This window comes from Candidatus Latescibacter sp. IFSED24 (assembly GCF_058273205.1).
This window is the reverse complement of sequence record NZ_CM177850.1, coordinates 3,568,302-3,798,987: the sequence shown is the minus strand read 5'-3', so window position 1 is coordinate 3,798,987 and position 230,686 is coordinate 3,568,302. Positions and strand designations below refer to the sequence as shown.

At 67.7% G+C, this 230,686-nt stretch carries 178 protein-coding genes and 2 pseudogenes (2 of these 180 only partly in view); 90 read left to right on the top strand and 90 right to left on the bottom strand.

The window, feature by feature from the left end; genetic code table 11:
* From IFSED24_RS15360 to IFSED24_RS15330, 7 genes are all read right to left on the bottom strand, one after another.
* Nucleotides 1–876, bottom strand: the 5' portion of a protein-coding gene (locus IFSED24_RS15360) for a MotA/TolQ/ExbB proton channel family protein (RefSeq protein WP_491332356.1). The gene continues 531 nt to the left of window position 1, outside the view; only the first 876 of its 1,407 coding nucleotides appear in the window; the start codon lies at nt 874–876; its stop codon lies off the left edge, out of view.
* Complete coding sequence (locus tag IFSED24_RS15355; protein ID WP_491332355.1) at nt 873–1,628, bottom strand: DUF3450 domain-containing protein; 756 nt, start codon at nt 1,626–1,628, stop codon at nt 873–875. The genes IFSED24_RS15360 and IFSED24_RS15355 overlap by 4 nt, the downstream gene beginning before the upstream one ends.
* An 88-nt stretch (nt 1,629–1,716) precedes the next feature.
* Nucleotides 1,717–3,168 carry an ArnT family glycosyltransferase gene (locus IFSED24_RS15350; protein WP_491332354.1) on the bottom strand — a complete coding sequence of 484 codons (1,452 nt, stop codon included), beginning with the start codon at nt 3,166–3,168 and terminating at the stop codon, nt 1,717–1,719.
* 116 nt (nt 3,169–3,284) lie between these two features.
* The gene (locus IFSED24_RS15345; protein ID WP_491332353.1) at nt 3,285–3,887 is read right to left on the bottom strand and encodes a hypothetical protein; all 603 of its coding nucleotides are present in this window, start codon (nt 3,885–3,887) and stop codon (nt 3,285–3,287) included.
* The gene (pepF, locus tag IFSED24_RS15340; RefSeq protein ID WP_491332352.1) at nt 3,884–5,740 is read right to left on the bottom strand and encodes an oligoendopeptidase F; all 1,857 of its coding nucleotides are present in this window, start codon (nt 5,738–5,740) and stop codon (nt 3,884–3,886) included. Before pepF ends, IFSED24_RS15345 begins: the two co-directional genes overlap by 4 nt.
* Nucleotides 5,741–5,837: 97 nt before the next feature.
* On the bottom strand, nt 5,838–6,692 hold the full coding sequence (locus IFSED24_RS15335; RefSeq protein WP_491332351.1) for a CheR family methyltransferase: 855 nt from the start codon (nt 6,690–6,692) through the stop codon (nt 5,838–5,840).
* Between the two features lie 22 nt (nt 6,693–6,714).
* Entirely contained in the window at nt 6,715–7,116 is a 402-nt protein-coding gene (locus IFSED24_RS15330) for a response regulator (RefSeq protein WP_491332350.1), read from the bottom strand.
* A gap of 158 nt (nt 7,117–7,274) precedes the next feature.
* Here IFSED24_RS15330 and mutM point away from each other — a divergent pair, with 158 nt between their 5' ends.
* Complete coding sequence (gene mutM / locus IFSED24_RS15325; protein ID WP_491332349.1) at nt 7,275–8,093, top strand: bifunctional DNA-formamidopyrimidine glycosylase/DNA-(apurinic or apyrimidinic site) lyase; 819 nt, start codon at nt 7,275–7,277, stop codon at nt 8,091–8,093.
* Here the strand turns inward: mutM and IFSED24_RS15320 are convergent, their stop codons facing one another.
* Complete coding sequence (locus tag IFSED24_RS15320; protein ID WP_491332348.1) at nt 8,094–9,824, bottom strand: DUF885 domain-containing protein; 1,731 nt, start codon at nt 9,822–9,824, stop codon at nt 8,094–8,096.
* 567 nt (nt 9,825–10,391) lie between these two features.
* On the opposite strand from IFSED24_RS15320, the gene IFSED24_RS15315 reads away from it, so the two are divergent.
* From IFSED24_RS15315 to IFSED24_RS15305, 3 genes are all read left to right on the top strand, one after another.
* Nucleotides 10,392–13,751, top strand: a complete 3,360-nt coding sequence (locus IFSED24_RS15315) for a FlgD immunoglobulin-like domain containing protein (protein ID WP_491332347.1) — start codon at nt 10,392–10,394, stop codon at nt 13,749–13,751.
* A gap of 100 nt (nt 13,752–13,851) precedes the next feature.
* Complete coding sequence (locus IFSED24_RS15310; RefSeq protein ID WP_491332346.1) at nt 13,852–17,223, top strand: hypothetical protein; 3,372 nt, start codon at nt 13,852–13,854, stop codon at nt 17,221–17,223.
* Between the two features lie 38 nt (nt 17,224–17,261).
* Nucleotides 17,262–18,041 carry a hypothetical protein gene (locus IFSED24_RS15305; RefSeq protein WP_491332345.1) on the top strand — a complete coding sequence of 260 codons (780 nt, stop codon included), beginning with the start codon at nt 17,262–17,264 and terminating at the stop codon, nt 18,039–18,041.
* Nucleotides 18,042–18,089: 48 nt separating this feature from the next.
* On the opposite strand, the gene IFSED24_RS15300 is transcribed toward IFSED24_RS15305, so the two are convergent.
* From IFSED24_RS15300 to IFSED24_RS15285, 4 genes are all read right to left on the bottom strand, one after another.
* Complete coding sequence (locus IFSED24_RS15300) at nt 18,090–18,473, bottom strand: hypothetical protein (protein ID WP_491332344.1); 384 nt, start codon at nt 18,471–18,473, stop codon at nt 18,090–18,092.
* A 277-nt stretch (nt 18,474–18,750) separates the two neighbouring features.
* The gene (locus IFSED24_RS15295) at nt 18,751–20,436 is read right to left on the bottom strand and encodes an FAD-dependent oxidoreductase (RefSeq protein ID WP_491332343.1); all 1,686 of its coding nucleotides are present in this window, start codon (nt 20,434–20,436) and stop codon (nt 18,751–18,753) included.
* A 132-nt stretch (nt 20,437–20,568) separates the two neighbouring features.
* Nucleotides 20,569–20,886, bottom strand: a complete 318-nt coding sequence (locus tag IFSED24_RS15290; RefSeq protein WP_491332342.1) for a TusE/DsrC/DsvC family sulfur relay protein — start codon at nt 20,884–20,886, stop codon at nt 20,569–20,571.
* 113 nt (nt 20,887–20,999) lie between these two features.
* Nucleotides 21,000–21,710 carry a Crp/Fnr family transcriptional regulator gene (locus IFSED24_RS15285; RefSeq protein WP_491332341.1) on the bottom strand — a complete coding sequence of 237 codons (711 nt, stop codon included), beginning with the start codon at nt 21,708–21,710 and terminating at the stop codon, nt 21,000–21,002.
* Between the two features lie 107 nt (nt 21,711–21,817).
* On the opposite strand from IFSED24_RS15285, the gene IFSED24_RS15280 reads away from it, so the two are divergent.
* Nucleotides 21,818–22,708, top strand: coding sequence for an ATP-binding protein (locus tag IFSED24_RS15280; protein ID WP_491332340.1), 891 nt, complete (start codon nt 21,818–21,820; stop codon nt 22,706–22,708).
* On the opposite strand, the gene IFSED24_RS15275 is transcribed toward IFSED24_RS15280, so the two are convergent.
* Nucleotides 22,705–23,886, bottom strand: a complete 1,182-nt coding sequence (locus tag IFSED24_RS15275; protein ID WP_491332339.1) for a two-component system sensor histidine kinase NtrB — start codon at nt 23,884–23,886, stop codon at nt 22,705–22,707. The genes IFSED24_RS15280 and IFSED24_RS15275 overlap by 4 nt on opposite strands.
* 291 nt (nt 23,887–24,177) lie before the next feature.
* Between IFSED24_RS15275 and IFSED24_RS15270 the strand changes: the two genes are divergently transcribed.
* The 3 genes from IFSED24_RS15270 to IFSED24_RS15260 all read left to right on the top strand — a co-directional run bounded on the left by IFSED24_RS15270 (nt 24,178) and on the right by IFSED24_RS15260 (nt 27,484).
* A complete protein-coding gene (locus IFSED24_RS15270) occupies nt 24,178–24,552 on the top strand; it encodes a hypothetical protein (protein ID WP_491332338.1) in 375 nt (124 codons plus the stop codon).
* A 115-nt stretch (nt 24,553–24,667) separates the two neighbouring features.
* Nucleotides 24,668–26,920, top strand: a complete 2,253-nt coding sequence (locus tag IFSED24_RS15265) for an NADP-dependent malic enzyme (RefSeq protein WP_491332337.1) — start codon at nt 24,668–24,670, stop codon at nt 26,918–26,920.
* Nucleotides 26,921–27,049: 129 nt separating this feature from the next.
* Nucleotides 27,050–27,484 carry a hypothetical protein gene (locus IFSED24_RS15260; RefSeq protein ID WP_491332336.1) on the top strand — a complete coding sequence of 145 codons (435 nt, stop codon included), beginning with the start codon at nt 27,050–27,052 and terminating at the stop codon, nt 27,482–27,484.
* On the opposite strand, the gene IFSED24_RS15255 is transcribed toward IFSED24_RS15260, so the two are convergent.
* Nucleotides 27,481–28,827, bottom strand: a complete 1,347-nt coding sequence (locus IFSED24_RS15255; protein ID WP_491332335.1) for a dihydroorotase — start codon at nt 28,825–28,827, stop codon at nt 27,481–27,483. The two genes, IFSED24_RS15260 and IFSED24_RS15255, sit on opposite strands and share 4 nt — an antisense overlap.
* Nucleotides 28,828–28,881: 54 nt before the next feature.
* Entirely contained in the window at nt 28,882–30,075 is a 1,194-nt protein-coding gene (locus IFSED24_RS15250) for a hypothetical protein (RefSeq protein ID WP_491332334.1), read from the bottom strand.
* A 119-nt stretch (nt 30,076–30,194) separates the two neighbouring features.
* Between IFSED24_RS15250 and IFSED24_RS15245 the strand changes: the two genes are divergently transcribed.
* Nucleotides 30,195–32,402 carry a FlgD immunoglobulin-like domain containing protein gene (locus IFSED24_RS15245; protein ID WP_491332333.1) on the top strand — a complete coding sequence of 736 codons (2,208 nt, stop codon included), beginning with the start codon at nt 30,195–30,197 and terminating at the stop codon, nt 32,400–32,402.
* A gap of 106 nt (nt 32,403–32,508) precedes the next feature.
* On the opposite strand, the gene IFSED24_RS15240 is transcribed toward IFSED24_RS15245, so the two are convergent.
* Nucleotides 32,509–33,801 carry an MFS transporter gene (locus IFSED24_RS15240; protein WP_491332332.1) on the bottom strand — a complete coding sequence of 431 codons (1,293 nt, stop codon included), beginning with the start codon at nt 33,799–33,801 and terminating at the stop codon, nt 32,509–32,511.
* 152 nt (nt 33,802–33,953) lie between these two features.
* Here IFSED24_RS15240 and IFSED24_RS15235 point away from each other — a divergent pair, with 152 nt between their 5' ends.
* The 10 genes from IFSED24_RS15235 to IFSED24_RS15190 all read left to right on the top strand — a co-directional run bounded on the left by IFSED24_RS15235 (nt 33,954) and on the right by IFSED24_RS15190 (nt 56,446).
* Nucleotides 33,954–34,586 carry a murein L,D-transpeptidase catalytic domain family protein gene (locus tag IFSED24_RS15235; RefSeq protein WP_491332331.1) on the top strand — a complete coding sequence of 211 codons (633 nt, stop codon included), beginning with the start codon at nt 33,954–33,956 and terminating at the stop codon, nt 34,584–34,586.
* A 39-nt stretch (nt 34,587–34,625) separates the two neighbouring features.
* Nucleotides 34,626–36,299, top strand: coding sequence for a L,D-transpeptidase family protein (locus IFSED24_RS15230; RefSeq protein ID WP_491332330.1), 1,674 nt, complete (start codon nt 34,626–34,628; stop codon nt 36,297–36,299).
* Nucleotides 36,300–36,393: 94 nt separating this feature from the next.
* A complete protein-coding gene (locus tag IFSED24_RS15225) occupies nt 36,394–37,506 on the top strand; it encodes a hypothetical protein (protein ID WP_491332329.1) in 1,113 nt (370 codons plus the stop codon).
* A 91-nt stretch (nt 37,507–37,597) separates the two neighbouring features.
* Nucleotides 37,598–38,602, top strand: a complete 1,005-nt coding sequence (locus IFSED24_RS15220) for a methyltransferase (protein ID WP_491332328.1) — start codon at nt 37,598–37,600, stop codon at nt 38,600–38,602.
* A 112-nt stretch (nt 38,603–38,714) separates the two neighbouring features.
* Nucleotides 38,715–39,314, top strand: coding sequence for a YfiR family protein (locus IFSED24_RS15215; RefSeq protein ID WP_491332327.1), 600 nt, complete (start codon nt 38,715–38,717; stop codon nt 39,312–39,314).
* 1 nt (nt 39,315) lies between these two features.
* A complete protein-coding gene (locus IFSED24_RS15210; RefSeq protein ID WP_491332326.1) occupies nt 39,316–41,571 on the top strand; it encodes an ATP-binding protein in 2,256 nt (751 codons plus the stop codon).
* A gap of 26 nt (nt 41,572–41,597) precedes the next feature.
* A complete protein-coding gene (locus IFSED24_RS15205; protein WP_491332325.1) occupies nt 41,598–43,742 on the top strand; it encodes a TonB-dependent receptor plug domain-containing protein in 2,145 nt (714 codons plus the stop codon).
* A gap of 114 nt (nt 43,743–43,856) precedes the next feature.
* Nucleotides 43,857–48,977, top strand: coding sequence for a C25 family cysteine peptidase (locus tag IFSED24_RS15200; protein ID WP_491332324.1), 5,121 nt, complete (start codon nt 43,857–43,859; stop codon nt 48,975–48,977).
* A gap of 241 nt (nt 48,978–49,218) precedes the next feature.
* The gene (locus tag IFSED24_RS15195; RefSeq protein WP_491332323.1) at nt 49,219–54,327 is read left to right on the top strand and encodes a C25 family cysteine peptidase; all 5,109 of its coding nucleotides are present in this window, start codon (nt 49,219–49,221) and stop codon (nt 54,325–54,327) included.
* A 148-nt stretch (nt 54,328–54,475) separates the two neighbouring features.
* Nucleotides 54,476–56,446, top strand: a complete 1,971-nt coding sequence (locus tag IFSED24_RS15190; RefSeq protein ID WP_491332322.1) for a monovalent cation:proton antiporter family protein — start codon at nt 54,476–54,478, stop codon at nt 56,444–56,446.
* 6 nt (nt 56,447–56,452) lie between these two features.
* On the opposite strand, the gene IFSED24_RS15185 is transcribed toward IFSED24_RS15190, so the two are convergent.
* From IFSED24_RS15185 to rpmH, 32 genes are all read right to left on the bottom strand, one after another.
* Nucleotides 56,453–57,574 (bottom strand): metal ABC transporter permease, encoded by a 1,122-nt coding sequence (locus IFSED24_RS15185; RefSeq protein WP_491332321.1) that lies wholly within the window; start codon nt 57,572–57,574, stop codon nt 56,453–56,455.
* The gene (locus IFSED24_RS15180; RefSeq protein ID WP_491332320.1) at nt 57,571–58,701 is read right to left on the bottom strand and encodes an iron chelate uptake ABC transporter family permease subunit; all 1,131 of its coding nucleotides are present in this window, start codon (nt 58,699–58,701) and stop codon (nt 57,571–57,573) included. The genes IFSED24_RS15185 and IFSED24_RS15180 overlap by 4 nt, the downstream gene beginning before the upstream one ends.
* Nucleotides 58,698–59,516: a metal ABC transporter ATP-binding protein gene (locus IFSED24_RS15175; protein WP_491332319.1), complete on the bottom strand. Its 819-nt coding sequence runs from the start codon at nt 59,514–59,516 to the stop codon at nt 58,698–58,700. The genes IFSED24_RS15180 and IFSED24_RS15175 overlap by 4 nt, the downstream gene beginning before the upstream one ends.
* The gene (locus IFSED24_RS15170) at nt 59,506–60,453 is read right to left on the bottom strand and encodes a metal ABC transporter solute-binding protein, Zn/Mn family (protein ID WP_491332318.1); all 948 of its coding nucleotides are present in this window, start codon (nt 60,451–60,453) and stop codon (nt 59,506–59,508) included. Before IFSED24_RS15170 ends, IFSED24_RS15175 begins: the two co-directional genes overlap by 11 nt.
* Nucleotides 60,450–61,094, bottom strand: coding sequence for a metal-dependent transcriptional regulator (locus IFSED24_RS15165; protein WP_491332317.1), 645 nt, complete (start codon nt 61,092–61,094; stop codon nt 60,450–60,452). The genes IFSED24_RS15170 and IFSED24_RS15165 overlap by 4 nt, the downstream gene beginning before the upstream one ends.
* Before the next feature lies 1 nt (nt 61,095).
* Nucleotides 61,096–61,857 carry a transporter gene (locus IFSED24_RS15160; RefSeq protein ID WP_491332316.1) on the bottom strand — a complete coding sequence of 254 codons (762 nt, stop codon included), beginning with the start codon at nt 61,855–61,857 and terminating at the stop codon, nt 61,096–61,098.
* An 89-nt stretch (nt 61,858–61,946) separates the two neighbouring features.
* Entirely contained in the window at nt 61,947–62,315 is a 369-nt protein-coding gene (locus IFSED24_RS15155; protein ID WP_491332315.1) for an EamA family transporter, read from the bottom strand.
* Nucleotides 62,316–62,510: 195 nt separating this feature from the next.
* Nucleotides 62,511–63,416, bottom strand: a complete 906-nt coding sequence (locus tag IFSED24_RS15150; RefSeq protein ID WP_491332314.1) for an endonuclease/exonuclease/phosphatase family protein — start codon at nt 63,414–63,416, stop codon at nt 62,511–62,513.
* 48 nt (nt 63,417–63,464) lie between these two features.
* Nucleotides 63,465–64,373 (bottom strand): CIA30 family protein, encoded by a 909-nt coding sequence (locus tag IFSED24_RS15145; protein ID WP_491332313.1) that lies wholly within the window; start codon nt 64,371–64,373, stop codon nt 63,465–63,467.
* A 405-nt stretch (nt 64,374–64,778) separates the two neighbouring features.
* Nucleotides 64,779–65,189, bottom strand: a complete 411-nt coding sequence (gene atpC, locus IFSED24_RS15140; protein ID WP_491332312.1) for an ATP synthase F1 subunit epsilon — start codon at nt 65,187–65,189, stop codon at nt 64,779–64,781.
* Nucleotides 65,190–65,212: 23 nt separating this feature from the next.
* Entirely contained in the window at nt 65,213–66,625 is a 1,413-nt protein-coding gene (atpD, locus tag IFSED24_RS15135; RefSeq protein ID WP_491332311.1) for a F0F1 ATP synthase subunit beta, read from the bottom strand.
* 17 nt (nt 66,626–66,642) lie between these two features.
* Entirely contained in the window at nt 66,643–67,527 is an 885-nt protein-coding gene (gene atpG, locus IFSED24_RS15130) for an ATP synthase F1 subunit gamma (protein WP_491332310.1), read from the bottom strand.
* An 18-nt stretch (nt 67,528–67,545) separates the two neighbouring features.
* The gene (gene atpA, locus IFSED24_RS15125) at nt 67,546–69,048 is read right to left on the bottom strand and encodes a F0F1 ATP synthase subunit alpha (RefSeq protein ID WP_491332309.1); all 1,503 of its coding nucleotides are present in this window, start codon (nt 69,046–69,048) and stop codon (nt 67,546–67,548) included.
* Between the two features lie 16 nt (nt 69,049–69,064).
* Entirely contained in the window at nt 69,065–69,613 is a 549-nt protein-coding gene (gene atpH / locus IFSED24_RS15120) for an ATP synthase F1 subunit delta (protein WP_491332308.1), read from the bottom strand.
* Entirely contained in the window at nt 69,606–70,103 is a 498-nt protein-coding gene (gene atpF, locus IFSED24_RS15115; protein WP_491332307.1) for a F0F1 ATP synthase subunit B, read from the bottom strand. Before atpF ends, atpH begins: the two co-directional genes overlap by 8 nt.
* Before the next feature lie 108 nt (nt 70,104–70,211).
* Complete coding sequence (locus tag IFSED24_RS15110) at nt 70,212–70,424, bottom strand: ATP synthase F0 subunit C (protein ID WP_491332306.1); 213 nt, start codon at nt 70,422–70,424, stop codon at nt 70,212–70,214.
* Nucleotides 70,425–70,494: 70 nt separating this feature from the next.
* Entirely contained in the window at nt 70,495–71,490 is a 996-nt protein-coding gene (gene atpB, locus IFSED24_RS15105; protein ID WP_491332305.1) for a F0F1 ATP synthase subunit A, read from the bottom strand.
* Nucleotides 71,477–71,881 (bottom strand): hypothetical protein, encoded by a 405-nt coding sequence (locus IFSED24_RS15100; RefSeq protein ID WP_491332304.1) that lies wholly within the window; start codon nt 71,879–71,881, stop codon nt 71,477–71,479. The genes atpB and IFSED24_RS15100 overlap by 14 nt, the downstream gene beginning before the upstream one ends.
* Nucleotides 71,878–72,114, bottom strand: a complete 237-nt coding sequence (locus IFSED24_RS15095; protein ID WP_491332303.1) for an AtpZ/AtpI family protein — start codon at nt 72,112–72,114, stop codon at nt 71,878–71,880. Before IFSED24_RS15095 ends, IFSED24_RS15100 begins: the two co-directional genes overlap by 4 nt.
* Before the next feature lie 123 nt (nt 72,115–72,237).
* Nucleotides 72,238–72,672, bottom strand: coding sequence for a bactofilin family protein (locus IFSED24_RS15090; RefSeq protein ID WP_491332302.1), 435 nt, complete (start codon nt 72,670–72,672; stop codon nt 72,238–72,240).
* Nucleotides 72,673–72,773: 101 nt separating this feature from the next.
* Nucleotides 72,774–73,544, bottom strand: a complete 771-nt coding sequence (locus IFSED24_RS15085) for a M23 family metallopeptidase (protein ID WP_491332301.1) — start codon at nt 73,542–73,544, stop codon at nt 72,774–72,776.
* Entirely contained in the window at nt 73,541–74,875 is a 1,335-nt protein-coding gene (locus tag IFSED24_RS15080) for a two-component system sensor histidine kinase NtrB (RefSeq protein ID WP_491332300.1), read from the bottom strand. The genes IFSED24_RS15085 and IFSED24_RS15080 overlap by 4 nt, the downstream gene beginning before the upstream one ends.
* A gap of 83 nt (nt 74,876–74,958) precedes the next feature.
* Entirely contained in the window at nt 74,959–75,897 is a 939-nt protein-coding gene (locus IFSED24_RS15075) for a ParB/RepB/Spo0J family partition protein (protein ID WP_491332299.1), read from the bottom strand.
* Nucleotides 75,898–75,901: 4 nt separating this feature from the next.
* The gene (locus IFSED24_RS15070; RefSeq protein WP_491332298.1) at nt 75,902–76,687 is read right to left on the bottom strand and encodes a ParA family protein; all 786 of its coding nucleotides are present in this window, start codon (nt 76,685–76,687) and stop codon (nt 75,902–75,904) included.
* Between the two features lie 272 nt (nt 76,688–76,959).
* The gene (locus tag IFSED24_RS15065) at nt 76,960–77,640 is read right to left on the bottom strand and encodes an RsmG family class I SAM-dependent methyltransferase (RefSeq protein WP_491332297.1); all 681 of its coding nucleotides are present in this window, start codon (nt 77,638–77,640) and stop codon (nt 76,960–76,962) included.
* The gene (gene mnmG, locus IFSED24_RS15060; protein WP_491332296.1) at nt 77,637–79,568 is read right to left on the bottom strand and encodes a tRNA uridine-5-carboxymethylaminomethyl(34) synthesis enzyme MnmG; all 1,932 of its coding nucleotides are present in this window, start codon (nt 79,566–79,568) and stop codon (nt 77,637–77,639) included. Before mnmG ends, IFSED24_RS15065 begins: the two co-directional genes overlap by 4 nt.
* A gap of 19 nt (nt 79,569–79,587) precedes the next feature.
* Entirely contained in the window at nt 79,588–80,937 is a 1,350-nt protein-coding gene (gene mnmE / locus IFSED24_RS15055) for a tRNA uridine-5-carboxymethylaminomethyl(34) synthesis GTPase MnmE (RefSeq protein ID WP_491332295.1), read from the bottom strand.
* Nucleotides 80,938–81,036: 99 nt separating this feature from the next.
* Entirely contained in the window at nt 81,037–82,494 is a 1,458-nt protein-coding gene (locus tag IFSED24_RS15050; RefSeq protein ID WP_491332294.1) for a Jag family protein, read from the bottom strand.
* Entirely contained in the window at nt 82,491–84,290 is a 1,800-nt protein-coding gene (yidC, locus tag IFSED24_RS15045) for a membrane protein insertase YidC (RefSeq protein ID WP_491332293.1), read from the bottom strand. The genes IFSED24_RS15050 and yidC overlap by 4 nt, the downstream gene beginning before the upstream one ends.
* A 5-nt stretch (nt 84,291–84,295) precedes the next feature.
* A complete protein-coding gene (gene yidD, locus IFSED24_RS15040; RefSeq protein WP_491332292.1) occupies nt 84,296–84,520 on the bottom strand; it encodes a membrane protein insertion efficiency factor YidD in 225 nt (74 codons plus the stop codon).
* Between the two features lie 101 nt (nt 84,521–84,621).
* Nucleotides 84,622–85,056 carry a ribonuclease P protein component gene (locus IFSED24_RS15035; protein WP_491332291.1) on the bottom strand — a complete coding sequence of 145 codons (435 nt, stop codon included), beginning with the start codon at nt 85,054–85,056 and terminating at the stop codon, nt 84,622–84,624.
* Nucleotides 85,053–85,187: a 50S ribosomal protein L34 gene (gene rpmH, locus IFSED24_RS15030; RefSeq protein WP_491332290.1), complete on the bottom strand. Its 135-nt coding sequence runs from the start codon at nt 85,185–85,187 to the stop codon at nt 85,053–85,055. Before rpmH ends, IFSED24_RS15035 begins: the two co-directional genes overlap by 4 nt.
* Nucleotides 85,188–85,645: 458 nt before the next feature.
* Between rpmH and dnaA the strand changes: the two genes are divergently transcribed.
* The 6 genes from dnaA to gyrA all read left to right on the top strand — a co-directional run bounded on the left by dnaA (nt 85,646) and on the right by gyrA (nt 94,668).
* Nucleotides 85,646–87,034, top strand: coding sequence for a chromosomal replication initiator protein DnaA (dnaA, locus tag IFSED24_RS15025; protein WP_491332289.1), 1,389 nt, complete (start codon nt 85,646–85,648; stop codon nt 87,032–87,034).
* Between the two features lie 422 nt (nt 87,035–87,456).
* The gene (gene dnaN, locus IFSED24_RS15020; protein WP_491332288.1) at nt 87,457–88,587 is read left to right on the top strand and encodes a DNA polymerase III subunit beta; all 1,131 of its coding nucleotides are present in this window, start codon (nt 87,457–87,459) and stop codon (nt 88,585–88,587) included.
* Between the two features lie 6 nt (nt 88,588–88,593).
* Complete coding sequence (gene recF, locus IFSED24_RS15015; protein WP_491332287.1) at nt 88,594–89,742, top strand: DNA replication/repair protein RecF; 1,149 nt, start codon at nt 88,594–88,596, stop codon at nt 89,740–89,742.
* Nucleotides 89,739–90,080, top strand: coding sequence for a DciA family protein (locus tag IFSED24_RS15010; protein WP_491332286.1), 342 nt, complete (start codon nt 89,739–89,741; stop codon nt 90,078–90,080). Before recF ends, IFSED24_RS15010 begins: the two co-directional genes overlap by 4 nt.
* 16 nt (nt 90,081–90,096) lie before the next feature.
* Nucleotides 90,097–92,031, top strand: a complete 1,935-nt coding sequence (gene gyrB, locus IFSED24_RS15005) for a DNA topoisomerase (ATP-hydrolyzing) subunit B (protein ID WP_491332285.1) — start codon at nt 90,097–90,099, stop codon at nt 92,029–92,031.
* A 72-nt stretch (nt 92,032–92,103) separates the two neighbouring features.
* Entirely contained in the window at nt 92,104–94,668 is a 2,565-nt protein-coding gene (gene gyrA, locus IFSED24_RS15000) for a DNA gyrase subunit A (RefSeq protein ID WP_491335067.1), read from the top strand.
* A 6-nt stretch (nt 94,669–94,674) separates the two neighbouring features.
* Here the strand turns inward: gyrA and IFSED24_RS14995 are convergent, their stop codons facing one another.
* A complete protein-coding gene (locus IFSED24_RS14995) occupies nt 94,675–95,760 on the bottom strand; it encodes a carboxypeptidase-like regulatory domain-containing protein (protein ID WP_491332284.1) in 1,086 nt (361 codons plus the stop codon).
* Between the two features lie 171 nt (nt 95,761–95,931).
* Between IFSED24_RS14995 and IFSED24_RS14990 the strand changes: the two genes are divergently transcribed.
* The 11 genes from IFSED24_RS14990 to IFSED24_RS14940 all read left to right on the top strand — a co-directional run bounded on the left by IFSED24_RS14990 (nt 95,932) and on the right by IFSED24_RS14940 (nt 108,530).
* On the top strand, nt 95,932–97,599 hold the full coding sequence (locus IFSED24_RS14990) for a FlgD immunoglobulin-like domain containing protein (RefSeq protein ID WP_491332283.1): 1,668 nt from the start codon (nt 95,932–95,934) through the stop codon (nt 97,597–97,599).
* Nucleotides 97,600–97,993: 394 nt separating this feature from the next.
* The gene (locus IFSED24_RS14985; RefSeq protein ID WP_491332282.1) at nt 97,994–98,644 is read left to right on the top strand and encodes a helix-turn-helix domain-containing protein; all 651 of its coding nucleotides are present in this window, start codon (nt 97,994–97,996) and stop codon (nt 98,642–98,644) included.
* A 70-nt stretch (nt 98,645–98,714) separates the two neighbouring features.
* Entirely contained in the window at nt 98,715–100,658 is a 1,944-nt protein-coding gene (locus IFSED24_RS14980) for an ABC-F family ATP-binding cassette domain-containing protein (RefSeq protein ID WP_491332281.1), read from the top strand.
* Nucleotides 100,658–101,971, top strand: a complete 1,314-nt coding sequence (hflX, locus tag IFSED24_RS14975; protein WP_491332280.1) for a GTPase HflX — start codon at nt 100,658–100,660, stop codon at nt 101,969–101,971. Before IFSED24_RS14980 ends, hflX begins: the two co-directional genes overlap by 1 nt.
* Nucleotides 101,968–103,275, top strand: a complete 1,308-nt coding sequence (locus IFSED24_RS14970; protein ID WP_491332279.1) for an MFS transporter — start codon at nt 101,968–101,970, stop codon at nt 103,273–103,275. Before hflX ends, IFSED24_RS14970 begins: the two co-directional genes overlap by 4 nt.
* 152 nt (nt 103,276–103,427) lie before the next feature.
* Nucleotides 103,428–103,853 carry a GspH/FimT family pseudopilin gene (locus IFSED24_RS14965; RefSeq protein ID WP_491332278.1) on the top strand — a complete coding sequence of 142 codons (426 nt, stop codon included), beginning with the start codon at nt 103,428–103,430 and terminating at the stop codon, nt 103,851–103,853.
* On the top strand, nt 103,850–104,227 hold the full coding sequence (locus tag IFSED24_RS14960; RefSeq protein WP_491332277.1) for a type IV pilus modification PilV family protein: 378 nt from the start codon (nt 103,850–103,852) through the stop codon (nt 104,225–104,227). Before IFSED24_RS14965 ends, IFSED24_RS14960 begins: the two co-directional genes overlap by 4 nt.
* A gap of 11 nt (nt 104,228–104,238) precedes the next feature.
* Nucleotides 104,239–104,835 carry a PilW family protein gene (locus IFSED24_RS14955; RefSeq protein ID WP_491332276.1) on the top strand — a complete coding sequence of 199 codons (597 nt, stop codon included), beginning with the start codon at nt 104,239–104,241 and terminating at the stop codon, nt 104,833–104,835.
* A 30-nt stretch (nt 104,836–104,865) separates the two neighbouring features.
* Nucleotides 104,866–105,321, top strand: a complete 456-nt coding sequence (locus tag IFSED24_RS14950) for a PilX N-terminal domain-containing pilus assembly protein (protein WP_491332275.1) — start codon at nt 104,866–104,868, stop codon at nt 105,319–105,321.
* Nucleotides 105,321–108,056, top strand: coding sequence for a pilus assembly protein (locus IFSED24_RS14945; protein ID WP_491332274.1), 2,736 nt, complete (start codon nt 105,321–105,323; stop codon nt 108,054–108,056). The genes IFSED24_RS14950 and IFSED24_RS14945 overlap by 1 nt, the downstream gene beginning before the upstream one ends.
* Before the next feature lie 33 nt (nt 108,057–108,089).
* Complete coding sequence (locus IFSED24_RS14940; protein WP_491332273.1) at nt 108,090–108,530, top strand: hypothetical protein; 441 nt, start codon at nt 108,090–108,092, stop codon at nt 108,528–108,530.
* A gap of 3 nt (nt 108,531–108,533) precedes the next feature.
* Here IFSED24_RS14940 and IFSED24_RS14935 read toward each other — a convergent pair whose 3' ends face one another.
* Nucleotides 108,534–110,561: a tetratricopeptide repeat protein gene (locus IFSED24_RS14935; protein WP_491332272.1), complete on the bottom strand. Its 2,028-nt coding sequence runs from the start codon at nt 110,559–110,561 to the stop codon at nt 108,534–108,536.
* 116 nt (nt 110,562–110,677) lie between these two features.
* Between IFSED24_RS14935 and IFSED24_RS14930 the strand changes: the two genes are divergently transcribed.
* The 10 genes from IFSED24_RS14930 to IFSED24_RS14885 all read left to right on the top strand — a co-directional run bounded on the left by IFSED24_RS14930 (nt 110,678) and on the right by IFSED24_RS14885 (nt 121,314).
* Nucleotides 110,678–111,748, top strand: coding sequence for a branched-chain amino acid aminotransferase (locus IFSED24_RS14930; RefSeq protein WP_491332271.1), 1,071 nt, complete (start codon nt 110,678–110,680; stop codon nt 111,746–111,748).
* 134 nt (nt 111,749–111,882) lie between these two features.
* Nucleotides 111,883–112,671: an exonuclease domain-containing protein gene (locus IFSED24_RS14925; RefSeq protein WP_491332270.1), complete on the top strand. Its 789-nt coding sequence runs from the start codon at nt 111,883–111,885 to the stop codon at nt 112,669–112,671.
* A 20-nt stretch (nt 112,672–112,691) separates the two neighbouring features.
* The gene (locus tag IFSED24_RS14920; protein ID WP_491332269.1) at nt 112,692–113,405 is read left to right on the top strand and encodes a DUF2270 domain-containing protein; all 714 of its coding nucleotides are present in this window, start codon (nt 112,692–112,694) and stop codon (nt 113,403–113,405) included.
* Nucleotides 113,406–113,560: 155 nt separating this feature from the next.
* Complete coding sequence (locus IFSED24_RS14915; RefSeq protein ID WP_491332268.1) at nt 113,561–114,439, top strand: HDOD domain-containing protein; 879 nt, start codon at nt 113,561–113,563, stop codon at nt 114,437–114,439.
* Between the two features lie 169 nt (nt 114,440–114,608).
* A complete protein-coding gene (locus tag IFSED24_RS14910) occupies nt 114,609–115,058 on the top strand; it encodes a metal-dependent transcriptional regulator (RefSeq protein WP_491332267.1) in 450 nt (149 codons plus the stop codon).
* Between the two features lies 1 nt (nt 115,059).
* Nucleotides 115,060–115,275 carry a FeoA family protein gene (locus tag IFSED24_RS14905; protein WP_491332266.1) on the top strand — a complete coding sequence of 72 codons (216 nt, stop codon included), beginning with the start codon at nt 115,060–115,062 and terminating at the stop codon, nt 115,273–115,275.
* 42 nt (nt 115,276–115,317) lie between these two features.
* Complete coding sequence (gene feoB, locus IFSED24_RS14900; protein ID WP_491332265.1) at nt 115,318–117,411, top strand: ferrous iron transport protein B; 2,094 nt, start codon at nt 115,318–115,320, stop codon at nt 117,409–117,411.
* Complete coding sequence (locus IFSED24_RS14895; RefSeq protein WP_491332264.1) at nt 117,408–117,632, top strand: hypothetical protein; 225 nt, start codon at nt 117,408–117,410, stop codon at nt 117,630–117,632. The genes feoB and IFSED24_RS14895 overlap by 4 nt, the downstream gene beginning before the upstream one ends.
* A 309-nt stretch (nt 117,633–117,941) precedes the next feature.
* Complete coding sequence (locus tag IFSED24_RS14890; protein ID WP_491332263.1) at nt 117,942–120,575, top strand: ATP-dependent Clp protease ATP-binding subunit; 2,634 nt, start codon at nt 117,942–117,944, stop codon at nt 120,573–120,575.
* Between the two features lie 319 nt (nt 120,576–120,894).
* Nucleotides 120,895–121,314, top strand: coding sequence for a DUF3788 family protein (locus IFSED24_RS14885; RefSeq protein ID WP_491332262.1), 420 nt, complete (start codon nt 120,895–120,897; stop codon nt 121,312–121,314).
* 248 nt (nt 121,315–121,562) lie between these two features.
* Here IFSED24_RS14885 and IFSED24_RS14880 read toward each other — a convergent pair whose 3' ends face one another.
* Nucleotides 121,563–122,744: a right-handed parallel beta-helix repeat-containing protein gene (locus IFSED24_RS14880; protein WP_491332261.1), complete on the bottom strand. Its 1,182-nt coding sequence runs from the start codon at nt 122,742–122,744 to the stop codon at nt 121,563–121,565.
* 781 nt (nt 122,745–123,525) lie between these two features.
* Here IFSED24_RS14880 and IFSED24_RS14875 point away from each other — a divergent pair.
* Nucleotides 123,526–124,173, top strand: coding sequence for a hypothetical protein (locus IFSED24_RS14875; protein ID WP_491332260.1), 648 nt, complete (start codon nt 123,526–123,528; stop codon nt 124,171–124,173).
* Nucleotides 124,174–124,471: 298 nt separating this feature from the next.
* Here IFSED24_RS14875 and IFSED24_RS14870 read toward each other — a convergent pair whose 3' ends face one another.
* The 3 genes from IFSED24_RS14870 to IFSED24_RS14860 all read right to left on the bottom strand — a co-directional run bounded on the left by IFSED24_RS14870 (nt 124,472) and on the right by IFSED24_RS14860 (nt 126,323).
* Nucleotides 124,472–125,236 carry a hypothetical protein gene (locus IFSED24_RS14870; RefSeq protein ID WP_491332259.1) on the bottom strand — a complete coding sequence of 255 codons (765 nt, stop codon included), beginning with the start codon at nt 125,234–125,236 and terminating at the stop codon, nt 124,472–124,474.
* 83 nt (nt 125,237–125,319) lie between these two features.
* Complete coding sequence (locus tag IFSED24_RS14865) at nt 125,320–125,727, bottom strand: hypothetical protein (protein ID WP_491332258.1); 408 nt, start codon at nt 125,725–125,727, stop codon at nt 125,320–125,322.
* 35 nt (nt 125,728–125,762) lie between these two features.
* A complete protein-coding gene (locus IFSED24_RS14860) occupies nt 125,763–126,323 on the bottom strand; it encodes a YMGG-like glycine zipper-containing protein (RefSeq protein WP_491332257.1) in 561 nt (186 codons plus the stop codon).
* 190 nt (nt 126,324–126,513) lie between these two features.
* On the opposite strand from IFSED24_RS14860, the gene IFSED24_RS14855 reads away from it, so the two are divergent.
* The 4 genes from IFSED24_RS14855 to IFSED24_RS14840 are packed head-to-tail and all read left to right on the top strand — an operon-like array spanning nt 126,514 to nt 129,733.
* Nucleotides 126,514–126,747, top strand: coding sequence for a CorA family divalent cation transporter (locus IFSED24_RS14855; protein ID WP_491332256.1), 234 nt, complete (start codon nt 126,514–126,516; stop codon nt 126,745–126,747).
* A gap of 6 nt (nt 126,748–126,753) precedes the next feature.
* Nucleotides 126,754–128,886 (top strand): PAS domain-containing protein, encoded by a 2,133-nt coding sequence (locus tag IFSED24_RS14850; RefSeq protein ID WP_491332255.1) that lies wholly within the window; start codon nt 126,754–126,756, stop codon nt 128,884–128,886.
* Nucleotides 128,883–129,533: a response regulator gene (locus IFSED24_RS14845; protein ID WP_491332254.1), complete on the top strand. Its 651-nt coding sequence runs from the start codon at nt 128,883–128,885 to the stop codon at nt 129,531–129,533. The genes IFSED24_RS14850 and IFSED24_RS14845 overlap by 4 nt, the downstream gene beginning before the upstream one ends.
* Complete coding sequence (locus IFSED24_RS14840) at nt 129,530–129,733, top strand: DUF308 domain-containing protein (RefSeq protein ID WP_491335066.1); 204 nt, start codon at nt 129,530–129,532, stop codon at nt 129,731–129,733. Before IFSED24_RS14845 ends, IFSED24_RS14840 begins: the two co-directional genes overlap by 4 nt.
* A 5-nt stretch (nt 129,734–129,738) precedes the next feature.
* Here IFSED24_RS14840 and IFSED24_RS14835 read toward each other — a convergent pair whose 3' ends face one another.
* Nucleotides 129,739–130,644, bottom strand: a complete 906-nt coding sequence (locus IFSED24_RS14835) for a hypothetical protein (protein WP_491332253.1) — start codon at nt 130,642–130,644, stop codon at nt 129,739–129,741.
* A gap of 313 nt (nt 130,645–130,957) precedes the next feature.
* Here IFSED24_RS14835 and IFSED24_RS14830 point away from each other — a divergent pair, with 313 nt between their 5' ends.
* The 10 genes from IFSED24_RS14830 (at nt 130,958) to IFSED24_RS14785 (ending at nt 143,971) form a co-directional block, all read left to right on the top strand.
* The gene (locus tag IFSED24_RS14830; protein WP_491332252.1) at nt 130,958–131,518 is read left to right on the top strand and encodes a hypothetical protein; all 561 of its coding nucleotides are present in this window, start codon (nt 130,958–130,960) and stop codon (nt 131,516–131,518) included.
* A 70-nt stretch (nt 131,519–131,588) separates the two neighbouring features.
* Complete coding sequence (locus tag IFSED24_RS14825; protein WP_491332251.1) at nt 131,589–131,963, top strand: response regulator; 375 nt, start codon at nt 131,589–131,591, stop codon at nt 131,961–131,963.
* Nucleotides 131,964–132,001: 38 nt separating this feature from the next.
* Nucleotides 132,002–133,342, top strand: coding sequence for a hypothetical protein (locus IFSED24_RS14820; protein WP_491332250.1), 1,341 nt, complete (start codon nt 132,002–132,004; stop codon nt 133,340–133,342).
* A 60-nt stretch (nt 133,343–133,402) separates the two neighbouring features.
* Nucleotides 133,403–134,620, top strand: a complete 1,218-nt coding sequence (locus IFSED24_RS14815; protein ID WP_491332249.1) for a DcaP family trimeric outer membrane transporter — start codon at nt 133,403–133,405, stop codon at nt 134,618–134,620.
* Nucleotides 134,621–134,622: 2 nt separating this feature from the next.
* Nucleotides 134,623–135,657 (top strand): glutaminase A, encoded by a 1,035-nt coding sequence (glsA, locus tag IFSED24_RS14810; RefSeq protein WP_491332248.1) that lies wholly within the window; start codon nt 134,623–134,625, stop codon nt 135,655–135,657.
* Nucleotides 135,658–135,741: 84 nt separating this feature from the next.
* On the top strand, nt 135,742–136,896 hold the full coding sequence (locus IFSED24_RS14805) for an amidohydrolase family protein (RefSeq protein ID WP_491332247.1): 1,155 nt from the start codon (nt 135,742–135,744) through the stop codon (nt 136,894–136,896).
* 42 nt (nt 136,897–136,938) lie between these two features.
* On the top strand, nt 136,939–137,982 hold the full coding sequence (locus IFSED24_RS14800; protein WP_491332246.1) for a DUF481 domain-containing protein: 1,044 nt from the start codon (nt 136,939–136,941) through the stop codon (nt 137,980–137,982).
* A 37-nt stretch (nt 137,983–138,019) separates the two neighbouring features.
* Nucleotides 138,020–139,243 carry a sodium/glutamate symporter gene (gene gltS, locus IFSED24_RS14795; protein WP_491332245.1) on the top strand — a complete coding sequence of 408 codons (1,224 nt, stop codon included), beginning with the start codon at nt 138,020–138,022 and terminating at the stop codon, nt 139,241–139,243.
* Between the two features lie 108 nt (nt 139,244–139,351).
* Nucleotides 139,352–140,674: a hypothetical protein gene (locus IFSED24_RS14790; protein WP_491332244.1), complete on the top strand. Its 1,323-nt coding sequence runs from the start codon at nt 139,352–139,354 to the stop codon at nt 140,672–140,674.
* Between the two features lie 471 nt (nt 140,675–141,145).
* Nucleotides 141,146–143,971 (top strand): serine/threonine-protein kinase, encoded by a 2,826-nt coding sequence (locus IFSED24_RS14785; protein ID WP_491335065.1) that lies wholly within the window; start codon nt 141,146–141,148, stop codon nt 143,969–143,971.
* A gap of 163 nt (nt 143,972–144,134) precedes the next feature.
* On the opposite strand, the gene IFSED24_RS14780 is transcribed toward IFSED24_RS14785, so the two are convergent.
* The 7 genes from IFSED24_RS14780 to IFSED24_RS14750 form a co-directional block, all read right to left on the bottom strand.
* Nucleotides 144,135–144,908, bottom strand: coding sequence for a hypothetical protein (locus tag IFSED24_RS14780; protein WP_491332243.1), 774 nt, complete (start codon nt 144,906–144,908; stop codon nt 144,135–144,137).
* Between the two features lie 111 nt (nt 144,909–145,019).
* Nucleotides 145,020–146,648 carry a glucoamylase family protein gene (locus IFSED24_RS14775; protein WP_491332242.1) on the bottom strand — a complete coding sequence of 543 codons (1,629 nt, stop codon included), beginning with the start codon at nt 146,646–146,648 and terminating at the stop codon, nt 145,020–145,022.
* Between the two features lie 35 nt (nt 146,649–146,683).
* On the bottom strand, nt 146,684–147,700 hold the full coding sequence (locus IFSED24_RS14770) for a PorV/PorQ family protein (protein WP_491332241.1): 1,017 nt from the start codon (nt 147,698–147,700) through the stop codon (nt 146,684–146,686).
* A gap of 20 nt (nt 147,701–147,720) precedes the next feature.
* Nucleotides 147,721–150,984 carry a hypothetical protein gene (locus tag IFSED24_RS14765; protein ID WP_491332240.1) on the bottom strand — a complete coding sequence of 1,088 codons (3,264 nt, stop codon included), beginning with the start codon at nt 150,982–150,984 and terminating at the stop codon, nt 147,721–147,723.
* A 9-nt stretch (nt 150,985–150,993) separates the two neighbouring features.
* A complete protein-coding gene (locus IFSED24_RS14760) occupies nt 150,994–153,654 on the bottom strand; it encodes a TonB-dependent receptor (RefSeq protein WP_491332239.1) in 2,661 nt (886 codons plus the stop codon).
* A 16-nt stretch (nt 153,655–153,670) separates the two neighbouring features.
* Nucleotides 153,671–155,542, bottom strand: coding sequence for a DOMON domain-containing protein (locus tag IFSED24_RS14755; protein WP_491332238.1), 1,872 nt, complete (start codon nt 155,540–155,542; stop codon nt 153,671–153,673).
* A gap of 13 nt (nt 155,543–155,555) precedes the next feature.
* Nucleotides 155,556–156,581 (bottom strand): LacI family DNA-binding transcriptional regulator, encoded by a 1,026-nt coding sequence (locus IFSED24_RS14750; protein ID WP_491332237.1) that lies wholly within the window; start codon nt 156,579–156,581, stop codon nt 155,556–155,558.
* 161 nt (nt 156,582–156,742) lie between these two features.
* Here IFSED24_RS14750 and IFSED24_RS14745 point away from each other — a divergent pair, with 161 nt between their 5' ends.
* Genes IFSED24_RS14745 through IFSED24_RS14735 form a run of 3 tightly spaced genes read left to right on the top strand, consistent with a single transcriptional unit; the run spans nt 156,743 to nt 162,061 of the window.
* A complete protein-coding gene (locus IFSED24_RS14745) occupies nt 156,743–160,021 on the top strand; it encodes a GH36-type glycosyl hydrolase domain-containing protein (RefSeq protein WP_491332236.1) in 3,279 nt (1,092 codons plus the stop codon).
* On the top strand, nt 160,018–161,382 hold the full coding sequence (locus IFSED24_RS14740) for a GH1 family beta-glucosidase (RefSeq protein WP_491332235.1): 1,365 nt from the start codon (nt 160,018–160,020) through the stop codon (nt 161,380–161,382). The genes IFSED24_RS14745 and IFSED24_RS14740 overlap by 4 nt, the downstream gene beginning before the upstream one ends.
* A complete protein-coding gene (locus IFSED24_RS14735) occupies nt 161,369–162,061 on the top strand; it encodes a GDSL-type esterase/lipase family protein (RefSeq protein WP_491332234.1) in 693 nt (230 codons plus the stop codon). Before IFSED24_RS14740 ends, IFSED24_RS14735 begins: the two co-directional genes overlap by 14 nt.
* Nucleotides 162,062–162,144: 83 nt before the next feature.
* Here IFSED24_RS14735 and IFSED24_RS14730 read toward each other — a convergent pair whose 3' ends face one another.
* From IFSED24_RS14730 to IFSED24_RS14710, 5 genes are read right to left on the bottom strand one after another with little or no spacing between them, the layout of a single operon-like run.
* A complete protein-coding gene (locus IFSED24_RS14730; RefSeq protein ID WP_491332233.1) occupies nt 162,145–165,249 on the bottom strand; it encodes a discoidin domain-containing protein in 3,105 nt (1,034 codons plus the stop codon).
* Nucleotides 165,246–166,070 (bottom strand): carbohydrate ABC transporter permease, encoded by an 825-nt coding sequence (locus tag IFSED24_RS14725; protein WP_491332232.1) that lies wholly within the window; start codon nt 166,068–166,070, stop codon nt 165,246–165,248. The genes IFSED24_RS14730 and IFSED24_RS14725 overlap by 4 nt, the downstream gene beginning before the upstream one ends.
* A complete protein-coding gene (locus IFSED24_RS14720) occupies nt 166,067–166,957 on the bottom strand; it encodes a carbohydrate ABC transporter permease (RefSeq protein ID WP_491332231.1) in 891 nt (296 codons plus the stop codon). Before IFSED24_RS14720 ends, IFSED24_RS14725 begins: the two co-directional genes overlap by 4 nt.
* Entirely contained in the window at nt 166,954–168,237 is a 1,284-nt protein-coding gene (locus IFSED24_RS14715) for a sugar ABC transporter substrate-binding protein (RefSeq protein ID WP_491332230.1), read from the bottom strand. The genes IFSED24_RS14720 and IFSED24_RS14715 overlap by 4 nt, the downstream gene beginning before the upstream one ends.
* Nucleotides 168,234–169,541: a glucoamylase family protein gene (locus IFSED24_RS14710; RefSeq protein ID WP_491332229.1), complete on the bottom strand. Its 1,308-nt coding sequence runs from the start codon at nt 169,539–169,541 to the stop codon at nt 168,234–168,236. Before IFSED24_RS14710 ends, IFSED24_RS14715 begins: the two co-directional genes overlap by 4 nt.
* A 254-nt stretch (nt 169,542–169,795) precedes the next feature.
* Between IFSED24_RS14710 and IFSED24_RS14705 the strand changes: the two genes are divergently transcribed.
* Genes IFSED24_RS14705 through IFSED24_RS14680 form a run of 6 tightly spaced genes read left to right on the top strand, consistent with a single transcriptional unit; the run spans nt 169,796 to nt 175,058 of the window.
* Nucleotides 169,796–170,731: a substrate-binding domain-containing protein gene (locus IFSED24_RS14705; protein ID WP_491332228.1), complete on the top strand. Its 936-nt coding sequence runs from the start codon at nt 169,796–169,798 to the stop codon at nt 170,729–170,731.
* 23 nt (nt 170,732–170,754) lie between these two features.
* Nucleotides 170,755–172,602 (top strand): tetratricopeptide repeat protein, encoded by a 1,848-nt coding sequence (locus IFSED24_RS14700; protein WP_491332227.1) that lies wholly within the window; start codon nt 170,755–170,757, stop codon nt 172,600–172,602.
* On the top strand, nt 172,599–173,312 hold the full coding sequence (locus IFSED24_RS14695) for a MotA/TolQ/ExbB proton channel family protein (protein ID WP_491332226.1): 714 nt from the start codon (nt 172,599–172,601) through the stop codon (nt 173,310–173,312). Before IFSED24_RS14700 ends, IFSED24_RS14695 begins: the two co-directional genes overlap by 4 nt.
* A 3-nt stretch (nt 173,313–173,315) precedes the next feature.
* On the top strand, nt 173,316–173,783 hold the full coding sequence (locus tag IFSED24_RS14690; protein ID WP_491332225.1) for an ExbD/TolR family protein: 468 nt from the start codon (nt 173,316–173,318) through the stop codon (nt 173,781–173,783).
* Nucleotides 173,776–174,279: an ExbD/TolR family protein gene (locus tag IFSED24_RS14685; RefSeq protein ID WP_491332224.1), complete on the top strand. Its 504-nt coding sequence runs from the start codon at nt 173,776–173,778 to the stop codon at nt 174,277–174,279. Before IFSED24_RS14690 ends, IFSED24_RS14685 begins: the two co-directional genes overlap by 8 nt.
* Nucleotides 174,276–175,058 (top strand): energy transducer TonB, encoded by a 783-nt coding sequence (locus IFSED24_RS14680; protein WP_491332223.1) that lies wholly within the window; start codon nt 174,276–174,278, stop codon nt 175,056–175,058. The genes IFSED24_RS14685 and IFSED24_RS14680 overlap by 4 nt, the downstream gene beginning before the upstream one ends.
* Before the next feature lie 490 nt (nt 175,059–175,548).
* On the opposite strand, the gene IFSED24_RS14675 is transcribed toward IFSED24_RS14680, so the two are convergent.
* The 9 genes and pseudogenes from IFSED24_RS14675 to IFSED24_RS14635 all read right to left on the bottom strand — a co-directional run bounded on the left by IFSED24_RS14675 (nt 175,549) and on the right by IFSED24_RS14635 (nt 185,019).
* Nucleotides 175,549–177,231, bottom strand: a complete 1,683-nt coding sequence (locus IFSED24_RS14675) for a hypothetical protein (RefSeq protein ID WP_491332222.1) — start codon at nt 177,229–177,231, stop codon at nt 175,549–175,551.
* A 115-nt stretch (nt 177,232–177,346) separates the two neighbouring features.
* Nucleotides 177,347–177,580, bottom strand: a pseudogene (locus tag IFSED24_RS14670) (hypothetical protein); the annotation flags it as partial.
* A complete protein-coding gene (locus IFSED24_RS14665; RefSeq protein ID WP_491332221.1) occupies nt 177,565–177,906 on the bottom strand; it encodes a transposase in 342 nt (113 codons plus the stop codon). The gene IFSED24_RS14665 and the pseudogene IFSED24_RS14670, both read right to left, overlap by 16 nt.
* A 38-nt stretch (nt 177,907–177,944) precedes the next feature.
* Nucleotides 177,945–178,649 (bottom strand): DUF1003 domain-containing protein, encoded by a 705-nt coding sequence (locus IFSED24_RS14660; RefSeq protein ID WP_491332220.1) that lies wholly within the window; start codon nt 178,647–178,649, stop codon nt 177,945–177,947.
* Nucleotides 178,650–178,686: 37 nt separating this feature from the next.
* Nucleotides 178,687–179,379, bottom strand: a complete 693-nt coding sequence (locus tag IFSED24_RS14655; RefSeq protein ID WP_491332219.1) for a VIT1/CCC1 transporter family protein — start codon at nt 179,377–179,379, stop codon at nt 178,687–178,689.
* 82 nt (nt 179,380–179,461) lie between these two features.
* The gene (locus tag IFSED24_RS14650; RefSeq protein WP_491332218.1) at nt 179,462–180,532 is read right to left on the bottom strand and encodes a mandelate racemase/muconate lactonizing enzyme family protein; all 1,071 of its coding nucleotides are present in this window, start codon (nt 180,530–180,532) and stop codon (nt 179,462–179,464) included.
* A gap of 1 nt (nt 180,533) precedes the next feature.
* Complete coding sequence (locus tag IFSED24_RS14645; RefSeq protein WP_491332217.1) at nt 180,534–182,846, bottom strand: creatininase family protein; 2,313 nt, start codon at nt 182,844–182,846, stop codon at nt 180,534–180,536.
* Nucleotides 182,843–183,919 (bottom strand): N-acetyltransferase DgcN family protein, encoded by a 1,077-nt coding sequence (locus IFSED24_RS14640; protein ID WP_491332216.1) that lies wholly within the window; start codon nt 183,917–183,919, stop codon nt 182,843–182,845. The genes IFSED24_RS14645 and IFSED24_RS14640 overlap by 4 nt, the downstream gene beginning before the upstream one ends.
* A gap of 2 nt (nt 183,920–183,921) precedes the next feature.
* Complete coding sequence (locus tag IFSED24_RS14635; protein WP_491332215.1) at nt 183,922–185,019, bottom strand: pyridoxal-phosphate dependent enzyme; 1,098 nt, start codon at nt 185,017–185,019, stop codon at nt 183,922–183,924.
* 267 nt (nt 185,020–185,286) lie between these two features.
* Here IFSED24_RS14635 and IFSED24_RS14630 point away from each other — a divergent pair, with 267 nt between their 5' ends.
* Nucleotides 185,287–185,478 carry a hypothetical protein gene (locus IFSED24_RS14630; protein WP_491332214.1) on the top strand — a complete coding sequence of 64 codons (192 nt, stop codon included), beginning with the start codon at nt 185,287–185,289 and terminating at the stop codon, nt 185,476–185,478.
* 472 nt (nt 185,479–185,950) lie between these two features.
* On the opposite strand, the pseudogene IFSED24_RS14625 reads toward IFSED24_RS14630, so the two are convergent.
* From IFSED24_RS14625 to IFSED24_RS14610, 4 genes and pseudogenes are all read right to left on the bottom strand, one after another.
* Nucleotides 185,951–186,196, bottom strand: a pseudogene (locus IFSED24_RS14625) (transposase); the annotation flags it as partial.
* Nucleotides 186,197–186,643: 447 nt separating this feature from the next.
* Nucleotides 186,644–187,606 (bottom strand): proline iminopeptidase-family hydrolase, encoded by a 963-nt coding sequence (locus IFSED24_RS14620; RefSeq protein ID WP_491332213.1) that lies wholly within the window; start codon nt 187,604–187,606, stop codon nt 186,644–186,646.
* Nucleotides 187,607–187,644: 38 nt separating this feature from the next.
* Nucleotides 187,645–189,495 carry a serine hydrolase domain-containing protein gene (locus IFSED24_RS14615; RefSeq protein ID WP_491332212.1) on the bottom strand — a complete coding sequence of 617 codons (1,851 nt, stop codon included), beginning with the start codon at nt 189,493–189,495 and terminating at the stop codon, nt 187,645–187,647.
* 455 nt (nt 189,496–189,950) lie between these two features.
* Nucleotides 189,951–190,487, bottom strand: a complete 537-nt coding sequence (locus IFSED24_RS14610; RefSeq protein WP_491332211.1) for a transposase — start codon at nt 190,485–190,487, stop codon at nt 189,951–189,953.
* Nucleotides 190,488–190,670: 183 nt separating this feature from the next.
* Here IFSED24_RS14610 and IFSED24_RS14605 point away from each other — a divergent pair, with 183 nt between their 5' ends.
* Together IFSED24_RS14605 and IFSED24_RS14600 are read left to right on the top strand one after the other, a co-directional pair.
* Nucleotides 190,671–191,132, top strand: a complete 462-nt coding sequence (locus IFSED24_RS14605; protein ID WP_491332210.1) for a YccF domain-containing protein — start codon at nt 190,671–190,673, stop codon at nt 191,130–191,132.
* A 378-nt stretch (nt 191,133–191,510) separates the two neighbouring features.
* The gene (locus IFSED24_RS14600; RefSeq protein WP_491332209.1) at nt 191,511–193,535 is read left to right on the top strand and encodes a hypothetical protein; all 2,025 of its coding nucleotides are present in this window, start codon (nt 191,511–191,513) and stop codon (nt 193,533–193,535) included.
* Nucleotides 193,536–194,363: 828 nt separating this feature from the next.
* Here IFSED24_RS14600 and IFSED24_RS14595 read toward each other — a convergent pair.
* Nucleotides 194,364–194,966: a helix-turn-helix domain-containing protein gene (locus IFSED24_RS14595; RefSeq protein ID WP_491332208.1), complete on the bottom strand. Its 603-nt coding sequence runs from the start codon at nt 194,964–194,966 to the stop codon at nt 194,364–194,366.
* A gap of 272 nt (nt 194,967–195,238) precedes the next feature.
* Between IFSED24_RS14595 and IFSED24_RS14590 the strand changes: the two genes are divergently transcribed.
* The 8 genes from IFSED24_RS14590 (at nt 195,239) to IFSED24_RS14555 (ending at nt 205,151) form a co-directional block, all read left to right on the top strand.
* Nucleotides 195,239–196,774 (top strand): ArnT family glycosyltransferase, encoded by a 1,536-nt coding sequence (locus tag IFSED24_RS14590; protein WP_491332207.1) that lies wholly within the window; start codon nt 195,239–195,241, stop codon nt 196,772–196,774.
* A gap of 827 nt (nt 196,775–197,601) precedes the next feature.
* Nucleotides 197,602–198,102, top strand: coding sequence for a hypothetical protein (locus IFSED24_RS14585; RefSeq protein ID WP_491332206.1), 501 nt, complete (start codon nt 197,602–197,604; stop codon nt 198,100–198,102).
* A 295-nt stretch (nt 198,103–198,397) separates the two neighbouring features.
* Complete coding sequence (locus IFSED24_RS14580; protein ID WP_491332205.1) at nt 198,398–200,755, top strand: protein kinase domain-containing protein; 2,358 nt, start codon at nt 198,398–198,400, stop codon at nt 200,753–200,755.
* Nucleotides 200,756–200,777: 22 nt separating this feature from the next.
* Nucleotides 200,778–201,458 carry an ATP-binding protein gene (locus tag IFSED24_RS14575; RefSeq protein ID WP_491332204.1) on the top strand — a complete coding sequence of 227 codons (681 nt, stop codon included), beginning with the start codon at nt 200,778–200,780 and terminating at the stop codon, nt 201,456–201,458.
* Nucleotides 201,367–202,053, top strand: coding sequence for an RNA polymerase sigma factor (locus tag IFSED24_RS14570; protein ID WP_491332203.1), 687 nt, complete (start codon nt 201,367–201,369; stop codon nt 202,051–202,053). Before IFSED24_RS14575 ends, IFSED24_RS14570 begins: the two co-directional genes overlap by 92 nt.
* Nucleotides 202,050–202,820 carry an anti-sigma factor gene (locus IFSED24_RS14565; protein ID WP_491332202.1) on the top strand — a complete coding sequence of 257 codons (771 nt, stop codon included), beginning with the start codon at nt 202,050–202,052 and terminating at the stop codon, nt 202,818–202,820. The genes IFSED24_RS14570 and IFSED24_RS14565 overlap by 4 nt, the downstream gene beginning before the upstream one ends.
* Before the next feature lie 6 nt (nt 202,821–202,826).
* Nucleotides 202,827–203,831, top strand: coding sequence for a PrsW family glutamic-type intramembrane protease (locus IFSED24_RS14560; RefSeq protein WP_491335064.1), 1,005 nt, complete (start codon nt 202,827–202,829; stop codon nt 203,829–203,831).
* A 24-nt stretch (nt 203,832–203,855) separates the two neighbouring features.
* Nucleotides 203,856–205,151: a PP2C family protein-serine/threonine phosphatase gene (locus IFSED24_RS14555; protein WP_491332201.1), complete on the top strand. Its 1,296-nt coding sequence runs from the start codon at nt 203,856–203,858 to the stop codon at nt 205,149–205,151.
* A gap of 57 nt (nt 205,152–205,208) precedes the next feature.
* Here IFSED24_RS14555 and IFSED24_RS14550 read toward each other — a convergent pair whose 3' ends face one another.
* From IFSED24_RS14550 to IFSED24_RS14535, 4 genes are read right to left on the bottom strand one after another with little or no spacing between them, the layout of a single operon-like run.
* Nucleotides 205,209–206,717 (bottom strand): C10 family peptidase, encoded by a 1,509-nt coding sequence (locus tag IFSED24_RS14550; protein ID WP_491332200.1) that lies wholly within the window; start codon nt 206,715–206,717, stop codon nt 205,209–205,211.
* A gap of 14 nt (nt 206,718–206,731) precedes the next feature.
* On the bottom strand, nt 206,732–208,780 hold the full coding sequence (locus IFSED24_RS14545; RefSeq protein ID WP_491332199.1) for a DUF8740 domain-containing protein: 2,049 nt from the start codon (nt 208,778–208,780) through the stop codon (nt 206,732–206,734).
* Between the two features lie 12 nt (nt 208,781–208,792).
* Complete coding sequence (locus tag IFSED24_RS14540; RefSeq protein ID WP_491332198.1) at nt 208,793–209,368, bottom strand: T9SS type A sorting domain-containing protein; 576 nt, start codon at nt 209,366–209,368, stop codon at nt 208,793–208,795.
* Between the two features lie 3 nt (nt 209,369–209,371).
* Complete coding sequence (locus tag IFSED24_RS14535; protein ID WP_491332197.1) at nt 209,372–209,542, bottom strand: hypothetical protein; 171 nt, start codon at nt 209,540–209,542, stop codon at nt 209,372–209,374.
* A gap of 220 nt (nt 209,543–209,762) precedes the next feature.
* Here IFSED24_RS14535 and IFSED24_RS14530 point away from each other — a divergent pair, with 220 nt between their 5' ends.
* Nucleotides 209,763–212,423, top strand: a complete 2,661-nt coding sequence (locus IFSED24_RS14530) for a TonB-dependent receptor (protein WP_491332196.1) — start codon at nt 209,763–209,765, stop codon at nt 212,421–212,423.
* A 59-nt stretch (nt 212,424–212,482) separates the two neighbouring features.
* The gene (locus IFSED24_RS14525; RefSeq protein ID WP_491332195.1) at nt 212,483–212,725 is read left to right on the top strand and encodes a hypothetical protein; all 243 of its coding nucleotides are present in this window, start codon (nt 212,483–212,485) and stop codon (nt 212,723–212,725) included.
* 147 nt (nt 212,726–212,872) lie between these two features.
* On the opposite strand, the gene IFSED24_RS14520 is transcribed toward IFSED24_RS14525, so the two are convergent.
* Nucleotides 212,873–214,378 carry a T9SS type A sorting domain-containing protein gene (locus IFSED24_RS14520; RefSeq protein ID WP_491332194.1) on the bottom strand — a complete coding sequence of 502 codons (1,506 nt, stop codon included), beginning with the start codon at nt 214,376–214,378 and terminating at the stop codon, nt 212,873–212,875.
* Nucleotides 214,379–214,849: 471 nt separating this feature from the next.
* On the opposite strand from IFSED24_RS14520, the gene IFSED24_RS14515 reads away from it, so the two are divergent.
* The 5 genes from IFSED24_RS14515 to IFSED24_RS14495 all read left to right on the top strand — a co-directional run bounded on the left by IFSED24_RS14515 (nt 214,850) and on the right by IFSED24_RS14495 (nt 225,673).
* Nucleotides 214,850–215,155, top strand: a complete 306-nt coding sequence (locus IFSED24_RS14515) for a hypothetical protein (protein ID WP_491332193.1) — start codon at nt 214,850–214,852, stop codon at nt 215,153–215,155.
* Between the two features lie 543 nt (nt 215,156–215,698).
* A complete protein-coding gene (locus IFSED24_RS14510) occupies nt 215,699–216,196 on the top strand; it encodes a hypothetical protein (protein ID WP_491332192.1) in 498 nt (165 codons plus the stop codon).
* Between the two features lie 170 nt (nt 216,197–216,366).
* A complete protein-coding gene (locus tag IFSED24_RS14505) occupies nt 216,367–216,951 on the top strand; it encodes a hypothetical protein (protein ID WP_491332191.1) in 585 nt (194 codons plus the stop codon).
* A gap of 223 nt (nt 216,952–217,174) precedes the next feature.
* On the top strand, nt 217,175–222,136 hold the full coding sequence (locus tag IFSED24_RS14500; RefSeq protein ID WP_491332190.1) for a right-handed parallel beta-helix repeat-containing protein: 4,962 nt from the start codon (nt 217,175–217,177) through the stop codon (nt 222,134–222,136).
* A 159-nt stretch (nt 222,137–222,295) separates the two neighbouring features.
* On the top strand, nt 222,296–225,673 hold the full coding sequence (locus tag IFSED24_RS14495) for a CHAT domain-containing protein (RefSeq protein ID WP_491332189.1): 3,378 nt from the start codon (nt 222,296–222,298) through the stop codon (nt 225,671–225,673).
* An 18-nt stretch (nt 225,674–225,691) separates the two neighbouring features.
* Here IFSED24_RS14495 and IFSED24_RS14490 read toward each other — a convergent pair whose 3' ends face one another.
* From IFSED24_RS14490 to IFSED24_RS14475, 4 genes are all read right to left on the bottom strand, one after another.
* Nucleotides 225,692–226,510, bottom strand: a complete 819-nt coding sequence (locus IFSED24_RS14490; RefSeq protein ID WP_491332188.1) for a hypothetical protein — start codon at nt 226,508–226,510, stop codon at nt 225,692–225,694.
* Nucleotides 226,503–227,126 (bottom strand): RNA polymerase sigma factor, encoded by a 624-nt coding sequence (locus tag IFSED24_RS14485; protein ID WP_491332187.1) that lies wholly within the window; start codon nt 227,124–227,126, stop codon nt 226,503–226,505. Before IFSED24_RS14485 ends, IFSED24_RS14490 begins: the two co-directional genes overlap by 8 nt.
* Before the next feature lie 151 nt (nt 227,127–227,277).
* Nucleotides 227,278–228,093: a 1-acyl-sn-glycerol-3-phosphate acyltransferase gene (locus IFSED24_RS14480; protein WP_491332186.1), complete on the bottom strand. Its 816-nt coding sequence runs from the start codon at nt 228,091–228,093 to the stop codon at nt 227,278–227,280.
* A gap of 12 nt (nt 228,094–228,105) precedes the next feature.
* Nucleotides 228,106–229,398 (bottom strand): hypothetical protein, encoded by a 1,293-nt coding sequence (locus tag IFSED24_RS14475; RefSeq protein ID WP_491332185.1) that lies wholly within the window; start codon nt 229,396–229,398, stop codon nt 228,106–228,108.
* Between the two features lie 339 nt (nt 229,399–229,737).
* Between IFSED24_RS14475 and IFSED24_RS14470 the strand changes: the two genes are divergently transcribed.
* On the top strand, nt 229,738–230,175 hold the full coding sequence (locus tag IFSED24_RS14470) for a hypothetical protein (protein WP_491332184.1): 438 nt from the start codon (nt 229,738–229,740) through the stop codon (nt 230,173–230,175).
* 144 nt (nt 230,176–230,319) lie between these two features.
* Nucleotides 230,320–230,686, top strand: partial view of a hypothetical protein gene (locus IFSED24_RS14465; protein WP_491332183.1) — the start only. The gene runs 890 nt beyond the window's last position; the window shows 367 of its 1,257 coding nt (coding positions 1–367); the start codon lies at nt 230,320–230,322; its stop codon lies beyond the right edge, outside the window.

Here is a 230,686-nt window from a genome sequence, read left to right as displayed (position 1 = left end):
CTGCAGGTGCTGGGCCTTCCAGAGCGCGGTGACCAGCGCGAAGACCGCGATCAGCAGGATCGGCCAGACGATGGGGCCGCCCTGCCGCAGCTGCTCCATCAGCGAAGGCTTGCGTGCGAGCTGGCGCAGCGCGGGCCCGCCGCTGAGATCCACCGGGACCAGGCCGGATTCGCCGGCGAGGTAGCGCTGGAGCTGCCGACCGATCCGGCGCTCGGGCGGATCGGCCAGCGCGGTCAGGCGCTGGCTGTCGGGGTTCCAGAGCAGGAAGCCGATCTCCTGGTCGGTGCGGTAGACCGTGGTGAAGCGGCCCAGGTGCAGGATCTCCCCCGCGGTATCGCGGCCGTCGCGCCCGCCGAAGGTTCCCTGGCGCAGCGCCACCTCGCCGGTGCGGGCCAGCTCGTCGAGGGCGGCGTCGGCCAGGCCGCTGATGTCGTCGAGGTCGGGGAAATAGCCCTCGCGCAGGAGCGCCGACACCGCGTCGAGGCGGCCGGGAGCCGTGGCGGTGAGCGGCGAACTGCGTAGCAGCGATTCGAGGTCGCGGGCGGCCACGCGCACGTTGCCGCTCAGCTCGCGGAACTCCAGTTCCTCGCGCGACCACTCCTCCTGCAGGCGGTCTCGCCGCGCGGTGGCGGCGGCCTGCCGGCGGGAGAGGTCGGCCAGCTCGGTCTCCAGGGCGCGCTGGCGCGCCTCGAGCGAATCCACCACGGCGGTGAGGCGGCCGCGGTCGGCGAGGATGCGCTCCTCGATGGCGGCGGCCTCGCGGCGGGCGGCCTCGCGGTCGGCCTCGGCCTGGCGACGGGCTTCGCGGATGTCCTGGGCGCCGGATATCGAGACCAGCGCCAGCAGGACGACCAGGATCAGATGGAGCGTCCTCATGGCGCGACCCTCCCCAGCGGCAGCGCCAGCACCCCGGCGGGCCGGCGACGCGTGGCCATCTCGGCGGCGCGGCGCACGGCCGCCAGGTCGCCGCCGTCGAGCTCGACGAAGGCCGCCGCCGCCGGATCCCAGACCCCGCCGCGCGCCAGGTCGGGTGTCAGCCAGAAGAGCCCGAGGCGCCCCACCTGGAGCATGTCGCAGGTGAGCTCCTCGCCAGCCACCGCGACGCGGTCCTGATAGACCTCCAGGGCTCCACCGTAACGAGCCTCGATGAGCACGGCCTCGAGCACGCGGCGCAGCTTGTCGGCGCTGTCGGCCGCGGGATCGCCGAGCTCCCCGCGCACCGAGGCCAGCCGTCGCGTGCGTTCGACCGGCAGGAAGGGCAGGTCGACCGCCACCGCGTCCTCGAGCCGGCGCAGGATCACCAGGAGCGTGTCCTCGAGGCTGGCCTCCAGCCGTTGCGACTCCGCGAGCCGGCGCGCCTGCTCGTCGCCCGCCGCCTCGAGCGCGGCCAGACGTTGCCGCTCGAGCGTGGCGCGTTCCTCGAGGTAGGCGACCTGCGCCCCGGCAGCCTGCCAGCGCGCCTGCAGGTCGGTGCGCTCGGCCGCCCACTGGTCCAGCTGCTCCTGGCTGGCCTGACGGGTGTCCAGCGCCTCACCCGCCACGGCGGTCACCTCGTCCGCAGCCTCCTGGGCCAGGACCAGCCGGCTGGTTCCGATCAGGAGCAACAGCACGATCCTCGCGGTCGTCATCATCCGCATCCTCGCTTTCGCGTGCTCATCGGCCTGGATATCCGTCAAGAACACGGCCGGATTCTCGCTTGCAGATCGCTGGTCCAGTCTATTGGCGATATGCCTCGTCGAACCTGAGGACGAGGTAATCTCCATCCGCCGACCAGGCGGCTCGGCCCATCGTCAGGACGCTGTCGGGCACCGCGTCCACCGGCGCCGCCACGAATGCGGCCCCCTCCCCCGCGCGCGCGGCCAGCCAGGTGGTCGTCAGATCCCCGCGCCCGGCCGACCAACCCTTGCGGTGCGCCAGGTACATCACCGTCGGATTGCGGTCGTTGAGGAACACGCCTCGTTCCGCCACCTCGGTATGCGCGGCGATGTGCCGGGCGAGCGCCCAGTCGGACGACCGCAACGGATCCTCGCGGCCCATATAGTCCACCCACCGCAAACCGCCGAGCACGACGATCGCCGCGAGGAAGAGGCCGGCGGCCGCCCTCGCAGCCGCACGGAAGCGGGTGGTCCCGTGCAGCAGCCAGTCGACGCCGCGGGCCATGGCGAACGCGACCGGCAGGATCACCGGCAACTGGTAGTACTCGTGGGCGAGGTTGCCGCCCTGGACGACGAGCAGATACACGAGGACCGCCACCAGCCAGGCGTCGAAGAGATGCAGCCGCGGTTCGCGGCGCGGCAGGAACAGTCCGATCAAGAGCAGCGGCAGGCCGCCCCAGGCCAGGTGGCGCTCGGCGATCGAGCGGAACAGGACGCTGTTCCAGTAGTGCCAGGTGGTCAGCAGGTGCCACTTGCCCCACTTGTCCGAGCCGTAGGCGAACACGCCGAACGAGATGCCGCTATCCTGGCCGAGCCGATGGGAATGGCCGTACCAGGCGCCGACCACGGCGAACAACAGGATGGCGTAAGCCCAGATCGCCGGCCGCCGCAGAAAACCCCAGCCGTGCTTCCGCCATGCCAGCCAGACCAGCGGCAGGCCGATGTACAGGCAGGGGATCTTGAGCAGGCAGGCCACGGCGATGCAGGCCCAGGAGGCCAGCAGTGTCCCTGGCTTGCCCGAATCGAGCGCACGTCGGAAGAGGGTCAAACCACCGGCCATCCCCGCCAGGAGCATGGGTTCCGGCATGAAGACCCGGCCGTAGAACAGGTTGAGCGGCAGGAAGGCGATGAAGATGGCGGTCCATCTCGCGATGCGCCTGCCGGCGGCCCACTTCGCCAGGTCGTACATGGCGGCGACCAGCGCGGTCCAGAACAGGGCCGACAGCAGCCTCCCCCACCATTCCTGGACGCCGGTGATCTCGTAGGCCGCGGCGACGATGTACGAGTAGAGCGGGAACTCCATGTCCACGTATCCGGGTCCGGCGCCGCCGAAATCGATCTGCGGCCTGAGGAGATCGTATCCGTTCTCGTGGAAGTTGCGCGCCACCGCGGCCGTGTCGGCTTGACGCCAGGAGTGCATGCCGATGATGGGGGCATCCAGCTGCACCAGACGGAAGGCGAAAGACAAGAGGAGGATCCAGAACAGCGGGGCGCGGAGGACTGGTATGTTCATGGCGGGCGACACATCCTGCGGTTCGGGTACCGGTGACCAACGCAGCGGCGCGAGCCGGCGGTTGTCAAACGCCATGGTGCGGTGCCGGCGCCGCGGCCCGGACCCGGTGGCGTTCGCTAGGGACCGTCGATCCCGAACGAGGCGAAGAAGTCGCGCGCCTCGCCGTCCGCGAAGAGTCCGCCCTCGTCGTTCACCGCCAGCAGCGTGTACACGTCGTGCCCCACCAGCAGCCCCCGCAGCCAGACCTCCCGCGCCCCATCGGCGGCGCTGGCCTGCACCTCCACGCCCTGGATGGCGCCCGCCTCCAGCGGCCGCTGGCGCTCGGCGCGCACGTCCAGATGCTGCAGCATGGCCTCGATCTGCGTCACCACGAACCGCGGGGTTGGCGCCGACCCGTCCTTCTCGTGCGCCTCGCGCATGACGCGGATGCTGTAGGCGAGCCCGCCGCCGCCCCCGGGCCGGCAGGTGTAGATCCACTCCTTGGCGGCGAACCGCGTGGGGCCCTCGTTCACCTCTTCCCGGATCCCCTTGCAGCCGTCGGGCCAGTAGACGTGGAAGCCGGCCTCCTCGTAGGCCCTCACGAAACCGCCCTCCACCAGGTCGGGCACCTGGGTGAAGGTCGAGCTCGTATCGCCCCGCGCCTCGGCCTGCGGTGTCGACTTCTCGCCGCCGCACGCCGCCACCATGATCAGCAGCATCAGGACCAGCCAGCGCATCATCGTCCCCTCGCCGCGAGCAGCCGCTCGATCTCGTCCAGGCGCTCGCCATAGAGACGGAAGATATCGCGGAACGGCTCCCGCGTCATCATGTCGACCCCGCCGCGCGCCAGGTTCTCCACCGGGTAGAGGCTGCAGCCCGAGCGCAGGATGTCGAGGTAGCGCTCTCGCTCGGACTCGCCGCCGGCCAGCACCGCGCGGCTCAGCGCCACCGCCGCCGAGTAGGCCGTGGCGTACTGGTAGACGTAGAAGTTGTAGTAGAAGTGCGGGATCCGCGACCAGGTGAGGCGGCTGCGTTCGGGGTCGAGCTGCGCCTGCGGTCCCCAGTAATCGCCGAGGATCCCGTGGTAGAGGTCGCCCATGGCGTCGGCGGTGAGGGTCTCGCGCTGTTCGGCGAGCTCGTGGACCTTCAGCTCGAATTCGGCGAACATGGTCTGCCGCACCACCGTGCCGGTCATCTGGGCGAGGTGGTGGTCCAGGAGGTAGAGCCGCCGGTCCGGGTCGGTGGTGGTCTCCAGGAGGTGGTCCAAGAGGAGCAGCTCGTTGAACGTGCTCGCCACCTCGGCGGTGAAGATGGGGTAGTCGCCGTAGACGTAGGGCTGGTGGCGCGCCGCCAGATAGGAATGCAGGCTGTGGCCCAGCTCGTGGGCGAGGGTGAAGGTGTCCGAGAGCTGGCCCGACCAGTTCAGCAGGATGTACGGCTGGGTGTCGTAGACCCCGCTGGAGTAGGCGCCGCTGCGCTTGCCCTGGTTCTCGTGGACGTCGATCCAGCCCTCGCGGTAGCCCTGGCGCACGGCATCCTGGTACGCCGTCCCCAGCGGAGCGAAGGCCTCCAGAAGCAGGTCGCACGCCTCGGCGTACTCGAACTTGATCTCGGCCTCGCCGAAGAGCGGAACGTAGAGGTCGTGCTCGCGGAGCGGGTCCACGCCGAGCACGCGCTGCTTCAGCGCGGTGTAGCGGTGGACGGTGGCGAGGTTGGCGCGCACCTCGGCCAGCAGGTTGTGGAAGACCTCCACGGGCACCGCGTCGGGGTGGAGCGCGGCGTGGAGGCAGCCGTCGTAGCGGCGGCTCTCGGCGCTGAAGACGTGGTTCTTGACGTTGGCGTCCATGGTGGCGGCCAGCGTGTTGGCCACCGCGCCGTAGGTGTCGAGATAGCCCTCGAAGGCCTGGCGCCGCACCTCGCGGTCGCGCGAGCGCAGATAGCGCGAGAACCGCGCGTGCGACAGCGCGACCTCGTCGCCTTGTTCGTCCCGGATCACCGGGAAACGCATGTCGGCGTCGGTGAGCGCGGAGAAGATGCGGCCGGGGCCGCGGGTCACGTTGCTCGCGGCCGCGAGGAGCGCCTCGCGGTCGGGATCGAGGGTGTGCTTCCGCAGGCGGCGGACGTCGTCGAGGTAGTGGGCGTAGAGCCGGAGGCCCTCGTCCTGCTCGAGGTAGCCCGCGATCACCGCGTCGTCGAGGGCCAGCAGCTCGGGCTCGAACCAGCTCACGGCCTCGGCGAAACGGGTGGCCAGGCTGCCGGCGCGTCCGCGGCGCGCGGTGTTCTCGGAGATGCGCGTGTCCTCGTCGCTGCGCATGGACGCGTAGACCGACACCACCTCGAGTTGCCGCTGCACCGCATGGATCGCCCCGATGGTCTCGAGCAGCGCGCCCGGGCCGGCGGCCGGCGAACCGCGCCGCTGCGCCAGCCCGGGCAACGCCGCCTCCACCGCGGCGAACGCCTGCTCCCAGGCTGCCCAGTCGGCGAAGACACGATCGACACGCCACTTGAAGCGTTCGTCGATCTCGTGGCGTTCGGGAGCGCTGTGGCCGCCGCCCTGGGCGATCTCCTCGTCGAACCGGGGCCGATGGCGCATGAGACGGACCTCTCCTGGTCTGCGGGACGGTGAAACTGATCTGGCAGAATGTAAGCCACGGCCGCAGCGGCTGCCAACGGCCGGTTTTACAGGTAGGTCACTTGCGGCGATAGGCAGCGGGCAGCACGTACTCGTAGAGCGCCCCGTCGCGGCCCAGGGTCTCCGAATGGCCGATGAAGAGGTAGCCGCCGGAGACCGTGTGCCGGTGGAAGCGCTGGACCAGCGCGTCGCGGGTGGGACGGTCGAAGTAGATCATCACGTTGCGGCAGAACACCGCGTCGAAGGCCTTCTTGAACGGGAAGGTGGTGTTCATGAGGTTGTGCCGGCGGTAGACCACCTCGCTGCGGATCTCGTCGACCACCTGCCAGGTCCCGGCCTGCGGGCCCTTACGGAAGTACTTGCGGCGCAGCTCGGCCGGCATCTGCTGCAGCCGTTCCTCGCTGTAGATCCCGGTCATGGCGGTGCTGAGCGCGGTGGCCGAGATGTCGGTGGCCAGGAGCAGCGGCTTGAGCGCGGCGTAGTCGGCGCCGTAGGTCTCCTTCATGAGCATGACCAGTGTGTAGGGCTCCTCGCCGCTGGAGCAGCCGGCGCACCAGAACCGCACGTTGCCTCCCTGCTGGCGGTGCCGCGCGGCGGCCTCGGGCAGCACGGTCTGGGCGAAGTGGTTGAAGTGGCTGTTCTCGCGCCAGAAGAAGGTGTGGTTGGTGGAAATGCGGTTGGCCAGCTCCTCGAGGCCCTCGCCGGTCTGGTCGTCGTGCAGCCACTGGAGGTAGCTCGCGAAGTCGGGCAGCCGGCGCTGGCGCAGCACCTTCTGCAGCCGGCCCACCACCAGCGACCGCTTCTGCTCGGTGAGGTTGATGCCGAAGTTGTCGTAGACCAGCTGGCGGACGGTCTGGAATTCCTGCTCGGTGATCCGGAGCGATTCCTGCGGCGGCGCGACTTTCAGACCCATGTCGACCTCGTTGGGTAGGCAGCTAGACGCTCACGGGCAGGCCGATCTCCTGCAGCGTGGACAGGAACTTCTTCTTCTCGATGGGCTTGACCACGTAGCCGTCGCAATCGTTGCTGAAGGCGGCCATGACGTTGTCGTGGTCCTCGAGGGCGGTGGTCATGATGACCCGGGCACGCTCCCGGACGTCGACCGCGTGCTCGCGTTCCAGCGCGCGCAGGCGCTTGAGCGTCTCCTGGCCGTCCATCCCCGGCATCATGATGTCGAGGCAGACCAGGTCGTAGCGCTCGTTGGCCAGCAGGACCTGCTTGAAGGCCCCCACGGCCTCGTTTCCGTTGACGGCCACGTCGCACTCGCCGTGGGCCTCCAGATAGCGGCAGAGCAGACGCCTGCTGATGAAATCGTCCTCGACTACCAGAACTCGCATGTTGTTTCCTCGGGTCCGCGGTCGGGTCACGGGTCCTCGGCACGGGGCATGATAGACCCCGCCGCCTGGTCGGAACTCTGCTACCTTATCGGCCGGGGTCGCCGGGGCTTTATCCCGGAATAACCCCTTGTGGCCATGGCCATTGACAGGAGGTCGGCGTGCCCGAATTGCCAGAGGTCGAGAGCGTGGCCCGAGCGCTGCGCGAGAACCTGCAGGATCGTCGCTGCACCGGCCTGAAAGTGCATTTCGGCGGCGTGCTCGAACCCTCGGCCGCCGCGGTGCGGCGCGCCATGGTGGGGCGCGTGCTCCGACAGGTCCAGCGCCACGGCAAGTACCTGGTCCTCGACTTCGACGGCCCCAGCCACGTCATGCTCCACCTGCGTATGACCGGCCAGGTCTTCGTCCTCGAGGGCTACCGGCCCGACCAGCACGTCCACCTCACCCTGGACTTCGCCGGCAAGACCGTGCACTACCGGGACATCCGCAAGTTCGGCCGCTGGCGGGTGGTGGGCGACGGCTGGCGCACCGAGGAACTCGCCCACGTGGGCCCCGACATGCTCGCGGTGCGCTTCGCCGAGTGGCACGAACGCGTGCACCGGCGGCGGGCGCCGTTGAAGGCCGTCCTGCTCGACCAGGGCGTGGCGGCGGGTCTGGGGAACATCTACGTCGACGAGGCGCTCTTCCGCGCCGGCGTGCATCCGCTGGCGCAGCCGGCGGAACTGGACCGGCCGACGCTGCAGCGCGTGCTCCGCGAGGCCAAGGGCGTGCTCCGGCTGGCCATCCGCCACGGCGGCACCACCTTCCTCAACTTCACCGACTTCCACGGCAAACCCGGGAATTTCCGGCGGAAGCTGAGGGTGTACGGACGCCGCGGCGAGGCCTGTGGTCGCTGCGGCGCCGTCATCCAGCGGCTCGTCATCGCGGGACGGTCGTCGTGCTTCTGCCCCGCTTGCCAGGCGGCGGGCCAGCCCCGCTGATCAGAGCTCCAGCAGCTGGCGGACGTACCGGGGCGCCGGCGATCCGAATGACAGCAGCCGGTCGTGGAATTCCCGGTGCGTGTACGCGGCGCCACGCCGCGCCTGCCAGTCGCGCCGCAGCGCATTGAGCTCGAGGTTGCCCACGTAGTAGGTCGACAGCTGGGTCGAGGTCAGGCAAGCGCGGACCCACTTGCCGGCGGCCTCGCCCTCCTCCTGGAAACCCTGCTCCATCATCAGCGCCATGGCCTCGGTCTCGGTCATGCCGGCGGTGTGGATCTTCTGGTCGATGATGGCGTTGATGATCAGCCGCAGCCGCATCTTGAGCTGCTGCATCTCCAGCTCGGGGCCGCCGTGGCCAGCCTCCACCATGAGCTGCTCGGCGTAGGTGGCCCAGCCTTCCACGAAGGTGCCGCTGGTGAAGACCGCGCGCACCGGGGTCGAGCCCCGGTAGCGGTTGGCGTGGTTGATCTGCAGGTAGTGGCCGGGCATGGCCTCGTGGATGGTCAGATTCTGCAGCATGTAATCGTTGTACTCGCGGTAGAACGACCGGGTGCGCTCGGATGGCCAGTCGGCGGGCGTGGGCGCGATGGCGTAGAAGCAGGGCAGCTCGGGCTCGAGCGGTCCCGGCGAGTCGCAGTAGGCGATGGCGATGCCGCGCTGGTGCTCGGGCATGACGATGATCTGCACCGGCTCCTCGGGCACGGCGACCAGGTCGTGCTCGCGGACGAAGGCGGTGATGCGGGCGAGGTCGCTGCGGGCCTGGTCGACAATGGTCTCGTCGCCGGGGTGGTCGTCGGCGAGGTCGTCGAGGACCGCGGCGACGACCGCGCGCGCGGACAGCGACGCCGGCGGCGGCGCCTCCGGACCCAGGCGCTCGGCGTAGAGCGACAGCGCCAGCTCGTGCAGCCGCGCGGTGGTGGCGGCCAGATCGCGCTCGGCGCTGGCCAGGATCTCCTCGGGAGCAAGGTCGCTGGAGAGGGTGAAGCGCAGCTTCCGCCGCCAGCGCTCGTCGCCCAGCCGGAAATCCCCCGTGGACCGGGGCAAGAGATCCTGCTCGAGCCACTGGCCGTAGAGCGAGAGCGCGGCGATGGCCTCGGCGCGCGGTCCGGCGAGCTGGGCCCGCAGCTCGGGCGCCTCGTCGAGGTAGGTATCCAGGCCGTCCATGACCAGGTTGGTGGTGCCCTGGATCTGGGTGATGGCGGTGCGTGTGGCCACCGCCGGCGGGTCCTGCAGGTTGACGCGGGCCGTCTCCAGGAACGCGGGGATCTGCTCGAGACGGCGCTGTAACTGGTGCAGCCGGTGGGGCAGCGGGGCGAAATCGCGGGCGAGCAGCGCATAGAGCGCATCCCCGGGGTTGTAGAGGAGCGGGTCTGTGCGGTGCTCCTGCAACTCCTCGTGGCGGAAGATGGCCTCCTTCACCCGCTCGAGGAGGATCTCGCGGTCGATGCGGTCGGCGGCGTCGAGCGCGGCGGGGTCGATGGCCCGCAGGCTGTCGCGGTAGGCGCGGTTGAGGTCGGCCCAGGCGTCGAGGCTGCCCAGCGAGAGGTCGGGCAGCGCGTCGTCGTGGTCGTGGTTGCCGAGCTGGGTGGCCCAGACCGGGTCGTGGGCGTAGAGCGCCTGGAGGTAGCGGCCGGCCAGGCCGGTGAACTCGGCCTCGGCGGAGGGACCGCGGTCGCAGGCGGTCAAGAGCACGATGGGCATCAGGACGGCGAGGGCAGCGAGGCGGCGCATGGCGGACCTTCCGTGGGGAGGAAACGAGGATGGGCGGGAACCTAGCATGAGGTCGCGGCTGCGGCAACCTGGGGTCGGATCAGGGGGCGCGTGGCGACCCGCTTCAAGATATCTTCAAATTTCTCCAACTTGTTGATTATAAAGGCAGGGAAGAGTATGATCCGGCCATATTTCAGAGGATCTTCTTCGATTGCTACGGCACCATTGACCAACGGCCCCATTTCGAACAAGGACGTCCAGGGGGGTCTTGTATCAGGGGGAACAGAAGGGCGTTCGACGGACGCGTATCTGCCCGTTTTGATCTGCCATCATTCATCCCAGACACACTTGATTCGCACCCCTCGGTCTACTGCTCCAGGATGACAGCTCTGGTATCGGGATGTTGGATCTCAGCCCATCGAAAGGATCACGACGATGCCTCATGCAAACAGGACAACCTCCGGCTTGATCGAAGGTGGCCCCGAGAGCGTGGTCGGATCGCTGAGACTGCACGATAGGAACTCGCCCCGGGGGCCCCATTCACCACATCGCCCCCACAGCTTTCATTCCGACCGAGGGAGCCAAGCCATGAAAGCGACGCCTGTCCGGATGATCATCGTCCTGCTGATGCTGCTGGGATTGCTGGGCCAGGCCCTGGGCGACGAGCTCTACGTCGGCCCCGGCGAGACCTACGCCACCATCCAGGACGCCGTGGACGCCGCCGTGAGCGGCGACACCATCCACGTGGCCGCCGGGACCTACGTCGAACAGGTGTTCATCGACGGTAAGGACCTCGCGGTGATCGGCGCCGGACAGGGCCTGACCACCGTCGAAGCCCCGGCGTCGCTGGCCGTGGCCTATACCACCGGATCGGGCGACCACCATCCCGTGATCTGGGCCCAGGCCGCGGAGGTCCAGCTCTCCGCGCTGACCGTCGACGGCGCCGGCATGGGCAACGACCACGATCAATTCATGGGTGTGGACTACCACAACGCGGGCGGCTCGGTGAGCGACGTGGAGATCGTCCGCGTCCGCAACACTCCTTTCAGCGGCGCCCAGCACGGCGTGGCGCTCTACCTCTACAACGAAGACGCCACCGCCCGCACCTTCACCGTGCAGGACTGCCTGATCCACGACTACCAGAAGAACGCCATGGCTCTGTTCGCCACCGCGGGCACGGCGCTCGACCTGACCATCGACGGCAACGAGACCGTGGGCCAGGGCCCCACCGACATCACCGCTCAGAACGGCCTCCAGATCGAGGGCCCCGACATCACCGCCACCGTCACCGGCAACCTGGTGCGCGACGTGGCCTGGGACGGCTCCACCTGGACCGCCACCGGTCTCATCCTCTACGACTGCACGGGCAGCCTCACCGGCAACACGCTCCGCGGCTGCCAGACCGGCATCTGGCTCACCCTCGCGCCCATGACCATCACCGACAACGAGCTCACGGTGCCGCGGGTGGCCGAGTTCGGCATCGGCCTGATCGCCGACAACTACGTGGGCGGCTTCAAGCTGAACCGCCGCACCAAGCGCTCGCCGCAGCCGCTGCAGGAGAAGCCTCGCCAGCCGCGCGCGGCCAAGGCCACCATCGCCTACGCCATCACCGGCAACACCTTCGCCCTCGACCCGGCCGTGGCCGACAACCTCGACTGCGTCGGGCTCTGGCTGCTCAACGAGCAGGGTCTGGACGACCTGGAGTTCGCCGCCACCGGCAATACCTTCGCCGGCTTCGACCTGGCGGCCTACGTCAACGAGGCGACGCCCACCGACGGCACCATCCTCGCCGCGGACCTGGACCAGAGCTCCTTCGCCGCCTGCACCGCCGGCGTCCTCAACGACGCCCCGCTGGTGGTCGACGCCGAGGACTCGTGGTGGGGCGATGCGGCCGGACCCGGCGGCGAGGGCCCCGGCCAGGGCGCCACGGTCTCCGTGAACGTCGACTACGACCCCTGGATCGCCGACCTCACGAACCTGCTCTGCGTGCCCGACCCCCTGGTCCTCGACGCGGTCACCCCCGCCGGCACCGTGGTCTTCGACTACACCGGCGGCGCCAGCGGCCGCATCTACGGCTACAGCATCGACGTGGTGTGGGATCCCGAGGTGGCCACCGCGGTGGCCGCCGACTTCGGTCTGCCGGCCAGCGGCGATTTCGCCGCCGCCACGCTCTTCGCGGCCCAGGACATCGACACCGGCCACGTCCGCGTGGACGCCGCGCTGGGCGGCGAGGTGCCCGGCACCTTCGCCGCCTCGCTCTTCCAGGCGCTCTTCGCCGCGGCCACCGGCGCTACCGGCGGCGCCGAGACGCCGCTCACGATCACGGTCAACGAGATCCGCGACGTGGACAACGCCATGCTCACCGGCCTGCTCCCCGACCCCGGCCTGGTCGTGGTCGACCTCGACGCGCCCGCGATCCTCGAAGTCCTGGTCACCGACACCACGCTGCCTTCGGTGGACTGGACCCGCGACGGCCATGACATCCAGGTCGACGCCACCGTGGTCGAGGACGACATCGCCACCCTGACCTGCGACCTCACCGCGTTCGGCGGCCCGGTGCTCGGCCTCGGCGACGCCACCGTCGACGGCAATGTCTACACCTGGACCTTCGGACCGCTCGCCGACACGGGCGACGGGGCGGTGGCCGCCGTGATCACCTGCTTCGACGGCCTCGGCCAGTCGGCCACCCTGAGCGACGAGATCACCGCCGACAACACGCCGCCGCTGCCGCTCGTGGGCCTGCAGGTGCTGCCCGGCCACGAGCAGATCCACCTGGCCTGGACCGAGCCCGCGGCCGACGGCGGTTCGCCCCTCGCGGGCGTGGCCTTCCGCTACGCGGCGTGGGGCGGCTACCCCCACTATACCGGTGCTGTGCCCGACGCCCCGGCCGACATCACCCAGGGCGAACCCGTCGGCGACCCCGTGTCCGGCGCGCTCTGGGACTGGGCGATCGCGCCGCGCGACGTCTACGTACTCGCGGGCTTCGTGGTCGACCTGGTGGGCAATGCCGGCCCGCTGGGCGAGACCGGCGCCGCCACCAACTACTGGCTCGGCGACACCGACGGCGACGGGTATCTGACCGTCGACCCCGACGTCAACGCGCTGGGCGAGAGCTACGGCAAGACCTTCGGCCAGGAGGGCTACGACGGCGACTGCGACGTCGGTCCCACCTTCGATTACAGCCAGCGCGGCATTCCCGATCCCCAGAGCGACGGTTTCCAGGTGCAGTTCGAGGACCTGATGGTCTTCGCGCTGAACTACGGCGAGGTCGATCCCGCGCGGAAGTTCGACGGTGGCGAGGTGCCCACCTTGCGCTGGGAACGCCTGGACGAGATCACCTGGGTGCTCGCCCTGCTCGAGGACTGCACCAACCTCAAGGGCGTCCAGGTGACCGCCGAGCTGCCCGCGGGCGTGAGCTGCCAGATCGCCGGCGGCGCGCTGCTCGGCCAGCAGGATGCCCCCGTCTTCCTGCGCAACATCGCGGCCAACGGCCTGGACGCAGGCCTGGCGACCATCGGCTTCGGCGAGGCCATCACGGGCCACGGTGAGTTGCTACGGGTGACCACGAGCGCCCCCGTGGCCGACCTCGCGGCCAAGGTGGCCGCGCGCGATCTCGGCAACCAGGAGCTGCTGGTGGAGCTGCCGCAGACGACCGGCGCCCCCGTGCCCCAGGCGCACGCGCTGGCGCAGAACTACCCCAACCCGTTCAACCCGGCCACCACCATCGTCTTCGCGCTGCCGCACGACGAGCGGGCCCGGCTGGCGATCTACACGGTGGAAGGCCGCCTGGTGCGCACGCTGCTCGACGAGGAGCTCGCCGCCGGCCGGCACGAGGTCGTGTGGCAGGGTCGCGACGACGCCGGCCGCCAGGTGGCGACCGGGACCTATTTCTACGCGCTGCGTGCGGGCGACTTCCGCCAGGTCCGCAAGATGATCCTGGTCAAGTAGACCTCCGATGAGCGGGGCGCCGGATGAACCGGAGCCCCGCACTGGACGCGCCGCCCCGGACGCACCCAGGACGATCACGGCGACGAAGGGAAGCCTTGCCATGACCAGATCTGGACCCGCCCTCGTGGCGCTCCTGCTGTTGACGGCCTCCGCGACCGCCGCCTTGCTCGAGGTGCCCACCGCCTATCCGACGATCCAGGCGGCCATCGATGCCGCCGCGCCCGGAGACACCGTGGCCATCGCGCCGGGAACCTACGAGGAACAGGTCGTGGTCACCCTGGACCTGATGATCATGGGTGCGGGGTCGGACCAGACCACCATCCAATCTCCCGTGGACCTGCCGCATTCCGTCGGCACCAACCAGTGGGTCCCCATCGTCAGCTGCGAGATCCCGGCCGAACGCGTGAATATCCAGGGCCTGACCATCGACGGGCTCGGCAGAGCCCCCGAGACCGGGCGCCTCGTCGGCATCCTCCACTGGCGCACCGGCGGCGTGGTCGAGGATGTCCACCTGGTCAACCTGCACCGCACCCCGGTGGACGGACTGACCAGCGGCATCGGCATCTTCGCCACCACGGGCGCCGACCCCTACACGCGCCTGCTGACCGTGCGCGACGTGGTGATCGAGCGCTTCCAGAAGGCCGGCGTGGTGGCCAGCGGCTTCGACCTCTCGGTGGACCTCCAGGACCTGGTCATCGACCCCATGGACATCTACTCCGACGCGGTCCAGAACGGCATCGAGTTGAGCGTGCTCAGCGACGCCCTCCTGCGCAACTGCACCGTCCGCAACGTCTGGTACGACGGAGACCCCTACCCCACCATCACCGCCAGCGGCCTGGTGTCCCTGAACTGCCTGCACCTGCGCATCTTCGATTGCCGCCTGCTCAACAACCAGACCGGCGGCTACTTCGTCCGCAACGACACCGAGATCGAGAACTGCGAGGTGGTCAGCCGCGACGACGAGGGGACCTACGCCTACGGGATGCTGAGCGTCGGCACCCTGGGCATCGTGGAGAAGGGCCCGCGCGAGCTCCACTTCCCCGACCCCCTGCCCACCGTCGACCTCGTACCGCCTCCCACGCGCCCCTGGCCGAGCTGGCCGGTGCGCCTGCGCCAGTGCACGTTCACGGGCATGGGAGTGCCCGCATCCCGCGGCCTGGCCGTGCGCTCGGTGGTGGGCATCCAGGACCTGGAGATCACCGGCTGCGAGTTCGTGGACTGGAACACGGGAGTGATCTCGCTCGAGTACTCGCCGGGCGAGGTCCAGGCCCGGTTGAGCGGGAGCGTGGTCCAGAGCAACAACAGCTTCGGCGCCTTCGCCAACACCCTCGCTCCGCTGGACGCCCGCGGCTGCTGGTGGGGACACCCCACCGGTCCCTTCCATCCCTCGCTCAACCCCATCGGACTCGGCAACACGGTCAGCGACAACGTGCGGTTCGACCCCTGGCTCGAGGGCAACCTGGCGCCGGTGCCGCTGCCCCAGGTGATCTCGCTGGCCGACCAGGACGGCGCCGATTACAGCGACGTGGTGACGGTCGAGTACCTGGGCGGCGCCGACGGCGCGCTCTACGGCTTCTCGCTGGACCTGAGCTGGGATCCCGCGGTGATCGAGGCGGTGTCCGTGACCCGTCCGTCGTACGGGTCGTTCGCCGACGCCACCTTCTTCCAGAGCGTTCCCACCGAGGGCGGCGTGCGCGTCGATGCCGCACTGGGCGGCGAACAATCCGGCTGCGACAACGGCCCGCTCCTGGAGGTGGTGTTCCGCGCCATCGGCACACCGGACTGGACGCCGAGCCCGCTGAACATCTCGCTCCTGCACATGCGCAACAACCAGAACCAGCCCATCGGCGGCTTCACCCTGGACCAGGGTCAGGTGGTGGTGGACCTGCAGGCGCCGGTCATCGCCGACGTCAAGCTGACCAACGAGACCCTGCCCCACACCGACGAGTTCGCCAAGAACGGTGACATGCTCTCGGTGTCCAGCGACATCACCGACGGGGATCCCTCGTTCGGCGTGGCCGGGATCCGCCTGATCGCCGCGGTGCTCTGGGGCAACGAGGTGATCTACCAGGCCCCCGATTATTTCATCGGCAACAACGCGTCCTGGGCGGCCCGGCCGGCGATCCTCCCTCCCGACGGCCCCCAGTCCGCCGTGGTCGAGGCCTGGGATCCCGCGGGCAACTTGGCGCCCCAGGCCTTCGACCCATTCGTGGTGGACAACACGCCCCCCACCACGATCAGCGGCCTGACCGCCACCCCGGGACACAACACCATCGACCTCGCCTGGAACGACGCCACCGGGAGCGACCTCCACTACCGGCAGACCGTGGTGCGCGCGGCCCGCTGGGGCGACTATCCGTTCTACGACGCCACCGAACCCGACTACCCCACCGACCCCGACGCCGGCGAGGCGGTCTTCACCGGGGAGGGCACCGTCCACCAGCAGACCTTCCCCGCCGACGGCAGCGAGCGCGACATCGTCTACTTCGGCGCCTTCGCCGAGGACCAGGCCGGCAACTTGGGCCCGCCCGACAGCGGCGCCCAGGCCCGCGCCACCAACTACCGCCTCGGCGACGTGCGCAGCCAGCCCCCCGGATCGCCCGGCGACGGCCTGGTCGACCTCTACGACATGACCCGCCTGGGCGACACCTACGACCTCGTGCGCACCGACCCGGGCTTCGACGGCGACTGCGACGTGGCCCCCGCCGACGGCGGCGCCACGGGCATTCCGCTGCCCGACGAATCCGTCGACCTCGAGGACCTGCTGGTCTTCGCCGACCAGTTCGACCTCGATCAGGACCCGCCACCCGGCCCCTTGCCGAGCGCACCGCCCCGGCTGGCCTGGCGCCAGGTCGGACCCGCGACCTGGGCACTGGTGCTCGAGGCGCCGTGTCCCCGGCTGAAGGCGCTGCACCTGGCCGGCGACGCCCAGGGTCAGCCGCTCCGCCTGGAGGCCGGCGAACTGCTGCGCAGCCAGCCCTATCCGTGGTTCCTGGTGCCTGGCCGCGATGCAGCCAGCGCCGGGCTCGCCATGCTCGGCCATGGCGTTGGGATCGTCGGCACCGGCGAACTCCTGCGCCTGGTGGCCGCCGGACCGATGACCCTGCCACCACCCGTTCTCGAGCTGCGCGACATCGACGGCGCGGTCCTCGAGAGCGGCTGGCCCACGGCCGTCCCGGACCAGGACCTGCCCACGGTGTTCCGCGCCGGTCTGCCCACGCCCAACCCCTTCAACCCCACCTGCGAGATCGCCTTCGATCTGCCAGCCGCCCAGCGCGTGCGGCTGGTGGTATACAGCCTCGACGGTCGCCGCGTGGCCGAGCTGATGAACGAGGACCTCGGCGCCGGCCGCCATGCCGCCCGCTGGCAGGGTCGGGATCAGGCCGGCCGGGCCGTGGCCGCCGGCACCTATCTCTACCGCCTGGACGCGGGCCCCTGGTCCGCCACGGGCAAGCTGGAACTGGTGAAGTGACGGCGACCACGGTCGCCTCGCGTGAAACGGAGCCTGACATGTTCCACCGCATCATGGTCCTCGCCCTGGTCAGCCTCTCGATTCTGGCTCTGGCGGCTGACGCCGAGCCCTTCCTGCACTGGTCGCCCAGCGACACCCTGGTCACCCTGGGCGATCAGGCCACGCTGTCGATCGTCCTCGACGAGGCGCTCGATGTGCGCACGGTCGAGATCTACATCGAGTTCGACCCGGCGGTAGTCGCCACCGTCGAAGGCGGCCCGGGCGCGCTCTTCGACGGCTACAACCTCTTCGCGGGATTCGAGGAAGACGCGCCCAACGTCTGGCACGGCTACTGCGTCATCCTGGGCGCCAGCGAGTGGGCCACCGGCCCGGGCGAGATCTGGCGCTGGACCGTGGAGGGCACGGCCACCGGCATCTCGCCCATCACCACCGTGGAGTTCACGCTGCTGCCGCCGGGCGGCGGCGACTATCCCGACGCGGAGCTGCTCGACGACCAGGTCCGCGTCGACGACACCTCGGGCGTGGCGCCGCAGCTGCCCGCAGCGCTGGAGCTGTCGCTCTACCCCAATCCCTTCAATCCACGCACGCAGCTCGAGCTGAGCCTCCCCGCGGGCAGCGCGGGGCGTCTCCAGGTCCTCGACCTGCGCGGGCGCCTCCTGGCCACTCCCTGGTCCGGCGTCGCGGGCGCGACGTCCGTGATCGTGCCCTGGGACGGGCGCGATGCGGCGGGCCTGGCCCTGCCCAGCGGGGTCTACACGTTCCGGCTGATCGGTTCGCGAGGCCAGGCGACCTGTTCGCGCGGAGTGCTGATCCGTTGATCGACCGAGGGCGCCGCCGTGCAGCGAGCGGCGCCACCGTGCCGTCGGCTAACCCGCGGCCGCCTCGGCCGCGGTACGAGGCAGCTTCCCCTGCGGCGGCCGTTGCACGACCCATTCGTCCCCGCCCTCCCGGTGATCCAGTCTGCGAACGAGGAAGAGGTGCAGCTGCTTGCTGGGCAGCCAGAGGCCGAGCTGGTCCTCCCGCACCACCGTCTCCTCCATCACCTCGAGCAGGAGACCCGGCAGCTGCGGGTCGCAATCCACGGCCCGGGCGGTGAAGGCGTTGTCGTTGCGCAGCGTCAGACTCAGCACGGTCCCGACCTCGTCGCGCTGCAGTTCGACACGGAAGCGCGGTTCCACGTGGCTGTACTCGCAGACGCACCGGATGCCGAGCTGGCTACAGCAATTCTTGAGGGAGTTGTCCTGATCCATCGTCGACTCTCCTGCTCCCAATCCGGCCGGTCAGCCGCGGCCCGGAGCTGATGATACGATTCCCCGGACGGCCCCGATCCCGGGGGCCGCTGGTTCTGGAAGCCGGCACGATGGCGGCTCCACGCGATGAAGAGTTGGTAAGCGGGATGTGGATAGAGACGGATATACCGCTACGAATACGGGAAACCACATACAGAAGCACATCGACACTGGTGTCGCCTTTCCGCCCCCCAATAAGCGGTCTAGCGGTCTGAACTTAGCATGGTCGGCGACGATGTCAATCGCCCGGGCCGGTCATCCGCCCCGCCCGGCGCATCTCGGCGCCGCCGGCGAGATAGACGATATCGCCGAAGCCACGGTCCTGCAGGATGCGGGCGGCCTCGAAGCTGCGCGGGCCCTTGGCGCAGAAGATCAACAGCGGCTGGCCGGCCGGCAGTTCGTCCGCCCGCTGCCGCAACTCCTCCAGCGGGATGTTCACGGCGCCGGGCGGCGGCGGCGGGTCGCTGGCAGCGGACTCGGCCACGGTGCGCACGTCGAGGACGAACCGTCCGCCGGTCTCGGCATGAGGCGGCAGCTGTCCCAGCCCGGTTTCGCGGGCGTTGAGCGCCGCGGCGGCCAGGCCCTGCAGGGGATCCAGGGGAGCGTTGTAGGGCGGCGAGTAGCACACCTCCACGTCGAGCAGATCGACCAGGTCGGCATCCTGGCGCAACAACGCCGCGAACACGTCCACGCGCTTGACCGCATCGCCGCGGCCCACTGCTTGCAGACCCAGGAGGCGGTCGCCGTCCGGCTCGTAGACGAGCTTGAGATAGAGGCGCTCGTGCTCGGGAAAGAAGTGGGTCCGATCGCCGAACGCGCCCCAGGCCACGGCGGGCTCGTAGCCGGCGCGGCGGGCGGCGGTCTCGCTGAGGCCCGTGGCCGCTACGTTGGTCTCGAGCACCTTCACCGCGGCGCTGCCGGTGACCGCGGGGAACTCGGTGTCGCGGCCCGCGAGCACGTCGCCCACCACGCGACCCTGACGGCTGGCGAGCGAACCCAGCGGCACCAGGCAGAGCTCGCCCGAGACATGGTTCATCAGCTCGATGCAGTCGCCGGCGGCGAGGATGTCGGGATCGCTGGTGCGCAGGTTGGCATCCACCACCAGGCCGCCCCGCTCGCCCACCGCCAGGCCCGCGGCCCGCGCCAGATCGGTGCGCGGGTTCACGCCGGCGGCCACCACCACGTGGTCGACACGCAGGGGTCCGCTCGCCAGCTCGATCACGGCGCCCTCACCCTCGCTGCGCGCACTCCGGACCTGGCTCCCGCAATGCACGGCCACCCCGGCCTGTCCGAGCGCGTTGCTGACCAGCCGCGCCATATCCAGGTCGAGCATGGTGGGCAGGAGGCGATCCTCGATCTCGAGCAGGGCGACCTCGGCGCCCCACATGTCCACCAGCGCCACCGCCGTCTCCACGCCCACGAACCCGCCGCCGATCACCGCCACCTTCTCCACGCGGCCGGTCCGCAGCCCCTCGCGCAGGCCGAGCACGTCCTCGGGCGTGGTCACCGGCGTCACCCGCGAACCCATCTCCACGCCGACCGGCACCCGTAGCGCCGCGCCCAGGGCGTAGACCAGCTTGTCGTACATGATCATGGTGCGCGCGCCGTCGCCAACCGCCTCCACGGTCACGGCCTTGGCGTCGCGATCGATGGCCACCACGCGCTGCCCGGTCTGCACGTCGATATCCTTCACCGAGTGGAAGAACGCCGCGTCGCGCACGGCGCCATAGCCGGTCTCCCGCAGCGCGTCCAGACGCTCGATCTCGCCGCTGAGCACGTAGGGCAGGCCGCAGGTGCCGTAGCTGATGAACTCGCGCTGGTCGACCACGGTGATGCGGGCCCGCGGCATGAGGCGACGCGCGCGGGCGGCGGCCTTCAGACCGGCGGCATTGGCGCCGAGCACGAGGATACGGGGGTCGGGCACGGGAGGCCTCCGAGCGAGGGGGATGGGTGATGCGGTAAGAAGTTAAGGGGGCGGCCGGGGGATCGCCAAGTCCACGCAAGAGGGCGGCCAACAGGCCGCCCTCGATTCCCCCAATGCGGCTCTACACGGCGCTCACACGCAACCTGTCGGCTTCTCCAGCCCCGCCACCTTGCACGCGCCCTTGGCGGGCCCGCTGGGGAACAAGGTGTACATCTCCTTCAGCTTGAAGCCGGTCTCCTTGCAGAGCTTGCGGACCATGGGCGCCACGCCGAACTCGGCGTAGTACTCGCGGATGTAGTTCATGATCTTCCAGTGGTCCTCGGACAGCTCGTCCAGGCCCTCGGTGCTGGCCAGGGCCAGGGCAGCCTGCGCGTCCCACTGCTCGGGATTGATCATGAAACCGTCGTCGTCGACCTCGATGGTGACCGCGCCATGGGTGAGGCTGGGCATACCTGGATCCTCCAAATGGTCGGGAAGGTAGCGTTCGTAGTGTCCCGAAGACAGCTGGCGATGTTGTTCAATTTTAATCATTGCTCGCGGCCGGGTACAGGAGGAAAAATCCGCTATTCCTCTGTGACTTCCTGCAAGGTCTCCGGGCGCAGCAGTTCGACCTCGCGCCGATCGACGCGGATCAGGCCATCCTCGCGCCAGCGGCGCAGCAGACGGCTGAAGGTCTCGGGGGTCATGCCCAGGGTGCGGGCCATGTCGGCCTTGCTCGAGGGCAGCACGACGACCTCGCTGGACTGCCCCGGATCGCCCTGCTCCCAGGCCAGTTCGAGCAGGCGCGCGGCCAGCCGCGCGGGAGCCGGACGCGAGGCCAGCGACTCGATCCGGCCCACGAACTGGCGCAGGCGCACGCTCAGGGTGGCCAGCATGCGCAGCAGGATCTCGGGGCGCTCGCGACCCAGGGTGAGGAACTGGTCGCGCGGCAGGAAGAGCGCCTCGGCCACGGGAGCCGCCGCCGCCGCGGTGGCCGGGAAGGGCCCCCCTTCGAACACGGGCACCTCGCCGACCACCTCGCCCGGGCCGAAGAGATGGAGCAGGCGGCGCGCACCCTCGGCTCCGGCCCGGTAGATCTCCACGCGTCCGCGGGTGATCACGTGCAAACCCTGCGCGGGGGTGTCCTGCTGGAAGAGGATCTCGCCGCGATCGTATCGCCGGAGCGAGGCCAGGCCGCCCAGGGTGAGCAGCTGTTCGGGATCCAGGCCCGAGAAGAGCGGGCAGCGGACCAGGAGATCGGCCTTGAGGCGGGGTGTGCGGCGGAGTTTTTCCATGGGGCGTAAGATGATGCGAGACCTTGACCTTGGTCAAGGTCGATTCCGCAACCAGGATATATCTTATCCTTGAATTGCGGCCGCGGAACCAACGCAGGAGAATCAAGATGGCGAAGCGCCAGATTATCCAGATAAATGAAGAATTGTGCGACGGTTGTGGCGAATGCGTGATCGGATGCGCCGAAGGAGCCTTGCAAATCATCGACGGAAAGGCCAGAATTGTCCGGGACGACTATTGCGATGGCTTCGGCGACTGTGTCGGCACCTGTCATGCCGGCGCCATCACCATCGAGGAGCGCGAGGTCGCCGACTACGACCCCGCCGCTGCTCGAGATCACGTGGCGAAGATCCGCGGCCAGCAAGGAATCGCAGAGTTCGATCGGGCGGCGGCCCGACACGGCCAGGCGCACGGCCAGCCCACGAGCGGCGGCTGTCCTGGTTCGCAGATGCGGGTGTTTCCAAGGGCAGACGGCGGTGTCTCCCCCTCCTCCCCCAACCCGTCGTTTGTCGATGGGGCACCCGCACCCTTTCCAGGGGCCACCGGTTCGACCACCGGTGGCCCTGCTGCATCCAGCGGCCAGGACCCCGGCACCGTCATCCCACCCAGCCTCGGCCAGTGGCCCATCCAGCTGCATCTGGTCCGCCCCGGCGCACCGTTCTTCAAGAATCGTGAACTCAGTATTCTGAGTACATGCTCACCAGTGGCCATGCCGGACGCCCAATGGCGGTTCGTGCGCAACCGCGGAGTGGTCATGGCCTGCCCCAAGCTCGACCGCACCGAGGGATACGTCGAGAAGCTGGCCGGCATCATGGCCGAGCCCTCGATCCCGCGGGCGCTGGTGGTGCGCATGGAGGTGCCGTGTTGCGGCGGTCTCTCACAGATGGCCGTGCGGGCAGCCGAGCAATGCGGTCGCGAGAACCTGTCGGTGGTGGAGGTCACCGTGGCCACCGACGGCCGCCTGGTGGGCGAGCGGGTGCTGTACGGTCCGGGCCTCTAGCCCGCGCGCAATCCGGGTCGCGACGCAGCGGATGTCGCCAGCGCCGGCAGCAGGATGGTGACGATCGTGCCGCGGTCCGGCGCGCTCTCCACCTCGATGTGACCGCTGTGCGCCTTCACGCTGCCGTAGACCCTGGTCAGGCCGAGACCGGTCCCGTTGTCGCCGCGCGTGGTGAAGAACGGCTCGAAGATGTGGCGCCGCGTCTCCTCGTCCATGCCCACGCCGGTGTCGCGGACCTGGATCTCCACGTATCGTCCCGAACGACCGCCTGTGGTCTCGCCCGCGGCGGGGAAACGACGGTCGCGCACCGCGAAGGTGAGCCGACCGCCGTCGGGCATGGCGTGACCGGCGTTGATCCCCAGGTTGAGCAGGGCCGACTCCAGGCATGAACTGTCGCCGAGGATCGGCCCGACCTGTCCGTAGGATTCCTGTTCCAGCTCGATGTTGGCCGGCAGGGTGCGTTCGAGCAACGCCATGGTCTCGGCCACCAGATCACCGACGTGCAGGACGTCGCGGCGACCGGGGCGATGGCGCGAGAAGTCCAGCAACCGCGTGACCAGGTCGCTGGCGCGCTCGCTGGCGGCGAGGATGCGCACCGCCGGTTCGCCCGGATCCACGGGTTCGGGAATCTGATCGGCCAGCACTTCGGCGTAGCCCTGGATGGCGCAGAGAAGGTTGCCGAAATCGTGGGCGATGCCCCCGGCGAGACGGCCCACGGCCTCGAGTCCCGCGCTCAGGCGGAGATGCTCCTCGAGGCTGTCGCGCTCGCGCTCGGCGCGCTCCTTGGCGGCGATGATGCGCCGCAGCTCGGCATTGGCCACGGCCTGACGCGAGATGGTGTCGGCCATGAGGTCGAGGAAACAGCAGACCTGATCGAAACGGTCGGAGGACATGATCCGGGCCGCCGCCGCGCCACGAGCGTGTCCGTTGGCGCCCGGGCCCACGAGCCAGCGGGCCAGGTGACGCTCCCCCACCCTGATGCTCGCGCCGCGATCCCAGAACTCGTCCAGGCCGTGGGGGATGTTGCTGGGGCGGGTGATGGGCTCGCCGTCGGGGTCGATGATCACGCTGGCGACGCGGTGTGTGCGGGCGAAGGAATCCTGGAGGCTCTGGATCTCCGCGATGTCGAAGAGCTCGGTGAAGTGCCAGTCGGTTGAGCCGGAGGGGTGTTTGCTCATGGAAAGGACACCTCGCGATCCACGCATGACGTGGCGACGCCGGCTGTCCTGACCAGGTCGAGACATGCCGGCACACGAATGTCGTCTCCCGCGGATTCATGATTCACCGATGAATCCAGCCCCCCCGGACCCGGCCGGATCTCGGATCCGGCCACGCCATTGATCATACCACATCACGAGCGGCATGTCCCGCTTGAACGTCACTTGTAAATCTGCCAATCTACATGCAGCGGGCCACCGGACCTGGCCAGGCCTACCGGCGGCCACTTGGCCGGAGCCCGCCGAGGCGAGATGCTCGACCTTTCCAGCTTCGCCGAACCGCTCAACCACGCCGACCCCCGTCTGCGTCCGCAACCCGGTATGCCACCGCCACCGTTGACAGCGACCCGCCGGGGCGTGCGCTGGTGGCTGGTCCACGAGGATGTGGAGCCCGAAGACGTGCTGGCCCGGGTGGTGGCGACCTATCAGCAAAACGGCTGGCGGCGCCTGGCGCAGGAGAAGCTGAATTTCCTGCTGGGCAACGAGCGCGGCAAGCTCATGGTCCATATCGACGACGCCCCGCACCGCGTGGTGATCCGGCGCACCGTGGGCGGCGAGGAACGCCGGGCACCGCTCTGGCCCGAGGAATTCGCCGGGCGGGTGATCGTGCGCGTCGAGGTCATCTGAGCGACCGCTCCGGCCTTTCCGATATCGCCTGTTCAGTCCTGGACAACACCTCTGGATTGGTCGACACTCCCACCGAAAAGTCCCAGCCTCTCATCGCCATGAAAAGGACAACACCATGGCTATCCGCGACCAGGATGCCCTCGACTATCACGCCAAGGATCGTCCCGGCAAGATCGAGGTCGTTCCCACCAAACCGTGCCTCACCCAGCGGCACCTCTCGCTGGCTTACACCCCGGGCGTGGCCGTGCCTTGCAAGGCCATCGCACAGAACCCGGCGCTGGCCTACCGCTACACGAACCGCGGCAACCTGGTGGCCGTGGTGAGCAACGGCACCGCGGTGCTCGGGCTGGGCAACATCGGGCCGCTGGCCGGCAAGCCGGTGATGGAGGGCAAGGGCGTGCTCTTCAAGCGGTTCGGCCACATCGACGTGTTCGACATCGAGCTGGACAGCGAAGATCCCGAGGAGATCATCCGCGCCTGCGAACTGCTCGAGCCCACCGTCGGCGGCATCAACCTCGAGGACATCAAGGCTCCCGAGTGCTTCGTCATCGAGAAGCGGCTCAAGGAGTCCATGAACATCCCGGTCTTTCACGACGATCAGCACGGCACGGCGATCATCGCGGCGGCCGCGCTGATCAACGCGACGAAGCTGCAGAAGAAGACCATCGAATCGCTGAAGCTGGTGGTGTCGGGAGCCGGCGCGGCGGCGATCGCGTGCGCCAACCTCATGATCTCGCTGGGCATTCCCCGCGAGCAGGTCACGCTGTGCGACAGCAAGGGCGTGGTCTACCGGGGACGCACCGAGGGCATGAACGAGTACAAGGAAGCCTTCGCCGTGGACACCGAGAAGCGGACGCTGGCCGAGGCCATGACCGGCGCCGATGTGTTCCTCGGCTGCTCGGTGGCGGGTCTGGTGACGCGCGAGATGGTGCAGTCCATGGCGCCGCGGCCCATCGTGTTCGCGCTGGCCAACCCCGACCCCGAGATCACCTACGACGAGGCCACGGCCGCCCGCGACGACGCCATCGTCGCCACCGGCCGCAGCGACTTCCCCAACCAGGTGAACAACGTCCTGGGCTTCCCCTTCATCTTCCGCGGCGCCCTGGACGTGCGCGCCACGGGCATCAACGAGGAGATGAAGCTCGCCGCGGCGAACGCGCTGGCCGAACTGGCGCGCCGGCCGGTGACCGAGGAGGTGGCGGCGGCCTACGGCGGCCGGTATTTCGAGTTCGGCCCCGACTACATCATCCCCAAGCCCTTCGATCCGCGGGTGCTCTCGGTGGAGGCGGTGGCGGTGGCCAGGGCCGCCTGCGAGACCGGCGTCGCCAGGGAGCCGATCTTCGACTGGGACGAGTACCGCACTCGCCTCGAGGGCATGACCAACCGCAGCTGGATGGTCATGACCCAGATCCGCAACAAGGCGCGCGCCCGCCCGCGCCGCATCGTCTTCGCCGAGGGCGAGAACGATCGCGTGCTCGAGGCCTGCCGCATCGTGGTGGACGAGGGCTTCTGCATGCCGGTGCTGCTGGGCGACCCCGTGGTGATCGCCGAGCGCGCCGAGCCCATCGGCCTGGACCTGGACCGCGTGGCCATCAAGAACCCGAACAAGTGTCCCAACCTGCACCAGATGGCGCGGCTCCTGCACCACGAGCGCGCGCGCAAGGGCTACGACTACTACACCGCCCGTCGCCTGGTGCGACGTCCCATCCACCATGGTGTGATGATGCTGCGCACCGGCGAGGCCGAGGGCATGGTCTGCGGCGCCGAGCGCAGCTACGTCGAGGTGATCCGCCGCGTGCTGCCGCTGGCCGAGCTGAAGGAGGGCGCCCGTCGCGTGGTCGGCATGCACGTGGTGCTGGTGGATCAGCGGGTGTTCATCTTCGCCGACACCACCATCAACATCTCTCCCTCGCCCGACGAGCTGGCCGAGATCGCCATGATCGCGGCCCAGCTCGCGCGGCACTTCGGGCTGGAGCCGGTGGTGGCGCTCCTGTCGTACTCCAACTACGGCGACAACGACACGGCCGACTCGCGGAAGGTGCGCGAGGCGGTGCGGATCCTCAACCGCGAACACCCCGAGCTGCGTGCCGACGGCGAGATGCATGCCGACGTGGCCGTGCTCGGCGACATGTGCGAGAAGGCGGTGCCCGATTGCCGGGTCCGGGGCGAGGCCAACGTGCTGGTGTTCCCCGACCTGCAGAGCGCCAACATCGCCTACAAGCTGGTGGCGCACCTCGGCGAGCGCGAGGTGATCGGTCCGCTGCTCTACGGGCTGAAGCAGCCCATCAACATCGTGAGCATGCGGTCCTCGGTGAGCGAGATCGTGAACATGGCGGTGATGTCGGCCTACGAGGTGGGGAGGGCCTAGGAGTACGCCGCCACGCTGCCGGGAATGTTCGATTGATCAACTAGGGCATCCGGCGTTATGCTGCCTGCGGCAACCGCAGCAACGCCGCTCTCTCGAGCCTCGTGTCATCGACCTTGAGAAAGGATCGCCATGAAATTTCTGCGCCCGTTCATCCTCACGATCATCATGCTCGCACTGGCCGGCACCGCCTCTGCCGGAACCCGTGGTTGGGGGCTCGGCGCCGGCGTGCTCGACGGCGACTTCGGCATCCAGGCCAGGAAGGATTTCTGGCTGGGCGGCGACATCTCCCAGATCACCGGCCAGGGCTCGGTCTATTTCCACGGCAAGACCACGTTCCGCCTCGACGCCGACTACCACTTCATCATCAATCCTGGCCAGTCCAGTCGTTTCTATCCGCTGGCGGGCCTGTCGTTCGCCTTCAACTCGGACAGCGCCAAGTTCGGCTTCAACGTCGGCGGCGGTTTCAACTTCATGTTCACCGAGAAAACGGCGGCCTTCGCCGAGCTGAAGTACATCATCTCGGACTGGGACGGGTTGGCGGTGACGGCGGGCATCTACTTCTAGTCGGCCTCGAACTCCAACCGACGACCCCGGCAGGATTCCTCGACACGACCATCGCGCCAGGCCACGCGGCCCGACACGATGGTCGTGTCCACGTTGCCGGGGAAGGTGGTCCCCGCGAAGGGCGTCCAGCCGCACTTCGACAGCACCTGGTCGTGCGTCACCGCGCAGGGCCGCTCGGGATCGAGCAGCACCAGGTCCGCCCAGTAGCCCTCGCGCACGAAGCCGCGTTCCCGCACGCCGAACACCAGGGCGGGATTGTGGCAGGCCTTCTCCACCAGTTCGGGCATGGTCAACACGCCCTGGACGTGCAGGGCGTACAGCGCGGGCAGCAGGAACTGCACGAGCGGCAGGCCGCTGGGCGCGCGAAGGTAGGGCTGCTGCTTCTCGGCGAGGGTGTGGGGAGCGTGGTCGGTGGCGATGACGTCGAGGCGGCCGTCGCGCAGGGCCTGACGCAGCGCGTCGCGATCGGCGGCGGTCTTCACCGCCGGGTTGCACTTCAGGAGCGGGCCGAGAGTCTCGTGATCGGCATCGCTGAACCACAGGTGGTGGGCGCAGACCTCCGCGGTGATGCGCTTGTCCCGCACGGGGCCGGCGGCGAACAACGCGAGCTCGCGGGCCGTGGTCAGGTGCAGGACGTGCAGGCGGGTGCCGTGCTGCTTCGCCAGTTCGACCGCGAGCGACGACGAGCGGTAGCAGGCCTCGGCGCTGCGGATGGCCGGGTGCTCGGTGAAGGGGATGTCCTCGCCGAACCGCCCGGTCCACGCCAGTTCGTTGGCGCGGATCAGCGGGTCGTCCTCGCAATGCACGGCCACCAGCCCCGGAGCGTCGCGGAAGATCGCGGCCAGCGCGTCGGGGTCGTCCACCAGCATGTTGCCGGTACTGCTGCCCATGAACACCTTCACCCCGCAGGTGCGGCCGGGCGGGAGGTTGCGGATCTGGTCGAGGTTGTCGTTGCTGGCGCCGAGGTAGAAGGCGTAGTTCGCCACCGAGGCGTGCTCGGCCAGGCGTTCGCGATGGGCCAGCGCCGCGAGCGTCAGGGTGGGGGGCTGCACGTTGGGCATGTCCATGAAGCTCGTGACCCCGCCGGCCACCGCGGCCCGCGACTCGCTGGCCAGGTCGGCCTTGTGGGTGAGGCCCGGCTCGCGGAAGTGGACCTGGTCGTCGATGAGGCCGGGCAGGAGGTACTTGCCGGCGGCCTCGATGACGAGGTCGGCGGGATGTGAGGCGAGGTCCGGGGCGATGGCGGCGATGAGGCCGTCGCGGACCAGGACGTCGGTGGTCACGACGGTTCCCTCGTTGACCAGGCGGGCGTCGGTGATGAGGATGCTGGCAGCGTCGGTCACGGGTCAGGCAGCTTTCCTTGGCGATGGTGGGGCCATGCACGGGCTCCCGGTGCCTCAGTCGCACCCCACCTCGTGCGCCCCGTAGCCGGGACAGGGCGTGGCCGGCCGGAGCCGGTAGTCTGCACCCGATGCGTCGCAGAACAGCGGATCGACCATCAGGTTGCCCGTCCCGTCGACCCAGTCGTCCAGGCCGGCCCAGGCGTCTCCGTCGGGATCCCAGCAATCGACGTGCTCCAGGGTCAGCTCCCACGGCTCCTCGCTGCCCGGAATGCGCACCGCCGGTGTCTGCGCCCCCACCGCGATGCTCCAGGTGAGACGGACATCGGCATAATAGCCGAAAGCCAGCACGGCGCACGGGGAATCGGCCACGGTGACCTGGGACAGGTCCGCAGCGCTCCAGCTGCCCACCTGGAAGAGCGCTGCATCGGCAGCCGACGCCACGGCGGCCGTCACCGTGACCCGGCGTACCGCCACCATCTCCTCGGTGTTGATCGTCAAGAGCGGCGAGGTGCAATCGTGGAAGTCGACCGTGTCCAGGCTCAGCGCGCCAACCCCTGCGGTGCGCACCACGCCGGCCGCACCGGCGGCGCAATCCATGAACCGGGTTCCGGCCAGCGTGGCCGTGGCCCCTCGCTGGAGTTCCATCACGGCCTGCTCGGTCCCCGTGCAGTCCCGGAACATGCAGTCGATGATCTCCACCTCCAGCTCGTCACCCAGGGTCAGGGCTCCGCCGGTGACCAGACCCCGCCCGAGGTCCGCGAAGGTGGTGCCCATGATCCTCAGCTTGCAAGGCTGCTCGCCATTGTCGCCGCTGCCGCGCAGTCCGAGCTGTGCATCGCGCACCAGGCAGCGATCCACGGCCAGACATCCCGCCAGCGTTGCCAGCAATGCGGTCTGGCCACCGCTGACGGTGAGATCGGCCAGGAGGACCGAGTCGGCCGTGGCCATCACGGTCACCGGACCGGCCCCGGTGTCGAGGATCACCTCGGCGCCGCCGGCACGGCCGAGGATAGCCACCGAACGCTCGATGGTCACCGCGCCGGCGTGGACACCGGGAGCCAGGCTGATGGTGTCGCCGGGATCGGCCATGACCAGCGCCTCGGCCAGGGTGGCCGCGTCCTCGGGAACGCCGATGCCTGGGATCACGGGGGGCGGCTGCGCGGGATCGTCCTCGTCTGAGCAGCCGAGGATGAGGACGAGGGGGAGGACCAGGCCAGCCAGGGCGAGGAGGGCGTGGCGCGGAAGCATGGGCGAGACTTCCTTGAACGATGTCGGAACCGGGCGACAAGCGCCCTGATGAATGATAAGATTTTATCACTCCTGGATGTTCAGGTCCAGTCCCATGCGCCCCGAAAGCAGGATCGCTCATGACCAGATCCGCGCTTGCCGCCCTCTTCCTGCCGTTGCTGATCGGCTCCGCCTCCGGCGACGAAGGCGTGGATTACCGCGACTACATCCACTGGCTCGACATCGTCGAAACGGGCGGCGCCACCCGCGATGTGGTGGCCATGGGCAGCCTGGCCTATCTCGCCGACGGACCGTCGGGCCTGGTGATCCTCGACGTGAGCGATCCTCACGACGTGCGGCCGGTGGGCCAGAACAGCGCGGTCGGTGAAGCACGGCGGCTGCTGATGGACGGCCCGCTGATCCACGTCACCAGCACCGACGGCCGGCTGAGCATCGTCGACCACGGCGACCCCGCCGATCCCCGGATCCTCGGCCAGCTCCAGCTCCCCGACACCGGCCTCGGCCTCGGCCTCGCCCGACACGGTCACCACCTGCTGGTGGCCGCCGGAGCGGCCGGCCTGCTGGTCATCGACCTCGCCGACCCCGCCGAACCGAACCTCGCGGCCACTCTCGCCCTGCCGGGCCTGGCCCGCGGCGTGGCCGTGGCCGGCTCACTGGCCTGCGTGGCCGCCGACGGCGCGGGCCTGCAGGTCGTCGACCTCGGCCAGCCCACCGCGCCAGTCGTGATCGGCCACCTGGCCACCGCCGGCCCGACCCACGACGTCGCCATGGCCGGCCCCCTCGCCCACGTGGCGGTCTACCTGGCTGGCCTGCAGGTCGTCGACCTCACCGACCCAGCCGACCCCACCCCGCTCGCCCACCTCCCCCTGCCCGACCGCGCGTTCCGGGTCACCGTCGACGGGCCGCTCACCTACCTCGCCTGCGGCGGCCTCTGCGTGGTCGACACCGCCGACCCCACCGATCCCCACCTCCTCGGCCGCCCCAGCACCCTGGGCGATGCCCGCGCCCTCGCGGTGGCCGGCGACCGCGCGCTGGTGGCCACCGGCTCGCGCGGACTGGAGATCCTCGACATCGGCAACCCCGCCGCGCCCCCGCGCCTCAGCATCACGGCGCTCGGGAACCTGGCCGGCGGCGTGGTCGCGGCCGGCACCCTGGCTTACGTCGCCGCCGGCGACCTGCACATCCTCGACATCGCCGACCCCGCCGCCCCGCTCCCCCTGGGCGTCGCCTCGCTCCCGGATCTCGCCTCGCGCGTGGCGCTGGCCGGCAGCCACGCCTGGGTCGTCACGGCCAACGGACCCACCAGCGTTCTTTTCGGCCTCGACGTCGCCGATCCCGCCGATCCGCTGCTGGTCGCCGAGCTCGCCCTGCCGGGCTACGCCGGCGATCTCGTCGCCCACGGCCCGGCGCTCTACCTGGCCGACTTCTTCCTCGGCGGCGTCCATGTCGTCGACATCACCGACCCCACCGACCCGCGGCTCCGGCCCACGGTCGCCACGCCCCCGTACGCGCTGGCCGTGGCCGTGTCCGCCGACCGCCTTTACGTCACCACCGGCGCCTTCGGCGGCGCCGCGCTCCAGGTCTTCGACCTCGCCAACCCGATGGCTCCCCAGCTCCTGGCCGGGATCCCCCTCGATGCCGATGCCGCTTACGGCCTGGCCGCGAGCGGCGACCTGGTCTACCTCGCCCTGGGCCTCTCCCAGGCCAACGACCCCACCGGCCTCTTCACCATCCTCGACCTCACCGACCTCGCCGCCCCTCGCCAGCGCGGCTCCGTCGAACTCCACCGCTTCCTCCGCCATCTCCAGGTGATCGGGCCCACCGCCTACGTGTCCGGCCTGCCAGGCCTCCTGCACGTGGTGGACGTCCGCGACCCCGACCGCCCCGTCCGCGTGGGCGAGACCTTCCTGCCCGACAACGCCTTCCACACGGCGGCCGGCGGCGGGATCGTCCTGGCCGCGGCGCAGAGCCAGGGCCTGGTCATCGTCCCGCAGCACCACGATGGCGGCGTGTCGGTGGAGCGTCCCGGCGGCGATGTTGCGGACACGGCCGCGGCGACCTTGCTGGCCGCCGCGCCGAACCCGTTCAATCCGCAGGTCACGGTGTCGTTCTGGCTGCCGCGCGCCATGGCCGCCACGCTCTCGGTCCACGACCTCGCGGGACGGCGGGTGGCCCGGCTGGCGAGCGGGGTCCTCGCCGCCGGAGAGCATCACCGGGTCTGGGACGGCCGGGACGGGGCGGGAAGAGTCCTGCCGTCCGGCCTGTACCTGGCGCGGCTCGAGGGCGCGGAGATCGTGCGGACGGTCAAGCTGGCCCTTGTCCGTTGACTTCTATTCTTGCGCCTCGATGCGGACAATCCGCGGATGTCCGCAGGATCGTGATACTTTCCCGCGTGGCCGCACGGAACCGATCCTCGCGGCGCACGACTCCGCCCTAATCCGCCGACCGCCAGATCCGGTCGTACACCAGCATGCCCAGGTAGCCCACCAGCAGCATGCCGCCCAGCACCAGCCAGATCAGCTGCGGGTGTCCGCCGGCGATGAACCTGCCGTAGAGCGGGTTGATGGTCACGCCGCTGAGCCCGGCCCCGATGGCCACGGGGATGCGCAGGAGCCCGCCGCCGAGCCCGGTCTTCTCGGGCGGCAGCATGCCGATGAGGTACTGCTCCATGCGCGGCATGCACGCCATCTCGCCCACGGCGAAGAGGATGGTGCCCGCGAACATGAACCAGGGCACCTCGCCGGTGGCGGCCCAGAGCCCCAGGCAGCCCAGCAGCATCACCGCGATGCCCAGCGACACCACGGGGATCGAGCGCATCTTCTCGGTCAGACGCGTGACCAGCAGCTGGAACATGATCACGTAGAGCGCGGTGTGGGCCAGGGTCTCGCCGGCGATGTGCTTGTCCTCGGTGGCGAACAGCCCCACGAAGCCCTCGCCGAAGACCGAGGCGAACGCCGTGTAGAGCTTGTCGGTGGCCACGAAGCGGTCGACGTACATGGGGCAGAGGTTGAAGAACGCCCAGAACGGCACCTCGATGAGCAGCCCGAACATGAGGATGAACGCCAGCAGCTTCCCCTGCTTGAGGAACGGCACGATCTCGGCCAGGTGCTGGCCCAGCGGAGGGCGCTTGGCCGGGTCGCGCTCGGGCTCCATGGGGTTCTGGTAGAACAGCGCGGTCACGATCATCATGCCGACCACCGCGATGGCCGACGCCAGGAACGCGTAGTTCCAGCTGTGCGTGCGCAGCGCCCCGGCGGTCATGGGACCGAAGAAGGCGCCCACGTTCACCATGAGGTAGAAGATGCCGAAACCCAGGGTGCGGTTGGTGCCGTCGGTGGTCAGCCGGACCGTGCCGGCGATGAGCGGCTTGAAGATGCCGGCGGCCACGGCGATCAGCGCCATCACCGCGAGCACCGCGGCGAACTGGCGCGTCAGCACCAGCAGCACGAAGCCCGGCAGGTAGAGCACGTACGACCAGAGGAGCATGCGCTTGAAGCCGTAGCGGTCGGCCAGCACCCCCGAGACCAGCGGCACGCTGTAGCTGAGGAACAGGAAGATGCTCTGGACCACGCCGAGGCGGCTCTCGCTCCAGCCGAGGCCGCCCTCGAGCACGGTCTTGGTGGCGAAGATCTGGAAGCCCATGTAGAGGCCGTAGTAGGCGAAACGCTCGAGGATCTCGATGACGTTGCCCACCCAGAAGACGCGGGGGAAGGGAGAACGGGGCATGTGGCGGTCACCTCCACTGGGGTTGAGGCGCGAACGTTACCCGGGAATGCGGCCGCGGGCAACGGTTTCACCGCGGGAATTCCGGAACCAGGCCATCAGCCCTCTTGTTTCAGGATACTCGATCATGCCATATTTCCCGCCGGAAGGATCGGATGACCAACGCTGCTCCCATCACCCTGGCCCTGCTCCTGGCCGCCGGCCAGCACGGCGCCACGGCAGAGGAGGCCCTCGAGCAGGGCGTCCTCCAGGTCGCGCTGTCCGGTTACGAAAAGGCCGTGGCCGCCGGCGAGGTCGAGCCCGGCGCGGTGCTGACCATCATCGACTACAGCCGCCCGAGCACCGCGCAGCGGCTCTACGTCTATGATCCCACGCGGGAGGAGATCCTGCGCGCAAGCCTGGTGGCGCACGGCAAGAACAGCGGCGAGAACCTGGCCACCCGCTTCGGCAACGAGCCGGGATCCCTGCGCAGCAGCCCCGGTTTCTTCGTCACCGGCGGCACCTACCAGGGACGGCACGGCTACTCGCTGCGCCTGCGCGGACTCGAGCCCGGGATCAACGACAACGCCGCCCGCCGCCACATCGTGATCCACGGCGCCGACTACGTCTCCCACGACTTCGCCCGGCGGCACGGTCGCCTGGGCCGGAGCTGGGGCTGCCCCGCCTTGCCGCGCGAAAGCGCCCGCGACATCATCGACATGATCAAGGACGGGACCTGCCTCTTCATCTATTGCGACGACCCCGGCTACCTCCACGAATCCAGCTATATTGACCCTGCGGTTCCTTGATCCAGCGTCTCTTCTCGACCGGAATCCGGAGGACCATCCTTGCGCCCGAAGCTCGCCCTGCTCGCGCCCTTGCTCCTGCTCGTCTCCCTGCCGGCCCTGGCTGACGACACCATCGCCGCCGCCACCGTGATCATCGAAGCGCAGCTGGGCGCCATGGCGCGCGAGGACTCGCTGGTGATCGCGGACGACCAGGTGCTGACCCGCCGGTCGCTCCAGCAGGTCTACGCCGCCAACGGCCACGTCCCCCTCTGGACCGAACCGGCCACGGTGGCCAGGATGCTCGAGGCCATGGTGGACATCGCCAACGACGGCCTCGATCCCGCGGATTACCATTTCGCGGCGCTCAACCGCCTCGGCTCGGCCACCCCCGAGGAGCCGCTCCTGCTGGCCCAGCGGGACATCCTGCTCACCGACGCCCTGCAGCTGATGGCCTACCACCTCGCCTTCGGCAAGACCGATCCCGCGCGGCTCGACGAGCACTGGAACCTGTACGATCTCTACGAGAATCCCGACCTCCTCTCCGCGCGGGGCCGGGAGAGGATCACCGCCGACCTGCTCTCATCCCTCGCCGATGGCGCTCCGGAACGCCTGCTGAGCCAGGCCCGGCCGCAGCTGCCCTTCTACCGGCGCATGCGCGAGGCCCACGCCCGCTACCGCGCCCTGGTGGACGCCGGCGGCTGGCCCGCGGTCGCCGAGGGTCCCACGCTGCGCGAGGGCGCCACCGACGAGCGGATCTCCTGGCTGCGCCGCCGCCTCACCCTGACCGGCGACCTCGCCGCCGACGCGCTCAACGGCAAGGATTTCGACGCGGTGGTCGCCGCCGCGGTCACCCGCTTCCAGGCCCGCCACGGCCTGGAGGCCGACGGCGTGGTGGGCCGCCAGACCCTGGCCGCCCTCAACGTCCCCGCCGAGGCCCGGGCCCGGCAACTTCGCATCAACCTCGAGCGCGACCGCTGGGTCATGCGCTTCGAGACCTCCGACATGGTCCTGGTCAACATCGCCGCCTTCGAGACCTGGCTCGTGCGCGACCACGCGGTGGTCTGGCGGTCGCGGGTGCAGGTGGGCCGTCCCTTCACCCAGACCCCGGTCTTCTCCGCCAGCATGACCTACCTCGAGTTCAATCCCACCTGGACCGTGCCTTCCTCCATCGCCGACCGCAGCATCCTGCCCCAGGTCCAGCGCGACCCCTCCTATCTGGCGCAGCAGAACATGAAGCTGCTCGACCGGCAGGGACGCGAGGTCGCGGCCGCCTCGGTGGACTGGAACTCGGTGGACACCATGCCGTATACCGTGCGTCAGGATCCCGGGCCCAACAACGCCCTGGGTCGCGTGAAGTTCATGTTCCCCAACGAGCACGCGGTCTACCTGCATGACACGCCCAGCCGCCAGCATTTCTCACGCTCGGCCCGCGCCTTCAGTTCGGGCTGCATCCGCGTGGAGAATCCGCTGGAGCTGGCCGCCCTGCTCCTGGCCGACCAGCCCGGATGGTCGGCCGAGCGGATCGAGCAGGTGGTGGCCGGCGGCAAGCGCACCACGGTCCGGCTCAGCGAGCCGCTACCGGTCTTCCTGCTCTACTGGACTGCCTACGTCGACGCCGACGGATCGGTCCAGTTCCGCGACGACCTCTACGACCGCGACACCGCGGTGCTGGCCGCCCTTTCGGCACCACCGCTGCTGCATCGGCGGCACGGCGCCCATTCCGCGATCGACTGAGTTCCCCTGATAGCCAGAATTCAAGCATGACCCCGAGGCTGCCGATCCTGAACCCGATCCCGGTTCGACCGACCCCTGATCTGGAGAACGCTCCGTGCACCTGCTCCGCCTCCGCACCGACACCCCCGAGCGCCTCCGCTTTGGCTGGCATCACCGGCTCGGCGCCCTCTGCGGACGCGTGGATCTGGATCTCGACCTCCTGGACGGGACCTACGTCCTGCGGCGCGGCGCCGGGATCCGGACCCATCGGCGCGAAGGGGTCCTGCGCGACGACCTCCGTAAGGTCACGCTGAACAAGGAACGCGTGCCCGGATCCTCGTCGCGAGCGGCCCGCCAGCGTCAGCATCGCTGGACCGTGGCCGTGACCCTCGCCGACGAGGCCCGACCGCTCGTGGTCTTCGCCTCCCCTGCCGAGGACCCTGCCCGGCAACGTTGGGAAGACCTCGCCCGACGCCTGCACCTCGAGGCAGTGGACACCAGCGGCAAGACCGTCAAACGCCTGGCGCCGCAGGAGTTCACCGTGACGCCCGCCCTGGACCAGGGACCGAGCTACGGTCGCAGCGAGGACCATCTCGCTCACCCCTCCGGCCTCGGGGTCCAGAGCACCGACACGCAATTCGTGGTGGACCTGCCACCCGCGGGCCTGGCCCGCACAGGCGCCATCCGGCTGCTCCTCGGCCTGGTGGCGGTCCTGGCGGGCGGACTCGTCCTGCTGGTGGTCCTGGGTCGCCAGCCCGGACTGCTGCCGGCCGGCAACGCCCTGATCGCGGCCCCGATCTCCAGCCTGGCCATGGCCATGGCGCTGGTGGTGCTGGGCGCGCTCCTGGCGGCCATCGGCGTGGTGGTCGGTCGGGGACACGAGCGCCTGACGTGCACGGGCGACGAGATCCGCGTGAGCTTCCGCTGGGGCGGACGGCAGTTCGGCGAGCAGATCCTGCCCCGCCGGGGTCTCACCGACATCGCGGTCCAACCCCGGACGGGCCGGGGCCGGGCCGAGGTCGTCAGCGTCGAGGTCGGTGGCCTCGGCGTGCTCGACAGCGGTCGTCCCGTCTTCACCGACCAGCGCGAGCTCGTGCTGCACGGTGAAGGCCAGTCGCTGGTCTGCGGTCGCGGTCAACGCGATCGCCACCTCGAGTGGATCGCCGCGGCGCTGCGGCGACGCCTGGCAGGGGCCGCGCCCGCTCCCCGGCAAACGGTATCGCTCTGAACGAGGACCAGGGGTTGACGCCTTCCGCTTCTGCGTCGAGCATGACAGGACCATCTGGCGCGCCGACAGCACGTTCGCAGGAGCCGAAGCCATGGATGATCCCCGCCGCTTCCTCGACAGCATGTCCGCCGGTTACCAGGATGCGATCATCCTCCTGACCGCCAACCACCTCGGCATTCCGGCCGCCCTGGTCGACGGCCCACGCTCCGCCGCCGATCTCGCCACCGCCCTGGACTGCGACGAGCGCGCCCTCGACGTCCTGCTCTGCGCCCTGACCGCCGCGGGCATCCTCCAGCACGCCGGCGCCACGCGTTTCCAGCTGGCCGAGGCGTTCACCCCGTACCTCGACCCCGACAGCGATCGCTCGCTCCACAGCATCCTCGACCATCACTACCACCTGCTGGCGCGCTGGGTCCAGCTGGCCGAGGTCGTCCGTAGCGGCCAGCCCGCTCCGGCCAGCGCCGGCGGCCGCGATGACCGCTCGCTGCGCGCATTCATCTGCGGCATGAAGGACATCTCGCGACAGTCGAGCCTGGAGGTCGCCGACGCCATCGGCGAGCTGGGCGACTGCCGGCGTCTTTTGGACCTGGGCGGCGGGCCCGGCACCAGCGCCATCACCTTCTGCCGCCGTTGGCCAGCGCTCCAGGCGGTGGTCTTCGATCTTGCCGAGGTGGTGCCCATCGCCGCCGAGGAGATCGCCGCCGCGGGCATGGTCGGCCGCATCACCACCCGCGCGGGCGACTATCACACCGACAGCCTCTTGGTCGGCGACGAGCCCCTCTTCGACGCGGTCTACGTCTCCAACATCATCCACTCGCTCTCGCCGCAGGAGACCACCCTGCTGTTGACCAAGTCCGCCGGCGCCCTCGCTCCCGGCGGCCTCCTCATCGTCAAGGATTTCTTCCTCGCCGACAGCCGCACCGAACCCGCCTTCGGTGCGCGCTTCGCGGTGAACATGCTGGTGGGTACCGCCGGCGGGAAGAGCTACACCTGGCGCGAGACCGAGGAAATGCTGGCCGACATCGGATTGCAGAACCTGCGCCGGTTCCAGGTGGCGGCCAACAGCGGCGTGGTGACGGCCAGGAAGCCGGGCTGAACACGTCTTTCCTGTATATCAGTACAAAGATCTCTTGTATGATCACCTCCGCTGACGAAGCCATCCGGGAGCCGGTCGTCGGCTCCTCGTTCCGGCCCCTCGAGGACGGTGCATGAAGACCCGTGCCATCACGTGGCTCTTGTTCGCCTTCATCCTGACCCTGCTGTATCCCACTGGAGGGCGGTCCGAAGTACCCATCGACCGGGACAAGGCCGCCCGGGTGAAGGCCGCCTACCTCTACCACCTGGCTCGCCTGACCACCTGGCCCGCAGGCACCTTCGCCGCCGACGATGATTCGTTGCGGATCTGCATCGTGGGCGAAGACCCCCAGGACCTGGTCGGCCTCTTCCGCCGCTCGGGGCAGGACCTGCGCGCCGGTCGGTATCCCCTGAGCATCGAACGCCTCGATCCCGATCAGCTCCTGGCCGACCGGACGGACGACCTCACCCGCTACCAGGTGATCTTCTTCACCGAATCGGCGCGCGACCAGGCCCACGGGCTGCTGGCCAGCGGCGCACCGCCAGGCGTGCTGCTCGCCAGCGAAATCGACGGTTTCTGTGAGCGCGGCGGCATGGTGGGCTTCGCCATCGCCGGCGGCCGGGTGCGGATCGACGTCAACCGGAAGGCGCTGCACGGCAGTTCGCTGCGGCTGAGCGCCGAGTTCATGCAGCATGCGACCCTGGTCGAACCGGCGCCGCGGGAGGTCGATTGACATGCGGTGGTCGTTCTGGAACAACCTGCCCTTCCGCTTCAAGCTCGTGATCTACGGGGGCCTGGTCACCGCGGTGGCCCTGCTGGTCACCGGCATCGCCCTGGTCCGGATGGAGGCGACCTCGTTCCGCAAGCACTTCCTGCAGACCATGACCACGGTGGCCGACGTCACCAGCCAGACCTGCGCCTCCAGCCTGATCTTCGACGACATCGCGTTCGCCGAGCAAGTGCTGGAGGGCCTGGACGTCGAGCGCAGCATCGACCGCGCCTGCATCTTCACCCTCGACGGCGAACTCTTCGCCTCGTTCGAGCGGCCCGGCCAGTCGACCACGTACCCCGACCCCGCGACGCTGATGCCGCACCGCTTCACCGCCGAGATGCTGGAGCTCGTGCGGCCGGTCACCTACGGCGGCGTCCCCATCGGCAACATCTACGTGCAGGCGCGCCTCGACGAACTGGGCGAGCGGATGCAGATCTTCGGCGTCGCCATGGTGATCCTGCTGGCGGTGGCCCTGGCGCTGAGCCTGGCGCTGGCGGGCGTGCTGCAGCGCGGATTGCGGCGCCCCATCATCGAGCTGCAGGCGACCGCGGACCGCATCATGCGCGAACGCGACTATTCGGCCCGCGCCCGTCAGTTCGGGCGCGACGAGCTGGGCCAGCTCACCGAGCGCTTCAACGAGATGCTCGTCCGCATCCAGCGTCGAGAACAGGCGCTGCACGAGAGCGAGGCCCGGTACGCCCACCTGCTCGGCCGCATCGACGAGGTGGTCTTCCGGCTGACCATTCCCGAGGGCCGTCTCGAATTCTGCAGTCCCGGCGCCCTCTCGCTCTTCGGCCACGAGGCCGAGAAGCTCACCACCGACCCCTACCTGCTCCGCTCGCTAGTCCATCCCGAGGACCGCCAACGCTTCGAGCAGATGCTCGACGAGGCCGCCGCGGGCCAGATCGTTCCCATCCTCGAGTACCGGATCATCGACGGGCAGGGCCGCGAGCGCACCATCGCCCAGTCCAATTATCCCGTGACCGACAGCCAGGGCCGCCTCACCTCGCTGGAGGGGCTGTTCATCGACGCCACCGATCGCGTGCAGGCCGACCGCGAGCGCGAGCAGCTCCGCTCCGAGCTGGCCCAGGCCCACAAGCTCGAGGCGCTGGGCACGCTGACCGGCGGCATCGCCCACGACTTCAACAACATCCTGGGCGCCATCATGGGCAACGCCAGCCTCGCCCTCGAGGACCTGCCCGAGAACCATCCGATCCAGGAGTCGCTGCGCACCATCCTGCAGGCCAGCCAGCGCGCCGCCAAGCTCACCCGCCAGATCCTGGCCTTCTCGCGGCAGAACCGTCAGGAACAGACGCCCGTCGATCTGGCGGTCATCCTCGACGAGGCGCTCACCCTGCTGCGCGCCTCGCTGCCGGCCACCATCAGCATCAAGACCCGCATCCCCGACAGCGTGCCCCCGGTGCTGGCCGACCCCACCCAGCTGCACCAGGTGGTCATGAACCTCTGCACCAACGCCCACCACGCCATGCGCGAACACGGCGGCCTGCTCGAGCTCGAGCTCTGCCCCCGCGACCTCGCGAGCAGCGATGTTCAGCGCTATCCCGAACTGCGGCCGGGCCCCTACCTCGAGCTGATCATCTCGGACACCGGCGAGGGCATACCCGACGAGCTGATCGAACGCATCTTCGAACCATTCTATTCCACCAAGCCCGAGGGCGAGGGTACGGGCATGGGGCTGGCCGTGGTCTATGGCATCGTGCGCGATCACGGCGGCCACATCGCCGTGGAGAGCGATCTGGGCCAGGGCACCACCTTCCGCATCCTGCTGCCGACCATCACCACCGCCGCGATGCAGCCCCTGGAGCTGCCCCGCCAGAGCCTGGAAGGCCACGGACGCGTGCTCTTCGTCGACGACGAGGAGATGATCGTCGAGCTGGTCGAGCGCATGCTCACGCGACTGGGGTACGAAGTGGTCTGCTTCACCAATCCCTGGCTGGCGCTGGAGGCCTTCGAGCACGATCCCGACTCCTTCGACCTCGTGCTCACCGATTTCACCATGCCCAACCTCACCGGACTCGACCTGGCGCACCGGGTGCGCGCCCGCCGCTCCGCGCTCCCCATCGTGATCAGCACCGGCAACCGCGACCGCGTCGACCAGGTCGAGGTCAGCGCCCTCGGACTGGTCCGTATCGCCAGCAAACCCTTCGATCTCCAGCAACTGGGCCAGCTCGTCCACGAGTGCCTGCAGAAGGAATGACCGGAACCTGATCGAGAGGCCGCGCCATGAAGATCCCCGTCCTGACGATCACGGCGCTATGGGTGTGCCTGGTCGCGGCCCCGGCTCCCGTCGGAGCGCAGGACGAGGTCGATCTGGAGCATCCCTTCTCGCTCTCCCTGGCGGAACTGGCGCAGATCCGCGTGGTGCAGCCCGCCACCCTGCTGCCCATCGAGGAGCGCTTCACCCCCGCCGCCGTCACCGTCCTCACCCAGGCCGACATCCAGCACTCCGGCGCCCGCCATCTCGACGAGTTGCTCGAGATCTTCGTACCCGGCCTGCAGTTCCTGAAGAAGAACCAGGCCAGCATGCTCGGTATCCGCGGCATCATCAGCGACCGCAACAACAAGCTGCTGATGCTGGTCAACGGCCGGAACATGAACGTCAAGACCCGCGACGGCGGCGCGCTCACCGAGCGCCATCTCTCGCTGCTCGGCGATATCCGCCAGATCTCGGTGGTGCGCGGTCCCGGCTCGGCCGTGTCGGGACCGGGCGCCATCGCCGGCGTGATCAGCATCGAGACCTACAACGGCCTGAACTTCGAGGGCTTCTCGGCCCAGGGACGGGCGGGCGCTGGCGAGGAATTCGCCAGCCTCGAGCTGAAGTACGGCCACCGGCTGACCGACCAGCTGGGCCTGTTCGCGCACCTGGGCGTCGAGGGCTACGCCGGCGCCAGCAACGCCGTCGCCCCCCTGTTCTTCAGCCACGCCTTCACCGCCGGCGACGGTTCGCGAGTGGTCCCCGGCCAGCCGGTGCCCTTCGCGGTCAACGACCTCGACGGCGCCTTCGATCGCCAGCCGCGCTACAAGGCCCACCTCCAGCTCACCGGCGAACACCTCGACGCCTGGACCCGCTACACCCGTGGCGGCATCCGGGCCGCCGCCCAGCACAGCAACTACGAGCTGCGCGATCCGGCCACCCTCCTGGACACCGGCGAGGGTTACCAGCAGTTCACCGCCTTCGCCCGCTACGAGCACCACCTGGGCCCGCGCCTCTCCGTCAACGCCAGCCTCAGCTACGACCTCACCGACATCCTGGTCCACAACCCCAACGCTACGGATCTTCATTGGCGCGAGGACGAGTATCTCGGACGCCTCCTCGCCCACCTGCAGCCGGGTGCCGGCCACGACCTGGCCCTGGGCCTGGCCCTCTCTCACGAGATCTTCGGCAAGCAGGGCTTGCTCGAACCCAGCCCCTCGAGGGTCATGGAGTCGGACATCCCCGAGGGCACGATCTGGGACACCGACATGTGGTCGTTCTTCGCCGAGGACCACTGGCGGCTGGGTCCGACCTGGTCCACCAACCTCGGCCTGCGCCTGGACAAGCACACCTACACGCCCTGGATGGCCTCGCCGCGGTTCGCATTGATCCACACGCCGGGCGAGCAGGACACCTGGAAGGCCATCTACAACCGCTCGGTCCGCCGCTCCGACGACGCCGACCTCTACCGCGCCGAACTGGTCAGCGGCACCGCCGACCAGACCGAGACGGTCGACAACCTCGAGCTGCGCTACGAGCACACCGCCCCCGGCGGCTGGCGCTGGTCCGCCGGCGCCTACTACAACATCCTGGACGTGGTATCCTGGGACGGCGCCACCAGCTCCATCAACGCCATCGGCCAGCTCGAAACTTACGGCCTCGAGCTCGAGATCGGCCGGCACGCCGGACGGCTCGACCTGGTCTTCTCGCACAACTTCACCAAGCAGATCGATTTCGACCTCACCCGCGACACGCCGGTCCAGAACATCTCGGCCGCGCCCTATGGCTTCGGCAACGACCTGGCCAACTGGCACACCCAGTGCACCAAGCTGGCCGGCCGCTACGTCTTCGCCCCGGCCTGGACCGCCTCGGGCGCCGCCCGCATCTACTGGGGCCTGCAAGGCGGCCGGGACCTCGCCGACTACAACGCCGCGGTGGCCGACGCCCCCGGTCTGCCACGCTACGATGGCGACCCGCGGGCGTTCGGCGCGAGCGCCTACCTCAGCCTGGGACTCGAGTTCCGGCCCTCGCCGCGCATCACGGCCGGCGTGCACGGACACGACCTGCTCGGCCTCCTGGACGAGGATCTCGACAAGCAGAATTTCTTCCAGCGCACCAGCCAGTACCGGCACGCGGCGCCGTCGTTGGTCCTGACCTTTCGCCTCCAAATCTGAGGGCAAACCTGCGTTTCGGGACACAATTGCGAGGCTCTCGGGCGGTCCGGCGTGCTAAAATGGTTGTTTGAACCGGTGCCAACCCCGTCGTGACCGAGTCCGGAGGCTCCCCACATGCCGACCCGCCCCCGCCTGCTGCCCTCCCTGATCCTGCTGCTCGCCGTGGCCGGCAACGCCACGGGCGCCGGCGATGAGATCCTGCCCCTCGGTCCCGGCGCCCACGAGGCCACTGCCAGGTTCACCATCGTGGACCGCCAGGCCGGCAGCCTCACGCTCCAGCTCGACCTGCAGGGCATCGCCCGCGAACGGGTCGCCATCGACGGCCGCACCTTCGACCGCCTCGGCCTGCCCGACGGCGGATTCACCGGCGCCGTGGGCCAGGTCGCGTTGCCGACCATCACCCGCCTGGTGGCCCTGCCCGCCGGTTCGGGCGTGCAGGTCCGACTGGTCGACCACGACACCCAGGCCCTGCCGGACCTGGCGCCCGCGCCGGTCCAGCCCGTCCTGGACCGGGACAAGGCCGCGCCGTCGTTCGATGCGACCACGTACGCCGATACGCCGGCCAGCGCCATCGGGGTCACCGTGGGCGAGCCCGCGCTCCTGCACGGCCTGCGCGTGGTGCCGGTCACCTTCGCGCCGGTGGCCTACGACCCGGCCCGCGGCGAGGTCACCGCGGCGGCGCGCATGACCGCGGAGCTCACCTTCACCGGCCGCGACACCCGCAACGATCCCGCCGGAACGGCGCGTCAGATCCCCGAGTCGTTCGCCACGCTCTACGAGCAGACCGTCCTGGGCTACGAGCGCGGCGACGACGTGGTCAGCGGTCCGGGCAGCGTGATCTACATCTGCCCCAACAACGCATCGGTCCTGGAGATGATCGAGGATCTGGCCGAATGGCGGCGGCACCAGGGCTACAACGTCGAGGTCGTGAACATGGGGCTGGTGGGCGGCACCAACAACGCCATCAGGACCCACCTGATGAACCGCTACCAGGCCATCGAGCCGCCGCTGGAATTCGTCACCCTGGTGGGCGACGCCAACGGGTCCATCGCCGTGCCCACCTTCAACGAGACCACCTCGGGCTACTACGGCGAGGGCGATCACAACTACTCGCGCCTCGACGGCGAGGACGTCCTGGCCGACGTCCACGTCGGCCGCATCTCGGTGCAGAGCACCAGCCAGCTCCGGCTCGCCCTCGACAAGATCATCGACTACGAGAGCGAACCCGACTTCAGCGACACCGACTGGTTCACCACCGCCGGCCTCACCGGCGACCCCTCGACCTCGGGCTACAGCTGCATCTTCACCAACCAGTTCGTGAAGAACCAGCTGCTCGAGCTGGGCTACACCCAGGTCGACACCATCTGGACTCCCAGCTACCTGACCAAGATGATGGCCACCATCAACCAGGGCGAGACGGTCTTCACCTACCGCGGCCTCGGCGGCATGAGCGGCATGAGCTACAACCACATCCAGGCCACCACCAACGGTCGCCAGCTGCCCTTCGCCATCATCCTGACCTGCGACACCGGCAGCTTCCAGGACGACACCACCGCGCGCAGCGAGGCCTTCCTGCGCGCCGCGAACGGCGGCGGCATCGGCGCCATCGGCACCGCCACCTCGGGCACCCACACGCGGTACAACAACTGCATGTTCCTGGGCATCACCGACCACCTCCTGCGCAGCGGCGACTTCCGCTTCGGCCCCGCGTTGACCCGCGGCAAGATGAACTTCTACATCAATTTCTGGCAGAACGAGCAGAACAAGGTCTGGACCTGGTCGACCTGGAACAACCTCATGGGCGACCCCGCCACCGAGCTGTGGACCGGCGTGCCGGCCACCCTCGACGTGAGCCATGCCGACCAGGTGGCGCTCACCGCCGGCGCGCTGCCGGTCACCGTGACCAGCGGCGGATCGCCGGTTGCGGGCGCCCGCGTGGCGGTCTATCAGGCGGGCACTCTGCGCAACGTGGCACTCACCGACCAGTCCGGCCAGGTGGTCCTCGACATCGCCGACGCCGCCGGCGGCGACATCCACGTCACCGTCACCGGCCACGACCTCTACCCCTACCGCGGCACCGTGGCCCGCGGCACGGTCGCGCGCTCGCTCGACCTGGCCCAGCTCGCCATCGCCGACGGCGCCGACGGCCAGGCCAACCCCGGCGAGTCGCTCGACCTCACGATCCAGCTCGCCAACGGCGGCACCAACGCCGTCAGCGCCGCCACCGCGGCGCTCACCGCCGGCCCCGACTGGCTGGTCCTCGATCCGGATCCGGTGTCCTTCGGCACCGTCCCGGCCGGCGGGACCGCCTGGTCGCAGCAGCCCTGGACCGTGACCCTGGCCGGGGACGCCCCCGGCGGCGTGACCGCCGTGGTCGAACTCGTGGCCAGCGGCGGCGGCGAATCCTGGACCAGCCTGCTGAGCCTGCCGGTGCACGGCCCGCGGGGCGACCTGGTCGGCACCACCTGGAGCCATCCCGGCGGCAGCCCCGACCCCGGCGAGAGCGGCGTCCTGATCTTCGACCTGGGCAACGTGGGCGACCTCGGCACCGCCGGCGTCATCGGGCGGCTGAGCTGCGACAGCCAGTGGGTCGACATCACCGACGGCGACGGAGCCTGGGGCGCCCTGGCCGCGGGCGGTTCGTCGCTCCCCAGCGACGCCTTCGGCGTCAGCTTCCCCGACGTCGGCTATCCCGGCCACCTCGCCAGCTTCACCCTCGAGCTGACCTTCGCCGAGGGCGGCACCCAGGTGCTCGAGTTCCAGACCACCGTGGGCACCGCCAGCGCCGGCGACCCCACCGGTCCCGACCCCTACGGCTACTACGCCTTCAGCAACGACGACACCGACCCGCTGGCGCCCGCCTACGACTGGGTCGAGCTGGCCCTGGTCGGCGAGGACACCGGCATCAGCGACACCGACCGCTGGGACGACGAGACCCGCACGGTCGACCTGCCCTTCGCCTTCACCTACTACGGCGAGGAATACGACCGCGTCTCCATCTGCTCCAACGGCTGGCTCGCCTTCGGCGACACCTACCTCAAGTTCTACCGGCCCTGGATGCTGCCCGCCGACGGTTCGCCCGACGCCATGGTCTGCGCGTTCTGGGATGACCTCGCCGGCGGCCAGGTGCTCACCTGGCACGACGAGGCCAACCACCGCTTCTTCGTGCAGTGGGACAACTTCGGCACCTGGTACGAGTCGTATCCCGACGGGTACTACAGCGGCAACTGCACCTTCGAGATCATCCTCACCGACCCGGCGCACGCCGGCACCGACACCGGCGACGGCCTGATCGAGATCCAGTACCAGAGCGTCACCGTGTCGGCCGACGAGACCACCTACTTCGGGGTGGGTATCCAGGACCGGACGCGCACCCGCGGCCTGACCTACGCCTACGGCAACCACTACGCCGGCGGCGCCGCCACCATCCAGCCGGGCCGGGCCATCGCCTGGCGACCCATCGTGCCCCAGATCCAGGGCACGCTGCAGGGCATGGTGCGCAACGCCTCGGCCGGCGGCTCGCCCATCCCCGGCGCCTCGATCACCGTGGTCGGCGCCAACCGCACGCTCCTCAGCGGCGAGGACGGCCGTTTCACGGGCTCGGCACCCGCGGGCACCTGGGACATCGCCGTCAGCCACCCCAGCTGTCCCGCCGACACCGCCCGCGGCGTGGAGATCCGCGAGGGCCAGGCCACGACACAGGATTTCCAGCTGATCGACATCGGCGGCCCGGTCATCACGGGCACCACCCAGTTCTCCGGGACCTCCGACACCGAAGGCCCCTACCAGATCGGGGCGACCATCACCGACCTGAGCGGGGTCGCCGAGTACCACCTCTACTACACCTCCAGCACCAGTGGCGGCCCCTTCGAGGTGCCGCTGCAGCCCGTGGAGACCGAGAGCCCGGACGTGATGGGCGAGATCCCGGGCCAGCCGCTGGGCACGCGTGTCCAGTACTGGATCAGCGCGGTCGACATCCTGGGCCATGGCTCGGTCGATCCGGTGGGCGCACCGTGGCCGTGCTACGCGTTCCAGGTGGCCGAGGTCACCACCATCGTGGACGAGGATTTCGAGGGCGACAGCGGCGGGTTCAGCGTCGACGTCCAGGGATCGGACAGCGCCTCGTCCGGCATCTGGACCCTCGACGATCCCAACGGCACCGAGAACGACGGCCAGCCCGTGCAGCCCGAGGACGATCACACCGCCGCACCCGGGGTCCAGTGCTGGTTCACCGGCCAGCAACCGAGTGGCGGCTCGGTGGGCGAGAACGACGTGGACGGCGGCGTCACCAGCCTCTACAGCCCCACCTGGAACCTCGCCGGCTACAGCGCGGTCACCCTGAGCTACTGGCGCTGGTACACCAACGACCAGGGCAGCAGCCCCGGCGAAGACGTCTGGCAGGTCCAGATCTCCAACGACGGCGGCGCGAGCTGGGTCGACGTGGAGAACACCATGTTCAGCAACAACGCCTGGCAGCAGGTGCAGGTCGCCCTGGAGGACCACTTCGCCACGCCCGATCGTCTCCGCGTGCGCTTCCTCGCCTCCGATCTCAGCAACGGTTCGCTGGTGGAGGCCGCCATCGACGACCTGCGGCTGGAGGCCACCGCCCTGGCCGCCGACCAGGATCCGCCCACGGTCGCCTTGATCGCGCCGGTGGCCGGTGCCCAGTTCACCGCCGGCCAGACCCTGAACGTCACCTGGAACGCCGCCGACGACGTGGGCGTGGTCCACGCCCGCGTCTGGCTCTCGCTCGATGGCGGTGACAGCTATGAACTGCTCCTGGCCGAAGGCCCCCTCGACGGCACCCTGGCCTGGACCGTGGACGTGCCGGGAGGACCGGCGAACGACAGCTGCCGGGTGCGGGTCGAGGTCCTCGATGCCATGGAGCGGCAGGCCAGCGACGAGTCCGGTGTCTTCACCATCGTGCCGGGCACGGTGGATATCCCCGCGGTCGGAACGCACCTGGCACTGGGCCAGAATCAGCCCAACCCGTTCAATCCGCAGACGGTCATCGTCTTCACGCTGCCTCGCACCCAGGACGCCACGCTGCGCATCTACGACGTGCAGGGACGGCTGGTGCGCACGCTGGTCCAGGGGCCACAACCGGCCGGTCGTCGCGAGGCGGTCTGGCAGGGACGCGACGACCAGGGCGGCGAGGTGGCCAGCGGCATGTATTTCTACCGGTTGACCACCGAGGACGGCTCGCTGGTCAGGAAGATGCTGCTGTTGAAGTAGAAGCCAGACCAGCGACGGAGCCGGGGCCAAGGAAGGGATTCCCTGGCCCCTTTGGCGATGGAAACGTCACCCGGGCCCGCCGATGGTGTACAATTGTGCAAGAAAGCCCCCATGGGCCGGCTATTTGTGGAGAATATTTGACTGAATTGTGCGCTCTCCGGTGGCGGCGCCGTGATACCATTGGTGGTTGCATCGGAGTTCTCTTGACGACGCCCTCGACGCGCCATAACTGGAGGCGACCATGAGCCCTCGCAAACGCATCCTTTCCGCCACGATCCTCGCCCTCCTCGTTCCCGCTTTGACCCTCGCGGCGAACCCGGACCTGCTGGCGGTGTCGCCCGGAGCCACCGGCGCCGAGGCCCAGGTCGCGATCAAGGCCCAGAACGCCACCGGCATGACCCTCGAACTGGAAGTCCTGGGACTGGCGTACGACACCGTCGAACTCGGCGGACTCCTCTTCGATCGCCTCGAGCTGACCGACGGCGGACACGCCGGCCACACCGGCCAGGCCGCGCTGCCCACCATCACCCGCCTGGTGGCCCTGCCCGCCGGTTCGGGTGTGCAGGCCCGCGTGACGGCCCAGCAGCTGCAATCGCTGGGCGCCATGAACCTGGTCCCCTTGCAGCCTGTACGCGACAGCGCCAAGGCCGCCACCTTCGACGCCGCGCTCTACGCCACCACTCCCGCGAGCGCTCCCGGTGTCACCGTTGGCGAGCCCGCGCTGCTGCACGGCCTGCGCGTGGTGCCGGTGACCTTCCGGCCCGTGGGCTACGACCCCACCACCGGCGAGGTCACCGTGGCCAGCAACCTGACCGTGGAGGTGTCCTTCTCCGGCCGGGACGACCGCAACAGCAGGGACTCCTCGCCGCAGCTGATCCCCGAGTCGTTCGCGCTGATGTACGAGCAGGAGGTCCTGGGCTGGACCCGCGACTCGGACGTCCAGGTGGGCCCCGGCAAGTACATCATGATCTGCCCCGACAACAGCACCGTCACCGGCATCGTCGAGAAGCTCGCCGACTGGCGCCGTCGCCAGGGCTACACCGTGGAGGTGGTCACCACCGCCACCACCGGCTCCTCGGCCTCGGCCATCCGGAGCTGGCTGCAGAGCCAGTACACCAACAGCAACCCGCCGCTGGAGTTCGTCGCCCTGGTGGGCGACGCCAACGGCGCCGTGGCCATCCCCACGTTCCACGAGACCTACTCGGGCTACAACGGCGAGGGCGACCACGAGTACACGCTCCTCGACGGCGGCGACGTGCTGGCCGACGTGCACATCGGCCGCATCTCGGTGACCAGCACCAGCCAGCTGCAGACCGTGATCGACAAGATCGTCGACTACGAGAGCGCCCCCGACATGTCCGACCCCAGCTGGTTCACCACCGCCGGGCTCACCGGCGACCCCTCGGCCTCGGGCTACAGCTGCATCTTCGTCAACCAGTTCGTCAAGCAACAGCTCCAGGAGCTGAACTACACCCGCATCGACACCATCTGGAGCGGCAACTTCGTCACGCAGATGATGGCCACCATCAACCAGGGCGAGAGCCTCTTCACCTACCGCGGCTACCTGAACATGAGCGGCATGGGGGCCTCGCACATCTCGTCGCTGAGCAACGGGCAGCAGCTTCCCTACGCCGTGATCCTCACCTGCTACACCGGCTCGTTCGAGGACGACACCACCTGCCGCAGCGAGGCGTTCCTGCGCGCGGCCAACGGCGGCGGCATCGCCAGCGTCGGCACCGCCACCACCGGCACGCACACCCGCTACAACAACTGCATGTTCCTGGGCATCACCAACGCGGTGCTCACCACCGGTGAACATCGCGTGGGTCCGTCGCTGACCCGCGGCAAGCTCAATCTCTACAAGAACTACTACGAGAACGAGTGGCAGAAGGTCTGGACCTGGTCGACCTGGAACAACCTCATGGGCGACCCCGCCACCGAGATCTGGACCGCCGTGCCGGCGGCCATCGACGTGGCCTACCCCTCGCAGGTGGCGCTCGGCGCCAACGCGCTGCCGGTGGCGGTGACCCTGGGCGGCGCGCCCTTGGCCGGCGCCCGCGTGGCGGTCCATCAGGACGGCGCGGTGCACGACTTCGCCTACACCGACCAGAACGGGCAGGCGATGCTGGAGATCACCGACGCCGCGGCTGGCGACGTGCTCGTGACGGTCACCGGCACCAACCTGCACCCGCACCTGGGCCAGACCGCGGTGGGCACCGTGGCGCGTTCGCTCGACTTCGACGCCCTGACGGTGAGCGAGGTCTCGGGCAACGGCGACGATCAGGCCAACCCGGGCGAGGTGCTCGATCTCGAGATCCGGCTGCGCAACCACGGCACCAACGCGGTGAGTGCGGCGGTGGGCACGCTGCTGGAGTCGCTGCCCTACGTGGCGCTGCTCGACGGCGAGGCGAGCTTCGGCACCGTGGCCGCCGGCGGCACCGCCACCGGCGTCTTCCGCGTGGAGCTCGCCAGCGACGCGCCCGGCGGCGAGACCGCCGAGCTGCGCCTGGACGCGAGCGGCAGCGGCGAGACCTGGACCAGCCTGGTGGCGCTGCCCATCCACGGGCCGCAGGGCTCGCTCAATCGTTTGACCTTCGGCGGCAGCGGCGGCGACCTGGATCCGGGCGAATCCGGCACGGTGGATTTCGATCTGGTCAACACCGGCGACCTGGCCACCGCGGGCATCACGGCGAGCCTGAGCTGCGCCAGCCAGTGGGTCACCGTCAGCGATCCTGACGGCAGCTGGAACGGCATCGCTTCCGGCGGTGCGGCGGGAATGGCCAGCACGTTCGCCATCAGCATCGCCAGCGATTGCTATCCCGGCCACATCGCGTCCCTGGTCGTGGAGCTGACTTTCGCCGAGGGCGGCACCCAGACCCTGGTCTTCCCGGTGACCGTCGGCACCGCCGGCGTGGGCGATCCCACCGGCCCCGACACCTACGGCTATTACGCCTTCGACAACGCCGACACCGCGCCCGAGGCGCCGGTCTACGACTGGGTCGAGCTGGCGGGCGTGGGCACGAACACCGGCATCAGCGACACCGGCCGCCACGACGACGAGACGCGTCGGTTCGATCTGCCGTTCGACTTCACCTACTACGGCGAGACCTACGACCGCGTCTCGATCTGCTCCAACGGCTGGCTCTCGTTCGGCGGCACGGACATCAAGCTGTACCGCAACTGGACGCTGCCCGCCGACGGCTCGCCCGACGCCATGATCTGCGCGTTCTGGGACGACCTGGCCGGCGGTCAGGTCTACACCTGGTACGACGAGGCGAACCACCGCTACATCGTGCAGTGGGACGCGTTCGGCTCGTACACCGGAAGTTCTTACAACGGCAACTGCACCTTCGAGATCATCCTTTACGATCCGGCGCATCATGCCAGCGACACCGGCGACGGCCTGATCGTGCTGCAGTATCAGAGCGTGACGGTGAACGGCGACGAGACGACGTACTTCACGGTCGGCATCCAGGACCACACGCGGACCGTGGGCCTGACCTACGTCTACGGCAACAACTATCCTGGCGGGTCGGCCGCCATCGCGGCCAACCGGGCCATCGCGTTGCGTCCCATCGTGCCGCAGGCGCAGGGGACCCTCAGCGGCGAGATCACCAACTCCAGCAACGGCGGCGGCGCCATTCCTGGTGCCGTGGTGACCATCATGGACCAGGGCCGCCAGTTCTATTCGAGCGGCGACGGTACCTACGAGGGCAACGTCACCATCGGCACCTGGGACGTGGCGGTGTGGCACGAGAGCTGCGCACCGGATACTGCCTACGGCGTGGAGATCCTGGAGGGCGAGGTCACCGAGCTGGACTTCGCGCTCGCCGACAACCGCGGCCCGTTCATCGCCGACGTGACCCAGCTCCCCGACACCGAGGACACCGGCGGTCCGTACGTGGTCGAGGCCAACGTCACCGACCTGACCGGGGTGGCGAGCTACACGCTGCACTACACGTCGAGCAGCTCCGGTGGGCCTTACTCGGTGCCCATGACGCTGGTCGACGCCGGCACCGGTCTGGTGCGGGCGACGATCCCCGGCCAGGCCGACGGTTCGCGGGTGCAGTACTGGCTGACCGCCAGCGACGTGCTGGGCTACGGTTCGGCGGCTCCGGCTGGCGCGCCGTGGCCGAACTACGAGTTCACCGTCGCCACGGTGAACGAGCTGCTGGCCGAGGATTGCGAGACGGCCACGGGCTGGCTCGTGAACCTGGTGGGCGACGATACGGCGACCGGCGGGATCTGGGAGCACGGCGACCCCATCGGCACCGAGTACAACGGCCAGCCGGTCCAGCCGGAGGACGACCACACCCCGGCCCCCGGCGTGAACTGCTGGTTCACCGGCCAGCATCTGGAAGGCCAGAGCGCGGGCTACAACGATGTGGACGGCGGCATGACCACCTTGACCAGTCCGGTCTACGACCTGGCGGGTGCCTCGCCCGTGCAGGTGAGCTACTGGCGCTGGTACACCAACGACCTGGGCTACAGCCCGGGCGAGGACACCTGGCTGGTGCAGGTTTCCGGCGACGGCGGCTCGTCCTGGGCCGACGTGGAGAACACCACCGCCTCCAACAATGCCTGGCAGCAGGTCGGCTTCCTGCTCGACGACTACGTCACGGACGCCGACCAGGTCCGCCTGCGCTTCCGCGCCTCGGATCTGGGCGGCGGCTCGCTGGTGGAGGCCGCCGTCGACGATCTGGTCTTCACCTCCAGCACCTCGGTACCCGCCGACGTGGCCGCGCCCACCGTGGCGGTGACCGCGCCGGCGTCCGGCGCCCAGCTCGTCCAGGGCCAGACCATGTCCGTGACCTGGAACGCCGGCGACGACGTGGGCGTGGTGGCGGCGCGAGTGTGGCTGTCGCTGGACGGCGGCGCCAGCTTCGACCAGCTCATCGCCGAGGGCGCGCTCCTGGGCGCGGCCGAGTGGACCATCGCGGTCCCGGCCGGTCCGCCGAGCTACAGCTGCCGCGTGAAGGTGGAGGTCTTCGACGGGATGGAGCGGATGGCCGCCGCCGAGTCCGGCGTCTTCACCATCATCGCCGGCACCACCGACACCCCCGACGCGGGCACGCGCCTGGCGCTGGCCCAGAACCACCCCAACCCGTTCAACCCGGCCACCGTGCTGGCGTTCTCGCTGCCGCGGGCGCAGCAGGCGACCCTGGCGGTGTACGACGTCCAGGGCAAGCTGGTGCGCACGCTGGTCCGCGGCCGGCAGACCGCGGGACGGCACGAGATCACCTGGCAGGGCCGCGACGATCGGGGCAACGGCGTGGCCAGCGGCATCTACTTCTACCGGCTCGTCACGGAGGACGGCTCGCTGGTCGGGAAGATGACGTTGCTCAAATAGCCTGTCTCGATCATCCTGAGAGCCCGGCCGTCGAATCCTGATGGATCCGGCGGCCGGGCTCTTTCTCGCCGAGTCGACGCATGTCGAAAACCCTGATGCCGCCGGGCACCTGGCCCGCTATCGTGGTCTGCAACGGAAGAGGCCACCCATGGGAATCGCCACGGACATCATCCTGCTGGTCGTCGCCGCCTTCGTCTGCGGTCTCGTGCTGCAGCGGCTCGGGCAGCCCGTCATCCTGGGCTACATCGCCGCCGGCATCATCCTGGGACCCCACACGGGCGGCCTGACCGTCTCGAGCATCCACGACATCGAGCGCCTGGCCGAGATCGGCGTGGCGCTGCTGTTGTTCGCCCTCGGCCTCGAATTCTCCCTCAAGGACCTCGCCCCGGTCCGCAAGGTGGCCCTGATCGGGACACCCATCCAGATGGTCCTGACCACCGCGCTCGGTTTCGGCATCGGTCACGTCATGGGCTGGGAGTGGAAGGATTCGCTCTGGCTCGGGGCCTGCATCTCGCTGTCGAGCACCATGGTCATCCTCAAGACCCTGATGAACCAGGGCTGGCTCGGCACGCTCTCGAGCAAGGTGATGATCGGCATCCTCATCGTCCAGGATCTGGCCGTGGTGCCGATGATCATCCTCCTGCCCCAGCTCAACGATCCGTCGGTGGGAGTGCCGGCGCTGGGCCTGGCGGCCCTGAAGGCCGCGGCGTTCATCGCCGGCATGGTCGTGCTCGGCACCCGATTGCTACCGGGACTCCTGGCGTACATCGCACGGCTCGGATCGCGCGAGCTCTTCCTGCTGGCGATCACCGCCATCGGCCTGGGTATCGGCTACGCCACCCACCTGGTGGGGCTGTCCTTCGCCTTCGGGGCCTTCGTCGCCGGCATGGTCCTCAGCGAATCGGACTTCGGTCATCAGGCCCTCAGCGACATCATCCCCTTGCGTGACCTCTTCAGCCTGCTGTTCTTCGCCTCGGTGGGGATGCTGCTCGACCCGGTCTTCCTGCGGGACCATCTGCAGCAGGTGGTCGTGCTGGTGCTGGCGGTCAGCCTCGGCAAGGGTCTGATCTTCGCCGCGCTGACCAGGCTATTCAGGTACGGCAACGTGATTCCGCTGGCCGTGGGCCTGGGCCTGTTCCAGGTCGGCGAGTTCTCCTTCGTACTCGCCACGGTGGGCGTGTCCACCGGCTCGATCGACCACGAGCTGTATTCGCTCCTCCTGAGCACGGCCATCCTGACCATGGTCCTGACCCCTCTGGTCTCGGGCCAGACCGCGCGGCTCTACGCCCTGAAGAAGCGCCTGTTCCGCCACGAGCCTCTCGAGACCCTCAACATTCCCGCCACGGGCCTGGCGGACCACGTGGTCATCGTGGGCGGCGGTCGGGTGGGCTTGCGGATCGCCGGCGCTTTTCGGCAACTCGATCTGCCGGTGGTCATCGTGGAACTCGATCACCGACGCGTGGACAGCGTGCGGGCGGCGGGCCTGCCGGTGATCTACGGCGATGCGAGCCACGAGATCGTGCTCGAGGCCACCGCCATCGATGCGGCGCGCCTGCTCGTGCTCACCACCCCGGACGTGGTCGCCGCGCGCGCGATCATCGCCAAGGCGAGGCGCGTCAACGGGGATCTGAACGTCATCGCCAGGACGTCGGACGCCTCGTTCCTACCGGTCTTCGCCGCGCTCGACGTCAGCAGCGTCGTCCTGCCCGAATTCGAGGCCGGCCTCGAGATGACACGCCGGGCTCTCCTGCACTTCGCCGTCCCGGTATCCGAGATCCAGCGTCTGACCGAGTCGCAACGCCGGGATCTCTTCGCCCCGTACTTCGACCACGACCACCAGTACCGGACGCTCACGCAGTTGAGCGCCGCCGATCAGCAGTTCGATCTGGAATGGGTGACGCTCCACGCCGACAGTCCGCTGGTGGCGCGGTCGCTCGGCGAGATCGGGATTCGCGGGAAGACCGGGGCCTCGGTGGTGGGTGTGATCCGCGATGAGCAGCTGGTCACGAACCCGGACGCCCGGTTCCATTTCCAGGCCCATGATCTGGTGGCCGTCATCGGGACGGAAGAGTCGCGCCGCTCGTTGCGGGACCTGACCGGAACCGCGGGCGCGTTATGATCCCGGTCAAACGCCGGTCCCGCTGAGCGCCCGACCGGCGGCCGACCGGCCGGAGTCGGTCAGATGCAATCGCTCGCCCAGCCGCTCCACCAGTCCGCGCCGCACGGCGCCGGCCACCACCTCGCGCGTGAAGTCCGGCGTCCAGCCCACGTGCTTGCCGTGGAGGTGCGCGATGCGCGACTCGTCCTCCTCCTCGGGTCCGCCCTCGTGCTGCAACAGGTGGATGGCCAGCATGACCTGGGCGAACTCCCAGCGCTGGCGGCGGCGGCGGCGCCAGCCGGCGATGAAGCCACGATCGGGAGCGATCAGGAACACGACCCCGAAGACCGAGCCCACCCCCACGGCGATGCAGCCGGCGATGGAGGCGTCGAGCCAGACCGCCAGGCCGAAGCCCAGCGCCGCGGCCAGCGCGCCGAGCAGGACCGAGAGCGCGAGCAGGCGTTCGAGGTGGTCGGTGAGCAGGTAGGCCGCGGCGGGAGGACCGATCATGAGCGCCACCACCAGGATCAGGCCCACGGCGTCGAAGGCGCCCACGGCGGTCACCGACACCAGGGTCATCAGTCCGTAGTGGATGACCACCGGCGCCAGGCCGAGCGAGGCGGCGAGGCCCGCGTCGAAGGTGGCCAGCTTCAGCTCCTTGAAGAAGAGCGTGATCACCGTGAGGTTCAGGAGCGCGATGCCGCCCATGACCCAGAGGTGGCGCGCGCCCAGGTCGTGGCCGCCGATCACGAGACGGTCGAACGGGGCGAACGCCAGCTCGCCCAGGAGCACGGCGTCCACGTCGAGGTGGACGTTGCCAGCGTAGTGCGTGATCAGCACGATGCCCACCGAGAAGAGCGCCGGGAAGACCAGGCCCATGGCCGCGTCCTCCTTCAGCCGCCGCGTCCCCACCAGCAGCTCCACCAGCGCCACGGTCAACACGCCGGTGGCCGCGGCGGCCATGACCAGCCACGGCGAGGAGAGGTCGCCCGTGAGGAAGAACGCCACCACGATGCCCGGCAGGATGGCGTGGCTGATGGCGTCCGACAGCATGGCCAGGCGGCGCAGCATGAGGAACACGCCCACCAGCGAGCAGCCGGCCGCGGCGAGGATAGCGATGCCCAGGATCTCGAATTGCGGCGTGCTCATGACGTCGCCTCCGGATCGCCGGTGACCAGGGAGCGGCCGGCGGCCAGCCCGGAGTCGGTCAGGCGCCAGCGGCCGTCGGGATCGGCCTGGACCAGGCCGCGGTCGGCGAGGTGCGCCAGGGTGTTGCGCACGCCCGCGCGCGGGCCCATGGCCTTGAGCACCGCCACCCGGTGCGGCGCGGAGGTGGGTTCGGCGTGCTGGGCGGCGAGGCGGAAGAGGTCGGCGAGCACCTGATCGGCGCGGACGGCGCGGCGCTGGCGCCAGATGCGCAGCTGGGCGGCGAGCAGGCCGCGCTGAGGGGCCAGGAGCAGCGAGAGCACGGTCAGCAGCGTGACCACCAGGATGATGGTGGGACCGGTGGGCAGGTGGGGCACCAGGCTCGAGAGCACGGCACCCACGAGGCCGCTCAGCGCGCCGAAGACGCCGGCCAGCGCCACGAGGCGGCCGAGGCGGTCGGTCCACTGGCGGGCCGCGGCGGCGGGGGCCACGATCATGGCACTCATCAGGACCACCCCCACGGTCTGCAGGCCGATGACGATGGCGATGACCAGCAGCGTGGTCAGGGTGACGTCGAGCAGGCGGACGGGCAGGCCGAGGGCGCCGGCGAAGGCGGGGTCGAAGCTGAGGAGCTTGAATTCCTTCCACAACAGGAGCAGGCCGATCACGACCAGCGCGCCGAGCACGGTCATGGTCACCAGATCCTCCCCCACCAGGGTGGCGGCCTGGCCGAAGAGGAAGCGGTCGAGGCCGGCCTGACCCGCGCCCGCCGACCGCTGCACCAGCGAGAGCAGCACCAGGCCCAGGCCGAAGAAGACCGAGAGCACCAGGCCGAGCGCGGTGTCTGTCTTGATGCGGGTGGTGCGCACGATGAGCATGACCAGCAGCGAGGCGGCCCAGCCGGCCAGCGCGGCGCCGAGGACCAGGATCAGCGGGGTCTTCAGGCCGGTGAGCACGAAGGCGAGCACGATGCCCGGCAACGCGGCGTGGCTCACCGCGTCGCCGAGGAGGCTCTGCCGGCGCAGCACCGCGAAGGCGCCGAGAGCGCCAGCCACCAGGCCGAGCGCGGCCGAGCCCAGCGCCACCGTGCGCAGGGTGTAGTCGAAGACCAGGTCGTGGAGCACGCTCACGGGCGGATCCTCCCGTAGCCGCGGACCTGTGGTTCGTCGTCGTCGTCGGGCCGGGGCGCCGGATCGGCGGGGGCCTTGCGCTGGAGGAACTCCACGCGGCCGCCGAAGGCCAGGCGCAGGTTCTCCTCGGTGAAGGCCTCGGCCACCGGGCCGCTGGCCACGCGGCGCACGTTCAGGAGGGTGACCCAGTCGAAGTAGTCGGTGACGGTCTGCAGGTCGTGGTGCACCACCACCACGGTCCGGCCCAGCGCGCGCAGCTCCTTCAGGAGTTCGACAATGGCGCGCTCGGTGCGCGCGTCCACGCCCTGGAACGGTTCGTCCATGAAGTAGACCTGCGCGTCCTGCACCAGCGCCCGCGCCAGGAACACGCGCTGCTGCTGGCCGCCGGAGAGCTGGCTGATCTGGCGGTCGGTGAACTCGGTCATGCCCACCTTGTCGAGCGCGGCCAGCGCCTGTTCGCGCTCGCGCTTGCCCGGTCGCTTGACCCAGCCGAGGGCGCCGTAACGGCCCATCATCACCACGTCGAGGACGGTGGTGGGGAAGTCCCAGTCGACGCTGCCGCGCTGGGGTACGTAGCCCACGAGGCGGCGCTGCACGGCGTACGGCTTGCCGAGGATCTCCACGCGGCCGGCCGCCGTGGGCACCAGGCCGAGCATGGCCTTGATCAGCGTGGTCTTGCCCGCGCCGTTGGGACCCATGATGGCCATGAGCTTGCCCGACGGTACGGTCAGGTCGATGTCCCAGAGGACCGGACGTTCGTGGTAGGCCACGGTGAGGTCCGTGACCTCGACGGCGGGTGCTTGCTCATTGCTCATGCGTGACCTCGCCGCGCAGCGCGGCCGCGATGGTGTCGATGTTGTGGCGGACCACGCCGAGGTAGGTGCCCTCGGGAGTGCCTGCGTCGCCGAGGGCGTCGGAGAAGAGCGAACCGCCCACACCGACGGTGAAGCCGCGTGCCGTGACCGCCGCCTTGACCGCCTCGATGGCGCGGGGCGAGACCGAGGTCTCCACGAAGAGCGCGGGGATCCGGCGCTCGGCGATGAACGCGGCCAGGTCCTGGACGTCGCCGGTGCCGGCCTCGCTCACGGTGCTGATGCCCTGCAGGCCGCGCACCTCGAAACCGTAGGCGTGGCCGAAGTACTCGAAGGCGTCGTGCGCGGTGATCAACACGCGCAGCGGTTCGGGGATGGTGGCGGTCTGGGCACGGACGTGGGCGTCGAGCTCGTCGAGCTCGCGGCCGTACTGATCGGCGTTGGCGCGATAGTCCGCGGCGTGGGCCGGGTCGAGGTCGACAAGCTCGTCGCGTACCGCCAGGAGCGCGTGGCGCCACAGGCGCACGTCGAACCACACGTGGGGGTCGTGAGTGCCCTGGGCGCCCTCGGGCGAGAGCAGCTCGGACTCGGGAATGGCCTCGGCCACCGCGCGTGTGCGCTGCGTGGCGCCCATGCGTTCGAGCACGTCGCCCATCTTGGCCTCGAGGTGCAGGCCGTTGAAGAGGATCAGGTCGGCGCGACGCAGGCGCTCCACATCGCCGGCCGAGGCCTTGTAGAGATGCGGATCGACACCGGGTCCCATGAGCACGTCCACCTGGACGTGATCACCGCCCACCTGCGTCGCCAGATCCCCCACCTGGCCGGTGGTGGTCACGATGCGCAGCTTGCCGTCGTCCCGGACGGTCTCGCCTCCGCCCCCGCAGCCGGCGAGGATGGTCGCCAGGGCCAGGGCCGTCACCGTCATGCGCCACTTGGTCATCGTTCCTCCTCCTCGATGCTCACGTAGGCGACCACCTCGGCCCCCACCACGCAGGTGCGGCCGGCGATCTCCAGATCCACGGGACCGTTGAAGGGGCGGCGCCGCAGCACCGTCACCAGCGCGCCGGGCCTGAAGCCCAGAGCGGCGATGTAAGCCGCATGGTCAGCGCCGCGCGGATGGACGGCACCCACGGTGGCCGTCGCACCAGCGGGCAACTCGCTCAGCCGCCGGCCCCCGACCCCACCCGGGATCGGCGTGCCGTGGGGATCATACTCCGGCCGGCCCAGCCATGCATCCAGGCGTTCGACCACCTCATCGCTGAGCGCGTGCTCGAGGCGGCAGGCCTCCCGGTGCACCTGCTCTGGCGCCAGCTTCAGCTCGCGCACCAGGAAGGTCTCCAGCAGGCGGTGACGCCGGAGCACGGCCAGCGCCGCCTCGCGGCCGGCGTCCGTGAGGCGCGATCCGCGGTACCGCTCGTGCGTCACCAGACCCTCGCGAGCCAGCTTCTTGAGCATGCCCGTCACCGAGGGCTGGGCCACCGCCAGGCGGTCGGCCAGCTCCTTGGTGGCGGCCACGCCCCGCCGGTCCTCCAGGCGGAGGATGGCGGTGAGATAGTCCTCGATGGCGGCGCTGTGCATCATCCTAGATCCTGATCACCACGCCGGCGCCGGCGAACCAGTCCTCGCCCTCGCCGGAGAAGCCGCGGCCGACGCGGGCGTCGAGCTGCCAGGTGGGCCGGGGCTGGAAGGTGACGCCGAAGTCGGCGTAACCGGTGCTGTCGCCGTTCTTCTCCTCGCGGTCGAAGCCGAAGACCTCGGCGAAGAGACCCCAGCGATCACCCAGGGTCAACGCGAGCGAGGTCGAGAGCCAGCTGGTGCCGAAGGTCACGCTGTCGACGTTCAGGAGCGCCGTGCCCAGGTTCGCACCCAGGCTGAAGTTGGCCGGCAGCGCCCAGCCCGCGGCGGCCACGCCGAGCGGCTGGACCGCCTCGGCGCCGATGTGGGTGGCGCCGGTGGGGAAAGTCACGGTACCGAGGAGGGCCAGATCGGGGACCCAGCCGTCGTTCGTCACCAGGCGGTACTTGAAGCCGAGGCCGATGTCGTTGAAACCGTCGACATCGCGGCGCGGATCGGCGGGGTCGGTGGCGTGGACGTAGCTGCCGAAGATCAGGCGCAGCTCGGTGTCCCGGGCCACCCCGATCCGCAGCAGCACCTCGCCCACGTGCGTGGACTTCGCCTCGCCCGCCACGTAACGCGTGATCCCCATCTCGAACTGGAGGTTGCCGGTGGGCACGGCCACGGCGCTCTCGGTGAAGTCGGGGCGGTCGCCCACCAGGGGCTCCCCGGCGAACGACTGTACCGGCAGCAGGCCGGCCAATAGAAGAAAGAGCAGTGTCCTGAGCATGACGAGCGGTCCCTCGACAATAATTAGGGGAGACTAATTTTCATCAATCTAGGTCCATTGCCACCAGCGTCAAGACCCGTTCTCCCCCATCAGCCCATCTGGCTCGCCACCATCACCACGCCCGCCAGGATCAGCCCCGTGCCCATCATCTGCACGGTGGTGATCTTCTCCCCCAGCAGCAGGAACGACAGCCCCATGACGATCACCAGCCCCACGCTCGTCATGATGGGATAGGCCAGGTTCACCCGGATCCTGCTCAGCGCGAAGGCGTAGGCCAGCACGTTGAGCGCGAAGAGCACGATGCCCGCCATCACCCGACCGTTCAGCAGGATGCCCTTGAGCGTCTGGACCGGTTGCGACAGGGTCAGCTCCAGATCCTTCATGCCCCAGCGGATGAGCACGTTGGCCGTGGCGTTGGCGACGAGGGCGAAGACGAGAGCGAAGGTGGCGGTACGCACGAAGGGGCCTCCAGGGGCTGGTTGCGGTGATTTGCGCGCATGATAAACAGCGGGCGCCGGTTTGGCGAGATCGAACTCGCCCACCGTCGCCCGCCTTCATCCCCCACCGTGCTGTCGGGTACACGATCGTCGCGGAAGCTGCTTCTGAAGAGCAAATGACATTACGGAATCGTGATCAGCGTGGCAAGGGGCGGATCATTTGGCCGGCGTGGCGTGCCTCGCCACCGGCAGCTCCAGCACCGCCGTCACCGGGAAATGATCCGAGGGCCAGACCTCGCCGGCGCGCGAGCGATCGATGGCCGCCTCGAGCACGGTCGTCTCGCAGCCGCAGAGCACCCAGTCGATACGACCGCGGCTCGGGGTGTCCCGGAAGCCGTGGAAAGTGCCCGTGGCCGTCGGGTCCTCGTCGGGACCGTGGACGCTGGTCCAGGCGTCGCAGAGCAGCGGGGTGTCGGCGTCGCCGAGGAGCAGGGTACGGTGCACCGAACTCTCGACGGCGCCGGCCGGCGCGTTGAAATCGCCGGTGACCACCAGGACGGCCTCGCCCCGGCTGGCGGCGAGCCAGCGATGCAGCAACGCCGCCGATTCTCGCCGCGCGACCTCGCCCAGGTGGTCGAAATGGGTATTGAGCCAGAGGATCTCCGCGCCGGTGCCGCGGTCGTCGAGCCGCAGCCAGGTGGCGATACGGGGCAGGGCGGCGTCCCAGCCGCGGCTGCCCACCACATCGGGGGTGTCGCTCAGCCAGAAGGTACCCTGGTCGCGCAGCACGAAGCGCTCGCGGCGAAAGAAGCAGGCGCACATCTCGCCGGCCTCCGCGCCGTCGTCGCGGCCCACCGCCACCACCGCGTACCCGGGCAGCGCGGCCTGCAGCTCGTCGCGCTGGAAGGCCAGGCACTCCTGGGTGCCCAGCAGGTCGGGATCGAAGCGGACGATGGTCCCGGCCACGTGCGGGGCGCGCTGCGGCCAGCTGTGCGGGCCGTCGTCTGCGGTGCCGTAGCGGATGTTGAAGGACATGACGCGCAGGGGCGGCGGCTCGACCGTTTCGGCCCGGACCTGGGTTGCCGACAGCGCCATGAGGAGGATCAGGAACAGGTTTCGCATGGGTGGCATCCCCGGCTGATGGTCATGGTCATGCACACCGGCTGGAGCCTACTCCAGCCGCAGATGATCCAGATAGATCACGCGTGGCGCCGGCAACCGCGTGGCGAAGATCCCCAGCGACACGATGTCCCCCAGGTCCATGGCGCGCCCGGCCGGCGCCGCGGCGATCTCGGCCAGCGGGATCCGGTAGGTGTTCCAGCCCGGCCCCGCCCAGAGCCGCCGGTTGAACCGGTTCTCGTAGGCGTAGCCGTCGACGTAATGCTCGCGGTCGCCCACCAGCAGGGTGAGCTTCAGGGTGTCGGGATCGGGGTTGTAGACGTCGAGGGCCAGCAGTTCCCAGCCGCGCCAGTCGCGCGGGAAACGCCGGGGGCCGGTGCCAGAATAGAGACTGGTGTCGAGCTGGATCTTGAGGCTGTACTCGCCATGGGCGGCCACGTCCTGCGAGCGTTCGGAGTTCTCGGACCAGTAGGCGGCCTCGCGCGGGTGCTCGAAGTCGGCGAGCAGCGGCTGCTGGTGCTGGATCTGCCACTCGACGTTGAAGGCGTGGATCACCAGGGCCAGCTCGCATGCGAGCAGCGCCACCACCAGGGCCCGGGCGATCCCGCGGAAACGGACGTCCGGCCGGATGATCACGAACCAGGCCAGCCAGACGCCCAGCAGGTTGCGCCAGACGTCGTGCCAGTCGGGGTCGCGGGCGAAACGCGCCTGGAGGCCCTCGATGAGGAGGCCCAGGAGCACGGCGGCGGCGCTGCAGAGGGCCAGGATCAGCCAGGGCCGGCGGCGGCGTGGCGCCGGCAGGAGCGACCAGGTCAGATAGGTGGCGACGGCGAAGAAGACGATGTGGGCGAGGTTGAGGAGGTCGCTCCAGGTCGGGGGATCGAGGGCGGAGGGGCCACCGATCACGAAGAAAGGGGTCATGGCGAGGAGCAGGACGGCCAGGATGAGGTTCTTGGGCATGGGGCGGGGTTTCCGTTGGTGGTGGTGTGGTTCCCGGGATCGCCTTCGGTCGGGAATCTAGCGCAAGGGGGAGTGCGGGGGCAATGGTGGAGGTGGGGGTTGTGTTTGATCGAGACTGTCACCGTCCTGGTCGGTGTCATTCATCCGGCCTGCCAGGATCATCCAGGCGGAACTCATCCATTGACCCCACACAATCGATATCTGGATTCATTTTTAACCCCCGGGGGTTATTGTAACCGAGGTTTAAAAAATACAACAATCAACCCACGAAACACTCCAAATCAAATACAGCACACAGTATACAAAACGCGGGGTTCACCATACCCACAACAAATACACATAACAAATGGCCCACCCCGATCCCGAGGTGGGCCATGATCCAGCCACGAGTCTCCGACGCCCGACCTACTCCATCAGGTCCAGCACCTTCAACCTGGCCTCCGCGCGCTCCCGCGCGAGCAGTGCGCGCTCCTTGTCGATCTCCGCGTCGTTGGACCGCAGCCGCTGCTTGGCGCGCTCGAGGGCGGCCTTGGCGCGGTCGGCGTCGATCTGGCCGGCCTCCTCGCAGGAGTCGGTCATGATGTTGACGGTGTTGTCGCTGATCTCTAGGAAGCCGCCGCTGCAGGCCATGAGCTTGGTGGGGCCCGCGTCGGAGAGCTTGATGGTGATGACGCCCGGGACCAGGCCGGTCACCAGCGGCGCGTGGTTGGCCCACACGCCGAGGTAGCCCTCGCTGCCGGGCAGGGTCACCGAGACGGCCTCGGCTTCCCAGGCCACCTTCTCCGGGGTCACGATGTTGACCTTCAGGGACTTCATCTCGTATTACCCGCCTCGCCGGCCTAGGCCGTGGCCTGCAGCTTCTCGTAGTTCTCCAGCACCTCTTCGATGGCGCCGCAGTAGAGGAAGCACTGCTCCGGAATGTGATCGTACTCGCCGGCGACCAGCCCCTTGAAGCTGCGCACCGTGTCCTCCAGCTTGACGTAGCGGCCCGCCTTGCCGGTGAACTGCTCGGCCACGGCGAACGGCTGCGAGAGGAAGCGCTGGATCCGGCGCGCGCGCTGGACGGTGACCTTGTCCTCGTCGCTCAGCTCGTCCATGCCGAGGATGGCGATGATGTCCTGCAGATCCTTGTAGCGCTGCAGGTACTGCTGCACCTGGCGCGCGAGGTCGTAGTGCTCCTGGCCCACCACGCGCGGGTCGAGGATCCGGCTGGTGGAGTCCAGCGGGTCGACCGCGGGGTAGATGCCCAGCTCGGCGATCTGGCGCGAGAGCACCGTGGTGGCGTCGAGGTGCGAGAACGCGGTGGCCGGGGCCGGGTCGGTGAGGTCGTCGGCGGGCACGTAGATCGCCTGGACCGAGGTGATGGAGCCGCTGCGCGTCGAGGTGATGCGTTCCTGGAGCTGACCCATCTCGGTGGCCAGCGTGGGCTGGTAGCCCACCGCCGAGGGCATGCGACCCAGCAGCGCCGAGACCTCGGAGCCGGCCTGGGTGAAGCGGAAGATGTTGTCGATGAAGAGGAGCACGTCCTGGTTCATCTCGTCGCGGAAGTATTCCGCCATGGTCAGGCCCGAGAGCGCGATGCGCAGGCGGGCGCCGGGCGGCTCGTTCATCTGGCCGAACACCAGCGCGGTGTTCTTGAGCACGCCGGACTCGGTCATCTCGAGGTAGAGGTCGTTGCCCTCGCGGGTGCGCTCGCCCACGCCGCAGAACACCGAGTAGCCGCCGTGCTGCGTGGCGATGGCGTGGATCAGCTCCTGCACGATCACCGTCTTGCCCACGCCGGCGCCGCCGAACAGGCCGATCTTGCCGCCCTTGGCGTAGGGCGCGAGCATGTCGACGACCTTGATGCCGGTCTCGAAGATCTCGTTGGCCTCGCCCTGGTCGGTGAGATCGGGCGGGGCGGCGTGGATGGGGTTGACCTTGTCGGGTTCGGGCACCGGGCCCTTGCCGTCGATTGGCCGGCCGAGGAGGTTGAAGAGGCGGCCCAGGCACTGGTCGCCCACGGGCACGGCGATGGGCTTGCCCGTGTCCAGGCCCTTCATGCCGCGCACCAGGCCGTCGGTGCTGTCCATGGCGATGGTGCGCACCACGTTGTTGCCGGTGTGCTGCGCGACCTCGGTGATCAGGTCGATGCCCCTGGCCTCGTCCACGATGTGGATCGCGTTGAGGATATCGGGCAGGTGGTCGCTGTCGAACTCGAGGTCGACGGTGGGTCCGATGACCTGCTTGACCGCGCCGTAGTTCTCGGCCATGTCTGATCTCTCCTCGGTTACAGTGCGTTGGCCCCGCCAACGATGTCCAGTAGCTCGGCGGTGATGGCGGCCTGGCGCTCGCGGTTGCGCTGCAGCGTCAGGGCGTCGATGAGCTCGCCGGCGTTGTCGGTGGCGGCGGTCATGCTGGTCATGCGCGCCGCGTGCTCGCTGGTGAAGGCCTCCATGAGCGTCATGAAGACCCGGTTGCGCAGGTACAGCGGCAGCAGCACGTCGAAGAGCTGCGTCTGACCCGGCTCCCAGATGTAGTCCAGATCCGCGGTGTGGTCGTCGTCCGCGCTGTCCTCGCCCGCGGTCTCCTCCGGCGCGATGGGCAGCACGAGGCGGTCAACCGGCGCCTGGGTCATGGTGGAGACGAACTCGGCGAAGACCACGCGCACCTCGTCGAACGTGCGGCCGAGGAACGCGCCGACGATGGTGTCGCCCACCTCGTGCCCGCGCTGGGCGGTGGCCTCGCCGTTGTAGTCGTCGTGGCGCGCGAACAGGGTGTAGCCGCGCTTGGCGAAGAAGTCGCCCGCCTTCTTGCCCACGGTCAGCAGCTCGGTCTCCACGCCCGCCTCGCGCGACGCGTCCACCACCTGCTGGGCCCGCTTGATGAGGTTCATGTTGTAGCTGCCGCACAGGCCCTTGTCCGAGGTGATGACCACGAACAGGCGGCGCTTCACCTCGCGCACCTCGAACAGCGGGTTGTCGCCGTCGGCGGCGCCGGCCAGGTGCTGCACCAGCTTGACCAGCTTGTGCGCGTACGGCCGGGCCGCGAGCATCTTGCCCTGCGAGCGGTTCAGCTTGGCCGCCGCGACCATCTTCATGGCCTTGGTGATCTGCTGGGTGCTCTTGACCGAGCGGATGCGGTTGTTGAGGATCTTGACGCCGGCACCGGGCACGGCAAACCTCCAATGGCGCTATCGCTGCGCCTTGAACTCCGCGATGGCGGCCTTCAGGTGATCGACCGTCTCGTCGGCGAGCTGGCCGCTCTGCTCGATGGCGTGCAGCACGCCCGCGTGGTTCTCGTCGAGGTAGGCCAGGAAGCCGGCCTCCCACTGGCGCACCTCATCCGCCGGGATGTCGTCCAGCGCGCCCTGGCTGGCGGCGAAGATGATCGCCACCTGCTTCTGGACGGGCATGGGCACGTACTGGTCCTGCTTGAGGACCTCCACCATGCGCGCGCCGCGGGTCAGCTGGCGCTGGGTCGCCGCGTCGAGGTCGCTGCCGAACTGGGCGAACGCCGCCAGCTCGCGGTACTGCGCCAGATCGAGGCGCAGCGAGCCGGCCACCTTCTTCATGGCCTTGGTCTGGGCGTTGCCGCCCACGCGCGACACCGAGATGCCCACGTTCACCGCGGGCCGCACACCGCTGTAGAAGAGGTCGCCCTCGAGGAAGATCTGGCCGTCGGTGATGGAGATCACGTTGGTGGGGATGTACGCCGAGACGTCACCCGCCTGGGTCTCGATGATGGGCAGCGCCGTGAGCGAGCCGCCGCCCTTCTCGTCCGACAGCTTCACTGCGCGCTCGAGCAGGCGGCTGTGCAGGTAGAAGACGTCGCCGGGGTAGGCCTCGCGGCCGGGCGGACGCCGCAGCAAGAGCGACATCTGGCGGTAGGCATTGGCCTGCTTGGAGAGGTCGTCGTAGACCACCAGCGTGTCCTTGCCCTCCCACATCATGTGCTCGGCCATGGTGCAGCCTGTGTAGGGCGCGATGTAGAGCATGGGCGCGGGCTCGCTGGCACTGGCGGCGATGATGGTAGTGTACTCCATCGCGCCGTGCTCCTTGAGCGTGTGGTACACGCCCGCCACCGTCGACTGCTTCTGGCCGATGGCCACGTAGAAGCAGTGCACACCCTGGCCCTTCTGGTTGATGATGGCATCGATGGCGATGGCCGTCTTGCCGGTCTGGCGGTCGCCGATGATCAGCTCGCGCTGGCCGCGGCCGATGGGAGTCATGGAGTCGATGGCCTTCAGGCCGGTCAGAAGCGGCTGCTTCACCGGCTGGCGGTCGATGACGCCGGGCGCCTTCAGCTCGATCTCGCGGGTCTCGGTGGTGGGCACCGGCCCCTCGCCGTCGATGGGCTGGCCCACGGCGTTGAGCACGCGGCCGATCACGGCGTCGCCCACGGGCACCGACGCGATGGCGCCCGTACGCGTGACCTGGTCGCCCTCCTTGATGTGGGTGTCCTCGCCGAGGATGGCCACGCCCACGGAGTCCTCTTCCAGGTTCAGCACCATGCCCATGATGTCGCCGGGGAACTTCACCAGCTCACCGGCCATCACCTCCTGCAGACCGTAGATACGGGCGATGCCGTCACCGACCTGCAGGATCGTACCGACGCTCTCGATCTCGAGATCGCGGCCGTATTTGTCCAGCTCCTGGGACAGGACGGAGCTGATTTCCTCGGGCCTCAGTTTCACTGGCGACTCCTTCAGACTATCGGAGGGGCGTCTTCTCGAGGGTCTGCTTCAGCCGGTCCAGACCGGTGCGCAGGGTCCCGTCGAGGATCTGATCGCCCAGGGTCACGCAGACGCCGCCGATCACCGACGGGTCCACCTTCTTCTCGAGGATGATCTTGCTGCCGGTCAGCTTGCTGAGCCGCCGGTCGAGTTCTGCCGCCTGGTCCTCGGACAACGCCACCGCGGTCACGACCACGGCGCGGCGGAACCCGCGATACCGCTCCACCAGCGCGACGAACTCCCGGTGGATGTCGGCGAGATGGAGGATGCGGTCCTTGTCCAGGAGCAGCTCCAGGAACTGCACCAGCACCGGCTCCACCTGGCCGTCGAGGACCTTGTGGATCAGCGCCTTCTTGTCCTGGGTCGGGACCTGGGGGCTCTGCATGAAGATGCGCAGCTCGGGATGGTCCGCGGTCGCCTTCAGCAGTCCGTCGAAGGACTCCTGCAGCGGGTCGACCAGATTCCGCGCGACGGCGACGTCGAGCAGGGCCTGGGCATAGCGGACGGCCACGTTGCGATCACGCATGGGGCTGCTCCCCGAGCTCGTCGATGTACTGCTGGATCAGCTGGCGGTGCTTGGGCTCGTCCAGGCGCTCGCCGATGAGCTTCTCCGCGGCGCCGATGGCCAGCTCGACCACGTCGTCACGCAGCTGCTTCTGGGCCTTGCGCGTCTCGATCTCCAGGTCCTGCAGACCCTTGGTCTTGGCCTGATCCATCTCGGCGCGGGCCTTGGTGACGATGCCGCCGGCCAGCTCCTCGCCCTTCTTGACCGCCTCCTGCACGCGCTCACGCTCGATCACCTTGATGTCGGAGAGCTTGGTCTCGAAGTCGGCCTTCAGCGTCTCCGCCTCGGAGAGTTCCTTCTCCGCGGTGGAGTAATCCTGCTCGATCTTCTCCCGCCGCTGGTCGAGGAGGTCGAGGATGGGTCCCCAGGCGAACTTCTTCATGATCCACATCAGGACCAGGAAGCCCGCGACCGTGGTCAACAACTGGGGCCAATTTGGGGCCATGTTCATGGACTCGATCCTTCGCGTTGCACCGGCGGCGGCGGCTCGCTGGGGGGGCGGGTTAACCGCCCCCTTCCAAGGCACGCCGGCCACAGCCGGCTCTCGGCAAGCGGGCGACTAGCCCTTGAGCACGAAGACGGAAACGAAGGCGTAGATGGTCAGGGCCTCGATGAAGGCGCTACCGATGATCATCGCCGTCTGGATCTTGCCGATGGCTTCGGGCTGCCGACCCATGGCGGTCATGGCTCCCTCGATGGCCTTGCCCAGACCGAGGGCGGAACCGAAGGCAGCGATGCCCAGGCCAATTGCCAGAAAACCGTTGGTGTCCATGTTTCCTCCTTAAGTGCCTTGGAAGTGGCGGATCGTCCCGCCGTTTGTCAGCCCCGGACCGGGTCCGGACCTAGTGCGCCTCCTCCTCGTGACCGTGAGGAAGCATCAGCGAAATGTAAATGGTGGACAGCAGGGTGAAGACCAGAGCCTGCACCGTGCTGCCGATCAGGGCGATGGCGTAGAACGGGATCTGGATAGGGAAGCCCGGGAACCACGTGGCGATGGCGCTGCCCCCCACCATGTCGAGGATGAAGCCCATGAGCTGCACGCCCAGGACCACCATCACGGCGATGAGCGTGTCCTCGCCGAAGATGTTGCCGAACAGACGCAGCGAGAGCGAGATGGGCTTGATCAGCTCGCCCATCAGCTCCAGCGGGAAGATCATGATGGCGAAGGCCCACTCGATGCCGCTCTTGGGCTGGCCGGCGAAGTGGTAGAGGTAGCCGCCGATCCCGTTCTCGCGGATCCCCACGTACTGCACGTAGAGGAAGGTCATCAGGCCCAGGCCCAGCGTGGTGTTGACGAAGCTGGAGGTGGACGAGTGGCCCAGCGGCACCAGGCCGAAGAGGTTGTTGCAGATGATGAAGATGAACAGGGTGCCCAGGTAGGGGGCGAAGCGGCGGGCCTGGTCGCCGAGGATCTCGCGGAACATGTTGTAGAGGCCGCCCACGATCATCTCGGCGAAGAGCTGTTTGCGCGAGGGGTCGCGGTCGTGCAGGCTGCGGCCCACGCTGATGAACCAGGAGGCCAGGATCAGGGCGACGATCAGCGAGAAGACGGGATCGAGCCACTCGCCCACCGCGGCGGCCTGCTCGGGCGAGAGCAGGTTGCCGGCGAGCAGAGCGACGATGTTCTCGAGGTGGTAGCCGCCGCCGTGGTCGCCGTGGTCGCCGTGAGCCGCGTCGGCGTGATGCTCGTCCGTGGCCGGCGCCTCGACGGCGTGGCCGTGACCATCGTGGTGGTCGTCCGCGGGCTGCTCGTGGTGCTGGGCCAGGGCAGCGCCGGCGGTCAACAGGAGGACCACGAGCGTCGTGGTCAGAATCCGGCGTTGGTCACGCTTCAGCATCGTCACCTCGCTGGGGTGGTTCCTGACTGGGCCGGGGTCTGGTCAGTAGACCCGCCAGGACTAGTGCCGCCAGCATGACCGTGAGGCCAAGGGCCAGGCCGGCGACCGGAAACGGCGCGACAATTAAAAGCCAAACAGCCAGAACGTAAAGTGTCAACTTTGCCGTGGACCAAAGAAAAACCAGGCGGAGATCGCGGATATGGTCGCGCGGGAGGACCGCGGCGCGCAGCAGGCCCTCCATGGCCCGGAGGTTCAGCGCCGACCACACCGCACCGATCACCAGGCCTGGCGCGAGATCCCGACGGTCGGCGACCAGGAGGACCGCACCGACGGCCAGGCCGAGGCCCACCGTCCCCCATTGCGCGCGGCGCAGGAGGCGTCGGTCGGTCATTCTTGCTCGCTGCCCTGCTTGATGATCTTGTAAACCTGCCGGGCCGCTGCCGCCAGGCCGAAGAGCACCCCTCCTACCTCCATCCAGGGCTCGCCGCCCCAGCGTTTCTGGGCCAGCTTGCCGAGCCACCAGCCGAGGGCCGGGCCCACGCCGAGCATGATGGGGATGGCGGTGTAGATCCCCACGTCACGCATGTTGCGTTGCTTCTCGCGGTCCTGGCGCGGGCGGGGCATGGCGGGGCACCTCGCGACGAAATGAAGGCAAAAGCGGCCGCACCATCGCCCAGTCGGGCTGCGGTGCGGCCGCTATCCTAATACCTGCGCCCCCGTGGGTGCAACGTCCGTTCGGACGGGACGCTACTTCTTGACCGGGTCGGGCTGCCCCAACTTCGGCGCCGCGGGAGCGGGCGGCCCGGCGTCGGCGGGGTTGGTGGTCTTCTTGGCACCCATGGAGCAGTTGCCCTCGAAGAACACGCCCTCGTCGATGACCAGGCGCTTGGTCTTGATGTCGCCCTCGAGGTGCGAGCCGCTCTGCAGCTCGATCTTGTTCTCGGCCTCGATGTCGCCGAAGAACTGGCCGCCGATGATGGCGTTCTTGACCTTCACCGAGGCACGCACCACGCCGGTCTTGCCCACGACCAGGCTCTCGGGCACACCGATGTTCCCCTTGAACTCACCCTCGATGCGTAGGGTGCCCTTGACTTCGATGGATCCCTCGAATTTGGCGCCCTGGGCGATGATCGAGGTCTGGCCGGCGTTGATGGTGGTGTTTTCGGGCTCCTTGCCGAACATTTCGTCCTCCTCGGTCCCGGAGCCGGGCCCCGGTGGTCCAAGTGTTCGGGGACGATCCCTCGTCCCGCTGAAAGTAAGGGGCGCGCGCCCCGGGCGACCGGTCATTGAGCCGGCGGCTCTCCGCTGAGGAACCGCCGTGGGTCCACGGCCATGCCGTTATGCCAGATCTCGAAGTGCAAATGTGGGGCCGAAGCTTCCCCGGTCTCGCCCAGGTAGGCCACGACCTGACCCCGGCGAACCTGCTCGCCGCGGGCCACGGCCACGCTGGAGCAATGCCCATATACGGTTAGGTAACCCAAACCGTGCTGGATTTCCACATAATTCCCCAGGTAGGGGTCCTCGCCCGACCGGGCCACCACCCCATCGCCGGCGGCCAGGATCGGAGCACCTTCCGGTCCAGCGATATCCAGTCCGGTATGGGGCCGGATCCCTCGGGCGATCTGACCCTCCACGAATTCCTGGGTCACATACCCCGCCGCGGGCCAGGCGTCGGGCGGCGGCGTCATCACCGCCGAGGCCAGCAGGTCCATGCCCTCGGTCGATGGCGCGGTCCCCGTGCTGTCGATCCCGTAGCCCTCGATGCCGAGCAGCAGGAGCAAGCGCTCCTGGAGGCCGCGCGTGATCTCGAGCTCGTTGCGCAGTTCCCCCATGGTGGCCAGATCGGCTCGGGCCGTCGTGAGCCGGCGTTCCAGATCGGGCACGCGCGCCGACTGACGCAGCACCGAGCCATACGTGATCAGGACGTACGCCAGCAGCACGGCCAGCGCCGCCCCCAGGATCCCGAGCAGCCAGATCATCCGGTGGCTGATATTGAACTCGCGCATCCCCTGCTGCTCGTCGTTGATCAGGATGATGCGGGTGAATCGGCTCATGACTCCTCCGTTGCTCCGGGATGCTGGGGGGCGGCCGCCGAGGCCGCGCCGGACCCGCCGAGGCCGAGGCCGGGCTCGGGAAAGGACAGCAGGAAGCGGGCACCGCCCTCGTGGGTCTCGTCCAGATCGATGCGACCGCCGTGCTCATGCATGATGCGCGCCACGATGCTCAGACCCAGGCCGGTGCCCTTGCCGTAGTCCTTGGTGGAGAAGAACGGCAGGAAGACCTGTTCGCGATGCTCGCCGGCGATGCCGCTGCCGGTGTCGGTGAAGCTGACCAGCACCTCGCCCGGCGCGCCGGGGCCCATGGCGATGTCGATCCGCCCGCCGCCGGGCATGGCATCCACGGCGTTGACCAGGAGGTTGAAGAAGACCTGGTCCAGTTCGTTCCGGTTCCCCCGCACCATGGGGGCCGGATCCGCCGCCTCGATGACCACCTCCACGCCGGCCACCTTGAGGCTCTTCTCCATGAGGTAGACGGTCTCGTGGACGATGTCGCGCAATGGTTCGAGACCGCGATCCTGGCTCTGGGGTCGCGCGAAATTGAGCATTCCCTTGATGATCTGCCGGCACTGCTCGGTCTGGCGGATGATCCGCTCCACGTCCTCGGCCTCGTCCTCGGCCAGCTTGGCGTCGGCCAGCATCTGCGCCGACAGCAGGATGGACCCGAGCGGCGTGTTGAGCTGGTGGGCAATGCCCGCGGCCAGCTGGCCGATGCCCGCCAGCTTCTCGGCCTGGCCCATACGGCTCTCGAGCTGGCGCTCGCTGGTGACGTCGCGGGCGATGACCACGAAATGGTGCTCGTGCGGCTGCTCGGCGCCGCGACCGGCGGGCAATGGGGAAAGGGTGAGCTTGATCAGACCATCGGGACGATCGGGCCGGCGCAGGGGGAACTCGAAGGTCAGGCTGTGCTGCAGGCGGCGGGCGTCGTCCATGGCGCGGTCGATCTCCAGGCCGTAGCAGAGGTGGACCTCGCCCAGGGGTCGGCCCAGCACCGAACGGCGGGGCGCACCGAAGAGCTGCTCGGCCACCTTGTTCCACTCCCGGATCCGCCCCTCGCCATCGAGGAGGAAGATGGCCTCGCCGGCGTGGTTGATGATGGACCGGTGCTTCTCCTCGGATCGACGCAGACGCTGCTGGTCTCTCTCCCGCTCGCGGAGGCTGACCCAGACCGCACAGCCCGCCGCCAGGGTCAGGAGGTGGAATGCGCCCGAGGAGAGGATCTGGTTGCGGGTGCGGGGATCCAGCGAACCATCGCTGTCGCGGGGAGCGGTGCCCAGCTCCACGAGATTCAGGACCAGCAAGCCGGTCGACAGGGAGATCAGCACCACCAGCAAAAGCCTTAATCTATTGTATTTTAACAAATTATCTCCAAATTGACCCACGTTGACCATGACATGATCTTGCCAAAATGTCAGCCGTCCAGGTCGACCTGGACACCCATCATGGCCAGCAGCCGCTCCAGATCCCCATCATCGTAGAAGGCGACGCTGACCTGGCCCTTTCCGCGGGCATCGCGGGCGATGACCACCGGCGATCCGAAGTGGGCCTCGGCCCGTTCGCGCAGCGCCCGGATCTCGGGGGTCTCCAACGGTGTGGTGCCGCCGCCCGGCCGCGGCTTCCGCGTCCGCTGCCGCGCCATGGCCGCACCCTGAGCGCGGCGTTCCACCTCGCGGACGGAGAGGCCACGGCTGCGGCAGAGCCGGGCCAGGCGGAGCCTTTCGGGTCCCGCCGGCACCGCCAGCAGCGCCTTGGCGTGGCCACGGGTCAGCGTGCCATCGTCCACCAGGGCCCGGATCTCGTCCTCCAATGTCAGCAACCGCAAAGAGTTAGCTACCGTACTCCGGTTCTTGCCGAGCATGTCGGCCAGCTCCTCCTGGGTCGCACCATAGGCCTGGAGCAGACCCTGGAAGGCCTCGGCCTCCTCGATGGGGCCCAGGTTCTCGCGCTGGATATTCTCGAGCAACGCCACGCGCAGCGCCTCGGTCTCCTCGTACGAGCAGGTGACCGCCGGCACCTGATGCAAGCCCGCCAACCGGGCTGCCCGGACGCGGCGCTCGCCCGCCACCACGATGAACCGCGGCGCCTGGCCTTCCTCGCCGGCCGGGGGCACGACCTCGCCACGGCGCAACTCCCGCACCAGCACGGGCTGCAGCACGCCCACGTCCCTCAACGAGGCGGCCAGTTCCTCCAGCTTGTCTTGCCGGAAGACCTTGCGGGGCTGATCGGGGTTGAAGGTCAACTCGTTCAGGGGGATGTCCCGGATCGCTCGACCACCCGCGCCGCCATCGGTGCCGGAACCCGCGGACTGGATCAGTGCCGACAAACCCTTGCCCAGTACCTTCTTGGCCATGAGATCACCCCTCCTGTCGCGCCACGGCGGCGCCGTTACTGGTGGTGATGATCTCCTGGGCGAGTGCGAGGTAGCTCTGCGAGCCGAGGCACTCCACATCGTAGAGCAAGATCGGCTGACCGAACGACGGGGCCTCGCTCAGACGCACGTTCCGTGGAATCCTGGTCTGGTAGACCACGTTGCCGAAGAACTCCACCGCCTCTTCGGCGACCTGGTTGGAAAGGCGCAACCTCTTGTCGAACATGGTCAAAAGTACACCCTCTATCTGCAGGTCGGGATTGAGGTTCCGCTGCACGAGCTGCACTGTGCTCAGGAGCTGGCTGAGCCCCTCCAGGGCATAGTACTCGCACTGGATCGGGATGAGCACCGAGTCCGCAGCGGTGAGGGCGTTGAGCGTGAGCAGGCCGAGGCTGGGCGGCGTATCGATCAGGACGAAATCATAGCGCTGCCGAGCTTCGCCCAGCGCACTCTTGAGGAAGTGTTCGCGCTTGTGCTGGTTCACGAGTTCCACCTCGGACCCCGCCAGGCGTCGGTCGGCGGTCATGACATCCATGAACGGGATCTGGGTGTTCTGGATACAACTCGTGAGGGACGCGTTGCCGAGCAGGAACTCGTAAGACGAGGTCTCGCGCGGCTCGACCCCCACGCCACTGGTGGCATTACCCTGGGGATCCAGATCCACCAGCAGGACACGCTTCTCGGCCACGGCCAGGCTCGCGCAAAGATTCACGGCCGTGGTGGTCTTGCCCACGCCGCCCTTCTGATTCGAAATGGAGATGATCTTGCCCATACAGGTGATCCATCCGTGGTAGGGGTTCAAGAGACCGCTGTTCTGCGGTCACGGATCGTCGGGCAATGTAAACCGGATCCGGGAGACCTGTCCAGCCAGCAGGGGACCACACATGGAGATATTACGGCAACATCTTGCCAACACGTGGTTCGTGGCGTCGATTATTTTGACCCGACAGACCCCGGATGTCCCACGGACACCCTTTGGCGCTGGATTGTTCCACGTGGAACAATGAGGAATGACCATGGACGATGTTCCACGTGGAACAATGATCAGGAGGGGCGCTCGTAGCGGGTGAGCAGCAGCCGCGGGTTGCCCGGGCCGAGCACCTGGGACCGCTGGTGTTGCCAGGCATGCCCCTCGCCAGTGGCCAGGAAATCCACCTCGAGGGTCGCCAGGTCGCTTCTATGCGGGTCGAGGAACCTGGCAATGGCCACGGTTCCCGGTAACGGACCCTCCCCCAGGACCCCCCGCAAGCCCGACAGGATCTCGGCATCGTTCAGGCGGAGCGCCTTGAGGGAAACCAGAACGCCCGGAACCACGAACGAGTCCACAGGAAGGCCCCCCTCTCCCCAGCGCGCCTGCAGGACCTGGAGCTCCGCCAATCCCAGGATCCGCCCGGTCCGCTGCAGGAACCAGGCTCGCTTTTCCCGCGGCTCGACCAGGAGCGACCACCCACCATGGCCATCGTCATCCCGCGCGCAACTCCAGACCAGCCCTGGCAGGCCGCCCCCGGACCCGAGATCGGCATAGCCGCCGGCCGCGAACCATTCCTCGGCGCCCAGGGCATCCCGGATCAGGCCCCAGCCGGCCCGACACTGCTCGAGGAGCGCGTCGATCCGTTGGCGTGTGCGGACCCTGCTGACCAGGTTGATCTGATCGTTCCAGCGCTCGATCTCGTCAGCTAGTCGCGCCAGGCGTTTGGAATCGTTGTGTTTACCGTGGTCACTCATGCGCCCCCCTCCACTGGCGCGGTTCGCCCCCTGGCCCGGCGGACGAGGATGGTCAAGGCTGCCAGATCTCCGGCCCGGACTCCATCGATACGACTGGCCTGGCCAAGCGTCCCGGGGCGCATGCGATGGAGCTTCTCCCGCGCCTCGTTGCTGAGGGCCGCCAGTTCCAGGTACGGGAATCCAGCGGGGATCTCGAGGTCGTCCAGGTGCGCCTGTTCGGCCAAACACTTGACCTGTTTATCTATGTAACCTTCATATTTTAAATCATTTACACATTCATCAACCACGCCCTCCGCCAGCAGTCGCTCCCGGTCTGGCGGCAAGTCCTGCGCCACGGTCGCCCGCAACAGGCCCGCCAGGTCGCCTCCGCCATTGCCCACGATCGGGATGTCGGCAAGGACTTGATCGGGATGACGCAGCCGCTCGGCGGCGGCAATGGCGATCCCGCTGGTGGGATGCGGCACCATGGTGTCCCGCAGGACCCGGAGAATCCGCTGGCGCGCCTGCGCGCGCTGTTCCAGGCGCACCACCTCTCCGCGCGGCAGCAGACCGAGGCTGGTGGTCGTGGGGAGCAAGCGCGTCTCGGCGTTGTCGCACCGGAGACTCAGGCGGTGTTCGGCTCGCGAGGTGAACATGCGGTAGGGTTCGGTGATGTCCTTGGTTGCCAGATCGTCGACGAGAACGCCGAGATAGCCCTCGTCGCGGCGCGGTCGCCAGCAGGGCCGGTCGGTCAATGAGCGCACCGCATTCACGCCGGCGAGCAGGCCCTGCGCCGCGGCCTCCTCGTAGCCGGAGGTCCCCAGGATCTGCCCGGCCAGCAACAGGCCAGAGACCGCCTTGCAGTGGAGGCTCGCATCCACCTGCCACGAAGGCACGCTATCGTACTCCACGGCATAACCGTATCGCGTCAACTGGGCGCGCTCGAGACCCTCGATGCTGTGCACCATGGCTTCCTGCACATCGGCCGGCAAGCTGGTGGAGATCCCGTTGACGTAGACCTCGGGCGTGTCCAACCCCTCGGGCTCGAGGAAGACCAGGTGGCGGTCACGATCGGCGAAACGGACGACCTTGTCCTCGATGGACGGGCAGTAGCGCGGACCCTGCCCGTCGATGATGCCGCCGTAGAGGGGCGACCGATGCAGGTTGGCGCGGATGATGTCGTGCGTGCGCTGATTGGTGGCCGCGAGCCAGCAGCGGTGCGCCGGCGGGTCGAAGGTCCGGGTGCGGAAGGAGAACGGGCGCGCGTCGCGATCGCCGGGTTGCTCGTCGAGTCGGGCGTAGTCGATGCTGTCGGCATGCAGGCGCGGCGGCGTACCGGTCTTCAGCCGGCGCAGCGTGAAGCCGAGCCGCTGCAGCTCGCCGCTGAGCCCCTCGCTGCTGGCGGCGCCCTCGCGGCCGCCGCGGGTCTGCCGCTCCCCCACGTGCATCAACCCGCGCAGGAACGTACCCGTGCAGAGGATGACGCGCCGGCTCGCCAGTTCGCGACCATCGGCCAGACCGACCCCGTCCACGCGCCAGGGACACGCGACGTCGCCCGTCTCTGTGGTGAGCAGGCGCGCGGCATCGCCGGTGATCAGTTCGAGACCCGGCTGGTTCTCCACCGCGGACGCCATGTATTCCTGGTAGCGGTGCTTGTCGGCCTGGGCGCGCGGGGCGCGCACGGCTGGCCCCTTCCGCCGGTTGAGGATGCGGAACTGGATCCCCGTGGCGTCGATGGCGCGGCCCATCTCGCCGCCCAGCACATCGATCTCCCGCACCAGGTGGCCCTTGCCCAGGCCGCCGATGGCGGGATTGCAGGGCATGCGGCCGATCTCCTCGCGCACGTGGCTGACCAGCGCCGTGCGGCAACCCAGACGCGCGGCAGCCAGCGCCGCCTCGATGCCCGCGTGGCCACCGCCGACCACGATCACGTCGTAGCTGTGGTTCATGGCCTGCACCCGGTCGCCCTCACTTGCCCACGCAGAAGCGCGCGAAGATGTCACCGAGCAGCCGTTCATTGAAGACGCGCCCGCTGATGGCGCCGAGATCCTGCAGCGCCGTCGCCAGCAGGGTGGCCACCACGTCCTCGCCTGCGTCCACCGCGTCGCGCACCGCGAGCAGGGCCTCGTGGCACGAGCGCAGGCGGTCCTGATGACGCTGGCTGAGCATCACCCCCTGGGCCGCCGCCGCCGCGATGCCGCCGGCGCGAGCCGTGCGCAGCAGCGTCTCGCGCAACTCGGCCACGCCGTGACCGGTCCGGCTCGAGGTGACCATCTCGGCCGGGACGGCAGGCGCGAGGTCGGCCTTGGTCACGACCCTCAGGACGGTGACGCCGGCTGGTGGCGGTGGCGAAAAGTCGACGTCCCGCGGGCCGCTGTCTGCCGGTTGCAGGGCAAGGACGATGTCGGCGCCGGCCAGGGCGGCCGCGGTGCGCGCGATGCCCTTGGCTTCCACCCCGGTGGCCTGGTCGCGCAGGCCGGCGGTGTCGTGCAGCACGAAGAGCAAGCCCTCCAGCTCCAGGGGCGCGGTGACCACGTCGCGCGTGGTGCCCGCCTCGGGGTCGACCAGCGCACGGTCCTCGCCCAGCAACGCATTGAAGAGTGAGCTCTTGCCGGCGTTCACCGGGCCGGTCAACACCACCTGCACGCCCTCGCGCAGACGGCGCCCTGCGGGTGCCAACTCGAGGAGCGACTCGATCCGCGCAACGGCCGCCGACAGGATCGCGTCGAGGTCTTGCGGGGTTGTCGGTCCCTCCTCCTCGGCGGCGAACTCCAGCGAGCCCTCGAGCTCGGCGAGGAGGGCCAGCAGCGGTTCCTCCACCGCCGCGATCTCCCGCTTCAGGCCGCCGCGCAACTGGGTCAGCGCGGCGCGCGCCGGCACGGCGTGCTCGGCCGCGATGAGATCGGCCACCGCCTCGGCCTGCGTCAGGGACAGCCGGCCGTTGAGGAAGGCCCGCCGCGTGAATTCGCCGGCCGCGGCGCTGCGGGCTCCGGCCTGGCAGCAGGCGGCGGCCACCTGGCGGGCGGGCATCAGGCCGCCGTGGCAGAAGAACTCGACGGTGTCTTCCCCGGTGTAGCTCGCCGGTGCGAGCAGCGGCAAGACGAGTGCCTGGTCGAGTTCGGCTGCATCCTGGTCTGGCCAGCGCACCACGGTCAAGCGGGCGCGATGGCTCTCCACCGGATCCGCCAGGGCTCCGGCGGGCACGAGGCGGCGGGCCACGGCGAGAGCGTCGCATCCGCTCAGTCGAACAGCGGCGAGGCCACCCTTGCCTTCCGGGGTGACCACCGCCACGATGGTTCCGGTATCCAGGATCGCCACCTCGACCTCCCGCAGCCTGGCCTCACGAACCCGTCCAATGTAAACCAGAGAGGGGGCCGTGTCAGTGACGGCCCCCTCTGCTCCGTGCGCGGCGCTGGCTCAGCCCTGGGGCCGCTCCTCCACCTCGCCACCCTCGGCCGCGGCGGCCAGGGGCTGGTCGTCCGATACCGGCTGGTCGTCCGATACCGGCCGTTCGTCTGTAACAGGCCGTTCGTCGGCAGCCGGAGCCTCCTCCGTCGCCGTCGGCACCTGCTCCGGACGGCAGACCACGACGTGCTTGCCCTCGCCCTCGGACTCGGTGTACGTCGTCAGGTCCTCCTCCACGTCCTCGATGTAGAGGTGCACCACCCGGCGCTCGCGTGCGCAGGCCGGCTCGAGATGAACCATCTCGCCGGTGTTGCGCGCCTCGGCCGCCGCGTTGCGTGCCCGTTCGGTGAGCTGGTCCTCCCGGCGCAACCGGTAGTTGTTGATGTCCAGGTTCATCCGAACCCGGTCGCCGGCCGTCTGGCTGGCCATCTTCTCCACCAGGTGTTCGATGGCGTCCACGGTAGCACCGTGACGCCCGATGAGCACGCCGGCGCTCCGATCGTCCACCACCACCTTCACCAGATGGTACTCGCCCTCGTTCACCTGCACGCGGCAGGGGAATCCGGATTTCACCATCAGGCTGGTGGCCACCTTCTGCAGGAAGTCGGCCAGCGGCTCGGCGTCGTCCGCGGTGAAGGGCTCCACCCGGTTGCGCGCCACCACGTCGGCAGCCAGAATGCCGCCCTGATTCTCGACCCGGGCAGCCGGCTGCTCCTCGGCGGGAGCGTTCTCGCGACGCGAAGGCCGCTCTTCCCTGGCCTCGGGCGCCGTCCTAGCCGGAATCTCGATGGCGGGGATGTCGATCTCCACCACGGGGGCCGCTTCGGCCTCGGGCGCCTTCACGGTCTCGGCCTCGGGCGCCTTCATGGTCTCGGTCTCGGGCGCCTTGCTCTGCTCGACCTGCTCGACCTGCTCGGCCTTGACCTCGGACTGCTGCTCCTCGGCGAAGACCTTGCCGTCACCCACGGGGTTGGCCACGGCGGCTTCCACCTCGGCGGCCGGCTTGCGGCGACGGCGCGGGCGGCGGCGGCGCGAGCGGCGCGAGCTCTCCTCGGAGCTGCTGTTCTCGTCGGTCTGACGCGGCCGCTCTTCGGTCTTCTCCCTGGCCTTCACTTCCTGGCCGCCGGACTGTTCGGTCTCGGGACGTCGGCGCCCTCGGCGACGGGAAGAATCGTCATCGTCCCGCTTTCGCGACCGCCGCTCGCCGCCGCGCTGGTTGCGACCGGACCGCGCTTCGGTCCGACCCTCATCGCGTGCCGGCTCGTCCTGCCGCCCACGGCCGCCGCGCCGGCGAGCCTGCTTCTTCTCGACTTTCACCACGGCCTGTCGACGTCCCACGCCCAGGAATCCCCCGCGGGCCTCCTGGATCACTGTGATGTCCACTTCTTCGCGTCGAAGGCCCATCCGCAGCAGGGCTTCACGGATGGCCTCGTCGACGGTCTTGCCTGTGCTTTCCAAGAATTCGCTCATGTTGTCTGCATTCCTCCGTCAGGAGTGGCCGTCTTGTGGATTCTCCAGGTCTGGTAGATGGTCATCAGGTTGTTGACCAACCAGTAGAGCACCAGACCGGACGGCATCTGGTAGAAGAAGAAGAGGAAGACGATCGGCATCATGGTGTTCATCATGGCCATCTGGCCGGCCGGCTGGCCGGTGGGGGTCATGCGGGTCTGGATCACCATGGTGGCGGTCATCAACAGTGGCAGCAGGTTGAAATCGGTCCAGCCGACCAGGGGCAAGGTGAACGGGAACGGAAAGAGGGCGTCCGGCTTGGACAGATCGTTGATCCACCAGACGAACGGCGTGTTCCGCAGGGCGATGGTGTGGGCCAGCGCCTGGTACAACGCCACGAAGACGGGCATCTGCAGGAGGAGGGGCAGGCAACCCGCCATGGGGTTGACCTTCTCCTTCTGGTAGAGCTCCATCATCGCCTTGCTCTGCTTCTCCTGGTTGTCCTTGTACTTCTCCTGGAGGGCTTTGATCTTCGGCTGCAGCAACTGCATCTTCTTCATGGACTGGGTGCTGGTCCGCGTCAATGGATAGAACATCAGCTTGGTCAGCACCGAGAAGAGAATGATGATCACCCCGTAATTCGGGATGAAACGGCGCATCTGGTCCATGACCCAGAGGGTCGCCTCGGTCAGCGGGCGGAACAGTGCCCAGCCGAGGTCCATGGTCCGGTCCAGACCGTTGCCGTAGGCCTTCAGGATATCGGAATCCTGCGGGCCGATGTACAGGGCCAGCCGGCTCGACGCGAAGGCGTCGCTACCGGATGTCCCGGATTCCAGCGGCAACTCCATGGCCCAGGTCTGTTGCAAGCGGGGCTGGTCACCCGAGAGGATGACCGTTCCCTGCACAGCCTGGCCCTCGCCCTGGAACGGCAGGCCGACGATGGTGAAGTACTTGTTCTGAACACCGGCGAAGACGACGTTGCCGCTGAAGGCGCCCTCGACCTTGTCGACGCTCTTCTGCAAGCCGCCGCGCTTCTTCAGCGTCAGCTCCTCACCCACCTTGGCGAAGGAACGGAACGCGGCCGTCTCCAGACGGTCGTTCCCTTCCGTGCTGGCGATACCCTGGGGCCAACCGAAGCGCACCTGCCGGGGCAATCCCAGCAGCGAGCGCGCCGTCGCGGCCTGCGGTCCGACGGCGGCGACGTCCAGGTCCAGCATGATCTCGTAGGAATCTGGGTTGAAGGTATAGGTCTTGCGAATCTCGAGGTCGCCCTCGGTGCGCAGCCGGAAGACCACGCTGCGGGCTTCCCCGGTCACGTCGAGCCGGGCCGGCGCGTCCGTCGTGAACAGCAGCCGGCCGAGCTCCAGATTGGCGGCGTTGAACGCCACCGCATCGAAGCCGTACGCCACGCCTTCCTCGTTCTGGGGAATCAACTCCACCGGGTGGCCGTCACGGTTGGTGAACTCCAGCCCCTGCCAGCTCGTGATGCGCGCGCCGCGACCGGCCAGGGCCACGTCATACAGCGGCGTGTGCACCGTGACGGTGACTTCGCCACCACTGGTGACGGGCCGCAGCATGGCCCCGGGACCGGTGTCGCCCGGAAGGGTCTCGACCGGTGGCGTCGAGGGCGCCCCGGTCGCCGGCAGGTCTTCGGTCACCGCTTCCTGCGGCTCGCCGGAGATCTCCTGTCCGGTGGCCGCGATCTCGGGCTGCGCGGCCGGCACCGGTGTCGAGGAACGATTGTTGGCCACCAGCAACTGATAGCCCGTGATGATCAGGAAGATGAGTACGAATGCGAGAATGGTACGACGATCCATCGTGGTCAGTCTCCGGTATGTTCGGGGACGGGATCAAGGCCGCCGGGGTGCCAGGGATGGCAGCGGAGGATCCGGAGTAGCGCCAGGCGGCTGCCCTGGATGAAACCGAAGCGGCGGAAGGATTCGGCGGCGTAGAGCGAGCAGGTCGGGTGGAAACGGCAAACCGCCGGCGTGTATGGCGAGATCCAGCGCCGGTAGATCATGATCAGGTTGTAGGGCAGCCGCCACATGTCACCACATCCGACTGCTCCTGCTCCTGGCTGGCCTGAATGGCGGGCGGAGCGTGGGATGCAGTCAACGACAGCGCCCGTCAGGTCTGCCATCGGGCTCGTCATCCCCGCGCACCGTCGGGCACGGTCGGACCGGTGCCCTGCGGGGGAGATTGCTCCAGCAGCCGTGCGAGTTCCGTGGTCACGTCCTGGATCCCGGCGTCGACGATCCTCGCCCGGGCCACGGTGACCACCCAGAGTCCTTCCCCGACAGGAGCGCCGGGAAGGTGCCGGCGGCGCAGGGCCGCGGCGGATCCGGGTCGCGACTCGATCTGACTGCGGAGCGCCTCGCGAAGCAGACGCTTGGCGCGATTGCGGGTGACGGCCTTGCCGACCTTGCGGCTAGCCACGACGGCCCGGGCAAGATCGTCACCGGGAAAAAGATAAAGCACAAGGAGGCGTCCAACTTGCTTGACGCCTTCCTCGTACACTTGACCAAATTCTCTTGCTCCGCTCAGGGCTCGCCATTGCTGGCGCTCCTGACCGCCGGGTCTCAAGCGGATAGCTGCTTGCGGCCCTTGGAGCGGCGGCGCTTCAGCACCAATCGGCCGGCCCGGGTGGACATCCGCTTCCGGAAGCCGTGCTTGTGGGCCCGCTTGATGTTGCTGGGTTGAAAAGTCCGCTTCACGGCTGACTCCTTCTTGACGTCATCATTGATTCAGCCGCAGAAGGTTAATGACGAGAAGACGTACTGTCAAGATTTTCCCGGACTTATCCTCAACCCAGACCGGGGCGCCAGAGGAGAGTACCGGTACCGCGCCGGCTCCCGCCAAAAGGTCCGCAAGCTAGGTTCGATCCGTATAATACGTGTCAACAGACGGTTACGAATAATGCAGGATCCGTCCTCGAAAATCTCCTTGCCGACCTCCAGGACCCGTGATAGGTTCCCCCCTCTTGATGATAACTTTGCCGGTGTGGAAATAAGTTATCCACCGTGATTTATAGATAGTGGATAACTTTAATTCCCTTACTTGATTTTATTTTAAGTTATTGTTTTTATTGTTTTTATGGTTTTTTTAGTTGGTTGATAACTGCTGTCGGTCGTGCTGACCCAAACCCGCTGGAGCCCCATTGGAAGCAGCCTCGATGGAACCTCTGGATAGCTACTGGCATGATATTCTCGGCCTGGTTCGCCGGATGGTTCAGCAGCAGACCTACGATACCTGGTTTCTACCCCTGGAACCCAGTCATGAGAACGGGGATTACAGGGTTTACGTACCAAACCATTTCTTCCTCGACTGGTTCAGCGAACATCACCTGCCGACCCTGAACGAGGCGGGCTCGCTTTACTTCGGGCGCCCCATCGACTTCGGACTCGAGGTCCACACCGGCACACCCGAGGCGGTGGAGGATCTGTTCCGTCCCCAGGCCGAACATTCCGTCAAGGCTCCGGCGGCCACCATCGAGGAGATCGGTCTCGATCCCGTGGAGACCGCGGCGCGGGCCAACCTCAATCCCGATTACACCTTCGACAGCTTCGTGGTCAGCGGCGGCACCGACCTGGCCTACGCCGCATCCACCGCCGTGGGCAACCAACCGGGCGAATTCTATAATCCGCTGTTCATCCACGGCGGCACCGGCCTGGGCAAGACCCACCTCATGCACGCCATCGGCAACGTGATCGCCCAACGCCAGCCCGGCGCCAAGATCTGCTACATCACGGCCGAACAGTTCATGAGCGACCTGGTCTTCAACATCCAGCAGAAGCGCATGCCCGAGTTCAAGCTCAAGTACCGCGGCATGGACGTGCTCCTGGTGGATGACGTGGCTTTCCTCTCGGGTAAGGAATCCACCCAGGACGAGTTCTTCCACACCTTCAACGCCCTGCACGACGCGCGCAAGCAGATCGTCCTGACCTCGGACCGTTCCCCGAAGGAGATCACCACCCTCGAGGAACGCCTGCGCTCGCGCTTCGAATGGGGACTGATCGTCGACATCCAGCCCCCGAACCTGGAAACGCGCATCGCGATCCTGCAGCGCAAGGTCGACATCCACAGCATCGGAATTCCCGACGACGTGATCCAGTACATCGCCGAGAACGTCACCGACAACATCCGTAAACTCGAGGGGGCGCTGGTACGACTGCTGGCGTTCGCCAGCCTGATGCGGCGTGATATCACCCTGGAACTGGCCTCTGAGGTTCTCTCCGCCTTTTTCCAGGGTCATCAGACCGGACCAGTGAAGATCGCCGATGTCATGGAGGTGGTCGCAGACTACCTCGATTTCACCGTCGATCAGCTCAAGTCCAAGCGACGCACCCAGGACCTGGCCCGGGCCCGTCAGGTGGCGATGCACCTCGCCCGCGAAATGACCGGCGCCTCCCTCAACCAAATCGGCCGCGCGTTCGGAGGTCGTGACCATTCCACGGTCTCCCACGCGTGCAACCTGGTGAAGAATCTATCCGAGAGCGATCCCCAGTTCCGGGGCCTGCTCAAGGACCTGACCGACAACGTGCGCCAGCGACAGTCCCGTTGATCCCCATCCATCCTCGACCGGACCCCGCCGGCTCGCACCCCGCCGGCGGGGTTTTTTCAGGCCTGGCATCGCCCACCCGCGGCGATTTCGCTGGGGATAACCTGTGGTCGGCCGGGGGAATTACTCCGGGGATAAAGAGCCTCGCAAGGGGGACAGCCGGAGCGGTCCGGATAACCACCTCCTTGTCCACGACGTTACCCACCGATCATCCCAGGTCTCGACGCACGAAAACCCGCGCCCTGTCTGGCGAGATCGACTTATCCCCACTATCCCCAGCCTCTAGTACGGGTACAACCTTGGTTACCAATAAGAGTGAAGAAGAAGTCAGAGGTGCCCGCCAAGGAGCTTGATAGGTCTGGAGCGATCGCCTATCATACCGCCCTATCCAGCCACCAACCTCAAGTCCTTCGGAGGACCCGATCGTGAAGTTCGAGATCCAGCAAGAGGCCCTGCAGAAGTCCCTGGATGTGGTGGCCGGAGTGGTGCCCGCCAAGACGACCCTGCCGATCCTGACCAGCATCCTGGTCGAGGCCAGCGACGAAGGCCTCATCTTCTCGGCCACCAACCTGGACATCTCGATCGTCACGCGGACCGACCAGGTGGAGGTGAAGGAGACCGGCAAGGCGGCGGTCCGCGCCGCCAATCTCGTGAGCTTCGTGCGCAGCCTCGCTCCGGGGTTGATCTCCGTGGCGGTCAGCGGGGGCAACCTGACCCTGCGGGCGGGCAAGGCCTCGCTCCAGGAAGCCTGCATGAACCCCGAGGAATATCCCAGCCTGCCCGAGACCGTGGAGGGCGAGGGTCTGGCCGTCTCCGGCGACATCCTCACCGCCATGATCGCCGAGACCAGCTACTCGGTGTCGCGTGACGAGACCCGTCCCGCGCTCATGGGCATCCTCTGGGAAGTGAGCAGCGAGGGCCTGACCATGGTGGCCACCGACGCTCATCGCCTCGCGCGCAGCCGGCGCACCCTGGACTGGTCCTGCTCCGAGGAACGCAGCATGATCGTCGACACCGCCGGCCTGCGACACCTGCCTCGCCTGACGGCCCAGATCGATGCCGGCGAATCGGTGGAAGTCTTCCTCGGCGAGAACCAGCTCAGCTTCCGGGTGGGCCGGTCCGTGCTGCACACGCGCTTGCTCGAGGGTCCCTTCCCCGACTACAACGCGGTCCTACCCAAGGGCAACGACAAGCTGGTGACCATCGACCGCGAGACCCTGGCCCAGGCCATCCGCCGCGTCGCCATCACCGCCGACCGCATCACCAGCCAGATCCGCCTCGGCCTGGAAGCCGAGCGGCTCGAGCTGAGCGCCCGCGGATCCGACGGCAGCCGTACCGAAGACGAGATCGCCGTGGCCTACAGCGGCGAGGCCCTGGAGATCGGCTTCAACTACAGCTACCTGCTGGACATCCTCAAGAACATGAAGTCCGATTCGATCCAGCTGAGCCTGCGCGACGGACAGAGTGCGGCGCTGGTCGCACCGGCCAACGAGGATGGCGAGGCCGACGCGAGCCTGCTCTGCCTGTTGATGCCGTTGCGTCTGGCCGGCGACTAGAGCGCCTTGCAGATCCAGAAGGCGCGCCTGAGCGGCTTCCGTAACCTGGTCGACAGCGAGCTGGCCTTCTCGCCGGGTGTGAACCTGCTGCGGGGTCGTAACGGCCAGGGCAAGACCAACGTCCTCGAAGCCCTCAATTTCCTGGCTCTCGGCCGCTCGCATCGCGGCGCGCGCAGCGAGGACCTCATCGCCTTCGATCGCGACCACCTGCATGTCCACCTCGAGCTGCTCGATGACGACGAGAACCGCGGCACTGGCGAGTACGGGCTCGATCGCAGCGGTGGCCGGCGCCTGCGCCTCGACGGCCAGCTCGTCCAGCGGCGGGTGGATCTGGTGGGTCATCTGCCCACGGTCTTCTTCTGGCCGGAGAGCATCGACCTGGTGCGCGGCGGGCCCGATCTCCGCCGCCGCTTCGCCGATCAGGGCCTTTCCGGGCTGGATCCGGCCTACCTCGCCGCACTGGCCGCCTTCCAGCGCGCCCTGCGCCAGAAGGCCAGGCTGTTGAAGGATATCCGCCGCGGATTCCGGTCCCAAGCCGAGGCCAGGGACGAACTCGCAGCCTGGAATCGCGACCTGGCCGCCAACGCCGTGCCCGTGATCCGGGGACGTCAGGCCTGGGCCAGCGAACTGGAGCCCCAGGCCGCCGCCGGCTACGGTGAGTTGACCTCGACCCGGAGGCCCCTCGGCTTCCGCTATCGACCCCGGCTGAAGTGCGCGGTCGATTGGGTCGAGAAAGACCTCCCCGATATGGAATTGGCGCGGGATATTCTGGCCGAAATTGATTATATTGGGCCGGATGAATTACGGCGCGGCAGACCGCTCACCGGGCCCCAGCTCGATGATTTCGAGGTCACGCTCGGGGAACTGGATCTGCGTGCCTTCGGTTCCCAGGGCGAGACGCGGACCGCCGCCATATCGCTGATCCTGGCCCAGAGCGAGGTGGTCTTCCAGCGGCGGCGGGTGCGCCCCGTGCTATTCCTCGACGACATCTTCAGCGAACTCGATCGCGAACGGACGCGACGACTCCAGCACCGGTGCGCCAGGAACCACCAGATCTTCATCGCCACCGCCCGCGACGACGACGTGGAAGGCTGGAATCCGGACACGCTGCGTCAGTGGCGGGTCGAGGGCGGAGAGCTGACAGAGATTCCATGAGCCAGAGGGACCGCAAAGAGGGACCCGTCCGGCTCGACCGGATCCTGGACGGGGTCCTGTCGGAGTGCGGACTCAGTGATCGCCTGGCCGAGCGCACCTTGCTCGAGGTCTGGCCGGCCATCGTCGGCGAACGCCTGGCGAGGCACGTACGCGCCGTGGACCTGCGCGAGGGGGTCCTCCTGCTCGCCGCCGATCACGGCGCCTGGCGCCAGGAGGTCACCCTCCTGCTGCCGCAGATTCACGCGGCGTGCAACGAGCGTTTCGGCGCCGGCACGGTGAGCGAGATCCGGTGGGCACGATCGTGGACACGGGGTCCACGATCTGACAACGAAGCATGACGGAGCCAGTACCAGCATGAACGCTGCCGAAGGTTCGAAGCAATACACAGCGCAGGGAATCCAGGTGCTCAAGGGCCTGGAAGCCGTGCGCAAGCGCCCGGCCATGTACATCGGCGACACCGGGGTGCGGGGTCTCCACCACCTGGTCTACGAGGTGGTGGACAACTCCATCGACGAGGCCATGGGCGGCTACTGCGACCGCATCGAGGTGGTCATCAAACCCGGCGACGCCATCGAGGTTTCCGACAACGGTCGCGGCATCCCGGTGGACCTCCACAAGACCGAGGGCAAGCCCGCCCTCGAGGTGGTGATGACCAGCCTGCACGCCGGCGGCAAGTTCGACAAGGGCAGCTACAAGGTCTCGGGCGGCCTGCACGGCGTGGGTGTCAGCTGCGTGAACGCGCTCTCCAGGACCATGATCTCCACCGTGTACCGCGACCGCAAGATCTACCGTCAGACCTTCGAGCGGGGCATTCCCGTCAGCGGGGTGGAAGTGATCGGCGAGAGCGACTCGGATCGGACCGGCACCGTCCAGTGGTTCCAGCCCGATGAGGAGATCTTCCCCGAGACCGTCTACGACTTCGACACCCTCCGCTCGCGGATGCGCGAACTGGCCTTCCTCAACAAGGGCATCTCCATCTCGCTGCGTGACGAGCGGGGTGAGAAGCCGCGCGAGGAATCGTTCCATTACGAGGGCGGGATCGTGGAGTTCGTGGCCTGGCTCAACGAGGGCCGGCACACGGTGTGCGACGAGACCGTGTATTTCGAGGGCGAGAAGGAAGGCGTGCAGATCGAGATCGCGCTGAACTACAACGACAGCTACGCAGAGAATCTCTACACCTTCGCCAACAACATCCACACCCACGAGGGCGGCACGCATCTATCCGGGTTCCGCGCCGGCCTCACCCGAACGCTCAACGTCTACGCCCAGGCGCAGAACCTCCTCAAGAAGGATCTGAAGGCGCTCTCGGGCGACGATGTGCGCGAGGGCCTGACCGCCATCATCTCGGTGAAGATCCCCGAGCCCCAGTTCGAGGGACAGACCAAGACCAAGCTGGGCAACACCGAGGTCAAGGGCCAGGTGGAGCAACTGGTCAACGCCACCCTGCTCACCTACCTCGAGGAGCACCCGCGCGAGGCCAAGGCCATCATCAACAAGTGCGTGTCGGCGGCGCAGAGCCGCGAGGCCGCCCGCCGCGCCCGCGACCTGGTGCGCCGCAAGAGCAGCCTCGACTCGGGCTCGCTGCCCGGCAAGCTGGCCGACTGCTCGAGCCGCGATCCCTCCGAGTGCGAACTCTACCTCGTGGAGGGCGACTCGGCGGGCGGGTCGGCCAAGCAGGGACGCGACCGGCGCTTCCAGGCGATCCTGCCGCTCAAGGGCAAGATCCTCAACGTGGAGAAGGCCCGCCTCGACAAGATGCTGGGCAACGACGAGATCCGGACGATCATCACCGCCCTGGGCACCGGGGTCGGCGCCGGCATCTTCGACCTCGAGAAGCTGCGCTACCACAAGATCATCATCATGACCGACGCCGACGTCGACGGCAGTCACATCGCGACCCTGATCCTGACCCTGTTCTTCCGCCAGTTTCGCGAGATCATCGAGCAGGGCCACATGTACATCGCCCAGCCGCCGCTCTACCGCGTCAAGAAGGGCAAGACCGAGATCTATGCCCACAGCGATGCGGAGAAGGACGACCTGGTGGAGAAATTCGGCGGTGACCGCGGAGTCTACGTCCAGCGCTACAAGGGTCTGGGCGAGATGAATCCCGATCAGCTCTGGGAAACCACCATGGATCCGGACTCGCGCACCTTGACGCGGGTCCAGCTGGAGGACGCCGCCAGCGCCGACCAGATCTTCCGCATCCTCATGGGCGACGAGGTCGAGCCGCGCCGCCGCTTCATCGAGGAGAGCGCTGGCAGCGTGAGCCTCGCGGATCTGGACATCTAGCAGCACGAACGAGGGAACGACGTGACAGACGAGCGTGACGATATCATCGAGGGCAACGAAGACGACCAGACGCTGATCCCGCAGAGCGACGGCGGCGAGAAGATCATCGACGTCGGCATCGAGAAGCGGATGCGGACGGCGTACCTCGAGTACTCCATGAGCGTGATCATCTCGCGCGCCCTGCCCGACGTGCGCGACGGTCTGAAGCCCGTCCACCGGCGCGTGCTCACCGCCATGAACGACCTGAACCTGCAGCCGGGCAAGCCCTACCGCAAGTCGGCCAAGATCACCGGCGACACCACCGGCAACTACCATCCGCACGGCACGGCCGCGGTGTACAGCACGTTGGTGCGCATGGCCCAGGACTTCTCGCTCCGCTACCCGCTGGTGGACGGTCAGGGCAACTTCGGCAGCGTCGACGGCGACTCGGCGGCGGCCGAACGATACACCGAAGCGCGCTTGACGAGGTTCTCCACCGACCTGATGACGGACATGGAGAAGGAGACCGTCGACTTCGTTCCCAACTACGACGGGTCGCGCGAGATGCCCTCGGTCATGCCGTCGCGGGTGCCCAACCTGCTCGTCAACGGCGCCGACGGCATCGCCGTGGGCATGGCCACCAAGATCCCGCCTCACAACATGACCGAGATCTGCGACGGCCTGCTCGCGCTGCTCGGGAATCCGGACCTCGAACCGGGCGACATGCTCCAGCATGTGCAGGGGCCCGACTTCCCCACCGGGGCGATCATCCACGGGCGCAAGGGCATCTACGACTACATCACCACCGGCCGCGGCCGCGTGGTGGTGCGCGCGAAGACCGACATCGAGGTGGAGGATTCGGGCCGCGCCAAGATCATCATCACCGAGATCCCCTACCAGGTGAACAAGGCGGCGCTTATCGAGCGCATCGCCAACCTGGTGCGCGGCGGCGTCATCGAGGGCATCAGCGACCTGCGCGACGAGTCGGACCGCGACGGCATGCGCGTGGTGGTGGTCCTGAAGAAGGACGCGTTCCCCCAGGTGGTGCTCAACAAGCTCTACAGCCACACCTACCTGCAGTCGACCTTCGGCGTCATCAACCTGGCGCTGGTGAACAACCAGCCCCGGGTCATGCCGCTGAAGGAGAGCATGCAGCACTTCCTGGACTTCCGCGAGGAAGTGGTGGTCCGGCGCACGAAGTACGAGCTGCGCAAGGCCGAGGAGCGCGCGCACATCCTCGAGGGCTACCGCATCGCGCTCGACAACATCGACGAGATCGTCGAGCTGATCAAATCCAGCGAGTCGCCCGACGCGGCCAAGGCCGGACTCATGGCCCGCTTCGGACTGAGCGAGGTCCAGTCGCAGGCCATCCTCGACATGCGCCTGGCGCGGCTCACGGGCCTCGAGCGCCAGAAGATCGAGGACGAGTACCGCGAACTCATCGAGCGGATCACCTACCTGAAGTCGGTGCTCGCCAGCCGGGACCTGGTGCTGTCCATCATCGCCGAGGAGATCCAGGACGTGCGCACCCAGTATGGCGACGCGCGCCGCACCGAGATCGTCGAGGACGAGGGCGAGATCGATATCGAGGACCTCATCGCCGACGAGCCCATGGTCGTCACCATCAGCAACCAGGGCTACATCAAGCGGATCCCCCTGGACACGTATCGCCAGCAAGGTCGCGGCGGCAAGGGCATCACCGCCATGCAGACCAAGGACGACGACTTCGTCGACAACCTCTTCGTGGCCTCGGCGCATCAGTACCTGCTGGTGCTCACCCAGAAGGGCCAGCTCTACTGGCTCAAGGTGCACCGCATTCCCAAGGCGGCGCGCGCGGGCAAGGGCCGGCCGCTGGTGAACCTGCTGCAGATCCAGCCGGGCGACCAGGTCCACGCCGTCCTGCCCATCCGTGAGTTCCGCGAGGACCACTACCTGATGATGTGCACCAACTTCGGCGTCATCAAGCGGACCCCGCTCACCGATTTCTCCCGGCCGCGCCAGGCGGGCATCCGGGCCATCAACCTGCTCGACGGCGAGCGCCTGGTGACCGTGCGCGAGACCGACGGCGAGCGCGACGTGGTCCTCGCCGCGAGCAACGGCATGGCCATCCGGTTCCACGAGTCCGGCGTGCGTCCCATGGGCCGCACCGCCCGCGGCGTGCGGGGCATCTCGCTGGCCAAGGGCGAGGAACTGATCGGCATGGTGGTGGTCGACAGCGAGGAGACCCAGATCTTCGCGCTCACCGAGAACGGCTACGGCAAGCGCACGCCGGTGGACGACTACCGGGTGCAGAACCGCGGCGGCAAGGGCCTGATCACCATCAAGTGCACCAAGCGCAACGGCAAGCTCGTGGGAGTCCGCGGGGTCGCCGACGACGAGGAGCTGATGGTCATCACCCGCGGCGGCACGCTCATCCGGATCTCGGTGGACAGCATCAGCAGCCTCGGTCGCAACACCCAGGGGGTGCGGATCATCAACCTGGCCGACGACGACGAGGTGGCCGGCATGGAGCGGATCCCCGTGAGCGACGAACCCGAAGACGAGACAGCCACCGGACCCATGAACGTGGATGAATCGGAGATCGATGTCGAGGACGATGTCGAGGACGAGCTCGATGATGAACTCGACCCCGACGAGGACGAGCCCGAGGAAGATTAGCCCGGGCTAGAAGCGGTGGCGGAACGTGGCCTGCGGTCGCAGCGCGGGGTCTCCGGGGTGGTCGGTGCTGACGATCCTCAGCAGGGGATGCTCGGTGCTGATCCCCAGCGCCACGCCGCCGCAGCCCTCGATGGCGGAGGCCCGATACGCGGGCAAGATGTCGATCTCCTGCGCGGTCAGCACCGGGCTGGCCGCGAGGGTCCAGGCCACCGTCCCCACCGGGTAGATGCCGGGACGCAGGTAGAAATCCACCGCCCCCTCGAGGAACGGCGCCGTCAAACCGCTCAACGACAGGGTCACGGTCTCGGTCGCATCCTCCTCTTCCAGATCGATGGAAGCGTGCACGCGCAGCCGGGCTTCCTCCATGGTGGCCCAGGCGTGTGGGAACGTCGGCGGATCCAGCGAGAACAGTGCGGTCCGTCCGAACTCCTCGGTGACCCACAGGTAGGGGAGATGGCCACGGTTGGCGTTCAGGGAGTCGTCCCGGGTGAAGATGTGGGCGTCGTGCTCGAGCGACCAGTGGGTGGTGCTGTCCCGCGTGACGGTCAGCGTGAAGGACTGCTCCTCCGAGTGCACCAGCAACTCGGCGGCATAGAGGTTGTAGGGCGGGTGGTCGACCACGATGGAGAGCGGCCCGATGGGCGCCTCGCCCAGACTCCAGCGGCCGTCCGCATCGGTCTGGATCTGGCGGCCGGCGAGGTCGACCCGGCATTCGAGCGGACCATCGAGGCGATGCTCGACGCGACCGGAGATCGCGACCAGGGTATCGACCGGGGTCAGCTGCAGGTCGAAGGTCTGGAAGGAGGACACCTCGATGTCCCGCGTGAAGGTCCGGTAGAGGTGGGCCGACACCGTGATGGTGGCCGGGCCCTGCCGGACGTGAGCGAATTGGAACCGGCCGAGCTCGTCGCTGTTCGCGGTGGCATCTCCGGCGGCGATCACGGCCCCCGCCACGGGCAGGTTGCTGTAGATCCGCGAGATGGTGCCGCGCACCACGCCGGTGGCGGGAATCTCGGTGGCCTCGTTGCAGCCCGCGACCAGGGCGAGGACGAGAGCCGGCGCCAGGGCGCCGCGAAGGGTCCGGGGGGGCATGATGGACCTCCGGCCGTTACGATTCCGGTCTCATGTTGTTTGATGATAAGGATCTGCGGGTGTCGAGGCAAACCGGGCGAGACCGGGTTGCACTCGGGGCGCCCGGGAAGTAGTATGCGGGTCGGCCCGTACCGGCGCTGCCGGTAAACCCCTGAACGGACCAAGGTGATCATGCGTCGTCTCATTGCCTGCCTGCTCTGGCTCACGTGTTCGGGCGCCGCCCTGGCGGCCCCTGCCGACGTCGTGGCGGAGTACGCCCTCGGCGAGGGCGTGATGGCCCGGCTGGACCGGTCGGGCGGACTCACGCTGGGCGTGGCCGTGGGCGAGGCCTGGACCCCGCTCCTGGCCGGCGAATGGGATGTCGCCTCGGCGCTCCTTCCCGGCGAATTCGACCTCTTCACCGCGCGGGCTCGCGAGGGCGACCCTGCGGGCCGCCGGGGCTTCGCCCGCACGGCCGACGATGACGGCGACGGCCGGACCAACGAAGATCCCCGCGATGGTCGCGACAACGACGGCGATGGCGCCATCGACGAGGATTTCGCCGCCATCAGCCACGCCATGGCGATCTGGGATGCCGGCCGCGGCCAGCGGATCCGCCACCTGGAGACCTATCACTGGAGCTATCCCAACCTGGCCAGCCTCCTGGTGGCGTCCTACCGGACCGAGAATCTCGATCACGAAGTGCTGACCTGGAGCTTGCCGGACGGTCGCTGGCAGCGTGCCGACGAGGTCTGCCAGCTTCCCGACATCCTGGCCGCCGGCCCGGTCTACCTCGTTTCGCTGCCCCATCCGGGCACCCTGGGCCGGACGCTCTGGCTGGGGATCGCCCTGCTGGACGCCACGCCCCGCGCCCTCTCGCACCAGCGGGTCCGCCAGGAGGACCAGACGCTCTCCGTGCCGCTGCTGGAGGGAGCCCAGGCCGTGGCCATGGCCGTGGCTCCCACGCGCCTGCGCGTGATCCACGACCTGGCCGACGCCGGCCGCCTCCGCCACGGCATCCAGGATCCCGTCTCGGGCCAGCGCGTGCGCTGGTTGCCGCCCGCGGTGCCCACCGAGATCCCGCCGGAGACGTTGCCCGCGGCCAGCCTCGACCGCGGCGCCTCGGGGGATGCCATCCTCACCCTGACCCTCGACGACGACACCTTCGGCCGCTTCGATCCCGACCTCTTCCTGATCGGCGACACGCCCCTCGGCAGTCCCGAAGCCCTGGTCTGGCAGCCTCTCGGCTCCGATCCGGTGGAACTGGCCTGGCCGGCGGATGCCGACGGCTGCTTGCCCTATGCGGCGCTGGGAGTCGCGGGAGCGGGCAACCTGGTCTTCCGTTTCCCGGATCTCACCGAGGTCGCCAGCGAGGAACTGGAGGCCGTCGCCGTGGACGGTCGCCACGCCATGCTGACGCTGATCGTGATCAGTACCGAGCCCGTCGAGGATCCCGAGACCGAGACCACCGACCTGGCCGATCCCGAATCTCCTCTCCAGCTCTCGGCCGATCTCTTGACCAATTATCCCAACCCGTTCCGGTCGCACACCCGGATCAGCTACCAGATCCCGGCCACGGTGGGGGAGGCGTTCGCCAGCGAGGACGGAGATCTCGGCGGCCTGGATCCGCAGATGGCCATGCCTTACAGCAGTTCCCTACCCAGCGTCCAGGTCAACATCTACAGCCTGGAGGGCCGGGAAGTGGCTTCGCTCTTCGTCGGATCGCTGGGGATCGGCAGCTACGAGGTCCAGTGGGACGGCCGCGATCGCTCCGGACGCACCATGGCGTCGGGTGCGTATTTCTGTAAGCTCCAAATAGAAAATTGGAGTGTCACTAAAAGGCTTATTTTCATCCGGTAAACGCAATCGGCCACCCCGGTCGGAAAAATTATCAAAAATAATTGAAAGAATTGTGGATTTGGTCGTAGACAAAACCTATACGTACCCCTTATCATATTTTCTCAGGAAGTAGGAATTTATCAATTCCGTTACATCTGTGCTCTGCCCAAGGTGGCCTTGTCTCCTTTTGGGGGGGATAATGGAAGAGAAAATGGCAGTCCAACCGCAAACTTGGACTAGCTTCCTCGTCGAGTTTCCCACCTTGCCCAAGCAGCTGGCAGACGGACGTGAAGAAAGTCAGCGGGTCCTGTTTCTGTGCCCGGCAACCGAGAAGAACCCCACGGAACTCTGTCTTGCTCTCTTTGGTCGTCAGATCGTCATGCAGCGGCTACAGCTCGGGGAAGCCATTCAATCCATGAACCGGGTGCGGTTCGCGTTCCTCTACGCAGCCACCCTGGTCGAGAACCCGGGTCGCTTGCTCCAGTCCTTCGGCGACCTGAGCGAGACCGTGGTGATCCTGGCCAACAAGGCCAACGTGGTGCGGTCCGCGCGCTGCGTCACCGACCTGCTGGCCCAGCCAACCACCACCACGGGCCGCGCCGTCGAGCCCAGCCAGGGGATCCTCGATCCCGACCAGGTGCATCTCGAGGGTGACGAGTCGATCTGGGACGAACCCCTGCCGGACATCGTCCTGGTGGACGACGAGGGCAACCTCGTGCACGCGGCCACCAGTCTGAACGACTACCGGGCCGAGTACGCCTGCCGCTTCGTGCTGGCGCACTACCACGAGAACGTCAACCGGGACAAGATGGCCGACATGGTCCATCTGTCGCCCGGCTACTTCTCGAATCTCTTCCGCTCCGAGGTGGGCATGAGCTTCAGCGACTACCTCATCATGGTGCGGATCGAGAACGCCAAGGCCATGCTGCGGCGGTTCGAGCTCTCGGTGGAGGCCATCAGCAAGAAATGCGGGTTCAACAGCCTGGCGCACTTCTCGCGCACCTTCAAGGATCGCTGCGGACTGTCGCCGCTGAAGTACCGCAAGAGCCCCCACGTGGCGACCTGAGCGGTCGGCTCCCGGGATTCATCATGGCCCTTCCTTCGGGAAGGGCCTTTGCTTACCTTAGGTCGACCCCATGGCACTGATGACCCTCCAGGACGCCGTCTTCGACTACGGCCGCGAGAAGATTCTCGATGGCGTGTCCCTCTCGTTGCACCAGGGGACGCGCTATTCGCTCGTGGGTCCCAACGGCGCCGGCAAGACCACGCTGCTGAGCGTGCTGGCCGGGGAGATCACCCTCCAGGGCGGCCAGTGCACCCGCTCCGGCGGCGTCTCGCTCCGGTACCTGCGGCAGGAGAGCGTGCTGGGTGACCCCGCCGACCAGGAACGGCCCCTGCGCGACATGGTCCGGACCGTGGCCTTCGCCCACGAACTGGCGCTCCAGGGTGAGATCGAGGCGGTGGCACACCAGCTCAGCGCCGCGGGCGGGGCGGCCCCCGCCGACCTGGTGGCGCAGCAGGGTCGGCTGCAGTCCGAGTTCGAGCGCCTCGAGGGCTACACCCTCGACACGCGGCTCGACACCGCCCTGCGCGGGGTCGGCCTGCCGCCGGAGGTCTGGGACAGTCCGCTCAGCCGGCTGTCGGGCGGCGAACGTCGGCGCGCCATGCTGGCGGCCACCCTCCTCGGCCATCACGACCTGCTGCTGCTCGACGAGCCCACCAACCACCTGGATCTCGAGAGCCGCGAGTGGCTGGAGGGGCACCTGCAGGAACGGTCGGGCGCGGCGGTGATCATCTCCCACGACCGCTGGTTCCTCGACCGCATCGCGCAACGCACTCTGCACCTGGACCGGGGCCGCCTCACCGACTACGGCGGCAACTACACCTTCTACCTGCGCGCCAGCGAGGAACGCCTGCGCCAGGAGCAGGCCGCCTGGCAGCGCCAGCAGGACCACATCCGGCAGACCGAGGCCTTCATCCGCAAGAACATCGAGGGCCAGAAGACCAAGCAGGCCCAGGCGCGGCGCAAGCAGCTGGCCAAGATCGACCGCCACGAGCGGCCGGTGACCGAGCGGGGCCCGTTCCGCTTCGACCTGCGCCCCGTGCGCGCGTCGGGCGGCACCGTGCTGCAGGCCGAGGGGCTCGCCAAGTCCTTCGGCGAGCGCACCCTCTTCGCCGACCTCGACCTGCACCTGGTCCGCGGCGAGCGGGTGGGCATCCTGGGCCCCAACGGCTGCGGCAAGACCACGCTCCTGAAGATGCTGGCGGGGCTGGAGGCGCCGGACCGCGGCCGGGTGGTGCGCGGGCACAACGTCGATCTGGGCGTCTACGACCAGAACCTGTCCACCGTCAGCGACCACCACACCGTGCTGGGCGAGATGCAGGCGGTGGATCCAGCCGCCCAGCTCGGCGACCTGCGGAGCTTCCTGGCGGCCTTCGGCTTCGGCGAGGACATGGTCGACCGTCCCGTGGGCAACCTCTCCGGCGGCGAACGGGGCCGGCTGGCGCTGTTGCGGCTGATCAAGGAGGGGCACAACACTCTGCTGCTGGACGAGCCCACCAACCACCTCGACATCCGCAGCCGCGAGTCGCTCGAGCTGGCGCTGCGCGACTACGAGGGTACCCTGGTCATGGTCTCGCACGACCGACGATTCCTCGACCAGCTGGTCGAACGGCTGGTGGTGTTCCCCGCGCCGAGCGAGATTGACCAGGGAGTGCGGGTCTTCCTGGGCACCTACGGCGAGTACGTGCGCAAGCGCGCCGAGGAGCGGCGCGCCGCGGCGGACGAGCGGCCCGCCGCTCAGCCACGGTCCATACCGGCGGCGCCGGCGGCCGCGAGGCCAGCGCTGAGCAAGAACGAGCGTACCCGTCGCCAGGCCTGGATCAGCGAGGCCGAGGAGACCATCGCCGCGCTGGAGGAGGAGAAAGCGGCGGCGCTGGCCGAGATGTCCGACCCCGCCTGCGCCAACGAGCAGCGGCTGGCCCTGGCCGACCGCTGCGCCGCCATCGACACCGAACTGGAGAAAGTGATGACCGACTGGGAGCAATGGCACGCCGAACTCGACGGGAGCGTGTCCTGATGGGCGGCCCCGGTTTCGATCGCCGCGAGGCGGAACGCCGCGAGCGTGCGGTGCTGGTGGGCGTGCACCTGCCGCCGGATCCCGACAGCCCGCTGGGCGGCCCCGCCGACACCGAGGAGCTCGCCCGCCTGGCCGACACCGCCGGCGCCGAGACCCTGGCGGTGCTCGAGCAGCGGCTGGCGCGGCCCAATGCCGCCACCTTCGTGGGCAAGGGCAAGCTGGAGGAGCTCAAGGAGGCGGTGATCACCCACGACGCCGAGGTGGTGATCTTCGACAACGACCTGGCGCCGAACCAGGGCCGCAACCTCCAGAAGGCGCTGGGCGACGAGGTCCGCGTCCTCGACCGCACCGAGCTGATCCTCGACATCTTCGCCACCCACGCCCGATCCCGACAGGCGCGCCTGCAGGTGGAGCTGGCGCAGCTCCAGTACTTCCTGCCCCGGCTGACGCGCCTGTGGAAGCACCTCGAGCGCCAGGCCGGCGGCATCGGCACCCGCGGCCCCGGCGAGACCCAGCTCGAGACCGACCGCCGCCTCATCGACCGCCGCATCGCCCACCTGCGCAAGCAGCTCAAGCAGATCCACGGCGAACGCCGGACCCAGACACGTGGCCGGACCGACGTCTACCGCGTGGCGCTGGTGGGCTACACCAACGCCGGCAAGAGCACGCTCATGAACGCCGTGACCGGGTCGGATGTGTACGTCCAGGACCAGCTCTTCGCCACCCTCGATGCCACCACGCGCCGGGTGGAGATGGACGAGCGCCGGCACTTTCTGCTCACCGACACCGTCGGCTTCATCCGCCGCCTGCCGCACCACCTGGTGGAGAGCTTCAAGGCCACGCTCCAGGAGGTCAGCGACGCCGACCTCCTGCTGCACCTGGTGGATGCCGGCGGCGCCGATCCCGATCAGCAGATCCACGCGGTGAACACCGTGCTCGCCGATCTCGTCCCCGCCGGCAAGCCCGTGATCGTCGTCTTCAACAAGATGGACACGGTGCCCTCCCCCGAGCTGGTCCGCAACCGCCTGGCGCGCCACCACCCCGGCGCGCTGTTCCTCTCGGCCCTCGATCCCGCCGGCGCCGAGGCGATCCGCCAGGCGGTCATGGACCGGTTGCGCGCGGACGAACGCATCGTGCGCCTGCGCTTGCCCTCCACCAAGCTCTACCTGCTCGGGCCCTGGCATCGGACTGATGACGTGCTCGAGCAGGTGTGCGAGAATGGCGTCTGCACCGCGGCCGTCCGCATGCGTCAGGAGGACGCACGCCGCCTGCTTGCCCGAGAGCCCGAGGTCAGGGAGGTCCCCGGACCGTGAACCGATATACCCCGCTGCTGCGCAACACCGGCTTCCGCACGGTGTGGAGCGCCGCGGTGGTCAGTGGCCTTGGTGACCGCATCGCGGCCATCGCCCTCTACCTGCTGATCTACCGCCTCACCGGCAATCCGGTGGACCTGGGCCTGCTGGCCGCCACCCAGATCGTGCCCGCCATCGTGCTGGGCCCGGTGGCCGGACTGGCGTGCGACCGCATGAGCCGGCGCGGCATCATGATTGGCAGCGATCTCCTGGGCGCCCTGGTGGTGGCGGCCATCCCCCTGGTGTCCGCCCCGGTCCACGTCTACCTCCTGGCCACCCTGCTCGGCTGCGGCCGTCAGTTCTCCGGACCGGCGCGCATGGCGTTGCTGCCCGACGTGGTGGGCGAGGAGCACCTGGCCGGCGCCAACAGCCTGCTCATGCTCACCGGCAACCTGATCATGCTCGTGGGCTGGGCCGGCGGCGGCATGCTGGTGGCCTGGCGCGGCACCGACCCCGCCTTCTGGATCGATGCGGCGACCTTCGTGGCCTCGGCGGCCATCCTCACCTTGTGGCGCTTCGAGGAGCCGGCGCACGCGGCCACGCCCGCGCCCCAGGCCGCCGTCATCGCCGAGGGCGCCGCGGAGGCCGGGCCGGCGGTGGTGGCGCCGAGCGAACCGGTGGTCGCGGGCGGCCTTTCCCGCCGGATCCACGGCCTCTGGAGCGACGCCGCCGCGGGGCTCACGGCCGTGGCCGCCAACCCCGGCCAGCGCGTGGCTTTCGGCTTCTTCGCGGTGCTGACCTTCGTCACGGCGATCCAGCAGCCCCTGGTGGTCATCTTCGTCAAGGACATCCTGCAGGGCAGCGATTCGCAACTGGGCCTGATCTTCGCCGCCTCGGGGCTGGGCGGCATGCTCGGTGCAGTGGGGGGCGGTTTCGTGGTGAGCCGGCACCGGCCGCTGCGGGTCATCGCCACCATGACCGCAGTCGACGGCGTCCTCCTGATGATCTTCGCCTACAACCGTTCCATCGCGCTGGCCATGGTCCTCTTCGCCTGCTTCGGGGCGCTGGCCACCCTGGCGCTCATCGCGCTGGCCACGTACCTGCAGGAGAGCGCCGCCCGCGACCAGCGCGGCCGGACCTTCGGCTGGCTGGGGACCGTGGTCGGCCCCTGGCGGCTCGCCGCCGTGTTCCTCGGCCCCCTGCTCGCCGAGGTCCTGGGCGTGGTGTCGGTGCTGGCCATCTGCGCGGTGGCCGAGGTGGGCATGGCGGTGCTGGGCGCCCGGGCGAGGGTCCCGGCCACCCCGTCCGGCGACGGCAATTCCTGACCCCCGAACCCTGCAATTTGCACGTTCTCGCCGGCCCCAGAACTGCTAATACCCCCCAGAACCCCTCGAAACGCCCCTGATTGCCAGGCATGCCCCTTGCAGATACCGGGTGGATCATTGTTTCTCGCACGACCTTGCCCGGAGGCCGGTCCATGAATCGCCTGCCCGCCAGTGACCGCGGATTCACCCTCGTCGAACTGATGGTTCTCATCGGAATCGTCGGCTTGCTGGCGGCCATCGCGGTGCCCTCTTTCAACGGCTACATGCGCGCCAACCGCATCGACACCACCGCCGACCAGATCGCGGCCGACCTGGCCCTGGCCCGTTCGCTGGCCGTGTCCCAGGGACGCGTGGTCCGCTTCAACGGCACGGCGGCGGGCTACACCATCACCGACACCAGCGACGGCCGGGTGGTGCGCGACCGCACCTTCGACGGCGCGGTGGAGCTGCTGGTCGACGTGACGATCAACTTCTTCCCGTGGGGGGCGTCGAGCACGGCGACCCTGGACCTGGACAACGGCTGCGAGACACGGCAGCTCCAGGTGCTGCCCACCGGAATGGTGGAGGTGGGACCATGACGCGGCTGAGACGGTGGCGCGCGGCCCTGAACGAGCGCGAGGGATTCACCCTGGTCGAGGTCATGGTGGTCCTGATCATCATCACCATCGGCATCCTGCCGCTGGCCCTGGTCCAGAACCGGGCGCGCCAGGAGGTCAGCGAGGCGGATCAGTACACCACCGCCATGACCGTGGCCCAGGAGCAGCTCGAGTGGGCCAAGGGCATGGGCTTCGACGACGCCCAGCCCGATTCCGGTATCACCGGGGCGGTCCAGTGGACCACCCGGATCGACGATCTCGACGTGGGTCTGCGCCAGATCCGCGTGACGGTCATCTTCGCGCAGGGCGGCCGGCCAGATACGCTGGCCATGGCCTCCCTGCTGTCCATGCGTTGAGGGAGGCGGGCATGAAGAGACGGCATTCGCCCACGCCCGGCCCCGGCCTGAACCGGGCCGGCATGACCATGGTCGAGATGATCGTGGCGCTGGCCATCTTCGCGGTGGTCGCCACCGTGGTGGTGGGCTTCCTCACCGGTTCGCGCCGGACCTACGATTCCACCAGCGACCGCGCCCATTACCAGCAATCGCTGCGGGCGGTGTTCTCGCTCATGACCCGCGAGATCCGCAGCACCGGCTGCGATCCCGCCGACGCCGGCTTTGACGGATTCACCACCGCCGACGACCTGGTCCTGCGTTGCCGCATGGACCTCGACGGCGATGGCGTCACTCTCGGCACGGCGCCCGACGAGGACATCACCTACACCTACGTGCCAGCCCAGGAAGAACTGCGGCGCACCACGGCCGCCGGGACCCAGACCATCCTGCGCTCGGTGACGCTGGTGCAATTCACCTATTTCGACGCCGAGGGCACCCCGCTGGCGGCCACGCCCCTGAGCGCCAACGACCGCCAGCGCGTGCGTTTCGTGGACATCGCCATCGACGGCGAGCTGCGCGACGGGGAACCGGTGACCTATTCGACACGGGTCTACGTACGCAACGGCTGACCCGGCCGATCGCCCATGAAAGGAGGCGCCATGCGCCCCGCCTGCATCCAGCGACCCGACCGCGAGGGCTTCGCCCTGGTGACCAGCCTGCTGGTCATCCTGGTCCTGAGCCTCATCGCGGTGGCTGCGGTCATCCTCTCGAGCACCGAGAAGCGGACCAGCTTCGCCGAGTCGATCCACACCGAGGCCATGTTCTCGGCCGACGCCGGCGGCGAGGCGGCCATCCATTACCTGCGCATGTGCGACAGCCCGCCCAAGATCATCGACTACGCGGACTTCACGGTGCACAGCGAGAACGACGAGGTTCTCCAGGATGAGCAGGAATTCGATTACGAATGCCAGTACGTGGACCGCAGCCCCAAGCCGGGCTGGGGCACCGCGTTCCTCGATTACAACTATCGCGTGGAGAGCGTGGGACGCGCGGCGGCCCAGGGACGCAGCGATGTGGACCTGGTGGCCAGCCGTCTCTTCCGGGAGGGATACTGATGCAGAACCGACATAAGGCACCGATCCTGGCCCTGGCCCTGCTGATGCTGGGCCTGGGGGCGTCGACCGCGCCCGCCCAGTACGGCTGCGAGATCCCCCTCTTCGTCCAGCAGGGCAGCATCGACGCCAACGTCATGCTCCTGTTCGACAACAGCGGCTCCATGAATTCGGCCATGTTCCACCCGGACTACGACCCCTTCATCGAATACACGGGCCCGTTCTACACGAACAGCACCTACTACATCACCTACGACAACGACTACGGACCCATCCAGGTGCCCGGTCGCCCGTCGGGCGCCAACACCTACACGCCCAAGGCGCGCCTGGTCCCCAGCTACGCCCAGAAGGGCCGTTACCCGGGCAACTACCTCAACTGGGTCTACTACCACGCCACCGACGAGCAGCGCGCTGCCATCCCCACCACGACCCGCATGGACGTGGCCCACATGGTGGTCTCGGACATCATCCAGCGCTCGGACCGGGTCCGCTTCGGGCTCACCCGGTTCAACACCAGCGACTTCGGCACGGTGATCGCCGATTGCGGCGCCGACATCAGCAGCCTCGTCAACACCGTCAACAACATCCAGGGCACCACCTGGACGCCGCTGGGCGAGACCATGGAGACGGTGCTCAACTACTTCAAGCGCACCGGTGATTCGGCGCCCATCATCGCCGACTGCCAGAAGAACTTCTGCATCGTGATCACCGACGGCTATCCCACTCAGGACACCTCGGTGAGTTCCTACCTCTGGGACGCCGACAACGACGGCAACGACCCGGGCAACTGCGAGAGCATCGGCTCGCCCGACGCCAACAGCAACAACTGCAGCGACCACCTCGACGACGTGGCCTACTACATGGCCAACAACGACCTGCGCAGCGACCTCGAGGGCGATCAGGTGGTCTACACCTACACCATCGGCTTCGGCATCGACGCCTCCATCCTCTACGACACAGCGGTCAACGGCCAGGGACTGTACCTCATGGCCGAGGACGCGGTGGACCTGTGGACCAGCCTCGAGCTTGTGATGATGGACATCATCAGTCGCATCTCCACGGGCGCCGCGGTGGCCGTGGTCTCCACCGAGCGCGGCGACGAGGAGCGGCTGTACCGCGGCAAGTTCATGCCCAGCAAGTGGACCGGCTACCTCGAGAGCTTCGCGCTGCCCTACGAGGACGGCGACGCGCCCATGTGGGAGGCCGGCGGACTGCTCTACCACCGTTCGCCCTGGGATCGCGACATCGCCGCCGGTATCGGTGATCACATGTACCCGTTCGACAGCGGCCACGCCAACGACCTCATGACCGCCATGGGCCTGGCCGACGTGACCACGGCGGCCGAGGTCATCAACTGGACGCGCGGCGAATACGTGGCGGGCTATCGCGAGCGCGACGGCTGGATCCTCGGGGACGTCATCCACTCCACGCCGGTGGTGGTGGGGGCCCCGTCCAACTTCACCGACGACGAGAGCTACCAGCACTTCATGGCCAACTACGAGAACCGCGTCAAGATGGTCTACGTCGGCGCCAACGACGGCATGCTCCACGCCTTCTACGCCGAGAACGGCCACGAGGCCTGGGCGTTCGTGCCCGAGTTCGCCCTGCCCAAGCTGCCGGCCATCGCGGACTCCATGTACTGCCACACCTACAGCGTGGACCTGACGCCGTCGGTGCGCGACTGCAAGCTCGACAACGTCTGGCGGACGGTGCTCATCGGCGGCGGTCGCCAGGGCGGCGCCAGCTACTTCGCGCTCGACATCACCGACCCCACCTGGCCCGACCTGCTCTGGCAGGTGGAATTGCCCAACCGGGTGCCCTATGCCTCGGAGGTGGAGTTCGCCATGATCAACAACGAGGCCGTGGCGCTCATGGGCTCGGGTCTCGACGATACCGACGGCGAGGCATTCCTCGAGGCCTATCTCGTCGAGGACGGCTCGCACCTCGGCACGATCCTGCTGAGCGATGATTCGACCCGGCGCAACCGGGCCTCGGCGGCCCGCGCGGTGGACCTCGATCTCGACGGCAACCACGACCTCTGCTACATCACCGACCTGCAGGGTCACGTCTGGCGCTTCGACTTCGACGGCAGCCAGGATCCGGCGCACTGGGACCGGACCTGCCTCTGGCGCGACACCGACTACGAGATCTCGTCGCCGCCCACGCCGGCGTTCGGCGAGGCCGGCAGCGTCCACGTGTTCTTCGGCACCGGCGCCTACCTCGAGGAGAGCGACATCTCCACGCGGGAGGACAACATCTTCGGCTGCATCTTCGACCGGAACAATGGCGCCGAGTACGCCAACCTGGTGGACCAGACCGGCTCCATCCACGACCTCTCCGGCGACGACGGCTGGTACATCCGCCTGGAGAACGCCGAGGGCGAGCGGGTCACCGAGCCGTCGGCGGTGGTGGCCGGCACGGTGTTCTTCACCTCGTTCGTGCCCAGCCAGGAGGTCTGCTCGGCTGGCGGCAACTCGTGGCTCTACCGCATGGACTACGGCAACGGCAGCGTGCCCGACGACGGCGAGGAGGACGAGTGGGACGGCAACCGCTGCATCGACCTCGACCAGGGCGTGGCCTCGCGACCGGTGGTCGACGTGGTCAACGAGACCGTGATCGTGCAGTCCAGCGACGCCACCATCACCGTGCAGGAGATCGGCCAGAGCTACTTCCACCTCACGGTGAAGGCCTGGCAGGAGAATTTCGATTACGTCAGCGCTCCGCCCGACACGAACTAGCGCCGGCGCCCGGATCTGCGAAGGAGGGTCGACATGCAACGACGAGGACACAACCGGACGCGGAGGATCTTGCTGGCGCTGGCCGCACTGGCGGCGGTCGCCATGGCCGCCACCGCGCTGGCGAGCGGCCCCCTGGGGCTGAACACTGACCGCGCGAAGCGCTCGGGCAAGCGGAGCCTACGTCCGCGATACCAGGTCGTCGAGGGCGTGCTGCAGCGCGATCGCATCGGCGCCTGGATGCTCGACAACGGCACGCCGCTGCGTCTGACCAGGGACCTGGTCTGGCGCGAGGAGCAGGACGGCCGCGAGAACTCCCCGGCCTCCGGACGCACGGTCCGGCTGCTGGGCCAGTACTACGGCCAGGTCCTGCAGGTGAACCAGGCGACCCTGATCTCGCCGCAGACGGTGGCCCAGCGGATGCAGGAGCCACCGGTGGCGCCGCCGGATCAGGAGATCGAGGATCTGCCCCGGTAGGGGTCATTCGACAGGCGGCAGGTTCTCCCGCAGCTGCGCGATCTGCGCGCGCTCGGAGGACGTCAGGCGAGGCAGCGCGGCGGCTCGATCGAGAGCGCGCCGCGCTGCTGCCATGTCACCGAGCCGCGCCCGCACCAGCGCCAGGTTGAACCAGCCGGGCACGTAGCCCGGGAAGTCCCCCGTCAGTCGTTCCAGGATGGCGGCCGCCTCCTCGAGACGACCGTTCTCGGCGAGCAGCGAGGCCAGGTTGCTGTGGTAGCGCGCGCGGCCGGGGTCCAGCGCGATGGCCCGCTCGAACGCGGCCACGGCCTCGTCGGTCCGCCCCAGCTCCCGCAGCGACAGCGCCAGGCCGTGCCAGGGGAACGACCAGGCGGTGTCGGCGTCGGCCGCCGCCAGGTAGCCCGCCAGCGCCTCCTCGTGCCGGCCCAGCAGCGCCTGTGTGCGTGCGCGGCGATAGAGAACGAAGGGGTCGTGGGGCAGCCGGCGCTGGGCCTCCTCGTAGGCGGCCAGCGCGCCCGCCGGATCGCCCATGCGCTCGAGGTAGCCGCCGAGCCGGTACGGCGTCTCGGCGAGGCCGGGCCGTAGCGAGTCGGCGGCCGCGGCGGCGGCGAACATGCCCGCGCGGTCGCCGGCGTCCGATGCGCGCGACGCGCTGTTCAGCAGGCAGTGCCAGGCCTCGTCCCGCGCGTCGAGCGCGCTCCAGCCGGGCCAGAGGACCACGACCAGGAGCCCCACGGCCGCGAGCGCCAGTCCCACACGGCGGCGCTGTCCCCGCCGCCAGGCCGCGACCACCGCCACCAGAAAGGCAGCCGCCGCGATGGCGAAGAGCGGCACCACCGGCTGCCGGTAGCGCGCGGTGGGGAAGAACGGCAGGAGGCCCAGGAACCAGGCGCCGATCAGCATCGCGAAATGACGCCGGGCCGGCCGGACGAGGAGCGTCGCGCCCACCAGCCCCAGCGACACCAGTGCCACGAACGACACCGGGTAGAACCGCAGCGAGGCGAGCCGGCCGTGCCAGAAGTTCCAGCTATAGATCTGCGGCAGCTCGTAGCCGCTGAAGAAGCGGTAGGCCTTGCGCGCGTAGTGCGCCGCCATCTCGCCGGGGTCCTGAACCAGCCGCGCCACTGCACGCCCCGTGAGCTCGCGCGAGACCTGGCTCGGGCGCAGCTCGCGGCCGAGGTCGGCCTCGAGGAGATTCTCGCCGGTGGGGTCGAACTCGAACTGGGGGACCTCGCTCAGCGGACCGAAGCGCCCCTGGTACTGGGCCTGCTGACCGATGAGCAGGTTCACGCCGACGTTGCTGGTGAGCAGGACCAGGTCGCCGCCCACCACGAGATTGCGCACGGTCACCGGGAGGATCGCGAGCGCGGCGCCGAGCCAGAGCAGCCCGATCCGGCGCGCCGCCGCGCGCGGGCCGAGACCGCGGCCCACCAGGAGCAGAGGCAGCAGCGCGAGCAGCATGAGCACGTTGCCGCGGGCGGTGGCGCAGACGCCCACCGCCAGGCCGAGGACCAGCCAGCGGCGTCGCGTGGGCTCGTGGTCGGCGCGCCACGCTTGCCACGCCACGAGCAGCAGCAGCGAGGTGACCACGGTGGCCATGAGCCGGAAGCCGGCGTAGAAGGTGGGCGGCCCGTAGCCGGCGAAGAGCGCGGCGGCGAGCAGGCCCACCGCCTCCTGGCGACCCCACCGCCGGCCCAGCTCGTAGACCAGCCAGATGTTCCCCAGCGTGAGTGCCCACTGGCCGTAGAGGAGCGCGGGACTGCCGGCGCCGAAGATCGCGTAGCTCAGCGCCAGCAGGTGCGGGTAGAGCGGGCCCATCCAGTAGGGCTGGCCCTGGCCCCAGTCGCCGGCAACGAGGGCGCGGGCCCAGACGTCGTAGTCGTGACAGTCGAGGTAGGGGACGTCGAAGAGGTGGGTGTGGCGGATCTGCCACCAGTACCAGCCGCGCAACACGAGGCTCACCAGCAGGATCGCGCCCAGGACGAGGCGGCTGCGCGAAGGGACGGGTCCGGGATGGGCGGCGTTTTCCATGGCCGGAGCGTAGCGGTCGGTCGGGATCCTTGCAATGATCGCCGCGATCCTGCAGATTTGAGCGTGGAAGATCGACAACCCCGCGGCAGCGGCCGCGGCCACCGGAGGAGGCCCACATGGACATCCGCATCGAGCGCAACCCCAATCCCCCCGCGACCCCGGACTGGGACAAGCTGGTGTTCGGCAAGCACTCGTCGGCCCACATGTTCATGCTCGAACACCGCGACGGTTCCTGGGACGAGCCGCGCATCATCCCCTACGGTCCGCTCCAGCTCGATCCCGCGGCCAAGGTTCTGCACTACGCGCAGGAGATCTTCGAGGGGATGAAGGCCTATCGCAATCCGCAGGACCAGTCGCTGCACCTGTTCCGCCCCGACATGAACATCGCGCGCTTCAACCGCAGCGCCGAGCGCCTGTGCATGCCCACGGTGGATCCCGACCTCTTCCTGCGCGCGCTCGAGCAGCTGGTGGCGCTGGACGCCGAGTACGTCCCGCCCAAGCCCGGCTCGCTCTACATCCGCCCCACCATGTTCGGCCACCAGCCCAACCTGGGCGTGGCCTCCAGCGACCGCTTCCTCTTCTACATCATCACCGGTCCGGTGGGCACCTACTTCAAGGGCGGCGTCAAGCCGCTGTACCTCAAGGCCGAGACCGAGTACGTGCGCTCGGCGCCCGGTGGCGTGGGCTACGCCAAGACCGGCGGCAACTACGCCGCGGCGCTCCTGCCCATCAAGCGTGCCCAGGCGGAGGGCTTCGACCAGATCATCTGGCTCGACGCGCTGACGCGCACCACGGTGGAGGAGATGGGCGCCATGAACATCTGCTTCGTGTACGCCGACCGCGTGATCACCGCGCCGATCCAGCCCCGGAGCGACACCATCCTCGCCGGCGTGACCCGCGACTCGGTGGGCACCCTGGTCCAGGAACACGACCTGCAGTGGGTGGAGGAACCGCCGTTGCTGGCCGACATTCTGGCCGACGCCGAGAGCGGCGCGCTGCTCGAGGCCTTCGCCTGCGGCACCGCGGCCATCGTCACGCCCATCGGCAAGATCCACTCCAAGGGCCGCGACGTGACCATCGGCGGCGGCCAGGAGGGTGCGGTGACCACGCACCTGCGCGAGACGCTGGGCGCGATCCACAGCGGCGAGAGCGACCTGCACCCCGAGTGGATCCACAGGGTCGGCTGATCCCCAGGACCCCCGGCCCCACGGCCGGGGGTTCCTCGTGCCCCACGGCATGGAGTCAACCTGACCACGGGCAAGACAAACCACGAGCTGCGTGATATCGTGACGGTCGAACCCCAACCCGGAGCCGACCCGCGATGCAGAACCTCCAGCTCGACCGCCCCCTCGTCTGCTTCGACCTCGAGACCACCGGCCTCGACGTGCAGAAGGACCGCATCGTCCAGATCTCGCTGATCCGGGTCGAGCCCACGGGCGAGCGCCGCGTCTTCACCTCGCTGGTGAATCCGCAGCGGCCCATCCCGCCCGAGGCCACGGCGGTGCACGGCATCCGCGACGAGCACGTGCGCAGCGAGCCCAGCTTCAGCCAGCTTCGCGAGGAGGTGGAGGAGATCCTCGAGGGCGCCGACCTCGCCGGCTTCAACATGGTCCGCTTCGACCTGCCGCTGCTCGAGGCCGAGATCCAGCGCGAGGGCGGCCGCTTCTCGGCGCGCGACCGGCGTCTCCTCGACGCCCAGGTCATCTTCCACAAGATGGAGCCGCGCAACCTCGAGGCGGCGGTTCGCCTCTACTGCGGCCGCGACCTGCCCGGCGCCCACTCGGCCGAGGTGGACGCGCTGGCCACCCTCGACGTGCTCGACGCCCAGCTCGGCCGCTACGCCGACCTGCCCCGCGACCCCGCGGCGCTGCACGCGTTCTGCAACCCGGACGAGGGCCGCTACGTCGACCGCACCCGCAAGTTCCGCTGGACCGACCAGGGCGAGGCCGCCTTCAACTTCGGCAAGCACGAGGGTCGCACCCTCCGCGAGATGGTGGCCGACCAGCGTGATCGTGGTTACTTGGAATGGATGATCGGCAAGGACTTCCCCGAGGAGGTCAAGGGCATCCTGCGCGAGGCCCTGGCCGGCGTCTTCCCCGTCCGTCGCTGACCCAGCGAACAGGAGCAATGATGACGGACAGCAAGCAGCGCATGCACGATTTCGAGAGCCAGCCGCTCCAGCGCGTGGAGTACATCACCGCCATGGCGCACCTCTACCGCGGCGAGCTGCAGCGGTCGTTGAGCTGGCGCCTGCGCCTGGACACCACCACCAACTGGGCCGTGGTCACCACCGCGGGTATCCTCACCTTCGCGGTGAACAACCCCGAGTTCGCGTCGCAGACCCTGATCGCGGGCATGTACGCCAACCTGCTGTTCCTGCTGCTGGAGTCGCAGCGCTTCCGCTTCTTCGACATCTTCCACTCGCGCCTGCGCATGATCGAGGAGAACTTCTACGGTCCGCTGCTGCGCCGATCGCTCGAGAGCCCCATGGCGGATTGGGGCCGCTGCGTGGCCGAGGACCTCTTCCTGCCCCACTTCCATCTCTCGCTGCGCCAGGCCATCCGCTCGCGACTGTCACGGGTCTACGCGCCGCTCTTCCTCGCTGAGATCATCGGCTGGATCCTGGTGGTGGCGCTGCACCGGGGACAGCCCGGCGATCCTTTCCTGTTCCAGCTGGCCATCGGTCGGGTGCCGGGTTGGGTGCCGGCGATCCTGGTGGTGGGCCTCTATCTATTCCTGCTGATCAGCGTGATCACCGCGCCGCCGGTGCCACGGCTGCGCGAGGCCTACGGCATGGGTCGCCTTGCCGATCCCAGTCGTGAGGTCCCCGAACTGGACGCCTGATCTGTCGCTCTCAACCCTCAGGTCGCTGCGATTCCGGTCGATCTAGACCAGGAAGGGGACCTTGCGCCCCGGCCGGCCCCGGTCTGGCCCGCATCGTGCTACCCCTCAGCATCGCCCAAGACAATCTGGCATCCCGCTGCCCGAGGAGTGATTCCATGACCCAGGCCACGGCCGACCCCCAGAACACCACCGGCTGGCGCGCCGTCAATCTCGAGGTGCTGCAACGGATCGAGGACCTGCCCAGCCTCTCCTCCGTCGTGGCCGAGTTCCTGGAACTGACGCGGCGCGAATATTTCACCGCCAAGGATTTCGAGATGGTCCTCAGCAAGGACCAGGCGCTGGTGGCCCGCCTGCTCAAGGTGGCCAACAGCAGCCTCTACGGTCGCAGCCGTAGCATCCATTCCATTCCCGAGGCCGTGGTGCTGGTGGGACTGGACAACATGAAGCGCATCGTCTTCGCGGTGAGCACCGAGGGCCTGACCAGGCTCCGGCTGAAGAACTACGACTACGAGCCGAGCCGCGGCTACTGGATGCACTCCACGGCGGTGGGACTGGCCGCGCGCGCCCTCAGCGGGTCCCTGCCCGACAAGCCACTGCACGGCGAGGAGGCCTTCGTCGCCGGCCTGCTCCACGACGTGGGCAAGCTCATCGTGGACGACTACCTCGACCCCGCGCCCGGCAAGCGGCACGTCACCCTGACCGAGGAGGCCGAGGCGGTGGGCCTGGACCACGCCGAGCTGGCCGAGTACATCCTCAAGCAGTGGCGGCTGCCCGACACCATCGTCGACGCCATCCGCGACCACCACCAAGACGACGCCACTCCCGGCGCTCGCGTGATCCAGCTGGCCCAGGTCGTGGTCAACACCTGGAACATCGGCCACGGCGAGCCCATCGACCTGAGCCTGGAATTCGACCCCACACCGCACGCGGCGCTGCTCGCGGCGGTGGGCCTGCCCGAGAGCCGCCTGCCCCAGGTGCTCTGGGACATCCGCCAGAACCTCGCCGGCATCGAGACCCTCTACGCCGAACGCTAGACGGCCACGGGCCCGCTCCCATCCAGGGGGGCGGGCCCGCTTTTTGCACGTCGGCATGAAAAGTTTTCGGGTCCACAAAAAAGATTTGTCGACACCGTCCATACACGTTAAATTATTAACTCACAAGCCGCCCCGCCTGGTGGCGGCCCCCCGGACCGAGGAGCAGGCCATGCGTGCCAGCCCACAGCTGAGCGCCAGTCTCGAGGACTATCTCGAGGCCATCTTCCACATCGTCCAGGACAAGCACGCCGCCCGGGCCAAGGACATCGTGGAACGCCTCGGTGTGCACAATTCCTCGGTGACCCAGGCTCTGCGCTCACTCTCGGAGAAGGGCCTGGTCAACTACGCCCCCTACGATCTGATCACGCTCACCGACACCGGCCAGGTCGCCGCCAGCGAGGTGGTGGAACGCCACCGGTCGCTGCGGTCGTTCCTGATCGAGGTCCTGGGCCTGGAGAGCAGCCAGGCCGAGGAGGATGCGTGCAAGCTGGAGCACGTGATCAGCAGCGTGACCATGGATCGCCTGCGCCTGCTCATGGCCTACCGCCGCCGCCATCCCGCCGACACCTGCAGCTGGAACGAATCGCTGGGCGATTTCGGTCCGGGAAGCGAGGGCTGAGATGCCGCTGGCCATGATCCGTGAAGGCACCCGCGCGGTCCTGCGCACCATCGGTGGCGGGCGCGGCCTGCGCGGCCGGCTCGCGGCCCTGGGACTCATTCCCGGCGCCGAGGTCACGGTGCTGCGCAACGGCGGCCGGGGTCCCTTCGTGGTGGCGGTGAACAACGCGCGCATCTGCATCGGTCGGGGAATGGCCATGAAGATCGAGGTCGAATGACGCCGGTATGACGGCGTCGTCCCTTATCCTGGAGTCCGCGAGGTGCAGACCTTCACCGTGGCCCTGGCCGGCAATCCCAACTCCGGCAAGACCACCCTCTTCAACCGGTTGACCGGCGCCCACCAGAAGGTGGGCAACTACCCAGGCGTGACCGTGGAGTGGAAGGAAGGCGTGCGCCGCCTCCAGGGGACCGAGCTGCGCTTCGTGGACCTGCCCGGCACCTACAGCCTCACCGCGTACAGCGAGGAGGAGCTGGTCGCGCGCAACTACCTGCTGGGCGACCAGCCCGACCTGGTCGTGAACGTGGTGGACGCCAGCAACCTCGAGCGCAACCTCTACCTGACCACCGACCTCATGGAGCTGGGCCTGCCCATGGTGGTGGTCCTGAACATGAGCGACGTGGCCGAGTCCAGCGGACTCGAGATCGACCCCCTCGCCCTGGCGAGCCGCCTGGGCGCGCCGGTGATCCCGGCCGTGGGCAGCCGGGGCGTGGGCCTGGACGCGCTGCTCGCGTCGGTGCTCGACGTGCTCGGCCGCAACGGCGACCAGCCGCGGCCACGAGTGGACCTGGGCCAGGAGATCGAGCCGCGTATCGACGAGCTCGTCCGCGAGATGGCCGAGCGCGTGCCGCAGATTCCCAAGCGGCAGCGGCGCTGGCACGCCATCAAGCTGCTCGAGCGCGACGAGAAGGTGGTGGGCGAGCTCGGCCGGCACGCCCTGGCGGACCAGGCCGAACGGCTGGCCGGCGAGCTGGACGAGGAGGAGCCCGGCACCAGCGACGTCACCGTCAGCCGGCACCGCTACGCCTACATCGGCCGCCTCTGCCAGGCGGTGGTGCGCGGCACCGCCCGCCCCGGCCGCGACCTCACCGACCGCCTCGACGCGGTGGCCATGCACCAGGTCTGGGGCGTGCCCATCTTCCTGGCGCTGATGTTCGTGGTCTTCAACCTCACGTTCACGCTGGGCGATCCCCTGATGGGCTTCATGGAGACGGGGATCGCGGCGCTGTCGTCGGGGGTGTCGGCGCTGTGGCCGGAGGGGTCGACGAGCCCGCTGCGGTCGCTGCTGGTGGACGGCGTGATCGGCGGCGTGGGCGGCGTGCTGGTGTTCCTGCCCAACATCGTGCTCCTGTTCATGGCCATCGCGCTGCTCGAGGGCAGCGGCTACATGGCGCGGGCGGCGTTCGTCATGGATCGGCTCATGAGCCGGGTGGGGCTGCACGGCAAGAGCTTCATCCCGCTGTTGATCGGCTTCGGCTGCACGGTGCCCGCCATCATGGCCACGCGCACGCTGGAGACGCGGCGCGACCGCCTGATCACCATGCTGGTGCTGCCGCTGATGAGCTGCGGCGCGCGACTGCCCATCTACGCGCTGATCATCCCGGCGTTCTTCCCCCAGCGCTGGCAGGGGCCGGTGCTGTGGTGCCTGTACGTCACCGGCATCGTGCTGGCCCTGCTGGGGGCGCAGCTGTTGCGGCGGTCGTTGTTCCGCGGCGAGACCACGCCGTTCCTCATGGAGCTGCCGCCCTACCGCATGCCCACCGCGATGAGCCTGCTGGCGCAGATGTGGACCCGGTCGTGGCTGTACATCAAGAAGGCGGGGACGGTGATCCTGGGGGTGTCGATCATCCTCTGGGTCCTGACGAGCTACCCGCAGCCGCCGGCCGACTGGACTCCGCCCGCCGGCGATTCCTCGCCGGTGGTGGCCGCGGGCGGCGACCCCGAGGCCGCCGCCGCCATGGCCTACTCGGTGGCCGGCCGCACCGGTCGGCTGCTCGAGCCGGTGCTCGCGCCCATGGGCTTCGACTGGCGCATCGGCACCGCCCTGATCGGCGCCTTCGCCGCCAAGGAGGTGTTCGTGGCGCAGATGGGCATCGTGTTCGCCGTGGGCGACGCCGACGAGAACACCGACGCCCTGCGCGAGCAGCTCAAGCGCGCCTACACGCCGTTGATCGGCTTCTGTATCATGCTCTTCTGCCTCATCGCCACCCCGTGCATGTCCACGGTGGCGGTGACCCAGCAGGAGAGCGGCAGCTGGCGCTGGGCCTTGCTGCAGTTCTGGGGCCTGACCGCGCTGGCCTGGGTCCTGACCACGCTGGTCTACCAGCTGGGCAACCTGGCGGGGTGGGGAACATGACCGTCGAGATCGGCTTGACCGTGCTCATCGTGGCCGCCGCCGCGGCCTGGACCGGTCGCCGGCTCTGGCGCAGCGTGCGCCGGCCCGGCGAGCCCACCGCGAGGTGCGGCGCCGCCCAGTCCGGGGTCGGCGGGTGCGGGAGCTGTCCCATGGCCGGCAGCAGCGCCGGGAAGGCCGGCGAGGACGCCACTTGCGCGGACATCCGCCCGGGTGGATCATGAGCTGGTCGGCCTGGTAACTGCCCTACTGTGGTCTTCGCTGATCTCCTCTTCGGCGACCAGTCCATGACCCGTCCCCTGGCCTGACATTCCTGACTGCCACATCGCCATCGCACGCCACAATGTCAGAATATCGGGAGCCGATGGTGGCAGACGCGTGGCGCATGTGGTCGGCGTACTGTATACGAAAACCATAAGTGACACAATCATTTCTCCTTGAGGTGTTATCGACCGGTGTTGATAACTGGCACAACGCCTGCAATGTATACGCGAAACAGAGTATTCAGCTTCCCCTGAGGGAAAGGACATACCATGAAGAACTGGACCGTGAACGCCATGGAGGCCCTGCAGAGGGCCCAGCAGAAGGCCTTCGACCTGGGCCACGCCGAGCTCACGCCCCTGCACCTGTTGTGGGCCATGCTTAGCGAGCCGGGCCTGGCCAGCACCACCCTGCGCACCCTCGAGCTGGACCCCCAGCTCGTCGCCCGCACCGTGGAGAACGAGCTGGCGAGCCTGCCCAGGGTGGGCAAGGTGGAAGCCCCCAATCCCGACCGCGATCTGCAGACCCTCATGCTCGCCGCCCAGAACCAGGCCAAGCAGCAGGCCGGCGGCATGGTGGGCACCCGCGAGCTGCTGCTGGCGCTGATCGCCGACCAGGGCCGCGCGGGCAGCCTCCTGCGCACCTTCGACCTGGACAAGAAGAAGCTGGAAGCGGCCCTGGCCCGGACCGCCGGCGCGGGCGCCGTGGGCGAGGACGGCGAGGAGAGCGACGGCTCGCAGGAGTCGGCGCTGGACCGCTACGCCCGCGACCTCTGCGCGCTGGCGCGCCAGGGCAAGATCGACCCCATCATCGGCCGCGACGAGGAGATCCGCCGCGTGATCCAGATCCTCAGCCGCCGCACCAAGAACAACCCGGTCTTGATCGGCTCGCCCGGCGTGGGCAAGACCGCCGTGGCCGAGGGCCTGGCCCGCCGCCTGGTGGAGGGCGACGTCCCCGAGGGCCTCAAGGGCAAGCGCCTCTACGCCCTGGATATGGGCTCGCTGCTCGCGGGCGCCAAGTACCGCGGCGAGTTCGAGGAGCGGCTCAAGAAGGTGGTCAAGGAGGTGACCGACTCCGAGGGAGAGGTGCTGCTATTTATTGACGAGATGCACACCCTGGTGGGCGCCGGCAAGGCCGAGGGCGCCATGGACGCCTCGAACATCCTCAAGCCCGCGCTCGCCCGAGGCGAGCTGCACTGCGTGGGCGCCACCACCATCGACGAGTTCCGCCAGCACATCGAGAAGGACCCCGCGCTGGAGCGCCGTTTCCAGCCGGTGATGGTGGAGGAGCCCACCTGGGAGCAGGCCGTGGCGATCCTGCGCGGCCTGAAGGAGAAGTACGAGGTCCACCACGGCATCCGCATCACCGACGGCGCCATCGTGGCCGCGGTGAAGCTGTCGCAGCGCTACATCGCCGACCGCATGCTCCCGGACAAGGCCATCGACCTCATGGACGAGGCCGCGAGCCGCCTGCGCATGGAGATCGATTCGGTACCTGCCGAAGTAGATGACCTCCAGCGCCGCCTCAACCAGCTCGAGATGGAGAAGCTGGCCCTCGAGAAGGAGACCGACAAGTCGGCCGTGGGCCGCCGCCACGCCATCGACGCCCAGATCACCGAGCTCGAGGAGGAACTGACCTCGGTCCGCGCGCGCTGGGAGGAGGAGAAGGAGGCCATCGACCGCATGCGCACCATCCAGGCCGAGCAGGACCAACTCCAGGTGGAGATGGAACGCGCCGAACGCCGCGGCGACTTGGCCCGCGCCAGCGAGCTGAAGTACGGCGAGAGCACCCGCCTGGCCGCCGACCTCGCCCGCGCCCGCGAGGCGCTGGTCGTGGTCCAGGGCGCGCAGCCCCTGCTGCGCGAGGAAGTGACCGAGGACGACATCGCCGAGCTGGTGGCCAAGTGGACCGGCATCCCCGCCACCCGCCTGGTGGAGGAAGAGACCGCCAAGCTGCGCGACCTGGAGAATCGTCTGCAGGCCCGCGTCGTGGGCCAGGACGAGGCCGTGGCCGAGGTGGCCCGCACCGTGCGCCGCAGCCGCGCCGGCCTGATCGGCGGCGAGCGCCCGCTGGGCTCGTTCCTGTTCCTGGGCCCCACCGGCGTGGGCAAGACCGAGCTGGTGAAGGCCCTGGCCGAGCAGCTCTTCGGCGACGAGAAGCACCTGGTCCGCCTGGACATGTCCGAGTACATGGAACGCCACGCGGTGGCGCGCATGATCGGCGCCCCCCCGGGCTACGTGGGCTTCGAGTCGGGTGGCCAGCTCACCGAGGCCGTCCGCCGGCACCCCTATAGCGTGATCCTGCTCGACGAGGTCGAGAAGGCCCACCCCGAGGTGATGAACGTCCTGCTCCAGCTCCTGGACGACGGCCGCCTGACCGACGGCAAGGGCCGCGTGGTGGACTTCCGCAACACCCTGGTGGTGATGACGAGCAACCTGTGCCAGGACGAGCGCTTCGAGGTCGCGGACGATGCGAGCGCCGAGGCGCGCGAGCAGCGGCAGCGGGCGGTGATGGAGGAGCTGGGCGGATTCTTCCGGCCAGAACTCTTGAACCGTCTCGACGGCGTGGTCCGCTTCGCCGGACTGGGCCGCGAGGAGATCCTGCGGATCGTGCGACTGGAGATCGCCAAGGTGAACCGGGTGATCGCGGAACAGGACCTGCGGCTGGTGGCCACCGACGAGGCGGTGGCGAAGCTGGCGGAGATGGGCTGGGATCCGCGGTTCGGGGCGCGGCCGGTGAAGCGTGTGATCCAGAGGGAGGTTCAGGATCGGCTGGCGGATGGGATTCTGAGTGGGGATGTTGTGAGTGGGAATGTGGTGGAGTTGGGGGTTGAGGGGGATGGGCAGTTTGGGTTGAGGGTGGTTGATGAGGAGGGGGTTGATGAGGTTGGGGAGGCTGAGGGGTAGCAGTTCGACTTGATGGTGCGTTGAGAACGCCGGCTGCTGGTGGCTTTGGGGCTGCTTGGGGTCGGTGTTCTTGTTTGCGGTGAGCTTGTTGAGGACGGGTGTTCGATTGGGGTTTACAGTGAGTATATTGGGGAGTAGGATGGTTTTGGCTATCCGGTATTAAGGGGGGCTGGATGGTTGGTGGGGAGGGAATTCCATGATTTTGGGTGTTGAGTTCTTGGGGCGGTAGCTGCCTGGTGGTGGGCTATTGTCTGGCGGGATATTGGGGTACTTGGTTCAGTCGAATTGAACGTTAGACGGAAATAGGAGTTGAGAGGCAATGGCGCTCAGTGCATTCGACGACAAATCCTGCGAGCCGCAATCTGCAGAACTCAGAGCCGTTTTAGGTCGTAGCGCGGATCGTTGGGACGAACTCATTGGACACTTCGAAGCTGCGTTTGCTCCCTTGGCACTCGATTGGAATTTCGGCGGGGCGAAGTGGGGTTGGGTTCTACGATTGAAGCGAAAGAAGCGGACTGTCTTGTACCTGACTCCAGGCAAGCGGCACTTTCTAGCTGGGTTTGTATTGGGGCAGAAAGCAGTCGACGCGGCACAGGCCATTCCCTTGGACACATCGGTATTGGCAGTCATTGACGCAGCGCCCAAGTACGCTGAAGGGCGCGGCGTAATAGTCGAAGTGCGGACCAAGCGAGACGCAGAATACGTGAAGCAGTTGGCGGACGTGAAGATGTCGAATTAGTCGCTCTAAGGACCGTCCGTCTAACCATAGTTTGCAGCAGACAAAGCCGGCCGTCACGCGCCTGGCAGAGCCAAGCGCGCGCCAGCAGTCTTTGCAGCTGAAACAGTCGGTGTTATGCAGAAATATTGTGGACAGCGAACGTACTAAGCCATCCGGATATTCACTTTAAATCTCGGCTTCGCGAACAGCACTGGAACAGGGGAGTTCTTGGCGTGCCGATTATCCGACGCTACGCCAGGAACGCTAGCCTAGCGGAACAACTTCTTAACGGCGCTCCACGACCGCGCTCGCGTGGCGACGGCTCCCCCCAGGAAAGGCTCAAAGTCAATGGTCAGGATGAGCTCCGGGTCGTCGACGCTGTCGTGGATCAGCTCGGCGATCTGCTCGGGATCGTCGGTGCCCCACCAATTGTGTTCAAGATCGAGGGTGCGCGGCGTCCCAAGGTCGCTATATGCTATGAAGGCCTGGCCCTCCCCATAAGCCAGCAGGTGGTTGTTTTGGAATTCCGTGAACGCGGCGCCTTGGTAACCGGAGCAGCCAATCACCATGACCTCGCTGGTGATGATGTTGCCCGAGCCCTCGACTGTGCCGTCGCTGAGCTCAATGCCGTGGCCGAGGGTCTCGAGCAAACGGCAATCGTAGAGCCGGACATGGGCGCCGTCCGCGAGTATCGCAGCGCGCGTATGGCCGACGAAATCGCAGTCGCGGAGTTCGGCGCGGCTCTGAGCTACCGTAACGAGACCGACGGAGCCAGCGCCGGCCTCGCTCCCGTCGAAGAAGCAACCGGTCAGCGTCAGGAACTGCTCGTTGCTCGTGTGCATGGCATGTATAACGCGTTCGAAGCGGGAGTCGGCGATCAATCCGGCACGATCGCCCCCCACAATGCCGCCATTGACGAGATCGACGAATTCGCAGTCGCGGAGTTCGAGCCCCTGCGAGAAAGTGTCGAGGAACCCATACTCGGCGCCCGCAAACCGGCAGCGCTCGATACTGAGGCGAGCACGATAGGCATCGACGAGCTTGGTCCTCGGTCGGTCGAGCAGTTGCAGCGTCAGGTCTTCGATGCGGAGCTCAAGGTTATCCTCCCAGACGATGACGACGATGGCCGAATCGTCATGCACACCCGCCTGTACCTGGCCGACGATGGTTTTGTCGATCCCGGCGCCGCGCAGAGTGATACCGTCGACCGCGACGTCGACATACCGGCTCAAGTGCGGTGCGTGCGGATCGGTGACAAAGTCGCTGAACACACCCGAACCGAGTTGGACCACGTCGCCGGGCGCACACGCGTCAACTGCCGCCTGGATGGTCGGGAAGTCGCCACTTCCGTCGGCCTCGACATACCAGGTCGTGGCGGCAACGGGTGCAGCCATAATCAGCGCCACGGCTACCGCCGTAAGCGGCCATCTGGGTCCCGGATGGATCGCCATTCCATCCTCCCTATTTCTCATCGCAGTCCCTCGGCTGTCCTTCCGAGTTCGCCGATCCTCGATTCTATCACACCTGCACGTACGCGGAGTCGAAATCCTGATACAATGATGGAGCCGGGGTGGAGGAAATGGGCTGATTTGGTTTAGCAGGCCGATTCTAGCTCCGGACAAAAGGGAGCCTAGCGAATCGGCGAAGCAGGCTCGCATAACAAGCCGTTCAAGCTGACAGCCGGCTCTGTCACGGCCCGTGCTGGCGCACGGCCCGCGCCAAGAACGGCCGCAGCTTCACGCAAGGGCGTTAGATATACTAAATTGGAGATCTTGAACCCAATCGCCCGCTTGTTGAAACGGTGGTAGAATCAGGCTTGAAACACGGAACACCTCAGGGGGGACAGTCGAATGCAGATACCTCCAAGTAACTATGCCGTGGGGTGGCTGACGCTCGCTCTTCTCAATGCAGGGCTAGCGCAATGCAAGGGGCGACGGGGCTTAGTTTGGTGGCTTTTGTCGCTACTTCTTGGCCCGATAGCCACATTTCTATTGGTCGTGTTGCCGCCGAAGTAGCTTGGACCGACATCGGTTGGGTTCCGCGCCCGACGCGCAATTTAACCGATGTTTGCACCCGACAAGGCCGTTCGTCACGCGCCGTGCATGCGCACGACCCGCGCCAATCGCCTTTGCAGGTTAGACAAACGTTAGCTGTAGCTGATGTCGCTTGTGTGCTGTGGCGGTGTTCGGTGAAATAAGAAGTCTAGTCAACAACCCGTTTGAGTGGAGCGGTATGAAGACAGTAGCTTCAATGTTGATTTTTGTAGTCCTGGGGGCCGTGCTCTCGCTTCTTGGTGGTTGCACGTATGTTTGCCACCGGTATGAAAAATTCGAAGCGGTGATACCGGATAATGATTGGAGAATTGAGGGGTATGTCTATCGCGAGCATGCGGAGGGTAAAGCCCCAACGAAGTACTCTCTGCCCCACTGGGGCGCTCGAGATGATGATAGATATTACCTGGAATTAGTTCCGGTCGCGCCTGATTCTCTATTCTGGGTTGACGGTGATGTCGAATTCATAGGAGTCAGGATTATTGCGGATGGAGATACGACAGATCTTCGTTGGGCGGAGCGCGAGCAAACATACGAGATCATTATAGCCGAAAGAAAGGAACTACATTCGGCGGAAGGCTATTTCCGTAAGATACCCTTTTCGAAGTGGTACGATGAGTCTGGGTATGAGTTGGCCTTTCGGCCGTACACATTCAACTCGGAGTATTTTCACTTGGACAAACCGGTACCGGACATCCTGACCGTCGAGTATGAACTGTTGATTCTCGACAAAGCAACGAGAGAGCCCATATCAAGATGGAGGTTACGATCCGAGGCTGTCATTGATCGACATCGGCGGTGGGTCGTCATGGACGGAATCGAGTCATAACTGGCTGAGAGGACGCGTTCTGGTCTTAAGACCTTTGTGAAGGAAACTGACGGGCAACGGCAGCAGGGGCGGCACAGCTAACTGTTCAAGCGCAAGCGCAGCGCCCCAGAACCGGGGCCATTTCCAACACGGCCATCCCCGGCCACGACCAAGCGCCGATCTTATCTGCTACGCGATCGGGATGGACAATACGGTGAAGAATTTCAGCGCCGCGTCACCGCTCCAGACATCGAGCAGGTGCTGACGTCGCCGCACTCACCTTGGCAGAACCCGTACGTCGAACGGGTGATCGGGTCCGTCAGAAGCGGAAATCCAGCCCCAGGAACAGACCGCTCAGCTTGATGTCGAGTTCGACCTGGTCCTGCTGAATCTGATAGCCGAGCACGCGATATCCGAACGGCAGGCCGACGCTGTCTGAGATCCGCCACTGGAACTCCAGCATGAGCTGGTAGGTGAATTCCGAACCGATACCGAATCCACCGATGTCACCGCGCATCTGGAAGAGCCAGTGCTCACCGATCTCCCAGGCTCCGATCGCTCCGAGGATGGGGTCGACCACCGCGGTGCTGGCCTCCAGGGCGGATTCGTCGGCGATCAGCAGCGACTGGCCGACGTCGAACAGGCGCATGCCGCCGACGAACTTCAAGCTCGAGTCGCGGGCCGGGCCGAAGGTCGCGTCGAGCTCGCCGATCGTCGTATCCAGGCGTAGATCCATCGGCACCCGCCCCGAGTTGCCTCCTTGCAGGCTGATGTACTCGAAGTCAGCCAGGAATCCCCACTGTCCCTTGACGCCGGTCAGCGAGATGAAGCCACCGATCCGCAGGTTGTCGACCAGATCGGTGAAGCTGCTGTTGATGGGAAACGTGAGCTCATTGCCCGTGATCGACCCCGAGAGTCCGGATAGGAACAGGTACGGCTTGAGCGAGAACTCCCAGGACGGCTCGGCGGCCGTCTGCTGGGCCCGGGCGCTGCCGGGAACGAGGAGGGCGGCTCCCATGGCCAGGGTCAACAAGGCCACGGCGAACGTTGCGGTCGGCTTCTTGCTCGTGCGGTGTTCCATCACGTCGAGTCCTCTCAGGGTATTCGGACCCCGGCCACGTCCCGGCCGGAACGGCCGATTCGCTTCACTCGTTCAGGGGACTGCTTTCATTCCTCGCGCAACACGTTGCCGAACACCGACCAGGTGGCGCCGTCGGTGGTCACCGACAGGGTGAGGTACCCTTCGTCCGCGATCACCAGGCTCCAGGCGCGGTTCGCCTCGACGCCGGAAAACACCCAGATTCCCGCCCCCTGGTGGATCGAGTCGATGACCGTGACCTCACCCTTGCGGGACTCCGGCGCCAGCAGCGTGACCTGCTTACGCTCGGCGTCGACCCGCAGGAACGTCGGCGGTTCCAGGCCGCCGAGGTCGGGCGGCCCGATGGTCCCGTCCTCGTCGCACGCGACGGCACTGTGGAGAGCGCACATCCACGTGGTCCCGGCGAGGGCCTGGCCGGCGGAAAGCAGGACCACGATCAGGGTGACCGCCAGCACGATCTTGGTTCTCGAAGGCATGCCGGTATCCTTTCGGTGAGTCGCGCCGAGGCGGATCACTTCACGTTGTAGCCGCGCCCCTCCATGGAGGCGACCCAGTTCTTGTCCCACACCTCGAAACTGTTCTGGAACTCCTGAATGGCCTGGTTGGCGGCGGACTCGGCCGAGGCGCGCTGGCGCCGCGAGCGGGATCCGCCCGCCAGTCCGCCGGCCGTCGCTCCGATGGCCGCGCCCTTGCCCGCGTCACCGGCGATGGCGCCGATGGCGAGACCCGCGATCGCGCCGCGCGCCGCACCGCTGATCATGCCGCCCTGGGCCTCTTCGGCGGTCTGGGCTGCGGCGTAGCCCTTCTGCACCAGCACGTCGTAGGCCTCGTAGGGATCCCACTTCGTCTGGGCGCAGGCCCAGCGGTAGGACTCGAGCTGATCGATCACCTGCTGGTTGGCGTCCTGCCCGCCGGCGGGATAGATCACACGGTTGGCCGGGTTGGTGCTGGGCGGCACGGTCTCGGCGGTGGCGTTGTCGGTGTCTGGCGCGGCGGCTTGACCGAAGGCCTGCCCGGCGATTGCCAGCAGCAACAGCGCCGCCGCGAACGTCGTGATTCCCCTTCTGGACATGAGCAGATCCTCCTCGGTTCTCGGTGTCGTGTCGAATCCGCAACGATCTCGACAGCGCTGAGAATAGTGGGTCCGCAACGAACTGGTACCTCGAAAATCTACCGGGCGTGCAACGGGAATTTACCGGGCCCCCCCGGCTCGTGGACGGCGCCGCGGCGTTGTCCTCGAGCTCCGTGCCGAGTTCGACGGCGTGCGCAAGAATCTGTGTGATCTGGTCTCGGAATCGGAACGCGGCATGACCCTGCTGGCCATCCTCTCGTCGATCTACATGCCGGCGACGTTGATTGCCGGAATCTATGGCATGAACTTCGAGCGGATTCCCGTCACGGAGATTGAGTACGGCTACCTCATCGTGATGACGATGATGGCGGCCGTGGTGTTCGGTCAATTCTGGTACTTCACCCGGCGCGGCTGGTTCCAGTAGGGCCGAATGGTCCTCATTGGAGTTGACGGTGCCCGGCCGGCGATCCTATGCTGGACTGACACGAGTTCTCACTGCCAACGCCCGCGGCCCCATCCCGATGGTCGCAGGCCTCGGGCGATCGATCCGAATCCTGCATCGGCGGATCACTTCATGGCCGAACCCTTTATCCCCACCGCCAACGGCCTGGAGAACCGCCTCGAATTCGAGACGGTGATCTCCGACACCTCCGCCTCGCTCTACGCCGCCACGCCGGAGCAGCTCGGCGAGGTCATCGAGCACGCCCTCGATCGGGTCCGGATCTTCTTCCGGGCCGACCGTTGCGCGTTGCTGAAGGTCAGCGAGGACCAGCAGGTGGTGAATGTCCGGGTCGGATCCTTCGCCGAGGGCATCCCTCAGGTGCCGCCGGATGCCAACCTGGCGCAGATGTTCCCCTGGTCCCGCCAGACCCTGTTCGTCGAGCGAGCGCCCATCCGGATCTCGCGGATCTCCGACCTCCCGGCGCATGCCGAGGCCGAGCGGGAGGCCTGGCGGCAAATGGCGATCCGGTCCGCCCTGACCCTGCCGATCGAGACCGGGGGCGACGTCGGGCACCTCATCGTTCTCAACACCGTGAACCGGGAGGCCGAGTGGCCGGATGCCTACGTGACCCGGCTCCGGGTCTTCGGCGAGCTGCTCGTCGGCGCCCTGGACCGCCAGGCGATGATCGACGAGCTGCGCGAAGCCGAGGAGCGGGCGTACCTGGCGGCGGATTCCGCCGAGGCCGGGCTTTGGACCCTCGACTTCCGCACGGGCAGCTTCTGGCTCTCCGACCGCAACCGGGTGATCTTCGGCTTCGCTCCCGACGAAGCGGTCGATCTCGCGAGCGTGATGGAAACGATCCATCCCGACGATCGGGACGGTGTCCGGAACATCATCGAGCACGCGAAGTGTGTGTTGGAAACGCTCGAGGTGGACTACCGGATCATCCGGCCGGGCGAGGACGACCTGCGGTGGGTCACCTCCCGCGGGCGGGTCCAGTTCGCCGCCGACGGCGAGGCGGAGCACCTGACTGGCGTCTCCATCGACATCACCGATCAGATGCGCAACCGGGACGAGCTGCAGCGGCACGAGCTGCGCCTCGAATCGGGAGCCGACCTGGCCGGTCTTGCCTTTTACGAGATTGATTTCGAGTCGGGCGAAGCCTACTTCGACGACCGGATCCGCGAGCTCTGCGGAGTGCCTCCCGATATGGGGATAGGTCTGCTGCCCCTGGAGCACTGGTTGAATCGGCTTCACGCCAACGACCGTCCGCGTGTGCTGGAAGCGCGAGAACGGCTGCACTCCGGTCGCATCGACCGGATGTCGCTGGAATACCGGTACCTGCATCCGGACGACGGCTTGCGCTGGATCCAGCACCTGGCCGGCGTGAGCAAGCGCGACGCCTCCGGCCGCGCCGTCGCCACCTTCGGCGTCCTGCGCGACATCTCGGTGCAGAAGCAGGCCGAGGACGATCTGCGGGAGTTGAGCCGGCGCCTGATCGGGGCCCACGAGGAGGAGCGTGCGCTCCTCGCGCGGGAGCTCCACGACGACGTGACCCAGAGGCTGGCCGTCCTGGCGATCGATGTCGGCCGCGCCGAGCGCGCTGCGGTAGAAAACACCCAGGCCGAGGCCATGCGGGCGGTGCGCGAAGGAATCGTCCGGCTCAGCGAGGACATCCACACCCTGGCGTACCAGCTTCACCCGTCGGTCCTCGAGGAGCTGGGTCTCGTCGAGGCGTTGCAGACCGAGTGCGAAAGGGTGGGCCGCAAGGCGAACATCCCGCTCGATGCGAATCTGGCGCCGCCGCCAGTCGGCCTCGGCAAGGATGCGGCGCTCTGCCTGTTCCGCGTGGCGCAGGAGGCGCTGAACAACCTGGCTCGTCATGCGGGCGCCCGCACCGCCGGCGTCACGCTGCGGCCGCTGCGTGGTGGGGTGATGCTGACCGTCCGGGACGACGGCGTGGGCTTCGATCCCGCGCGGCGGCAGGCTCGGCGAAGCCTTGGTCTGTCGAGCATGCGCGAACGTGTGCGGCTGTTGGATGGGACCCTCGATGTGGAGAGCGCGCCGGGTGATGGCACCTCGATCACGGCCTGGGTCCCGCTCCAGGGAGAAGCGAAATGACCCAGATGGATCGCCCGCGCGTGCTCCTGGCCGACGACCATCTCCTGGTGGCGGAGGCGCTGAAGAGTCTGCTGATGACCGAGTTCGAGCTAGTGGGAGTGGTCGAGGACGGGCGCGCGCTGGTGGAGGCGGCCGGGAGGCTGAGGCCCGACGTGATCGTGGCGGACATCACCATGCCCCACCTCAACGGCATCGACGCCCTGGGCGCCCTGCGACAAGGCGGCAACCAGGTGCCGGTGGTGTTCCTGACCATGCACCGCGACGTGACCTTCGCGCGGCGCGCGCTGGAGGCCGGGGCTGCGGGTTTCGTGCTCAAGCATTCGGCGTCGGAAGAACTGGTCGCCGCCATCCACGCCGCGCTCGAGGGCAAGACCTACCTGACGCCGCAGCTCGCCGGTGAGGTCCTGGCGGGCATGAAGCAGGGACCGGCAGGTGCCAGTGATCCGGTTGTCGCCCTCACACAGCGCCAGCGGGAGGTGCTCCAGCTCCTGGCGGAGGGCCGTTCGGCCAAGGAGATCGGCGTGAGCCTGTCGATCTCGGCCCGGACCGTGGAGTTCCACAAGTACCAGATGATGGAGACCCTCGATCTGCACACGAGCGCCGAGCTGGTCCATTTCGCCATCAAGCACCGTATCGTGGAGCTCTGACCGGATACCCCGGCGGCTCGCAGTTTTCTACTGACCGGACAAGTAGTCTTGAGAGTACACGGATCGTCCTCGGGATCCTCGCCATGCTCATGCCCGGGGTCACCGGTCTCTCGGTGGCGACCATGGTCGGCGCCTTGGTGCTGCTGGCGGGCCTCGTCCGGATGTCCTGGGCCTTCAAGGTCGGCAGCCTGGTCGTATGACCCGTTCAGAACCCGACCGACAGGCCCAGCTTCGCCGACTCCATGGTCAGCGGCGTCTCCGAGGTGAACGGCCAGTTCATGTCCTGCTGCGCGAGCAGGTAGTAGCCGAGCGAGGCGCCGGACTTCAGCACGAAGTAGATCACTGGTCCGAATTTCGGATTGGACTCGATGATCCGCGCACCGACGACTTCCAGCGCGCTCTGCACGCCGCTGTAGATCACCACGCTGCCCAGCCAGGGCCAGAATACGTGGCGCGGATAGATCAACGCACCTTCCGCGCCCAGGGACACCGCGACTTTGCTCGAGACGTTGTACTTGAAGCCACCTTCGACGAGCGCGCCGAAGTGATAGCTGTCGCCGAAGCGATCGAACACGGCCTGGGCGCCGGGGCTGGATGCGTCGTAGGACTGCGGCTTCACCTTGGTCCAGTTCAGCGAATTCTGGTTGTAGAGGGAGAACGCCCCGTTCAGATCGCCGTAGCCGTAGCCGAGTCGGTTGCCGCCGCCGAAGCGGCCGAACTCGGCGCGCACGTCGCCGTCCTCGTCGCTGCTGGATCCGTTCAGGCCATCGTCGAAAGTGCTGCCGAATGCGTAGGACTCTAGGAATCGGGTGATCCCGGGAGCATGGTCGCCCAGCGCCGTGTATCCCAGCTTCAGCTCCATCATTCCCACGGTGTTGAAGTCCTCGCCGAGCCCGTAGAACTTGGGTGTCGACAGACCGTAGTTGACTTCCATGAAGAGCTGGAGCGCGCCCAGTTCCTCCCCGGTGTTCTCATCGACGACCATTCCATCGCCCTTGACGGCCAGCTGGGCCGTGGCGGTCAGGGGTAGGATCAGGATCGTGGCGAACAGAAGCATGGAGATCCCGCACGCGGACGCTCGTTTCTCGAACCGGCGGCTCTCGATCAGCATGGCAATATCCTCTCCTCAGGGTCGTGGTCGGATTGGTCCCGCGCGCGCCGCTGCCGGCGATCATGGTTTCTCGGCGAAGGCTTGCAGTCGACCGGTGCCGAGTCAATCGGATTGTAAGCCGGGACGCCAATCCCCGTAGTTTCCCAGCCACGAACCCCGTAATTCTCCGAGTATCCAGACCCATGCAGCCCAACTAAGGTCCGCTCGAGGTTCCGTGCCGACCGCCGTCGCGAGGATTGCCGGCGCATCCGCTTCGCGGAACGACTGACGCTCAAGCAAAGGAAATCAGATCATGAGAAACACCCGATTCTGGATGACGGCGGCCTGCCTTGCAGTCGTCGGCTTTGCGGCGTCCGTGGCCGTGGCCCAGTCGCCGGCCGACCATCCCAAGGGTGAGACCGTCGCCGCCACCGTGGAAGTCACGGCCACGGTGGAGAAGATCAACCACGAGACGCGCGAGGTCACGCTGCGGACTGACGACGGCGCGGAGTACACCTTCATCGCCGACGAAGCCGTCGCGAACCTGCCCCAGGTCCAGAAGGGTGACCAGGTCACCGCGACCGTCACCGAGGCTCTCGCCTACGAGGTGATCAAGGGTGAGGTCGGAATTGGTGCCGAGGTGACCGTCGCAGCCGCGGCCGCTGAACTCGGCGAGATGCCCGCGGGCGTCATCGGCAGGAAGGTCACGGTGGCGGTCACGATCACGGCGATCGACAAGCAGGCCCTCTCGGTGACCTTCAAGGGTCCGGCCGAAAACACGCGGACCATCAAGGTTTTGCACCCCGAGAAGCTCGAGGGTGTCAATGTCGGGGACTCGGTCGTCATCACCTACGCCGAGGCGATCGCGATGAAGGTCCAGAAGGCGACGAAGTAGTTTACCTCGTCGACGAACCAGGAACCGATGGGCGTCACCCCGGGGCGTGGTCGCGGAAGTGGAATCGCCGATGCCTAAGAATCATGTGAGTTGCGTCTTGCTGGCGGACCGCCACCACGGCCTGTCCGAGGGTATGCGCGGCCTGCTCGAATCAGCCTTCGGCACGGTGCTCATGGTCGCCGACGAGACCTCGTTGATCGAGGGAGCGGACCGGTTGCGGCCCGACATGGTGGTGGTCGATCTCTCGCTGGCCAGGGACAGCAACCTGGACTGGTTGAACCTGCTGCGGGCGCGCTGTCCCGATCTCAAGGTGATCGTCGTCAGCGTGCACGACGAGCAGGCCATCGAGTCGGCGGCGCTGGCGGCCGGCGCCGACGCCTTCCTGCTCAAGCGGGCGATCGCAACCGAGCTGCTGCCCACGGTCGACAGAATTCGCGGTAAATAGCATGACGGGAATACTGTGTCGAAACGGAGGTAGAAGTGATGGATCGTCGTGATCGATTCTCGAAGGGTTTCTTCGTCGTGGCGGTGCTGGCGGCATGCGCTCTGACCGTGTTCGCACCGGGGGCGAGCGCCCAGGAGACGCCGATCCCCACACCATCGGACACGCTCGCCGCGCAGGTCGACGATACCTACGCCAACATCACCGCCGGCGAGTTCACCCCGGCCAAGGGCTTCGACCTCGTCAAGACGAGCCGAGGCAGCGTGAACCTCAGCGTCTACGGACTGTTCCGCTATCTGAACCAGACGCCGGCAGACCAGACCTACACCGACCACCTGGGCCGCGAACGCACCGTGCGAGCGCGCAACGACCTCAACTGGCATCGCCAGATGCTCTGGATCTCCGGCTTCGCCCTGACCCCGCAGCTGCGCTATTGCGTCACTTTCTGGTCGCTGGCCTCGACGCAGCAGTCCCTGGGCTTCGGCTACCTCATGTACACGGTCGACAAGAATCTCACCGTCGGCGTCGGCATGGCGCCCAACCTCACCTGCCGTTCCATGCAGGGGTCGCATCCCTTCTGGGCCTCGAGCGACCGCCAGATGGCCGAAGAGTTCTTCCGCGGCGGTTTCGCGTCCGGCCTGTTCATTCGTGGCGAGCCGATCTCGCGCCTGCACTACTCGGCCTCGGTCAACACGAACCTCAGCCAGCTCGGCGTCACCGCCGCCAACGACTCGCGCGACATGGCCTTCAGCGGCAGCCTGACCTGGCTGCCCACCACGGGCGAGTTCGGCCCGCGCGGCGGCTTCGGCGACCTCGAGCACCACGAGCAGGTGGCCACGCGTTTCGGCGTGTCGGCGGCTCACTCCCGCGAGGACCGGGCCTCGCCCGTCGGTCAGGCGCCGAACGAGACCCAGCTCCGCCTTTCCGACGGCGTGCTCCTCTTCGAGGGCGGAGCGCTGGCCGACGGCGTGACGGTGCAGCAAGCCGACTACGACGTCGTGGCGATCGACGCCGGCTTCAAGTACAGAGGATTCTCGTTCCAGGCCGAGTACTACAACCGTACATACTCGAACTTCGCGTCCGATGCGCCGCTGCCCCAGGACTCGATCACCGACACCGGCTTCATGGCCGAGGCTATGCACATGGTCGTCAAGCGTAAGCTCGGGATCTACGTCGCCGGCGGCTACGTCTTCGACGACTTCGAGCGGAACCCCTGGGAAGTCGCGGGCGGCGCGAGCTTCTACCCCATGGGGTCTCGCTCGTGGCGCATCAACCTGCACGTCATTCGCGTGGAGAAGTCCCCGGCGAGCTCGAACTTCGGCTACTACACCGCCGGCCAGAGCGGCACGACCTTCTCCATCGGTACGGACTTCTTGTTGTAACAACGTCCCGGATGGGCGCCCCGTGGTGCCCCATGCATAACAGAAACCAAGGAGGATCTGATGCACGCACTATTGAATTCGAGGTATCGGCGCTGCGGCGGCCTCGTTTTGGCGCTGTTGCTGGCGGGTGCCGCCGGAACCGCCATCGCGGCCGAGAAGGCACGCACCGAGATCTACGGCCACGCCATGCTCGACATGGGTTACCAGACAGGCCAGAGCGCGCCCGACTGGTTCGACGTCATGCGCCCCACCAAGCTGCCGTCCTACGAGAACGAATACGGAACGGACGGCAACATCTTCGCCGGCGTGCGCCAGACCCGGTTCGGCGCGAAGAGCTTCTTCCCCACCGACCGCGGCGAACTCATGACCATCTTCGAGTTCGAGCTCTTCGGCACCGGCGTCGACGCGGGGCAGACCACGTTCCGGCTGCGCCATGCCTACGCCCAGCTCGGCCACTTCGGCGCCGGTCAGTACTGGAGCCCCTTCATGGACATCAACGTGTTCCCCAACTCGCTGGAGTACTGGGGGCCCAACGCCATGGTCTTTTTCCGCAACGTGCAGGTGCGGTGGATGCCCATCATGGGCGACACCTACTTGACATTCGCCCTGGAGCGGCCGGGCGCCAGCCGCGAGGGAAGCGTGTACGACGAACGCCTCGAACTGACCGACGTCGCCAGCCGCTTCGACCTGCCCGACTTCTCGGCCGAGTACCATCGCGCCACGGGCTTCGGCTACGTGGAGCTGGCGGGCATGCTGCGCTCCATCAAGTGGGACGACCTCGGCCAGGAGGAGTACGACCTCTCCGGCGACGCGGTGGGCTGGGGCCTGAACCTCAGCTCGAACGTGAACCTGGGCTCGGCCGACGTGGTGCGCCTGCAGTTCGTCTACGGCGAGGGCATCCAGAACTACATGAACGACGCGCCGGCGGACATCGGCATCGAGAACAACCCCGGCGATCCCAACGCCCCCATCAAGGGCGTGGCCCTGCCCATGTTCGGCGCCCTCGGTTTCCTCGACCACCGCTGGAACGACAGCTTCTCCACCTCCCTCGGCTACTCGTACCTGGACGTGGACAACACCGACGCCATGCCCGACAACGCTTTCTCCGTGGGGCACTACGCCCTGGTCAACCTGCTCTGGTACCCCGCGAAGAACGTGATGACCGGCTTCGAGGTGCAGTGGGGCAAGCGTGAGAACTACAACGACGGCTTCACCAGCGACGACCTGAAGATCCAGTTCTCGTTCAAGGCCAACTTCTCGTCCCAGATCGGAGGCTGACGATGAATCACGACCTGAATCGCTTCACGCGGATCCTGCTACTCGGCGCCGCTATTGCGACGCTGATCGGCGCCACCGCGGCCTGGGCCCAGAAGCCCGATCAGATCAATGCCGCGCTCAAGGCGGCCTACGACAAGTACGCGACCCTCGAGGAGGGCGCCAACGCCGACTACATCCCGGCGCTGGCCGCGGTCGACCCCGACATCTTCGGCATCGTGCTGGTGACCACCGACGGCAAGGTCTACAGCGTCGGCGACATCACCTCGGAAGTATCGATCCAGTCGATCTCCAAGGTCTTCACCATGGCGCGGGTCATGCAGGACCTGGGACCCCAGGCGATCTACGACAACATGGGAGTGGACGCCACCGGCCAGGTCTTCAACTCCATCGTGGCGATCGAGCAGTACCAGGGCTCGGAGATGAACCCCCTGGTCAATCCCGGCGCCATCGCGGCCACCAGCATGGTTGAGGGCGGCTCCCCCGGTGAGGTGTGGAACAAGATCATCAACACCTACAACGACTACGCCGGCCGGTCGCTCTCGGTGCTGGAAGACATCTACGAGTCCGAGGCCGCCACGAACCAGCGCAACCAGGCGCTCTCCATGCTCATGTACGCCTACGGCCATATCGAGGACGAGCCGCTCCAGGCCTGCGACATCTACACGCGTCAGTGCTCGGTGGGCGTCAACGCCAAGGACCTGGCCATGATGGCGGCGACGCTCGCCAACGGCGGCACCAATCCCGTCACCGGCAAGGTGTGCCTGGACGCCGAGCACGTTCCCGAGGCGCTGGCGATCATGGCGACCGCGGGCCTCTACGACGATGCGGGCAAGTGGCTCTACACCACCGGCCTGCCCGCCAAGAGCGGCGTGGGCGGTGGTATCATCGCCGTCTCGCCGGGCAAGTTCGGCATCGCGGCCATCTCGCCGCCCCTGGACGCGGCCGGCAACAGCGTGCGGGCGCAGAAGGCGATCGCCGACGTTTCCAACGCGCTAGGCGGAAACCCCTATGCCGTGACGCCGGTCAAGAAGAAGTAACTCGTCCGGATGATTCGTAGCCGGGACGGTCGCGCAGGCGGTCTCCCGGCTGCGCCTCGTCGGAGACAACCAAAGGAGCGATCCATGAGGTCAAGTATCCAGCCGCCGGTGCACGCTCGCTGCCTGCGGACCGTGGCGTTCGGAGGTCTGCTCGCACTGGCGCTCGCTTGCGGTTCGCCGGCTGCGGCAGCCGATCAGTGGCCAGACGCCCTCTTCCATGACGCCCACTTCCACATCTCGAACTACATCCAGGAGGCGACCGATGCCCACGCCTACGTCGAGATGATGGGGACCAAGATCGGTCGCTCGACATTTTTCGGTCTGCCGCTGCAACAGCTGTGGTCGTACGCCAACACCGAGGACTTCGCACCGTCCTACTACCTGCAGACTGACGCGCCGCTCTATTACTACTCGTTCGTCGACGCGGCCGTCGCCATGGCCTACAGATCGCTGCCGCCCGAGCAGCAGGCGCGCCTGGACCCGATGATCACGGGCTTCAATCCCGCCGACATGTACGCGGTCGACCATATCCGCCGCGTGCTGCTGACCTTCCCGGGTGTCTTCTCGGGGATCGGCGAGTTCTCCGTGCACAAGGAGTTCGTGTCGGCCAAGGTTGCCGGCGAGGTGGCCAGCCTGACCAATCCGGCCCTCGACCGTATCTTCGAGTTCTGCGCCGAGGTCGGCCTGCCGATCATCCTGCACAACGACATCAACATGCCGTATCCCAAGGACGGGCAGGAGCCCTACATGCTCGCGCAGATGAAGGTACTTTTCGAGCGACACCCGGACTGCACGATCATCTGGGCCCATATCGGGCTCGGGCGGATCGTCCAGCCCCTCGAGCGTCAGGCCGAGGTCATCGAGGCTGTCTGCACCATGCCGTCGCTGAGCCACGTCATGATGGATATCTCGTGGGACGAGGTCGCCAAGTACGCCACCCGCACGCCAGACACCGCCCGGCGCACCGCCGAACTGCTGAACCGGTACCCCGACCGCTTCCTGTTCGGTAGCGACTGCGTGGCCCCGAAGTCGGCGGATTCCCAGCTCGCGGTCTACGAAGCCTATCAGCCCGTCTGGGATCAACTCACCGCCGAGGCGAAGCAGAAGATCTGCAAGGGCAACTACGAGCGGATCTTCGATGCGGCACGGCTGAAGGTCCGGGCCTGGGAGGAGGCGAACGTCGGCAAACCCGCCAAGGTGCCGACTCCGACGCCCATCTCCGGCGCCCACTACCACTAGCGTGCTCGACGCCACGGATAGAACATGGCGAGACCGGTCCTCATGAGCGCAACGCGACGGACGCACGTCACCTCCCTGGTTGCGGCGTTCGTCGCGCTCTGCGTCCTCGCCTCGCCAGCCAGCGCCCTGCGGACCGACGTTGTCACCTTCCACAACGGCGACCGCCTCACCGGCGAGGTCAAGAGCCTCGACCGCGGTCGCCTGACGTTCAAGACCGACGACCAGGGCACGCTCGATCTCGAGTGGGACACCATCGCCAGCATCTCCGCGAGCGCGGAGTTCGAGATCGAGATGCTGTCCGGCGTCCGGATCGTCGGCAGGCTGCAACCCGGACCTTACGCCGGCGCCCTGACCGTGGTGACGGCGACCGGCGTGCGCAACATGGATGCACTGGCGGTCGGCAGCATCACGCGGATCGGCGCGACCTTGTGGACGCGGATCGACGGCTCCATCGACCTGGGCACGAGCTACACCAGCGCCAGCGAGCTGTTCACCTTCGACCTCGCCTCCAACGCCCGCTACGACCGCCCCGGCTACATGTTCAGCGCCACCCTGAACGCGACCATCACGTCGAGCCCGGAGGCCACGGACACCCGGCGGGCCGACGCCGGCGCCGGATTTCTCGGCCGCATGGACAGGCGGTGGTTCTACTTCGGCGATGGACTCGCGGAATCCAACGAGGAACTCGGCTTCAAGCTACGCAGCGCCGTCGCGGCCGGCATGGGTCGCTACTTCATCCGCAGCACCCGGAACGACCTGCAATCGGCGCTGGGGCTCAGCTTGAACCGCGAGAACCCCAACGACGGCGACCTGACCACCAACCTGGAATTGCTGCTCAACCTCGCCTTTCGTCGCTACTCCTACGACTTCCCGAAGATCGACGTCACGGTGGCTGTCGCGGCATACGAGAACGTGTCCGACTGGGGGCGGACCCGCCTGGAATTCGACGCCAATCTCCGGCGCGAACTCTTGAAGAATTTCTACGTCACGCTGCGTGGATACCTGAGCTACGACAGCCGACCGGCCACCGAGGGCGCGACCACTAGCTCCTACGGCGTCACCTTCGCGCTCGGCTGGACCTTCTGATCGGCGGGCAAGGCAAGGGCGGCGAGAAAGGACCGACATGGAATTGACAGACGGAACCCTGCACGTCGCCCAGTTCTTCACCGTGACCCTCGGCATCATCGTGCTGTTCGTGGGCAAGCGGATCAACGATGTGGTGCCGCTGCTGCGCGAATACAGCATCCCCGAGCCCGTCACCGGCGGGCTGCTGTTCTCGATTCTGTTTGCCGTCGTTTATGCGACGACCGGGGTGGGCGTGGAGTTCGACCTGACGGCGCGCGACGCCCTCCTCGTCTACTTCTTCACCACCATCGGCATCAACGCCAGCCTCAAGGACCTGCTGGCCGGTGGCAAGCCACTGGTGCTCTTGCTGACGGTCACCATCGCCTACATGGTCGTCCAGAACCTCACCGGCATCACCGTGGCCAAGCTCCTGGGACAGCCAGCGGCGGTGGGCCTGCTCGGCGGCACGGTGTCGCTGGTCGGCGGGCACGGCACGGCCATCGCCTGGGCACCGAAGATCGCGGCGGACTACGGCGTGACCAGCGCCATGGAGATCGGGATCGCCAGTGCGACCTTCGGGCTGATCCTGGCGAGCCTCATGGGCGGCCCCATCGCGAAGTTCCTGGTCAATCGCCACAAGCTCACTCCGCAAGCGGCCGGGGCGCCCGATGTCGCCATCACCACGACCGAGCAGAAGGTTGGCATCAATTACCAGGAAGTTCTCGACGCCATCCTCGCTCTCCACGTCTGCATCCTGGTCGGCATGGTCCTGAACGAAGGTCTGGCCAGGCTGGGTCTGCAGCTGCCCCTGTTCGTGACCTGCCTGTTCGCCGGCATCTTGATCACCAACTTGATGCCGAAGCATTTCCCGCGCCTCAGCGGCTGGCCCTGGCCGAGCCGGACGCTGTCGATCTCCCTGATCGCCGACATCTCGCTCGGCACGTTCCTGGCGATGTCGCTGATGAGCATGCAGCTATGGGCCCTGGCCGACGTCGCCGGCCCGATCTTCACCATCCTGGGTGCTCAATTCGCTGTCGCAGTGCTCGTCAACATCGTGGTAGTCTTCCGCTTGATGGGCAGCAACTACGATGCAGCCGTGGTGTGTTCGGGCTTCGGTGGAATCTCGCTCGGCTCGACACCGACCGCGATGGCGAACATGTCGGCCGTGACCCAGCGCTACGGCCCCTCGCACTTGGCGTTCATCATCGTGCCGCTGGTTTGCGCATTCTTCGTGGACCTGGTCAATGCGCTGCTCATTCCGTTCTTCCTGAGCCACTTCTAATCGGGATGTGGGGCGATCGGCGAACAAGTCGGTGATCGGGCTGTCACACCTGACGGTCCGCGCATTCAGGGACAGCCGCGAGCTGCCCTCGCCAGAAAGGGCCGACCAATGAGACTCAACGCGTGTTTTTTAGCCGCGCTGTCCTGTCTTCTGCTGATCACCGGGGCGTCGACCTCGCTGGCCGGCGAGGACGCGACCGTGACGGCCCAGGAGCAGGCCCGTCGCCAGCGCATCCGCGAATACAAGGCCGGCAGCGGCGTCAGGCTGCACAGCGGCGACTGGGGCGAGATGCGGTTCCGGCTCTCGGGCTACGTCCGCTACCTGAACCAGAGCGGCCTCGACGAGTCCTACACCGACAGCTTCGGGGAGACCCACGAACTGGATCTGCGCCAGGACATCCAGCTGAACAAGTACAATCTCTACTTCTTCGGCTGGTTCATGGACCCGCGGTTCCGCTACCTGGCCTATGTCTGGACCTCCAACGCTTCCCAGGGGCTCGGCGCCCAGGTTGTGGTTGCCGGCAACCTGCAGTTCCGATTCAACCCACACTTCACCCTGGGCGCGGGCATCACCGGATTGCCGGGCACCCGCACGGTCGAGGGCAACTGGCCGCGCTGGCTGCCGGTGGACAACCGACTCATCGCCGACGAGTATTTCCGACCCTCCTACACGTCGGGCGTCTGGGCATCCGGCCTCGTGACCGAGGGGCTGAAGTACACCGTGATGCTCGGCAACAACCTGAGCCAGCTCGGCATCGACGCCGGCCAGCTCGACGACACCATGGATACCTGGTCCGGCGTCCTGGCCTGGATGCCCACCACCGGCGAGTTCGGCACCGCCAGCGGCTTCGGCGACTTCGAGCATCACGACCAGGCGGCCACGCGGGTCGGTCTGCACTACACGCGCAGCACCGAGGACTGGCAGAGCCAGCCCGGCACCGAGGCGCCCGAGAACTCCCAGATCCGCATCTCCGACGGCAGCGTCGTGTTCACGCCCGGACTATTCGGCCCCGGGATCTTCATCCGCGATCTCACCTACCAGATGTTCGCCGTGGACGCCGGCGTGAAGTATCGGGGCCTGGCGCTGGAGACCGAGTTCTACTGGCGACTGGTCGACGGCTTCGGCGGTGAAGGCATCGACCAGCTGACCTTCGACGAGTTGACCGACAACGGCCTGCAGGTGCTGGCCTCGGCGATGCTGAAGCCGCGCGCCTGGCAGGTCTACGCGGGTTACTCGACCATTTTCGGGGAGTACGGCGATCCCTGGGACGCGCGCCTGGGCGTGAGCTGGTATCCGTATCTGAACGAGGCCTTCCGGATCAACGTCGAGGCCATCCACGTGGACGGATCGCCCGTGGGCGGCCTCACGCTGCCGTTGCTCGTTGGCGCCAGCGGCACCGTGTTCACGACCAACTTCGAGATCAATTTCTGATCCGGTTTCGGCGTCGTGAAGATCGTCCCGCAGCGCGTGGTCGTCCTGCATGAAGAATACTGAACACGCAGGCCACTGCTGGGTGGAGTCTGGTCCGCTAGAGCACTACAAGGGGCAGACCGATCCGTCATCCTCGGTCTCGGCGGCTCTCGGGGGTCGATCCATCGGTGCTGTCCGTTGGGTTCAGTCCCGGGTGTCCTGGCCGCCGGTCTGGTCGATCTCCGGCCATACGGTCTCGCCGATCGGCGGCGCTGCGCTCTTCGCCGTCTTCGCCGGTCGAACACGGGCGGGCGCCGGTGTCTTCGGCGTCGGGCAGTTGCTGGGAGTGTGTCAGCGTCGGTTGACGGCGGGGGAGGTGTTGGGCAGGCGGTTGTTCGTGGATCCGCATAAGTCGGCCGCGCCGTCTCGGGGTCGTCGAAGCCGCGGAGGCCACTATGGCGGTGGGCATCCGCGCGTCGTACCTTGCTCACCATGCATATCTGCCCCCGGTGCCGCGCCCAGGTTCCCGCCGACGCCCGTTTCTGTGCGGGTTGCGGCTCGCGCCTGCCGGCGTCCGTCGCGGCCGCTGACGCGAAGCCGGCCGCCGACGGGACACCGCCGGCCGCCGCCGACGCCGCCACGACAGCCCACACCGTCGCCGCGGCACCCCCGACCGGGCGCGCACCGTCCTCCGCCCTGCACGGTCGCTTCGAGCCCGGCCGCCGTCTCGGCGAGCGTTACCGGATCGTGGGCCGGCTCGGTGCCGGCGGCATGGGCGAGGTCTACCGCGCCGACGATCTCGAGCTGGGACAGTCGGTGGCCCTGAAGTTCCTGCCCGAGCGGCTGGCGGCCGACCCGGTGGCGCTGGACCGCTTCCGCCGCGAGGTCCGCGTGGCGCGGTCCATCGCCCATCCGAACGTTTGTCGCGCCTACGACATCGCCGAGGCGGGCGGCCACCTCTTCCTCGTCATGGAGTACGTGGACGGCGAGGACCTGGCCTCGGTGCTGCGCCGGCTGGGCCGCCCCGCGGCCGAGAAGGCGGCCGAGCTGGCGCGGCAGATCTGCCTCGGCCTGGCGGCGGCCCACGAGAACGGCATCCTCCATCGGGATCTCAAGCCCGCCAACATCATGATCGACGGTCGGGGGCGGGTGCGGATCACCGATTTCGGCCTGGCCGGGCTCGCCGACGAGCTCACCGCCGAGGCTCAGATCGCCGGCACGCCCGCCTACATGGCGCCGGAGCAGCTCGCCGACGGCACGGTCAGCGTCAAGAGCGACATCTACTCCCTGGGCCTCGTGCTCTACGAGCTCTTCACGGGCCGGCCGGCCTTCGCCGCCGAGCACGTCGCGGACCGGCGGCGCGCGCGATCGTCCGAGGCCGTCACCACCCCCTCGAGCCTGGTCGGCGATCTCGATCCGGCCGTCGAGCGCATCGTCATGCAGTGCCTGGAGACCGCGCCCGAGGACCGCCCGCCCTCCGCCTACGCGGTGCTGGGCGCGCTGCCCGGCGGTGATCCGCTGGCCGCGGCGCTCGCCGCCGGGGAGACGCCCTCGCCGGCGCTCGTGGCCAGCGCCCGGCTGGCAGGCAGCATACGCCCGCGCACGGCGATCGCCTGGCTGCTGGTCACGCTGCTGGGAGTGACGGCGGTCGCGGCGCTGAATTCCGTCCGCCTCGGGAAATACGAGCTTCCCGCCACGACCCTGGCCTTGCGGGCCGAGGACATCCTGACGGGTCCGGCCGGCGGCGGCGTGGAGCCCTTCTCGGCGCAGGGATTCTTCGACTATCGCAATTACCTGCGCATGGTCACGCGCGATTCGCTCGCCGCGGAGACGGCCATGAGCGCAACGGGAGAGGACGGGGTCCGCTCGCTGGAGACGGTCTTCTGGCGGCGCTGGAGTCCGGTTGAGCTGCAGACGAGCAACCTGCACCTGATCTGGACCACCCTCGCCGATCCGCCCCTCGATTTTCCCGGTGGTTCTCGCGTGATCCTCGACCTCGCCGGCCGGCTGGTCGGTCTGATCGTCGAGCCCTACGAAGGGGGCGAGTTCGCCGGAGGCCCCGTGGACTGGGACGCGATCCTGCGCGCCGCCGGTTTCTCGCCCGACGCGCTGACGCGGGTCGAGGCCGAGGGGCCGGCGCCGGTGCCCGTGGACAGCCTGGTGGCCTGGCGCGGTCGCGACGTCGAGGGCGAGCAGATGGTCACCGTGACCGCGGGCGCCCGCCACGGCGCGCTGGTGTACTTCTCCATCGCCTGGCCGTGGGGAGCGACCTTAAAGGACGCGGTCGAGCTCAGTACCGCCGGCGCGGAGGACTCGGTTTTCGCGAGCGTTCCCGTGATCGCCGTCGTATGGCTGCTGGGCTTCACCTTCCTGCCGCTGGTGGCCAGCGTGCTGCTGGCCTGGCGCAACCTGCGCCTCGGCCGCGGCGACCGTCGCGGGGCGCTCTTGCTGGCGGTCTTCACGCTGGTCGCCTACCTGGTCGATTCGCTGCTCGCCAGCAGCCGCGGCGCCTCGGACCTCGCCACGACCCTCTACCGACTGGTCGACGGCGAATTCATGGGGCACGCCCTGCTCCACGCCACCAAGGTCGGATTCGGCTATCTCGCCGTCGAGCCCTACTTCCGACGGCTCTGGCCCCGGGTGCTGATCTCGTGGGCGCGGTTGATGCAGGGGCGATACCGCGATCCCGTGGTGGGGCGGGACATCCTCGTCGGGATCGCCGTCGGCACCGGCGTCGCGGCCCTGCTCGGCGTCCTGCGCCGCTTCGCGGGACAGACCGGGAACCCCGACCTCGCGGTCCTGGCCACGTCCGGTCCCTCGGTGGTGGGGATGGCCGGAACGCACGAGACGCTGGTCGCGACCCTCTACGCGCTGACCGACGGCCTGATCGTGATGATCTGGATGCTGACCGCCATGGTCGTCCTCAGGATGGTGATCCGCCGCGAGCGCCCCGCCATGCTGGCGGTGCTGCTGATCTGCGCCGCGGTCATGTTGCCGGATACGCTGAAGTACGGCGCGCTGGGCTCCGCGCTCGGCCCCTGGTCGCTGGCGATCGTCGTCGCCCTGTCCATGATCCAGGTCGGTTCCCTGCTCTACCTCGTCCTACGCTTCGGCTTCCTGGCCGCCCTCGCCGGCTATGCCATCGGCGTCATCGTGGGCCGGCAGCCCTGGACCCTCGACCTCGGCGCGTGGTACGCGAGCCTCACCGTTCCCACGGCGCTCCTGCTGGCGGCGCTGCTCGGCTACGCCTTCGTCGCGTCGCTGGGCGGTCAGCGGCTGCTGCAGGACCCCCTGGAGCAGCCTGGCGAGCGACGCTGAACGGGCTACGGATGCGGGTCGCGCCGAGCGGCTCACGCCGCCCGCCAAGACCTTTCCGCCCACGTTTTCCACCGACGCGAGCAGCCGGTCGTTCGCCACGGGCGAGGCAAGGGCCGCCTCCCGCAAGGAAGACGGCCCTCGATCGGTCGAGATTGCTTCGCGATCAGTCGAAGAGTGCCTTGACGCTGCTCAGGGTCTTGCCCTCGACCGCCACCACGTCGCCCAGATCCTCGAAGAAGATGTTCTCCCAGACCACCTGCAGGTTGGCGTCGTCGCCGCCGTCCTGCAGGAAGATCTGCATGTTGCCACCCGCGGTCGAGTCGTCGAGGATGCCCCAGAGCCCGTAGGGCTCGTCGGGGTTGCCCATGTCGAAGGGAATCGGGCCGCTGGTCGCGCCGTCGTAGGTGTAGACGATGGTGCCGGGGTTGTCCTCGGAGAGCCCGTTGGGCAGGTACTCGATCTCCAGATGGACCGTGGTGCCCTTGACGTAGGTGATGCCCTGATCACCGGTGAAGGAGTAGAAGGGCAGCCGGCCGCCGAAGCACGCCACCTCGCCGTCGCTGGTCCGCAGGTTGAAGACGCCGTCCACGAGCTGCGACCACCACGGGGAGATGCCGATGCCGGCCTCGCCCTCGCCGGTGCCGCTGATCGTGGCGTCGCAGCCGAAGCGGAAGCCGTTGTGGTTGCCGAAGAGCTGCGCGGTGGAGCCATCCATCGAGAAGCGCCAGCCGTGCCGGTTGGCGAAGCCGACGTCACCGCAGTCCGCCTTCTGGTCGTTGATGAGGATGGAGGTCGGATAGTCGTTCGTGACGGTCAGGATGGAGAAGGGGCAGTCGTTGAAGACCCGTTCGAAGACGGCCGCGTTCGTGGGGACATCCGTGGCCGCTGCGATGCCGGCGAGCATGAGCACCGCTCCGATAATAAGGAATTTTCTCATCTCTGTAGCCTCCTGATGTAAGACATAGGACGATCTAGCTTCTAGACCGATGGAATTGTTATCCTGACGCCGATTATCACCTCCTCGCGCGACCAGTCCTTTCGGTCACCGTTACCGGACAATGTTACACCTCTTCCACGCTCGACTTCCAGCAGCTTCGATGCTGTAGAAGTAGACGCCACTGGGCAAGCCGCGGGCGTCGAGGTCGAACTGGTTGAGACCCTCTCGGGCACCGGAATGGACGATGGTCTGCAGGCAGCGCCCCCGCAGGTCGTAGAGGCGCAGGGTCGCCTCCCCGGGCGCGGCCAGGCGGAAGGCCACCGTGGTCGTGCCATGGAAGGGGTTGGGCGAATTCTGGTTCACCACCAGGCGGGGATCGCCGGCCAGCTGGTCAGGCACACCAACCACCGTGGAGAAGCCGGCGCGATCCAGGCCCGTCTGCACGTGGGGATTGGCCATGAAGCGCTCCCAGACGCGCCCGTTGAGGTGGTTCTCGATCATGATCACGATGGGGCCCTGGTCGATGCCGATGTAATCCTGGCCGAACCAGAGCTCGGAGAGGTTGAAGGCGTCCTTGAAGCCGTAGGGGCCCCAGAGCACGTCGCCGTAGGTGTCGTAGAGGTTGTGCAGGGTCGGGATGACGACCTCGGGCGCGAAGGCGATGGAGCTGGCCGCCGCGGTCGGCGTGATGGTGCCGTTGTCGTTCTGCGGCGGCGGGGCGCCGTGGGCGGCATAGCCGAAGGGGTCGTCCGAGGCGGTGAGGCCCCAGGTCTCGGGCCCGTAGCCGTCCCAGCCGCCCGGGTTGGCGATGCAGTACTCGCGCTGGGCGAGGGTGGCCCGGCGGGAGTTCTCGAAGTAGGTGATGCCGCGCATCGCCATGTACTCGTCCCAGATGCCGCGGAAGTCGACCCAGCAGTGGGAGTACTGGTGGCCGAAGAGCGGCGGGAAGACCACGTAGCTGTAGCCGTAATGGGTCTGCCACTGGTAGCCGGCGACCCAGTAGCCCCAGGTGAATTCTGGCACCGGGTAGGTGGGCGAGCCGAGGGCCAGCAGGTAGAGGATCATGGCCTCGTTGTAGCCGATCCAGTAGCCGAAGGTGTTGAAGCCGGTTTCCGGCTTCCAGCCCATGCGGATGGCGCCGCCGCCGCTGCGCATGAAGTCCCAGTCGACCCGCAGGTAGAGCGAATCGGCGAGGGCCCGCAGGGCGACGTCGCCGGGATCCTCCGTGTCGAAGTACTGGCGCGCGTCGAGAATGCCGGCCATCAGGAGCGCGGTGTCGATGGTGGACAGCTCGCAGCTCCAGGTGCGCAGGCCCGTGTCGATGTCGAGGAAGTGGTAGAAGAGGCCGCGGTAGCCGTTGGTGCCGAAGGCGGCGTCCCCTTGCGGACCGTTCCAGAGGGTCTCCATGCCCAGCATGATCCGCTCGCGTCCGGTCTCGCGGTCGATCCAGCCGTGATCGATGCCGATGCAGATGGCCGAGATCCCGAAGCCCTGCGCCGCGATGCTGCACGGCGACCAGATCTGGCTGCGATCGCGGATCAGGCCGTTGTCGGGGTTGGCCTGCTCCCAGAAGTAGTCGACGGCCGTGCGCTGGAGCGAATCCAGGAGCGCCTCCGTGGTGAGCGAGCGGCCCGCCGGGGGCAGCCCGCGGGCGATCCCCGCCGGGGCGGCCTGGGCCGTCGTGAGCACGCCGAGCGCGGCGACGATGATGAAGGCTGCGGTGCGATAGGTCGCGCTCATCTCGGTCTCTCCTCTGCCGTGACCGCCGCGGGCGGTCAGAATTCCAGCACCAGCGTGATCCGGTGCGTGTCCTGGAGGTGCGCGTGCGCGGCCCAGGCGTAGTTGAGCTGGTAGCGGTTGCCGCCGAGATCGCTCGAGATGCCCACGCCCGTGGTCAGGCCCTGCTCGCGATCTTCCTGGAAGAGGGTCTGGAAGCCCGCGCGCAGGGCCAGCACCTCCGCCCAGGACCACTCGACACCCAGGTTGGCGGACTCGGTGTTGTCGTTGGGATGCAGCGCCTCGACCAGGAAGAGGAAGCGGCTGCGGTTGGAGAGCGTCCAGGGCACGCTCACCCCGAGGCGGAAGACGCCGGGCAGCGGGAACTCGTCGGTGAGCTGCTCGCCCGGCAGGGCGCTGTTGGTGCCGTGCTGGCCCGGATCGGGATCGTACTGGATCGCGAGATCGTCGCCGGAGAAGCGCGCCCGCGGACCGATGTTGGCCAGCGAGAAGCCCAGGATGGCGCCGCTCTCGGTCAGCTGGTACACGGTGCCCAGGTTGAAGGTGACCATGCGGTTGGACGAGTGCCAGATGCGTTCGGTGGCGTAGGTCGCCTGCATGCCCGCCGCGAAGCGGCTGGTGATGCGCAGGCCGTAGCCCACGGAGAGGGCCACGTTGGCCACGTCGTAGCGCTCGCCGGTTCCCAGCGGCTGATCGACCGTGCGCACGTCGATCTCGCCGGAGTTCAGCGAGGTCACGCTGCCGAAGATCGCGCTGGTGCCGCTGAGCGGCAGGGCCAGGGCGACATAGTCGAAGCTGATGTCGGCGAACCAGAAGCTGTGGGTGTACGCGACGGTCGGTTGATCCAGCAGGCCCGCGGCGCCGATGTTGTAGTAGACGGCCTCGATCCCGTCCGGCAGGGCCACGCCCGCGTTGCCGAGCGCCGCGCCGCGCGCGCCGGGCTCGATGCGCAGGAAGGCGCCCACGGTGGAGCCCACCTTGCTCTGGGCATGGACGGGCACGACGCTCGCCACCAGGAGCGTGATCACCGCCGCCGTGCGAAGCCATGTCCTCATGTCACGCCTCGCCTTCCGCCCTACTTGATGATCGCGAACTTGCCGATGCTCTTGCCGAGCGATCCGCCGTCCACGTGGAAGATGTACAGGCCCGGGGCCACGTCGAGATTGTCCTTGGTCCGCAGGTCCCAGGCGACGAATCCGTCGTTCGAGCCGTCATGGCGCAGGGTCTGCACCAGCTCGCCGCGGATGTTGTAGATCCGGATCACGCAGTGCGCGGGCAGGCCCCGGAATTCCAGCCGTCGCTCGCCGCGCCCGGACACCGCGAAGCGCTCCGGCTCGAATTCGGCCGAGGCCACGTAGGGGTTGGGGACGACGTAGGGGGCGAGCTTCTCGCCCGCCTCCTCCGCATCCACGTACTCGGCGTGGGTCGCGAAGACGAAGCGGTCGTCGGCACTGCAGGGTCGGACGAGCAGCAGGTCCGCGACGTCGCCGCCGCCCGGCGGCAGGATCGGCGCCGGGCTGTCCGCATCCAGGGTGAAGCGCCAGGTGAAGTAGGGGATCGCGGGCTGGGCGGCGGTGTAGGTGACGACGTCGACGATCTCGTCCGGGCCGCTCAGCGTGTTGTCGGCGTTCTGGTCGCGGAAGTAGAAGTTCAGGCGCTGGTCGCCATCGACCGAGTGCGCGACGACCTCGAACTTGGTCGGCGTGGCCGGCCAGCCGAGACGCGCGAGCGAGGTGTCCACGACCTCGTCGTGGAACACGATCGAGATGTCGTCGGGATAGCCGGACCGGCGCTGGTTGTGCGACAGGCCTCCGGTGCCGTAGAGGTAGATCACGGCAATCCGCGCGTCAGTGGGACTGCCCTCGCGGAAGCCCACCGAGTCGATCTCCACCCGCGCTGGACTCGAGACGATCGGCAGCAGCCCGGCACCCACCGGCCCCACGCCGTCGCCGGCGAAGTCGGAACCGGATTCGAAGAGGATCTCCTGCGTGGCGAGATTCGTCAGCGAGTAGGCCGTCGCGGCGAAGGTGTCCGGGTGATCGGTCGTGAAGGTGACGACGAATTCCTGATCGTCCGGGACCAGGCCGGAATTCACGATCTCGACCACGACGTGGCCGTCTCCCGCGCCGTCCGTCTGCACGGCCGAGTCGGCACGGGCCGGCACGTAGCCCAGGACGCGGGGGTTGGGCCGCACCTCCACCACGTTGAGTGGCAGCACCAGGCCGCCGCGCGGCGTGCGCGAGGGGGCGATGGCGTTCTCCGAGGGCGGGAAGTCGAAATCCTCGGGGTCGGAGCCGAAGTCGTAGGCGGTCACCGCGTAGTAGTACTGCATGCCGTTGGTGACGCTGTAGTCGGTCCAGGTGTGGCGGATGCCGCTCTCGTTGCCGAGGTACTCGGCGCGGCCGTCGACCACGTGCTCCGAGAATCCCGAACGACCGTCGATCAGGTCGTAGGCCGTGATCCACTGGCCGTTGGTCAGGGAGACGATGGTGGCCAGGTCGTCGACGTCGCGGGTGTCGACGAAGTCGGGATCCGTCGACCGGTAGATCCGGTAACCCTCGAAGTCGCGCTCGCTGGTCACCGGGTCGATGGTCTGCTCGGCGACGTCGTCCCAGGAGAGGCGGACGAAGCCGTCGCCGGCCTCGGCGGTCAAGGTGGGCAGCGCCGGCGGAACCGCGAAGCGGTAGTTGGCGTTGTAGATCTTCTGGACCGTCTGGGTGTTACGCGCCAGTTCCTGCAGGTCGGCGCCGTAGGCCAGGGCCAGGCTGAAGCGCTCGGTCTGGCCGGCGCGCAGCTTGAAGGGGCCCGAGGCGAAGAGGAAGCCGATGTTGTAGTTCGAGACGAGCGGCGGGTCGAAGCGATCGGCGGGATCGGCAGCCGTGAACTGGTCGTAGAGGCGACGGGGCCATTCCTGGGCGTTGGTGAAGAAGAGGATCCCGTCCACGTCCTGCTCGGGATTGCCCTGCCCGGGCCGGATGCGGTTGAGCTTGAATCCCGTCAGACCGATCTGGTCGGACTCCTCGAGGTCGGTGCGGTCGAAGTTCGGCTCGCCCGGGCTGGGCATGCCGTCGCCCTCGCCGGTGTCGCCCGTGTCGGGCAGGCCGTCGGCGCCGACGTCGTGGTTCTCGGCGATCCAGTCCATGTCCTCGTCGCCCGTCCACCAGGTCTCGGCCTCCCAGACCGGCAGCTCCTCGATGGGACCGAAATTCGTCACGAAGCGATCGAAATCGTAGTTGGCCTGCACGTAGGCCAGGATCTGATCCTGGCCGATGATGGGCGAACCGGGGCCGCCGTCGCGCCGCTCGTCGGTGATGCCGTCCTCGTCGTTGTCCAGGCCGTCGGTGGGGTTGCCCGGCGTCTCCATGTAGGCGTAGCCGAGGTAGCCGGTGCGGGCGCAGGGATCGTTGAGGCTGCGTCCGTGACCCCGGTTGTCCCAGGTGTAGACGAGGTTGATCCGCTGGCCCTCGAACTCGTTCTGGTAGTAAGCATTGTCGTCGTCGGACTCGGGGATGTTGTCGCAGGAGATGGCCGACCCGCCCACGCCGGAGTCCATGTAGAGGCCGAAGATGATGTTGTCCTCGTAGTCGGTCGTGCCCTCGTTGGTGATGTCGTAGTGCCAGAAGACCACGTTGCGCGCCTGGGGGTTGGTCCACTGGAAGCCGCGCACCTCCACCCGGAGGCCGAGGCCCCGGCGGGTCGAGTCGCGGCTATCGGGATAGAAGTCCCAGGCGTCGTAGTAGTCGTCGTCCATGACCGTGTAGCTTTCCTGGTCGGCGACGATCTGCTTGCCGAAGTAGCCGTTCCAGGCGCCGGACCAGCCGGGGTCGTCGGGGTCGTCGAGGCGGTCGGGCCAGGTGTCGGGCCAGGTGCGAGGATCGCTGCTGATGGCCGGCGAGCGGCCCGGATTGAGGGCCTCCTGCTCCTGGAAGTAGCCGGGGCGCGGCTCGAAGCGCATGTCGCGGTTGCGGAAGGGCGAGGTGCCCTGACGCTCGCGGAAACCGGTCTCCATGATGAAGGCCGTGTCCCCGCTGGCCTGCACGATCTTCGCCAGCACGAAGGGGGTGATGCCGTCGCTGTAGTTCAGGCCGCTGCCCTTGGGCACCTCGACGGAGTGGAAGACGGACAGGTCGACGTTGATGGGGTCGGCCGGATAGTCGCCCACCATGCCGTAGTTCCAGAAGATCGTGCGGATGTTGTTGGCGTCGTGCTGGCCGGCACGTTCGTAGAGGTGATTGCCCCGCTGCTGTACCGGCACGGGCGTCGGCACGTCGGCGGTCAGGCCTGCCGCCAGCAGCAGCGAGCCGAGGATCAGGAGGGTCGCTAGCGCGCGTCGTGACATCGTCTCAGATCACCTCCAGCCCATGCGCAGGCCGACTTCGATCCGCCGCGGCGGATAGAACCAGAAGGGGTCCTCGAGGGCGTTGCGGTCGGTCACGGGGAATCGCGAATAGTACGGGCTGCCGGTGCTGGCATAGACCGGCCCGTTGAAGTAGCGAGAGTCGAAGAGGTTGAAGACGCGCAGGAAGACGGCGGCCGAGGTGCCGGTCGGGGAGGCGGCGGCCAGGGTCTTCTCGGCCCGGAGATCGACGAGGAAGCCGGTGGGCTTGCGCCCCGAGTTGGCCTCCAAACCGAAGCCGAAGCCGGACTCGATCTGGGGCGTGTAGGGCTGGCCGCTGCCCATCCTGATCACGGTGCTCACGCTGTAGTTGCCGGGCTTGCTCACCGCCGCCGACACGTTGACGGTATGGCGCTGGTCCCAGTCGAAGGGCAGCAGCCGCGGCCGGGGATCCTCCCCGTTCGCGGCGCGGGTCGCCGTCTCGTGCGGATCGCTGGAGTTGCCGAGCGCCTGCAGCAGCGTGTAGTCGAGCGCCAGCGACACCGGACCGAGGCGCCGGTGGTCGATGGCGAAGGTGATGCCGAAGACGTTGCCGAAGTCCACGTTCGTCAGGCGCGCGTACTGGGCGCCGGTGTAGGTGTCGATGAACTCGACGCCGATCAGATCGCGGATGTCCTTGTAGAAGATGGTCAGGTCGAAGCCCAGGTCGGGCGTGAGGATCTGCTTGTAGCCGATCTCGTACTGCACCGTGCGCTCCGGCTTGACGTCGGGGTTGCCGAGCACGCCGTAGTCCACGCTGCCGGCCTGCAGGTTGCGCAGGACGTCGTAGTTGGAGTTCTCGAAGATCGTGCCGATCGAGGGCGCCTGGTGGAAATGGCCGTAGGCGAAGTGGATCGCGGCCTTGTCCTCGATGGGGTAGACCACGCCCAGGCGCGGGGACAGCGAGGCCTTCGCCGAGGTCGCCACGGGCACCGACTCGGGTGCGCCGGGGATCGCGTTGGCGGGGTTGGCGAGGTCGCTGGGCACGGTGGAGCGGGCGTCGAAGTAGTCGAACCGGACGCCCGCCCGCACGGTCAGGAAATCCTTCTCGAGCTGGTCCTGGAGGAAGGCCGCACCCATGACCGGGTAATTCGTCTGCACCCCCGGGAAGTCGGGCGGCTCGTTCTCGTGGCGGACGATCTGGGCGATCCCGCCCGGCGTCGAGTAGGTCAGATGGACGGGCGTGCCGAACTCGATCTTGGGCAGGGAGAACTCGAAGCCCGCCTTGATGCGGTTCTCCTCGTCCACCTGGCTGGTCACCGAGCCCTTGGTCACGAAGGTGTTGGTGCGCTGGAGGTATTGCGTGAACTGGGCGCCCTGGACGATGGCGCCGTTCTCGTAGTTGTCGGTGCCCTCGGGCGGGCCGGCGGCGTCGTAGGCGTCGCTGTACGCGTCCCAGATGTGGTCCTCGTACTCGTAGATGTTCTGGCGCAGGCTCAGCTCGAGAAAGGTGGCCGCGCCGAAGGTGTGGGTCCAGTCGGCGCCGTGGACCAGGCCGTGGGACTGCTGCAGCGACAGCCCGTCGGGATTGAGGCGGTAGGCATAGTTCGCGCGCCGGCCCTGATTCGTGTTGAAGATCACCTGATAGCTGAACTTGTCGTTGGCGAGGGAGCGGTTGGTGATCTGGGCCGCTCCGGACCATTCCTGGGACCAGCCCAGCGGCACATCCGAGCCGTCGCCGGTGCCCTCGTAGACGTTGTTCTCGAAATCGGCGCGGTCGGAGGTGCGGAAGGTGCGGGTGCCGTAGACGAAGTCCTCCCAGTCGTAGAAGCGGCCGCTGAGCAGGAAGGTGGTGTCCTTGCCCGCGAGCGGCCCGCTCAGGGTCAGCTGCACGCTGCTGGTGCCGAGCGGATGGATCGTGTCGCTCGTGCGCCGCTCGGTCTCGCGCCCGGGGAAGACGAAGCCGCCGGCGTAGGCCTCGCCGGTCACCTCGAAGGTCTCGCCGCCCTCCTTGAGCACGGCGTTCACCACGCCGCTCATGGCCTGCCCGTACTCGGCGTCGAAGGTCCCGCTGATCACCTGGACTTCCTGGAGCAGCGAGCGGTCGAGGACCAGGGTCGACGAGTTGTCGAAGGCGTTGTTCACGCTCACGCCGTCGACCTGGTACTGGACCTCGCCCTCGCGTCCGCCGCGGAAATGCCCGTCGACCACCCCGGCCTGCAGGTTGACGACGTCGTCGAGGGTCTGCACCGGCAGCTCCTCGATCTGCTCGGTGGTCAGGTTGGACTGCGAGCTCGTGAGCCCGAGGTCGACCGGCGGCCGCTCGGCCACCACCACCACCTCCTCCGCCTGCAGCGTGGTGCCGCCGAGCTGGACGTCGACGCGGGCCGTCTGGTCGGCCGAGACGATCACGCCGCTCAGCGTCACCGGGTTGTAGCCGAGGCGGCTGACCTTGAGGTCGTAGGTGCCGGCCGGGACGTTGAGGATCTTGAACTTGCCTTCCGCGTCGGAGTAGGCGCCGAGGCGGGTGCCGACCACGACGATAGTCGCCGCCACCACTGGCGCCTCATCCTCGTCGATGACGCGCCCGCTGATCGTGCCGGTGGTGCCGGCCAGCAGCCGCGGCGGCGCCATGGCCAGCCCCATGAGGATGACGAGGGCGCCGATCGCGGCGGTGCGCAGCGGCTGCTTCACGCTTCGAGCCTCCGCTCTATTTCAGCAGGACGGTCTTGCCCTGCAGGGTCGTCCGCAGCTGACCCGTCGCGGGATCGACGAGCCGCAGCCGGTAGAGATAGACGCCGGCCTCAGCCCGGCGGTCCGCGAAGAGCGGCACCTCGCCGACCTGGCGCAGGCCCAGCTCGCGCCGCGCGACGCGCCGGCCACGCAGGTCGAAGACCTCGAGGGTCACCAGGTCCTCGCGGGGCAGGGCGAAGGCGATGCGGGGCTGCTGCGAGGGATTGCCGAGGGCCTGGACCTGGCCGTAGGGCGATCCGAAGGGCCCGTCGGCCACCCCGACCGGTCCGGGCGACAGGTAGGCCCAGGGCGGGCAGCAGGTGTACTCGCGCTCCCGATACCACCAGGTGCGGGTGGCGTAGCTGTCGATGATGGGCAGGAAGGAGTCGCCATCGAGCAGGGTCACGCCGAAGTGGAAGGTGCGGTCGCCGAGGTTGCTCGGGTAGGACAGGGCGGTGAGGTCGACGGCGAGCTCGGCGGTGTAGCCGGTGTCGACGTCGAGGCCGAGGGTGTCGACGGTGGTGCCGGCCATGAGCTGGAGCGCCAACTCCGCCTCGCCGGCGAGCACCATGGAGAGCAGATAGTCCGCCGCCACGGCGGTGCCGTCCTCGCCCACCTGGAAGGACAGGCGCCGCTGCAGCAGGTTGTTGTCGGTGTGGCGCAGCTCGTGGTCCTCGAGCGTGACCACGAAGCCGTCCCAGCGGTCGGGCACGGGGTGGTACTGGACCACGGCGTCGTGCACCTCGAAGCCGAAGTAGAGCATGTTCCCGCTGTAGTAGACCTGCACGGTGGCGTCGCCCGGATCGACGACGAAGGCCTGGTCGCCGTGCACCGGCGGCTGGTACTGGCCCGACCGGTAGGGGCCGACGCCGTCGTAGGTCTGGCGCAACTCGTCGTCGTCCCAGCGGAGGTCGAAGGTGTAGACCGAGGGATCGGACCAGACCGCGTCGTCGAGGACGCCGTCGATCACCGGCGCGGTGTCCAGCGGCAAGATCACGACCTCGGGGCCGAGCTCGGGCAAGGTGGAAGTGTCGATGGTCACGTCGGGCCGCGCGTGGATGCGGACCTCGTTGTACCAGGCGGTGTTGCCCCAGGCGTCCTGCCACCAGACGCGGTTGGAGGAGAAGAGCCCCACCGCCGGCGGCCAGAAGTAGTCGGTGTCGTAGATGGAGATGTTCCACTCAACGACGTCGCCCTCGGGCCGGGTCACGTCGTAGCCCATCACGCCGAGGTCGAAGCGCATCTCCACGGTGTAGCCGGTATCGAGGGTCGCGTCGCTGTTGGTCAGTCCGTCGACGACCGTGACCGCGTCCCAGGCCGCGACCTGCTCGGGAGTGCGGGGCGTGGAGTCGTTGTTGGACCAGTAGCCCCGGAAGTCCGGGCCCTGGCCCTCCGGCTGGGGATCGTCGAGATCGGGATACCACCAGGAGTAGAAGTACTCGGTCTGGGCTTTGGGATAGCCCTCGGCCGCGTGGTTCTTCAGGCCCATCAGGAGGCCGTCGATGCGGTTGAACTCGCGGCTGCCGCCTATGGAGACGTCCTGCACCTCGGCGCCGAGGTAGAGCTGGTTGCCGTGCACCAGGAAGCGGAGCGTGGCCTGCGTGGGATCGCCGGCGGCCCAGCCGGCCTCCGCTTTCCAGCCGCTGCCGGGATTGCCGGCGTTCTCCCCGTAGGTGACGATCTTGGTCTCGGCGGCCGCCCAGGCCGCCTCGTCGAGCACGCCGTCCAGCACGATGGGATCGGGCGAGACGCGCGCCCAGATGACATCCTCGCGCGGAGTCTGCGCCGCGGCCGGCAGCACGAGCCCCACACCGACGAGAGCGAGCGCGATGGTATTTCTCCAGGTCATTTCGGAGACCTCCTCAAAGAGGCGAACGCGTGATCGCCGCCCGCCGCCCACCGCAGGATTCCCTGACGGTGAGCCGCGCCGGCAGGATCTCACGCTTCGAGGGTGGTGCCTCGGCCGCCTCGACGGCGGCGAGCATCCGCGAGACCGCGCGCCGGCCGAGCCCGTAGGCATCGACCGTGACCGTGGTCAGCGGGGGATTCAGGTAACGGGCGATGGTGACGTCGTCGAAGCCGACTACGGCGAGGTCCTCGGGGATCCGCACGCCCAGCTCGCGCGCCGCACCGATCAACCCGATGGCCATGCTGTCGTTGGCGGCGAAGACGGCGCTCGGTCGATGTTGCCGGGCGAGCAGCGCGAGACCCGCCGCGTGGCCGGCGGCTTCCCGGAAGTCGCCGACCTCGATCAGGGCGTGCTCGGGATCGTGACCGGCCTCGCGCAGGGCCGTCAGGAAGCCGCGCCGCCGCTCGTCGGCGTCGGCATTGCCGCTCGGGCCGGAGATCATGGCGATCTCGCGGTGACCGAGCCGCAGCAGGTGCTCGGTCGCGGCCCGGGCGCCAGCGAAGTTGTCGATCGAGATGGCGTTGCAGCCGTCGATCGCGATGCTGGGGTTGAGCAAGGTAACCGGGAGCCGCCGGCGGATCTGCTCCACGGTGGCGGCATCGGTGCCGTCGGGTGTCATGAGGATCAGGCCGTCGACCCGTCCGAGCATGGCCCGCGCCGCGTTCAGCACGTCCTCGTTGCTGGCGTGGGAACTCGACAGCAGGATCTGGTAGCGCGCCTGGCGGGCCCGGTGATCGATGCCGCGGATGATCTCCGAGTAGAACTCGCCGTAGAGGTCGGGCAGCAGCACCCCGAAGGCGTTGCTCCGGCTGGTGGTCAGGCTCTTGGCCGCCTCGTTGGGCCAGTAATCGCAGGCGGCGGCGGCCTGCATGACCCTCCGGGCCGTCTCGTCGTTGACCAGCTCGTGGTTGTTGAACACGCGCGAGACCGTCGCGATCGAGACACCGGCGGCTCGCGCCACGTCACGGATGGTCGCCATGGTGCCCTCCCGTCGGCGAATCGGGAAGTCCGGCGAAAAAGTTCGCTTGGGAGCGATGTAAACGTTTTCATAAAGTTGAAAAAGTGTCAACACCTATTTGACAAATCGAGCGGTTTACCCTAGAACACACTGCGGATTCGTATGCTGGCGAGGAGTTCACCATGAAGCATCCCGCTGGAGCGTCCGCTGCTCCGTCCCATCTGGGCGACGGCCGCTTCCAGTTCGAGTTCACCGGAGGTGGGCTCGGCCAGGCCCGTCTCGACGACGAGGTCCTGATCGGCCCCGGCGGACTCGTCTGCCACCTCCGGGATCTCCAGAGCGGAGAGTCCTGGCCCGTCGGCGCCGGCGAGGCCTGGAGCCGGCGGAGCGCCACGGTCGCCGAGGTGGGCCATCGGCGCGGCGACCTGGAGGCGCTGCTCACCGTCACCGTCGAGTCGACCACGCCGGTGGCGCGCCTGGACCTGACGCTCGTCCATCACGGCAGCGAACCGCGGCCGGTCGACCTGACCACCTTCGCCGAGGTCGTCCTGCACGACCCGCGCGCCCACGCGGCCCACCCGACCTTCTCCAAGCTCTTCCTGCAGACCGAGTTCGTGGACGGGTCGGCCGCGCTCCTGGTGAAGCGGCGTCCGCGCGACCCCGCCGAGCGCCATGCCTGGCTCGTGCACGCGAGTCTCGACGGCGGCCCCGTCGAGTTCGAGACCGACCGGGCTCGCTTCCTGGGACGCGGACGGCCCGCGGGACGGCCCGCGGCGCAATCCGCGCGGGAGCCGCTGTCGGGAACCTGCGGCAATGTCCTGGATCCCTGCCTGAGCCTCCGGCGGAGCTTGATCCTCGCGCCCGACGAGCCGGTCCGGCTGGGCTTCCTCCTGGGCGCAGCCGACGACCGGGCGGCGGCGTTGTCGCTCGCGCGTCGCGGCCGCGGGGAAGCGGTCCCCCTCCCGCTCGCTCAGCCGCCGCTCCCGGCGGCGACCCCGGACGCGCCGAACGGCCACGGCCGCTTCGACGACGACGGCCGTGAGTACGTGATCCAGGTGCGTCACGGCCAGGACGGCAGCCTGGTGCTGCCGCCGCGCCCTTGGGTCAACGTGCTCGCCAACGAGACCTTCGGCTGCCTGGTGAGCGAGACCGGCGCCGGCGCCACCTGGTGCGGCAACAGTCGCGAGCATCGCCTCACCCCCTGGTTCAACGATCCGGTGCTCGACCCTCACGGCGACGCGATCTACCTCCGCGACGAGGCGGAGGACACCGCCTGGTCCTGCTGGCCGGGACCCGCGCCGGCGGCGGCGGACTACGAGGTGCGGCACGGCTTCGGCTACACCCGTTGCACCCACGCGTTCCGCGGGCTTGCCGTGGATACCCTGGTCTGCGTGGCGCGGGGGGCGCCGGTGCGCCTGACCCGGGTCTGCGTGCGCAACGCCGGCGAGCAGCCGCGGCGCCTTTCCCTCTGGTCCCACGCCCGGCTCGTTCTCGGCACGACCCCCGACGAGAGTGCGCCCACGCTCGGCGCCAGCTTCGATGCCGTGTCGGGCGCCCTGCTGGCGGAGAACAGCGCGGCGGGGCCCTGGGCCGACCACGTCGCCTTCGCCGCGGTCGCGAGCGAGACCCCGGGAACGAGGATCGTCCACGGCACCAGCCACGCCGCCTTTCTCGGCGACCGGCTCGACCTCGCCGCGCCGGCCTTCGGTCCGCTGGCCGAGGCCCCGCCGTCGACCCGTGGCCCGGACGCCGCCTTCAGCCAGGGCGGGATCTTCGAGCTGGCCCCCGGCGAGTCCCGCGAGCTCGTGTTCCTGCTCGGGGAGGAGACGGGCCTCGCGGCGGCGCGGCGGCGCGTCGCCGAGCTCACGCGACCCGGCGCCTTCGCGGCGGCCTGGCGCGAGGTCCGCGACTTCTGGCGCGACGGCGTGTCCGGGATCCGCGTGCAGACGCCGTCGCCGGCGCTCGACCCGCTGGTCAACGGCTGGCTGGCCTACCAGACCTTGAGCTGCCGGCTGTGGGGGCGCACCGCCTTCTACCAGTCCGGCGGCGCCTTCGGCTACCGGGACCAGCTCCAGGACGCGCTGGCGCTTTTGCCCCTCTGGCCCGAGCTGGCCCGCGAGCAGATCCTGCTGCACGCGGCCCATCAGTTCCGCGAGGGCGACGTCCTGCACTGGTGGCATCCGCCGCTGAGCCGCGGCATCCGCACGCGCTTCGCCGACGATCTGCTGTGGCTGCCCCTCTTGACCGCCCACTACGTCGCCGCGACCGGCGATGCGGCCATCCTCGCCGTTGAGGCGCCCTACCTCACGGCCCGCGCGCTCGAGCCCGGGGAGGACGAGGCCTTCCTCGAGCCGCGCCCCGCCGGCGAGAACGCCGACGTCTACGACCATTGCTGCCGTGCCATCGATCGCTCGCTGCGGGTGGGCCGGCACGGGCTCCCGCTCTTCGGGACGGGCGACTGGAACGACGGCATGAACCGAGTCGGCCGCGAAGGGCGCGGCGAGAGCGTTTGGATGGGCTTCTTCCTGGTGGCGGTGATCGACGCCTTCGCGCCGCTGTGCGACCGTCGCGGCGACGGCGCGAGTGCCGAGCGCTACCGTGCCCACCGCGAGGCGCTCGTCGCGACGCTCGACCAGGCCGGCTGGGACGGCGCCTGGTACCGGCGCGGCTACTACGACGACGGCACGCCGCTGGGCTCGTCCGGCGACGCCGAGTGCCGCATCGACGCGCTCGTGCAGGCCTGGTCGGTGCTCTCGCGGGCCGCGCCGCCGGTGCGGGCGCAGCAGGCGCTCGACGCGGTCGAGGCGCAGCTCGTCAGCGAGGACGAGGGCCTGATCCGGCTGCTGACCCCGCCCTTCGTCGACACGCCCCACGATCCCGGCTACATCAAGGGCTACGTCGCCGGCGTGCGCGAGAACGGCGGCCAGTACACCCACGCGGCGCTGTGGGTGGTGCGGGCGCTGGCCGAGGCCGGTCGCCGCGATCGGGCCGCCGACCTGCTGGCCATGCTCAGTCCGGTGACGCACACCGCCACGCCGGAGCAAGTGGCGCGCTACCAGGTGGAGCCCTACGTGGTGGCCGCCGACGTCTACGGCGCCGAGCCGCACGTGGGCCGGGGCGGCTGGACCTGGTACACCGGCTCGTCCGGCTGGATGCTGCGGGTCGCCGTGGAATCGATCCTGGGGCTACGCACCGAGGGCGGAGCAACGCTGGTCCTGGCTCCCTGCATTCCCGACGCCTGGCCCGGCTACCGCCTTCGCTGGCGTGTGCCGCAGGACGCGACGATCTACGACATCGAGGTCGTCAACCCGGAGGGCTGCGCCGAGCGCGTGGTCGCGGCGAGCTGCGACGACGCCGATGTCCCGTGCGGCGACGGCGTGCTGCGGGTGCCACTGGCGCGGGATCAGCGCGAGCACCGGCTGCGGGTCACCCTCGGCGGCACGCGCGGGGCGCGGTCATGACCCACCAGCCGTCCGGCTTCCTCTGGGGCGCGGCGACCTCGGCCTACCAGATCGAGGGTGCGCCCCTGGCCGACGGCGCCGGGCCGAGCAACTGGCACGTCTTCTCCCGCCTGCCGGGCCGGACCAGCAACGGCGAGACGGGCGACGTCGCCTGCGAGCACTACCGGCGCTGGCGCGAGGACCTGCAGCTGATGCGGGAGCTCGGCCTTAAGGCCTACCGCTTCAGCCTGGCCTGGAGCCGGATCCTGCCCGAGGGCACGGGCCGGGTGAACGCGCGCGGGCTCGACTTCTACGACCGGCTGGTGGACGCCCTGCTCGCCGCGGGCATCGTCCCCTTCGCCACCCTCCATCACTGGGACTGGCCCGCCGTGCTGGACGACCGCGGCGGCTGGGCCCATGCCGACAGCGCCCACTGGTTCGCCGAGTACGCCCAGGTGGTGTGGCGGCGGCTCGGCGACCGGATCGCGCACTGGGTGACCCTGAACGAGCCCTGGGTGATCATGGACGCCGGCTACGTGCACGGCGTGCATCCACCCGGCCGGCGCGATCTGGCGGCGGCGGCGCGCGTGGCGCACAACCTGCTGCGGGCGCACGGTGCCGCCGTGCGGGCCTACCGCGCCCTGCCGGCGACGCTTCGCGCGGGTGGTTCCGGGCGCATCGGCATCGTGGTCAATCTCGAGCCCAAGGACGCGGCCAGCGACGCCGCCGCCGACCAGGCGGCGGCGCGACGAGCGGACGCGTACATGAATCGCCTTTTCCTCGACCCCCTCCTGCTCGGGCGCTATCCGGAGGAGCTGGCGGAGGTCTTCGGCGCCGCCTGGCCGGGCTACCGGCCGGAGGACCCGGCGGCGGACTTCGACCTCATCGGCGAGCTCGTCGATTTCCTCGGCATCAATTACTACACGCGCTCGGTGAACCGGCACGATCCGACGGCGCGGCCGACCTGCGCCCGGGCCGTGCCCCAGGCGGGAGCGGAGTATACCGAGCTGGGGTGGGAGGTGCACCCGGACAGCCTCCGGCGCGTGCTGATGCGGGTGACCGAGGACTACGGAGCCCCTCCCCTCTACGTCACCGAGAACGGCGCCGCCTTCGTGGATCCGCCGGCGGACGCCGCCGGCCGCATCGCCGACGCCCGGCGGGTGGAGTATCTCCGCAGCCACCTGGCGGCCCTGCAGGAGGCGATGCGGCAGGGCGCCGATCTGCGCGGATACTTCGCCTGGTCCTTGCTCGACAACTACGAGTGGGCCTGTGGCTACGCCAAGACCTTCGGCCTGGTCGCGGTGGACCGCGCGAGCCAGCGGCGCACCATCAAGGACAGCGGCCACTACTACCGAAAGGTGATCGCCCGTGGCGCTCCCTGATCTGCGTCGAGCCCTCGTCCTGGCCGGCGGCCGTATCGCCGTCGGGGTCCTGCTCCTGATCGCCGGCTGCGCGGCGCCACCGGTCACCGTCGCGCCGGAGGCCCCGGTGTCCGCCGCCTATCCCGACCCCGCCCGGCTGGAGCCGGAGATCCTCGCCTTCGAGGCCGCCGATCGCCGCGAGGCCCCACCGCCGGGGGCCCTGCTCTGCCTCGGCAGCTCGAGCATCCGCCACTGGCATCCCGCCCTGGCGCGCGACCTCGCGCCCCATACCGTCGTTCCCCGCGGTTTCGGGGGCAGCACCATGCTCGATGTCTTGCAGTACGCGCCACGCATCGTGCTGCCCTGCCGCCCCGCGACGATCCTGCTCTACGAGGGCGACAACGACATCGACTTCGGCGTGGCGCCCGCGGACTTCCTCGCCTTCTTCGGCCGCTTCGTCGACCTGGTGCACGCCGAGCTGCCTGACACGGAGATCCTCGTGATGGCCATCAAGCCCAGCCCCGCCCGCTGGACGCGCTGGCCGGCCATGAGCGAGGCCAACGCGCTGCTGCGCCAGGCCTGCGGAGGCGACTCCCGGCTCCGCTACGTGGACGTCGCCACCCCGATGCTGGGCGCCGACGGCACGCCGCGGCCGGAGCTCTTCCTCGATGACCGCCTGCATCTGAATGCCCGGGGATAGGCGCTGTGGACGGAGGTGGTGCAGGCCGCGCTGGCGGCCGGACCGCGCTGAGGCGCCGCCAGGCGATCAGACCCACCGGACGATCAGTCCCGCCAGACGACCCGGGCCGGCACCCGCGTGAGGATCACGCCGCCGCCGGCGCTCGCCACGACGGGCTGGCCGTCGACGGTGACCCGCGTCCCCGCCGCCGGCGGTCGCAGCTCGAGGCCTCCCGGCGGTACGGTCAGCCCCGCGGATATCTCCATGACGAGCACCGTGCCCTCGCGGCGCAGCGAGTAGCTCAGCAGCCCATGGGGCGTGGGCAGGTCGCCGACGCGCAGCCCGCCCGCGTCGAGCCAGGCCGCCGGCACCCCGGCCGCCAGCACCAGCGCGTCCGTCGGGCCGCCGACGTTCTCCGCACCGTGCCGTTCATAGACGAGCATGTCCAGCACCGACCGAAGGTAGTCCGAGCCCACCCAGGTGTGCGGCATGTCGCCGATGAAGCGCGGCTCCCGCGCGTCGCGGCCCACCACCTCCGCCCAATGGCGCCAGCCGACCGGCCGGCGCTGGTCGAGGAACCAGTCCAGGACCTTGTTGGCGCGCTCGCGCCAGCCGAGCCGCACGAAGGCGCCGACGTTGCGCAGCTCGTAGGGTGTCAGCGCCTCCCAGGGCTCGCCGGCCCGCCGCGCGACGAAGAAGTCCCAGTATCGCTCGAAGGTCCGGTCGATGGCGCCCGCCGGCGCCAGGCCGGCGGCCCCCGTCGGCGCTAGCGCGATGGTGGTGGAGGTGGCGTCGAAGTCGCCGAGGTCGGCGCAACCAGGCACGTAGTCGATGCCGTGACGCTGCATCGCGGCGGCGATGGAGGCGGCGAGATCGGCGGCGAATCGATCGCCCGCGGCCGCGAGCTCGGCGGCATCGGGTGCTTCCAGCTGCGTGGCGAGCCAGGCCGCGTCGCGGAATCCGCGCAGGGCCCAGAAGTCGTCCCAGTACGAGTGCATGGGCTTGGCCGAGTAGCCCTCGTGACTGATGGAGGGGGGCAGGATCCCGAAGAACTCCGTGCCGCGAAAGGCATCGGTGCGGCGTTCGGCGAGCAGGCTCTCGAGGTAGCCGATGCCCGCGAGCACCCGCGGCCACATTCGCTCCAGCAGTGCGTGGTCGCCCGTGTAGCGGTAGCACGCGCAGACCAGGTGGATGAACTCGCCGGTCGAGTCGTGCTCCGGCACCGGGTCGGCGCCGCGCCCGTCCACCACGCAGGGGATCTTGCCGCTGGCGTACTGGTGCGGTGCGTACCATTCCAGGAAGGCCACCGCGGCCTCGGCGTGGCCGAGCCGCAGCAGGGCCTCGCCGGTGAGCGTGCCGTCGCGGATCCACGACCGCGCATAGGAACGCGCGCCGGGCTGGATCGCCGCACCCGCACGGTTGACGAGGATCCAGCCGAGCTGGGCCTTGAGGGTGGCGAGCGCGTCCGCGGCGGCGTCCGGCCCGGCCAGGGTCACGCGGTCGAGCGCCGCGTGCCAGGACGCGATCGGGTCGCTCGCGCCGGCATCGACCGGCGCGGCGCCATCCATCGGCAAGAGCGCCTCCACCGTGTCGGCCTCGCCGGGAGCCAGCGCCAGCGGGAAGGCCGCGGCTGCCGAGGCGGCGCCGAAGGGGTCGTCGACCGCCTCGGCCGCCGGCAGGCGCCCGTCCACGATGTGCTCCGCCACGATGTCGCCGCCGAAGAAGCTCGCCGCGCCGAAGGCGGCCGGCGCGGGACGCAGGCGCACGCGCTCGCGGCCATCGACCAGAACGGTGTTTCCTGCGCGCGCCAGCGTCGTGACGCGCGCCGTGCCGCCGCGGAGGTTGAGGAACTGGCTCGGGGGGTTGACCTGGTAGGGGCGCAGAGCCAGGAAGAGCGTCGCCCGCGCGGGTTCGGCGCCGCGATTGGTCAGTATGTAGCGCGCACGCAGCGCCGACGCGCCGGGCACACCCACCGGATCGACCGCGACGGTCAGGCGCCACGCACCGTGATCCCAGACCACGCGCGGCAGCGGCAAGTAGCCGTCGGCGAGGGTCTGAAGCGCGGTGACGTCGGCCCAGGTGAAAAGCTCGCCCTCCGACCAGAGGCAGGGCTCGAGGGTGAATCCGCCCGGCTGCGCCTCGACGGCGCCATCCTCGCTCACCAGTCCCTCGTGCGGGTCGCCGTCGAGGCCGACCACCGTCCAGTAGACCTGCTCCGGCAAGAAGCCGCGCGGATAGAGGCCACGGCGAGCGCGGCGCGCCACCTCGCCGAAGAAGGCCTCGCGGGTGGCCGACCAGGCCAGCGGCCGCAGCGTGACCTCGGCGATGGCCACGCCGCCCGAGCCGGCACGCGCCGTGGCCCGCAGGCGGAGGAAGCGCGTTTCCGTCTCGGGGAGATAGAGGTCGTCCAGGCCGCCATTCGAGCCGGACACCTCGAGCACTCCGCGCCATGGCTCCTGCGCGCCGTCGCGCACCTCGACCGCGTAGTCCGTCGCCTGACGGCCGGCGAGCCACTGCACCGTCAGGCCGCCCAGCTCGCGGAGCCGGCCGAGGTCCAGCGTGAAGGACGGCGACGCGTCGCCGGGAGCGGAGGCCCAGCTCGTTCGCGGATCGCCGTCGACCGCGAGGGCCGCTTGGTGGCCCGCCGCGCTCGTGCTCGCCGAGGCCACCGGCGCCGGCGGTGGCGTCGCCGAAGCGGCCGGTCGCGGCGCCAGCTCGAGTCCGTCGATCCACACCGTCCCCTCGCCACCACGGCCGGCGGTGATCGCCAGCTCGATGGCGGCGATCCGTCCGGGTTCGCCGCCTCCCCGCGGCCCCCAGGCGAAGGTGATCTGACGCTTGCGCGCCGTGAAGATCCGCCAGTCCTGCGGCCACTCCACGTCGCGCCACACGTGCCACCAGACGTTCTCGCCGCTCGCGTCGATCAGCTTGAGCTCGAGATGGTTGAGCGGCGCCTCGCCCCGCACCCGGAAGCGGAACTCGTAGTTCTGCGGCAAGACCAGGTCCACCTCGCGCCGGGCGATGGCCCAGCCGCCGCCGTCGAAGCGGAAGTCGAGGCGCAGGGCGCCGCCGTCGTCGCCCAGCTGCAGCGCCACGCCCTCGGCGGGATGGGCCGACCAGGCGGCCGGATCGCCCAGCTTCACCGGTCGTGCCGGCCCGCCGCACGCGGCCACCAGCGCCAGGCCGGTCATGACCGCCACGAGCCTCATCCCTTCACGCCTCCGGCCATGATCCCGCGCACGTAGGTGCGCTGGAAGATCAGGAAGACCACGAGGGCCGGCAGGATGGTCAGCATCGAACCGGCCATCATCAGCTCGGTGTCCTGCACGTGCTCGCCGACCAGGCTGGCGAGGGCGACCGGCAGGGTGTGCTTGGCGCCGTCGGAGAGGACGATGAGCGGCCACATGAAGTCGTTCCAGGCGCTCAGGAAGGTGAAGGCCGCCAGCGTGACGAGGATCGGCTGGATCACCGGCAGCGCGACGAGCCGGAAGACCGCGAACTCGCTGGCGCCGTCGATGCGCGCGGCGTCGAGCAGCTCGTCCGGCACGCTCAGGGTGTACTGGCGGATCAGGAAGATGCCGAAGATGCTCGCCAGGTAGGGCACGAGCACGCCGGCGTAGGTGTTCACCAGGTGCAGCTCGCGCAGTAGCAGGAAGAGGGGCAGCATGGCCACCTGCGCGGGCACCACCAGGCCCGCGACGAGGCTGCCGAAGAGCCGGTCGCGTCCGCGGAAGGGCAGCTTGGCGAAGGCGTAGCCGGCCAGCGAATTCACCAGGACCGAGAACACCGTGGCGAGCACCGCCACCAGGGCGCTGGCCAGGAAGTGGCGGAGCATGTCCAGACGCGTGAAGAGCGCCGCATAGTTGGCGAGGGTCGGCTGACGCGGCCACAAGGGCGGCGGCACGGTGTTCGCCTCGCCCGGCTGCATGAAGGAGGCCGACACCATCCAGAGCAAGGGCGCGAGGGTCACCAGCGCGCCGACGACGAGCGCCCCGTTCACCAGCAGCGACTCGAGGCGGCGGCGCGTCATGACGGCCTCCGCTGCAGGCGTAGCTGCACCAGGGCCGCGATCACCGTGATCGCGAGCAGCATCACGGCGATGGTCGAGGCGACCCCCATCCGCCACCAGCGGAAGCCCTCCTCGTACATCAGGAGCACGAGGCTGCGCGTGGCGCCCAGCGGCCCGCCCTGGGTCATCACGTAGGGCTCGGCGAAGAGCTGGAAGTAGCCGATGAGCGTGGTCAGGCCCACGAAGAGCGCCGTGGGCGCCAGACCCGGCAAGGTGATATGGCGGAAGCGGCGCCAGGGACCGGCGCCGTCGATCGCTGCCGCCTCGTAGAGCTCGTCGGGGATGGTCTGCAGGCCGGCCAGGAAGATCAGCATGTTGTAGCCGAAGTTCTTCCAGACGGCGAGGATGATGATGGCGGGCATGGCGAAGCGCGGGTCGCCGAGCCAGTCGATCGGGCCGAGGCCCAGCAGGCCGAGGGCGTGGTTCAGCAGGCCGTATTGCGGCTGGTAGAGGTAGCGCCAGACGATGGCGACCGAGACCAGCGTGGTCACGACCGGCACGAAATAGACCGTGCGGAAGAGGCCGCGCAAGCGCGCGCGGCGGTCGTCCAGGAGGAGGGCCGCCGCCAGGGAGACCATCAGCGACAGCGGCACGCCCACGAACACGAAGGTGAGCGTGTTGGTCAGGGCCTGCCAGAACGCCGGGTCGGTGAGCACGGCGGTGAAGTTGGCCAGGCCGACGAAGCGCGCCGCGCCGGGATCGGCGATGGCGTAGAGGTCGAAATCGGTGAAGCTGAGCAGCAGGCCGGCCACCACCGGCAGCACGAAGAAGGCCACCAGCATGACCAGCGCCGGGGCCACGAAGAGCCGGCCGGCGCGAGCCCGTGCGCGGGTGTAGCCGCTGCTCATGGCCGCTCCGTTCCGCCCGCCGCCGCGCTCGCGCGCTCGCGCAGCCAGCGGCGCTTGGCGAGGATGCGATCGACGTCGGCGTCGAGCCCGGCGAGGGCCTCGTCGATGGAGGCGTCGCCGCGCACGGCCTGCTCGGCGCGCCGCCACACCTGGTCGGCGATCTGCTCCCATTCCGGCAGCCGGGGGGTGGGCACGACGTGATCGAGCTGCCGGCGGAAGGCCCGGATGCGCGGCGCGGTCAGGGCGGAGTCGTCCCAGGCCGCGCGGTGGGCCGGCAGGTCGCCCGTCAACGCGAAGAAGCGCAGCTGCTGCGCCGGCTCGGAGAGGAACTCGATCAGGCGCCAGGCCGCATCCTGGTGGGGGCTCTCGCGAAAGATGACCAGGCTCGAGCCGCCGGCCAGCGAGACGCCGGGCGTCCCGGGTTCCGGTCCCGGCATCGGCGCCGTGGTCCACGCGTCCTGCAGCGCGGCGGGCAGGCGCCGCCGGAACTCGCCCAGGTTCCAGGGCCCCGTCACGTACATGGCGAAGGTGCCGCGGGCGAACTCCTGGTAGAGGTTGGCGACCTCGTTGTTGCTCACCGGCGGGGCGAGGCCATCGCGGAACAGATCCACGTAGAAGGTGAAGGCCCGCCGGAAGGCCGGCTCGGAGAAGGCGCCCCGCGTGTCGCCGTCGCCCAGGAGCGGCGAGCCGGCCTGCAGGCCCAGGATCACCAACTGCGCCCACTCGTTGATCGGCAGCAGGACGCCGTAGACGCCCGGGCCGCCCCGAGCGCTCACCTGCTCCATGGTGGCCCGCCACTGCGCCCACGTGCTCGGCGACGCGGCCACCAGGTCGCTCCGGTAGAAGAGCAGCCGGGTGTCCACGTACCACGGCACGCCGTAGAGCATGCCGTCGACGACGTTGGTCTGCCAGATGCCGTCGAAGTGGTCGGCCGGATCGACCGTGGCGGACGCGGCCACGCGGGTCAGGAGCGGCGCGAGGGCGTCGAGGGCGTGGAACTCGGCGATCCAGGTGTTGCCGAGCTGCGCCAGGTCGGGCGTGGCGCGGCCGACGAAGGCCGTCAGCAGCTTCTCGTGCGCGGCCGTCCAGGGGATCTGCTGCACCTCGACGCGCAGCTCGGGATGCCGGGCCTCGAAGTCGTGCACCAGTTCCTGCACCACCTCGCCCTCGCGTCCCATGGCCCAGAAGCGGATCACCGTCACCTCGGACTCGCGCCGCCCGCATCCGCCCAGCAGGCTCGCGAGGGCCAGGAGGCTGATCGGGACGCGCCACCGCCTCACGGCCGCTCCGCGTCCGCTTCGAGCCAGCCGCCGCCGAAGCCGGCGGCCCGCAGCCCTCGCGCCACGTGGGGATTGCGCCGCATCGTCGCCCACACCAGCTCGTTGCGCCAGTTCTCGATCATCGCCAGGATCGGGCCCTGATCGATCCCCAGGTAGTCGGTATCGTACCAGCCTCGCCCCGGGACGACCCGACCGTGCTGGACCGGAACGTCGACGGTGAAGGTCGGGTTGAGGGCGTCGAGGAAACCGTAATCGCTCCAGAGGAGATCGCCGTGGTCCTCGCGCAGCGTGACGAGCAGGGGCACGACCAGCTCCGGCGCGAAGGGCAGCGAGGCGGCCGCGGCCGAGGGGCAGACCGTGCCGTCGTCGGTCACCCGGGTGAAGGAGGCGCCGCGGGCGTCGTAGGTGCGGAAGCTCCGCTCGCGGCCGTCGATGGTGAAGGTCCCGTGCACCGGCCCGTCGCAGGCGGTCAGACCCCACAGGCGCGGCCCGTAGCCGACGAAGCCGTCCGGGTTGGCCAGGGCGTAGGCGTGCTGGGAGAGGACGGCGCGGCGCGAGTTCTCGAAGTAGTCGAGATCGTGGGCGCGCATGAAGGCGTCGCGGATGCCGCGCAGATCGATCCACACGTGCGTGTACTGGTGGCCGAAGAGCGGCGCGAAGCCGAGGTGCTCCTGACCGTGGAACTCGCCCCAGCGGTAGGACGAGGTCCAGGCCTCCCAGGCGCCGGGGTTGGGCGGATGGGTCGGCGAGCCCAGGGCCAGGATGTAGAGGATCATGGCCTCGTTGTAGCCCCGCCAGTCGTAGGGCAGATGACCGTCCTCGGGCGTCCAGCCGTGACCGATGGTGGGGGGGCGGACGGAGGCCCAGCGCCAGTCGGCGCGCCGGTAGAGCGAGTCGGCCAGGGCGCGCAGGCTGTCCTCGGTCGCCGAGCGGCCATCGAAGTAGGTCTGGCAGAAGAGCGCACCGGCGAGCAGCAGGGCCGTGTCGACCGTCGACAGCTCCACGGTCCCGTAGCGCGCGCCGGTGGCCGGGTCGACGAAGTGGTAGAAGAGTCCGTGCGTGCCGATGGTGCCGGCGGCGTCGTCGCCCTGCGGAGCGGTCCAGAGGAAGCGCAGGGTCCGCAGCGTGCGGTTGGCGGCCTGCTGGCGCGAGATCCAGCCGCGCTCCGCGCCGATGGGGTAGGCCGTCAGCGCGAAGCCGGTGGCGGCGACGCTGGCGAAGGACGGCGTCGGCGCGCGGTCGGGCGCGAGGCCGGTGACGGGGTCGCAGAGCTCCCAGAAGAAGCGGAAAGTCCGGGCTTGCAAACTATCGATGAAAGCGGTTTCATAAGCTGACAGAGAGAATTCGGAGCTGGCGGGATCCGCCCCGCTCCCAGCGTCGCCGCCCGCACACCCACCGAGCTGAACGGCGAGCACCAGAGCGACGAGGGCGAGCCCCGCCAACGACGCACGGCAACCATGACCCGCCGGGTGTTCGTGGCCAGAAGAGAAACCGTATCGCGGTAGCATGCCGCGAGTATAGAATTCGCCACCCCTGGCGCAACCAAAAACTAAGACCCATGTCTTCCCGGCGTCGCACCTGGTTCCTGCTTCGCCTCGCCATCTACGTGGCCGTGGTGGCGGTGCTCTTCGCGACCCGTGGCGTGCCCGACTGGAAGAAGCTCGGGAGCTTCCTCGGCGGATCCGCGGATGGGCCGGCCGTGCTGACCGTCGCTGGCAGCGAGCTCGCGCCGCGCCTTGTCCCCTCCCTGATCGCCTCCTACCGCCAGGACTACCCCGAGCTGACCGTGAGGCTCACCGCCGGCGGCACCAATCAGGCCCTCGAGGACCTGCTCAATCGCCGCGCCGACGCCGCCTTCCTGCTGCGGGCGCCCTCGGCCGCGGAGCAGGACCAGCTGCGGGCGGTCGACGGCGACACCGCGGTCGTGGTGCCGGTGGCCGTGGGCGGGATGGCGGTGGTCACGGCGGTGGACGCCGACGGCAGCCCGCTGGATCTCGACGCGTTGCGTCGGCTCTTGGACGGCGGCCGGGCGGCTGGCTGCACGCGCCTGTACGCGCCCGACCCCAACGAGGGGCTCTGGGATGCGGCGGGCCGGCGCCTCGGTCTGGCCGATCGGGCCGACGGGGAGGTGGTCTTCGTGGCCGACGCCGAGGCCGTGACCCGCGCCGTGGCGGCCGACCCGGGCGCCTGCGGGCTGGTCAGCACGCTGACCGTCGACCTCGGGTCCCGCGACGACGTGGCCGTCCGCCCGGTGCGCGCCGGCGCCGATGCGCCCCCGACGCGGCCGTCCTACGCGAATCTGGTGACGGGGGACTATCCTCTGCACCACATGCTGTACGTGGCCTGCCGCGCCGCCGGCGGGATCGAGGGCACGAAGTTCGTCACGCATCTGGCCAGCGACCGTGGCCAGCGACAGGTTCGCCGCGCCGGCGCCGTGCCGGCGCGGAACGTGGCGCGGGAGATCGTGATCACCCGCGATCCGCCGGGTCGCTAGAGGGCCCTGACCGGGGGTGCCGCATGCCGGGACGTCGCCACCCATCGTCCATCGCGCGCTGCTTCGTCGGGCTCGCGATCGCGCTGGTGTGCCTGCCGGCCGCCGCTGCCCTCGCCTCGGACCACCCGGTCTACACCATGGACAACGATCCCCTCCGGCTGGGCAAGCGGGCGCTGGAGGAGGGGCGTCTGGACAGTGCCCGCGACCGCTTCACCGAGGCGGTGGTCGCCGGCTATCGGCTGACGGAGGCCCATGGTGGACTGGCCGAGGTCGCCCTCCGGCAGGGACGGCTGGACGAGGCCGAGCAGGAATACCGGGCGGCCATCGCGGCGGCGGGCGACCACGTGGCCGCGGCGCAGGCCGGTCTCGGCGTGCTCCTGGTGAGGCGCGGTCGCGTGGACGAGGCCCGACCGCTGCTCGAGGCGGCGGCCGCCGCCGAGCCCGAGCTATGGCTCGCCCAGTACGGACTCGCTCGCCTCGACCTGGCGGCCGGCGATCTCGAGCAGGCCGCGCGCCGGCTGGAGCGCGGCGGCAAGCGCCGCGGCGTGGCCGAGGGCGAGGACCACTATCACCACGGGCAGGCGCTCCTGCTCCTGGCCCGGGGCGATCTGGCGGGTGCCGAGACGGCCGCCCTGCGCGCCATGCACCTGAACCCGGCGGACCCCGAGCACGCGGAACTCGTCGCCCGGATCGAGGAGCAGCGGGGCCTGCCCGCCCTTGCCATCCAGGCCTACGAGCAGGCTCTCGCCGTGCCCGGCGTGGAGTCCTCCGCGCCGCTGCTGCATCAGCTGGGCAATCTCTACCGCGATCAGCAGCGCTTCAACGACGCGCACCGAAGCTACCTGCAGGCGGTCGCGGCCGACTCGACCTACGCGCCGGTACTGGCCGACCTGGCCGACCTGCTGCGCCGCGCCGGCCGTCACGAGCAGGCTGCCCGCACCTACCTGCGCTATCTCGAGACCGCCGCCAGCGATACCACGGCCTGGCTCGGTCTGGCCGAGTCGCTGGAGACTCTGCGTCGCCACGATCAGGCGGCCCGGGCAGCCGCGCGGGCCATTGAGCTGGATCCGGCGAATCAGGCCGCGCGCCTCGCCTTCGCGCGCGCCGCCATCCAGGGCAGCGATCCCGCGCAGCGGGCCGAGGCGGCGGCGATCCTCGTCGCGCTTCCGGACTCGAGCGCCCTGGACGCTCCCACGCTCCTGGCGCTGGCCGACTGGCAGATGGACCAGCGGCAGAACGATGCCGCCGCGACCACCCTCGCCCGCGCCGCCGCCGCGGACAGCACCCTCTACCAGGTTCCCTTCCAGCAGGGCGTGCTGGCCCTGCGCACCGGCCGCGCCGAGGAGGCCGTCACGGCCTTCCGGCGGGCGATCTCCCTGGCGCCGGACATCGCCGCCATCCACCTGAACCTGGGTATCGCGCTGTATCGCGCCGGTCGCCTCGAGGAGGCCGTGCCGACCCTGCGCCGGACCACGGAGATCGACCCCCAGCTGACCGTCGCCCGCCTGATGCTGGCGCAGGCCATGGCGGCCACCGGCGAGATCGCCGCGGCCGAGGCGGAGTACCGGCAGGTGCTCGCCAAGGAGCCGCGGCACGCCCAGGCCCTGCGTGGCCTCGGCTTCTGCCGCCTGCGCCAGGCCGACTATACCGACGCCGCCCGCTACTACGGCGAGGCGACCGAGGTCGAACCCGCCAATGCCGACGGCTGGGCCGGTCTCGGCAGCGCGCGGCTCGGCCAGAACCAGCTCGACGCGGCCGCGGCGGCCTTCGAACGCGCCCGCGAGATCGATCCCCGCAACGCCATGCTGCAGAGCGGGGCCAGGCTGCTCGAACAGGCCCGCAACACCCAAAAGGAGAACGAGCCGCGATGAAGAACTGGATCTTGCTCCCCATCACGATCGCCTCGCTGGTCGTGTCCTGGTACATCTGGCAGGCGTCGCCGGAGTACATCCGCCGCGGCGGACCGTTGCTGGTCATCGGTCTGACGCTGCTCTTCCTGGCCCTGACCTTCGCCATCGAGCGCTTCATCGTGCTGTGGCGCGCCGGCGGGCGCGGCAACGTCGGGCGCTTCATCAAGACCATCAAGGCCTCCGTGCACGGCGGCGAGCTGGCCGCCGCCGTCGAGGCCTGCAAGGCGCAGGGCGGCAGCCTCGCCAACGTGATCGGGGCCGGCCTGGAGAGCTACCGCCGCCATTGCGAGCAGGGGAAGGGGGACGGAGCGCTCGACCAGACGCGGCGGGCGCTGCAGGAGGCGAGCGCCCTCGAGTCTCCCAACCTGGAGCAGAATCTGACGGCGCTGTCGACCATCGCCTCCATCGCCACGCTCATCGGTCTGCTGGGCACGACCATCGGCATGATCCGCTCCTTCCACGCCATGTCCCGCGCCGGCGCTCCCGACGCCACCCAGCTTGCGCTGGGCATCAGCGAGGCGCTCGTGAACACGGCGCTCGGCCTGACCACGGCGATCATCGCCACGGTGCTCTACAACTACTTCACGACGCGCGTCGATCGCTTCAACGACAGCGTCGAGGAGACCAGCTACGAGATCGTCAAGCTGCTCGAGCTGCGCGAGGAGTCCTGAGCCATGGCACGTCGCACACGCGTCCGCATCGACATGACGCCCATGGTGGACGTGGCCTTCCTGCTGCTGATCTTCTTCATGTCCACCACCCAGTTCCGGCCGCCCGAGACGGTGGCGGTGGACCTGCCGCTCTCGCAGTCGGAGATCCACGTTCCGGAGACCGGCACGATCATCCTGACCATGAACCAGACGGGGCAGGTCTTCATCTCCAGCGCGGCGGGCACCGACATCCAGGAGCTGGGGCCAGACAACATGCTGGACGCCATCGTCAACTGGCGGAGCCGCAATCCCGACGCGGTGGTGGTGGTCAAGGGCGACCGCGACGCGCCCTTCGGCGCCATGGCCGACCTCATGGACACCCTCGCCCGCGCCAAGACGCTCCGCTTCAACCTGATGACCGATCTGGCCAAGCAGCCGGCGGCCGCGCGCCACGGCGCGTCACCCGCAGACAAGGAGCGAAGCGATGGCTGACGTCTCCGCTCCCGACAGCGGCCAGTCCGGCAAGCGCGCCACCGGCGTCCTCGGCCGCGGGAAGAAGAAGCGGCCCGGCATCCGGATCGACATGACGCCCATGGTGGACGTGGCCTTCCTGCTGCTGATCTTCTTCATGGTCACCACGGTCTTCCGGCGACCCCTGGCCATGGAGGTCAACATGCCGGAGCCGGGGGCCAAGGTGGAGGTGCCGGAGTCCAACGTGATGACGGTCTACGTGGACCGCGACGAGGAACTCTTCGTCAAGCTCGGCAAGGAGGCCATCGAGCCGATCACCTGGGCCGACCTGGCGCCCACCATGCAGGCCAACGCCGCGGTCAACCCCAACCTGATCGTGCTGGTGAAGATCCACCGCGATGCGCGCTACGAGCCCATGGTCGACATGATGGACACCCTGGAAGACGCCCGCATGGAGCGCTTCAGCCTGATCCCCATGTCCGACCGCGACGTCGAGACCCTGGAGGGGACCCGATGAGCGACAGCGGCGTGCGCCACATCCCCTGGGCCTTCCGGCTCGAGCAGGCGACGAGCCTGCCGGTCACCGGCGAGCAGCACCCGCTGCGGCGGGAGCTGGCCCGCTGGCTGGGTTCGGCTGCCGCGGTCACCCTGGCGCTGGCGCTCGCCAGCTTCGGCGCCTGGTCGTGGTGGTCGCACCGCACGCCGGAAGCCGCACCGGTCGCCCGCCAGATCAAGATCGTGCGCTACACCGACCTCGGCGTGCCGCCGTCGATCGCCCGGCCCTCGGTGCCCCAGGTCAACGTCGCCGAGGAGGTGGCGAAGATCGCCGCGCCGCCGCCGGAGATCGCCGTGCCCGAGCCCGTGGCCGACGAGAAGGCCACCACCGAGACCATCGCGACGGTCACGGAGATGTCCGAGGCTCTCGAGCCCGTCGACCTCGGCGACCTCGGCGTCGGCACCGGCGAGGGCGACTCGCTGGTCGTGGACATCGACGTGGACACCTCGCCCTCGCCCGACGAGTTCATCGTCGTGGACGAGGAGCCGCAGCGCATCAGCATCGAGTCGCCGGTCTATCCCGAGATGGCCAGGGACGCGGAGGTCGAGGGCACCGTGATCGTGCGCGTGCTGGTGAGCAAGGAGGGCAAGGTCAAGGACGTGATCATCATCGACGGTCCCGAGGCCCTGCGGAAGGCCGCCGACGACTGCGCGCGTACCTCCACCTGGCGGCCGGCGCTCATCGACGGCAAGCCGGTGGAGGTGTGGGTGATGATGCCCGTGACCTTCAAGCTGAACTGAGGGCGGCCGGTCCGGCGCGGTCGACCGCACCGGAACCGCGATCGCCAGTATAGGGCCGGCCGCGCCGTGTCCCTTCGGAATATTCCATCCGCGCGAAATCTTGAGCGTCTGAGGCCGGCAATCCGATAACGGGAAGGACTGACATCAGTCCGATCAGGAGGGTTAGGCCGTCGAAACCGAATTCTTCCCTATCCGACGACACTTCCAGACAGACCTCGCCGCCCAAGGCTGACCCAACTCACCAATCAGACAGCCCTAAGCAGCCTCGCGAGAGTACCGATGATGCAGTCCGCCGAGGATCGCCCGCGACCTGATCGGCCCGACCTCTGGCGGCTCGACATCGCGCGGCTCAGGACAGTCCTTCTCCAGCCCGAGATGCGTCCAGTCGCGATAGTAGTAATCGAAGTATTCGTTTAGACAGGTCACTGACGCCGCCGGTCACACTGCTGCGGATGGACGCGGACAAGAGCTGCCTGCTCGACTAGCGGCGCTACCGGATGAGCTCCAGCCTGTGGACGACCACCGTCCCGGACTCGGGTACGCCCGTGACGACCAACCCGATGTTGCGCACGACCTGCATGTCGATCCTGCGGGCGCCGGCCTGGTTTCCGTAGAACTGCTGAAGGAGCAGCCCGTCGATGGGCAGGCGGTGGGTGATCCGGACGCCATCCCCGAAGATGGGGATCGAGGCGAAGGCTTCGCCATCATCGCCGGCAGAGGTATCGAACCTGGGCATCCAGATCGTGCCGGAACCGGCCTCGGCCAGCACGAGGTTCAGCTGCAGACCCTTGGGCACGGTCACGTCGATCAGGATACTCGCGTAGCCGTCGAGGTCGGTCGCCAACGACGGACCGTGGCCGCTGGCGTTGGCCTTGGGGCCGAAGATGTTGATCCCGGCGCCGTACTGCGTCCCCGTTTCGTACTGCAAGACGAGCTCGCCCGCGGTCATCTCCCAGGACATCTTCGCGTCGGGCGCGGTCCAGGTTTCCGCCGGACCGACCCAGTCTCCGAGGAGTCCGAGCGTGGGCGGACGCTCGGGGTGCTGGCCGGACGCGTACGAAGCCGCCATGCGCGGGCGTAGCTCGGTGGGCACGACCCGCCTGGTGGAGGCGTGCAGCGCTGGCACGCGGGCGTTGGTGGCCTTCATGGCTGCGACCATCTCGGGGTACGGATTGTTGTGGATGTCCACGATGCCGTAGTTGCCGTCCTCGCCGTCGAACCGGCCCTGCGGCGACTGGTCGGCGAACCCGAACCAGTGCGACCCGATGACGTAGGGGATGGTCGCGGTGTCGGAGACCAGCGCGGCGTAGGCCGCGGCCCGGTCGGCCTGGGTGTCGAAAATGGGTCCCACGCCGTAGGTATTCAGGTTGCCGCTGGCGTTGGCTCTGGCCCGGAAGGAGAAATCGACGTGCATGAGCGGGCGGCCGCCCAGCAGCCAGAAGCGGGCGAGGTTGTTCTCGTCGGCCTTGGGCGCGAAACGGAAATCACTGACCGAGATGACGTCGCAGTACTTGCCGGCAGCGCGGATGACCGGGTCGGGGGCATCACCGGCGAAGCGGGGTCCCAAGATCAGGACCCCGGGGAGCTCCTGGCGGACGATGCCGCAGGAAACCTCGAAGAAGCGTTCGGCGAGCATGGCGGTGAACTGCTCCCGATCGGCCGCGGCTTCCGGGGAGGTAGAGCCGTGAAGCAGCTTGACCGTCACGTCGTCCCAGGACTGGACGGGCTGGCCATAGGCCGCCGCCAGGCTCTCGACCGAGCCGTGGCGCGACTGGAGGAACTCCAGGGCGGCCTGGTGGCGCGCGTCGTCGGTGGGGAGCTCGAACGCCAGCTCCAGGAGGGTGTAGGTCGGGACGTACCGAAACCCGGTCTTGCCGAACCAGGGCATTTCGTTGTCCAGGAACACGCCGAGCAGTCCTTCTCGACCGGGCAGCTTGGCGATCGACTCCTTGACGTTCTGGAGCACGAACGACTCGAAGTCCGGCTGCAGCCGGGCGAGGCAGCGGGTGCCCTTGTGAAGCACCACGTACAGGATGGGCGTGGCGACGAAGCGCTCGTCGGTCGGCAGGACCGTGGAGCTCCACGCCCCGACCGTGTTGAATCCAAGCTTGGTGAGGAAATTGCGCACGAAGCCGGCCCACGCATTGGTGTCGCCCTCGAACTCCGTGGGCACGGGGTTGTATTAGTCCGAGCCCGGTCGCGGCATGAAAGGTTCGGGCTCGATGTTGTTGACTCCGAGGGAGTAGAAGCGGCTGCCGTCGGGCCTCTGGAACCACCATACGCCGTTGTCATCCTTCACGACCGAGTAGACGGGTGCTGCCGCGGCCGGCGCCGCGGGCGGCGGGTCGCCCGCCAGGGCGGAGCTTGGTACGTTCGTGAGGATGAAGGTAAGAAGAGCGGCCGTTCCGCTGCGCGTTCAGGCGTCCGAGTCGTTCCTGTGCCAGCGGCGGCCGGGTGCAGTACCGCACCAGGCGCTCGAGTCCGTGGCGGTCCCAGTCCGGGATGTCTACCTGGGCGTCGACCGACCAGCCGCCGGCGTGGTCGGGGGAGTCGAGGGCATGGACGGCCGCGTCGTCGAGGTGGCCTTGCCGGTGAAGCCAACGTAGGCTACGGCGCGGATCTTGGTCTGGACGGCGGCGATATCACAGGTGTCCAGTTCGGTCGCCGGGTGGAACTCCGCCCCGCCGGCACCATCGTCGCTGAACACGCCGTCGGTCACCAGCACGTGGAAGTGGACGTGACTGTTGAGGTAGCTGCCGCAGCGTCGTCTCCAGCGATCGGTTCGAGATTTGTTACAGAGAAGGCGAGTCTGGTTCGGTAGTAGTCGCGAACAGGAATAACAAACCACCTCTCCCCAACCCCAACCCCGACGGCAGAGCGTATCGCTCAGCGACGACCCCGCACCTCGTTGATCAGCTCCATCTGGATCTCCTGGATCTCCACCAGCCGCTCCCACTGGTGGGAGAGCAGATGATCGATCTTCTGGTTGAGATGACGGATTTCCAGCTCCGCCTTGAGGTTCACCTGGTAGTCGCGAATGGCGCGGTTGCGATCGCGGGATTCCTGGCGGTTCTGGCTCATCATGATCACTGGCGCCTGGATCGCGGCCAGACACGACAGGACGAGATTGAGGAGGATGAACGGGTACGGGTCGAACGGTTTGGTTGCCAGCAGGACGGCGTTGGTGACGATCCAGATCATCAGGACGAACAGGAACGACAGGATGAACTTCCAGCTGCCACCCACGGCCGCGATGTGATCCGCCACGTTCTGCCCCATCGTCATTTCCGATCGCAGTTCCGTCTCGGGATTCCGCGAGAGGATCTCCTGCTGCTCCAGGCTCTCGAGCACCTCGCGGTCGATCGAGGTCAGCTCTCCCCGCTCCTCCTCGAGCATCCAGCGGACGTACGCGAGACGGAATCGGCGTAGATCGTCCGAGCAGATCCAGCCCTCCTCCGACCAGGTTCCGGTTTCTTTCTCGATCAGCTGGGCGATCGCCGGCCGCACGAGGGCTCCAGGGCGCAGGTCGGATCGTCGATCCTTGCCGCAGACCTGGCAGACCCGAGCCGCATGGTTGCTCTGCTTGTTCATGTGCCTCCCTGGCGTTCGTGGTGAACGCCGATCCGTATCACGAGGCCGTGGTCCGGAAGATCATGCCGACGGCTGCCGTGGCGACCATGGCCAGGGCACCCCAGAACGCCACGCGGCCGGCGCCTGCAAGCACACCGGCGCCGCCGACGCGGGCCGCCACTCCGCCGAGTACGGCAAGGCTGAGCAGGGAGCCTCCAGCCACGGTGGGGATCATGTTCGCGTCCCTGGTGAGGAACGCCGTGAGCAACGGCAGGGCCGCCCCCACGGCGAACGTCGCTGCCGACGCCAACGCCGCCTGGATGGGACGCGCGCTGTGGACGGTGGTCAGTCCCAGCTCTTCCCGGGCGTGGGCCCCCAGAGCGTCGTGAGCCATGAGTTGCTCGGCCACCTGTTGCGCGAGTGCCGGGTCGAGACCGCGGCCCTCGTAGATCGCCGCCAGCTCCAGGCGTTCGAATTCCTCGTTCGTGTCGAGTTCACGCTGCTCGCGCGCGAGGTCGGCCTTCTCCGTGTCGGCCTGCGAGCTGACAGACACGTACTCGCCCGCGGCCATGGACATGGCTCCGGCCACCAGGCTTGCCGTTCCGGCGATCAGCACGTCGCCCCGCGCGGCGTGCGCGGCGGCCACGCCCACGACCAGGCTGGCCGTGGAGACGATGCCGTCGTTCGCTCCCAGGACCGCCGCCCGCAGCCAGCCGATGCGCTCGGCGTAGTGTCGTTCAGCGTGTTTCATCGGCGACGGCCCCTCTTCGACATTGGGTACAGGGCAATGGCCGGAGGCGTCGCCTCCGGGACGGATTCAGCCTGACGGTCGGCTACGGCCCCAGCCGCAGATCCAGCCCCAACCCCGGCCGCTCCGACGCTACCAGCCAACCGTCCTTGATCTCGACCATGCCGGCAGTGGGATCGTCGCGCAGGTCGAGATGGCCGTCGAGGTCGGCGTAGTGGACGTTGCGGCGGGCCAGCGCGTACTGCAGGCCCGCCGAGATGCTGAGCGCCGCCTCGTCCATGCAACCGACCATGACCTCGAGACCGGCCGCGAGCGCCACTGAGTCGATCTTCAGGGCCTGGGTGAGCCCGCCCACCTTCATGAGCTTCACGTTGATCATGTCGGCCAGGTCGCGGCGCGCGAGGCGGAAGGCGTCGCGCAGGGACATCAGGCTCTCGTCGGCCATGATGGGCAGGTGGGAGCCGGCGGTGACACGGCCGAGTTGGTCGAGCTCGTCGCGGGGCGTGGGCTGCTCGATGAGCTCGAGCTTGGCTGGCCGCGCGCGCTCGACGAAGGCCAGCGTCTGCTCCACGGTGAAACCCTGGTTGGCGTCGAAGCGCAGCTCGATGTTCGGTCCGAGCGCTTCGCGCACCTTGATGACGCGCTCGACGTCGCCGTCCATGTCGGCGCCGCCCTTGAGCTTGATGCAGCGGAAGCCCTGGGCAACGAAGTCGTTGGCCCGGGCCACGGTCTCGTCCGTCGGCAGGATCCCCACCGTCACGCTGGTGCGGATACGGGTGCGGAAGCCGCCGAACAGACGCCACAGCGGCATGCCGGCGGTGCGGCCGACGAGGTCCCAGAGGGCCATGTCCACGGCCGCCAGGGCGGCGGGGCGGTCGGCCAGGAGCGGCTGGATCTTGTCGAGAACGGCGATGGGTCGCAGTGGATCCTGGTCCTTGAGCGCCTCGGCGACCTCGCCGGCGAGCACGGCCAGCGTCTCTTCGGGCGTCTCGCCGGTGACCGGTCCGTCGGGCGCCGCACAGCCGAAGCCCACCGAGCGGCCGGTGTCGAGGCGGATGAAGATGTTGGTCGCCGTGTCCACCGTCTCGTAGGCAATGGTGTAGGGCTCGGCCAGGGACATGTCCACGCGCCAGGCCTCGACGCTCCGGATCTTCATCTCAATACCGCCGCTGGTGGATCTCGTCGAGGGAGAGACCCTTGAGGTCCTCCACGAACTCGACGAGGTTGCGGACCATCACTTCCCACATCTTCTGGCCCTTCGCCTTGGTGGCGCGGGTGGGGTCGCCCATGACGCCGCTGGGGGAGATGCGCTGGGTGTAGGCGTTCCAGCCCACCGAGCGCTGGTTGGTGAAGTCGAGGAAACGACTGGAGAAGCGCGGCACCGACGGCGCGGCGCGGTCCATGTGCACCAGTTCGGGGCGCAGGGCCAGCGAGGTGCTGGTCTCGATCTCGCCGGCGTGCACGTCGTTGTGCGTCTCGGAGAGCGCCTCGAGGTCGACGTCGCTGGTCTCGCCCGACTCCACGCAGGTGAAGATGCGGGCGTCGCGGTTGATCATCTGCGCGGCGAAGGCCAGGGCCGGACCGTTACCGCCGTGGCCGTTGATGATCACGAGCTTGGTGGCGCCACAACGCGTGGCGCCCATGCCCACGTCGTAGATGAGCTGGGCCATGGTCTCGTTGCGCACCGAGAGCGTGCCCGAGAAGTCCTCGTGATGGTACGAGACGCCGTAGGGGATGAGCGGCAGCACCAGCGGCTTGGGGTCGCTGCAGGCGGCGGCCACCTGGCGGGCGAGCCAGTCGGCGTCGTAGGCGTCCACATCCAGCGGCAGGTGGGGACCGTGCTGCTCGATGGCGCCCACGGGCAGCAGCACGATGTCGGTCTCCCGGAAGCGCTGCTCCGCCTCGGGCCAGGTCAGCTCGGCCAGCAGCCAGGGTTTCTTGCCCTTGATGGCCCGGCTGCGGGCGCGATGCTCGAAAGGCGCCGGCGTGGGGAAGTCGGGCTCGGCGAAGGGGTCGCAGGGCAGCCAGACCCGCCCGTGCCGCTTGACGGCGCCGCGGGCGTGCTGGAGGCAGAGGCGCAGCACGGGGCCGCGCAGGTCGCTGGGCATGGTGCCGAGGGGTGCATGATCCTTGTCGAATCGCAGCTGCAGCACTTCGGGGTGGGCCGGCGGCAGCGCCTCGTCGTCCTGCCAGAGTCCGCGCTCGTGGAGGAGCAAGATCATCTGTTCCACGCCGGCGCTCTCCTGCTTGACGCTGTTCGAGTGCAGCGCCGCGAGCGCTTTCTCGATCTGGGCCGAGCTGTAGCCGCAGTTCTCGGGCGCAGCGCCCAGGGCCGACAGCATGCCCACGATGCGCCGGCACTTCTCGCACTTGCCGCAGGGCAGGATACGACCGCTCTGCTCGTCCTTGTGGGCGGCGTGGCAGGAGACCTGGTGCCGCTGCAGGTCGGGATAGCGGTCGACCAGGATCTTCTCGATGAGCAGCTCCGAGCAGTGGCGCAGCACCGAGAACTGGTGCACGCGCCAGCCCTTGCGCTGGAAGTACCGGCTGAGGGCCTGGTCGAACCAGCGGCTCTGGTCGTAGAGGCCGCCGTAATGGGTGAGGCTCTTGAAGCGGACCCGGGTGCTGGTGTCGAACTCGTCGCCAATCACCAATCGGTCGATGCCCCGCTTGCGCAACAGCGGCAGGGCGCCGAAGAGGAACACGGCCACGGTCCACAGCCGGATCGGGTAGATGTCGGCGCGGACGCGGGCGAAGTCGGGGCGGATGAACGGCATCCGTCGCAGCAGCCAGGTGTAGACCCGGTCGCAGTCGGTCCAGACGCGGCCGGTACCGGGCACCGCTTCCTTGAAGTGGCGGTAGGCGTTGAGAGCTGTGAACCAGTGCCGACCCGACTCGTTGACGAAGATCGGGTGTGTCTCCACGCCGGCCTCGTCGAGGAGGCCGTAGCTCAGGAGGCTGTCCTTGCCGCCACTGGAGAGCACGCAGCAGGCGCCGCGGCCGTCACCCCACGCGGGCTGGGGCTGATCCGGCGCGGGATCGGGGAAGACCAGCCGCGGGCGCAGCGCCTCGTCGCCCTTGATCAGCGGCAGCTCCGTCGCCGCGCCCGTGACGAACGGGTTGGGCTGGAGGAACCTGTTGACGTAGATCTCGCGCGCCGTGTTGGCCGCCATGTCGGTGAGGAAGCGGCGGTCGCGCTCGTCGAACGGGCCGTGCAGCACGAGCTCGCGGCAGAACAGCGTGTAGTTGAGGGCGACCTGGGCCAGGATCATGGCGGCCAGGTTCCGGGCCGCGGGATCGGCGGGGTCGAAGACGTCTTCTTCCCAGGTGTAGCTCAGCTCCACCGACTCCGTGCCCTCGGGGCGGACCACGGTATAGGGCGCGCTGATGCGCCGCGGCTCGATGGTCGCCGGGCCCACCTCGAGGCGGTCCCAGACCAGCAATGGGGCCAGGGGATTCTTGGACGTCATGACGTGCTCCGGGCTGCAAGACGCAGCGGTTCGAGGACCTCGACGAGGCCGGCGGCGCCGTCCAGGAGGACATCGAAGGCCGGCAGGCCGGTCTCGGCGGTGATGGCCGCACAGGCGGCGGGAACCTCATCGGTCCGCATGTCCTCGTGGTTGACGGTGATCGCCACCACGGGACGGCCGGAGAGCAGCTCCACGGCCTTGATCTGGGTGGGCAGGTCGTGCATCGGGAAGCCGGGAAAGCCGTCGTACTCCTTGCGGGCCGGAGCGTGCTGCATGATCACCGCGTGTGGGCGGCCGGCGGCCAGCAGCTCGAAACCGCCGGGGTAAGCGGGGTTCATGAGGCTGCCCTGACCCTCGAGAACGATCACGTCGGCCTGGGTCTCCTGCCAGCACGACCAGGTGGCGAACTCGATCTCGCCGGCCACGAAGTCGTTGATCAGCGAGTCGAGGATGATGGCCTTGCGGGCGCCCTGTAGCCAGGCGGTCTGGCCGGTGCCCACCAGCTCGGTGCGCCGGCCGGCCTGGCGCCAGGCGTCGACCAGCAGCCAGGCGGTGGTGCGCTTGCCCACGGCCGAGTCGGTGCCCAGGACGGCCACGCGGAAGGCCTCGACCTGGTCGATGCGACCGTCGAAGAAGTGCAGGTCCGGGCGATCGGGCGTGCGGCGCACGTCGCGGATCACCGCGCCATGCTCCTTCGCCAGCACCGCGAGGCCCGGGTCTTCGGAGAGGAAATCGTGCAGGCCGCTGTCCACGTTCAGGCCGGCGCGCAGGGCGGCCGACACAACGGCGCGCGCGTCCGCTGGCAGGCGGCCGCCGTCGGGCGCCAGACCCATCACGAAGTGAGTAACACCGCCGAGCGCCAGGGCGGCCTCGAGATCGGCGACGATGGGAATACCGGCGTGGCGGTCGTCGAGGACCTCCCCGGCGTCGCGGCCGTCGTGGTTGGCGTCGATCACCGCGACGATGTCATATCGCTCGCTGCGACGCACCAGACCGTGAGCCGTTTTACCGTTGGTGGTGCCGAATGCGCCCTGGCAGAAGACCACGGCGCGTCCCTCGGACCACTGGGTCATGGCTATTTCCTTCCGGTCAGGATGGCGACGTAACGGTCGCCTGGTAGCGGTTCTTGCTGATGCTGGGCCAGCAACACGAGCAGGCCGGCGGTGGACGCCGGCAGGACATTCAGGCCTTCCTTTTCGCGGAGCATGCGGGCGCCGTCGAGCATGGCCTTGTCGGTGGCGTCGGCCGCCCAGCCGCCGGTCTTGCGGACCGCGTCGAGCGCCAGGTCGCCGTCGATGGAGTGCCAGTTGATGAGCGGCTCGTTGACCGCGGTCTCCTTGATGCGCTCGGGCGGCAGATCCTCGCATTTGGGCAGCTTCTTGCGCCAGGCTACCACGATCGGATTCTTGCCGTGGGACGAACCGCACACCAGCCGCGGGATGCGCGAGGTCTTGCCGCGCCGGTGGAGGCTGACGAAGCCGTGGTGGATGCCGGCCAGGGTGGTGCCGTTGGACACGGGCACGGCCACGGCGGCCGGCGCGTCGCGCAGCTCGTCGTAGATCTCGTAGGCAATCTCGCCGTAGGCCCTGAGCTGCAGTAGCGTATTTGCGCCGCCGGGATTGGCATCGTACAGCTCGTCGCGCCGGGCGCGCCGGCTGGAAAAGACCACGGCGTTCTCGTAGTCACCGGGCACGCGCTCGATCTCGGCGCCCAGCTCCACCATCTCCTTCTCCCGGCCGGTGTGGTAGCCGGTGGGGATGTAGATGACGCAGCGCAGGCCCGACATCTTCGCGGCCATGGCCGTGGCCACGCCGTAGTTGCCGCAGGTGGCGACGGTCATGGTGTCGTAACCGCGGCGCATGGCGTCGAGGGCCTGAGCGAAGGCGATACGGTCCTTCTGGGTGCCGCTGGGATTGCTGCCCTCGAACTTGAGGAACACCTGCCGGATACCGTGGGCACGCTCGATGTTGCGGGCCCTGGCGACGGTGGTGTCGCCGACCTCGCTCTCGAAGACATCCTCGAAGGCGGCCAGACGTTCGTCGAGTGGCCGCTCCGGGTCTGCCGCCACGTCATGCTGGCTGCCGTAGCTGTCTGTGAGGTCGATACCGGTGGAGGTTACGCCGTCGAGGAGCGTGAAGCCGGTTGCGGGGAGAGGCTTCTGCTGATCGCTCATGCACCGCTCCTTTCCTGGCCTGGTGGCCGCGCAGCGGTACGGGTGGTCCGCGTTCTCAAGATCTGGCGCGTGCGGCGGCGGAATGATAGGCGAACTGGTTCCACGGGCAAGGGGAATCGCGAGCCGGCCGCTGGACATTTTCGACAGAAGGTGTCCTGGTCATGATCGGTTCGTCCGGGCCTGGTCGCTACTGGCCTTCCAGCTGGACAGGGCGCCGCAGATGCCGGTGGGGGAACTGGTCGAACTCGACGACGGAGGGGAAACGTCATGAACACGACGGCCACGAAACGATTGCCCTCGGCGGACTGGCTGGCCTTCGGCGCGGCCATGGCGGCAATGTTCCTCAAGTACCTCGAGCCGGCCTTGATGAGCATCATCGCCCTGGTGGTCTTCCTGCCGGCGATCCTGCGCGAGATCGGCGTGTTGAAGGACGCCGACGAGTGGACGCGGGGTGTTTGACGTCGAACGAGGTGGGACACGGTCAAGCTCGCAGTTAAGGGGATAGGAATTTCAACCGCATAGTCCCGCCTCCCGACGCCCCTGAAGGTGCTCAATTAGCGTGGATTGTCCCACCGCGATCATCCAGCTTCTAATCGGGAGAGGTAAACCGGGCGCCAACACCGTAGCGCGGCCTGGTTTGAGGCCGCCGAGCGAGGTTTCGCGTCCCGGGCGAGCAGACCGGTCTGTCGCCGTCGGTCCAGGTCCCGGTCACGGCGGCACCCAGGGGCAGTCCATCGGTGCTGTCCGATGGGTTCAGTCCCAGGTGTCCTGGCCGCCGGTCTGGTCGATCTCCGGCCATACGGTCTCGCCGGCCGGCGGCGCGGCGCTCTTCGCCGTCTTCGCCGGTCGAACACGGGCGGTCGCCGGTGTCTTCGGCGTCGGGCAGCCCCATCTTCTGGCGCGCCTGCTCGAGCACCTGCAGCGTTGCTCCCGCCGGACCAGCCGAAGCGGTGACGGCCCGGCGGAGTCTGGCATTGGGTGCCAAGACGCCGCAGTAACGATGTTTGTGGACCCGCGGCGGGATCACTAGATGCGCCAATCGATCCAGCAACTCCAGCGGGGTGAGGATCAGCTCGGTGCGGCCGTCGATGGTGGGCTTGCGCAGACGGTAGACCATGTGCTCGTCGCCGATCCGCCCCAGTCGCTCCTGGGCCAGCGGCGGGCGCGCGCAGTACCGGGCCGCCACGAGGTGACTTGGTTGGGCAGGAATGATACCGGTCGGCAGTGCTCATCGGGCACCTACTTCTACGGCCTCGAAGCCGGGGCGTTCAGCGAGACGAAGAGAATGGTGCTCCTGAAATAGTCCGCGTCGCTTTTCAGTTTTCTTCATTCCGGTCGCCAGGCCCAGCGAGGTTTGGCGACCGGCTTCTTTTGGTGAAAGTCTTGCTGTGTTCTCCCTGTTTTCGTAGACACGCCTCGGGGCCGATACCGCCCGGGCGATGGTCGACTACTGCAGCGTCAGATGCACGATGGTTCCAGCCGCGCCCGCGGACCAGCCCGAGTCGGCATTCAGGATCGACGCGGTGTCCAGACGGATCGCGAATGGCGCGGTCGCTCCCCGGGGATCAGGAGGCGACCGACGCTTTAGCAGCACTTCTTTCGGCCGCTCGAACACCCGAATCGGTCACTCCACCCGATCGAGAAAACGGTTGGTCAGCGCCAGGAATTCCTCGCGGTTTTCGATGAACGGGAAGTGTCCGCATCGTTCCATGACCGTCAGTGTCGACCCGGCGATGCGCTGGTGGATGCGGCGGGCCGATTCCAGGGGAATGGGATCGTAGGCGCCGTGGAGGATCAAGGTCGGGCAGACGATGGCGCCGAGCCGATCATGGATGTCGTAGTCGGCCAGGTAGCCGCGCATCGCGCCGCTGACCCTCATCAATTGGCCGATGGTCGCGCGGTCCAGTTCCATGTGCAGGTCGGCCAGGCGGTCCGGGTTGTAGAACTTCACTTTTTCCGTGATGCGCAGGTAGTCCATGATCGCTGCCGGTTCACCGGTGGCAAAGGCTTCGGTCTGCGTGACCGCAGCCATGGCCTGCCTGTCCTCATTCGTGAGACGTTGCTCCCGGATGGCCATGCCCTGCTCATCCAGCACCGAGTTCGCCGGCGCGCTGTCGACCAGGATGAGGGATTGGACATGTTGCGGATACCGGGCCGCATACTGCATGGCCAGCAGGCCACCCCACGAGTGCCCCAGCAGGTGCATGGTTTCCAGCCCGTAGCTCTCTCGAAGCGCATCCAGGTCGGCGATGAAATTTTCCATCGTGATGGTCGCGGGATCGACATCGGCCGAAGACCGCCCCGTGCCGCGCTGGTCAAAAAAGATCACCCGGTGGTGGTCGCTCAGGGATTCCAGATGAGGCAGAAAATAGTCGTGTGGTACTCCAGGGCCGCCGTGCAGGACGACAATGGTATCGCCCTCGCCGGAGCAGCGGCAATACAGCTCCGTGTCGTTGATGGTTCGCAGTCCGACGACGACGTCGGCGGATCCAGCCTGAGCGACCGCCGCGTCGAAGGCCGCGGTACAGGTCAGACCGGCGAAAAGAAAAAGAGAGGCGAGGGTTCGTGCGCGTCTGATGTCGTGCATGGGATCTCCATTCGCAAGCCGGGTCCGCCGGGTCGACTTCATTCGTTACGAGAAGGGCCGGCGTCTCCCATCTCCGCCAACTTTTGCCGAGCATTCCCATTCCCGGGGTCCAGCTCCAGAGACCGTCGGTAGCTGCGCTTCGACGCCACATGATCGCCCAGGACCATCTGGGCCTCGCCCAGCGAGTCGTAGGTGTTCGCGCTGCCGTACAACTCTGCGTTCAAGTCGAAAACCGCCAGCGCAGCCTGGGCCTTGTCCGCGCCCAGCAATTGATAGCCCAGTCGGTTCAAGCGGGATTCGGAAACCTCCCACGCCCCGGGGTCCTCGGCGTGTGCCTGCCGGTACATGGCGATCGCGGCTTTCGAGTCGCCCTCCTGCAGCATCTCGAAGGGTGTCTTCGATTCCGGCGCCATGCGGACCGCATCGCGGACCGGCTGGTTGAAGCGGCCGATGTCGTCGGCCAGGTTGACGCGGATAGACGCGACGTTGCTGTCGGCGGGAATGGCGAAGACCAGCTCCCCGTTCCGCTCGCGGCAGACGAAGGTGTCGGCCGCAGCGCGGTAGAGGCGGTAGCCCGGCAAACCCGGCCCGGCCAGGCGCAGCGCGTCTCCATCCCGCTCCAGTTGGAAGACTCCGTCCAGACCGTACCGATAGCACCCGGTCGCGGCATTCAACTCCCGATCCGTGATCGCGAGGTTGTCGCGCTTCTCGGGCAGGAAGTCGGGCCAGTCGTAGACCGTCGCGACGGACTTCAACACCTCGCGGCAGAGGTTGACCGCGACCAGGCCGTTGGTCAGCACGACCGCGGCGTTGCCTTCGCTGCGATGCGAGGCGAAGCCGCCCACGAAGCCGGAGCCGTCTCCGATATGGCTGAAGTACACCTTGGCTCCGGCCCGGTCGTGCAGGAAGAAACCCAGGCCGTACTTGTCCGAGGCCTGGGGCTGGATCATCTGCCGGGCCAGGTCCTGCGTGAGCAGGCGATCCGACTCGCCCCGGACCGCGTTCTGGATCTCGATGACGAAGGTCGCGTAGTCGGTCGCCGTCGTCCACAGGCTGCCCGCGGCGATGTGTCCGATCCAGCGCGGGGGATCGGCGTAGACGCCGCCTTGCCGGTTGTGTCCGGCGGCCTTGTGTTCCTGCTCGTTCGGCGGCCAGGGATTGCGGAACGTGCTGTGGGTCATCCCCAGGGGAGCAAAGACGCGCGATGCGATCACCTCGTCGAACGGGGCGCCGCCCTTCTCCTCGACCAGCAGCTGCAGGATGCTGAAGCCGCTGTTCGAGTACATGAACTCCGTGCCCGGCACGCGATCGATCACCACCGGCGCGGTGCGAGCGGGCGCCTCGCCGCCCAGGATCTGCAGGAGGGTGGGGAAATCGTCGGCGGTGTAGTCCGCCCCCGGGCTGAACGGCGCACCGCCGGTGTGGTTCATCAGCAACCGGGGCGTGACCGCTGCCTGCGCGGTGAACTCGTTCTCGGGCACCTGCCAGCGCGACAACTGAGGGTTGACGTCGCCGTCCAGATCGATCAACCCATCGCGGACCAGCGACAGGACGCCCGCCGCGGTGACGCCCTTGGACATCGATCCGACGCCGAAACGGGTCTCGTCGTCGACCGGCACACCGGTCGACGCGTTGGCGACGCCATAGTGGCGGACCCAGCGCAACTGGAAGTCCTCGATCACCGCGATGCTCACACCGGGCACGTGATAGTGGGCCATGCGCTCGGCCAGCGTGTAGTCGGCCGTGCCCCGGATGATGTTCGACGATTGCAGGTGGGATTCTACGGCGGCGATCTCGTCGGCCAATTCGTCGGGAAGCGGAGTCGGGATCGCGGATGTCGGATGGAGAAGGAGCAGGAGACAGGCGGCAACGACGGTTCGTGCAGTCATGTGTCGGGACCTCCGGGATCGAATAGACGTCGATATTTGAAGAGGCACTACGATGCCGTGCGGTACCGGGTTGCACTGCACGATGTTCCTTGCTCTCACCGTCGAATGGGTTCGGATCTCCACCATCTAAACCGTGCGAAAAGAGCTCTGGGTTTGTGTGTTATAGTTGTCCCTTTGGAATATTCCATCCGAGTGTTTTCTTGCGCATCTGATGCCGACAATGCGCTAGCTGTGAAAGGCCTCAACAGCCCGAGCAGGACGGCGGGGGGATAGGAAATTCAACCGCATAGTCCCGCCTCCCGAGGCCCCTGAACGTGCTCGATTCGGGTAGATTGTACCACTGCGATCATCCAGTTTCAAATCGGGGGGCGGCAAGCCGTCCGCAGGTGCCGTCGCGTGGGTCGGTTTGGGGCTGCGGAATGCGGACTCTTTTTCCGCGCGGGCAGACCGATCCGTCATCCTCGGTCTCGGCGGCTCTCGAGGGTCGATCCATCGGTGCTGTCCGGTGGGTTCAATCCCAGTTGTCCTGGCCGCCGGTCTGATCGATCTCCGGCCATACGGTCTCGCCGGCCGGCGGCGCTGCGCTCTTCGCCGTCTTCGCCGGTCGAACACGGGCGGTCGCCGGTGTCTTCGGCGTCGGGCAGCCCCATCTTCTGGCGCGCCTGCTCGAGCACCTGCAGCGTTGCTCCCGCCGGACCAGCCGAAGCGGTGATGGCCCGGCGGAGTCTGGCATTGGGTGCCAAGACGCCGCAGTAACGATGTTTGTGGACCCGCGGCGGGGTCACTAGATGCGCCAATCGATCCAGCAACTCCAGCGGGGTAAGGACCAGTTCGGTGCGGCCATCCATGGTCGGCTTGCGCAGGCTGTATACGAGTTGCTCGTCGTTCAGCCGTCCGAGTCGTTCCTGGGCCAGCGGCGGCCGGGTGCAGTACCGCACCAGGCGCTCGAATCCGTGGCGGTCCCAGTCCGGGATGTCTATCTGGCCGTCCATGCGCTCGACTCGCCCGGATACCTGCGAATATGCGGTAGGAAATCCTGGGATAATATGCGGTAGGAAATCCTGGGATGGAAAAAGGAGTATCATGGTAGCTTATGGTGGAGGCGACCCCCTAAGACCTGCGCAGTCACTGGTGGTTGAGTGGGTTATCACATGGAAACAAGTCTGGAGTGACATATGAGGACACTCGGCAATGTCTTATGGCATTTTCCGCTCTTCGGATTCGTTCAGGCCGCTCTGACCTGGATCCTCGGCTTGCTTCTCACAGTTACCGTAATTGCTGCACCAATAGGTAGGGGGCTAATGGAGTATGCGAAGTTTCTCTTCGCTCCGTTCTCGAAATCCATGGTCAGTCGCAGCGCATTGAATGAAAAGCAGAACGACGCATGGAAAGCCTACTCGACAGTCGTCACGGTTCTATATATTCCGTTCGGACTGGTTCTGGCGATCATCGCCGTTCTCCAGATTGCAGGCTTATTCGCTAGCCTCGCCGGAATTCCGCTCGCGATAGTTCTCGCGAAGTCACTAGGGACGTTTTTTAACCCCGTCAACAAGAAGTGCGTGCCACGAGCGGTAGCAATTGAGCTGGAGCGTCGCGCTTCGGCCGGCGCAATTGAGCGACACCTGTCGTCCGAGTAGCGGAAGGGAGCCGGCGTGCGGCATCCAGGTCCACCGCGGAGGCTCGGTAACGCGCGGACGCCACCCTGTCCGGTAACGCCAGCTGAGGCCGCCGTCACTGGTGCGCGCGACGATGCCGCCGGGCACGACGACCGCGACCTCACCCACCATCCAGCCGTTCTGCGCGTCGAGGAAGAAGAGGTCGCGGATCTCGGCGAGGGCGGAACCGCCGGATATGCCCGGATCTTCGGCACGCGATGAACCTCGCCTGAAGTCGCGCACCCGCCGCGATCCGAATCGACCGGATCCGCCCGTTCCCGCGTGCAGGACCCGCCCGTCTGATCTAATATGGTATTTGTCCTCTTTCACCGACCGCGCGTCGCAACGATCGGAGACCCCATGCTCTCGCCCCTCGCCCGGCGTCGCCTGCTCGCCATGCTGGTATGCTCCCTCCTCCTGCCGCTCCTATCCTGCTCCGACGACGACGGGACTCCCACGATGCCCGCTGTCAACACCCTGGATGCCTCGGGCACCATCGGCCCGGCCGGCGGCACCATCCGGTCCGAGGACGGACGCCTCGTGCTCACCGTGCCGCCCGGCGCCCTGGCTGAGGAGACGGAGATCGTCATCACCGAGGTCGCGGCAAAGGAAGAAGTCGTCGTGACCGGCGAGGGCATGGACGTCACCCACGCCCTCACCATGGAGCCGGCCGGCCTGCATTTCGACGTGGGCATCACCCTGGAGATCCGGTACGACATCACGGACGCCGGCGACGTCGACGACGATCCCGGAGTCGATTTCCAGGTGCGTCTCGAACTCGTCCTGGTCAGCGAGGACGACGAGGAGACCGAGGCCGTGCGGGTGATTCCCGAGCAGACCGTGAGCCTCGGCCCGGCCGGCAGCGAGGGTCGGCAAGAGGTCCTGCTCTTCGTCCTGCCGCGGGAACTGGTCCTCGGCGCGCCCGTGGCCGAGGTCGACGGCGAGACCGTGGCCACCACCGTGGTGGGCATGGGCGCCGAGGTGCCCGCGCAGGCGGTTGAGAACACCTCCTTCACCGCGCAGGTGATCTTCGCTTACTCCACGGCCCTCACCTTCGCCTCCGATGCCTATCTCGGGCCGGTCGCACTCGTGAACCTCCTCACGCTGCTGGAGGAAGGTGACGTCATCGATTTCCAGGCGCAGGTCGATCCCGTGGGACTGCTGAAGCAGTACGCGCTGCTCAGCTACGTGGCGGGCATCCCTGGTCCGGCCACCTGGAATCTGGCCCTGCGGACCGAGTTCGACGTCCAGGCCGCGCTCGCGTTTCCGGGCCCGCAGAATCTGCCGCTGGTCCTCGGCGCCATCCAGGTGCTGTACCAGTTCGCCCCCATCAACCTTGCCATCCTCGAGGCCACCGGCGGCCACGACGACCTGGGTCCGGGCCTCTGGTACCTGACGGCCCTGCTCGAGTCGGCCTTTCCCGTGCGCGGTCTGCCGGGATTCCCTTACAACAACACCCTGGCCGTGGGTGCCGGCAACGGCACCACCCTCTGGTCGCTTGACGCCGCCAATCCGGCCACCGCCGTCTACACCGGGTTCAACCAGCCCGCGCTCGAGATCTGGCGCTGCCTGATGATGGCCGCCGGCGACAAGGAGGCCGAACCGGGGTCCATCGCCATGGTCCAGGCCGGGCCCACCGGTGCCAGCCTCACCCAGTGGATCCCCGCCGACAACGCCTTCGGTCTGACCGGGATCCTCACCTTCCAGTCCAGCGTCACCGACCTGCAGCCTTTCGACGCCGACCCGCTTTCGGGCGGCTTCGTCTATGTGGCCAGCGCCTTTGGCGCCGTGCGTCTGCTCGAGTACAACGCGGATTCCGGCTTCTACGACATCTCCCGGCAGATCACCAGCTTCCCCGAGGCTCCCGGCACACCCTTCACCGCGGCCGTGCGCCGCGGCGCCGGCGCCGTGGTGGTCACCGAGGGTTCGCCGGGCAAGATCTACCATCACGACCTCGTCGACCTCGGCGCCCCGGCCGTGGCCATCGGCGACGCGGGCGATGCGCCGCGCCAGATCCGCACGGCCGGCGACCTGGCCTTCGTGAGCAACTTCGATTCGGACGAGCTGACGATCCTCACCTGGAGCGGATCGGGCGCGGTGAGCGTGGTCGGCTCGGTCGCGGTGGGCGATGGCCCCGTGGGGATCGACGCCCTCGAACTGCCGGGCGGGGACGTGGCCGTGGTCAGCACCGGTTTCCATGACGACACCAGCACCGTGACCATCGTCGACGCGACGGGCGCGGTGATCTCCAGCACCACCAGCAACCTGCCCGCCGGCGCGCTCGCGCCGGGGCACGCTGTGTGGCTGCGGGGCGAGGCGACGCACTACGCTGTGACCTGCAACGAGAGCGGGCACCTGGTGGTGGTGGATCCGGGACTGGACTGAGGCGGGTCCGCTCGGCGCGCCCGCTCTCGATCGACGACGCTGCGCTCTTCGCCGTCATCGCCGGTCGAACACGGCAGCGCCGCCGGCCGCCTGGCTGCCCGTTGCTGGGCGCTCTTGCTGGCGCGGATCCACGAGTGCCTGCCGCTGGTGTGCCCGCATTGTGGCGAGCCGATGCGGATCATCGCCTTCATCCTGGACCGTTCGGTGGTCGAGCGGATCCTCGAGCACGTCGGCGAGCCGACGGAGGCGCCGGCGGTGTTGCCGGCTCGGTCGCCGCCGCAGATCGGGGGACCAATCCGGCCGAGGGAATTTGAAGAGGCATGGTATAGTTGTCAGGATGCTCCGGCTGAAATGGTCGGACTCACATGAAACGGTCTCCGGAATACCTGGGGCGGTTCAATGCGTCCCTGCTCGTCGATACTCGTCGACGATTCGACGAATCCGGCGCCCCTTCAGATCGTAGACGCTCACGTCCACCATCGAGGCATGCGATAGCCCGAATCTTATCGAAATGTTAGGATTGAAAGGGTTCGGCCCGATGGACATAACGGCTCCATCGGCGGAGTTTCTCTGGGAATAGGAAATCCAACCGCATAGTCCCGCCTCCCGACGCCCCTGAAGGTGCTCAATTAGCGTGGATTGTCCCACCGCGATCATCCAGCTTCTAATCGGGAGAGGCAAACCGGGCGCCAACACCGTCGCGCGGCCTGGTTTGAGGCCGCCGAGCACGGTTTCGCGTCCCGAGCGAGCAGACCGGTCTGTCGCCGTCGGTCCAGGTCCCGGTCACGGCGGCACCCAGGGGCAGTCCCTCGGTGCTGTCCGGTGGGTTCAGTCCCAGGTGTCCTGGCCGCCGGTCTGGTCGATTTCCGACCATGCCTCCGCTCCGTCCGCAGGATCCACTTGGGCGAACGACAGTTCGGCCTGCGGCGGGCGGGGGCCCGGCCTCGGCGGCGGGTTGCCCGCGCCGGCGTCGTTGACCACCGAGCGCACCGTCTCGGCGCTGACCTCGAGGCCTTCCTCGCGCCGCAGGTCGTCGCGGATGCGGCGCACACCTCGGTCGGGGTGCATCGCACGCCGGGCGAGGATCCGTTCCTCGAGGGTGCGGCAACGAGCGTGGTGGCGGTGCGAGGACGTGCGGCGGTAGAGCCCGCGCAGACCTTCGTCATCGTACTTCTTCTGCCACTTCGAAAGCGTCACCGGGGCGACGCCGATGATGCCGGCGACCTCGCTGCGGGTCAGACCCGTCTGCAGGGCCTCGAGGGCCAGGAGCTTGATCTCGAGGGGGACGATGTGAGAGCGACGGCGGGCCTTGGGCGCCTGGTCGCCGCATGTATCTTTACGCTCGTAGGGGGTGTCTTCTTGCGCTTGAACAGTCCCATGTCGGGCCTCCTTCGCTTGACCCGGACGGTCGGCGAGGAGGGGACATGTCAACTGATTCCGAGGGAGGAGGGGGGTCAGTTATTGTTGGACGCTACACCTACCTGCTGACTTTCGATGGCATCGAGGATGCGGCGGTCACTATCGAATCGAGGTCCTGGAGCAGCGTGAAGTCTCTGCTTAATTGAGGCGACGGTTGGCCTGGCGGCCGACACGAAGCGACCGTGGTGGATTCGCGCGGCGATCGCGTTCGCGCCTCCCGGTATGGACCCGGGCGGATCAGGAGTAGTAGGATCGCGGCGCACCTCTGGAACGGAGGCCTTACCATGCCGCGCGAACCTCGTCCGCCCCTGTCGCCACTCGTCTGGCTCATGGCCGCGCTGCCCGTGGTGCTGCAACTGGCCACGGCCGGCAACTACGGCATCTTCCGCGACGAGTACTACTACCTGATGTGCGCCCAGCATCCGGCCTGGGGCTATGTCGACCATCCGCCCCTGGCCATGGTCGTGTTCTCGGGCTGGACGGCGCTATGCGGCGATTCGGTGCTGGCGATCCGGTTCCTGCCGGCGGTGCTCGGCGGACTGGTGGCTTTCGGGGCGGGTCTCCTGGCCCGCGAGATGCGTGGCAACGCGGCGGCCCAGAACCTGGCGACCGTACTGGTCGGTCTCATGCCCGGCGTGCTCGCGCTCGGTAGTTTCTACAGCATGAATGCCTTCGACCTGGTCTTCTGGATCGCCGCCGCGCTCGTGGTCTGCCGCCTCGTGGACGACGCTGACCGCCGCTGGTGGTGGATGCTGGGCGTGGTCGTCGGCCTGGGACTGCTCAACAAGTATTCCATGCTGTTCGCCGCCGTCGGCCTGGGCGTGGGTCTGATCCTCTCGCCGCGTCGCCGCGAACTCCTGTCGCGACCGGCGCTGATCGCCGCTGCCGTCGTGGTCGCACTCGGCCTGCCGCACCTCGTCTGGCAGATCACGCATGACTGGCCGACCCTTGAGTTCATCCGCAACGCTCACGACCTCAAGAACGTGGCCATGCCGCCTCACGTGTTCTGGTTCGAGCAGCTTCTCCTGGCGCACCCGGGTTTCACGCCTTTCTGGCTCGTGGGCGTAATCGGGCTGCTGGCGTCCCGGAGCCTGCGCCCCTGGCGGCCGCTGGGCGTGGCGTTCGTGCTGGTCGGCGCCTGGCTCACGATACAGCACGCCAAGCCTTACTACCTGGTGGCGGCCTATCCCATGGTGATGGCGGCCGGCGCGGTGCTCGTCACGCACTGGCTCGCTCGCTGGCGGCGCGCGGCGCGAGTGCTGGCGGTGGCGCTCCCCGTGCTGGTGGTGCTACAGGGCGCCGCCATCGCGCCGCTGGCCATCTCGGTGCTGAGCCCGCCCGGATACGTCGCCTACGAACAGACCCTCGGCCTACGGCCGCGCAACGCCGAACACAACGAGATGGGCGCGCTGCCGCAGCACTTCGCCGACCGTTTCGGCTGGCGGGAAATGGCCGAAACGGTCGCCGCGGTCCACGCCGCGCTGCCCGGGACCGACCGCGACCGTTGCCTCATCGTCACCGGCAACTACGGCGAGTGCGGCGCTCTGAACTACTGGGGGCCGGAGCTGGGCCTGCCGCCGGCGATTAGCGGCCACAACAGCTGCCATACCTGGTGGCCCGAGGAGGGCGACTGGTCGGTGGTGCTGGTCGTGGGGGAAAGCCGCGAAAACCTGGAGCGGTTTTTCGCGCGGGTGGAGGTCGGCGCCGTGCACGAGCATCCGCTGGCCGTGCCCTACGAGGGCAACCTCACGGTCTGGATCTGCCGCGAACCGCGGCAATCTTATGCCGCGTTGCGCGAGGCGGCGCGGTTCGCCATCTGATCGGAGGGCGCGGCCGCCGGAGCGGCCACGCCCCTTCCGCTCCGCTACTTGTCCTCGGCCCGGACCTGTCATTCCTCAAAACCCCATCCACAACCCGATTCCTCCCTGGGGGATAGGAAATTCAACCGCATAGTCCCGCCCCCGAGGCCCCTGAACGTGCTCGATTCGGGTAGATTGCACCGCTGTGATCATCCAGTTTCAAAGCGGGGGGCGGCAAGCCGTCCGCAGGTGCCGTCGCGTGGGTCGGCTTGGGGCTGCGGAATGCGGACTCTTTATCCGCGCGGGCAGACCGATCCGTCATCCTCGGTCTCGGCGACTCTCGAGGGTCGATCCTTCGGTGCTGTCCGGTGGGTTCAGTCCCAGGTGTCCTGGCCGCCGGTCTGGTCGATCTCCGGCCATGCCTCCGCTCTGTCCGCAGAATCCACTTGGGCGAACGACAGCTCGGCCTGCGGCGGCGCCCGGGCCGGCAGAACCGCCGGTGGGGTGATTGGTTCACAGATGTGGGTCAAGATCCGCTCGATGACCGGCGGCTCGAGGATGGAGCCTCCATGGGGGGCTCGTGACCTGGGTGTGACGGCTGATGGGGGCTGACCAAACTCAAGCCTGAGCGGGTTCGCTGGTGCGCCTGGACAACGCCCCCCTCCGCCTGTGAGGTACCCCAGAATTCGCGGTCATGGGCGTGGACCCTGCGGTTCCCTGAACGGCCCTGAGGCGTCTCCAGGGCCACTGAGGCCAACGCCGGCCTGGACACGGTGAGGTGCGTTGAATCGACAGGCGCACGGCGCTATACTGCGGGCCATCGTAACCCCCGGGGAAGGAGATCGCCCGTGTATTCTATCCACCGGAGTCCACGCCTCGCCCTGTCGCTCATCGCCATCATCTTGTTGTTCACAGCTGCGGCGGAGGCAGTGCCTGTCCATCCGAACGCCGCCAGCGGTGTCGCAGCCATGACCATCTTGGCGTCGAAGGCACGCCACGGCTTAGTGGAGCCCACGAATCTCTACGTAATGATCGGGACCGACGCCAAGATCTACTACCAGTTCTGGCCGGTCTACTCGGACGAGCCCGACGAATGGCAGTGGCTCAGGATTGACTGGCCTGTGCCGCTCACCGAGATCGCCGACTGGACCCCAAACCCGACCTTCGGGCTTTTCGATCACGATCAGACCGTGACCCTGCCAGGTGTGATCACCACGAGGTCTGGAGAGGTGTGGCGGTGGGAGATCGAATGGAAGCCCCCGGCCTGGGATGCTTCTGATGCCCCTAATGTGAAACGGGTCCACTGGGAGCAGGTCACCTGCGACCAATGCCTTCAGGAGGGAAACTGAAGCTGCCCTGGTTGCAGCTGAGTCCTCGGCACTGGCGCGAGGCTGGCGTAAGCCATGACCGTGACAGGGCCGAGGTCTCACCAGCAAGTACCTCATGGCCTCAGTAGGAGGATAGGAATTTCAACCGCATAGTCCCGCCTCCCGACGCCCCTGAAGGTGCTCAAAGCGATCAGTGCGGTGGGCGGGTGCCTTGGCGGTCGGGATTCCTATCCGCAGTCTTTACTTGAAATCCAGATTGCGGTTATTCTCTATCGCGGCGGCACCGCAAAGGTGACACGAATCGGGGAGGCTCTCCTTGGTCGGCCGAACCATCTCCCATTTCCGGATCCTCGAGAAGCTCGGCGAAGGGGGCATGGGCGTCGTCTACAAGGCGGAGGATACGGAACTGCGGTGCCTCCGCGCCCTGAAGTTCATCGCGCCCGGCTCCCGGGGTCGCGCGCAGATCGAGGCTCGTTTGGTGAACGAGGCTCGCGCTGCCGCCAACCTGCAGCATCCCAACATCTGTCCGGTTCACGAGATCGTCCAGGAAGGCGACGAGACATTCATCGCCATGTCGTTCCTCGAGGGGACGACCCTGGACCAGCGGATCGCGGGGGGCCCCTTGCCGATCCCCGAGGTCCTGGACATCACCCGGCAGATCGCCGAGGGTCTGCGAGCCGCCCATGCGAAGGGCTTCGTCCACCGCGATATCAAGCCTGGCAACATCATGATCACGCCGGAGGGGCGGCCCGTGATCATGGACTTCGGCCTCGCGCGTCACGTGGACGGGACCCGGTTGACGCAGGCCGGCGGGTTGACCGGCACCGTTTCCTATATGTCCCCGGAGCAGACACGGGGCGGCGCCGTGGACCACCGGAGCGACCTGTGGTCCCTCGGCGTGATCCTCTACGAGATGATCACGGGACGACAACCGTTCGAGGCCGACCACGAGTTGGCCATGCTGTATGCGATCAACCACGTTCAGCCGCCGCGCCTGACTTCGCTGCGACCCGACGCGCCGATGGAGCTGGAGGCCCTGGTCGAGGACTTGATGACCAAGCGGCCGGAGAACCGGATCACGGACGCGGATCAGGTCCTGCAGAGGCTGCAGGCGGTCGGCGAGTCGCTCGAGCACGGACTGGCCAAGACCACCCTGATCTACAGCCTCCGGCGTTACGGCCGCCGTCATCTGCCGCTGGCCTGGCTGGCCGCAGCGGGCGCGGCGGCGATCGCCGTCGCCCTCGTCGCGACCCTGTGGCGTCCCGGTCCGATCGGTGGCGGTCAGGCCGTCGGCACCATCGCGGTCATGCCGCTAGAGGACCTCTCCGGTCAGCCGGGCCAGGAGTACTTCGTCGACGGCATCGCCGACGAACTGGTCACGGGACTGTCGAAGATCAGCGCGCTGACCGTGGTCTCGCGCAACGCGTCGCGAAAGGCGCGGGAACAGTTCGACACGTCGGCCGAGATCGGCCGCCAGCTTGGCGCCGAAGCGCTCCTCGAGGGATCGGTCCAGCGCCTCGGCGACCGGGTGCGGGTGGCGGCGCAACTCGTGATGGCCGCGACCGATCAGGTTCTCTGGGCCGAGAGCTACGAGCGCGATCTGAGGGATATCTTCTCCCTGCAGAGCGAGGTCGCGCGATCCATCGCCGGCGCGGTGCAGGCCAAGTTGACCTCCGTGGAGGAGGTCCGCCTCGCGGAGACGCACAGCGTTTCACCCGACGCCTACGTGGCATACCTTCTGGGCAAGCACTACCAGCAGCAGATGGTCTCGGACGCGCTGCGCACCGCCATCACCCACTACGAGCGCGCGATCGAGATCGATCCCCGGTTCGCCGACGCCTACCTCCATCTCGGCAGTTCGCTGCACCAGCTGCAGCAGATGGCGGCGCTGCCCGCAGCGGCGGTGAACGACCGGTGGCGGCAAGCAGTCAGGCGCGCCCTGGAACTGGCGCCCAACAGCGCCGAGGCACACAACGCGCTCGGCGACCTGGTCTGGAACGCCGACTTCGACCTCGTCGGCGCCGAGCCTCATTTCCAGCGCGCGCACCAGATCAACCCGAACCTGGGTTCGTTGGCCTACGCGCAGTATCTCAACCTGCGTGGTCGCAACGAGGAGGCGCTCGCCGAGGCCCTGCTGGCCACCAAGAAGGATCCCCTGAACACGTTCCTGTTGGCCAACCTCGCCGGTCGCTACGAAATCCTGGGGCAATACGAGGAGGCGCAGACGACGTTGGATCGCGCCTTCGCGATGGCAGGCGACCACTGGGTCTCGCGCTGGATACTCGGCAAGATCCGCGCCGGCACGGGCGATCTGGACGGCGCCATCGCCGAGTTGACGGCCGCGGACTCGATGCTCGCACTCGGCGGCGGCGATCCCGAGATCCTGCCCGATCTCGCGTCAGTCTACGCCATGGCCGGCCGCAACGACGAGGCCGAGGCGATCCTGGCCGACCTGCGGAAGCGCGACGAGCAGGCGTACGTCCCGCCGATGTTCTTCGCGGTCGTCCTCGCGGCGCTCGACCGACCGGACGACGCGATGGTTGCTCTCGAGCAGGCCTACGAGGAGCGGGACTGGCGCGTCTTCTGGATGCGCTGGTACGATTCGCTCGCGAAGTTCTGGCCGAGACCGGAGATGGTCGACCTGGCGCGACGTCTCGGCTTGCCGACCAGTTGACGGGGTCGAAACGATGGACCGGATGATCGAGCGTTCGCGGACGGCCGCAAACGAGCTCCAGACCGCGGTCGCGAGCTGGCTCGCAGGTCAGCGCATGCCGCTGGCAAACGCCCTGGCAATCAGGCTGGCGGCCGAAGAGTTGTTCGTCAACCAGGTGGAGCACGGCCGGGGCGGCGGGCCGGAGATCCGCGTCGAGCTGAGCCGGACGGAACGCGGAGTCCAGCTCAGGTTGACCGACTACGAAGCGGCGCCATTCGATCCGCAAGCGTCACCGCCGACGGATCACGCGGGCTCGCCGGAGGCGATAACAGGTCGTGGGCTCGGCTTGAGGCTGGTCCGCAAGGTCGTCGACGAGTTGCGCTTCGAGCACGACGGCCGCGACCTAACCATCACGGTCGTCAAGAAGCTGGAGGACACCGTGTTCGAGATCAGGCGCGAGCAAGAGGACAAGATCGTGATTTGCGGCCAGTTCGGCGTCGTCCAAGTCGACAGCGCCCGGCCGGTCCTGATGTCGATCACAACGAACTGCGAAATCGACTGCTCGCAGCTCGAGTACATTTCCAGCGCCGGTTTCGGGCTGCTGATCGCGACCCAACGCCGCCTGCGCGACGATGGGCACGGGTTACGGATCACCGGCCTCAGTCCGTACCTGCGCGAGCTTTTCACCATCGCCGGGTTCGACCACATCCTCGAGATCGAGTGACGGAAGAGGAACGGAGCGATCTGCCGCCCTCCAACATTTCTCACGGCCTCGGGTAGTTATGACTGACATCGATCTACCGATCATCGAACGCGTCAGGCAAGGAGAGCGGAGGGCCTTTGCCGTGATCATCCAGCGCTACGACGGACCTCTCTTCACGGCGGCGCTTCGGATCGTCGGCGACCACGACGATGCCCGCGATGTCACGCAGGCCGCCTTCGTCAAGGCCTACGAGAAGCTCGACCATTTCGACTCGCGCCACCGGTTCTTCAGCTGGCTCTACCGCATCGCGGTCAACGAGGCGCTCGACCACGTCGCCCGGCGGAAACGGTACCGGCCGCTGGATTCCGACGTCGTCAGCCACCGCCCCGGCCCCGAAGACGAATACGCCAGCGCCGAGAAGGGCCGTATCCTCCAGCTCGGGTTGAGCCGGCTGTCGCTGGACCAGCGCGTGGTGATCATCCTTAAGCACCTGCTCTTCCTCTCCTACCGCGAGATCGGCGAGATCCTGGACATCGAGGAGGATGTGGTCAAATCCCGCCTCTACACGGCCCGCCAGGCTCTGAAGCGGGAGCTCGCCCGGGAGGGATATCCATGACGATTCCCCGGCGATTGCTCGATCTGATGAACGGTGAGATCGACGCGGTCAACACGCCGGCCGAGTCCGCGGAGCTGGCGGACTATCTGGCCGAAAACCCGGAGGCGGCACAGTATTTCGCGGATCTGCGGGCCGGCTTGCAGCTCCTCGACGAGGTCGGCCCGGCCATCCCGCCGGCGGATCTCGAGGCCGACGTGATGTCCGTGATCGACCCGGCGAACGCGCCGGAGTCACGCCGACGGTTCGACGGCGTGGTGCTCGGCGCGCTCCGTGAACTGCTGAGGCCCGCGCCCGGGCTCGCGTTCGTCGCCGGGTTGCTGGCCGGAGCGGTGATCCTGACGGCCATCGAGAGTGGGGAACGCCCCCGCGGAGACGTCTTCGGAACCGTCGGAGCCAGCGATTCCCGCGCGGACGTCTTGCCGGTACCCCTCGAACTGGTCGGGTCCGGGATCGCCGTCGTCGGGGACGTGCAATTCGCGGCCGACGCCGTCAGGATCCGTCTCGAGCTCGATGCACCGCGGGACGCCGCCCTCGCACTGGGGTTCGACGAGCAGCTGACTTGCGATGGCTATCTGGTCACGGGCACGGGAGAGGGCAAGGTCCTCGCGGCGCCGGGCCGGTTGAACGTCCAGGCCCGGGGTCGCGTCACGCTGCAGGTCCTGCTCGACCGACCTCCGGGAGCCGGGGCCGTGCTTCACCTGCAGATCCTGCGCGGCGGCGAGGTCGTCGGCGAGCAGCGCCTTGCGCCGCCGTCGGCGGACGACTGACCGGTGATGGGCGTCGACGCGATCCACCTGCTCGTGTCCTTCACACCGGCGATTTTCCTGCTTGCGGCGCTGCTCTGCCTCGACAGCTTCAAGCTCGTGCGGGGGCGCACCGTCGGGATCGCGCTGGTCGCCGGCGGGGTCTCGCTGGCCGCCACGTTCGTCGTGAACCGGACGATCTTCCGGGTCACCGGCCTCGATCCGCTGGTCTTTGCCCGCTACGTGGCGCCGGTTCTCGAGGAGGCTGCCAAGGCCGTCTTGCCGGTGGTGCTGGTCCGGCGCCGGTTGATCGGCTTCGGCATCGAGGCGGCGATCCTCGGCTTCGCGGTCGGCGTCGGGTTCGGCTTGCTGGAAAACCTCTGGTACCTGCATCAGCAACCCCTGGCCGGACCGGGGATCTGGATCCTGCGCGGCTGCGGCACGGCCATCATGCACGGCGGTACGACGGCGATCTTCGCCGTCGTCTCCCAGGAGCGCTTCGCCCGCGGCGCCCGGCTACCGTTTCTGCCGGGCCTGGCCATCGCGGTCATCTTGCACTCGCTGTTCAACCACTTCATCGGGTCGGAAGCGCTGACCGTGCTCGTCGTGATCATCGTCCTGCCCGTGACCCTGGCCCTGGTCTTTCGCCGCAGCGAGCGCGCCACCGCGGAGTGGATCGGCACCGGCTTCGACACCACCGCCCAGATGCTGGCTCTCTTCCACCACGGTGCCGTTTCGCAGACGCCCGTCGGCGCGTATCTGGGCGCGCTGCGGCGACGGTTCTCGCCGGAGGTTGTCGCCGACATGTACTGCCTGCTGCGGCTCGACGTGGTGCTTGCGATCCAGGTCAAGGGCATGCTACTGATGCGCAAGAACGGATTCCGGGTCCCGCCGGCCGCCGACACCCGGGAACGCCTGGAAGAATACGACCGTCTCGAGCGCAGGATCGGACCGACCGGCCGGCTCGCCCTGCGCCCATTGCTGCGCCCTCACCGCTTGCGGCGGTGGCGGTCCGCGATGCTCCGCCAGGGTTGACGCCCGTTCCGGATGGAAGTCGCCGTGCGCTCCGACTCCGGCCCCGACCGTGAAGATCTCCGCGACGAGAATCGCCGGCTGCGGCGTGCGGTCGACGAGCTGACGATGCTCAACAAGCTCGCTCGGACCATCGGCGCCGCCGGCAGCGCCGACGAGGTGGTCACGGCCATCGTCGGTCGGGCGCGGCGGGCGGTGTCCGCCGAGCAGATGGTGGTGAGCCTGCTGGACCGCGACGGTCGCACTCCGGCGAAGACCCTAGTGCGCGTCATGTCCGGCGAGGGCCGGGCCATCCACCTCTCCGAGGCACTGCTTGGCCGCATGCTGCACGACCCGGCCCCGCTGCGCACGGCCGACGCCGGCGACGATGCGCGGCTCGCCGGCGTGCCCCTGCCCGACGGTTTGCGCACCCTGCTCTGCGTCCCGCTGCTGGTGAAGGACCGGCTGGTGGGCATCGTGGCCGCCTGCAACCGCAAGGACGGCCGCCCGTTCGATGCCGACGACGAACGGATCCTGGCCATCATCGCCGCCCAGTCGGCCCAGGTGGTGGAGAACGCCCGGCTGGCCGAGGAGGAACGCACCCTGGCGGTGCTGCGGCGGGACCTGGAGATGGCGCGCCAGATCCAGACGGAATTGCTGCCCGACACGGCCCCGGCGGTGCCGGGCTACGAGGTGGCGGCCCTGAACCGACCCGCCGAGACGGTCGGAGGCGACTTTTACGACTTCCACCTGCTGGCGGACGGTCGGCTGGTGTTCTGGCTGGGCGACGTCTCGGGCAAGGGCATACCGGCGGCGCTGCTCATGGCCAGCCTGCAGGCCACGTTGCGCGGGCTGGCGCTGTCGGGCCTGGCGCCCGCCGACTGCCTGACCCGGGCGAACCGGTTGCTTTTCGAGTCGACGGCGCCGGAACGGTTCGCGAGCCTGTACATGGGGCGGCTGGATCCCCGGACCCACGAACTGGAGTTCGCGAACGCGGGGCACTGGCCGCCGGTGATCGTGCACGGCGCTTCGTCGGTCGAGGTTCAATCTGCACGGGCGGGTGACCCGGTTCTGGGGGCTCTCCAGGACTTCACGTATCGCCAGGGCACGACGGTCTGCGAGGTCGGTGAAATCACGGTCGTCCTCACGGACGGCGCCATCGAGGCGGTCGGCCGCGACGGCGAACAGATCCGTGGCGACACGCTCCTGGCCAGACTGGTCGCGGCGTGGCGGAACGCGCGGCCGGCGATCACGAACACCGCGATCGCCGAGATCGTCGACGGCTTGATCGGCGGCCCACTCCAGGACGACCTCACCATCCTCGTGCTGGCGCGATCTCGATGAACGGCGGGTCGTATCGAACGTACGCCCGGTACGGCCCGTCGCTGCATCACATCCGTCCTATTGCAGCTGAATCCCCCCGTTGTTTTTCAGTTCGATGCTGCCACCCTGGATCGTGATCTCGGGTTCGCGCCCGTTGTGGATGGTGTAGAGCCTGGTCGGCGTGCCGGGGTAGCTAAGGTAGCTCAGGACCCCTCCGGTGGCGCTGACCCCCGTGACCTGCACCCCGGGCAAGAACTGGATGTTCCACCCTGGTTGATGGGTCGCGTTCGCACCGGTCACGTCGCGATCGTAGTAGATGTATGGATATCCACCGTCAACGGAATGATCTCCATCCGCAATGGTCTCCCCCTCGTTGCAGAACGGCCGGATGTGCCGAATGAGGTTCTCAGCCGCCGTGACCTGGCTCCCATAGAGCTCGTCGAGCGTGTACCAGTAGTTGCACGGATACTCCCAGCACTCGACGTCGGGCCCCCAGCCGTAGTTCATGTGGTACTGCCGGATGCTGCCGCCGAAGAGTCGATATCCGTCCAGGACCATGGAGTGCCCCTGGATCAGCCAGCTCGTCGAGATCGCGTACTGGAGGGGGCGGTTGGCGTCGAGGTCATTGACGATCATGTTCCACCATTCGCTCGACGACGTAACGTCGCGCAGTTCCCAGTCGGTGTTCCCGTGATAGAGGAAGGCGTTGATGTAGGCGTCGCGCATGTCGTCGCCCGGTACGCCGCCCATGAAGGCCCAGGTTTCGTCGCATCCGTAATGGGCGCCCGCCTCGCTGCCGATGTTACGGCAGAGTCGCGAGACCTCCTCGATCTCGCTGCTCGGCGAACTCCCGGACAGGGTCTGCGGCATCAGGGTCCAGTCGTACTCGGGAATGGCGTGGCCGTTACGCGCAGGCGGCCAGGACCAGTAGCGCATGATCTGCGCAGCCGCCGTGGGCACGCACCCCACAAGAGTCCGGCCCTCGGGATCGTCGGAGCAGCCGTTGGCCGGACAGTTTGCGTTGTACGGGTAGTCCTGCTCCCACTCGGTTTCCAGCATCACGCCGCCTTCTTGGTAGTCGGTCCTCGCGATCGCCAGGTGGCCGCTCTCCGTGCCGAGCGCCCGCCAGGCGTCGCGGCAGTCCACCTCCAAGATGTCGCTGACGGCATCGATCGAGGCCGCGTCGAGGGACGTGCCCAGGCGGTACTCCGCCTCGGCGATGATGTCGTGCATCTTCATCTTGAGGATCCCCGGGATCCCGGTCTCCGTCGATGCCGTGATGCTCGTGGTCTCCGAGTAAGCCCGCACCGGAGCTAGCCCGCGGTAGGCCGAGACCGCAATAAAACCGTGAGGCTCGACCGCGCAAAGGTAGCCGACCGTACGGCCGTCCGTGATCATCGGTTCGCTGCTCGTAACGAACGCTCCCGGCCGATCCCCCCAGGCACCGGTCATCCGGATGACCAGATTGATCCACTCGCCAGCGATGCCCTCTGCCTCCTCCGAGGTCACGGGTTGAGCATGGGCGGTTCCGGCCAGCATCCCGAGGCTCCAGAGAGCGAACAGGATTCGCAGGGTTGTTGTTCGCATGTCGGAACCTCCCTTCACTGCAGGGTGATCATGACCAGGATCTTGTCTTTCCGGCCGCGCGGGAGCGCCTCCATGGCCTTGCCCAGCACGGCGCCCTGGGACCGCTGCCAGTCCACGGCCTTGCGGGCGTAACCGGCCACGTCCGAGGTCGTCAGGAGGTCGCCCGCTGCGATGTCGTGGTCGGGGTCGAAGACCTTGCAGTAGATGCGCCCGGCCAGGGCGATGTTGCAGTCGAATTCGTCGCCGCCGAGGGTGACGCCGGAGCCGAGGCCGTTGGCGCCCGCGACGACGCCGGCGACCTTTCGGTCGTAAGCGACACGGCAGACGGCAAGCTCGCCGGGATGATACGGATCGAGCGCCATGACGGTGCCCGATTCGATCTCCACGTCTGCGACCACATTGAACCCCTCGGCGTAGTCAAGTCCGCTGTCCAGCCTGATGGCGAGGTCGCCTTCGCGGGAGTAGATATTGACGTCACCATAGAAGCTCGCGGCGTGGCTGGTCCCGGATGCCCGCAGGCCGACGCCGGACAGGCCGTTCGCCTCGAACCAGCCGCCATAGTGGGGAGCCGGCATCCATCCGTCGTAGGTGGAACTACCGAAGACGCCGATGTTCCGCATTCCGGTCGTAACACCCTCGATTGCACGGACGTTGTTGCCGTCGGCCTCGCCGCGGACACCGACAGGACCGCTCCCGAATACGCCCGGGGCCCCGATGCCGGCCACGCCTGGGCCGAGGCTCGACTCGAAATGGCCACCGGTGGGCAACTCGTTGGGGTTGATGTACGACCCGTCATAGGTGTTGCGGACCGTGAGCGCATAGCCGGAGGTGGCCGACTCTGCCTCGAACGGAAGTTCCAGCCCGCCCCCCGCGGACGTCTGCACCGAACCGTCCGCGAACTTCACGCCGCCCGACAGCAGGTGAAGGCTGCCGTCGACGGTGAGCTTCTCGTCCGGGTCGGCCACGTGGACGCCCACGTTGCCGGTGTCCTTGTCGATGCGGAACGTCTCCTGCCAGCCCGCGCCGTTGTCGGCGAAGATGGCCAGGTCGTTGCCGCTGGTCACCCGCGGCGCGCTGAGCAGCCAGGCGTTGCTTCCATCGCCGTTCTGGAAGGTGATGTCGCCGTTGTACTCGCCAGTGGTCGAGGCACGAAAGATCGCCACGGAATGCGACGCGGCGGCACCGCGCAGGACGTCGAGCCGGCCGAGGGACTGGATCGCGATCCCGCCGCCCGTGTTCTCGGCCTTCAGGCCGATGGCGGTGTAGCTGGGGACGACGGCGTGGACACCGGTCCCCCATTCGCCGCTGCAGACGAACCGGCCGCCCACGCCGGCGTTCTCGGAGGTCGATTCTCCCCACACGCCGTAGCCGTGGCCGCCGTAGCCGATGAACTTGCCGCCGATGTTCCAGGCGTCCGCGGCGGTGTTGCCGGCCTGGCCGATGACGCCGATGCCGCTGCGGCCCGCGGCCTTGAACGAACCGCCGAAGTTGGTGGCCGCTCCCGTGTAGGTGGCGTAGGACCCGACGCCCCGTCCGTTGGGGCTGGCGGAGCTGAAGAAGGCGCCCCAGGTGTCGTTGGTCACGGTGTCGGTGTTCGTCACGCGGAAGGCCGTGCCGGGATACTCCACCGTCCCGCTGTAGGGCAACGTGAGCCCGCTGCCGCCTCCGCTCAGCGCCACGTCGGCCACGGCCGCGTGCAGGGCGAAGGGCGACGATGTCAGGCGGAGCCTCGGTTCCATCTCGCTGTCGGCGCCGATGGTGATCCCGAGCCAGCGGTCGGGCGATTCGGTGAGAGACGATTCGATGGGGGTCTCATCGCCCAGCAGCACCGAGAACAGGCCGTTGACGAAGATAACTGGGTCCTGGGTCTCCTCCCAGACCACGGACCCTCCGTTCTCGGCGTCGTAGACCCGGAAAGTGACGGCGAATTCGCCGTTGAGCGGCTGGTTGCCATCGCCGAAGACGGTGCCCTGGTAGTTGATGAGCTGGGGGACCCCGGCCCGCACCGTCGCCGCAAGCAGGACGATCGCGCAGATCGCCGCCATCCTGGAATATTTTGACATGATCGACCCCTCTCACTTGACGAGCGTCAGTTTCTTCACGCTCTGGTAGTCGACGGTGACGAGACGGCAGAAATAGACGCCCGATGACGCCTGCCGTCCCGCGTCGTCCCTTCCGTTCCAGGTCACCGCGTGGATCCCCGAGAGAACGGTCTCGTCGAGTAGCGTGCGGACGCGACGCCCCTGGAGGTCGTAAATCGTCAGGCTGGCGCGCGTGGTGCGGTGGACCGAGAAGACGATCTCAGTCACCGGGTTGAAGGGATTAGGGTGGTTCTGGAACAGGGCGTCCACCGGTTGGGGGACGTCGGGCGCGTCCACGGTGACCTGGAGTTCGACGGGCCAGTAGCCGCTCGCCGCGACGTGGTTGGCCGACTGCGACGTTCCGATGGGCTGGGGCTGCCCCAGCGTCCCCGAGTGCGCGTAAGAGGGCGACGACGCCCGGCCGGATGCGGCGGCCAGCGTGTTCGCCAGCAGCGTGAGGTTGGCGCGTCCCTCGCCGGCGGCCTCGATGTCCGGCGAGTCGAGAGACAGGATCACGAGGCTGCCGAGTAGGACCAAACCGGCGAGCGGGCGTGTGAATTTCGAGTTCATGCCTTATCTCCTTTCCGCGTGCCGGTCGCTGCGCCGGCCGCCAGGGCCGTCGTCCGGCGCCGGATCGTCCACGATCTCCGTCGTCCATTCGCGGCCGACCGCGGGTGCCGACGCCAGGAAGGCAAGTTCCATGACGAGCCAGCGCATCCCGCCTTTCCACGCATTGATCTGCATCTCCGCCTCCTCTTAGGGCGAGGCGACCGTCGCCTGGATCGGGCCGCGGCCGATTCTCGCGTGACTCGGAGTAACTACCGGGTAAGGGTGGAAATGTTGGATGCGAGCGTCCCCCGTTGCCGGTTGACGGCCGTACGCTGGCGACGATATGATCGAGGATATTCGACCGGATTTCCTTCACGTCTGCCTCTACGCCCCGAAGCACACGAAAGGAGCCGGAATGCGACGTCGCGCCACATCCGTTATCCTCCTCGTCGTCCTCGTCGCCGGCTCCGCCGCGGCCCAGGAATCCACCGGTCGCATCGAGGGTCGCGTGATCGACGACGACGGCGCTCCGATCGCGGGCGCCACGGTAACCGCGACGGGCTCCGGGCTACTCGGGAACCGGTCCGCTCAGACTGGAGCCGACGGCACCTTCACACTGCGGGCGTTGCCGGTGGGCCGTTACGACGTCGAGATCCTCGCCGCCGGCTTCCGACCCACCGTCTTGACCGGATCGACCGTCCGTCTGGGCGGCACCACGAGCACCGGCACGACCACCCTCGAGCTACTGGAGTACGAACGTGAAACGCTGGTCGTCACGGCCAAGCCGCCGTTGATCGATCCGAGCGAGACCGCGCTGGGCGGCAACCTGATCGCTGGCGAGTTCGGCGACCTGCCGGTCGGTCGCAACTACATGGATCTCGCCACGCTGCTGCCGCACGTCCTGGACAGTTACCTCGGCGACGGACCGAACTTCGCCGGCGGCACCGGCCTCGAGAACAAGTGGTATATCGACGGCGTGGACGTGACCGACCCCATGTACGGCTGGGACGCCATGGAGCTGCCCTACAATTTCGTGGAAGAGGTGCGCGTCAGGACCGGCGGCTACCAGGCCGAGTTCCGCGGCGCCCAGGGCGGCGTCGTCGACGTGATCACCTATTCCGGCAGCAACGAGGTGCGAGGGCAGATCTTCGGGTTCTTCCTCAACGATCAGCTCACCGGCACGCCGAAGATCGGCTTCGCCGACGCGAATCAGGGCAGTTTCGCGCGCTGGGACGTCGGCGCCAGCGTCGGAGGACCGCTGCAACGCGACCGGCTCTGGTACTTCCTGGCCTACAATCCGGCCTTCGACCACCAGGAAACGGCGATTCCCGGCCAGGACGACAGCACCGACCAGACCACCACCCATCGTTTCGCCGCGAAGCTCGACTGGCTCGCGAACGATGCCAACGACTTCACCCTCTCGGTGGCGGGCGATCCAAGCCACGGCGACCTCACCTGGGTCTTGCTGAACCCGACGGCGCTCGCCAATCCCGATCCGGCGCTCATCGAACAGGATCTCTCCACCGTGATGGCCTCGCTCCGCGGGCGGCACTTCGTGGGCAAGAATTCGTTGCTGCAGTCGAATCTGTCGGCGGTGTGGAACCACGACGAGTGGGCGCCGCGAACGGCGCGCGGCCGCGAGGAGATCCTGCTCTACGACTGGGAGACGGGGGTGATCAGCGGGGGCACGATGTTCGCCGACGGCGCCAACTACAATCACGGTGTCGACCTGACGGCCGGCTTGGATGCGACGCTGCCCCAGGGAGCGCACACGCTGAAGGTCGGTGCCGAGTATCGCCGCAGCGCCATGACGGTGAAGGACGATTCGTGGCTGCTGGAACGGGGCGTGGACGGGGACATGGAGTTTTTCATCCTCTCGGATATACGCACGCACGGCGAGGTGACGAACCGCATCCCGGCCCTTTTCGCGCAGGACTCCTGGCGCCTCGGCGACCGCCTGCGCCTGAACTACGGCGTACGCTGGAACGGCCAGTATCTCGTGGGCTCCGACAGCGAAGAGGTCCGCATCATCGACCAGTGGCAGCCGCGCGTCGGGGTCGTCTACCTGCTGGGCCAGCAACAGCGAGCGAGGGTCTTCGGGTCGTACGGCCGCTACTACCAGGACCTGTCATTGTGGGCGCCGTCGCGACTGCTCATCGACGATGCCAGCCTCGATGTGACCCTGTATGACCACGATCCCCGGCTTGATCCGACCGGCGGAACGGTCATCGCGACCGCCACGGACGCTCTCGTCGACGACCTGCGCGGTCAGCACTACGACGAGATCATGCTGGGCTATGAACGGCAGCTCGGCGCTCGGGGACGGTTCACCGTTCGCGGCGTCTACCGCGAGCTGCGCGAGGCCATCGAGGACGCGTGGGTCGAGGCCGAGGGCAACTTCGTGTGGGGCAACCCGGGGCGTGGTCTGCTGGCGGACTATCCGCGCCCTTCGCGCGACTATGCGGCGCTGGAGGTCACGTACCAGCTCACCGGCGGCGGACGCTTCGACCTGCTGACGTCCTACGTCCTCTCCCGCACGCGCGGCAACACCAGCGGGATCTTCGCCTCGGATTACGGCGGCAACGGCAATGACCCGAACTTCTCGCCGCAGTGGGACGACCTGGAGCTGCTGGTCAACGGCCATGGCCTCCTGCCCAACGACCGAACGCACGTCGCGAAGCTGGCCGGGTCCTGGCGCTCCGGTTTCGGGCTGACCTTGGGCAGCAGCTTCGCCTGGATGAGCGGCACGCCGCTGAACGAGTTCGGAGCAGGACAGTCGGCGTACTACAACGTCTTTCTGCGGCCCCGTGGCACCGCCGGCCGCACGCCCGACATCTGGGACCTGAATCTGCGTCTGACTTACGATCTGGCGATCCTCACCGGTTGGAACCTGCGCAGCCGGCTGGTCTGCGATCTCCTGCACCTGGGCGCTCCACGCAAGGCGACCAACTTCGACCAGAAACGCTACCTTGGGCAGGAAGACGGCAATCAGGCCTTTCCCAGCCCGACCTACGGCTTGCCTACCAGATATCAGCCACCGTTCGCCGTGCGAATCGGCGCGGAGATCGAGTTCTGACCTTCCGGCGTTCGGCACGACCGCGCGTTACGCGCGAGATCCGCGATCTAATACGAGAGATGTCCCTCACGAATCCCACTTGGGGTGTACCCCGCATTCACGGCGAGTTGCTCAAGCTGGGAATCGATCTTGGACAAGCCACGATCTCCAACTACATGGTGCGGCTGGGTGGCGGCCGGGTGGCGGTACCGCGTGGTGGGGCATTGATCGCACTGGAGCAGTGGAGCGATACACTGGTCTACTGGGATGATGAGGCAGAGGTGGTGCCGGAGTTGGTGGTGTGCCGCCGGGAAGAGAGATGAGGGCATCTGCTGCAACGGAGGGGCTTGTGCTACGAGCTCATTTCTAAACCTCCGGGCTACGAATAAATCGATGAAGAGACCCTGCCACCTCTCAGCAGCAGGGCCTCCAATCATCAACCCAAAGGCGATCTGACTAGCCGCCCCAAATCACTTCACGACCAGCAGTTTCTCCGTAAGCTCGGTTCCCCCCGCACTCAAGCGGCACATGTAGACACCACTGGCGAGGTTCCGACCCTCGAGATGTACCTGGTGGAGTCCAGACTGCTGTAGGTCCGACACCAGGGTGGCGACCTTCCGCCCGGCAAGGTCGTAGACCGTCAGGTTCACGAAGGTATCGCGCGGGATGTCGTAGCGGATCGTGGTGCTCGCCGTGAACGGGTTCGGCTCGGCAAAGAAGACTTCCAGCGAGGCGGTCTGCGACTCGTCGACCGCGGTGACACCCAGGGTCTTGCGGCCGAAGTAGACGTCCTGTTCGCCATTGAACGTGGCCGCCCAGGCCAGGCTGAAGCCCGTGTCGTCGGAGACCATGTGGAAGTAGTCGCCCATCTTGTTCTGGTTCGGCCAGCCGACATGCGGGTCGAAGGAATCCGACAGCCGCTCGTTCGCGGACCAGGTCACCCCGCCGTCCGCTGAATACGAGTAGTAGAGGGACGACAGATAGGTGCCGGGATTGTCGCGTGTGTCCAGCCAGATGGCGTCGATTCGGCCGGAGGGGCTGACCGACATGGTCCCGAACCATTGCCAGGCGTTGCCCGGGTCATCGTTCACGCGAACCGGTGCGCTCCAGGTGGAGCCGCCGGTGGAACTGCGGGCGAACATCACGTCCAGCGGGTCGCTCCCCGGCGGATTCACCGAGCTGAGCACATAGACTGCGTGGCCCATGGGATCATCACTCAACGCAGTGGCGACGTGCGCCTGCCCGAGCAGCCCCTCGGGGTTGGGGCCGGTACGTGAATCAATGAATCCGCCGAGATCGACGATGGTCGACAGATCCCAGCTGACGGCTTGCTGGGCGTTGCGGGCGTTGGTCGAGCGGGCCACGACGAGGTCGTTATCGTAGGCTCCGACGGTGTAGAGCACGCCGCTGGGGTTGAATCCGCTTCCGGGCGCCACCGCAAGCGTTCCCCAGTATGGGTCGTCGGGGATCTCGACGCACTCCTCGTACGAATCGCCGCCGTCCACGGACCGTGTGAAGAACCCCGGACCGCAGATGCTCCAGTAACTGGTCCAGTACGAGTAGATGTGACCGTCGCCGATACCGCCGGTCTTGTCGATCACCATCCACTGCTTGTCGCCGCCCTGGGCCGATGTACCGCCATCCCAGGGCTGGCCGGCCTCGGGGGCACGGAAGACATCGCAGAGGTAGTCGGAGTCGTTCTCGACCGTGAGACTGTTGTAATAGATCCGTCCCTGGGAATCCGTGTCCAACACGGGGTCGGAGCGGAAGACGCCAGGCTCGATCACTCCGGGGAAGGTCCAGGTCTGTCCGCCGTCGGTGGTATAGCCGTAGCCCGCCTGGCGGAAGTTGCTCGTGACCGTGTCGAACTGCCGCCATCCGATCACCATCTTGTCCGGATCAGTGGGATCCACGGCGATGGACGGCTCGTTGGCGGCGTCGCCGACGATGTTCTGCCCCAGCTCGTCCACATTCACCTGGACTGCGAAGAACGAATCCCTGGTGAAGCGTTTGGCGGGGGACCGTTGATGGTCCGCACGTGGAGAGGCGATGTAGGGGTCGTCGGGGACCTCGTTCTGGTAGGGTACCCCCGATCGGGGCCGATCTTCCGCAGAAGCGGTAGAGAAGGCAACCAGGAGGAGCATGGACAGCGCGCAATACAGCGCGATACGAGGCAGTCTCTTTAGGTTTTTCATCTTACGATTTGACCATAAATCGGGCTCTTGGTCAATTGGATTTGAGATTGGGGTGTTGGTGTAAGCTGCCGACGGCCAATGCAGCCGTAAGCTTCCCTTCCAACTGCTGACCAAGAGTTTCAAGTTCCAAGGAGAATCGGTTCCGCTGATCGGCGCCAGCGGTCTCTGGAAATTCGCGTCTTCGAATCCATCCCCATCAGCATCACGACCGCCCCGCCCGTGAAGAATCGCCCGGCACCTTATGATGACGGAATGGACAATCAGGGCCGACTGGCCTATCGCTACCGCGGCACAGATCCCCATCACCGAGACAACGCTGGACTGCGAGCGGCACTCTTGGGCTCCGTACCCTTGATCTACTTCTTCGGCATCGACAAGGGCGAGTATTTGCCGACCTGGCCAGTCTTCATCGTTGGCGACGACCCTTACAATCTTACTTTCAATGTTTCGATCGATGACCAATCCCCGGCGGGCCTGGATGCCGAACAGCATTCGGGCACGGCTATCGAAGCCCGCCGCCAGTATGTCACCACGGTGACCCTGCGCCGGCTCCACTAGCACAGATTCCGCGCCAGGGTCCTGCCGGACTCCGATCCCCCGGGCGAACCGATCGTCCCGGACGGTCTATCGCTTTGCAAGATCCACCATGCGGCGTTCGACCGTCACATTCTCGGCATCAGGCCGGATCTACGCGTCGTGATCAGGTCGGACATCCTGCACGAGGTCGATGGTCTGGTGCTGAGGTCCGGGCTTCAAGAGATGGACGGTACTGCCATCGTGCTGTCCACGGATGCCTTGCTACGGCCCCGCGTAGAGTTTGTCGAAGCCAGGTACGAACAATTCCGGAAAGCCGGGTAGGCGAACATTGTAAAGTGCTATTAAGAACTGCACCTATGAGAATTTAGACTCAAGCTCGACACCAACCTGAAACCCAATCCGATACTGCCCCCAGACTACCTACTGCCCGACATCCCCCTGCCCATTGCCAAACATAGAAATTGTTCGCATGAAAACTACGCGACCCATCCGTTATCCAGTCGAGCGACGACGGAGCCGCTCGAGGATCGAAAACGGATGGGATTCACACGAAGGAGGAAGATCATGTTCGGCATGTCGTTCGGTAAGCTCCAGCGAGCGAGCGAGAAACGAAACAAGGCGAGCGGTCTCACCAGGCGCATGGTCCTCGCTGTGGCGGTCGTGACGGTGATGACCATGACGATCCCCCTGCAGACTGCGCAGGCGTTCGACCCGGTCGCGGCCGGAGCCCTGGTGTACGAGGGATATCAGGGAGTGACCAAGATCCTGAGCGCCGCCGGGGTCAGCAAGCAGAAGCTGGGCTGGGCGTTCAGGGGCATGCACCACACCTGGTGGGGATGCGTCTACAAGGACGGAACCACGGTGTTCAACAACTTCCGTTCTTACCGCAATGAACGGGACGTCCTGGAGTACTACACGGGCCAGAACAGCGGCGACTGTGACGCCATCGTCCAGCGAGGAAATAGCTGGCAGCATGTCTGTTATGGACCTTCTGGTGCGCGCGAGATGGTGAGGCGTCATGGCCCCATCGTCAGGGTCTATGCGCATGGCCCGGCCGACTGAGCCCGTGCAATCGCCAGCCCTGCACCCGCATGTGGCGCGATCGGAATCGATCGCGCCGCAATACTTTGCGTGCCATGAACGCGATCAAGATCAACGCGGAAATGCCGGCTCGACGATCGTTATAGAAGTGGTCTCCGATAAGTCGTCACTGTAAACCGGGAGCAAGAGTCATGAATAGCATGAGTATTACGAATAAGATCTTGGTGGTCATCATCGTCACGGTATGCGGTGCAGCGTTGTCGGTCGACACTGCGATCGCGCAAGCGGAAAAGAACCTGGCCGAGATCGCCATCATGGGCGTGAAGCAGCATCGACAGAGTGATTCCTTGCACGACGAAGGTGGTGGATACGCCTTCGGGTTCAACTTCGACTTCACTCCCCTCGGCAAGGACAATCGACACAACCAGCTCCATCTGGGCCTGTTCGGTGGGGGTGAGCGGAGCGGCCCGGACGGTGAGCCCATCAGCGAGACCGAGGCTCACTTCGGCTACGCCCTCACGTCGGGAAACCGACGCGGACTGCGGGCCACTCTGTCAGGGGGGCTGGCCTACAGCTACATGGCGGTCGGCGAATGCGAAGGGACCGCATCCTATGGCTGGTTCGTCGGTCTGCAGACGGGGCTGGTCCTGACCTCGGAACTCGTGCTGGTCGGTGATGTGAGGTACTCGCAGGTTTCAAGTGATGAGGCCGAAGAGGGTCCTTGCAGCGGTGGCGGACTGAACATCGGTGCCGGGCTGGCGTGTCTCTGGTTCTAGGCTCTAAAGCGTTGAAGTCGCGATTATCGGATTCGGCTGAATTGACCGGCAAAGATCATCTGTGGTAGTATCCGGATATATTCGGTCTTTGACATCGTATTGAGTGTATTGATTCATGAGCATTAAACCCAACTCTTCTCCAGAGGTGTGCGAGCGAGCCGTTCGCATGGTCCTCGACCAGTATGCGAATTGGAAAAATGGCGCTGGACGATGGAGGCCCACCATGTGTCCTGGTTTAAGTCGTATCGCGGTAATTCTCCACCTCACATTGGGTGTATTCCTGATTCTAGGCAGAATGGCTTTCGCACAAGACCTTGTGGTAACCGGTACCGACACTATCGCGATCGATAGCACGTACGATAACGTACTCATTGAAGATGGAGGCACGCTGGTCGTCGATGCTGTACTGAGCGTTCTGGGCAACATGACGATATCGAGCGGCGGAACGGTGACCCACACGTTGGCGAATGAAGAGGGGCTTCGCCTGAACGTCGTGGGCACGCTGCTGATCGAGGACGCGGGAGCGATCGAGGTCTCGGCGAAGGGTCTGCATGGCGGCAACTCGGGATCGCAATACGGACCAGACGGCGAAGCCTATGACGAGACGGACACGATCGTACGTGGAGCGACGGGGTCGAATTATGGAGTAGGCGGCAGCTTCGGGGGGACCGGCGCCCGTGGGTACCCAGGCTATACGGGTGTAACCAATCCTCCATACGGTCTGGTGGAGCGTGCGATGCTACTCGGGGCCGGCGGCAGCGGCTCGTCGTATTCTGGATCACGGGGTGGTCATGGTGGAGGTCTGGTGCGGATCGAAGCCGGAGAGCTTCAGGTCGACGGGACGATCGACGCCAATGGTCAGGTGGGTCAGAGCTCCAACGGCAGTGGCGGCGGCGGATCAGGCGGCAGCATCCGGATCGAAGTGGGGACGCTCAGCGGAGGCGGACACATCCACGCCCGCGGAGGACTGGGGCTGACCAACAACTTCGGTCCGAGTGGTGCCGGCGGTGGCGGCCGGATCGCGTTGCTCTACGACCTTTCGAGCTTTCTCGAGGACAGCTTGTCGGCCTGTGGCGGGTCAACTGAGCCCAGTTTGAATGCGAATTACTATGGGTCGGCGGGGACGATCTACCTGGAGGATCTAACTGGAAATCATGTGCGCGTGATCTATGACAATGCGAATCGAGCGACGAGTCTGCAAAGCACGCTCCGCACCGCATTGTCTGGCTTCGATGGCTTGACGCTACGGTCTGCCAGCCATTTGAAGGTGCAAGGCGGCGATGTCGCCTCAATATCAATCGTCGAGCCGCTTTCGATCCCGGCCGGGACGTCGCTGTTGCTGAGCGACGGAGCAACATTGGCGATCACCAATGCATCTGGATTCGACGTCTCCGTCGTTGACGGGGCGAGCTTGACCATTGATTCCGGCTGTAGCCTTGCGATGGACGCGCTTCAGATTGCAGGTGCTACCTTGACGACCGGTGTCGATCTGGATTTCAGTGGCGGCTCGATGCTCGCGATGTCGGGCGCCTCCCGGCTCCGATTGCTTGAGGGGGTCAGGCTGACTCTCGATGACTTCACGCCCGCGAACGTCCAAGGGGGAATTGTCGAATGCCTGGATGGCAGCGTCCTGGATATTGTCGACGATGAGATGATTGTCGGAGATGGCGTGACGGTGATCAAGGACGGCACGTTCGGCGATGATGACGAATTGCAGGCATTGACGATATCGAGCGGCGGAACGGTGACCCACACGTTGGCGAATGAAGAGGGGCTTCGCCTGAACGTCGTGGGCACGCTGCTGATCGAGGACGCGGGAGCGATCGAGGTCTCGGCGAAGGGTCTGCATGGCGGCAACTCGGGATCGCAATACGGACCAGACGGCGAAGCCTACGACGAGAATGACACGATCGTACGGGGAGCGACGGCGTCGAATTATGGAGTGGGCGGCAGCTTCGGGGGGACCGGCGCCCGTGGATACCCGGGCTATACGGGTGTAACCAATCCGCCATACGGTCTGGTGGAGCGTGCGATGCTTCTCGGGGCCGGTGGAAGCGGCTCGTCGTATTCTGGATCACGGGGTGGTCATGGTGGAGGTCTGGTGCGGATTGAAGCCGGTGAGCTTCAGGTCGACGGGACGATCGACGCCAATGGTCAGGTGGGTCAGAGCTCCAACGGCAGTGGCGGTGGCGGATCTGGCGGCAGCATCCGGATCGAAGTGGGGACGCTCAGCGGAGGCGGACACATCCACGCCCGCGGAGGACTGGGGCTAACCAACAACTTCGGTCCGAGTGGTGCCGGCGGTGGCGGCCGGATCGCGCTGCTCTACGACCTTTCGAGCTTTCCCGAGGACAGCTTGTCGGCCTGTGGCGGGTCGACCGAGCCCAGTTTGAATGCGAATTACTATGGGTCGGCGGGGACGATCTACCTGGAGGATCTGACGGAATCCGATGCCCGCACCGTCGTCGATAATGACGGACGCTCAAGTAATTACTCGACCGTTTTGCGATCGGGGGCCTCCACGTTTTTCGGCATCGATATCGCAGCTCCGGTTCGACTCGATTTCATGCAGCCATATACTCAGCCCGAAGGTGCACTGAGACTTCTGGGTGGTAGTGTGTCGTCGATATACCCCCTTGCCCTTTCATTCACGGGATCACTTGAGGGCTGGGGCACATTGCAGACCAATGTTGAGAACGCCGGATTAGTTTCCCCCGGCAGTTCTCCGGGCGTCCTGACGATTGAAGGCGATCTCACTTGCGATCCTGTCGGCACAACTGAGCTTGAACTCAATGGCGAAGTTCCCGGTGTAGAGCACGACCAGATCATCGTCACTGGTCTCGTCGAGCTGGATGGAATTCTCTCGATCACCCTTGGCGACGATCTCCAACCGGCTCACGGCCAATCCTTCGAGGTCATGCGCTATGGCCAGCTCAAGGGTCGCTTCGCCGAAGTTGCGTACCCGGACCTCTCGACATACGATCCCAACCTGGAATGGTATGCGCTCTACGGCCCGGATGCCCTGACGCTGTACATCTATGACCCGGTCATCATTCAGGACGACGGCCTTGGCGACTATCCGACGATCCAGGACGCGATCGACGGCGAGGACGTGCTCGCGATCATCGAGCTGGCGCCCGGTACGTTTACCGGCGAAGGCAACCGCGACATCGTCTTCGACGACGACCCGGTGGTGATCCGGGCCCGGAGCGCCGATCCCGACAGCACCGTGATCGACTGCGAGGATGCGAGCCGGGCCTTCACGATCTCGGGTCCTGGTGAAGCCCTGGTTGTGCTCTCCGGCTTCACGATCACCGGCGGCAACGCCGAGGAGGGAGGCGCGATCCTCTGCACCGACCGGGCGACGCCGTTGCTGCAGGGCCTGGTTTTCGACAACAACCGGGCGAGTTCTGGCGGCGGCGGTCTGCACCTGTCGTTCGAGTCTGCGCCCCAGGTTGACGGTTGCGTGTTCCGCAACAACAGTTCCAGCTCTGGCGGCGGTGGCCTGCATCTGTCCTTCGATGCGGAGCCGGAGATTCGCGGCTGCGAGTTCCGCCAGAACAACTCGACCAGCGGTGGCGGTGGCCTGCATCTGGCCGGCGCCCGGGCGGTGATCGACGGCTGCACGATCTCCACCAACCAGTCGAGTTCTGGTGGCGGCGGCCTTCATCTGGCCGGCAACACGATCCTGGAGCTGTCCGCGTGCACCATTGCCTTCAATAGCGTGAGCGATCCGGCCATCGGTTCGGGCCTGCATCTGGTCGAGAGCACGACCCTGGCCGCCGATCACTGCATCGTGGCGTTCAACGGTGTCGGACCAGCCGTGGTCTGTGACGAGACCAGTGAAGCCACCCTCGTCTGCTGCGACGTCTACGACAACTCGGGCGGCGACTGGATCGGTTGCCTCGAGGGACAGCTGGGGATCGACGGAAACATCTCGGCCGATCCCTTGTTCTGCGACGGCGGGGCCGGCGATTTCACGCTGAGTTCGGCGTCGCCGTGTGCGGCGGACAACAATCCCGGATGCGGCCTCATCGGCGCCCTGGATGTTGGCTGTGAACCGACGGCCTATGTCGTGACGCCGGACGGTGATCTGACGATCCAGGACGCGGTGGATCAGATGGCAGACGGCGATGTGCTGATGCTCGCGCAAGGGATCTACCTCGGCCCGGGCAATCGCGATGTGCTGTTGCCGCCACTGAACATCCGGATCCAGGCTCAGGTGACCGGACAGGACTCGTCGCAGGTCCTGGGCCCGGGCCTCTGCATCATCGACTGCCAGGGAAGTCCGTCGGATCCGCACCGTGCCTTCATCCTCCCGGACAGCCGAGGCCTCGGCCCCGAACTGCGCGGTTTACAGATCCGCAACGGCTATGCCGACGAAGATGGCGGGGCGATCCTGTGCGGTACCGGCTCCCGACTGCGCCTGGACCGATGCATCCTGCTGGACTGCGAAGCGGCTCGCGGAGGTGCGATCGCGATGGAGTCGGGTGTTCTCCAGGTGCATCGCTGCACGTTCTATGGAAACGTGTCCGGCGACGGTAGCGCCCTGAATTGCGGCCCGGGCGTGGATCTGCGTCTGACGCGGACCATCATCACCGCCGGGGAAGGCGTGGCCGTGGTGGGCGATCTGTCTCTGGCTCCGCCGCCGAGTTGCTGCGACATCTGGGGCAATGCAGGCGGTGACTGGGTCGGGATCCTGGAGGGATTCGGCCTGGATGGCGATCCGCTGGGCAACATCAACCTGAATCCCCTGGTGCAGCCCGATCTGAACTTCATCCTGCGCGACGATTCTCCCTGCGGTTCGGACTGGAATGCGGCGTGCGGGACGATCGGCGCCATGCCGACACAGGGCGAGATCATCATCGGCGTCGAGGACGAGAGCGATGACGAGATTCCTCTGCCGTTGCGGGTGGCGTTGCTGCCGGCGCGGCCCAATCCCTTCAATCCGTCGACGCTGATCCTCTTCGACCTGCCCACGGCACAGCGGGCCGAGATCTCCATCTACGACGTGCGCGGTCATCGGGTGGTGTGCCTGCATTCGGGTGAACTGTCGGCGGGCCGGCACGGAGTGGTCTGGCATGGTCGTGACGCTGTGGGTCGGGAGTCGGCTTCGGGCGTCTATTTCTGTCGTCTGCAGACAAGCGAGAAGGCGATCGTCCAGAAGATGGTGTTGTTGAAGTAGGTAGAGGGGGATCTGGAGGCAAGCCATCCACCATGAAGGCCATCCTCGAACCAACCAGGGTTCGGGCGCGGCCGTGTCGTCGAGTTGCATCCCTGCGGACCTGGCTGTAGGATCGACCCCACGAGTCCTGGAGATATCCTGCAGGATCGGAGGCGTGCCTTGGATCTCGGGCGTCGGATGCAGCACATTCCCGTCTTCGTGTTCATCTCAGCTGTCCTGCTCGCAACGTCGATCTCGGCCGACACCGAGCCATCGACGGACGCCGTACGGGCGCTACTGCATGATGGCCGTTGTGATCAGGCGGCAGCCTTGCTCGCAATGGTCATCGATCGGAACCCCGAGCCCACTCCGGAGATCCTCCAGGATATCCAGAGCTGCCTGCTCGAGTTCGCGGAATGCTATGCCACCGAGGACGACCCGCGTGGTACCGCCAGGGAACTGGTTGGGGCTCTGCAGAGATTCGATGCCGGACCAGCGCTGCCCGATCAGATCATCACGACGCTTCTGATCCGGCTCGCCGACGCCTACCTGGTGCTGGGCCAGTGGGCCGCCGCCGACTCCTCGCTTCAGCAATCGCTGATCCTGCTGGGGAAGAATCAGCATGATCAGACCATCGCGGCGGGGCGGACCCATCTGTTCCGTGGAATCGCCCAGTATCGACTGGGGCGCTATTCATACTCCGCCAACGAGTTCGAGCGCGCCTTCTACATTCTGTCGAATCAGATCATACCCTTGACCAGCGAGACCATGCGGGCCAAGGGCGGCCTTGCTGCGGCCTATTTCGAGAATTCGGATCACGAGGAAGCGGAGCGGATCTATCGTGAGCTCATTGCTTCCCTGCCGCCGCCGCTGACCGAAGATCAGCAGGTGACCGTGGCGATGTGGAAGCATAACCTCGCCGAGGTCCTCTACGAGCTGGACCGGTTCGCGGAAGCCGAGGAACTCCTCGAGGAGGCCCTGGCCGCACTCGCGGCCACCAGGGGCCCAAGCGATCTCCTCAATGCCCGCTCACTTGTCCTTCTGTCCAAGATTCGATGCAGCAACAATCAGCTGGTGGAGGCTGAACTGTTGCTCCAGCGGGCGCTGGCCATACAGCAACGATATTACGACCCCGGACATCCGGATCTGAGATACAACTACAGTGTTCTTGCGGAGCTTTACTATGGCTGGGAAGAGTATGCGACGGCGATCGAGTACTGGGAGATCGCTCTGCGTGCGATCACCGAGGATCACACCGACGCTCGCATGTACGAGACCCACCTTGGCGATTGCTATCGCAGGCTCGGCCTCTATGAAAAGGCCCGAAAGCACTATCTTTCGGCGCTCAGGTCACTCGAGGACCCCGGGCCAGATCACTGGCAGATCGGTCGAACCCTGCACCAGCTTGCAAACCTCGATGCCGAACTCGACAGGTTCGATTCCGCCGACTCCCTGTATACCCAGGCGGCGGAGGTATATCTGAAGCAATTCGGGGAACAGCATCGAATGATGAGTGAACTCCTGACGGATCAGGCCGCTCTCTATATCAAGACCAAGGAGCTGGACAAGGCCGAGGTGCTGGCCGAAAGAGCCCTGGAAATCGCCATCAACGCCGACGGGTCGAACGGCGTTTCGGCCATCCGACCGAGGCGGGTGCTCGGTCGCATCGCGGGCTTGCGTGGTCGCGGTGAAGAGGGTCGACAATTGCTCGCGGAGTCGCGCATCTCTGCGGAACTCAATTTTGGTCGCGATCATACCGAGGTGGCGGAATGCCTTGCCGATGAGGCCGAGAGCAAGCTCGCCGATGGCGGAAGGCTAGACGAAGCGCTGGCACACGCGTTGCGTGCCGGAGAGATCATCTCGGAGCACCGCCGGAACTCCGTCGCCTCGCTGTCGCCTCAGGATGCAATCGCCACGGTTCAGCTCGATAATCGTGGTTTGCGGATTGCGTGTGCCATCGCGGTTCGAGTAAGGCGGGGCCCCGACATCGAACAGGTCTGGGATCTCATGCAGGGATCCAGGGGATTGGTGATCGACGAACTCATTGCGCGTCGTATCCTCGTCGCCGAAGCCCAGCGCCTGAACCTCGAAGAGGTGGAACTCGAGCTGAAGAACGCGACGGCCGAACTCGCCCGGTACGCTGTTCAGGGCCGGTCGCCGCTCTCGCTGACCGAGACGGGCAGTGGGCAGGACACCCGACAGAGGATCGACGATCGTCAGGCCAGCGAAGCGCGACGGGCAGAAGCCGAGCAGCAGCTACTGGCGGTATCCTCGCGGCTGCGCTACGCCGAGACTCGAAAACGCCTGAATCTGGATGATGCCTGGTCGATGATGCCGGCCGGCAGCGCGTTGGTGAGCTTCTATCGCGAGAGCTTGGATCCTGGCTCCGGGCCTGATGATCAGTACCTGGCATTCGTGAAGCGGCGGAACAGCCTGGATGCCGAGGTCGTGCCGATCGGTTCAGCACGGCAGATCGAGGAACTGGTCCAGAAGTGGAGAAAAGCCCTCGATGAGGCTCGGACCAAGGGCAGCGAGTTCCAGGACGACCAGAGCCGCCTGTGTCGAGATGTCGTGGCGACCGGCCAGGCCCTCCGGCAGCGAGTCTGGGATCCCATCGCACCGAGTGTTGGTCGACAAGATCTTGTCTACCTGGTGCCGGATGCCATCCTGGCAACGGTGAATATCGCCGCGTTGCCCACGGAAGAGGGGCGTTTCCTGATCGACGACGGTGCCCGGTTCCACTACCTGACGTCGGAGCGCGATCTGGTTCCCGTTCGTGACCAGTCCCCGGGCTCCCGGGATATTCTTATTGTGGCCAATCCCGACTTCGGTGAATCCGGTGCCGAGGCGCCGCCGGTGCCTGGCCAGCAGGTCGGGGGCGCGTTGACCGGTCTGCGATTCGCTCCGTTGCAGGAGACCCAGCAAGAGGCCGAGGATGTCGCGAGTCTGTGGCCGGGATCTGCGGGGGCGACCGTCCTGACCGGAGCATCGGCCACCGAGAATCGAGTCACCCGGGAGATGGTTGACCGCCGGACCATCCATTTTGCGACGCACGGGTTCTTTCTTGATTTGGACGAGATCGGCAGCGTCGCAGACAGGGCTCAGCGTGCGGTCTACGAGCGCAATCCACTGCTTCTATCGGGTTTGGCCCTGGCCGGCGCCAATCGTCGAGAATCCGCCCTGCCGGGACAGGATGACGGCATCATCACGGCTGAAGAGATCGCGATCCTGGATCTGTCAGGATGCGAATGGGCTGTCCTGTCGGCGTGCGAGACCGGACTGGGCGTGGCGGCAAGTGGGGAAGGAGTCCTGGGGCTTCGACGTGCGTTTCAGCGCGCCGGTGTGCACACGGTCATCATGAGCCTTTCGGAGATCGATGATGCCCGCACCCGCCAGTTCATGAAGAGGCTCTACCAGGAGCGCCTTGCCATGGGCTGCAACACCGCCGAGGCGATGCATCGCGCTGCGATGTCGATCCTCGAATCTCGCCGGAACGATGGCCGTCGCACCATTCCCATCGATTGGGGGGCATTCGTCGCCTACGGTGACTGGCGTTAGGATCGATTCGACCTGTCGTCACTCACCGATATGCCGGACCTCGAACCTGCCTTCGAGATGCTCGTCGATCTCCACCGGCGCACCTGATGGCAGGATGGGCTTGAAGGACACGGAGTAGAGGCCGCTCGGAATGGATTCGGCCGGGATTGTCCACGCGAGATAAACGGAACCGTCGCCGACGGGCACGGCTCGAACCATGCCTCCGACTGGAAGCAGATCGTTTCCGGGCATGCGTCTCAGTTCCGGCGTTACTCGATACTCGGCGAGGAAAGAACCCGGCACGGCCTTCTCGAGCACGATGTCGACCTGTTGGCTGCCTGGCAGGACGAGGATCACGTCGCTCGCCTGACCCGACCGGTTCGAGTTCTGAGCTGTGAGCGCGACGACCTGCACTCCGGGCTGCTGGAGATCGCCACTCCTGTCGCCGATGCCGATCCGTGCAAGCATGACCAGGAGCATTGCTGCGGCGATTCCATAGCCGAGTTGTGGTCGCCAGAACCAGCCGAGGTCCCACCTGATACCCAGGACCCGGCGGGACTCGCGAGGCCCCTGCAGCGGGTCCTCGTCCGGGGCATCCCTGTCGGGTGAACCTTGCCTCGCGAAGTCCTCTTCCACCTGTCGCAGCATGATGATCGTTTCCATGAAGCTCGCAGACTGCACCATGGCTTCCTCGACCACCGTGATCTGTTCATCCGTTGCCCGTCCCTCGACATAGGCCTGGATGATGTCATCGCTCGGCGGCTCGAACCCGTCGATCTCGTCGGGAAAGACCCATGAAATCGCGTCACGCAGCCCAGCATCGATCGCATCATCACGAGGAGGACGACGCTCACTCATGGCTGCCTCCCTGTTGAATCGCAATGTCGATGCAATCTTCCGGACGTATCCCCAGCCGATTCAACCGTTCGATCAATTTCAACCGACACTGGCGAAACCAGTTTCCGATCGTCTTGTTGTCTCCGGCGACCTCGGGAAACAGGCGGCAGAGTTCCTGATTGCTCAATTGGCGGACGAGGCGACCGAGCAGGATGAGGCGACACCGCCGATCCATCTTCAGGATGGCATCCTTGATCCTGGCAGCGTCGATCCGGACCTCGGCGTTTGCCGCCGCCGACCGGTTTTCCGCGGTTTCTGGAATCTCCTCGACGGGCTTCGAGCGCGATTCGCGGGCCCAGACATCCTTGGCGCGGTTGTTGGCCACCATGACCAACCACGAGGCAAAGCGGGTCCCGCGCCTGTAAAGCTTCAGTTTATGAAAATCATCGGCCACCAGGGCCATGGCGATATCGATGGCGAGGTCATGGCGCCGGTCATCGGGAAACCAGCGATAGGCTGGCGGGGGCGAGCTCGTCAGGTAAGCATAGGTTCCGAGGAAGACGGTCCGACGGGCCTCCTGGGGTGCCGATTCGATCTGATCCAGGAATTCGGGCCAGGGCGCGCCTAGTTGAGCCACGGCCGCCCTCGTCTGATCTCGCATTGCCGACCTGACAGCGGGCATCGGATCCTTCCTGGCGGTTGATGAACGAGGACGACGATCAGACCGCCAGTATAGCCAGCCGGCAAGCTTCCGGGCAATAGCGTCATGGGCCGCCGCCCCCGTCGCCTCAGAAATCGGTGCTGCAACCAGCAAGGGCTGACCTCCGATCGATCGAAGTGAAACGGTCGCGGGCCGGGGCCTCGGCCACGAGATCTTCGATGGCGCTACGGCAGCGCCGGACCACGGAGCCGTCGTCGTTCCCCGTCGTCAGCATCTCGGCCGTCATGGCCGGTCCAACGGTCAGCGGCAGTCGGCCCCCGCATCGACGGAGGACCTCGCGGCCAAGGCCTAGTGCACCGAGGCGTGGATGCAGCCGATGGAGGAATCGATAGAACGCACCCGGCCTTCCTCCCACGTGAACTGGAATCACGCTGGCGTTCGTGAGGCGCACGAGTTGCTCGAGCCCGGGTCGCCAGGGATACTCGCCGAACAACGGTTCATCGGTCCGTCCAGACGCAACCTGTCCCGCGGGGAAGAGCACGATGGAGCCGCCGGAACGTAGATGCCGGATGGCCCGGCGAAACGCGGTTCTGTTGACGGCCGCCTCGGGATGTTGGGGATCGACGCAGATCATCCGGCTTGCGAGTACCGGCCATCGCTCGAACCAGCAATGTCCCATGGCCAGCATGTCGTCGCGCACCCTGGCGACAACGGCGGGCACTCCGAGGCCTTCGGCGAATCCCGTGGGATGGTTGGCCACGACGATGACGGGTCCCTTCTCGGGGATCTGCGTCTCGGCTTCCGGCGAACAGGTGATATCGATGTGGAGAAGGTCGAGCAAGTTGGCGTAGATGGAGTCGTTGCGTGGAACCGACTCGGCCGTGGCGACGAGCCCATCCAGCGTGTGGATTCCTGCTGATCTTGCGATGAGTCCTGCTAGCATGCCGTCACCTCCTCAGGCTACCTTCACCAGACGGGATTCGGTCCACTGGGAAACGATCCGCTCCTGAAGGGCCTCGTCCAGGCCGATGATCCCGGGAGTTCTGATTTGAGACGCTTGCACGCAACCAGCGTACAGGAGCGAGCGGGTCAGCTGGATGAGCTCGGGGCATATCGTATCCACGCCGCCGTCGAAGTTGACGGGGAACCCGCCGTTCACCAGGAAGAAAGCTCCCCGGGCGGTATCGATCCTGTAGAGGCTGAAACAAGGATGGTCGGATCGTGAAGCCGGTGATAGGCCGTCGCCTGGAGATTCCCAACCTGTGGGATCGCCCAGACAGATGCCGCGACGGCGGAGAATCCAGGCCTGGAACTCGACATCGGACGAGGACGCACTGATGAGGATGGATCCGCCGGCGATCTCGTCGTAGTCGCCAGGACCGACGGTAGGCAGTCCGGTGCAACCGACGATCACCCCGCCCCGACGGAGCCCCTCTCCGAGATCATCGAATACCAGATATCCCTCTTCAGCGGCGGCCTGGCGTCGCGACTCCGCCCGATCGAAGACTGCCACCTTCCGTCCGCCCATCCGCAGGACCAGGGCGACGGCGCGGCCGATCGCACCGAATCCGATGATGAGCGTGCTGTCGGGTACGGGTATCCCGGCACGCTGCAATCCGTGGAGTTTCCTCTCCAGCTGTTGCTGAACAGAACTTGCAATCAGCGGGGATTCGTATTCCAGCTTGGCCCACGACTCCGCCACGTTGACGACCGGAACTTCCAGCGAGATATCAGCCAGGGTCCTGATCCCGCAGCGTGTCTGCTCCACACAGGAAACGAAAGGTCGGATCGACCGATAGCGATCGTCGTGCAGCAGCTTGATCGCCCTGCCACCATCGTCGATCAAGACGATTCGGCGGTCGCGCCCGTAAGGAATGGTGCGATGTCGCTGCAGAAGTTGATCGAGAAGTTCATGGATTCGTCGATCCATGACCTCGTCGTTCGCTTCACCAACCGGTTGCCTGGCACAGTCCGGGTGCACTTCATAGCCGAGACGAGACTGCAGGTGCTCCTGAACACCGGGGTTGGTCGAGTACGGCTTGCCAAGCAACAGGACGTTCTCGGGGTTCACGACGCCGTCCACGAGGCTGTGGATCAAGGTCGCGGTGGATCCGAAGAGATGCTGCAGGCCGACGAAACCAGCCGTATTGCGAGCTAAGCCGTCGAGGGCATCATGAAGATCGGCAAGCACCGGCATCGCTGGCATCAACTCATGCTGGGTGTACGGCGGGGTGGAGGTTGGGGACATCTGGCTCACTCCTGCTCGAGGAAAGTCGGGTGAACAATGAGTCAACGATCCACGGTCACTTGTTTCTTGAGCGGGAGTTCGACATCGAGTCGGACGCGAGCTTGAGTCAGGTCCCCCTTCCGATGTGCTTATCGTTCATATCGTCTCTTAAGGTCAATATTCCAAACAACTTGGGACAAATGGCCAGCCGGCGGCCGGGTCGCGTGGATCAATTGTGTGAAGCGCGCAACTAGCGGGCGCCAACCTTCCTTCCGGAAAACTCCTGGTCCAGACCGTTATCGGTGTGGAAGCCACGTCGAGCATTCGACACATGATCAACGCCAAACCGAGGAGAGAACCATGACACGCATCAACACGATATCCCTGCGGATCCTGGTGGGGTTCGCCTTGCTGGGTGCGTTCACCGGTTGCAAGAAGGTCGTCGGCCCCGACGATGAGGTGGATCCGCCCGTGCCGGCGCCGCAACAGGCCTCGGGCGTCGATTTCCGCATGGTCGGCGACGGCATGGACTATGTGATCTATGTCGACGGGTGCGCTCGCGGTCGTCTCGACGGTGACGGTGACCGGCTGTCGGTCGATCTCTCACCAGGCCAGCATCACTGGCGAGTGCGCAACATGAAATACGACGCCTACTCTCAGTACGTCACCTTCCAACTCGACAACAACCAGCGACGAGTGTGGGCCCTTGGAATCGGCGATAACGATCTGATCTGGCAGGCGAAATCGGCCTCAGCGGCATGCGGGACATTTTCCCTCGAACGCGCTCCGATCGATTGACGACCTCCCCGGTTCAGGAAAGCATGCGCTTTCGATCGTTAAAGTGATCGGGCATCGAGACAGCCCTCGGCAGCACAAGCATTCAAGGTCCGACGAGGATGGGGTGACGGCAAACCTCCGATCGGGCCAGCGGAAGGAGATGACATGAAATACGTCATTCTGTTCCTGGTCCTGATCGCCCATCTGGTCGGATGCGGGCAAGACGAGGAGAACGACCGTCGGAACCCGACCGATCCTCAGGTGGCGCCCACTGGAGATCTCATCGTGAACTGGTCGTCAAAAGCTCTCATGGATGTCGAGGTGGACAAGGCAGGCGCACCGACCCGGGTCACCGTCCGACTCACTCCGGGCGATCGGCAAAAAAGCTCCTCGTACTCGACCGGCCATGCCGAATTCCGCGATCTCGAGGAGAAGGTCTACGCCATCGAGATCGTTGTCCGTGACGCGTCGGGCAACAAGACGCACGAAGGTTCGCAGGACGGGATTGCGGTGCGCGCGGGGGACGTGACGG

Excerpts from the sequence above, each read along its gene's own strand:
- IFSED24_RS15355 (WP_491332355.1), bottom strand. The coding sequence starts at position 1,628 with ATGACGACCGCGAGGATCGTGCTGTTGCTCCTGATCGGAACCAGCCGG.
- IFSED24_RS15350 (WP_491332354.1), bottom strand. The coding sequence starts at position 3,168 with ATGAACATACCAGTCCTCCGCGCCCCGCTGTTCTGGATCCTCCTCTTG.
- IFSED24_RS15345 (WP_491332353.1), bottom strand. The coding sequence starts at position 3,887 with ATGATGCGCTGGCTGGTCCTGATGCTGCTGATCATGGTGGCGGCGTGC.
- pepF (WP_491332352.1), bottom strand. The coding sequence starts at position 5,740 with ATGCGCCATCGGCCCCGGTTCGACGAGGAGATCGCCCAGGGCGGCGGC.
- IFSED24_RS15335 (WP_491332351.1), bottom strand. The coding sequence starts at position 6,692 with ATGGGTCTGAAAGTCGCGCCGCCGCAGGAATCGCTCCGGATCACCGAG.
- IFSED24_RS15330 (WP_491332350.1), bottom strand. The coding sequence starts at position 7,116 with ATGCGAGTTCTGGTAGTCGAGGACGATTTCATCAGCAGGCGTCTGCTC.
- IFSED24_RS15320 (WP_491332348.1), bottom strand. The coding sequence starts at position 9,824 with ATGCGCCGCCTCGCTGCCCTCGCCGTCCTGATGCCCATCGTGCTCTTG.
- IFSED24_RS15315 (WP_491332347.1), top strand. The coding sequence starts at position 10,392 with ATGAAAGCGACGCCTGTCCGGATGATCATCGTCCTGCTGATGCTGCTG.
- IFSED24_RS15310 (WP_491332346.1), top strand. The coding sequence starts at position 13,852 with ATGACCAGATCTGGACCCGCCCTCGTGGCGCTCCTGCTGTTGACGGCC.
- IFSED24_RS15305 (WP_491332345.1), top strand. The coding sequence starts at position 17,262 with ATGTTCCACCGCATCATGGTCCTCGCCCTGGTCAGCCTCTCGATTCTG.
- IFSED24_RS15300 (WP_491332344.1), bottom strand. The coding sequence starts at position 18,473 with ATGGATCAGGACAACTCCCTCAAGAATTGCTGTAGCCAGCTCGGCATC.
- IFSED24_RS15290 (WP_491332342.1), bottom strand. The coding sequence starts at position 20,886 with ATGCCCAGCCTCACCCATGGCGCGGTCACCATCGAGGTCGACGACGAC.
- IFSED24_RS15285 (WP_491332341.1), bottom strand. The coding sequence starts at position 21,710 with ATGGAAAAACTCCGCCGCACACCCCGCCTCAAGGCCGATCTCCTGGTC.
- IFSED24_RS15280 (WP_491332340.1), top strand. The coding sequence starts at position 21,818 with ATGGCGAAGCGCCAGATTATCCAGATAAATGAAGAATTGTGCGACGGT.
- IFSED24_RS15275 (WP_491332339.1), bottom strand. The coding sequence starts at position 23,886 with ATGAGCAAACACCCCTCCGGCTCAACCGACTGGCACTTCACCGAGCTC.
- IFSED24_RS15270 (WP_491332338.1), top strand. The coding sequence starts at position 24,178 with ATGCTCGACCTTTCCAGCTTCGCCGAACCGCTCAACCACGCCGACCCC.
- IFSED24_RS15265 (WP_491332337.1), top strand. The coding sequence starts at position 24,668 with ATGGCTATCCGCGACCAGGATGCCCTCGACTATCACGCCAAGGATCGT.
- IFSED24_RS15260 (WP_491332336.1), top strand. The coding sequence starts at position 27,050 with ATGAAATTTCTGCGCCCGTTCATCCTCACGATCATCATGCTCGCACTG.
- IFSED24_RS15250 (WP_491332334.1), bottom strand. The coding sequence starts at position 30,075 with ATGCTTCCGCGCCACGCCCTCCTCGCCCTGGCTGGCCTGGTCCTCCCC.
- IFSED24_RS15245 (WP_491332333.1), top strand. The coding sequence starts at position 30,195 with ATGACCAGATCCGCGCTTGCCGCCCTCTTCCTGCCGTTGCTGATCGGC.
- IFSED24_RS15240 (WP_491332332.1), bottom strand. The coding sequence starts at position 33,801 with ATGCCCCGTTCTCCCTTCCCCCGCGTCTTCTGGGTGGGCAACGTCATC.
- IFSED24_RS15235 (WP_491332331.1), top strand. The coding sequence starts at position 33,954 with ATGACCAACGCTGCTCCCATCACCCTGGCCCTGCTCCTGGCCGCCGGC.
- IFSED24_RS15220 (WP_491332328.1), top strand. The coding sequence starts at position 37,598 with ATGGATGATCCCCGCCGCTTCCTCGACAGCATGTCCGCCGGTTACCAG.
- IFSED24_RS15215 (WP_491332327.1), top strand. The coding sequence starts at position 38,715 with ATGAAGACCCGTGCCATCACGTGGCTCTTGTTCGCCTTCATCCTGACC.
- IFSED24_RS15210 (WP_491332326.1), top strand. The coding sequence starts at position 39,316 with ATGCGGTGGTCGTTCTGGAACAACCTGCCCTTCCGCTTCAAGCTCGTG.
- IFSED24_RS15205 (WP_491332325.1), top strand. The coding sequence starts at position 41,598 with ATGAAGATCCCCGTCCTGACGATCACGGCGCTATGGGTGTGCCTGGTC.
- IFSED24_RS15200 (WP_491332324.1), top strand. The coding sequence starts at position 43,857 with ATGCCGACCCGCCCCCGCCTGCTGCCCTCCCTGATCCTGCTGCTCGCC.
- IFSED24_RS15195 (WP_491332323.1), top strand. The coding sequence starts at position 49,219 with ATGAGCCCTCGCAAACGCATCCTTTCCGCCACGATCCTCGCCCTCCTC.
- IFSED24_RS15190 (WP_491332322.1), top strand. The coding sequence starts at position 54,476 with ATGGGAATCGCCACGGACATCATCCTGCTGGTCGTCGCCGCCTTCGTC.
- IFSED24_RS15185 (WP_491332321.1), bottom strand. The coding sequence starts at position 57,574 with ATGAGCACGCCGCAATTCGAGATCCTGGGCATCGCTATCCTCGCCGCG.
- IFSED24_RS15175 (WP_491332319.1), bottom strand. The coding sequence starts at position 59,516 with ATGAGCAATGAGCAAGCACCCGCCGTCGAGGTCACGGACCTCACCGTG.
- IFSED24_RS15170 (WP_491332318.1), bottom strand. The coding sequence starts at position 60,453 with ATGACCAAGTGGCGCATGACGGTGACGGCCCTGGCCCTGGCGACCATC.
- IFSED24_RS15165 (WP_491332317.1), bottom strand. The coding sequence starts at position 61,094 with ATGATGCACAGCGCCGCCATCGAGGACTATCTCACCGCCATCCTCCGC.
- IFSED24_RS15160 (WP_491332316.1), bottom strand. The coding sequence starts at position 61,857 with ATGCTCAGGACACTGCTCTTTCTTCTATTGGCCGGCCTGCTGCCGGTA.
- IFSED24_RS15150 (WP_491332314.1), bottom strand. The coding sequence starts at position 63,416 with ATGCGAAACCTGTTCCTGATCCTCCTCATGGCGCTGTCGGCAACCCAG.
- IFSED24_RS15145 (WP_491332313.1), bottom strand. The coding sequence starts at position 64,373 with ATGCCCAAGAACCTCATCCTGGCCGTCCTGCTCCTCGCCATGACCCCT.
- atpC (WP_491332312.1), bottom strand. The coding sequence starts at position 65,189 with ATGAAGTCCCTGAAGGTCAACATCGTGACCCCGGAGAAGGTGGCCTGG.
- atpD (WP_491332311.1), bottom strand. The coding sequence starts at position 66,625 with ATGGCCGAGAACTACGGCGCGGTCAAGCAGGTCATCGGACCCACCGTC.
- atpH (WP_491332308.1), bottom strand. The coding sequence starts at position 69,613 with ATGCGTGATCGCAACGTGGCCGTCCGCTATGCCCAGGCCCTGCTCGAC.
- atpF (WP_491332307.1), bottom strand. The coding sequence starts at position 70,103 with ATGAACATGGCCCCAAATTGGCCCCAGTTGTTGACCACGGTCGCGGGC.
- IFSED24_RS15110 (WP_491332306.1), bottom strand. The coding sequence starts at position 70,424 with ATGGACACCAACGGTTTTCTGGCAATTGGCCTGGGCATCGCTGCCTTC.
- atpB (WP_491332305.1), bottom strand. The coding sequence starts at position 71,490 with ATGCTGAAGCGTGACCAACGCCGGATTCTGACCACGACGCTCGTGGTC.
- IFSED24_RS15100 (WP_491332304.1), bottom strand. The coding sequence starts at position 71,881 with ATGACCGACCGACGCCTCCTGCGCCGCGCGCAATGGGGGACGGTGGGC.
- IFSED24_RS15095 (WP_491332303.1), bottom strand. The coding sequence starts at position 72,114 with ATGCCCCGCCCGCGCCAGGACCGCGAGAAGCAACGCAACATGCGTGAC.
- IFSED24_RS15090 (WP_491332302.1), bottom strand. The coding sequence starts at position 72,672 with ATGTTCGGCAAGGAGCCCGAAAACACCACCATCAACGCCGGCCAGACC.
- IFSED24_RS15085 (WP_491332301.1), bottom strand. The coding sequence starts at position 73,544 with ATGAGCCGATTCACCCGCATCATCCTGATCAACGACGAGCAGCAGGGG.
- IFSED24_RS15075 (WP_491332299.1), bottom strand. The coding sequence starts at position 75,897 with ATGGCCAAGAAGGTACTGGGCAAGGGTTTGTCGGCACTGATCCAGTCC.
- IFSED24_RS15070 (WP_491332298.1), bottom strand. The coding sequence starts at position 76,687 with ATGGGCAAGATCATCTCCATTTCGAATCAGAAGGGCGGCGTGGGCAAG.
- IFSED24_RS15065 (WP_491332297.1), bottom strand. The coding sequence starts at position 77,640 with ATGAGTGACCACGGTAAACACAACGATTCCAAACGCCTGGCGCGACTA.
- mnmG (WP_491332296.1), bottom strand. The coding sequence starts at position 79,568 with ATGAACCACAGCTACGACGTGATCGTGGTCGGCGGTGGCCACGCGGGC.
- IFSED24_RS15050 (WP_491332294.1), bottom strand. The coding sequence starts at position 82,494 with ATGAGCGAATTCTTGGAAAGCACAGGCAAGACCGTCGACGAGGCCATC.
- yidC (WP_491332293.1), bottom strand. The coding sequence starts at position 84,290 with ATGGATCGTCGTACCATTCTCGCATTCGTACTCATCTTCCTGATCATC.
- yidD (WP_491332292.1), bottom strand. The coding sequence starts at position 84,520 with ATGTGGCGGCTGCCCTACAACCTGATCATGATCTACCGGCGCTGGATC.
- dnaA (WP_491332289.1), top strand. The coding sequence starts at position 85,646 with ATGGAACCTCTGGATAGCTACTGGCATGATATTCTCGGCCTGGTTCGC.
- IFSED24_RS15010 (WP_491332286.1), top strand. The coding sequence starts at position 89,739 with ATGAGCCAGAGGGACCGCAAAGAGGGACCCGTCCGGCTCGACCGGATC.
- gyrB (WP_491332285.1), top strand. The coding sequence starts at position 90,097 with ATGAACGCTGCCGAAGGTTCGAAGCAATACACAGCGCAGGGAATCCAG.
- IFSED24_RS14995 (WP_491332284.1), bottom strand. The coding sequence starts at position 95,760 with ATGCCCCCCCGGACCCTTCGCGGCGCCCTGGCGCCGGCTCTCGTCCTC.
- IFSED24_RS14990 (WP_491332283.1), top strand. The coding sequence starts at position 95,932 with ATGCGTCGTCTCATTGCCTGCCTGCTCTGGCTCACGTGTTCGGGCGCC.
- IFSED24_RS14985 (WP_491332282.1), top strand. The coding sequence starts at position 97,994 with ATGAACCGGGTGCGGTTCGCGTTCCTCTACGCAGCCACCCTGGTCGAG.
- IFSED24_RS14980 (WP_491332281.1), top strand. The coding sequence starts at position 98,715 with ATGGCACTGATGACCCTCCAGGACGCCGTCTTCGACTACGGCCGCGAG.
- hflX (WP_491332280.1), top strand. The coding sequence starts at position 100,658 with ATGGGCGGCCCCGGTTTCGATCGCCGCGAGGCGGAACGCCGCGAGCGT.
- IFSED24_RS14965 (WP_491332278.1), top strand. The coding sequence starts at position 103,428 with ATGAATCGCCTGCCCGCCAGTGACCGCGGATTCACCCTCGTCGAACTG.
- IFSED24_RS14960 (WP_491332277.1), top strand. The coding sequence starts at position 103,850 with ATGACGCGGCTGAGACGGTGGCGCGCGGCCCTGAACGAGCGCGAGGGA.
- IFSED24_RS14955 (WP_491332276.1), top strand. The coding sequence starts at position 104,239 with ATGAAGAGACGGCATTCGCCCACGCCCGGCCCCGGCCTGAACCGGGCC.
- IFSED24_RS14950 (WP_491332275.1), top strand. The coding sequence starts at position 104,866 with ATGCGCCCCGCCTGCATCCAGCGACCCGACCGCGAGGGCTTCGCCCTG.
- IFSED24_RS14945 (WP_491332274.1), top strand. The coding sequence starts at position 105,321 with ATGCAGAACCGACATAAGGCACCGATCCTGGCCCTGGCCCTGCTGATG.
- IFSED24_RS14940 (WP_491332273.1), top strand. The coding sequence starts at position 108,090 with ATGCAACGACGAGGACACAACCGGACGCGGAGGATCTTGCTGGCGCTG.
- IFSED24_RS14935 (WP_491332272.1), bottom strand. The coding sequence starts at position 110,561 with ATGGAAAACGCCGCCCATCCCGGACCCGTCCCTTCGCGCAGCCGCCTC.
- IFSED24_RS14930 (WP_491332271.1), top strand. The coding sequence starts at position 110,678 with ATGGACATCCGCATCGAGCGCAACCCCAATCCCCCCGCGACCCCGGAC.
- IFSED24_RS14925 (WP_491332270.1), top strand. The coding sequence starts at position 111,883 with ATGCAGAACCTCCAGCTCGACCGCCCCCTCGTCTGCTTCGACCTCGAG.
- IFSED24_RS14920 (WP_491332269.1), top strand. The coding sequence starts at position 112,692 with ATGACGGACAGCAAGCAGCGCATGCACGATTTCGAGAGCCAGCCGCTC.
- IFSED24_RS14915 (WP_491332268.1), top strand. The coding sequence starts at position 113,561 with ATGACCCAGGCCACGGCCGACCCCCAGAACACCACCGGCTGGCGCGCC.
- IFSED24_RS14910 (WP_491332267.1), top strand. The coding sequence starts at position 114,609 with ATGCGTGCCAGCCCACAGCTGAGCGCCAGTCTCGAGGACTATCTCGAG.
- IFSED24_RS14905 (WP_491332266.1), top strand. The coding sequence starts at position 115,060 with ATGCCGCTGGCCATGATCCGTGAAGGCACCCGCGCGGTCCTGCGCACC.
- IFSED24_RS14895 (WP_491332264.1), top strand. The coding sequence starts at position 117,408 with ATGACCGTCGAGATCGGCTTGACCGTGCTCATCGTGGCCGCCGCCGCG.
- IFSED24_RS14890 (WP_491332263.1), top strand. The coding sequence starts at position 117,942 with ATGAAGAACTGGACCGTGAACGCCATGGAGGCCCTGCAGAGGGCCCAG.
- IFSED24_RS14885 (WP_491332262.1), top strand. The coding sequence starts at position 120,895 with ATGGCGCTCAGTGCATTCGACGACAAATCCTGCGAGCCGCAATCTGCA.
- IFSED24_RS14880 (WP_491332261.1), bottom strand. The coding sequence starts at position 122,744 with ATGGCGATCCATCCGGGACCCAGATGGCCGCTTACGGCGGTAGCCGTG.
- IFSED24_RS14875 (WP_491332260.1), top strand. The coding sequence starts at position 123,526 with ATGAAGACAGTAGCTTCAATGTTGATTTTTGTAGTCCTGGGGGCCGTG.
- IFSED24_RS14865 (WP_491332258.1), bottom strand. The coding sequence starts at position 125,727 with ATGCCTTCGAGAACCAAGATCGTGCTGGCGGTCACCCTGATCGTGGTC.
- IFSED24_RS14860 (WP_491332257.1), bottom strand. The coding sequence starts at position 126,323 with ATGTCCAGAAGGGGAATCACGACGTTCGCGGCGGCGCTGTTGCTGCTG.
- IFSED24_RS14850 (WP_491332255.1), top strand. The coding sequence starts at position 126,754 with ATGGTCCTCATTGGAGTTGACGGTGCCCGGCCGGCGATCCTATGCTGG.
- IFSED24_RS14845 (WP_491332254.1), top strand. The coding sequence starts at position 128,883 with ATGACCCAGATGGATCGCCCGCGCGTGCTCCTGGCCGACGACCATCTC.
- IFSED24_RS14835 (WP_491332253.1), bottom strand. The coding sequence starts at position 130,644 with ATGCTGATCGAGAGCCGCCGGTTCGAGAAACGAGCGTCCGCGTGCGGG.
- IFSED24_RS14830 (WP_491332252.1), top strand. The coding sequence starts at position 130,958 with ATGACGGCGGCCTGCCTTGCAGTCGTCGGCTTTGCGGCGTCCGTGGCC.
- IFSED24_RS14825 (WP_491332251.1), top strand. The coding sequence starts at position 131,589 with ATGCCTAAGAATCATGTGAGTTGCGTCTTGCTGGCGGACCGCCACCAC.
- IFSED24_RS14820 (WP_491332250.1), top strand. The coding sequence starts at position 132,002 with ATGGATCGTCGTGATCGATTCTCGAAGGGTTTCTTCGTCGTGGCGGTG.
- IFSED24_RS14815 (WP_491332249.1), top strand. The coding sequence starts at position 133,403 with ATGCACGCACTATTGAATTCGAGGTATCGGCGCTGCGGCGGCCTCGTT.
- glsA (WP_491332248.1), top strand. The coding sequence starts at position 134,623 with ATGAATCACGACCTGAATCGCTTCACGCGGATCCTGCTACTCGGCGCC.
- IFSED24_RS14805 (WP_491332247.1), top strand. The coding sequence starts at position 135,742 with ATGAGGTCAAGTATCCAGCCGCCGGTGCACGCTCGCTGCCTGCGGACC.
- IFSED24_RS14800 (WP_491332246.1), top strand. The coding sequence starts at position 136,939 with ATGAGCGCAACGCGACGGACGCACGTCACCTCCCTGGTTGCGGCGTTC.
- gltS (WP_491332245.1), top strand. The coding sequence starts at position 138,020 with ATGGAATTGACAGACGGAACCCTGCACGTCGCCCAGTTCTTCACCGTG.
- IFSED24_RS14790 (WP_491332244.1), top strand. The coding sequence starts at position 139,352 with ATGAGACTCAACGCGTGTTTTTTAGCCGCGCTGTCCTGTCTTCTGCTG.
- IFSED24_RS14785 (WP_491335065.1), top strand. The coding sequence starts at position 141,146 with ATGCATATCTGCCCCCGGTGCCGCGCCCAGGTTCCCGCCGACGCCCGT.
- IFSED24_RS14780 (WP_491332243.1), bottom strand. The coding sequence starts at position 144,908 with ATGAGAAAATTCCTTATTATCGGAGCGGTGCTCATGCTCGCCGGCATC.
- IFSED24_RS14775 (WP_491332242.1), bottom strand. The coding sequence starts at position 146,648 with ATGAGCGCGACCTATCGCACCGCAGCCTTCATCATCGTCGCCGCGCTC.
- IFSED24_RS14770 (WP_491332241.1), bottom strand. The coding sequence starts at position 147,700 with ATGAGGACATGGCTTCGCACGGCGGCGGTGATCACGCTCCTGGTGGCG.
- IFSED24_RS14765 (WP_491332240.1), bottom strand. The coding sequence starts at position 150,984 with ATGTCACGACGCGCGCTAGCGACCCTCCTGATCCTCGGCTCGCTGCTG.
- IFSED24_RS14755 (WP_491332238.1), bottom strand. The coding sequence starts at position 155,542 with ATGACCTGGAGAAATACCATCGCGCTCGCTCTCGTCGGTGTGGGGCTC.
- IFSED24_RS14750 (WP_491332237.1), bottom strand. The coding sequence starts at position 156,581 with ATGGCGACCATCCGTGACGTGGCGCGAGCCGCCGGTGTCTCGATCGCG.
- IFSED24_RS14745 (WP_491332236.1), top strand. The coding sequence starts at position 156,743 with ATGAAGCATCCCGCTGGAGCGTCCGCTGCTCCGTCCCATCTGGGCGAC.
- IFSED24_RS14740 (WP_491332235.1), top strand. The coding sequence starts at position 160,018 with ATGACCCACCAGCCGTCCGGCTTCCTCTGGGGCGCGGCGACCTCGGCC.
- IFSED24_RS14730 (WP_491332233.1), bottom strand. The coding sequence starts at position 165,249 with ATGAGGCTCGTGGCGGTCATGACCGGCCTGGCGCTGGTGGCCGCGTGC.
- IFSED24_RS14725 (WP_491332232.1), bottom strand. The coding sequence starts at position 166,070 with ATGACGCGCCGCCGCCTCGAGTCGCTGCTGGTGAACGGGGCGCTCGTC.
- IFSED24_RS14720 (WP_491332231.1), bottom strand. The coding sequence starts at position 166,957 with ATGAGCAGCGGCTACACCCGCGCACGGGCTCGCGCCGGCCGGCTCTTC.
- IFSED24_RS14705 (WP_491332228.1), top strand. The coding sequence starts at position 169,796 with ATGTCTTCCCGGCGTCGCACCTGGTTCCTGCTTCGCCTCGCCATCTAC.
- IFSED24_RS14700 (WP_491332227.1), top strand. The coding sequence starts at position 170,755 with ATGCCGGGACGTCGCCACCCATCGTCCATCGCGCGCTGCTTCGTCGGG.
- IFSED24_RS14695 (WP_491332226.1), top strand. The coding sequence starts at position 172,599 with ATGAAGAACTGGATCTTGCTCCCCATCACGATCGCCTCGCTGGTCGTG.
- IFSED24_RS14690 (WP_491332225.1), top strand. The coding sequence starts at position 173,316 with ATGGCACGTCGCACACGCGTCCGCATCGACATGACGCCCATGGTGGAC.
- IFSED24_RS14685 (WP_491332224.1), top strand. The coding sequence starts at position 173,776 with ATGGCTGACGTCTCCGCTCCCGACAGCGGCCAGTCCGGCAAGCGCGCC.
- IFSED24_RS14680 (WP_491332223.1), top strand. The coding sequence starts at position 174,276 with ATGAGCGACAGCGGCGTGCGCCACATCCCCTGGGCCTTCCGGCTCGAG.
- IFSED24_RS14660 (WP_491332220.1), bottom strand. The coding sequence starts at position 178,649 with ATGAACAAGCAGAGCAACCATGCGGCTCGGGTCTGCCAGGTCTGCGGC.
- IFSED24_RS14655 (WP_491332219.1), bottom strand. The coding sequence starts at position 179,379 with ATGAAACACGCTGAACGACACTACGCCGAGCGCATCGGCTGGCTGCGG.
- IFSED24_RS14650 (WP_491332218.1), bottom strand. The coding sequence starts at position 180,532 with ATGAAGATCCGGAGCGTCGAGGCCTGGCGCGTGGACATGTCCCTGGCC.
- IFSED24_RS14645 (WP_491332217.1), bottom strand. The coding sequence starts at position 182,846 with ATGACGTCCAAGAATCCCCTGGCCCCATTGCTGGTCTGGGACCGCCTC.
- IFSED24_RS14640 (WP_491332216.1), bottom strand. The coding sequence starts at position 183,919 with ATGACCCAGTGGTCCGAGGGACGCGCCGTGGTCTTCTGCCAGGGCGCA.
- IFSED24_RS14635 (WP_491332215.1), bottom strand. The coding sequence starts at position 185,019 with ATGAGCGATCAGCAGAAGCCTCTCCCCGCAACCGGCTTCACGCTCCTC.
- IFSED24_RS14630 (WP_491332214.1), top strand. The coding sequence starts at position 185,287 with ATGAACACGACGGCCACGAAACGATTGCCCTCGGCGGACTGGCTGGCC.
- IFSED24_RS14620 (WP_491332213.1), bottom strand. The coding sequence starts at position 187,606 with ATGCACGACATCAGACGCGCACGAACCCTCGCCTCTCTTTTTCTTTTC.
- IFSED24_RS14615 (WP_491332212.1), bottom strand. The coding sequence starts at position 189,495 with ATGACTGCACGAACCGTCGTTGCCGCCTGTCTCCTGCTCCTTCTCCAT.
- IFSED24_RS14610 (WP_491332211.1), bottom strand. The coding sequence starts at position 190,487 with ATGGACGGCCAGATAGACATCCCGGACTGGGACCGCCACGGATTCGAG.
- IFSED24_RS14605 (WP_491332210.1), top strand. The coding sequence starts at position 190,671 with ATGAGGACACTCGGCAATGTCTTATGGCATTTTCCGCTCTTCGGATTC.
- IFSED24_RS14600 (WP_491332209.1), top strand. The coding sequence starts at position 191,511 with ATGCTCTCGCCCCTCGCCCGGCGTCGCCTGCTCGCCATGCTGGTATGC.
- IFSED24_RS14590 (WP_491332207.1), top strand. The coding sequence starts at position 195,239 with ATGCCGCGCGAACCTCGTCCGCCCCTGTCGCCACTCGTCTGGCTCATG.
- IFSED24_RS14575 (WP_491332204.1), top strand. The coding sequence starts at position 200,778 with ATGATCGAGCGTTCGCGGACGGCCGCAAACGAGCTCCAGACCGCGGTC.
- IFSED24_RS14570 (WP_491332203.1), top strand. The coding sequence starts at position 201,367 with ATGGGCACGGGTTACGGATCACCGGCCTCAGTCCGTACCTGCGCGAGC.
- IFSED24_RS14565 (WP_491332202.1), top strand. The coding sequence starts at position 202,050 with ATGACGATTCCCCGGCGATTGCTCGATCTGATGAACGGTGAGATCGAC.
- IFSED24_RS14560 (WP_491335064.1), top strand. The coding sequence starts at position 202,827 with ATGGGCGTCGACGCGATCCACCTGCTCGTGTCCTTCACACCGGCGATT.
- IFSED24_RS14550 (WP_491332200.1), bottom strand. The coding sequence starts at position 206,717 with ATGCGAACAACAACCCTGCGAATCCTGTTCGCTCTCTGGAGCCTCGGG.
- IFSED24_RS14545 (WP_491332199.1), bottom strand. The coding sequence starts at position 208,780 with ATGTCAAAATATTCCAGGATGGCGGCGATCTGCGCGATCGTCCTGCTT.
- IFSED24_RS14540 (WP_491332198.1), bottom strand. The coding sequence starts at position 209,368 with ATGAACTCGAAATTCACACGCCCGCTCGCCGGTTTGGTCCTACTCGGC.
- IFSED24_RS14535 (WP_491332197.1), bottom strand. The coding sequence starts at position 209,542 with ATGCAGATCAATGCGTGGAAAGGCGGGATGCGCTGGCTCGTCATGGAA.
- IFSED24_RS14530 (WP_491332196.1), top strand. The coding sequence starts at position 209,763 with ATGCGACGTCGCGCCACATCCGTTATCCTCCTCGTCGTCCTCGTCGCC.
- IFSED24_RS14525 (WP_491332195.1), top strand. The coding sequence starts at position 212,483 with ATGTCCCTCACGAATCCCACTTGGGGTGTACCCCGCATTCACGGCGAG.
- IFSED24_RS14515 (WP_491332193.1), top strand. The coding sequence starts at position 214,850 with ATGGACAATCAGGGCCGACTGGCCTATCGCTACCGCGGCACAGATCCC.
- IFSED24_RS14510 (WP_491332192.1), top strand. The coding sequence starts at position 215,699 with ATGTTCGGCATGTCGTTCGGTAAGCTCCAGCGAGCGAGCGAGAAACGA.
- IFSED24_RS14505 (WP_491332191.1), top strand. The coding sequence starts at position 216,367 with ATGAATAGCATGAGTATTACGAATAAGATCTTGGTGGTCATCATCGTC.
- IFSED24_RS14500 (WP_491332190.1), top strand. The coding sequence starts at position 217,175 with ATGTGTCCTGGTTTAAGTCGTATCGCGGTAATTCTCCACCTCACATTG.
- IFSED24_RS14490 (WP_491332188.1), bottom strand. The coding sequence starts at position 226,510 with ATGAGTGAGCGTCGTCCTCCTCGTGATGATGCGATCGATGCTGGGCTG.
- IFSED24_RS14480 (WP_491332186.1), bottom strand. The coding sequence starts at position 228,093 with ATGCTAGCAGGACTCATCGCAAGATCAGCAGGAATCCACACGCTGGAT.
- IFSED24_RS14475 (WP_491332185.1), bottom strand. The coding sequence starts at position 229,398 with ATGTCCCCAACCTCCACCCCGCCGTACACCCAGCATGAGTTGATGCCA.
- IFSED24_RS14470 (WP_491332184.1), top strand. The coding sequence starts at position 229,738 with ATGACACGCATCAACACGATATCCCTGCGGATCCTGGTGGGGTTCGCC.